204 protein-coding genes and 5 tRNA genes (1 of these 209 cut by a window edge) are annotated in these 230,686 nt (G+C 66.8%); 119 read left to right on the top strand and 90 right to left on the bottom strand.

The window, feature by feature from the left end; genetic code table 11:
* Both ACFVUS_RS18565 and ACFVUS_RS18560 read right to left on the bottom strand, forming a co-directional pair.
* Positions 1 to 521, bottom strand: partial view of a CoA-transferase gene (locus tag ACFVUS_RS18565; protein ID WP_364637826.1) — the 5' portion only. 358 nt of this gene lie to the left of the window's left edge; only the first 521 of its 879 coding nucleotides appear in the window; the start codon lies at positions 519 to 521; its stop codon lies off the left edge, out of view.
* A 6-nt stretch (positions 522 to 527) separates the two neighbouring features.
* Positions 528 to 1,307 (bottom strand): enoyl-CoA hydratase family protein, encoded by a 780-nt coding sequence (locus ACFVUS_RS18560; RefSeq protein WP_364637828.1) that lies wholly within the window; start codon positions 1,305 to 1,307, stop codon positions 528 to 530.
* A 56-nt stretch (positions 1,308 to 1,363) separates the two neighbouring features.
* On the opposite strand from ACFVUS_RS18560, the gene ACFVUS_RS18555 reads away from it, so the two are divergent.
* The 5 genes from ACFVUS_RS18555 (at position 1,364) to ACFVUS_RS18535 (ending at position 6,447) form a co-directional block, all read left to right on the top strand.
* Entirely contained in the window at positions 1,364 to 2,152 is a 789-nt protein-coding gene (locus ACFVUS_RS18555) for an SDR family oxidoreductase (RefSeq protein WP_387769970.1), read from the top strand.
* A 58-nt stretch (positions 2,153 to 2,210) separates the two neighbouring features.
* Positions 2,211 to 3,122, top strand: coding sequence for an SDR family oxidoreductase (locus ACFVUS_RS18550; protein ID WP_387767355.1), 912 nt, complete (start codon positions 2,211 to 2,213; stop codon positions 3,120 to 3,122).
* A 499-nt stretch (positions 3,123 to 3,621) separates the two neighbouring features.
* Entirely contained in the window at positions 3,622 to 4,905 is a 1,284-nt protein-coding gene (locus tag ACFVUS_RS18545; protein WP_387767352.1) for a hypothetical protein, read from the top strand.
* A gap of 4 nt (positions 4,906 to 4,909) precedes the next feature.
* Positions 4,910 to 5,422: an ImmA/IrrE family metallo-endopeptidase gene (locus ACFVUS_RS18540; RefSeq protein ID WP_364637834.1), complete on the top strand. Its 513-nt coding sequence runs from the start codon at positions 4,910 to 4,912 to the stop codon at positions 5,420 to 5,422.
* A 56-nt stretch (positions 5,423 to 5,478) separates the two neighbouring features.
* Positions 5,479 to 6,447 (top strand): hypothetical protein, encoded by a 969-nt coding sequence (locus ACFVUS_RS18535; protein ID WP_387767349.1) that lies wholly within the window; start codon positions 5,479 to 5,481, stop codon positions 6,445 to 6,447.
* Between the two features lie 568 nt (positions 6,448 to 7,015).
* Here the strand turns inward: ACFVUS_RS18535 and ACFVUS_RS18530 are convergent.
* On the bottom strand, positions 7,016 to 7,432 hold the full coding sequence (locus ACFVUS_RS18530) for a helix-turn-helix domain-containing protein (RefSeq protein ID WP_011207048.1): 417 nt from the start codon (positions 7,430 to 7,432) through the stop codon (positions 7,016 to 7,018).
* A 371-nt stretch (positions 7,433 to 7,803) separates the two neighbouring features.
* Positions 7,804 to 8,970 carry a steroid 3-ketoacyl-CoA thiolase gene (locus tag ACFVUS_RS18525; protein WP_364637838.1) on the bottom strand — a complete coding sequence of 389 codons (1,167 nt, stop codon included), beginning with the start codon at positions 8,968 to 8,970 and terminating at the stop codon, positions 7,804 to 7,806.
* A 212-nt stretch (positions 8,971 to 9,182) separates the two neighbouring features.
* Between ACFVUS_RS18525 and ACFVUS_RS18520 the strand changes: the two genes are divergently transcribed.
* Positions 9,183 to 10,394: a cytochrome P450 gene (locus tag ACFVUS_RS18520; RefSeq protein ID WP_387769967.1), complete on the top strand. Its 1,212-nt coding sequence runs from the start codon at positions 9,183 to 9,185 to the stop codon at positions 10,392 to 10,394.
* A gap of 114 nt (positions 10,395 to 10,508) precedes the next feature.
* Here the strand turns inward: ACFVUS_RS18520 and ACFVUS_RS18515 are convergent, their stop codons facing one another.
* From ACFVUS_RS18515 to ACFVUS_RS18500, 4 genes are read right to left on the bottom strand one after another with little or no spacing between them, the layout of a single operon-like run.
* Positions 10,509 to 10,922: a nuclear transport factor 2 family protein gene (locus ACFVUS_RS18515; protein ID WP_387767344.1), complete on the bottom strand. Its 414-nt coding sequence runs from the start codon at positions 10,920 to 10,922 to the stop codon at positions 10,509 to 10,511.
* Positions 10,919 to 12,085 carry a thiolase domain-containing protein gene (locus ACFVUS_RS18510; protein WP_387767341.1) on the bottom strand — a complete coding sequence of 389 codons (1,167 nt, stop codon included), beginning with the start codon at positions 12,083 to 12,085 and terminating at the stop codon, positions 10,919 to 10,921. The genes ACFVUS_RS18515 and ACFVUS_RS18510 overlap by 4 nt, the downstream gene beginning before the upstream one ends.
* Complete coding sequence (locus ACFVUS_RS18505) at positions 12,082 to 13,161, bottom strand: thiolase domain-containing protein (RefSeq protein WP_387767338.1); 1,080 nt, start codon at positions 13,159 to 13,161, stop codon at positions 12,082 to 12,084. The genes ACFVUS_RS18510 and ACFVUS_RS18505 overlap by 4 nt, the downstream gene beginning before the upstream one ends.
* A 17-nt stretch (positions 13,162 to 13,178) precedes the next feature.
* Entirely contained in the window at positions 13,179 to 14,144 is a 966-nt protein-coding gene (locus tag ACFVUS_RS18500; RefSeq protein WP_387767335.1) for a Zn-ribbon domain-containing OB-fold protein, read from the bottom strand.
* A 62-nt stretch (positions 14,145 to 14,206) separates the two neighbouring features.
* Here ACFVUS_RS18500 and ACFVUS_RS18495 point away from each other — a divergent pair, with 62 nt between their 5' ends.
* The 3 genes from ACFVUS_RS18495 to ACFVUS_RS18485 all read left to right on the top strand — a co-directional run bounded on the left by ACFVUS_RS18495 (position 14,207) and on the right by ACFVUS_RS18485 (position 18,196).
* A complete protein-coding gene (locus tag ACFVUS_RS18495; RefSeq protein WP_375962536.1) occupies positions 14,207 to 15,244 on the top strand; it encodes an LLM class F420-dependent oxidoreductase in 1,038 nt (345 codons plus the stop codon).
* A gap of 186 nt (positions 15,245 to 15,430) precedes the next feature.
* A complete protein-coding gene (locus ACFVUS_RS18490; RefSeq protein WP_387767332.1) occupies positions 15,431 to 17,077 on the top strand; it encodes an acyl-CoA synthetase in 1,647 nt (548 codons plus the stop codon).
* A gap of 123 nt (positions 17,078 to 17,200) precedes the next feature.
* Positions 17,201 to 18,196, top strand: a complete 996-nt coding sequence (locus tag ACFVUS_RS18485; RefSeq protein WP_387767329.1) for a sigma-70 family RNA polymerase sigma factor — start codon at positions 17,201 to 17,203, stop codon at positions 18,194 to 18,196.
* Positions 18,197 to 18,342: 146 nt separating this feature from the next.
* On the opposite strand, the gene ACFVUS_RS18480 is transcribed toward ACFVUS_RS18485, so the two are convergent.
* Entirely contained in the window at positions 18,343 to 18,780 is a 438-nt protein-coding gene (locus ACFVUS_RS18480) for a VOC family protein (RefSeq protein ID WP_387767326.1), read from the bottom strand.
* Positions 18,781 to 18,939: 159 nt separating this feature from the next.
* On the opposite strand from ACFVUS_RS18480, the gene ACFVUS_RS18475 reads away from it, so the two are divergent.
* Complete coding sequence (locus ACFVUS_RS18475; protein WP_387767323.1) at positions 18,940 to 20,166, top strand: glycosyltransferase; 1,227 nt, start codon at positions 18,940 to 18,942, stop codon at positions 20,164 to 20,166.
* 48 nt (positions 20,167 to 20,214) lie between these two features.
* The gene (locus ACFVUS_RS18470) at positions 20,215 to 20,910 is read left to right on the top strand and encodes a maleylpyruvate isomerase family mycothiol-dependent enzyme (RefSeq protein WP_387767320.1); all 696 of its coding nucleotides are present in this window, start codon (positions 20,215 to 20,217) and stop codon (positions 20,908 to 20,910) included.
* Between the two features lie 96 nt (positions 20,911 to 21,006).
* Here ACFVUS_RS18470 and ACFVUS_RS18465 read toward each other — a convergent pair whose 3' ends face one another.
* Together ACFVUS_RS18465 and ACFVUS_RS18460 are read right to left on the bottom strand one after the other, a co-directional pair.
* Positions 21,007 to 22,134 carry an acyl-CoA dehydrogenase family protein gene (locus ACFVUS_RS18465; protein ID WP_387767317.1) on the bottom strand — a complete coding sequence of 376 codons (1,128 nt, stop codon included), beginning with the start codon at positions 22,132 to 22,134 and terminating at the stop codon, positions 21,007 to 21,009.
* 20 nt (positions 22,135 to 22,154) lie between these two features.
* Positions 22,155 to 23,348 (bottom strand): acyl-CoA dehydrogenase family protein, encoded by a 1,194-nt coding sequence (locus tag ACFVUS_RS18460; protein ID WP_387767314.1) that lies wholly within the window; start codon positions 23,346 to 23,348, stop codon positions 22,155 to 22,157.
* Between the two features lie 153 nt (positions 23,349 to 23,501).
* Between ACFVUS_RS18460 and ACFVUS_RS18455 the strand changes: the two genes are divergently transcribed.
* The 20 genes from ACFVUS_RS18455 (at position 23,502) to ACFVUS_RS18360 (ending at position 48,740) form a co-directional block, all read left to right on the top strand.
* On the top strand, positions 23,502 to 23,690 hold the full coding sequence (locus ACFVUS_RS18455; protein WP_364637862.1) for a ferredoxin: 189 nt from the start codon (positions 23,502 to 23,504) through the stop codon (positions 23,688 to 23,690).
* Between the two features lie 45 nt (positions 23,691 to 23,735).
* Positions 23,736 to 24,638, top strand: coding sequence for a 3-oxoacyl-ACP reductase (locus ACFVUS_RS18450; protein ID WP_387767309.1), 903 nt, complete (start codon positions 23,736 to 23,738; stop codon positions 24,636 to 24,638).
* Positions 24,639 to 24,940: 302 nt separating this feature from the next.
* The gene (locus tag ACFVUS_RS18445; protein ID WP_375962558.1) at positions 24,941 to 25,705 is read left to right on the top strand and encodes an MlaE family ABC transporter permease; all 765 of its coding nucleotides are present in this window, start codon (positions 24,941 to 24,943) and stop codon (positions 25,703 to 25,705) included.
* A 4-nt stretch (positions 25,706 to 25,709) separates the two neighbouring features.
* Positions 25,710 to 26,561: an MlaE family ABC transporter permease gene (locus ACFVUS_RS18440; protein WP_387767305.1), complete on the top strand. Its 852-nt coding sequence runs from the start codon at positions 25,710 to 25,712 to the stop codon at positions 26,559 to 26,561.
* 121 nt (positions 26,562 to 26,682) lie between these two features.
* On the top strand, positions 26,683 to 27,816 hold the full coding sequence (locus ACFVUS_RS18435) for an MCE family protein (protein ID WP_387769964.1): 1,134 nt from the start codon (positions 26,683 to 26,685) through the stop codon (positions 27,814 to 27,816).
* Positions 27,813 to 28,841: an MCE family protein gene (locus tag ACFVUS_RS18430; RefSeq protein WP_387767302.1), complete on the top strand. Its 1,029-nt coding sequence runs from the start codon at positions 27,813 to 27,815 to the stop codon at positions 28,839 to 28,841. The genes ACFVUS_RS18435 and ACFVUS_RS18430 overlap by 4 nt, the downstream gene beginning before the upstream one ends.
* Positions 28,841 to 29,902, top strand: a complete 1,062-nt coding sequence (locus tag ACFVUS_RS18425; RefSeq protein WP_387767299.1) for an MCE family protein — start codon at positions 28,841 to 28,843, stop codon at positions 29,900 to 29,902. The genes ACFVUS_RS18430 and ACFVUS_RS18425 overlap by 1 nt, the downstream gene beginning before the upstream one ends.
* Positions 29,899 to 31,143, top strand: a complete 1,245-nt coding sequence (locus tag ACFVUS_RS18420; protein ID WP_387767296.1) for an MCE family protein — start codon at positions 29,899 to 29,901, stop codon at positions 31,141 to 31,143. The genes ACFVUS_RS18425 and ACFVUS_RS18420 overlap by 4 nt, the downstream gene beginning before the upstream one ends.
* The gene (locus ACFVUS_RS18415) at positions 31,140 to 32,366 is read left to right on the top strand and encodes an MCE family protein (protein ID WP_387767293.1); all 1,227 of its coding nucleotides are present in this window, start codon (positions 31,140 to 31,142) and stop codon (positions 32,364 to 32,366) included. Before ACFVUS_RS18420 ends, ACFVUS_RS18415 begins: the two co-directional genes overlap by 4 nt.
* Positions 32,363 to 33,772 carry an MCE family protein gene (locus ACFVUS_RS18410; protein WP_387767290.1) on the top strand — a complete coding sequence of 470 codons (1,410 nt, stop codon included), beginning with the start codon at positions 32,363 to 32,365 and terminating at the stop codon, positions 33,770 to 33,772. Before ACFVUS_RS18415 ends, ACFVUS_RS18410 begins: the two co-directional genes overlap by 4 nt.
* Positions 33,769 to 34,617, top strand: a complete 849-nt coding sequence (locus ACFVUS_RS18405) for a hypothetical protein (protein ID WP_387767287.1) — start codon at positions 33,769 to 33,771, stop codon at positions 34,615 to 34,617. Before ACFVUS_RS18410 ends, ACFVUS_RS18405 begins: the two co-directional genes overlap by 4 nt.
* The gene (locus ACFVUS_RS18400) at positions 34,614 to 35,102 is read left to right on the top strand and encodes a h domain protein (protein WP_387767284.1); all 489 of its coding nucleotides are present in this window, start codon (positions 34,614 to 34,616) and stop codon (positions 35,100 to 35,102) included. Before ACFVUS_RS18405 ends, ACFVUS_RS18400 begins: the two co-directional genes overlap by 4 nt.
* A 150-nt stretch (positions 35,103 to 35,252) precedes the next feature.
* Positions 35,253 to 36,530 carry an NAD(P)/FAD-dependent oxidoreductase gene (locus tag ACFVUS_RS18395; RefSeq protein ID WP_387767281.1) on the top strand — a complete coding sequence of 426 codons (1,278 nt, stop codon included), beginning with the start codon at positions 35,253 to 35,255 and terminating at the stop codon, positions 36,528 to 36,530.
* Positions 36,487 to 37,437: an SDR family NAD(P)-dependent oxidoreductase gene (locus ACFVUS_RS18390; RefSeq protein WP_387767278.1), complete on the top strand. Its 951-nt coding sequence runs from the start codon at positions 36,487 to 36,489 to the stop codon at positions 37,435 to 37,437. The genes ACFVUS_RS18395 and ACFVUS_RS18390 overlap by 44 nt, the downstream gene beginning before the upstream one ends.
* Positions 37,438 to 37,527: 90 nt before the next feature.
* Positions 37,528 to 44,043, top strand: a complete 6,516-nt coding sequence (locus ACFVUS_RS18385) for an SDR family NAD(P)-dependent oxidoreductase (protein ID WP_387767275.1) — start codon at positions 37,528 to 37,530, stop codon at positions 44,041 to 44,043.
* A complete protein-coding gene (locus ACFVUS_RS18380) occupies positions 44,040 to 45,188 on the top strand; it encodes a Rieske 2Fe-2S domain-containing protein (protein WP_387767272.1) in 1,149 nt (382 codons plus the stop codon). The genes ACFVUS_RS18385 and ACFVUS_RS18380 overlap by 4 nt, the downstream gene beginning before the upstream one ends.
* Before the next feature lie 2 nt (positions 45,189 to 45,190).
* The gene (locus tag ACFVUS_RS18375) at positions 45,191 to 46,336 is read left to right on the top strand and encodes a thiolase family protein (protein WP_387767269.1); all 1,146 of its coding nucleotides are present in this window, start codon (positions 45,191 to 45,193) and stop codon (positions 46,334 to 46,336) included.
* Between the two features lie 18 nt (positions 46,337 to 46,354).
* On the top strand, positions 46,355 to 46,981 hold the full coding sequence (locus ACFVUS_RS18370; RefSeq protein WP_387767266.1) for an ester cyclase: 627 nt from the start codon (positions 46,355 to 46,357) through the stop codon (positions 46,979 to 46,981).
* On the top strand, positions 46,978 to 47,514 hold the full coding sequence (locus ACFVUS_RS18365) for a nitroreductase/quinone reductase family protein (RefSeq protein ID WP_387767263.1): 537 nt from the start codon (positions 46,978 to 46,980) through the stop codon (positions 47,512 to 47,514). The genes ACFVUS_RS18370 and ACFVUS_RS18365 overlap by 4 nt, the downstream gene beginning before the upstream one ends.
* Complete coding sequence (locus ACFVUS_RS18360) at positions 47,511 to 48,740, top strand: oxygenase MpaB family protein (protein ID WP_387767260.1); 1,230 nt, start codon at positions 47,511 to 47,513, stop codon at positions 48,738 to 48,740. Before ACFVUS_RS18365 ends, ACFVUS_RS18360 begins: the two co-directional genes overlap by 4 nt.
* A 73-nt stretch (positions 48,741 to 48,813) precedes the next feature.
* Here the strand turns inward: ACFVUS_RS18360 and ACFVUS_RS18355 are convergent, their stop codons facing one another.
* On the bottom strand, positions 48,814 to 50,298 hold the full coding sequence (locus tag ACFVUS_RS18355; RefSeq protein WP_387767257.1) for a trehalose-6-phosphate synthase: 1,485 nt from the start codon (positions 50,296 to 50,298) through the stop codon (positions 48,814 to 48,816).
* A 3-nt stretch (positions 50,299 to 50,301) separates the two neighbouring features.
* Positions 50,302 to 50,472 carry a hypothetical protein gene (locus ACFVUS_RS18350; protein ID WP_364641745.1) on the bottom strand — a complete coding sequence of 57 codons (171 nt, stop codon included), beginning with the start codon at positions 50,470 to 50,472 and terminating at the stop codon, positions 50,302 to 50,304.
* Positions 50,473 to 50,677: 205 nt separating this feature from the next.
* Between ACFVUS_RS18350 and ACFVUS_RS18345 the strand changes: the two genes are divergently transcribed.
* The 5 genes from ACFVUS_RS18345 (at position 50,678) to ACFVUS_RS18325 (ending at position 54,413) form a co-directional block, all read left to right on the top strand.
* Positions 50,678 to 51,481, top strand: a complete 804-nt coding sequence (locus ACFVUS_RS18345) for an alpha/beta hydrolase (RefSeq protein WP_364641742.1) — start codon at positions 50,678 to 50,680, stop codon at positions 51,479 to 51,481.
* Between the two features lie 139 nt (positions 51,482 to 51,620).
* Positions 51,621 to 51,863, top strand: coding sequence for an MbtH family protein (locus ACFVUS_RS18340; RefSeq protein ID WP_019931522.1), 243 nt, complete (start codon positions 51,621 to 51,623; stop codon positions 51,861 to 51,863).
* A gap of 165 nt (positions 51,864 to 52,028) precedes the next feature.
* Positions 52,029 to 52,100: transfer RNA gene (locus ACFVUS_RS18335), tRNA-Thr, on the top strand.
* Positions 52,101 to 52,218: 118 nt separating this feature from the next.
* Positions 52,219 to 52,953, top strand: coding sequence for a response regulator transcription factor (locus tag ACFVUS_RS18330; protein WP_364641739.1), 735 nt, complete (start codon positions 52,219 to 52,221; stop codon positions 52,951 to 52,953).
* On the top strand, positions 52,950 to 54,413 hold the full coding sequence (locus ACFVUS_RS18325) for a sensor histidine kinase (RefSeq protein ID WP_387767253.1): 1,464 nt from the start codon (positions 52,950 to 52,952) through the stop codon (positions 54,411 to 54,413). Before ACFVUS_RS18330 ends, ACFVUS_RS18325 begins: the two co-directional genes overlap by 4 nt.
* Here the strand turns inward: ACFVUS_RS18325 and ACFVUS_RS18320 are convergent.
* A complete protein-coding gene (locus tag ACFVUS_RS18320; RefSeq protein ID WP_364641733.1) occupies positions 54,389 to 54,814 on the bottom strand; it encodes an HIT family protein in 426 nt (141 codons plus the stop codon). The genes ACFVUS_RS18325 and ACFVUS_RS18320 overlap by 25 nt on opposite strands.
* A 204-nt stretch (positions 54,815 to 55,018) precedes the next feature.
* On the opposite strand from ACFVUS_RS18320, the gene purD reads away from it, so the two are divergent.
* Positions 55,019 to 56,305, top strand: coding sequence for a phosphoribosylamine--glycine ligase (purD, locus tag ACFVUS_RS18315; RefSeq protein WP_387767248.1), 1,287 nt, complete (start codon positions 55,019 to 55,021; stop codon positions 56,303 to 56,305).
* 129 nt (positions 56,306 to 56,434) lie between these two features.
* Here purD and ACFVUS_RS18310 read toward each other — a convergent pair whose 3' ends face one another.
* Positions 56,435 to 57,748 carry a peptidoglycan DD-metalloendopeptidase family protein gene (locus ACFVUS_RS18310; RefSeq protein WP_387767245.1) on the bottom strand — a complete coding sequence of 438 codons (1,314 nt, stop codon included), beginning with the start codon at positions 57,746 to 57,748 and terminating at the stop codon, positions 56,435 to 56,437.
* A 71-nt stretch (positions 57,749 to 57,819) separates the two neighbouring features.
* On the opposite strand from ACFVUS_RS18310, the gene ACFVUS_RS18305 reads away from it, so the two are divergent.
* The 5 genes from ACFVUS_RS18305 to ACFVUS_RS18285 all read left to right on the top strand — a co-directional run bounded on the left by ACFVUS_RS18305 (position 57,820) and on the right by ACFVUS_RS18285 (position 62,784).
* Positions 57,820 to 58,992, top strand: a complete 1,173-nt coding sequence (locus tag ACFVUS_RS18305; RefSeq protein WP_387767242.1) for a pyridoxal phosphate-dependent aminotransferase — start codon at positions 57,820 to 57,822, stop codon at positions 58,990 to 58,992.
* Positions 58,993 to 59,084: 92 nt separating this feature from the next.
* Positions 59,085 to 59,690 (top strand): TetR/AcrR family transcriptional regulator, encoded by a 606-nt coding sequence (locus tag ACFVUS_RS18300; protein WP_387767239.1) that lies wholly within the window; start codon positions 59,085 to 59,087, stop codon positions 59,688 to 59,690.
* A gap of 60 nt (positions 59,691 to 59,750) precedes the next feature.
* On the top strand, positions 59,751 to 61,172 hold the full coding sequence (gene purB, locus ACFVUS_RS18295; RefSeq protein WP_387767236.1) for an adenylosuccinate lyase: 1,422 nt from the start codon (positions 59,751 to 59,753) through the stop codon (positions 61,170 to 61,172).
* Positions 61,173 to 61,257: 85 nt separating this feature from the next.
* On the top strand, positions 61,258 to 61,695 hold the full coding sequence (locus ACFVUS_RS18290) for an HIT family protein (RefSeq protein ID WP_387767233.1): 438 nt from the start codon (positions 61,258 to 61,260) through the stop codon (positions 61,693 to 61,695).
* A gap of 129 nt (positions 61,696 to 61,824) precedes the next feature.
* Positions 61,825 to 62,784 carry an alpha/beta hydrolase gene (locus ACFVUS_RS18285; RefSeq protein WP_387767230.1) on the top strand — a complete coding sequence of 320 codons (960 nt, stop codon included), beginning with the start codon at positions 61,825 to 61,827 and terminating at the stop codon, positions 62,782 to 62,784.
* A 1-nt stretch (position 62,785) separates the two neighbouring features.
* Here the strand turns inward: ACFVUS_RS18285 and ACFVUS_RS18280 are convergent, their stop codons facing one another.
* Entirely contained in the window at positions 62,786 to 63,088 is a 303-nt protein-coding gene (locus ACFVUS_RS18280; RefSeq protein WP_387767227.1) for a DUF397 domain-containing protein, read from the bottom strand.
* A 277-nt stretch (positions 63,089 to 63,365) separates the two neighbouring features.
* The gene (locus ACFVUS_RS18275; protein ID WP_387767224.1) at positions 63,366 to 64,412 is read right to left on the bottom strand and encodes a DUF2330 domain-containing protein; all 1,047 of its coding nucleotides are present in this window, start codon (positions 64,410 to 64,412) and stop codon (positions 63,366 to 63,368) included.
* A 145-nt stretch (positions 64,413 to 64,557) separates the two neighbouring features.
* On the opposite strand from ACFVUS_RS18275, the gene ACFVUS_RS18270 reads away from it, so the two are divergent.
* Entirely contained in the window at positions 64,558 to 66,717 is a 2,160-nt protein-coding gene (locus ACFVUS_RS18270) for a S9 family peptidase (protein WP_387767221.1), read from the top strand.
* 46 nt (positions 66,718 to 66,763) lie between these two features.
* On the opposite strand, the gene ACFVUS_RS18265 is transcribed toward ACFVUS_RS18270, so the two are convergent.
* Both ACFVUS_RS18265 and ACFVUS_RS18260 read right to left on the bottom strand, forming a co-directional pair.
* Positions 66,764 to 68,287 (bottom strand): amino acid permease, encoded by a 1,524-nt coding sequence (locus tag ACFVUS_RS18265; protein WP_387767218.1) that lies wholly within the window; start codon positions 68,285 to 68,287, stop codon positions 66,764 to 66,766.
* The gene (locus ACFVUS_RS18260; protein ID WP_387767215.1) at positions 68,284 to 69,738 is read right to left on the bottom strand and encodes a glutamate decarboxylase; all 1,455 of its coding nucleotides are present in this window, start codon (positions 69,736 to 69,738) and stop codon (positions 68,284 to 68,286) included. The genes ACFVUS_RS18265 and ACFVUS_RS18260 overlap by 4 nt, the downstream gene beginning before the upstream one ends.
* A 67-nt stretch (positions 69,739 to 69,805) precedes the next feature.
* Between ACFVUS_RS18260 and ACFVUS_RS18255 the strand changes: the two genes are divergently transcribed.
* The 6 genes from ACFVUS_RS18255 to ACFVUS_RS18230 all read left to right on the top strand — a co-directional run bounded on the left by ACFVUS_RS18255 (position 69,806) and on the right by ACFVUS_RS18230 (position 76,227).
* Positions 69,806 to 70,717 (top strand): glutaminase, encoded by a 912-nt coding sequence (locus ACFVUS_RS18255; protein WP_387767212.1) that lies wholly within the window; start codon positions 69,806 to 69,808, stop codon positions 70,715 to 70,717.
* Entirely contained in the window at positions 70,717 to 72,144 is a 1,428-nt protein-coding gene (locus ACFVUS_RS18250) for an APC family permease (protein ID WP_387767209.1), read from the top strand. The genes ACFVUS_RS18255 and ACFVUS_RS18250 overlap by 1 nt, the downstream gene beginning before the upstream one ends.
* A complete protein-coding gene (locus ACFVUS_RS18245; RefSeq protein ID WP_387767206.1) occupies positions 72,141 to 72,599 on the top strand; it encodes a hypothetical protein in 459 nt (152 codons plus the stop codon). The genes ACFVUS_RS18250 and ACFVUS_RS18245 overlap by 4 nt, the downstream gene beginning before the upstream one ends.
* Before the next feature lie 11 nt (positions 72,600 to 72,610).
* The gene (locus ACFVUS_RS18240) at positions 72,611 to 73,966 is read left to right on the top strand and encodes a dipeptidase (RefSeq protein ID WP_387767203.1); all 1,356 of its coding nucleotides are present in this window, start codon (positions 72,611 to 72,613) and stop codon (positions 73,964 to 73,966) included.
* A gap of 87 nt (positions 73,967 to 74,053) precedes the next feature.
* Positions 74,054 to 74,680, top strand: coding sequence for a hypothetical protein (locus ACFVUS_RS18235; RefSeq protein ID WP_387767200.1), 627 nt, complete (start codon positions 74,054 to 74,056; stop codon positions 74,678 to 74,680).
* Complete coding sequence (locus ACFVUS_RS18230; RefSeq protein WP_387767197.1) at positions 74,680 to 76,227, top strand: hypothetical protein; 1,548 nt, start codon at positions 74,680 to 74,682, stop codon at positions 76,225 to 76,227. Before ACFVUS_RS18235 ends, ACFVUS_RS18230 begins: the two co-directional genes overlap by 1 nt.
* Before the next feature lie 18 nt (positions 76,228 to 76,245).
* Here ACFVUS_RS18230 and ACFVUS_RS18225 read toward each other — a convergent pair whose 3' ends face one another.
* On the bottom strand, positions 76,246 to 76,890 hold the full coding sequence (locus tag ACFVUS_RS18225) for an MBL fold metallo-hydrolase (protein ID WP_387767194.1): 645 nt from the start codon (positions 76,888 to 76,890) through the stop codon (positions 76,246 to 76,248).
* 275 nt (positions 76,891 to 77,165) lie between these two features.
* Here ACFVUS_RS18225 and purS point away from each other — a divergent pair, with 275 nt between their 5' ends.
* Both purS and purQ read left to right on the top strand, forming a co-directional pair.
* The gene (purS, locus tag ACFVUS_RS18220; protein ID WP_330183638.1) at positions 77,166 to 77,399 is read left to right on the top strand and encodes a phosphoribosylformylglycinamidine synthase subunit PurS; all 234 of its coding nucleotides are present in this window, start codon (positions 77,166 to 77,168) and stop codon (positions 77,397 to 77,399) included.
* Positions 77,396 to 78,073 (top strand): phosphoribosylformylglycinamidine synthase subunit PurQ, encoded by a 678-nt coding sequence (gene purQ / locus ACFVUS_RS18215; RefSeq protein WP_387767190.1) that lies wholly within the window; start codon positions 77,396 to 77,398, stop codon positions 78,071 to 78,073. The genes purS and purQ overlap by 4 nt, the downstream gene beginning before the upstream one ends.
* 84 nt (positions 78,074 to 78,157) lie before the next feature.
* On the opposite strand, the gene ACFVUS_RS18210 is transcribed toward purQ, so the two are convergent.
* The gene (locus ACFVUS_RS18210; protein ID WP_387767187.1) at positions 78,158 to 79,246 is read right to left on the bottom strand and encodes a substrate-binding domain-containing protein; all 1,089 of its coding nucleotides are present in this window, start codon (positions 79,244 to 79,246) and stop codon (positions 78,158 to 78,160) included.
* Between the two features lie 43 nt (positions 79,247 to 79,289).
* Here ACFVUS_RS18210 and ACFVUS_RS18205 point away from each other — a divergent pair, with 43 nt between their 5' ends.
* Positions 79,290 to 79,727, top strand: coding sequence for a MarR family winged helix-turn-helix transcriptional regulator (locus tag ACFVUS_RS18205; RefSeq protein ID WP_387767184.1), 438 nt, complete (start codon positions 79,290 to 79,292; stop codon positions 79,725 to 79,727).
* Between the two features lie 137 nt (positions 79,728 to 79,864).
* Positions 79,865 to 81,184 (top strand): M18 family aminopeptidase, encoded by a 1,320-nt coding sequence (locus tag ACFVUS_RS18200; protein ID WP_387767181.1) that lies wholly within the window; start codon positions 79,865 to 79,867, stop codon positions 81,182 to 81,184.
* Here the strand turns inward: ACFVUS_RS18200 and ACFVUS_RS18195 are convergent.
* Positions 81,181 to 82,440 (bottom strand): glycosyltransferase 87 family protein, encoded by a 1,260-nt coding sequence (locus ACFVUS_RS18195; RefSeq protein WP_387767178.1) that lies wholly within the window; start codon positions 82,438 to 82,440, stop codon positions 81,181 to 81,183. The two genes, ACFVUS_RS18200 and ACFVUS_RS18195, sit on opposite strands and share 4 nt — an antisense overlap.
* Before the next feature lie 205 nt (positions 82,441 to 82,645).
* Here ACFVUS_RS18195 and purL point away from each other — a divergent pair, with 205 nt between their 5' ends.
* Positions 82,646 to 84,940 (top strand): phosphoribosylformylglycinamidine synthase subunit PurL, encoded by a 2,295-nt coding sequence (gene purL, locus ACFVUS_RS18190; RefSeq protein WP_387767175.1) that lies wholly within the window; start codon positions 82,646 to 82,648, stop codon positions 84,938 to 84,940.
* Positions 84,941 to 85,040: 100 nt separating this feature from the next.
* On the opposite strand, the gene ACFVUS_RS18185 is transcribed toward purL, so the two are convergent.
* Complete coding sequence (locus tag ACFVUS_RS18185) at positions 85,041 to 85,331, bottom strand: YiaA/YiaB family inner membrane protein (protein WP_387767172.1); 291 nt, start codon at positions 85,329 to 85,331, stop codon at positions 85,041 to 85,043.
* A 143-nt stretch (positions 85,332 to 85,474) separates the two neighbouring features.
* Between ACFVUS_RS18185 and ACFVUS_RS18180 the strand changes: the two genes are divergently transcribed.
* The 3 genes from ACFVUS_RS18180 (at position 85,475) to ACFVUS_RS18170 (ending at position 88,457) form a co-directional block, all read left to right on the top strand.
* Complete coding sequence (locus tag ACFVUS_RS18180; protein ID WP_387767169.1) at positions 85,475 to 87,244, top strand: alpha/beta hydrolase; 1,770 nt, start codon at positions 85,475 to 85,477, stop codon at positions 87,242 to 87,244.
* 47 nt (positions 87,245 to 87,291) lie between these two features.
* Positions 87,292 to 87,984, top strand: a complete 693-nt coding sequence (locus ACFVUS_RS18175; protein ID WP_387767167.1) for a CPBP family intramembrane glutamic endopeptidase — start codon at positions 87,292 to 87,294, stop codon at positions 87,982 to 87,984.
* 86 nt (positions 87,985 to 88,070) lie between these two features.
* On the top strand, positions 88,071 to 88,457 hold the full coding sequence (locus ACFVUS_RS18170; protein WP_387767164.1) for a sterol carrier family protein: 387 nt from the start codon (positions 88,071 to 88,073) through the stop codon (positions 88,455 to 88,457).
* 3 nt (positions 88,458 to 88,460) lie between these two features.
* Here the strand turns inward: ACFVUS_RS18170 and ACFVUS_RS18165 are convergent, their stop codons facing one another.
* Entirely contained in the window at positions 88,461 to 89,783 is a 1,323-nt protein-coding gene (locus tag ACFVUS_RS18165; RefSeq protein ID WP_387767161.1) for a YhgE/Pip domain-containing protein, read from the bottom strand.
* A 115-nt stretch (positions 89,784 to 89,898) separates the two neighbouring features.
* On the opposite strand from ACFVUS_RS18165, the gene purF reads away from it, so the two are divergent.
* The 6 genes from purF to purM all read left to right on the top strand — a co-directional run bounded on the left by purF (position 89,899) and on the right by purM (position 98,344).
* The gene (gene purF, locus ACFVUS_RS18160; RefSeq protein ID WP_387767158.1) at positions 89,899 to 91,464 is read left to right on the top strand and encodes an amidophosphoribosyltransferase; all 1,566 of its coding nucleotides are present in this window, start codon (positions 89,899 to 89,901) and stop codon (positions 91,462 to 91,464) included.
* A 392-nt stretch (positions 91,465 to 91,856) separates the two neighbouring features.
* The gene (locus ACFVUS_RS18155; protein ID WP_387769961.1) at positions 91,857 to 93,398 is read left to right on the top strand and encodes an ABC transporter substrate-binding protein; all 1,542 of its coding nucleotides are present in this window, start codon (positions 91,857 to 91,859) and stop codon (positions 93,396 to 93,398) included.
* Positions 93,398 to 94,420 carry an ABC transporter permease gene (locus tag ACFVUS_RS18150; protein WP_387769958.1) on the top strand — a complete coding sequence of 341 codons (1,023 nt, stop codon included), beginning with the start codon at positions 93,398 to 93,400 and terminating at the stop codon, positions 94,418 to 94,420. The genes ACFVUS_RS18155 and ACFVUS_RS18150 overlap by 1 nt, the downstream gene beginning before the upstream one ends.
* Positions 94,420 to 95,418 (top strand): ABC transporter permease, encoded by a 999-nt coding sequence (locus ACFVUS_RS18145; protein ID WP_387767155.1) that lies wholly within the window; start codon positions 94,420 to 94,422, stop codon positions 95,416 to 95,418. The genes ACFVUS_RS18150 and ACFVUS_RS18145 overlap by 1 nt, the downstream gene beginning before the upstream one ends.
* A complete protein-coding gene (locus ACFVUS_RS18140) occupies positions 95,411 to 97,138 on the top strand; it encodes an ABC transporter ATP-binding protein (RefSeq protein WP_387767152.1) in 1,728 nt (575 codons plus the stop codon). The genes ACFVUS_RS18145 and ACFVUS_RS18140 overlap by 8 nt, the downstream gene beginning before the upstream one ends.
* Before the next feature lie 126 nt (positions 97,139 to 97,264).
* Positions 97,265 to 98,344: a phosphoribosylformylglycinamidine cyclo-ligase gene (gene purM, locus ACFVUS_RS18135; RefSeq protein ID WP_364641645.1), complete on the top strand. Its 1,080-nt coding sequence runs from the start codon at positions 97,265 to 97,267 to the stop codon at positions 98,342 to 98,344.
* Positions 98,345 to 98,652: 308 nt separating this feature from the next.
* Here purM and ACFVUS_RS18130 read toward each other — a convergent pair whose 3' ends face one another.
* The 4 genes from ACFVUS_RS18130 to ACFVUS_RS18115 form a co-directional block, all read right to left on the bottom strand.
* Positions 98,653 to 98,862 (bottom strand): DUF3073 domain-containing protein, encoded by a 210-nt coding sequence (locus tag ACFVUS_RS18130; RefSeq protein ID WP_387767148.1) that lies wholly within the window; start codon positions 98,860 to 98,862, stop codon positions 98,653 to 98,655.
* A gap of 207 nt (positions 98,863 to 99,069) precedes the next feature.
* Positions 99,070 to 100,032: an asparaginase gene (locus ACFVUS_RS18125; protein WP_387769955.1), complete on the bottom strand. Its 963-nt coding sequence runs from the start codon at positions 100,030 to 100,032 to the stop codon at positions 99,070 to 99,072.
* Positions 100,033 to 100,052: 20 nt separating this feature from the next.
* On the bottom strand, positions 100,053 to 100,856 hold the full coding sequence (locus ACFVUS_RS18120; protein ID WP_387767145.1) for an MOSC domain-containing protein: 804 nt from the start codon (positions 100,854 to 100,856) through the stop codon (positions 100,053 to 100,055).
* Positions 100,853 to 101,968, bottom strand: coding sequence for a YgfZ/GcvT domain-containing protein (locus ACFVUS_RS18115; RefSeq protein ID WP_387767142.1), 1,116 nt, complete (start codon positions 101,966 to 101,968; stop codon positions 100,853 to 100,855). The genes ACFVUS_RS18120 and ACFVUS_RS18115 overlap by 4 nt, the downstream gene beginning before the upstream one ends.
* A gap of 133 nt (positions 101,969 to 102,101) precedes the next feature.
* On the opposite strand from ACFVUS_RS18115, the gene ACFVUS_RS18110 reads away from it, so the two are divergent.
* The 5 genes from ACFVUS_RS18110 to ACFVUS_RS18090 all read left to right on the top strand — a co-directional run bounded on the left by ACFVUS_RS18110 (position 102,102) and on the right by ACFVUS_RS18090 (position 109,434).
* Positions 102,102 to 103,031, top strand: coding sequence for an aminodeoxychorismate lyase (locus ACFVUS_RS18110; protein ID WP_387767139.1), 930 nt, complete (start codon positions 102,102 to 102,104; stop codon positions 103,029 to 103,031).
* 184 nt (positions 103,032 to 103,215) lie between these two features.
* Entirely contained in the window at positions 103,216 to 104,691 is a 1,476-nt protein-coding gene (locus tag ACFVUS_RS18105; protein WP_387767136.1) for a cytochrome ubiquinol oxidase subunit I, read from the top strand.
* A 9-nt stretch (positions 104,692 to 104,700) separates the two neighbouring features.
* On the top strand, positions 104,701 to 105,753 hold the full coding sequence (gene cydB / locus ACFVUS_RS18100; RefSeq protein ID WP_387767133.1) for a cytochrome d ubiquinol oxidase subunit II: 1,053 nt from the start codon (positions 104,701 to 104,703) through the stop codon (positions 105,751 to 105,753).
* Positions 105,754 to 105,784: 31 nt separating this feature from the next.
* The gene (cydD, locus tag ACFVUS_RS18095; protein ID WP_387767130.1) at positions 105,785 to 107,791 is read left to right on the top strand and encodes a thiol reductant ABC exporter subunit CydD; all 2,007 of its coding nucleotides are present in this window, start codon (positions 105,785 to 105,787) and stop codon (positions 107,789 to 107,791) included.
* The gene (locus ACFVUS_RS18090; RefSeq protein ID WP_387767127.1) at positions 107,788 to 109,434 is read left to right on the top strand and encodes an ATP-binding cassette domain-containing protein; all 1,647 of its coding nucleotides are present in this window, start codon (positions 107,788 to 107,790) and stop codon (positions 109,432 to 109,434) included. Before cydD ends, ACFVUS_RS18090 begins: the two co-directional genes overlap by 4 nt.
* 403 nt (positions 109,435 to 109,837) lie before the next feature.
* Here the strand turns inward: ACFVUS_RS18090 and ACFVUS_RS18085 are convergent, their stop codons facing one another.
* The 6 genes from ACFVUS_RS18085 to ACFVUS_RS18060 all read right to left on the bottom strand — a co-directional run bounded on the left by ACFVUS_RS18085 (position 109,838) and on the right by ACFVUS_RS18060 (position 113,941).
* Positions 109,838 to 110,437 (bottom strand): FABP family protein, encoded by a 600-nt coding sequence (locus tag ACFVUS_RS18085; protein ID WP_387769952.1) that lies wholly within the window; start codon positions 110,435 to 110,437, stop codon positions 109,838 to 109,840.
* A gap of 301 nt (positions 110,438 to 110,738) precedes the next feature.
* The gene (locus ACFVUS_RS18080; protein WP_067568422.1) at positions 110,739 to 111,044 is read right to left on the bottom strand and encodes a DUF1416 domain-containing protein; all 306 of its coding nucleotides are present in this window, start codon (positions 111,042 to 111,044) and stop codon (positions 110,739 to 110,741) included.
* Between the two features lie 5 nt (positions 111,045 to 111,049).
* Entirely contained in the window at positions 111,050 to 111,883 is an 834-nt protein-coding gene (locus ACFVUS_RS18075; protein WP_364641616.1) for a sulfurtransferase, read from the bottom strand.
* 27 nt (positions 111,884 to 111,910) lie between these two features.
* The gene (locus ACFVUS_RS18070) at positions 111,911 to 112,396 is read right to left on the bottom strand and encodes a DUF4395 domain-containing protein (RefSeq protein WP_387767123.1); all 486 of its coding nucleotides are present in this window, start codon (positions 112,394 to 112,396) and stop codon (positions 111,911 to 111,913) included.
* Positions 112,397 to 112,655: 259 nt separating this feature from the next.
* Complete coding sequence (locus ACFVUS_RS18065; RefSeq protein ID WP_387767120.1) at positions 112,656 to 113,102, bottom strand: thioredoxin family protein; 447 nt, start codon at positions 113,100 to 113,102, stop codon at positions 112,656 to 112,658.
* Positions 113,099 to 113,941 carry an LmeA family phospholipid-binding protein gene (locus tag ACFVUS_RS18060; protein WP_387767117.1) on the bottom strand — a complete coding sequence of 281 codons (843 nt, stop codon included), beginning with the start codon at positions 113,939 to 113,941 and terminating at the stop codon, positions 113,099 to 113,101. Before ACFVUS_RS18060 ends, ACFVUS_RS18065 begins: the two co-directional genes overlap by 4 nt.
* 261 nt (positions 113,942 to 114,202) lie before the next feature.
* Here ACFVUS_RS18060 and ACFVUS_RS18055 point away from each other — a divergent pair, with 261 nt between their 5' ends.
* The 7 genes from ACFVUS_RS18055 (at position 114,203) to ACFVUS_RS18025 (ending at position 121,979) form a co-directional block, all read left to right on the top strand.
* The gene (locus tag ACFVUS_RS18055) at positions 114,203 to 114,964 is read left to right on the top strand and encodes a response regulator transcription factor (RefSeq protein WP_364641604.1); all 762 of its coding nucleotides are present in this window, start codon (positions 114,203 to 114,205) and stop codon (positions 114,962 to 114,964) included.
* On the top strand, positions 114,964 to 115,860 hold the full coding sequence (gene mshD / locus ACFVUS_RS18050; protein ID WP_387767114.1) for a mycothiol synthase: 897 nt from the start codon (positions 114,964 to 114,966) through the stop codon (positions 115,858 to 115,860). The genes ACFVUS_RS18055 and mshD overlap by 1 nt, the downstream gene beginning before the upstream one ends.
* A gap of 252 nt (positions 115,861 to 116,112) precedes the next feature.
* Entirely contained in the window at positions 116,113 to 117,240 is a 1,128-nt protein-coding gene (pstS, locus tag ACFVUS_RS18045) for a phosphate ABC transporter substrate-binding protein PstS (protein WP_375962685.1), read from the top strand.
* Between the two features lie 128 nt (positions 117,241 to 117,368).
* The gene (pstC, locus tag ACFVUS_RS18040) at positions 117,369 to 118,337 is read left to right on the top strand and encodes a phosphate ABC transporter permease subunit PstC (RefSeq protein ID WP_387769949.1); all 969 of its coding nucleotides are present in this window, start codon (positions 117,369 to 117,371) and stop codon (positions 118,335 to 118,337) included.
* Positions 118,334 to 119,233: a phosphate ABC transporter permease PstA gene (pstA, locus tag ACFVUS_RS18035; protein ID WP_364641596.1), complete on the top strand. Its 900-nt coding sequence runs from the start codon at positions 118,334 to 118,336 to the stop codon at positions 119,231 to 119,233. The genes pstC and pstA overlap by 4 nt, the downstream gene beginning before the upstream one ends.
* A gap of 17 nt (positions 119,234 to 119,250) precedes the next feature.
* A complete protein-coding gene (pstB, locus tag ACFVUS_RS18030) occupies positions 119,251 to 120,027 on the top strand; it encodes a phosphate ABC transporter ATP-binding protein PstB (protein ID WP_067568414.1) in 777 nt (258 codons plus the stop codon).
* Between the two features lie 326 nt (positions 120,028 to 120,353).
* Complete coding sequence (locus ACFVUS_RS18025) at positions 120,354 to 121,979, top strand: MFS transporter (protein ID WP_387767109.1); 1,626 nt, start codon at positions 120,354 to 120,356, stop codon at positions 121,977 to 121,979.
* Positions 121,980 to 122,083: 104 nt separating this feature from the next.
* On the opposite strand, the gene phoU is transcribed toward ACFVUS_RS18025, so the two are convergent.
* From phoU to ACFVUS_RS17995, 6 genes are all read right to left on the bottom strand, one after another.
* On the bottom strand, positions 122,084 to 122,755 hold the full coding sequence (gene phoU / locus ACFVUS_RS18020) for a phosphate signaling complex protein PhoU (RefSeq protein WP_387767106.1): 672 nt from the start codon (positions 122,753 to 122,755) through the stop codon (positions 122,084 to 122,086).
* A gap of 98 nt (positions 122,756 to 122,853) precedes the next feature.
* A complete protein-coding gene (locus ACFVUS_RS18015; protein ID WP_387767103.1) occupies positions 122,854 to 125,103 on the bottom strand; it encodes an LCP family protein in 2,250 nt (749 codons plus the stop codon).
* Between the two features lie 353 nt (positions 125,104 to 125,456).
* Positions 125,457 to 126,608 (bottom strand): tRNA dihydrouridine synthase DusB, encoded by a 1,152-nt coding sequence (gene dusB, locus ACFVUS_RS18010; protein WP_387767100.1) that lies wholly within the window; start codon positions 126,606 to 126,608, stop codon positions 125,457 to 125,459.
* A gap of 162 nt (positions 126,609 to 126,770) precedes the next feature.
* A complete protein-coding gene (locus ACFVUS_RS18005; protein WP_387767097.1) occupies positions 126,771 to 127,742 on the bottom strand; it encodes an acyl-ACP desaturase in 972 nt (323 codons plus the stop codon).
* A 208-nt stretch (positions 127,743 to 127,950) separates the two neighbouring features.
* Positions 127,951 to 128,550, bottom strand: a complete 600-nt coding sequence (locus ACFVUS_RS18000) for a DUF937 domain-containing protein (RefSeq protein WP_387767094.1) — start codon at positions 128,548 to 128,550, stop codon at positions 127,951 to 127,953.
* Between the two features lie 154 nt (positions 128,551 to 128,704).
* Positions 128,705 to 128,777 (bottom strand) — tRNA-Lys (locus tag ACFVUS_RS17995).
* 1,151 nt (positions 128,778 to 129,928) lie between these two features.
* On the opposite strand from ACFVUS_RS17995, the gene ACFVUS_RS17990 reads away from it, so the two are divergent.
* The 7 genes from ACFVUS_RS17990 (at position 129,929) to ACFVUS_RS17960 (ending at position 133,187) form a co-directional block, all read left to right on the top strand.
* Positions 129,929 to 130,594: a TetR family transcriptional regulator gene (locus ACFVUS_RS17990; protein WP_387767091.1), complete on the top strand. Its 666-nt coding sequence runs from the start codon at positions 129,929 to 129,931 to the stop codon at positions 130,592 to 130,594.
* A 94-nt stretch (positions 130,595 to 130,688) separates the two neighbouring features.
* Positions 130,689 to 130,761: transfer RNA gene (locus ACFVUS_RS17985), tRNA-Glu, on the top strand.
* A gap of 35 nt (positions 130,762 to 130,796) precedes the next feature.
* Positions 130,797 to 130,870 (top strand) — tRNA-Asp (locus ACFVUS_RS17980).
* A gap of 35 nt (positions 130,871 to 130,905) precedes the next feature.
* A tRNA-Phe gene (locus tag ACFVUS_RS17975) sits at positions 130,906 to 130,979 on the top strand.
* A gap of 211 nt (positions 130,980 to 131,190) precedes the next feature.
* A complete protein-coding gene (locus ACFVUS_RS17970) occupies positions 131,191 to 132,093 on the top strand; it encodes a pentapeptide repeat-containing protein (RefSeq protein ID WP_387767088.1) in 903 nt (300 codons plus the stop codon).
* A 56-nt stretch (positions 132,094 to 132,149) separates the two neighbouring features.
* The gene (locus ACFVUS_RS17965; protein ID WP_364641503.1) at positions 132,150 to 132,323 is read left to right on the top strand and encodes a hypothetical protein; all 174 of its coding nucleotides are present in this window, start codon (positions 132,150 to 132,152) and stop codon (positions 132,321 to 132,323) included.
* Between the two features lie 162 nt (positions 132,324 to 132,485).
* Positions 132,486 to 133,187: a polyprenol monophosphomannose synthase gene (locus tag ACFVUS_RS17960; protein ID WP_387769946.1), complete on the top strand. Its 702-nt coding sequence runs from the start codon at positions 132,486 to 132,488 to the stop codon at positions 133,185 to 133,187.
* Here the strand turns inward: ACFVUS_RS17960 and ACFVUS_RS17955 are convergent.
* On the bottom strand, positions 133,184 to 134,677 hold the full coding sequence (locus ACFVUS_RS17955; RefSeq protein ID WP_387767085.1) for an HAD-IB family hydrolase: 1,494 nt from the start codon (positions 134,675 to 134,677) through the stop codon (positions 133,184 to 133,186). The two genes, ACFVUS_RS17960 and ACFVUS_RS17955, sit on opposite strands and share 4 nt — an antisense overlap.
* Entirely contained in the window at positions 134,674 to 137,037 is a 2,364-nt protein-coding gene (locus ACFVUS_RS17950; protein WP_387767082.1) for a glycerol-3-phosphate 1-O-acyltransferase, read from the bottom strand. The genes ACFVUS_RS17955 and ACFVUS_RS17950 overlap by 4 nt, the downstream gene beginning before the upstream one ends.
* Positions 137,038 to 137,237: 200 nt before the next feature.
* Here ACFVUS_RS17950 and ACFVUS_RS17945 point away from each other — a divergent pair, with 200 nt between their 5' ends.
* Positions 137,238 to 138,572 (top strand): salicylate synthase, encoded by a 1,335-nt coding sequence (locus tag ACFVUS_RS17945; protein WP_387767079.1) that lies wholly within the window; start codon positions 137,238 to 137,240, stop codon positions 138,570 to 138,572.
* A 245-nt stretch (positions 138,573 to 138,817) separates the two neighbouring features.
* Here the strand turns inward: ACFVUS_RS17945 and ACFVUS_RS17940 are convergent, their stop codons facing one another.
* The 4 genes from ACFVUS_RS17940 to ACFVUS_RS17925 form a co-directional block, all read right to left on the bottom strand.
* Positions 138,818 to 139,699, bottom strand: coding sequence for an oxidoreductase (locus ACFVUS_RS17940; protein WP_387767076.1), 882 nt, complete (start codon positions 139,697 to 139,699; stop codon positions 138,818 to 138,820).
* A 172-nt stretch (positions 139,700 to 139,871) separates the two neighbouring features.
* Positions 139,872 to 141,500, bottom strand: a complete 1,629-nt coding sequence (locus ACFVUS_RS17935) for a (2,3-dihydroxybenzoyl)adenylate synthase (protein WP_387767073.1) — start codon at positions 141,498 to 141,500, stop codon at positions 139,872 to 139,874.
* Between the two features lie 58 nt (positions 141,501 to 141,558).
* Positions 141,559 to 142,221, bottom strand: a complete 663-nt coding sequence (locus ACFVUS_RS17930; protein ID WP_387767070.1) for a disulfide bond formation protein B — start codon at positions 142,219 to 142,221, stop codon at positions 141,559 to 141,561.
* On the bottom strand, positions 142,215 to 142,379 hold the full coding sequence (locus ACFVUS_RS17925; RefSeq protein ID WP_387767067.1) for a DUF5993 family protein: 165 nt from the start codon (positions 142,377 to 142,379) through the stop codon (positions 142,215 to 142,217). Before ACFVUS_RS17925 ends, ACFVUS_RS17930 begins: the two co-directional genes overlap by 7 nt.
* A gap of 159 nt (positions 142,380 to 142,538) precedes the next feature.
* Between ACFVUS_RS17925 and ACFVUS_RS17920 the strand changes: the two genes are divergently transcribed.
* From ACFVUS_RS17920 to ACFVUS_RS17910, 3 genes are all read left to right on the top strand, one after another.
* Positions 142,539 to 143,423 (top strand): oxidoreductase, encoded by an 885-nt coding sequence (locus ACFVUS_RS17920; RefSeq protein WP_387767064.1) that lies wholly within the window; start codon positions 142,539 to 142,541, stop codon positions 143,421 to 143,423.
* Positions 143,420 to 143,782 (top strand): PH domain-containing protein, encoded by a 363-nt coding sequence (locus ACFVUS_RS17915; protein WP_364641476.1) that lies wholly within the window; start codon positions 143,420 to 143,422, stop codon positions 143,780 to 143,782. Before ACFVUS_RS17920 ends, ACFVUS_RS17915 begins: the two co-directional genes overlap by 4 nt.
* A 288-nt stretch (positions 143,783 to 144,070) precedes the next feature.
* The gene (locus tag ACFVUS_RS17910; protein ID WP_387767061.1) at positions 144,071 to 145,168 is read left to right on the top strand and encodes a 3-deoxy-7-phosphoheptulonate synthase; all 1,098 of its coding nucleotides are present in this window, start codon (positions 144,071 to 144,073) and stop codon (positions 145,166 to 145,168) included.
* A gap of 328 nt (positions 145,169 to 145,496) precedes the next feature.
* Here the strand turns inward: ACFVUS_RS17910 and ACFVUS_RS17905 are convergent, their stop codons facing one another.
* Positions 145,497 to 146,078 carry a GNAT family N-acetyltransferase gene (locus ACFVUS_RS17905; protein WP_387767058.1) on the bottom strand — a complete coding sequence of 194 codons (582 nt, stop codon included), beginning with the start codon at positions 146,076 to 146,078 and terminating at the stop codon, positions 145,497 to 145,499.
* 177 nt (positions 146,079 to 146,255) lie between these two features.
* Here ACFVUS_RS17905 and sigJ point away from each other — a divergent pair, with 177 nt between their 5' ends.
* Complete coding sequence (gene sigJ / locus ACFVUS_RS17900) at positions 146,256 to 147,182, top strand: RNA polymerase sigma factor SigJ (RefSeq protein ID WP_387767055.1); 927 nt, start codon at positions 146,256 to 146,258, stop codon at positions 147,180 to 147,182.
* Between the two features lie 79 nt (positions 147,183 to 147,261).
* Here sigJ and ACFVUS_RS17895 read toward each other — a convergent pair whose 3' ends face one another.
* On the bottom strand, positions 147,262 to 147,519 hold the full coding sequence (locus ACFVUS_RS17895) for a hypothetical protein (RefSeq protein WP_387767052.1): 258 nt from the start codon (positions 147,517 to 147,519) through the stop codon (positions 147,262 to 147,264).
* Positions 147,520 to 147,692: 173 nt separating this feature from the next.
* On the opposite strand from ACFVUS_RS17895, the gene ACFVUS_RS17890 reads away from it, so the two are divergent.
* Complete coding sequence (locus ACFVUS_RS17890; protein WP_387767049.1) at positions 147,693 to 148,874, top strand: pyridoxal phosphate-dependent aminotransferase; 1,182 nt, start codon at positions 147,693 to 147,695, stop codon at positions 148,872 to 148,874.
* A 173-nt stretch (positions 148,875 to 149,047) separates the two neighbouring features.
* The gene (locus tag ACFVUS_RS17885; protein WP_387767046.1) at positions 149,048 to 149,692 is read left to right on the top strand and encodes a LysE family translocator; all 645 of its coding nucleotides are present in this window, start codon (positions 149,048 to 149,050) and stop codon (positions 149,690 to 149,692) included.
* A 45-nt stretch (positions 149,693 to 149,737) separates the two neighbouring features.
* On the opposite strand, the gene ACFVUS_RS17880 is transcribed toward ACFVUS_RS17885, so the two are convergent.
* The 4 genes from ACFVUS_RS17880 to ACFVUS_RS17865 form a co-directional block, all read right to left on the bottom strand.
* Complete coding sequence (locus ACFVUS_RS17880; RefSeq protein ID WP_387767043.1) at positions 149,738 to 151,147, bottom strand: M1 family metallopeptidase; 1,410 nt, start codon at positions 151,145 to 151,147, stop codon at positions 149,738 to 149,740.
* Positions 151,148 to 151,214: 67 nt separating this feature from the next.
* Positions 151,215 to 151,853, bottom strand: coding sequence for a LysE family translocator (locus tag ACFVUS_RS17875; RefSeq protein WP_387767040.1), 639 nt, complete (start codon positions 151,851 to 151,853; stop codon positions 151,215 to 151,217).
* 46 nt (positions 151,854 to 151,899) lie between these two features.
* On the bottom strand, positions 151,900 to 152,568 hold the full coding sequence (locus ACFVUS_RS17870) for a DUF3239 domain-containing protein (RefSeq protein ID WP_387767037.1): 669 nt from the start codon (positions 152,566 to 152,568) through the stop codon (positions 151,900 to 151,902).
* 38 nt (positions 152,569 to 152,606) lie between these two features.
* The gene (locus ACFVUS_RS17865; RefSeq protein ID WP_387767034.1) at positions 152,607 to 154,265 is read right to left on the bottom strand and encodes a DNA repair helicase XPB; all 1,659 of its coding nucleotides are present in this window, start codon (positions 154,263 to 154,265) and stop codon (positions 152,607 to 152,609) included.
* Positions 154,266 to 154,451: 186 nt separating this feature from the next.
* Here ACFVUS_RS17865 and ACFVUS_RS17860 point away from each other — a divergent pair, with 186 nt between their 5' ends.
* A complete protein-coding gene (locus ACFVUS_RS17860) occupies positions 154,452 to 155,984 on the top strand; it encodes a cellulase family glycosylhydrolase (protein WP_387767031.1) in 1,533 nt (510 codons plus the stop codon).
* A 96-nt stretch (positions 155,985 to 156,080) separates the two neighbouring features.
* Complete coding sequence (locus ACFVUS_RS17855; RefSeq protein WP_387767028.1) at positions 156,081 to 156,608, top strand: hypothetical protein; 528 nt, start codon at positions 156,081 to 156,083, stop codon at positions 156,606 to 156,608.
* A 3-nt stretch (positions 156,609 to 156,611) separates the two neighbouring features.
* Here ACFVUS_RS17855 and ACFVUS_RS17850 read toward each other — a convergent pair whose 3' ends face one another.
* The 4 genes from ACFVUS_RS17850 to ACFVUS_RS17835 form a co-directional block, all read right to left on the bottom strand.
* Positions 156,612 to 158,876: a helicase-associated domain-containing protein gene (locus ACFVUS_RS17850; protein WP_387769943.1), complete on the bottom strand. Its 2,265-nt coding sequence runs from the start codon at positions 158,874 to 158,876 to the stop codon at positions 156,612 to 156,614.
* Positions 158,877 to 159,219: 343 nt separating this feature from the next.
* Positions 159,220 to 159,408 (bottom strand): hypothetical protein, encoded by a 189-nt coding sequence (locus ACFVUS_RS17845; RefSeq protein ID WP_067568388.1) that lies wholly within the window; start codon positions 159,406 to 159,408, stop codon positions 159,220 to 159,222.
* A 155-nt stretch (positions 159,409 to 159,563) separates the two neighbouring features.
* Positions 159,564 to 160,190, bottom strand: a complete 627-nt coding sequence (locus ACFVUS_RS17840) for a resuscitation-promoting factor Rpf1 domain-containing protein (protein WP_364641439.1) — start codon at positions 160,188 to 160,190, stop codon at positions 159,564 to 159,566.
* Positions 160,191 to 160,617: 427 nt separating this feature from the next.
* The gene (locus tag ACFVUS_RS17835; protein WP_387767024.1) at positions 160,618 to 160,848 is read right to left on the bottom strand and encodes a hypothetical protein; all 231 of its coding nucleotides are present in this window, start codon (positions 160,846 to 160,848) and stop codon (positions 160,618 to 160,620) included.
* A gap of 181 nt (positions 160,849 to 161,029) precedes the next feature.
* Between ACFVUS_RS17835 and ACFVUS_RS17830 the strand changes: the two genes are divergently transcribed.
* Positions 161,030 to 161,458 carry a cold-shock protein gene (locus ACFVUS_RS17830; RefSeq protein WP_387769940.1) on the top strand — a complete coding sequence of 143 codons (429 nt, stop codon included), beginning with the start codon at positions 161,030 to 161,032 and terminating at the stop codon, positions 161,456 to 161,458.
* Between the two features lie 81 nt (positions 161,459 to 161,539).
* Here the strand turns inward: ACFVUS_RS17830 and ACFVUS_RS17825 are convergent, their stop codons facing one another.
* From ACFVUS_RS17825 to ACFVUS_RS17815, 3 genes are all read right to left on the bottom strand, one after another.
* Positions 161,540 to 162,124 (bottom strand): DUF2771 domain-containing protein, encoded by a 585-nt coding sequence (locus ACFVUS_RS17825; RefSeq protein WP_387767021.1) that lies wholly within the window; start codon positions 162,122 to 162,124, stop codon positions 161,540 to 161,542.
* A 15-nt stretch (positions 162,125 to 162,139) separates the two neighbouring features.
* On the bottom strand, positions 162,140 to 163,888 hold the full coding sequence (locus tag ACFVUS_RS17820; RefSeq protein ID WP_387767018.1) for an MFS transporter: 1,749 nt from the start codon (positions 163,886 to 163,888) through the stop codon (positions 162,140 to 162,142).
* A 185-nt stretch (positions 163,889 to 164,073) separates the two neighbouring features.
* Entirely contained in the window at positions 164,074 to 164,868 is a 795-nt protein-coding gene (locus ACFVUS_RS17815) for a glutaminyl-peptide cyclotransferase (RefSeq protein ID WP_387767015.1), read from the bottom strand.
* Positions 164,869 to 164,885: 17 nt separating this feature from the next.
* Here ACFVUS_RS17815 and ACFVUS_RS17810 point away from each other — a divergent pair, with 17 nt between their 5' ends.
* Together ACFVUS_RS17810 and ACFVUS_RS17805 are read left to right on the top strand one after the other, a co-directional pair.
* Complete coding sequence (locus tag ACFVUS_RS17810) at positions 164,886 to 166,211, top strand: DUF3027 domain-containing protein (protein ID WP_387767012.1); 1,326 nt, start codon at positions 164,886 to 164,888, stop codon at positions 166,209 to 166,211.
* A 315-nt stretch (positions 166,212 to 166,526) separates the two neighbouring features.
* Positions 166,527 to 169,742, top strand: a complete 3,216-nt coding sequence (locus ACFVUS_RS17805) for a sacsin N-terminal ATP-binding-like domain-containing protein (protein WP_387767009.1) — start codon at positions 166,527 to 166,529, stop codon at positions 169,740 to 169,742.
* Between the two features lie 99 nt (positions 169,743 to 169,841).
* On the opposite strand, the gene ACFVUS_RS17800 is transcribed toward ACFVUS_RS17805, so the two are convergent.
* Positions 169,842 to 170,456 (bottom strand): TetR/AcrR family transcriptional regulator, encoded by a 615-nt coding sequence (locus ACFVUS_RS17800; RefSeq protein WP_364641424.1) that lies wholly within the window; start codon positions 170,454 to 170,456, stop codon positions 169,842 to 169,844.
* Between the two features lie 127 nt (positions 170,457 to 170,583).
* Between ACFVUS_RS17800 and ACFVUS_RS17795 the strand changes: the two genes are divergently transcribed.
* Positions 170,584 to 172,659: a neutral/alkaline ceramidase gene (locus ACFVUS_RS17795; protein WP_387767006.1), complete on the top strand. Its 2,076-nt coding sequence runs from the start codon at positions 170,584 to 170,586 to the stop codon at positions 172,657 to 172,659.
* A 167-nt stretch (positions 172,660 to 172,826) separates the two neighbouring features.
* Here the strand turns inward: ACFVUS_RS17795 and ACFVUS_RS17790 are convergent, their stop codons facing one another.
* On the bottom strand, positions 172,827 to 173,066 hold the full coding sequence (locus ACFVUS_RS17790) for a DUF2530 domain-containing protein (RefSeq protein ID WP_364641419.1): 240 nt from the start codon (positions 173,064 to 173,066) through the stop codon (positions 172,827 to 172,829).
* Positions 173,067 to 173,278: 212 nt separating this feature from the next.
* Here ACFVUS_RS17790 and ACFVUS_RS17785 point away from each other — a divergent pair, with 212 nt between their 5' ends.
* A complete protein-coding gene (locus ACFVUS_RS17785; protein ID WP_375962761.1) occupies positions 173,279 to 173,716 on the top strand; it encodes a MarR family winged helix-turn-helix transcriptional regulator in 438 nt (145 codons plus the stop codon).
* Positions 173,717 to 173,776: 60 nt separating this feature from the next.
* On the opposite strand, the gene ACFVUS_RS17780 is transcribed toward ACFVUS_RS17785, so the two are convergent.
* Both ACFVUS_RS17780 and ACFVUS_RS17775 read right to left on the bottom strand, forming a co-directional pair.
* On the bottom strand, positions 173,777 to 175,522 hold the full coding sequence (locus ACFVUS_RS17780) for an AMP-binding protein (RefSeq protein ID WP_387767002.1): 1,746 nt from the start codon (positions 175,520 to 175,522) through the stop codon (positions 173,777 to 173,779).
* 30 nt (positions 175,523 to 175,552) lie between these two features.
* On the bottom strand, positions 175,553 to 175,963 hold the full coding sequence (locus ACFVUS_RS17775; protein ID WP_387766999.1) for a YccF domain-containing protein: 411 nt from the start codon (positions 175,961 to 175,963) through the stop codon (positions 175,553 to 175,555).
* 192 nt (positions 175,964 to 176,155) lie between these two features.
* Between ACFVUS_RS17775 and ACFVUS_RS17770 the strand changes: the two genes are divergently transcribed.
* Positions 176,156 to 177,823 carry a hypothetical protein gene (locus tag ACFVUS_RS17770; RefSeq protein WP_387766997.1) on the top strand — a complete coding sequence of 556 codons (1,668 nt, stop codon included), beginning with the start codon at positions 176,156 to 176,158 and terminating at the stop codon, positions 177,821 to 177,823.
* A 68-nt stretch (positions 177,824 to 177,891) separates the two neighbouring features.
* Here the strand turns inward: ACFVUS_RS17770 and ACFVUS_RS17765 are convergent, their stop codons facing one another.
* The 5 genes from ACFVUS_RS17765 to pdxH all read right to left on the bottom strand — a co-directional run bounded on the left by ACFVUS_RS17765 (position 177,892) and on the right by pdxH (position 183,725).
* Entirely contained in the window at positions 177,892 to 179,097 is a 1,206-nt protein-coding gene (locus tag ACFVUS_RS17765) for a GNAT family N-acetyltransferase (protein WP_387766994.1), read from the bottom strand.
* Between the two features lie 506 nt (positions 179,098 to 179,603).
* Positions 179,604 to 180,917, bottom strand: coding sequence for a citrate synthase (locus ACFVUS_RS17760; RefSeq protein ID WP_387766991.1), 1,314 nt, complete (start codon positions 180,915 to 180,917; stop codon positions 179,604 to 179,606).
* Between the two features lie 201 nt (positions 180,918 to 181,118).
* On the bottom strand, positions 181,119 to 181,493 hold the full coding sequence (locus tag ACFVUS_RS17755; RefSeq protein ID WP_387766988.1) for a DUF4189 domain-containing protein: 375 nt from the start codon (positions 181,491 to 181,493) through the stop codon (positions 181,119 to 181,121).
* A gap of 116 nt (positions 181,494 to 181,609) precedes the next feature.
* Entirely contained in the window at positions 181,610 to 182,890 is a 1,281-nt protein-coding gene (locus ACFVUS_RS17750; RefSeq protein WP_387766985.1) for an MFS transporter, read from the bottom strand.
* A gap of 109 nt (positions 182,891 to 182,999) precedes the next feature.
* The gene (gene pdxH / locus ACFVUS_RS17745) at positions 183,000 to 183,725 is read right to left on the bottom strand and encodes a pyridoxamine 5'-phosphate oxidase (protein ID WP_387766982.1); all 726 of its coding nucleotides are present in this window, start codon (positions 183,723 to 183,725) and stop codon (positions 183,000 to 183,002) included.
* Between the two features lie 100 nt (positions 183,726 to 183,825).
* Here pdxH and ACFVUS_RS17740 point away from each other — a divergent pair, with 100 nt between their 5' ends.
* Positions 183,826 to 184,965 carry a citrate synthase 2 gene (locus tag ACFVUS_RS17740; RefSeq protein ID WP_387766979.1) on the top strand — a complete coding sequence of 380 codons (1,140 nt, stop codon included), beginning with the start codon at positions 183,826 to 183,828 and terminating at the stop codon, positions 184,963 to 184,965.
* A 148-nt stretch (positions 184,966 to 185,113) separates the two neighbouring features.
* Here ACFVUS_RS17740 and ACFVUS_RS17735 read toward each other — a convergent pair whose 3' ends face one another.
* Positions 185,114 to 185,887, bottom strand: a complete 774-nt coding sequence (locus ACFVUS_RS17735) for an RDD family protein (protein ID WP_387766976.1) — start codon at positions 185,885 to 185,887, stop codon at positions 185,114 to 185,116.
* 175 nt (positions 185,888 to 186,062) lie between these two features.
* On the opposite strand from ACFVUS_RS17735, the gene ACFVUS_RS17730 reads away from it, so the two are divergent.
* Together ACFVUS_RS17730 and ACFVUS_RS17725 are read left to right on the top strand one after the other, a co-directional pair.
* Positions 186,063 to 186,242: a DUF1272 domain-containing protein gene (locus ACFVUS_RS17730; RefSeq protein WP_387766973.1), complete on the top strand. Its 180-nt coding sequence runs from the start codon at positions 186,063 to 186,065 to the stop codon at positions 186,240 to 186,242.
* A gap of 50 nt (positions 186,243 to 186,292) precedes the next feature.
* On the top strand, positions 186,293 to 187,165 hold the full coding sequence (locus ACFVUS_RS17725) for a polysaccharide deacetylase family protein (protein ID WP_387766970.1): 873 nt from the start codon (positions 186,293 to 186,295) through the stop codon (positions 187,163 to 187,165).
* A 20-nt stretch (positions 187,166 to 187,185) separates the two neighbouring features.
* Here ACFVUS_RS17725 and ACFVUS_RS17720 read toward each other — a convergent pair whose 3' ends face one another.
* A complete protein-coding gene (locus ACFVUS_RS17720; RefSeq protein ID WP_387766966.1) occupies positions 187,186 to 188,034 on the bottom strand; it encodes a hypothetical protein in 849 nt (282 codons plus the stop codon).
* Positions 188,035 to 188,167: 133 nt separating this feature from the next.
* Here ACFVUS_RS17720 and serC point away from each other — a divergent pair, with 133 nt between their 5' ends.
* From serC to ACFVUS_RS17705, 3 genes are all read left to right on the top strand, one after another.
* Entirely contained in the window at positions 188,168 to 189,292 is a 1,125-nt protein-coding gene (gene serC / locus ACFVUS_RS17715; protein WP_387766963.1) for a phosphoserine transaminase, read from the top strand.
* Between the two features lie 175 nt (positions 189,293 to 189,467).
* Positions 189,468 to 190,697, top strand: coding sequence for a septation protein SepH (sepH, locus tag ACFVUS_RS17710; RefSeq protein WP_387766960.1), 1,230 nt, complete (start codon positions 189,468 to 189,470; stop codon positions 190,695 to 190,697).
* A 373-nt stretch (positions 190,698 to 191,070) separates the two neighbouring features.
* Entirely contained in the window at positions 191,071 to 191,814 is a 744-nt protein-coding gene (locus ACFVUS_RS17705) for a DUF6928 family protein (protein WP_387766957.1), read from the top strand.
* Positions 191,815 to 191,919: 105 nt separating this feature from the next.
* Here the strand turns inward: ACFVUS_RS17705 and ACFVUS_RS17700 are convergent, their stop codons facing one another.
* Both ACFVUS_RS17700 and ACFVUS_RS17695 read right to left on the bottom strand, forming a co-directional pair.
* Complete coding sequence (locus ACFVUS_RS17700; protein WP_387766949.1) at positions 191,920 to 192,213, bottom strand: DUF2537 domain-containing protein; 294 nt, start codon at positions 192,211 to 192,213, stop codon at positions 191,920 to 191,922.
* A gap of 16 nt (positions 192,214 to 192,229) precedes the next feature.
* Entirely contained in the window at positions 192,230 to 193,033 is an 804-nt protein-coding gene (locus tag ACFVUS_RS17695) for a TrmH family RNA methyltransferase (protein ID WP_387766946.1), read from the bottom strand.
* 91 nt (positions 193,034 to 193,124) lie between these two features.
* Here ACFVUS_RS17695 and ACFVUS_RS17690 point away from each other — a divergent pair, with 91 nt between their 5' ends.
* Entirely contained in the window at positions 193,125 to 193,487 is a 363-nt protein-coding gene (locus tag ACFVUS_RS17690; protein ID WP_387766943.1) for an FKBP-type peptidyl-prolyl cis-trans isomerase, read from the top strand.
* A 124-nt stretch (positions 193,488 to 193,611) separates the two neighbouring features.
* On the opposite strand, the gene ACFVUS_RS17685 is transcribed toward ACFVUS_RS17690, so the two are convergent.
* The 6 genes from ACFVUS_RS17685 to ACFVUS_RS17660 form a co-directional block, all read right to left on the bottom strand.
* The gene (locus ACFVUS_RS17685) at positions 193,612 to 193,896 is read right to left on the bottom strand and encodes a hypothetical protein (RefSeq protein WP_330185534.1); all 285 of its coding nucleotides are present in this window, start codon (positions 193,894 to 193,896) and stop codon (positions 193,612 to 193,614) included.
* A gap of 164 nt (positions 193,897 to 194,060) precedes the next feature.
* Positions 194,061 to 195,221, bottom strand: a complete 1,161-nt coding sequence (locus tag ACFVUS_RS17680; RefSeq protein WP_387766940.1) for a hypothetical protein — start codon at positions 195,219 to 195,221, stop codon at positions 194,061 to 194,063.
* A 29-nt stretch (positions 195,222 to 195,250) separates the two neighbouring features.
* Positions 195,251 to 196,627 carry an ATP-binding protein gene (locus ACFVUS_RS17675; protein ID WP_387766937.1) on the bottom strand — a complete coding sequence of 459 codons (1,377 nt, stop codon included), beginning with the start codon at positions 196,625 to 196,627 and terminating at the stop codon, positions 195,251 to 195,253.
* 4 nt (positions 196,628 to 196,631) lie between these two features.
* Positions 196,632 to 197,348, bottom strand: a complete 717-nt coding sequence (locus ACFVUS_RS17670) for a response regulator transcription factor (RefSeq protein ID WP_364641355.1) — start codon at positions 197,346 to 197,348, stop codon at positions 196,632 to 196,634.
* Between the two features lie 16 nt (positions 197,349 to 197,364).
* Entirely contained in the window at positions 197,365 to 197,751 is a 387-nt protein-coding gene (locus ACFVUS_RS17665) for a hemophore-related protein (RefSeq protein WP_375962793.1), read from the bottom strand.
* A 136-nt stretch (positions 197,752 to 197,887) separates the two neighbouring features.
* Positions 197,888 to 200,008, bottom strand: coding sequence for an AMP-binding protein (locus ACFVUS_RS17660; RefSeq protein ID WP_387766932.1), 2,121 nt, complete (start codon positions 200,006 to 200,008; stop codon positions 197,888 to 197,890).
* Between the two features lie 337 nt (positions 200,009 to 200,345).
* Between ACFVUS_RS17660 and ACFVUS_RS17655 the strand changes: the two genes are divergently transcribed.
* From ACFVUS_RS17655 to ACFVUS_RS17625, 7 genes are all read left to right on the top strand, one after another.
* Positions 200,346 to 204,635 (top strand): ATP-binding protein, encoded by a 4,290-nt coding sequence (locus ACFVUS_RS17655; protein ID WP_387766929.1) that lies wholly within the window; start codon positions 200,346 to 200,348, stop codon positions 204,633 to 204,635.
* On the top strand, positions 204,632 to 205,045 hold the full coding sequence (locus ACFVUS_RS17650) for a roadblock/LC7 domain-containing protein (protein ID WP_029930951.1): 414 nt from the start codon (positions 204,632 to 204,634) through the stop codon (positions 205,043 to 205,045). The genes ACFVUS_RS17655 and ACFVUS_RS17650 overlap by 4 nt, the downstream gene beginning before the upstream one ends.
* A 7-nt stretch (positions 205,046 to 205,052) precedes the next feature.
* Positions 205,053 to 205,427 carry a DUF742 domain-containing protein gene (locus ACFVUS_RS17645; RefSeq protein ID WP_364641343.1) on the top strand — a complete coding sequence of 125 codons (375 nt, stop codon included), beginning with the start codon at positions 205,053 to 205,055 and terminating at the stop codon, positions 205,425 to 205,427.
* On the top strand, positions 205,408 to 206,010 hold the full coding sequence (locus tag ACFVUS_RS17640) for an ATP/GTP-binding protein (RefSeq protein WP_297623101.1): 603 nt from the start codon (positions 205,408 to 205,410) through the stop codon (positions 206,008 to 206,010). Before ACFVUS_RS17645 ends, ACFVUS_RS17640 begins: the two co-directional genes overlap by 20 nt.
* 62 nt (positions 206,011 to 206,072) lie before the next feature.
* Positions 206,073 to 207,620, top strand: a complete 1,548-nt coding sequence (locus ACFVUS_RS17635; RefSeq protein WP_387766924.1) for a carboxyl transferase domain-containing protein — start codon at positions 206,073 to 206,075, stop codon at positions 207,618 to 207,620.
* A 139-nt stretch (positions 207,621 to 207,759) separates the two neighbouring features.
* Positions 207,760 to 208,068, top strand: coding sequence for a hypothetical protein (locus ACFVUS_RS17630; RefSeq protein ID WP_387766920.1), 309 nt, complete (start codon positions 207,760 to 207,762; stop codon positions 208,066 to 208,068).
* Positions 208,069 to 208,232: 164 nt separating this feature from the next.
* Positions 208,233 to 209,030, top strand: a complete 798-nt coding sequence (locus tag ACFVUS_RS17625) for an aldo/keto reductase (protein WP_387769936.1) — start codon at positions 208,233 to 208,235, stop codon at positions 209,028 to 209,030.
* A 31-nt stretch (positions 209,031 to 209,061) separates the two neighbouring features.
* Here ACFVUS_RS17625 and ACFVUS_RS17620 read toward each other — a convergent pair whose 3' ends face one another.
* Entirely contained in the window at positions 209,062 to 209,688 is a 627-nt protein-coding gene (locus ACFVUS_RS17620; protein ID WP_387766917.1) for a TetR/AcrR family transcriptional regulator, read from the bottom strand.
* Positions 209,689 to 209,775: 87 nt separating this feature from the next.
* Between ACFVUS_RS17620 and ACFVUS_RS17615 the strand changes: the two genes are divergently transcribed.
* The gene (locus ACFVUS_RS17615; protein WP_387766914.1) at positions 209,776 to 210,798 is read left to right on the top strand and encodes an SDR family oxidoreductase; all 1,023 of its coding nucleotides are present in this window, start codon (positions 209,776 to 209,778) and stop codon (positions 210,796 to 210,798) included.
* Positions 210,799 to 210,857: 59 nt separating this feature from the next.
* On the opposite strand, the gene ACFVUS_RS17610 is transcribed toward ACFVUS_RS17615, so the two are convergent.
* Positions 210,858 to 212,057, bottom strand: a complete 1,200-nt coding sequence (locus ACFVUS_RS17610; protein WP_387769933.1) for an NAD(P)-binding domain-containing protein — start codon at positions 212,055 to 212,057, stop codon at positions 210,858 to 210,860.
* Positions 212,058 to 212,091: 34 nt separating this feature from the next.
* On the opposite strand from ACFVUS_RS17610, the gene ACFVUS_RS17605 reads away from it, so the two are divergent.
* The 4 genes from ACFVUS_RS17605 (at position 212,092) to ligD (ending at position 216,457) form a co-directional block, all read left to right on the top strand.
* Positions 212,092 to 212,817: an enoyl-CoA hydratase gene (locus ACFVUS_RS17605; RefSeq protein ID WP_387766911.1), complete on the top strand. Its 726-nt coding sequence runs from the start codon at positions 212,092 to 212,094 to the stop codon at positions 212,815 to 212,817.
* A gap of 41 nt (positions 212,818 to 212,858) precedes the next feature.
* Positions 212,859 to 213,980, top strand: a complete 1,122-nt coding sequence (locus ACFVUS_RS17600; protein ID WP_387766908.1) for an MBL fold metallo-hydrolase — start codon at positions 212,859 to 212,861, stop codon at positions 213,978 to 213,980.
* 30 nt (positions 213,981 to 214,010) lie between these two features.
* Entirely contained in the window at positions 214,011 to 214,328 is a 318-nt protein-coding gene (locus tag ACFVUS_RS17595; RefSeq protein ID WP_387766905.1) for an antitoxin, read from the top strand.
* 176 nt (positions 214,329 to 214,504) lie between these two features.
* Complete coding sequence (gene ligD, locus ACFVUS_RS17590) at positions 214,505 to 216,457, top strand: non-homologous end-joining DNA ligase (protein ID WP_387766902.1); 1,953 nt, start codon at positions 214,505 to 214,507, stop codon at positions 216,455 to 216,457.
* Positions 216,458 to 216,461: 4 nt separating this feature from the next.
* Here the strand turns inward: ligD and ACFVUS_RS17585 are convergent, their stop codons facing one another.
* Positions 216,462 to 217,109 carry a YitT family protein gene (locus ACFVUS_RS17585; RefSeq protein ID WP_387766899.1) on the bottom strand — a complete coding sequence of 216 codons (648 nt, stop codon included), beginning with the start codon at positions 217,107 to 217,109 and terminating at the stop codon, positions 216,462 to 216,464.
* A 510-nt stretch (positions 217,110 to 217,619) separates the two neighbouring features.
* On the opposite strand from ACFVUS_RS17585, the gene ACFVUS_RS17580 reads away from it, so the two are divergent.
* Positions 217,620 to 218,789, top strand: a complete 1,170-nt coding sequence (locus tag ACFVUS_RS17580) for a lipase family protein (protein WP_387766896.1) — start codon at positions 217,620 to 217,622, stop codon at positions 218,787 to 218,789.
* An 83-nt stretch (positions 218,790 to 218,872) separates the two neighbouring features.
* Here ACFVUS_RS17580 and ACFVUS_RS17575 read toward each other — a convergent pair whose 3' ends face one another.
* From ACFVUS_RS17575 to ACFVUS_RS17560, 4 genes are all read right to left on the bottom strand, one after another.
* Entirely contained in the window at positions 218,873 to 219,508 is a 636-nt protein-coding gene (locus ACFVUS_RS17575; RefSeq protein WP_387766893.1) for an ammonium transporter, read from the bottom strand.
* A 168-nt stretch (positions 219,509 to 219,676) separates the two neighbouring features.
* Positions 219,677 to 220,441 carry an energy-coupling factor transporter transmembrane component T family protein gene (locus ACFVUS_RS17570; protein ID WP_387766891.1) on the bottom strand — a complete coding sequence of 255 codons (765 nt, stop codon included), beginning with the start codon at positions 220,439 to 220,441 and terminating at the stop codon, positions 219,677 to 219,679.
* On the bottom strand, positions 220,438 to 222,513 hold the full coding sequence (locus tag ACFVUS_RS17565) for an ABC transporter ATP-binding protein (protein WP_387769930.1): 2,076 nt from the start codon (positions 222,511 to 222,513) through the stop codon (positions 220,438 to 220,440). The genes ACFVUS_RS17570 and ACFVUS_RS17565 overlap by 4 nt, the downstream gene beginning before the upstream one ends.
* Positions 222,514 to 222,639: 126 nt before the next feature.
* Complete coding sequence (locus tag ACFVUS_RS17560; protein ID WP_387766888.1) at positions 222,640 to 224,094, bottom strand: flavin-containing monooxygenase; 1,455 nt, start codon at positions 224,092 to 224,094, stop codon at positions 222,640 to 222,642.
* 93 nt (positions 224,095 to 224,187) lie between these two features.
* On the opposite strand from ACFVUS_RS17560, the gene ACFVUS_RS17555 reads away from it, so the two are divergent.
* Positions 224,188 to 225,255 (top strand): AraC family transcriptional regulator, encoded by a 1,068-nt coding sequence (locus ACFVUS_RS17555; RefSeq protein WP_387766885.1) that lies wholly within the window; start codon positions 224,188 to 224,190, stop codon positions 225,253 to 225,255.
* Here the strand turns inward: ACFVUS_RS17555 and ACFVUS_RS17550 are convergent.
* From ACFVUS_RS17550 to ACFVUS_RS17535, 4 genes are all read right to left on the bottom strand, one after another.
* Entirely contained in the window at positions 225,236 to 226,015 is a 780-nt protein-coding gene (locus ACFVUS_RS17550; RefSeq protein ID WP_387766882.1) for a metallophosphoesterase, read from the bottom strand. The genes ACFVUS_RS17555 and ACFVUS_RS17550 overlap by 20 nt on opposite strands.
* Positions 226,016 to 226,145: 130 nt before the next feature.
* Positions 226,146 to 226,928, bottom strand: coding sequence for an RluA family pseudouridine synthase (locus ACFVUS_RS17545; protein ID WP_387766879.1), 783 nt, complete (start codon positions 226,926 to 226,928; stop codon positions 226,146 to 226,148).
* A gap of 16 nt (positions 226,929 to 226,944) precedes the next feature.
* A complete protein-coding gene (locus tag ACFVUS_RS17540) occupies positions 226,945 to 228,297 on the bottom strand; it encodes a wax ester/triacylglycerol synthase family O-acyltransferase (RefSeq protein WP_387766876.1) in 1,353 nt (450 codons plus the stop codon).
* A 115-nt stretch (positions 228,298 to 228,412) separates the two neighbouring features.
* Positions 228,413 to 229,207, bottom strand: coding sequence for a hypothetical protein (locus ACFVUS_RS17535; protein WP_387766873.1), 795 nt, complete (start codon positions 229,205 to 229,207; stop codon positions 228,413 to 228,415).
* Between the two features lie 172 nt (positions 229,208 to 229,379).
* Here ACFVUS_RS17535 and ACFVUS_RS17530 point away from each other — a divergent pair, with 172 nt between their 5' ends.
* On the top strand, positions 229,380 to 230,231 hold the full coding sequence (locus tag ACFVUS_RS17530) for an LLM class flavin-dependent oxidoreductase (protein ID WP_387766870.1): 852 nt from the start codon (positions 229,380 to 229,382) through the stop codon (positions 230,229 to 230,231).
* A gap of 3 nt (positions 230,232 to 230,234) precedes the next feature.
* On the opposite strand, the gene ACFVUS_RS17525 is transcribed toward ACFVUS_RS17530, so the two are convergent.
* Positions 230,235 to 230,633, bottom strand: coding sequence for a hypothetical protein (locus tag ACFVUS_RS17525; RefSeq protein WP_387766867.1), 399 nt, complete (start codon positions 230,631 to 230,633; stop codon positions 230,235 to 230,237).
* Positions 230,634 to 230,686 lie beyond the last annotated feature (53 nt).

The following is a 230,686-nucleotide window of genomic DNA, read 5'->3' as shown; positions in this document are numbered from 1 at the left end:
TTATCGCCCAGATCCAGGTGCACGAAAGAGGCATCCAGGTTCAAAGCGGGCATGGCGATGAGGGTTTCGCTGCGGCCGTCGGCATCGGCGTAGGGGGACTGCACGGTCTTCAGCTCGCCCTCCCAGAAGTCGACCACGGCCGAACCCAGTCCGGCGCGAATCGGCAGGAACGGCAGACGCGCCGCGGCGGCCTGCAAGCCGCACTTGACCATGCCCTCGTCCATCTCGCGCACGGTGATCTCGCCACCGGTGCGCGCCTTGGCGAACCACGGATCGTAGAACGGCGCGGAGTCCAGGGATACGAAGCCGTAGTACGCCTTTCGGACCTTTCCGGCCGAGCACAGCAGGCCCAGATCCGGTCCGCCGTAGGTGACGACCGTCAAATCCGTTATGTCCGAACGCAGAATCGCACGCACGAAGGCCAGCGGCTTGCGCCGGGAGCCCCAGCCGCCGATGCCGATGGTCATACCGCTGCGGAGTTCGCCGACAACTTCGTCGAGGCTCATCCTCTTGTCGCGCATGGGTTCTTACGCCCCCTTCTTCTGTGCTGAATTCTTTTGGGCGGCCAGGTCGTCGTCGAACCGGGCACGAATCTCATCGGCGACACCGGCGAGGTTGAGCTCCATGGTGAAGCCCTGCTCGAACCGGTAGGACTTGTGCACGTCCTGCACGTCGATACCGTTCAGCGCCTTCTTGGCGGCGCGAATGACGCGGCCGTCCTTATTGGCGATGTTCTTGGCGACTTCCATTGCGGCGGCGTCGAGTTCGGCGCGCGGCACCACCTTGAACACCGAACCGTAGTGGTGCAGCTGCTGCGCGGTGAGCGTGCCCGCGGTGTAGAACATGGTGCGCATCAGGTGCTGGGGGACCAGGCGCGAGAGGTGGGTGGCCGCACCGAGCGCGCCGCGGTCGACCTCGGGGAGGCCGAAGGTCGCGTCGTCGGAGGCGATGATGACATCGGAATTGCCGACCAGGCCGATGCCGCCGCCGAGGCAGAAGCCGTTGACCGCGGTGACGACCGGAACTTCACAGTCGTAGATGGCGGCGAACGCGGCGAAGCAGCCGTGGTTGGCGCGGATGAGGGCGGTATGCCCGGTGTCCGCGTTCATCTCCTTGATATCGACGCCCGCGTTGAAGCCGCGGCCCTCGGCGCGCAGCACCACGACCCGGGTTTCCGGGTTGCGGCCCGCCTCGCGGACGGCGTCGGCAAGTGCGAACCAGCCGTCGGAAGGCAGGGCGTTGACCGGGGCGTAGTCGACAGTGACGACTTCCACGCCTTCGGTTTCGGTGTGACGGATGATCCCCATCGCAAGTCCCATCGTTGGCAAAACAAGCAAGTGCTTGGTAGGTTAGCACGGTGGCAATCGAAGTGAACCTCTCCGGCTCCGTCGTCTTGGTCACCGGCGGCGTGCGAGGAGTCGGGGCCGGCATCAGCCGGGTATTCCTGGACGCCGGCGCGACCGTGGTGGCCTGTGCGCGGCGGCCCGCCGACAACCCCGTCGAGAGCAATGGGCGGGGTATCGACTTCCTGCCCTGCGATGTGCGCGATCCGGATTCGGTGCGCGAACTCGTCGACGCCATCGTGGCGAAATACGGGCGGCTGGACACCGTGGTCAATAACGCGGGCGGTGCGCCGTTCGCCTTGGCGGCCGATGCCAGCCCGAACTTCCACTCCAAGATCATTCAGCTGAATCTGCTTGCGCCGCTGCTTGTCTCGCAGGTCGCCAACGATGTGATGCAGCGCCAGGAGACGGGCGGCTCCATCGTCATGATCTCCAGCGTCTCCGGCCATCGCCCCTCGCCCGGCACCGCCGCCTACGGTGCGGCCAAAGCCGGTGTGGACAGCCTGGTGTCCTCGCTCGCGGTGGAATGGGCCCCGAAGGTCCGGATGAACTCGGTCGTCTGCGGCCTGGTCAATACCGAATCCTCGCATCTGCACTACGGCGACGAGGACGGTATCGCCGCGGTCAGCGGCACGGTTCCCATGCAGCGCATGGCAAGCCCCGAGGACATCGGCCGTACCGCCGCCTTCCTGGCCTCCCCGCTGGCCGGCTACGTCACCGGCAGCGCCCTGCTCGTCCACGGCGGCGGCGAGAAGCCCGCTTTCCTACAGGCGTCCACGGCAGACGTTCCCGCGGTTACCGGCCACTAGGCGATTTGGCCGCCGAACCCCCAACTTCATTCCACTTACTCTCAGCGAGGTATTCGATATGACCGAGAAAATCTGCGACGGCCGCGTCGTCATCGTGACCGGTGCGGGCCAGGGCATCGGCCGGGCGCACGCGCTGGCGTTCGCCGCCGCCGGAGCCAAGGTCGTGGTGAACGATCTGGGTGCGGAGCTCGACGGCACCCCCAAGCCGGATTCCGGTGCGGCCAAGGTGGTCGAGGAGATTCGCGCCGCCGGTGGCGAAGCCGTGGTGAACGGTGACGACGTCTCGGATTGGGAGGGCGCGCGCCGCCTGGTCGCCACCGCCATCGAAACCTTCGGCGGTCTCGATGTGCTGGTCAACAATGCCGGAATCGTGCGCGACCGCATGCTGGTCAACCTCGGTGAGGACGAATGGGACGCCGTCATCAAGGTGCATCTCAAGGGTCATTTCGCCCCGATGCGGCACGCGGCCGAGTACTGGCGCAATGAGTCCAAGGCCGGTCGGCAGCCCGAGGCGCGCGTGATCAACACCAGTTCCGGCGCCGGTCTGCTCGGCTCGGTCGGCCAGGGCAACTATTCGGCTGCCAAGGCGGGCATCGCCGGTCTGACCATCACCGCCGCCGCCGAATTCGCGCGCTACGGCATCACCGTGAACGCGATCGCCCCGGCCGCGCGCACCCGCATGACCGAGACCGTTTTCGCCGAGACCATGGCCGCGCCCGAGGACGGCGGTTTCGACGCCATGGCCCCGGAAAACGTTTCCCCGCTGGTGGTTTGGCTGGGCAGCGCGGATTCCGCCGGTGTCACCGGCCGCATGTTCGAGGTCGAGGCGGGCAAGGTGACGGTCGCCGACGGCTGGCGGCACGGCGTCTCGGTCGATCGTGGCGCGCGCTGGGAGCCCGCCGAGCTCGGCCCCGCGGTCCGCGACCTGCTGTCCAAGGCCACCACCCCGGAGCCGGTCTACGGCGCCTGATCGTCGCCCGCGACTTCCGGCCGGCCCGGACGGGCCACCCGTCGCGAAATCGGTTGTCGCATTTGAATTGAAGAGCAATGCGCAGGGCCACCCCCGAACCATGTTTCGGGGGTGGCCCTGTGTGTTTTGTATCACAGCAACCGTTTTGGCTGTTAGGGGTACTAAAAGGTTGCTGCCTTGTTGGTCTTGAATGTCCAAATTTGCCCGCTGGAAATGCGGTTTCGGCGGTGCCTGTGGGGCGTGAGAGCAGGCCTGGGAAACCTGTTACCAGCCAATTACGCTGGGGCGCTTGTTGATATTCGGGACGCCGGGGCGAAGGCAGGCGTACGGTTTGGACCGTCCCCTAATGGGCTCGTGAGTTGTGCGGGGTGATGCGATGGCTTGTACGATGGCCGCGTTCCGCAAAGGTCCGGCAATCGGGGCAGCCGGACAGAGGTGTACCGCTCCGCAGTACTGGAGCAAGCCGACTGCGCAGTATTGATGAGGGGATGGCTCTCGCATGATCATTGGTCGTGCATTGCGCTTGGTGGCAGTGATCGCCGCTGTCGCCGGGTCCGCGCTGCTCGGGCCGGTGCCCGCAGGAGCGCAACCGGGCATCGACCTGGAGCCCGCACCGGGGGCGGGCAATAGTCCGGTCGCGGGTGGCCAGAGTCCGGTCGCGGGTGGCCAGGACCCCCAGAATGTCGCGGTTCCGGCGACTCCGGTCGCCGGGCCGCAGGATCTGCTCGCCGTAATTCTCGGTCTCGGAACAGGTTCCGCCGCGGTGGGCTCCGCGGGAGCCGGTTCGGCCGCGGTCGGCTCGGCGGGAACCGGATCAACCGGATTGGGCGTGCTGCTCGGCGGCACCGGATCGGCGCTGGGCGGCACCGGTTCGGCGGCCGTGGGCTCCGCCGGTGCGGGTACCGGTTCCGCCGCACTCGGACTCGGAGCGACCGGCTCCGCCGCGGTGGGTTCGGCGGCCGCCGGTACCGGTTCGGCCGCGCTGGGTCTCGGCGCCTCGGGTTCCGCCGCCGCTGGAACAGGTTCTGCCGCAGTGGGTTCCGCCGGTATCGGCACCGGCTCCGCACTCGGTCTCGGCTCCGCCGCGGTGGGCTCCGCGGGCGCGGGCCTGCTCGCGACATTGCTCGGTACCGGTTCGGCCGCGGTCGGTTCGGCGGCGGTCGGCTCCGCTGCCGTCGGCTCGGCCGGTATCGGTGCGCTCTGCACCGGTTCGGCGGCGGTCGGTTCCGCTGGAATAGGTTCGGCCGCAGTCGGTTCCGCCACCGGCGGGGGATCGGGCGTCGGTTCGGCTGCCGTCGGCGCTGGTTCGGCCGGAGCAGGTTCCGCCGCACTGGGTTCGGCGGCGGTGGGCTCCGCCGGCGTCGGTTCGGCGGCCGTCTGTGCTTCGCCACTGTTGTTGCTGCTGCTCCCGCCGCCATCGGCGCCGGCGGCTCCGGTTGTCCCACTGGAGATTCCGTCCGCGCCGAGCGTGCCCGCGCCGCAGATTGTCGCACCGGTGCTCGCGCCCGCGATCCCCGCGCCGGAGGTCGCGCCCGCGCCCGCAGCACCACCGCCGCCACCGGCCCCGGCCCCGGCTCCCGTTCTGGCACAACCGAATCCGGAGGTGAAACCGACGTCGGCGAACGCACCGCTGCCACCGGTGAAACTGCTGTCGGTGATCGGCGGCCTGATCGCGCTCGGTCTGGCGGGCGCGGGTTCGGGTGCGGTGAGTTTCCAGAGCGCTTCGGCGGCACAGGCGCGGGTCGACGCCGCGCGGGCCGCGTTCTTCGGACCGAGGGTGTGAGCACATGACCGAGAGCCGGGCGCATAGCATCGGGTCCTACCGCCGGGTGGCGGCGGCGGTGGACGCGGTGTGCGCGGTGGCCGCCGATTTCGACGCCACCAATCTGGACGAGGTGGTGCTGGCCATCTCCGCCGAGCGCCGCCGCATGATCGAAATCGCCAGTGCCCAACTGGGTCCGGGCGTCTGCGGTCAGCGCCGCAGTTATCCGGACAAGGATGTGATCGTGCTGGCCGAGGCTCTGCCCAGCCGCGAGCACACCCTCGCGCACGAACTCGGGCATATCGTCTTCGACCATCCCGGCGAGGCGGCCACCGAGGTGGTGCTGGAGGCGAGCGACGATCTCATCGCGTACATGCTCAGCCAGCGCGCACATCAGAAGATCGTGGAACTCGGCGAGGACGAGCAGTGTGAATGGGAGGCGGAGACCTTCGCCTCCATGCTCATGACCCGCCTGCGCGTGTTCAACAGCCGAGGCGCAGGCGTCTCGGTCCTTCGATTCGATGAGGCACTCGGATGACCTTCTGGTTGACAGCGCTCCTCATTTGGATGGCCGCCGGTGCCAGAGTTGGGCGGGTGCTCGTCAAGCCCGCCACCACGGCGCGGGTGGCGATCATCATCGCGGTGGCCTCGGTGGCGCTGGCGGCGACCGTCTCGGTGCCGGAAATCGGTGTGGCGGTTGATCATCTGCTGCCCAACGGGGTGCACGGCAGTTGGTTCTCCGATCGGCTCACCACCGCGGCCTGGATTCTGTTCGGCACCTCGACCTCGGTGGTGGCGGCCGCCGCGTGGCCGGTGGTGTCGCGGGTGAATCTGCGGCAGATCGCCTGGATCATCTACGCGGGCGGCATTTCGGCCATGACGCTCACCCTGCTGTGGTCGATCACCTTCGGCTGGGTGATCGTGGCGCTGGAATGCCTGTTCATCGTGATCACCGGGGTGCGCAATCTGGACTGGACCGCGCTCGGCCGCGGTATCGCGCTCTACTGCGTTGGCACGCTGGTGGTCGGCGTGCTGGCCGCGCTGGCGGTGCGCCGCGAACTCATGCATCAGCCGATGGCGAAACCGGCGGCGGGCGACTGGTTCTGGCCGGTGTGGCAGTTGGCGAGCCTGCTCATCGCGGTCGGCGCGGTCTGGATCGTGATCGAGCTGTGGGCGCGAGCGCGCCTGCTGCTGAAGCAGATTCGCACCCTGCACCGGGTACTCATCGCGCGTTTCCCCGAGGTGGTCGCCAAGGACCAGACCGGTTCGGCCACCCAGTTGAAGGCATCGGACCAGGTCGCGCAGGTGATGGACGCGCTGTACCTGCAATCCGGCGGTGGTATGGAACTGCCCGCGGCGGGCATCCCGCCCGAAGCCGTCACCGAACGCGCGGAACGGGTGGCCGAGTGGGCCCGAAATCCGTTCGGCGACGTACTGATCGATGGTCGCTGGATCGCACCGCCCGAGGGCGTCGGCCCGCGCGGCTGGGTGCAGGCGATTGCCCGCGCCTATGAGGCGAACGCCACCGCATCGACCACGAGCCGGGCCGCCGCCGAGCGCTGAGTATTGAGTTCCGAATAGAAACGGCCCCCCGTGCCATGCACGGGAGGCCGTTCTGTGTTGTCTGTTGTCTTAGTTGCGCCAATGGCATATTGGCGTCACCGAATTGCTGGGGGCGGGGGATCGCGGCGACCGAATTGTCGCTTTTCTGTGCACAGAGCACAAAGAGTTTGTGCATCAGCACATAAGAATTTATGCACACAGCACAATAGGGCGCTTGTCGCAGATGGTGCATTGGGGGCGAAACGCTCACATCACACAAAACGACATAGTGCACAAGTCGCCCGGCTCTATCTCGGCCCCCGTGATGTGGGCAGGGAAATGCCAGGATTGTGCATAACGCACCAGCGCAGAGACCTACGCCACTTGGCCCCAAGCGCAATGGGACCGGTGCAACACTCTTCAGCCGGCTGAATGGCTCCACGATGAACGGCGCTGCCCTGCAAGCAGCGCCGTCATCACACCGTGTTCAGGCACCCTGCAGTACCTGATCGGGCGCGGAGCAGTTCCCTACCGGGCCACCCCGGTGCGACCTCCGAGACGGCCGCGCCGAGTTGCCCCGGTAGAGAACCTATTCCGTGCCGTCCGGAGGAATTTCGGGCAGCCCTTCGCTGGCCCGCAACTTCTCCGCCATGGAGGTGAGGAGGTTCTGAGATTCTTCGGAGAGGTCGAACGCCCTACTCGACAAACGACGAAGTCCATAGCCCTGCAGCTGGGACAGCAGTTCGAGATCGTGATCGATCTTGGCCGCATAGATGTCGTTGAAGAAGTAGTCCGGTTTCACCTTGAAGAACTTCGCCAGCGCGGCCACCGTCTCATCTGAGGGGTTGGTCCGCTGTCCCGACCGCAACTGCGAGAGATACGGTTTCGAGATCGGATGGCCGGAGGCCGTGAGCGCCGCCGCCACCTCTGCATTGGTGTGCGGCTTACGCCCCGGGGGATGCACGGTTTCGAACAGCTTGTTCAGCCGCGCCGCGAAATCAGCCATTGTGAGCCGCCCAATTCCCTTCGCTGTACTAACAGTCGTTATCTCGGATACGTATCATTGATATTAGCGGCTCAGTAACTGAAAACCTACGCCTGATCCGCGATTTCCTTGAAGCTTCTAGGCGGTGATCCGGTGAACCGGCTGTGGCTTGGGTGTTTGCGGGCCAGCGCCACCGTTCTTGCGGAGGGCTTAAGAGTCCCGGTTCTGGCCCGTCGCGAAGGTCTTCCACGACGGGCCGTCGGTAACCCTAAGATAGCTGACATCTCATCTTCTTGTCTGTACCCGAGTTTGTGTGGCGTACGCCACGTTTCACGACAAGTGGGATGAACGTTCAACCTCGCCCGAAAATGATTGAAGTGACGACTAAGTGACTAGATCCGCTCGATGATCGTGCCCGTCGCGAGCGCGCCGCCACAGCACATCAGGATCATCGCGGTCTGCTTGTCGGACCGTTCCAACTCGTGCAAAGCCGTTGTGATGAGCCGGGTTCCGGTGCTGCCGACCGGATGTCCGATGGCGATCGCGCCGCCGTTGACGTTCACCCGATCCAGATCCGGCTTGTGCACCGAGGCCCACGACAGCACCACGGACGCGAATGCCTCGTTGATTTCGAACAGATCGATATCGCCGATGCTCATTCCGCTGCGCTCCAGCAGGCGCTCGCACGCCTGAACCGGTCCGTCCAGGTGGAATTCGGGCTCACCGCCCACCAGGCACTGCGAGATGATGCGCGCGCGGGGACGCAAACCCGCTCGCTCAGCGGCCTTTTCGTCCATCAGCAGCACCGCGGAGGCGCCGTCGGAGATCTGCGAGGAGGAGCCCGCGGTGTGAATTCCGCCCTCCAGCACCGGCTTCAGCTTCGCCAGGCCCTCGCGGGTGGTGGCGCGCAGACCCTGATCGCGGCTGATGTCCGCGGTCTCGCCGGTGAGGTTGCCTTCCTTATCGACCTGCGGCGCACCGACAATGGTGAGCACCTCGCGGTCGAACCGGCCCTGCTCCCACGCCTGCGCGGCCAGACGCTGTGAGCGCTCGCCCCATTCGTCGGTGTCATCGCGAGTGATGCCGCGCCGCTTGGCAATTCGCTCGGCGGCGGTGAACTGGTCGGGCATGTCGATATCCCACGACGCCGGGCGGCGCGGTCCCGCGTGCGTTCCGACGTTGGCGCCCAACGGAACATGGCTCATGGACTCCAGGCCGCAGGCCATGCCGACATCGATCGCGCCGGTGGCGATCAGGCCCGCGACCAGGCCGGTGGCCTGCTGCGCCGAGCCGCACTGATTGTCGATGGTGACCGCACCGGACTGCCAGGGCAATCCGGCGTGCAGCCAAGCGGTTCTGGTGACATTGTTGGACTGTTCGCCCACCTGCATCACGCAGCCGCCGATGACCTGCTCCACCAGAGCCGGATCCAACTCGGCCCGCTCCAGCAGGCCCTTCTGCGCCGCTCCCAGGAGTTCGGCGGCATGCAGTCCGGCCAGCCAGCCGTTGCGCTTGCCGATGGGTGTGCGCGCGGCTTCGACGATGACGGGTGTACCCACGATGGTCTTCCTTCCGGATCAGAACTGGAACAAGTTCTCTACAAGTAATGTAAGTCAGTTTCGGTTCCTTCCCTAGTCTTACCGCCTGTGCTTGAATATCGGTAGAACGTGTTTCAGTTAGTCAAAGGAGACAGCTGGTGGTGGCAGCCAATACCGCAGACGCCCAAGCCCGGCCCAACGTGCCGGACGGGTTCGACATCACCGACCCGGAGATGTGGCAGCAGCGAGTCCCGGCGGAGGAACTCGCCGAACTCCGCGAGGCCGCGCCGATCTGGTGGAATCCCAAGTCTCCCGAGACCGGCGGTTTCCAGGACGACGGCTTCTGGGTCATCAGCAAGCATGCCGACGTGAAAACCGTCTCGCGCCGCGATGACGTGTTCTCCACCTTCGAGAACACCGCCATCCCGCGCTTCCAGGACAGCATCACCCGCGAGCAGATCGAACTGCAGCGCTTCGTCCTGCTGAACAAGGACGCCCCGGAGCACACCAAGCTCCGCAAGATCATCTCCAAGGGCTTCACCCCGCGCGTGATCAACGGCCTGCGCGCGGAGCTGACCGCGCGCGCCGAATCCATCGTGCAGGCCGCGGTCGCGACCGGCGCCGGTGACTTCGTGGAGCAGGTGGCGGCCGAGCTGCCGCTGCAGGCCATCGCCGAATTGATCGGTGTGCCACAGGAAGACCGCATGAAGCTCTTCAAGTGGTCCAACGATATGACCAGCTACGACGATCCGGACAGCGATGCCGACCCGGTGGTCGCCTCCACCGAGATCCTGGGCTACTCGTACCAAATGGCCGAAGCCCGCCGGGCCTGCCCGGCCGATGACATCGTCACCGAACTCATCAACGCCGATGTCGACGGTGACGCGCTGCTGCCAGAGGAATTCGGCTTCTTCGTCATGGTGCTGGCGGTGGCCGGTAACGAGACCACCCGCAATGCCACCACGCACGGGATGATCGCGTTCCTGGAGAACCCGGAGCAGTGGGAGCTCTTCAAGAAGGAGCGCCCCAAGACCGCCGTGGACGAGATCATCCGCTGGGCCACCCCGGTCAGCAGCTTCCAGCGCACCGCGCTCGAGGATGTGGAAGTCGGTGGCGTGGAGATCAAGAAGGGTCAGCGCGTGGTGCTGTCCTACCGCTCGGCCAACTTCGACGAGGAGGTGTTCGACGATCCGAACACCTTCAATATCCTGCGTGATCCCAACCCGCACCTGTCCTTCGGCGGCACCGGCGCGCACTACTGCGTCGGCGCGAACCTGGCGCGGCTGGAGATCGAGATCATCTTCAACGCCATCGCGGATTACATGCCGGACATCAGCGGCCTCGGCGATCCGCAGCGCCTGCGCTCGGGTTGGCTGAACGGGGTCAAGGAGTTCCAGGTCGACTACGGCACCAAGTCCGGTGGCGGCTGCCCGGTCGCGCACTAGCGCGAAAAACGCTGACCTGCCCTGCCTCTCACAACTCAGGGTAGTAGGAAAGGAGCGGGAGACTGGATTCCAGTCTCCCGCTCCTTTGTGATTCCCTGACGGGGCCTGTTGTCCCTAAACGGGTTTCATGGTTTTCATGGCGCGCTCGGTCTCCCAGAACGCACGCAGCGCGGCGATCTTGCCGTCGGATTCCACCCGGTAGGTGAAAACGCCTTCGGCATCGATGGTCTGGCCGCCCAGCGTGGTGCGGATGCGGCCGGTGTAGACCACCTCGCTGCCGCAGGCGAACGAATCGTCGAAGAGGAATTCGATGGAGTCGGTCTGCGCGATCGCCTTGTCCCAGAACGCCGCGATGGCCTCCGGCCCACGATGACCCTTACCTTCGGGATCGAAGAAGGACGGTCCGACCGGATCCTCCACGATGCCGTCCGGCGCGAACAGCGCGACCCAGGCGTCCTTGTCCTTGGCGCGCACCGCGGCCTGCGATGCCCGCCCGGCTACCCGGGCGGGATGGTTGTCATCGCTCACGGCTGCTCGCTCCCGACCACCCACATCGAGAAGTATTGCGAGCCACCGCCGTACGCGTGCCCGAACGCCTTGCGCGCGTTCTCCACCTGGTAGTCCCCGGCCCGGCCCATGACCTGCTTGGCGGCCTCGGCGAAGCGGATCATGCCGGAGGCGCCGATCGGGTTGGAGGACAGCACGCCGCCGGACGGATTCACGGGAAGCTTTCCGCCGATGGCGGTTTCGCCCGCGTCGGTGAGCTTCCAGCCCTCGCCCTCGGGCATGAAGCCCAGGTTCTCCAGCCACATGGGCTCGAACCACGAGAAGGGGACGTAGATTTCGGCCGCGTCGATCTCTTCGAGCGGGTTGGTGATGCCGGCCTGCTTCCACAGCGCGGCGGCCGCGGCCTGACCGGCCTTGGGATTCACCTGATCGCGCCCGGCGTAGGCGAGCGGTTCGGTGCGCATGGCGGTGCCGTGAATCCAGGCGACCTTCTTGCCGCGGGCTTCCACGGCCTTGGCCGAGGCCTCGTCACCGATGACGATGGCGCACGCGCCGTCCGAGGACGGGCAGGTCTCGTCGAAACGAATGGGGTCCCACAGCATTTGGGACGCCATCACCGATTCCATGGTGATATCGGCCTGCTTGAGATGCGCGAACGGATTCTTCGCGCCATTGCGGCGATCCTTCACCGCGACCATGGCGCCGATGTGCAGCGGCGCGTTGGCGCGGCGAATGTAGGCGCGCACGTGCGGGGCGAAGTAACCGCCCGCGCCCGCGCCGACCGGCATGGTGAACGGAACCGGATTCGACAGCGCCCACATGGCATTGGACTCGGACTGCTTCTCCCAGGACAGTGCGAGCACCTTGCCGTGCACGCCCGCCTGCACGTGGCTGGCCGCCACGACGCCGGTGGAGCCGCCGACCGAACCGGCGGTGTGCACGCGCAGCAGCGGTTTTCCGGTGGCGCCCAAGGCATCGGAGAGGAACAGCTCCGGCATCATGGAGCCCTCGAAGAAGTCGGGGGCCTTACCGATGACGACGGCGTCGATATCGGCCATGGTCAGCTCGGAGTCGATGAGCGCGCGGTCGATGGCCTCGCGCAGCATGCCCGCCATGGACACATCGGACCGCTTGGTCACGTGATGGGTCTGGCCGGTGCCGAGTACGGCGGCAGGATTGGTCATGAGCGCGCCTCCAGGGTGGCAACGAGGTTCTGCTGCAGCGCGGGACCGCTACTGGCATGCGCCAGTGCGCTATTCGCGTTGCCGTTGAAGATTTCGGTGGCGGCGAAACCGATGCGCTCCAGCCCGGCCGCGAACATCGGATTGCCGGACAGCGCGCCGCCGGACGGATTGATCCGGGTATTGCCGTTCAGGCCCAGCGCCTGCGCGAGGATGAGTTCCTCGTGGCTGAACTGCGCGTGCAGCTCGGCGATATCGAATTCACCGGATCCGCTACCGATCGCGGCCTTGGCGGCACGCGAAGTCGATTGCGAGACAGTAAGATCGCGCGCACCCAGGATGGGGGTGTCGATGTAATGCGCGATACCGGTGAGCCAGGCCGGACGCTCCCGCAGTTCCCGTGCCTTGTCGCCGACGGCCAGCACCACCGCGGCCGCGCCATCGGTGATGGGCGCGATGTCGTGGGCGCGGAACGGATTCGCCACATACTCCGCGGCCAAAAGCTTTTCGACATCGGATTCGGTGCGCGCGGTGGCGCTGCCGCCCTTGGCCGCGGCATGCACGGCATTGCGTGCGGCCACCTCGGCCATATCGCGCTCGGTCCAGCGACCGGCGTCGATACCGGCGCGAGCCTGCAAACCGGCCATCGATACCGCGTCCGGGCCCAGCGGGGCCACCAGGTACGGATCGGTCTGCAGGGTCAGCACCTGGCGCAGCGTGCCCGCCGAGGCCTTGCCGAAGCCGTAGACCAGCGCGGTCTCGGCCTGTCCGGTGCGCAGTTTCACCCACGCCTCGTACAGCGCCCAGGCCGCGTCCATCTCGACGTGCGATTCGTTGATCGGCGGCACCGCGCCGATGGAGTCGATCGCCGAGATGAACGAGAAGGCGCGTCCGGCAAGGTAATCCGAGGAGCCCGAGCACCAGAAGTCGATATCGGACTTGGTGATGCCGAGCTGGGCGTAGAGCTCGGTGAAGCATGGCGCGAGCATTTCCACGCCATTGGTGGTGCCGAAGGTCTCCGGCACGTGCGGCGCATGGGCGAATCCCACCACCGCGATGTCAGTAACGTTGCCGCTCAAGGTAATTCAGCGCCTCTCTACAGGTGGTGCGCGAACGAGTCGTATTCGGCGTCGGGCTCGCCGGTGGGCCGGAAGTGATCGATATTGGCCATCGACAGGCCCCACTCCTCGCGCGGCTTCCACACGGCCTCGACCCGCATGCCCATCCGCACATCGCTCGCCTCCACGCCGAGCACCAGGTGCAGGAACGGGATGTCGGTGCCGTCGAGCAGCACATACGCGGCCACGTACGGGGGCTTGAGGCGCTGACCCATGAACGGCACGTTCACGATGCAGAACGTGGTGACGATGCCCTTGTCGGACACCTCGACGAAATCGTTGGTCGGCTCGCCGGTGCGCGGGTCCGCGCCACGCGGCGGGAAGTACACCTTGCCGTCCAGCTGGGCGCGCGCGCCGAGCAGCTTGCCCTCGGTCAGCCCCTTCAGGAAGACCGCTTCCTGCGGTGCGGCGGTGTGCTTGAACGACAGGTCGATCGGCGTGATGATGCCCGTCACCGGCTCGGCGTCAGCGCCGGAATCGGCGGGCGCGGTGGAGGTCTCACCCGGTTCGAACGCCACGATGTCGTGGATATCGCCGGTCCGCTCGGCGGCCCAGCGCGCCCGCACCCGCATACCGGTGGACATATCGGCCGCGGTGGCCACATCCACGGCGTGCAGCAGGGCGGTGTCGGCGCCGTCCAGCTTGATGAGCGCGTAGGCGAACGGGCGGTCGAAGGGCTGACCGGAGACCGGTTCGGCCACCCAGCTCCACGACTGCACGGTGCCCACATCGGCCACGTCGACGAATTCGGACAGGGCATCCGCGGTGATCGGATCGAATTCCGCGGGCGGCACGAGTACGCGCCCATCGGAACCGCGCACGCCGACGACCCGTCCGGCACGCAATCCGGTGAGGAAGCGTCCGATGGTCGGTCCGGTGGAGCGGGTGTAGTCGAACTTCATCACCAGCGGTGCTGCGAGTACTTCGGTGTTCCCCAGAGTCACGCGATCGAGTAGAACAGGTTCTAATGATGGTGGCAAGAGCCCACATGGGAAGGGAACGGGACATGCGCTTTGGGTTGCAACTCGGATACTGGGGCGCGCAGCCGCCCGCCAATACCGCGGAGTTGGTGGCGGCCGCCGAGGAGACCGGATTCGACGCCGTCTTCACCGCCGAATCCTGGGGTTCGGACGCCTACACGCCACTCGCCTGGCTCGGCCCGAGCACCAGCCGCGTGCGCCTGGGCACCTCGGTGGTGCAGATGTCCGCGCGCACCCCGACCGCCACCGCCATGGCCGCGCTGACCCTGGATCACCTCAGCGGCGGCCGGCACATCCTCGGACTCGGCGTCTCCGGACCGCAGGTGGTCGAGGGCTGGTACGGACAGTCGTTTGCCAAACCGTTGCAGCGCACCCGCGAATACGTCTCGGTGATCCGCCAGGTGCTCGAGCGCGAGGGCAAGGTGACCAACGACGGCCCGAGCTATCCGCTGCCCTACAACGGCGCGAACGCCACCGGATTCGGCAAGCCGCTCAAGTCGATCACGCATCCGCTGCGCAAGGATCTGCCCATCTGGCTGGGTGCGGAAGGTCCGAAGAACGTCGCGCTGACCGCCGAGATCGCGGACGGCTGGCTGGCCATCTACTACACCCCCCGCCTGGCCGATATGTACAACGAGTGGCTGGACGAGGGTTTCGCGCGCGCGGGTGCCCGGCGTTCGCGGGAGGACTTCGAAATCGCCGCGACGGCGCAGGTCATCCTGACCGACGACACCAAGGCCGAACTCGATCGGCTGCGGCCGTTCCTGGCGCTGTATATCGGCGGCATGGGCGCGGAGGACATGAACTTCCACGCCGAGGTCTACCGCCGCATGGGGTACGGCGAACAGGTCGAGGAGATCACCCGGCTGTTCCGCACCGGCCGCAAAGACGAAGCGGCGGCGGCGGTTCCGGACGAGCTGATCCTGGACACCACGATCATCGGTGATGAGGCGCATGTGCGCGAACAGTTGAAGGTGTGGGAGAAGGCGGGTGTCACCATGCTGCTCGTCGGCGTGCACAGCGTCGAGCAGTTCGAGCGCCTGAAGCCGTTCATCGAGTCGTAGAACCAGTTCTAGATTGGCGAACCGCCCGCCGCGCCCCGCTCGGGGCCGCGGCCGGGCGGTTTCCCATTTGTCCTATTCCTTTTAGGCATCCCGGGCCGGTAGGCTGTGGCGGGGGCCACATGGATTTGTCCAGTGAGCGGGAAATCGCACCTTGCAACTCGCGAGAACACGTTCTATTTTCATCCTGTGAGCTACAACATAGCGGACCTTGTCGAGCACGCCATCGATCTGATGCCGGAGCGGGTAGCTCTGGTCGACAACGATAGGGAATTCACCTACGCCGAGTTCGAGAAGCGTTGCAACCAGCTGGGCCATTACCTGCAGGAACAGGGCGTCAAGCCCGGTGACAAGGTGGGCATCTACGCGCGTAACACCATTGAGGCCGTCGAGGCCATGGTGGCGATCTTCAAGATCCGCGCGGTGGTCATCAACGTGAACTACCGGTACGTCGAGAACGAGTTGCAGTACATCTTCGAGAACTCGGACATGGTCGCGCTCATCGCCGAACGTCGCTACAGCGAGCGGATCGGCAATGTGCTGCCCCGGGTTCCGGCCATCAAGACCGTGCTGACCATCGAGGACGGCACCGATCTGCCCGCTCCCGCGGGTGCGGTCGAATACGAGACGGCCCTGTCGGGCAGCTCGGATGTACGCGACTTCGGCGATCGTTCGGCCGATGACATCTTCATGCTCTACACCGGCGGCACCACCGGCCTGCCCAAGGGCGTCATGTGGCGGCACGAGGACTGGTGGCGCGTGCTCGGCGGCGGCATCAACTTCGTCACCGGCGTTGCCATCGAGGACGAATGGCAGCAGGCCAAGGTCGGCGCGGGCAACGGGCAGCTGAACCGCTTCCCCATTCCGCCGCTGATCCACGGTGGTTCGCAGACCGCGGTGTTCCACAGCCTCTTCGACGGCGGCAAGGCCGTCATGCTGCCCGAGTTCAGCGGGCACGGCGTCTGGCAGGCCATCGACAAGCACAACATCAACCTGATCTTCATCACCGGTGACGCCATGGCGCGGCCGATGTTGGACGCGCTGAAGGCGGGCAATCCGGAAACCGGTGAGCCGTACCAGCATTCGCAGCTGTGGGCGCTGGCCTCGAGCGCGGCGCTGTTCTCGCCCGCGCTCAAGGACGAGTACCTCGAGTTGCTCACCACCACCATGATCACCGACTCCATCGGCTCCTCGGAGACCGGTTTCGGCGGCCTGTCGGTGGCCAGCAAGGGCGCCACCCACACCGGCGGCCCGCGCGTGAAGATCGACGCCTCCACCAAGGTCATCGATGACGAGGGCAATGAGATCGAGGCGGGCTCGGGTAAGACCGGCCTGATCGCGCGCACCGGGCACATCCCGCTGGGCTACTACAACGACCCGGTCAAGACCGCGGCTACGTTCAAGGAGTACAACGGGATTCGCTACTCCATCCCGGGCGATTTCGCCCGGGTGGAGGAGGACGGCAGCGTCACCATGCTCGGGCGTGGTTCGGTGTCCATCAACTCCGGCGGCGAGAAGATCTACCCCGAAGAGGTCGAGGGCGCGCTCAAGGCGCATCCGGAGATCTTCGACGCGCTCGTGGTCGGCGTGCCGGACGAGCGCTGGGGACAGCGCGTCGTGGCGGTCGTGCAGTGCCGCAGCGAGAATCGGCCCACCCTGGAGGATCTGCGCCCGGTGCTGACGCAGGAGATCTCCTCCTACAAGATGCCGCGCAGCCTGTGGTACGTGGACGAGATCAAGCGCTCGCCCGCGGGCAAGCCCGATTACAAGTGGGCGCAGGCGCAGACCGAGGCCCGCGAGGCGGACAACCACGCGCACGCCCCGAGCACCAAGTAATCACCCCGCCGCGGTAGCCGCGAGTTACTGCTGAGGCTCCTGCGCCCGCCTGTTGCGAAACAGGCGGGCGCAGGCAATTTCGGGGTGTTCTTCTTGTCGGTGCCCTGTGCCAGAGTGATGGTCATGAGCGAGACAGGCGGCGGATCCACCACGATCACCGACGATGTACTGCGGTCCTTCGAAGGTCATCGGCGTGAGTTGTGCGCCTACGCCTATCGAATGCTCGGGTCGTCGTTCGAGGCCGAGGACGCGGTGCAGGAGACCTTCACGCGCGCGTGGAAGTCGTACGACTCCTTCGAGGGTCGTTCCAGCGTGCGCTCCTGGCTTTACAAGATCACCACCAATGTCTGTCTGGACATGCTCGACGGTCCACAGCGCCGTGCGCGGCCGATGGATCTCACCGGTGCCAGCACCCCCGATACCCCGCTGCCGCCGCCGGAGCCGGATTACGTATGGGTGGAACCGATTCCGAACGGCCTGGCCTTCGGTGCGGACCCGGCCGAGGCCGCCAGCACCAAGGACACGCTGCGCCTGGCCTTCGTGGCCGCGGTTCAGCATCTGCCCGCCACCCAGCGCGCCATCCTGATCATGCGCGAGGTACTGCGCTTCTCCGCCAATGAAACCGCGGACATGCTCAATGTCTCCCCGGCCTCGGTGAACAGCGCGCTACAGCGCGCCCGCGCCACCATGACCAAGGCGCAGGAGGTGTCCACCGTTTCGGACGTCTTCGACGAATCCGATGAGCGCCAGCGCAAACTCGTCGACGATTTCGTGGCCGCGTTCGAGTCCTATGACATGGCCGCGCTCACCGAACTGCTCAAAGCCGATGTGGCACTGTCCATGCCGCCGTTCTCGCTGTGGATCTCCGGTCCCGAGAATGTCGCGCAGTTCATGCTCACGACGGGTTCGGCGTGCCGCGATTCGCGGATGATCCCGCTGGGCGCGAACGGTATGCCCGCCTTCGGCCACTACAAGCCGAGCGCGGACGAGCCCGGTGTCTGGGTGCCGTGGTCCATCACGGTGCTGGAACTGGACGGCGACCGCATCGCGGGTCTCAACTTCTTCTTGGATACCGACCGCTTGTTCCCGCTTTTCGGACTTGCGCCGGAACTGCGGTAGAACTGTTCTCCGTCGCCGCGTAGGTGGATGCGCCGGGGTGGTCCGGCGTGAACGCGACGACATGCGTGAACGGCCCGCTGGGAGAAATCCCGGCGGGCCGTTCGCATTTCGGAGTCGCGCGGTGCGAGCGCTGCGAGATGGCAGTGTCAGGGCGCGGCGGGGTAGGCCATGTGGAAGGGCTCCCACTGGTGGCCGTCCGGGTCGAGGAAGGTGCGGCCGTGCATGCCGACCTGGGCTTCCTGGGCGCGCTTGTCCGCGTTGACCTCCTCGGTGCCGCCGGAGGCGAGGGCGGCCTCCACCAGGGTGTCGACTTCCTCCGGACTGTTGAGGGAGATGGCGTAGAGGGCATTCACCGTGGCACCGGGATCGCCGGCGGGCCGGGTGCTGAAGGTGGTGAAGAAGTCCCGGGTCAGCAGCATGGCGCAGATATTGTCGTCGATGACGATGCAGGCGGCGTTCTCGTCGGTGAAGTCCTGATTGACCTTCCAGCCCAGCGCCTCGTAGAAATTCTTGGATCGCTCCAGGTCGGCTACGGGGAGATTGATGAAGATCATCTTGCTGGCCATGGTGATTCGTCCTCTCATCCGCAAACGCCTTGCGGGTCCAATGGGGTCATTGGTGAGGACGAGACGCGGGTGGAAAACTCATCGGTGCGCTGGCACTGTGGTCTGTGACACATCATTTGTCGATCGGGAAGTCGGCGACCCGCCCAGCGTGACAGAGTGGCGGGCAGGAGGTGCCTGATGAAGCACAGCTACCTGGTTGCCCTCACCGGCAGCGGCGGAACCGTACCGCCGGAGCTCGGTGTGGTGCGCAGGCTGGTCGAGCGTGGGCATCGGGTCACCGTGCTCGCCGAGGAATCGCTGGCCACGGCGGTGACGGCCACCGGCGCGCGGCTCAGATCGCGCGCGGGCAGCGGGTTCGCCCGCGATACCGCCGCCGAAATCGATTCCGAGCGACCGGATCTGGTGCTCGCCTCCTATTTCGCGTTCGGGGCCATGGTGGCCGCGCAGGCGCGGGAAATACCGTTCATGGCGCTCATACCGGGCATCTACCCGCTGCCGGTGGAGGGCGGGCCGCCGCCCGGCACCGGATTCGGCCGTGCCGGGGGACCGGTGGGGCGCTGGCGGGACCGCCTGGTCGGGTCCATGGTGCAGCGGCGCTGGGATCAGGAACTGCTGCCGCAATTGAACGCGCTGCGCGCGGATTTCGGGCTGGAGCGGCTCGCGCACTATCAGGATCAGGTGCAGCTGGCGCATCGACAGCTCGTATTGTCCAGTGAGGCTTTCGATTTCGCGGCACAGCGGCCGGACGCGGTGCGCTATGTCGGACCCATTCTGGATGATCCGATCTGGGCGCGCGACGCCGAATGGACCGTGCCGGAGGGCAGTGAGCCGCTGGTACTCGTCTCGCTCTCCAGCACCGATCAGGGTCAGGGCGAATGCCTGCAGCGCATTGCCGACGCACTGGGCAAGCTGCCGGTGCGCGGTGTCATGACCACCGGTCCGGCTGTGCCCGTCACCGCGGTCTGCGCGCCGCCGAATGTCACCGTGCTGCCCGCGGGCCCCCATCACGAACTCATGCGGCACGCCAGCCTGGTGATAACCCACGGCGGGCACGGCACGCTGCTCAAGTCCTTCGCCGCCGACCTACCCGTGGTGCTGCTGCCGCACGGCCGCGATCACGCCGACAATGCCGCCCGGGTGCGCGCGCACCACGCCGGAGTCGCGCTGCCCCGCACCGCGACTCCGCAACAGATCGCCACCGCCGTCCGCAAGGCGCTGCGCACACCCGCGCACTACCGGGCCGCCGCCGAACTCGGCCGGGTGCTGCGCCGTGATGCCATGAGCGATCTGCTGATGAACGAACTCGAGCCCGCGGCCGATCACCCCGACCCGATCTTCGCCGCGAGCGCGTCCACCCGCGCGGGTCACTGGCACCCCGACTCCAACCACGAACTCGAATCCTGAGCGTTTTCCGGCGGGTATGCGCGGTTGATCCGGTTTACGGTGATCGGCATGGATTACCTGGCCCTGCTCTGCGCGAAGCTCACCGAATTCGGCGATCTCATCACGCCGGACACCGACCTCGCCACCCCGGTGCCGACCTGCGGTGACTGGACGTTCTACGACCTCGCCGATCACCTGGGCCAGGGCAATCTGTGGGTGGTGACCGCCGTGACCGAGTTACGCGGTGACCACCAGGGCGATCCGGCTCCGAAAGACGCTGTCGCGCTGCGCGAATGGTATGACGAGACCGCCGACGCCATCGCCGCGTCGCTGTCCGCCGATCCCGAGAACGAGGCGTGGACCTTCACCCGGAGTATGCCTCGCACGGTCGGCTTCTGGCGTCGCCGCCGCGCCCTGGAAACCCTGATGCACCTGTGGGACGGCCAGAACGCCTTCGGCAAAGCCGTCCCCTTCGACACCGACCTGGCCGTGGACGGCATCAACGAGGTCTTCGAACTCTTCGCCCCGCGCATGATCCAGCGCGGCCTCGCCACCGAACCCGAAGTGGCCCTGCGCCTGTGCGCCACCGACACCCCGGAGAGCTGGATCTACGGCCCGGGTGAACCGGTCGCCGAAATCGCCGCTCCCGCTTCGGATCTGCTGCTCGCCCTCTGGCAGCGCCTGCCCGCCTCCGACCCGGCCCTGACCTGGGCCGGCGACCGCATCGCGGGCGAGCGTGTGCTCGCGGGGCCGCTCGTGCCCTGACCCGTGTGGCGGGGGTGCTTACAGAAAAGGGCGGCGGCACCGGAAGGTGCCGCCGCCCTGGATCTTTCGGTGCGGGCGGATGCGCCCGCGCGTCGATCAGCTGGCCGGGGCGGCGAGGATGCCGCCGAGGGCGCGCAGGTGATCGGTCGCGCCGCCCAGGGCGAATTCATTGTGCTTGGCGGCGGTGAAGTACTGGTTCACGATGTGGTCGCGGTCGATGCCGACGCCGCCGTGTACGTGTACCACGGTGTGCGCGACGCGGTGGCCCGCGTCGGCGGCCCAGAACTTGGCGGTGTGGATCTCGGCGGTGGCGGGCAGGCCCTCGGCGAGCAGCCAGGCGGCCTGCTGCACCGCGAGGCGCACGCCCTGGATGTCGATGTAGGCATCCGAAAGCCGTTGCGCCACAGCCTGGAAGCTGCCGATCTTGCGGTTGAACTGTTCGCGCTCGCGGGCGTAGTCGGCGACCAGCTCGAGGCCCTTCTCGACGACGCCGAGCTGGGTGGCGGCCAGGCCGAGCCAGGCGCGCTCCAGCAGCCAGTTCAGGATGTCCGCGCCCTGCTCCAGGGTGCCGACCAATTCCGCCGGGGTGGCGGTGAATTCGACCTCGGCCTCGGGGGAGCGGTCGGTGACGATCTGGTCCTCGACGCGCACCGAGGCGTGCGCGGGATCGACCAGGAAGACGGCGGGGGAGCCATCCACGCTGGCGGACACCAGGATTCGCGCCGCCTGGCGCGCGAACGGCACGGTGGTCTTGAACCCGGTGAGCTGCCAGCCGCCGTTGTCCGCGGCGGTGGTGACCGGCTTGGCGAGTTCCCAGTTGCGCTCTTCGCTCAGCGCGGCGGTGAGGATGAGCTCACCGCTCGCGGCCTGCGTGGCCAGCGCCCGCTGGGCATCGGAGCCGAATTGCGCGAGCGCGCCCGCGCCCAGCACGATCGACCACAGGTAGGGCACGGCCGCGACGGATTTGCCGAGTTCGCGCAGGATGGAGCTCTGTTCGAGCACGCCGAAGTCGCTGCCGCCCACCGCTTCCGGCAGGGCCGCGGCCAGCACGCCGGTCTCGGCCAGTGAGCCCCACAGTGATTCGTCGAAGCGCACGGTCGGGTTCCCGGCCGCGTCATTGTTCCGGTCGAGTTCGCGCAGCCGGTCGGCGGTGACGAGCTTGCCGGTGACCTCGGCGGTGAGGCGGGCCAGATCCTGCTGCGCCTCGGTAAGGGTGAAATCCATGATGGTTACCTAGGTTTCGATTAGCGCGCGGCGGCGGGCTGCTTGAGGGCGGTCATGGCGATGATGTCACGCTGCACCTCGTTGGTGCCGCCGCCGAAGGTCAGGATCAGGCAGGCGCGGTGCATGCGCTCCAGGCGTCCGCGCAGCTGCGATCCGGCGGAGTCCTGACGCAGGTAGGCTTGCGGGCCGAGGATTTCCATCAGCGCGCGGTAGGCCTCGGTGGCCAGTTCGGTGCCGTACACCTTGGTCGCGGAGGCGTCCCACGGCCGCGGTGCGGCATCGCCGCCCTGGTCGGCGCGCGAGGCGATCTCCCAGTTGGTGAGCTTGAGGTATTCCACCTTGGAGTGGATGCGCGCCAGCGCGATCTGCACCCATTCCTGGTCGATGACGCGGGAACCGTTGGCGGTCTTGGTATTCCGCGCCCATTCCAGGGTCTGCGCGACGGCCAGCGCCAACGGCGCGGCGGAGGTCAGCGCGACGCGCTCGTGATTGAGCTGGTTGGTGACCAGTGACCAGCCGCCGTTCTCCGGCCCCACCATGTCGGAATGCTTGATCCGCACATCCTGGTAGTAGGTGGCGGAGGTGTCCGGTCCGGCCATGGTGTGCACCGGCGTCCAGGAGAAGCCTTCAGCATCGGTCGGCATGATGAACATCGAAATGCCCTTGTGCTTCTTGGCATTCGGATCGGTGCGGGCCGCGAGCCAGACGTAGTCGGCATACGCGATGAGCGAGGTCCACATCTTCTGTCCGTTGACGATCCACTCGTCACCGTCGCGCACCGCGGAGGTGCGCAGCGACGCGAGGTCGGTGCCCGCACCCGGCTCGGAGTAGCCGATGGCGAAGTGCAGCTGTCCGGCGGCGATCTTGGGCAGGAAGAACTTCTTCTGCTCCTCGGTGCCGTAATGCATGATGGTCGGCGCGACGGAGTTGATGGTCAGGAACGGCACCGGGGCGCCCGCGATGGCGGCCTCATCGGTGAAGATCAGTTGATCCATGGTGGAGCGGTCCTGGCCGCCGTACTGCTTGGGCCAGCCCAGGGCGAGCCAGCCGTCGCGGCCCATCTCCTCGACGACCTCGCGGTAGACATTGCCCTCGCCGTACTCGCCGGTCGTGGCCGACAGCGCCGCGCGGCGTTCGGGAGTGATCAAACGGGCGAAATACTCACGCAGTTCAGCGCGCAGCTGTTCCTGTTGCGGCGTGTATGCGATCCGCATAGCGATACCTCTAGCTTCGTTTCCGGGTTGAGCCGATCATTGCACAGCAGGTGAAACATGTTCCAGTATTAGGTCGTGTAAGGACGCACTTCCTACCCCAGCCGGGGTGGGGGTTGTTAGGCTCGGCGCACTGTTTTGGCAAAGGAGTTGGCTATGAAGGTCACTGTTGATCTCGACCAGTGCGAGGCGAACGGTATCTGTGTCGGAATCGCCCCCGACGTCTTTGAACTCGATGATGACGACGTTCTGCACATCGTCGGCGCGGAGGTTCCGGCCGGTGATGAGGAAGATGTGCGCACCGCGGTCGCGCAGTGCCCCAAGGCCGCGCTGAAGCTGCTCTGAACCCAGCCTTGCTCGCCGGGTGTAACACGTTCTAGAGTCGGCCCGGTGAGCGAAACTGATGTGAACCTTGCCGGCCGAGTGGCCATCGTCACCGGCGCGGGCGCCGGGCTGGGCCGGGCCGAAGCCTTGGAGCTGGCCCGGGCCGGCGCGTCGGTCATAGTGAACGACCTTGCCGAAAACGACGCGGTCAGCGCAACCCTCGCGGACATTCGCGCACTCGGCGCCAAGGCCGAATTCGTGGCCGGCAGCATTGCCGAATCGGCCACCGCCGATGCCTTGATCAGCACCGCCGAGCAGACCTTCGGCGGCCTGGACATCGTGGTGAACAATGCCGGGATCACCCGGGACAAGATGCTTTTCAACATGTCCGACGCGGATTTCGACGCGGTCGTCGCGGTTCATCTGCGCGGGCATTTCCTTTTGACCCGTAATGCGGGCGCGTACTGGCGGGCCAAGTCCAAGGAGGCGGGTGCGCCGGTCTACGGCAGCATCATCAACACCTCGTCGGAGGCCGGTCTGCTCGGTCCCGCCGGACAGGCCAATTACGGTGCGGCCAAAGCGGGTATCACCGCGCTGACGCTGTCGGCCTCGCGAGCGCTCGCCAATTTCGGTGTGCGCGCCAATGCGATCGCCCCTCGTGCGCGCACCTCCATGACGGAGAACGTCTTCTCGGCCGCGCCCGAAGAGGGTCCGGATCCGCTCTCGCCCGATCATGTGGCCCGCCTGGTGGCCTACCTGGCCTCGCCCGCGGCCGCCGCGATCAGCGGTCAGCTGTTCGTCGTCTACGGCCCGATGGTGGCGCTGATGGCGGCTCCCATTGTGGAACAGCGTTTCGACGCCGAGGGCGAATGGACCCGCGAGGGCCTGGCGGCGACACTTGGCGGCTATTTTGCCGAACGTCCCTCGGGCGCCACGTTTTCCGCGTCGGCGCTGATGGATCTCGGTTAGTCCACCCTTTGTACCGGTAGCGGGGGGTTTCTCCCCCCGTTTCCAGGTTGATCACGCGATCGATCGTTGGTAGGAATGGGAATCAACTATGTGTGGCGCCTCACAAAGGTTCCACGTTCATGATGGTAGACCTGGGGTGAACATGTTCTCGGAACTGGACATCAGTTCAGAAAGACTCCCAGTTCAAAACCGTCGAAACCTTCCGAAGCCGTACTGGAACGTGTTCTAATCTTCGGACGGGACCGAGATCACATTCAGATCTCGGAAGCTATAGCTAGGCAGGGGCAGGAGGAATCGCGGGAATGAATGATGTCCTCGCCGTACCGTTACGGGCGGTCGGAGGGTTCTTCGAACTCGCCGGCGCTGTCGCCCGCGCTGTGGTGCGGCCACCGTTTCAGCGACGGGAATTCATCGACCAGTCCTGGTTCGTCGCCAGGGTTTCCATCGTCCCGACCCTATTGGTCGCAATTCCGTTCACCGTCCTGGTGAGCTTCACGCTGAACATTCTGCTCCGCGAGATCGGCGCGGCCGACCTTTCCGGGGCGGGCGCGGCATTCGGCACCATCACCCAGGTCGGCCCCATGGTCACCGTGCTCATCGTGGCCGGTGCGGGCGCGACCGCCATCTGCGCGGATCTGGGCGCGCGCACCATTCGCGAAGAGATCGACGCGATGAAGGTGCTCGGCATCGATCCGATCCAGCGCCTGGTCGTCCCGCGCGTGCTGGCATCGATGTTCGTGGCGTTCCTGCTCAACGGCCTGGTCTCCACCATCGGGATCCTGGGCGGTTTTCTCTTCTCGGTCTTCCTGCAGGGTGTCAACCCGGGCGCGTTCGTCAACGGCCTGACGCTGCTGACGCATCTGCCCGAGCTCGTCATCTCCGAAGTCAAGGCCACGCTGTTCGGCCTCGTCGCCGGATTGGTCGCCTGCTACCTGGGTCTGAACGTCAAGGGCGGCCCCAAATCCGTCGGCGACGCCGTGAACCAGACCGTCGTTTTCGCCTTCATGGCGCTGTTCGTTATCAACGTGGTCGTAACCGCCGTTGGCATCAAGTTCACGGCGCGGTGATCAGATGGCGTTCGTGATCCAATCTCGTTTTCCGAAGGTATCCAAACGCTTTCGGCGCTTTACCGAGGGACTCGACTCGGTCGGTAAGCATGCGGTGTTCTACGGGCGGTCCATCGCGTCCGTTCCGAAGGCACTGATCCACTACCGCACCGAGACCATTCGCCTGATCGCCGAGATCTCCATGGGCACAGGCGCTTTGGCCGTTATCGGCGGCACCGTCGTGATCGTCGGCTTCCTCACCCTGGCCGCCGGTGGCACCATCGCCGTGCAGGGCTACAGCTCGCTCGGCAATATCGGCGTCGAGGCGCTGACCGGCTTCTTCTCCGCCTTCATCAACGTTCGTATTGCGGCGCCGGTGATTTCGGGCATCGGCCTGGCGGCGACACTGGGCGCGGGCACCACCGCGCAGCTGGGCGCCATGCGCGTCTCGGAGGAGATCGATGCCCTGGAGGTGATGGCCATCCGGCCGGTCCCCTTCCTGGTGGGCACCCGGATTCTGGCGGGCATCATCGCGATCATCCCGCTGTACTCGCTGGCGGTCATCGCCTCGTTCATCGCGAGTCGCTTTGCGACCGTGGTGATCTACGGCCAGTCGGCCGGTGTGTACGACCATTACTTCTCGACCTTCCTGATTCCCAGTGACATCCTCTGGTCGTTCGCGCAGGCGATCTTCATGGCCATGGCCGTCATGCTGATCCACACCTACTACGGCTATCACGCCGCGGGCGGTCCGGTCGGCGTCGGTGTCGCGGTGGGTAATGCGGTGCGGGCCTCGCTGATCGCGGTGGTTATGGTGACACTGCTGATCTCCCTTGCCATTTACGGCACCACCGGCAACTTCCATCTCTCCGGGTAGGGCGGACATGGCGCAAACACTGGACCCGGTAGCGAGCCCGATCGGCTCGCCGTTCGTCCAAAAACCAACATCCACACGGTATTCCGAACAGGGCTGGTTCATCCGCCTGTGCGGCGCCGGAATGGTGCTGACCATCGTCGCCGTCGTGGTGATCTGCCTGGTCAGCTTCGCGGGCGGCTTCCAGGACACCGTGAAGGTGACCGTCGCCGCGCCGCGCAGCGGCCTGGTGCTCGATACCGACGCCAAGGTGAAGCTCCGCGGTGTGGAAATCGGCCGGGTGGAAGGCGTGACCAATACCGCCGACGGCGCGAATATCCAACTCGCCATCGATCCGGATAAATTGAAAATGGTGCCGTCCAATGCCGTGGTGGACATTCGTTCCACCACCGTGTTCGGCGCGAAATACATCAATTTCGAAGAGCCGCAGCAGCCTTCGGGTGAATCATTGCGTCCGGGTGCGGTCGTGCACGCCGGTGCGGTCACCGTGGAATTCAATACGCTGTTCCAGCATCTCAACCAGGTACTGGACAAGGTCGCGCCGGAGAAACTGAACGCGACGCTGACCGCGCTGGGCACCGCCCTGCAGGGTCGCGGCGACAAGCTGGGGCAGTTGCTGGTGAACAGCGACGACATGCTCAAGGAAATCAATCCGAGCCTGCCCGATCTACAACGCGACCTGGCGACCTCGGTCGGGGTCACCAATCTGTACGCCGATACCGCGCCGGATCTGTTGCGCACCACCGGCAATATGACCGTCACGGGCAAGACCATCGTCGACGAGACGAGCAATTTCGACGCGGTGCTGTTGAACCTCATCGGTTTGGCCGACACCACCGGCGGCGTGCTCGGCCAGAACGAGCGCTCGCTCATCGACTCGCTGAACCTGTTGCGCCCCACCACCGATCTGCTGCACGAGTACAAGTCGGCGCTGTACTGCCTGGTCGTCGGCTCGGCCGATGCCCTGCCCGTCGGCAATCGCATTTTCGGCGGTGACGGCCCGTACGTGACGCTGAACGCGAGCTTCATGCCCGGCGGCACCCCGTACGAGTACCCGAAGGATCTGCCGAAGGTGAACGCCACCGGTGGCCCGCACTGCGAGAACATTCTCGATCGGGTGCCGGGCAGCCACTCCAACTATCTCGTCACCGACACCACCGAGGGCGAGGTGTGGACCCCGCCGACCTCCACCTACCTCAACGGCCCCAGGGTGTTCCAACTCCTGTTCGCCGGACTTCCGGGGGTGCCCAACCCATGAGCATCAAACCGCATGCGAGCTCCGTGAAACTGGGGATCTTCACCCTGGTCATGGTGCTGGTCCTGGCCGGGCTGGGGGTCATCTTCAGCCAGATGCGCTTCTCGCGCTCGACCGGATACCACGCGATCTTCACCAGTTCGTCCGGCGTGCTGCCGGGTTCGAAGGTGCGCATCGCCGGTGTGCCGGTGGGTTCGGTGTCGCGGGTGACCGTCGGCAAGGATCATCTGGCGCACGTCGACTTCGATATCGACAACCAGTACCACGTGTATTCCGGCACCCAGGCCGCGATCCGCTACGAGAACCTCGTCGGTGACCGCTACCTGGAACTGATGGAGGGCCCCGGCACCGCGCAGCCGCTGCGCAAGGGCGCCACCATCGGTGTCGAGCACACCAAGCCCGCACTGGATCTGGATATGTTGCTCGGCGGCTTCAAACCGCTGCTGCGCGGCCTGAATCCGCAGCAGGTGAACGATCTGACCGGTGCGCTGCTGCAGGTGTTCCAGGGCCAGGGCGGCACGCTGGTATCGCTGCTGAACAGCGGTGGCTCCTTCGCCAAGACGCTGGCGGACCGCGACGCGTTGATCGGCAGTGTCATCGAGAACCTGAAGACGGTGCTGGCCACCATCGATGACAAGGACAAGGACTTCGGCACCACGCTGAACGAATTGCAGCGCCTGATCAGCGGTTTGGCCGCGGACAAGGATCCGATCGGCGACGCGCTGCCCCGATTGGCCGGGGCCACCGGTGATCTCACCGAGCTGCTGCAGGTGGTGCGGCCGGATCTGAAGGCGAATGTGTCGGAGCTGGGCCGGTTGTCGGCGAATCTCGACGCCAACGAGGACCAGGTTCAGTTCGTCATGAACCTGTTGCCCGAGACGTACAAGAAGCTGATTCGAATCGGTTCCTACGGTTCGTTCCTGAATATGTACATCTGCGGCGCGAACTTCCTCATCGACGCACCGGACGGCGGGACCCAGCTGCTCAAGATGCCGGGTATGCAGACCACCGGAAGGTGTGCCAGCTGATGGATCAAGAACGTTCCCCGCTGATCAATATCGGCGTCGTCGGCATCGTGCTCGCGGTGACGGTATGCCTGTCGTCATTGCAGTTCGACCGACTGCCGTTCGTGCGGTCCGGCGCCGACTACAACGCCTACTTCGCCGATGCCGGCGGACTGCTGCCGGGAGATCCGGTGCAGGTCGCGGGCGTGCGCTCGGGCCGGGTCGACAAGGTGTCGCTGGACGGGGCGAAGGTCAAGGTGCATTTCACGCTCGATGAATCGATCGTGCTCGGCACCAAATCGTCGGCCGCCATCAAGACCAATACGATGCTGGGCCGCAAATCGCTCGAGGTGACCCCCGCGGGTGACGGTGTCATCAAGGCGGACAATCCGATTCCGCTGGAGCGCACCACGTCCCCGTACTCGCTCAATGACGCGCTCGGCGATCTGGCCACCACGGTGCAGGGCCTGGACACCGATCAGGTGAACAAGACCCTGGACACGCTCTCGGAGGCGTTCACCGATACGCCCGCACCGCTGCGGTCCGCGCTGGACGGCGTCACCGCGCTCTCGCGCAGCCTGAACGCCCGGGACAAGGCGCTGACCGAACTGCTCTCGCACGCCCAGGGCGTCACCAAGGTGCTCGGAGACCGTGCCGGACAGCTCAATACGCTGCTGCTCGACGGCAACAGCCTGCTCGGCGAGCTCAACAATCGCCGGACCGCGCTGAGCCAGCTGATCGTGTACGTCAACGGTCTGGCCCAGCAGCTTTCGGGCTTCGTCACCGATAACGAAGCCCAGATGAAGCCGACTCTGGACAAACTGAATTCGGTGCTGGCGCTGTTGCAGAAGAACAAGGACAACATCGGCAAGGCGCTCGATGAACTCGGCCCGTTCGAGGCCGCGCTCGGTGAGCAGGTCGGCAGTGGCCCGTACTTCCAGTCCTATGTGTCCAATGTGGAGAGCAAGCCGATCCGTGCGCTGATCGACGCGATGGTGTGGCCGGACCATCTGCCCGAGTCGTTGCAGAGCTACCTCGACGGTGGCATCTCGCTGGTGCCGACACCGAAGGAGCCGCCGAAGTGAACGCGATTCGCAAACTGCCGAACTGGACGCGGTTCGTCGCCGCCGGTGTGGTGCTGGTCCTGGTGGGCTGGCTGGTCTACGGGTTCGTGGCCGATATCGGCAAGAAGCACATCACCGCGTACTTCCCCGCCACCAACGGGTTGTACGTCGGCGATGAGGTCCGGGTGCTCGGTGTGAAGGTCGGCAAGATCGACTCCATCGAACCGGGCAAGGATCGGGTGACCGCCAAGATCACCGTCGATCGGGGCATCGATATCCCGGCCGACGCCAAGGCCGTCATCATCTCGCCCTCGCTGGTCTCGGCACGTTTCGTTCAGCTCGCGCCCGCCTACACCGGCGGCGCGAAAATGGCTGACGGAGCATCGATTCCGGTCGAGCGCACTGCGGTTCCGGTGGAATGGGACGACATCAAGTCCGAGCTGACCAAACTGTCCGTCGCCCTCGGACCGGTCGGTGAGGACAAGCAGGGTTCCTTCGGCCGGGCCATCGACACCGCCGCGGCGAACCTCGGCAACGGCAATGCGCAGGCGTTCCGGGACACCCTCAAGGAGCTGTCCAGCACGCTGAATACGTTGTCGGACGGTCGAACCGATCTCTTCGGGACGATTCGCAATCTGCAGCAGCTGGTCGATGTGCTGTCCAAGTCCAACGATCAGATCGTGCAGTTCGGCGGCCGGTTGGCCTCGGTCTCCTCGGTGCTGGCGAATGTATCCGGCGATCTCGGTGCGGGACTGGACAATCTGGATACCGCGGTCGTCGATGTGAAGCGCTTCCTGGACGAGCACGGCGGCGGGCTCACCGAAAGCGTGCAGCGCCTCGCGGACGCCACCCAGGTGCTCGCCGACAAGAAGGATGACCTGGAGAAGATCATGCACTCCGGGCCGACCGCGCTGGTGAACTTCTACCAGCTGTACAAGCCGGCCCAGGGCACCCTGACGGGTGCGGTCTCCGCACCGAACTTCGCCAATCCGGTCCAATTCCTGTGCGGTATCGCCGAATCCATGGATGAGCTCGATTCGCAGAAGAGCACGGATCTGTGCAAGCAGTATCTGGGCCCGGTACTGAACTCGCTGATCATGAATTACCCGCCGCTGCTGCTCAATCCGGCGACCCTGCAGAACGCCTTCCCCAACCAGCTCACCTACAGCACCCCGGATCTGGCGGGCCAGGGCGGCGGCACTCCCGCGGCCGACGCGCCCAAGAACCTCACCGATCTGATGCTGCCCGGAGGAGGACGATGATGTATCGCCGACGGATTCGTATCGCCGGCGTCGCGGTCGGCCTGGTCGCACTGCTCGGCGCGAGCGGCTGTGAATGGGACGGGCTGAACTCGGTGTCCATGCCCGGCGCGCAGGGTACCGGTGAAGGCGCCTGGAAAGTGCGCATTCAAATGCCGAATGTCACCATGCTGACCCGCAATTCGCCGGTCAAGGTGAACGACGTGCCGGTCGGCACGGTCACCGATATCAAGGTCGAGGGCTGGCACGCGCTGGTCACGGTCGGCCTCGACAAGGGCGTGCAGCTGCCCGCCAACGCCATCGCGCGCATCGGGCAGACCAGTCTGCTCGGCAGTAATCACCTGGAGCTCGCCCCGCCGAAAGATGTTCCGGCGCAGGGGGAGCTGAAGGACGGGGATCTCATTCCGCTGGACCGAGCGGGGGCCTACCCGACCACCGAGCAGACGCTGTCGGCGCTGTCGGTGGTGCTCAACGGCGGCGGTATCTCCCAGGTGGAGACCATTACCCATGAGCTGAACGCCACCTTTACCGGCCGCACCGATGCCATCCGGGATCTGCTGCCGCAGTTGAATCAATTGACCACCAACCTCGACAAGCAGACCGGTGACATCATCGCCGCGATGGGCGGGCTGGACCGGTTCGCCGGGGTGCTGTCCAATCAGAAGGATCAGCTCGCCAGCGCCATCACCGAGATCCACCCGGCTCTGACCGTGCTGGCGGATCGTCGCGAGAACATCACCAAAACCCTTACGGCGCTTGGTGGTCTGAGCGATATCGTGCAGCGGATCATCGACGGCGGCGGCGACAGCCTGAAGGCCGACCTCGCCAACCTCGCACCGGTGCTGCAGACGCTGGCCGATACCGGCGATAAGCTCGCCACCTCGCTGGAATGGCTGCTCACCTTCCCGTTCCCGATCCGGAATATCGACAAGGTGATCAAGGGTGACTACATGAACCTGGTGATCACCGCGGATATCACCAAGGCTCGGCTGGATTCCAACTTCCTCACCGGCTCACCGCTGGGCGGGGCGTTCGGCGGCGCGCAGGCGACGCTCGGCGTCGGTGTGCCGCCCACCGCGATGGGCAAGGGTGATCCGATGACCGATCCGCTGAACCCACAACCGGCCGCGCCGGTGCCGAGTATCGCTGGGCTGCCGCCCATTCCGGGCTTGCCCGCGATTCCCGGTTTGACGGTGCCCAGTACGCAGGAAGGCGGGGGCCGGTGAAGCTCACCAAGTTCGTCAAGGTTCAGCTGTCCATCTTCTCGGTGCTGACGGTCATCGGCCTGGTGGTCATGGCGGGCAGCTATGTGCACCTGCCCGCCATGTTCGGCATCGGAAGATACGCCGTCACAGTCAAATTGGCGGCCACGGGCGGTCTCTACCAGACCGGCAACGTGTCCTATCGCGGTACGAACGTCGGCAAGGTGGAGTCGGTGAACCTGACCCCGCAGGGGGTCGACGCCAAGCTGTCCATCAACAGCGACTACAAGATTCCGGCCGATGTCACCGCCTATGTGAAGAGCGTGTCGGCGATCGGTGAGCAGTACGTCGATCTGGTGCCGTCCGATGCGCCCAAAGGTGGGAATCTGCACGATGGTTCGGTGATTCCGGTCGAGCAGACCAAACTGCCGCAGGATGTGGGCAGCATGCTCGATCAGGCGGATCGGCTGCTGAACTCGGTCGCGGACACCAAGCTGCAAGAGGTCATCAACGCCGCGTTCACCGCCTTCAACGGTGCGGGACCGGATCTGCAGCGCTTCATCGATTCGGCGTCACTGCTCGTGCAGGAAGCCAAGGACAACACCGGGCAAACCAAGGATCTGCTGGAGAAGCTGGGTCCGCTGCTGGACACCCAGGTTCAGTCCGATGACTCCATCCGGAGCTGGACCAAGGATCTGGCCACCCTCACCGACCAACTGCGCCAGCATGATCCGGCGCTGCGCTCGGTGCTGCAGCACACGCCGTCGGCCGCGCAGAAGGCCAACCAGACCTTCCAGGATCTACAGCCGACCCTGCCGCTGCTGCTGGCGAACATGGTCACCGTCGGACAGGTCGGTGTCACCTATCACGCCGGTATCGAACAGATTCTGGTCGTCTACCCGCCGCTGCTCTCGGCGCTGCTGACCGCGATCCGCGGGCCGACCCAATATGGCGCTATGGTCGACTTCATGCTCGGCCTCAATGATCCCCCGGGATGCACCACCGGCTTCCTGTCACCGGATCAGCGCAGGTCACCGGCGGATACATCCAAGATCGACACCCCGGACAACATGTACTGCAAGGTGGCGCAGAACGCCCGCGAGGCAGTACGCGGCATCCGCAACACACCCTGTGCGGAGTTCCCGGGCAAGCGCGCTCCGAGCCCGGAGCTGTGCCGCGACCCGAACGGCTACCAGCCCCTCGGCGATAACCCGCCCTTCGGCGCGCCGAACCCGGTGGACAACAGCGGGCGACCGCTCAACAACCTGTTGGGCAACCAGCCGTCCGCCTTCATAACCCATAGTGACCAGGGCTCCGGGACGTTCCTCGGACCCGACGGCCGGACCTACCGGCGGGGGGATATCGGCGCTGACGGCTCCAGTACAGTGCCCTCAAGTTGGCAGCAGATGCTCGAGGAGCAACAACGATGAGCAATACCACGGCAACCAGCGGCCGTTCGCGGCGGCGGGCCATGCGACAGGCGGGTCCGCCTGTCGAGGACGGCCAGCCGGCCACGACGGAAACCTCCATTTCGGCCCCGGCGAAACCCGCCGGACCGAGCCCGCTCGCGAAGGCCGAACCGGCGGTGCCGGTTACGGCCGAACCGGGCGCGGCGGAGGCCGCTGTTGCCGTGGATACCGCGGTCGCAGCGGACTCCGCGGTCGCGGCGAAGTCGGAGCCGGTCGTGTTCGCGAAGGCGGACTCGGCCCCGGCGGCCGATGCCGATGTGCGCGCCGAGGCGAGCGATCAGGAATCGGAACCGAAGGCCCGCAGCCGGTTTCGCTCCCTCGATCGCCTGACTCTGGCCGCCGCGGCGGTCGCGATCATCTCCGCGCTCCTGCTGGCCGGATCCGGTGGCGTTTTCTTCTATCACAAGCATCAGGCCAATGCCCTGCATGAACGCCGCGCCGAATACATCCAGGTCGCTCGGCAGGCCGTGATCAACCTGTCCACCATCAAGGACGGCACGGCCGATCAGGACATCGACCGTATTCTCTCGGTGGTCTCCGGTGACCTCAAGGCCGAGTACGCGCAGAACCGGGATCTGTACAAGCAGATCTTCCAGCAGATCAAGGTGCAGTCCAATGGCACCGTGCTCGCCGCCGCCATCGAGGACGAGGGTCCGGATTCGGCGCACGTGCTGGTGCTCGGACAGCAGACGGTCACCAACGCGGCCAGCAATCAGCCGCAACTGAAGGACTACCGCTTCCGGGTGACCGTGAAGAAGGACGGGAACGGCACCGTGACCGCCTCGAAACTGGAGTTCGTGGCATGAAATTCGATAGGCGCACCATCCTCATAGCCGCCGCCGCGATCCTGTTCGTCGCCGCCGCGGTCGTCGGCTCGCTGACCGGTTACGGCTACTGGTCCGATGTGCAGGCCGAGAAGGCCCGCACCGACGCCGTTGCCGCCGCCCGGCACACCGTTGAGACGATGTCCTCCTACCAGTTCGAGAACATCGACACCGAAATGCCCAAGGCCGCCGACAATATGGACGGCGACCTGCGCGACACCTACCTGAAGTTGATCGCGCAGACGGTCATCCCGACCGCCAAGGAGAAGAAGATCAACGTCCAGGCCACGGTGCAGGCCTCCGGGGTCATCTCCACCACCCGCGACAGCGCCACCGTCCTGGTCTTCATGAATTCGGTGACCACCAGCGAAAGCCTGCCGCAGGGCACCATCACCTCGTCGCGCCTGCGCGTCGACCTGACCAAGCACGGCTCACATTGGCTGGCAACGGAAGTCAAGCCGGTCTAGTTCGTCCGCATCACGTCATCTCCTCCGGGGCGCTGCGATTCGCAGTGCCCCGGAGTTGTCTTTTTTGCGACATACGTTGTGTCGCAACAGAATTCGCGAGACATCTGAACGAGAACTTGTTACAGTAAATCCATCGTGGAGGGGAGCCACATGGACTACGACGTAGTGATCGTAGGGGCGGGACCTGCTGGATGTGCGGCCGCAATTCAATTGGGGCGCAGCGGATTTCGTGTCGCAATTTTGGAAAAGCACCGTGGTGCAAGGGAGTATAAACGCCTGTGCACGCACTCTATTCGATCCAGTGCCGTACCCGCGCTGACGCGACTCGGGCTGCGGGATCGGCTGATCGAGGCGGGCGCGGTGCCCGTCATCGACAATCATTGGACCCGATTCGGCTGGCTGGCCGATCCGGGCGGTGCGGACCGGCCGCCGCACGGCTACAACATTCGCCGGGAGACCCTCGACCCGATAGTCCGCGAACGCGCGGCCGAGACGCCGGGCGTGGATTTGCTACTCGGCGCGAAGGCGGTTGAGCTCACCTGCTCGGATGATGGTCGGGTCAACGGCGTGAGATTCTCCGATAATGGTGTGTCACAACACTATTCGTGCAGAGTTGTGATCGGTGCGGACGGCCGCGCATCCCGCGTCGCGGAACTCGGCGGCCTGGACGCCACACTCTCACCGAATCGCCGCTTCATCTATTGGGCGTACTTCATCGGTGTGCCGATCCCGCCGGGCCGCGAACTGCGCACCTGGTTGCTCGAGCCGGATGTCCTGTCCGTCACGCTCAATGACGGCGGTGTGGTCGGGGTCGGCGGCTTGTTCGACAAGGACCGGCTGGAGCTGTTCGACCAGGATCGGGCCGGGGCGCTGCTTCGCATGTTCGAGGGTGTTCCGGACGCACCGGATTTCTCCGCGGCGACCCGGATCAGCGAGGTGATCGGCGCCCGCGACTATCCGAGCATCACGCGCGCTCGAATCGCCGCTCCCGGTGTGGTTCTCATCGGGGATGCCGCCATGGTCACCGATCCGCTGGTGGGGACGGGCTGCGGGTGGGCATTCCAATCCGCGGAGTGGTTGTGCGATGCCATCACCGCACCGCTGCGCCGCGGGGACGATCGGGCGCTGGACGCCGCACTGCGGGGATATCAGCGAAAACACAAGGTGCGGTTGCTTTTTCATCAGCACGCCGCCATCGACTTCAGTCGCCGGCGCGAATTCTTCTGGCTGCTCGCACTCTTCTACGCCGCGGCGACCGCCGATCAGGAGGTCGCCGAGCGCTTCTTCGCGGTCGGCACCCGCAATCGCTCACCACTGGCTCTGCTCACGCCGGCGATGCTGTTCCGGGTCGCCATGATTCGACTACGTCATCTCGGGGGACGACATGATCACCACATCGGGGCGCGGGCACTGCACGCGCACGGCTGATCCGGGCGGCTGGAGCGCCGCCGACATTCCAGACCTGTCGGGCCGCACCTTCGTCGTCACCGGCGGCAACGGTGGCATCGGGGCGGCCACCACGACCGCGCTGATATCGCATGGGGCACAGGTGATCATCGCCTGTCGCGATACCGGCAAGGCCGATGCGCTGGCCCGGACGCTGGGTGCGCTGGCCCGGGTGCGGCGGCTGGATCTGGCCGATCTGGCATCGGTGCGCGCATTCGTCGACGATTGCGGACCGGTCGATACGGTCATCGCCAATGCCGGGATATCGACCGTGCCCAAGCGGCTCACCGCGACCGGTATCGAATCGCATTTCGCGACCAACCATCTCGGGCATTTCGCGCTGATCACCGGGTTGCTCGACCGGATCGCCGATCGAGTGGTCGTGGTATCCAGCATGACCTATCGGTTCACCGGACTGCTGCACCTGGGCGGACTCGATGTCGATGATCCGGGTTTCAGCGCCCGGCGGTATTCGCCGTTCGGGGCCTACTGTCAGTCCAAGCTGGCGAATCTGCTGTTCGCGCATGAATTGCGGCGGCGGCTGGCGGCGGCGAGCTCGCCCGTGCGGGTGATCGCCGTGCATCCCGGGATCTGTACGACAACGGTCGGCATGCATACCGGAACCCGGTCCGGCGATCTCGCCTGGGATCTGATCACTCGGGTCGTCGGGCAGTCTCCGGAGATGGGTGCACTGCCCGCGCTGTTCGGTGCGACGGCGCTCGACCTGCCCGGCGGGGCGTTCGTCGTACCCGGCGGGCCATTGGGGGTGCGCGGCCATCCGGTGGTTTCCCGGACCGCCGCCACCGCCCGGAACGATGAACTGGCACAACAACTATGGCGGCGATCAGTGGAGCTGGTCGACTTCGCCCACGCGGCTGAACCAGCGTAGGGGCTGAAAAACCACCGTACCGCGAACGGATCGCATCCGATCCCTTCGCGCGATGACCCACGCCCAAAAAGCGAAACGGAGTTACTTCATATGTCTGCCGATGCCAAGCTGCGCGCCTACCTGGAGCGGGTGACCGCCGAATTGCGCACCACCAGAACGCGATTGCACGAACTGGAGGAGTCCCGTTCGGAACCCATCGCCATCGTCGGGATGGCATGCCGCTTCCCGGAAGGAATCGACACCCCGGAAAAGCTCTGGGACACAGCGGTATCCGGGCGCGAGGTGCTCGGTCCATACCCCACCGATCGTGGCTGGGAGCTGGACAACCTGTTCGATGACGACGCCTCCCTGCGAGGTAAGACCTATTCCCGGTACGGATCGTTCATCCGGAACGCGGCGGACTTCGACGCCGCCTTCTTCGGCATGTCGCCCAGGGAAGCCCGGGTCACCGACCCGCAGCATCGGCTGCTTCTCGAAACCTCCTGGGAAGCCATCGAATCCGCGAAGATCGATCCCGCCTCGCTGGTGGGCAGCGATACCGCCGTCTTCATGGGTGCGATCGTCGACGAGTACGGCGACCGCCTGCGCGCACCCAGCGGCAGCATGGGCGAATACGAGGGCCAGGTCATGCTGGGCAATTCGCGCGGTGTGCTCTCCGGCCGCATCTCCTACACCCTCGGTCTCGAGGGCCCGGCCGTCACCATCGACACCGCGTGCTCGTCCTCGCTGGTGGCATTGCATCTCGGGGTGCAGGCGCTGCGCACCGGACAGAGTTCGCTGGTGCTCGCCGGCGGTGCGACGGTGATGTCCACCCTGGCCTTCGTCCTCGAGTTCTCGCGCATGAGCGGCCTGGCTCCGGACGGCCGGAGCAAGGCGTTCGCCGCGTCGGCCGACGGTATGGGAGTCGGCGAGGGCGTCGGAGTGATTGTGCTGGAACGGCTTTCCGATGCCGAGCGGCTGGGGCACAACATTCTCGCGGTGATCAGGGGCTCGGCGATAAATCAGGACGGTGCCTCCAATGGCCTGACCGCGCCCAGCGGCCAGGCGCAGCAGAAGCTGATCCAGCGCGCGCTCCTCGACGCGCGGCTCACCGCCGCCGACGTAGATGTCGTCGAGGCGCACGGCACCGGAACCGCGCTCGGCGATCCGATCGAGGCCGGGGCGCTGGTCAATACTTACGGCCGGGCACATACCGCCGATCGGCCGTTGCTGCTGGGTTCGATCAAGTCGAATATCGGGCATTCACAGGGCGCTGCCGGGATGGCCGGTGTGATCAAAATGGTCTACGCCATGCGGCACGGACTATTGCCGCGCACCCTGCACGCCGACCCACTGACAGATCTCGTGGACTGGTCCGCAGCGAATGTTCAAGTCCTTCAGGAGAATCTGTCGTGGATCGGTAATGCGGACGCCCCGCGACGGGCGGCCGTGTCGTCGTTCGGCGTGAGCGGAACCAATGCGCACGTGATTCTCGAAGCCGCACCGCGACCCGTACCCGCCGATGAGCGGTCCGGCGACACCGCACCCGGGGTGCTGCCCTGGGTGCTGTCGGCCAAGACCGCGACCGGCGTCGCCGGTCAGGCTCGGCAGCTGCGCCAATTCCTCTCGGAACGGCCCGAATTGGCACCGGGCGACCTCGCTCGCTCCCTGGCCACCACCCGCACGAGTTTCGATCATCGCGCCGCGTTCATCGCCGATGGCAGCGATGCGGTGCTCGCCTGCCTGGATGCCATCGCGGACGGGCTCCCGCATCCGGCGGTGAGCTCGAATCGGGCCGCTGAGCGCCGCGTGGTGTTCGTCTTCCCGGGCCAGGGTTCGCAATGGGTCGACATGGGCCGCGAATTACTGGATACCGCGCCGGTATTCGCCGATCGCATGGCCGAGTGCGCCAAGGCGCTCGCGCCATTCACCGACTGGGAGTTACTGGCCGCGATCCGCGGTGAGGAGGGCGCGCCGGGCCTGGATCGCGTCGATGTCGTGCAGCCCGCGCTGTTCTCGATCATGGTCTCGCTGGCCGCGCTGTGGCAGTCGCTGGGGGTGGAACCGGCGGCGGTCATCGGCCACTCCCAGGGGGAGATCGCGGCGCTGTGCGTGGCCGGAGCGCTCTCGCTCGAGGCGGCCGCCGAGGTGGTCGCGGTGCGCAGTCGCGCCCTGGCGGCGGTGGCGGGCACCGGCACCATGGCCGCGCTCGCCGTCGGAGCGGAGCGAGCTCGCGCCCTCATCGCGGACTATCCGGACACCGTCACCGTTGCCGCGCGCAACGGCCCCCGCGCCACCGTGATCGCCGGTGCGATCGCGGATGTCGAGCGGATCGTGGCGCGCTGTACCGCGGACGGCATCGACGCCCGGCGCATCGATGTCGACTACGCCTCGCACTCCGCGCAGATGGAGGAGCTGCGGCCGCGGCTCACCGAGCTGACCCGGATCACCGCGGGGGAGTTGGAGACCGAATTCTTCTCCGCACTGCTCGGCCGCCGCGCCGACGTCAGCGAGATCGGCGGCGATTACTGGTTCGAGAACCTGCGTCGCCCGGTCGAATTCGAGGGAGCGGTGCGTGCGGCCCTGACGGCGGGCTACGACACCTTCGTGGAGGTGAGTCCGCATCCGGTGCTGTTGCTCGCGGTCGAATCCATCGCGGAGGACGCCGGAACGGAGGTGTGCACCGGCGGCACCATTCGGCGCGGTGACGGGGGAACGGCGCGATTCCTGCAGTCCGCCGGTCAGCTGTACTGTGCCGGTGTCCGCGTGGATTGGGCCCGATTCTTCGCCGAGTTGCCCGGCGGCACCGTGTCACTGCCGACATACGCGTTCGAGCGCAAACGGTTCTGGGTGGATCCGCCGCGAATCGCCGGTGCGGCGCCGGGAGTCGAGCCGATCGACCATCCGATGCTGACGGGGGCCGCTCGCATCGCCGGATCCGATGAGCGGGTGTACTTCGGCTCGGTGTCGACGCGAACGCACCCCTGGCTCGCCGATCACGCCGTTCAGGACCGAATTCTGCTACCGGGCACGGTATTTCTCGAACTCGCGGCATTCGTCGGGGGACACCTCGGCGGCCTGGACGTGGACGAGCTCACCGTGGTCGCACCGCTCGTGCTCGCCGACGCCGTCGCGGCGCAGGTGCAGATCGTGGTCGGCGGCCCGGACGAGGCCCGCCGGAAGATCTCCATCCACTCGCGCGGCGTCGACACCGAGGAGCCGGATCGCTGGGTGGCACACGCCTCGGGTTATCTCGGCGGCGGACCGCGACGAGCGCCGGATACGGCGGCGGACCAGATCGCCTGGCCGCCAACCGACGCGCAAACGGTCGACAGTGCCGAGTTGTACGACGAGCTGGCCGCGCGCGGCTACCACTATGGCCCCGCGTTCCGCGGTGTACAGCGCCTGTGGACCACCCCGGACGGATTCGCCGCCGAGATCGAATGCCCTGCCGCCCTGGCGGATTCGGTGCACTCCTTCGTGATTCATCCGGCGCTGCTCGATGCCGGACTGCACGGCTTCGCCGCGCGGGAGACCACCACCGGCAAACTGGTGCTGCCGTTCTCCTGGCAGGGTGTCACCTTCGGCGAGGTGCGATCGGGACGCCTGCGAGTCCACGTGACCTTCACCGCCGAACTACAGGCACGCATCGTGGTTCGGGACGGGCACGGTGCGCGCATCGGATCCATCGAAGGTCTGACGGTCCGGGAACTCACCGAAACGGCCGAAGCGCCGACGGCGGTGGACGACTGCCTCTTCACCCCGGTGTGGGCGCGCATGCCGCAGCCGCCAGTGCTCGCCCCGGCGGAGCAGCCGGTAGCCGCAGTACTGCTCGGCGCGCGAGGCGTCGAAATCGATTCCGCGACAGTGGATGTGATCGCATCCCTGGACGACTTCCGGGATATCGAGCCGGCCTTGGCCACCGATTCGGCGCGCCCGGTACGGCTGCTGATACTGGCGCTGCCGACCCCGGCCGACTCCGCGCCGGACAGCGACGCCATCGGCGATGTGCTGTCCGTCCTCAACACCTGGATCGCCTCGAACGCCCTGCCGCGGGCTCGGATGCTGGTGCTCACCCGCGCCGCGGTTCGCGCCGTGCCCGCCGATACGGTACATCCGCTCGCGGTCGCGCGCTCTGCCCTGATCCGCTCGGTGCAACTCGAAAACCCGGACCGCATAACGGTTGTCGACCTCGACGACGACGCGGCTCTGGAAAAAGCCGTCGCGCTGGCGATCGCCGGTGATATCCCGGAGGCGGCGGTTCGGCGCGGCGCTGTGCTGGTACCGCGTCTGGCCAGGGCGGCCACGGCACGCGACCGGCAGCTGACCCTGCCCGCGACGAACGGCTGGCGGATCGCCCCGGGCAGCGACGGTGTGGTGGAGAACCTCCTCATCGAGGAATCCGGACTCGGTGCGGATACCGAACTCGCCCCGGACGAAGTGCTGATCGGCGTGCGCGCGACCGGACTCAACTTCCGGGATGTGCTCATCGCGCTGAACGTCTACGAGGGGCCGGGCCGCCGCATCGGCAACGAATGCGCCGGCGATGTGCTCGCCGTCGGCTCGCAGGTCACCGAATTCCAGCCCGGTGACCGGGTTTTCGGCCGGGTGGCCGATTCGCTCGCGGATCTCGCGCTTGCGCATCGCAGTGAACTCGCCACCGTGCCCGCGCACTGGTCGTACGCCGAGGCGGCGTCGGTGCCGATCACCTACGGCTCCGCGTATCACGCGGTCGTGAATATGGCGGGGCTGCAACCTGGGGAGCGAATCCTCATCCACTCCGCCGCCAGCGGCGTGGGCATGGCCGCCGTGGGTTTGGCGCGGATGCTCGGGGCCGAGGTGTTCGCCACCGCGAGTCCACAGAAGTTCGAAGTACTCACCGAGCTCGGCATTCCGGCCGATCATCTCTGCTCCTCCCGCGACGCCGGTTTCGCGGAGGCGTTCCGGGAGGTGCTGGGCGACAGCGGTTTCGACGTCGCCATCGATGCCTTCGCGGGCCCGCTGGTGGACGCGACGTTGCGACTGATGGCGCCGGGTGGACGGTTCATCGAGATCGGCCGCGCCGATATCCGCGATCCGGAGAGCGTGGCCCGCGAGTACGACGGTGTCAGGTACCAGATATTCGATCTGTTCGGCCTGACGCCGCAACAGGTGCGGGAGCGGCTCGGACACATCGTCGAGCTCGTCGTTTCCGGTCGGTGGCCGTTGATTCCGGTGCGTTCGTGGGATATTCGCGAACTGCCCGACGCCTTCAAGATCATCGGAGACGGGCTGCACGTCGGCAAGAACGTCGTCTCGCTCCCGCGCCCGGTCACCGGCCGGGGCACCGTGTTGATCACCGGCGGTCTCGGTATGGCGGGCGCGCACACCGCCCGGCATCTGGTCCGGGAACGAGGCGTCGAACACCTGCTGCTGGTCTCCCGAAGCGGTGTGAACGCCCCCGGCGCAACCGAACTCGTGCGAGAGCTGAGCGACCTCGGCGCCTCGGTGCGGATCGCCGCCTGCGATATCGCCGATCAGGATGCCCTATCGGCCCTGCTCGCCACCATCCCGGCCGAACATCCGCTCACCGGTGTCGTGCACGCCGCCGGTGTGCTGCGCGACGGCATCGCCGCCTCGCTCACCTCGGAGGATGTTCGAACGGTGTTCGCGCCCAAGGCCATCGGTGCGTGGCAGCTGCATCGGCTGACCGAACACCTCGACCTGGACTACTTCGTGCTGTTCTCCTCGGTCGCGGGCGTACTCGGTAATGCGGGTCAGGCGAACTACGCCGCCGCCAACGGCTACCTGGACGGGTTGGCCCGGCTGCGGCGCACCCGTGGACTGCCGGTGACCTCGATCGCTTGGGGTCTCTGGAGCGAGGCCAGCACCATGACCGCGGATGTGGTCACCGACGACGCCGCGCGGCTGAAGCGGCTCGGCATCCTCGGTATGTCGGCCGCGGACGCACTCGATCTGTTCGACCTTGCGCTCGCGGGATCCGATCCCACCCCGGTGGCATCGCGATTCGATCGAGCCAGATTGCGCTCACCGCTCTTCCGCAGGGACGGCGCGCCCGCGACCACGGCCGCGGGCGCGAACGGCCGAGCGCCACAGCGCAATGACGAATTCCGCAGCGCGCTCGCCGCCACCGCGCCCAAACAGCGGGCGCAGACCGCGCTGACCGCGGTGCGCCGGGAAATCGCGGCGACCCTCGGTCTGGAATCCGGTAACGAGGTCGATCCGGACACCGCGTTCCGCGGGCTCGGCTTCGATTCGCTCACGGCCGTCGAACTGCGCAACCGGGTCAACACGCTCACCGGACTGCGACTGCCCACCACCGTGGTCTTCGACAATCCGACACCCCGCGCCCTGGCCGCCGCCATTGTCGAGGAATTGGCCGGTGAGCTACGCGATGCGATCGATGACGAACTGCGCGCGCTCATCGAGCGGGTGCGGGAACTGACCGGATCCGATCGTCTCACCGATGACCGCCGCACCCGGTTCGGAGCCGAACTCGGCGACGTACTGCGCGAACTACAGGGAGACGAAAACGAGTCGGCGGGAGCCGATCTCACCGAGCTGTCGAATGACGAGCTGTACGAAGCGATCGATCGCGAGCTCGAACTGGGGAGGAATCGAGAATGACCGATATTCGGCAGATCGATGTGGGAACACCGCAGCGGAGGTTCGCGCGCGGGTGGCACTGTCTTGGGCGCGCCGCGGAATTCCGCGACGGAAAGCCGCACGCGATCGACGCCTTCGGTACGCGTTTGGTGGTCTTCGGTGACAGCGCCGGGAAATTGCACGTGCTCGACGGCTACTGCCGTCATATGGGCGCGGACCTCTCGCGCGGCGCGATAAAAGGGGATGCGATCGCGTGCCCGTTCCACGACTGGCGGTGGAGCGGTGACGGGCGCTGCGCCGCCATCCCCTATGCGAAACATGTACCGCCGCTTGCCAAGACGCGATCCTGGCCCGCGATCATCAAGGGCGAACTGCTGCTGGTCTGGCACGACCACGAGGGCATGGCACCGCCCGCATCCGCCGCGATACCCGATATCGCGGAGCTGTCCGAGGGCGAGTGGACCGAATGGACCTGGGACGAGATCCGCATCGATGGTGCGCAGCCCCGCGAAATGCTCGACAACCTGGTGGATTTCGCGCATTTCTTCTATCTGCACTACAGCATCCCGGACTACTTCCGCACCGTGTTCGCCGACGATCGCGCCACGCAATATCTGCGCATGCGTGGGCGCAAGGATCACGGCCCGGGCAGTGAACACGACGGCGATATGTCCATCGACTCCGAGGCGCGGTACCACGGACCCGCCTACATGGTGAACCTGCAGCACTACGACTACAGCGGACTGAAACTCGAATCCATCGGGATATTCACGCACTACCCGATAGACGAGAATTCCTTTCTGCTGCAATGGGGTACCTCGGTGCGCCGGCCACCCGGATTCGACGAACGGGTGGCGGGATTGATCGCGCACCGACTGCAGGACGCCACCACGCGCGGCTTCCTGCAGGACGTCGAGGTCTGGAGCAATAAGACCCGCATCGACAATCCGCTGCTCTGTGATACCGACGGCCCGGTCTATCAGCTGCGGCGCTGGTACGAGCAATTCTTCGTCGACGTCGCCGATATCCGGCCCGATATGACAACCCGCTTCGAGTTCGAGGTCGACACCAGTTGGGCCACGGCGCGCTGGGAGCACGAGGTGGCGACGAACATCGCCCGCTCGAACGACGAAATCGACTACGCCACAAGCGAATCCACGAGGTAGCCATGCACGACGCCGTTATCGTCTCCGCCGTCCGTACACCATTCACCCGCGCCTTCTCCGGCGCGCTGTCCCAGAGTTCGGAATTCGACCTGGCCAAGGCCGTCATGCGCGGGGCCATCGAGGGGCCGGGACTGCTCCCGGAAACCATCGACGAGATCGCCATGGGGGAGGTCTATCAAGGGGGCGGTTGCATCGCGCGGTATTCCGCCCTGGATCTCGGATTGCCCGTCGACACACCGGGTATCGCCATCGGCGCGTTCTGCTCCTCCGGCATGGTGGCCATTCACCACGCGGTGGCCGCGGTGCGATCCGGTATGAAGCGCTGTGTCATCGCCGGTGGGGTCACCTCGGTATCCATCTCGGCGGATCCGAACACCGCGCCGAAGGCGTTCTCGCCCAGCCATCCCGGCTCCACCGGGGAACCCGCCTCCGACCTCACCTTCAATCTGGGCGAGATGACCGCCCGCAAACTCGGCGTGACCAGGGACAATATCGACGAATGGGCGTACCGCGCGCACAGCACCGCGGTCAGGGCCATCGATACCGGCCTGTTCGCCGGTGAACACGTACCGGTCGAGACCGACGGCCGCGTCATCTCCGACACCCCCGACGAATTGCCGCGCCGGGATCTGACACCGGAGACGCTGGCGGAGTTGGAGCCCGTGCTGGGCCCGGGCCACACGGTCACCGTCGGCAATCAGACCGGCCTGACCGATGGTGCCGCGGCACTCGCCGTGTGCTCGCGCGCCTACGCCGCCGAATACGGATTACGGCCGCTGGCCACCATTCGCGGCTGGGCGAATGTGGGCGCGGAACCGAACGAGGCGATGAACGCCGCGCTCACCGCGGCCCGGCGGAGTATGCAGGTCGCGGGGCTGCGCACCGATGCCGTCACCCGGTTCGAGATCCACGATTCCTTCGCGGTGCTCGGTCTGGCCTTCGAACGTGCGCTGGATCTGGATCGCGAGCGGTTGAACGTGCTCGGCGGCGGGCTCGCGCTCGGCCATCCCTTCGCGGCCTCCGGCGCGCGCGTTGCCACCACGCTGGTGCATTCACTGCGCCGGGACGGCGGCGGCACCGGCGTCGGGGTGATTCTCGGGGCGGGCGGCATCGCCACCGCCCTGGCTCTGGAAGTGCATGCGGCATAGGACCTTTGGGAGAATCTGATGACACGGGACACCGAATCCGCGCCGCTCGCCGCCGCGCTGACCGCCGACGAGCTGGTCGAGGCCATACCGGAGCTGATCGCGAACGTCAGCACCCGGCTCAGCGCGTCCTCGGACATGCTGCGGGACTGGTCGCGAGCATGGTTGCGCGCCTGGAACACCTACGACGCCGACGCCGCACTGGCGCTGGTGACACCGGATTTCGAATATCTGGACCCGTCCATGTTCGGCGACGCGATCGTCGGCCGTGCGGCCTTCCGCGACTTCCTCGACATGATGTGGCACGCGTTCCCCGATATGGCGATGGAAATCCCCGCCACGCCCTACGTTCCGCTGACCGGAACCGGACTGGCCGTGCCCTGGCGGCTGACCGGCACCTTCACCGGGGAACTGCGGGCGAGCCCCGAGCTGACGATCGCCGCGACCGGCCGAGCCTTCGACATCCACGGCATCGACCTCTACACCTACCGCGACGGACTGCTCAGCCAGTGGACCAGCGTCGCCGACCAGCTCGATCTCGCCCGGCAACTGGGTTTGATACCGGACCCGCACAGCCGCCAGGTCCGCTACGCGCTGCGGGCGCAACGACTGGTCGCGCCGCTGTTCACGGCAAGGCGGAAGCGGTGACGCCACACCGGGATCCGGACCCGGCGGCGGAGTTCTACAGCACTCGGCGGCCGATTCGCACTGCGGGCCGCAAGGCCCTGGTCGCCATCGCCAGTCGCCGCTGGTCCGCGATCTTCTTCCGGCAGCTGCAACCGCGCATGGATCGCGGCGTGTACCGGCTCACCCGGGGCCGGTACAGCACGATGACGCTGTTCACCGGACTGCTGCTCACCGTCACTGGGCGGCGCACCGGCCGGTCGCGTTCGGTACCGCTGCTGTACATCGAGCACGACGGCCGCATCTACGTCACCGGATCCAATGGGGGACAGGACAATCACCCGGAGTGGACGGCCAACCTGCTTGCCGATCCGATGGCCTCGATCACGCTGCGCGGTCGTCGCGTCGCGGTCCGCGCCCGGCTGCTCGAAGGGGATGAGCGAGACCGCGTCTGGCCGGTGCTCACCGCGATCTGGCCCCCGTACGACGTCCACACCGCGCGCAGCGGGCGCACCCTGCGCGTCTTCGAACTCGAACAACTCGGGAGCGCGCAATGACCGCACCTTCGACCGAATCGATCGCCGCCCGGGACTTTCCGGCCCGGTTCTACCGCGACCCGGCCTGGTCCAGGGCCATGGCCGCACCACTGCAGCGGTTCATCAGGGGACATAGCGAGCCCGGACCCGCGGACTGGGACCTGGTCGCGGACGCCCTGATGCGCGCGGACCCGCTCGGCGACGCCCTCGCGGACGCCATCAAGTCCCGTGCGGTGAGCATGGGGCAATTCCGTGCGGCCCTGGCGGATTCGGGACCGATTCCGGAGTCCGCACCGGAACCGTTGCGCCGCTTCCTCACCGCGCTCGAACGCCGGCCGGACTGGGTTGACGACAAACTGCTCGAACGCGGTGCGACCGTCGTAAGGCAGTGCGGCAGAAACGGAATCGACGTCATCACGATCGGGCTGCTGAGCGGCTATCGGGCCTCGGCCACCACCGATATCCTGGTGCGCACCGGCGGCCTGCGCGGCTCCGGAACCGCGCGGCGCATCGGCGAGACAGCCACCTGGTGGTGGGAGTGCATCCAGCCCGGCGGCATGGGCAGAGATCGGCCCGGCTGGCAACTGACCGCGCACGTGCGGCTCATGCACGCGATGGTGAACCGGCACTACGAGACCCGGGACGACTGGGATGAAAGCGCCTGGGGCAAACCGATAAATCAGGCCGATCTGGCGGGCACCTACCATCTGTTCTGCACCTCGTTTCTGCTCATGCTGCGACTGCTCGGCAAGCGGATCGATACCGCCGACGGCTACGCGGTCATGCATCTGTGGCGGTACGTCGGCTGGCTGACCGGCGTCGACGAGGAGCTGCTCGGCCTCGATGAACAGCACGCGCGCACCCTGCTCTTCCACCTCACACTGGCAACTCCGGCGGGGGACGCCAACTCCGCACTGCTGGCCGATTCGCTGGTCGAATCCCGGAAGCTGCTGAATTTCGAATCGCGTCCGGCGCTGCGGCGAACATACGAGTATCAGCGGTTCCGCAGCCTGGCCGCGTTCTATCTGGGCCGGACCGGAATGCGGGAACTGGGGCTCCGTTCGGCCATCCCGTGGTATCCGGCACTGCGGGGACCGCGGAATGCTCTGGTCTGCGCGTTCTTTCGCGTGCTGCCGGGTGGGGACGCCGTGCTGACCCGGATCGGTGAATACGAATTGCGTGGCGTCATGCGGGAGTACTGGGGGCGGGACAGCCCCGGGCTCTCGGACGCACCCGGAAGCCCGTGAAAGGCGAGGCACCGGAAACGACTGCGGCCCAGCTCTTCGGGAGAAGAGCTGGGCCGCAGGGTATTTCGGGGAGTCAGCCCCGGCGTACGCCCGGGTCCACGTCGTCGTCGGTGAGCAGGGCGCTGCCCGCTACCCGGTCCTGGGCCAGGGCGTCCAGGAACGCTCGGGCCCAGCGGTCCACGTCGTGGGTGAGGACCTGGCGGCGCAGGGAGCGCATGCGGCGGCGGCGGGTGTCGCGGTCGTCCTCGATGGCTGCGAGGAGGGCTTCCTTGACGCTTTCCAGGTCGTGCGGGTTGCAGAGGTAGGCCTGGCGTAATTCGGCTGCGGCGCCGGTGAATTCGCTCAGCACCAGGGCGCCGTTGAGGCCGCCCTGGCAGGCCACGTACTCCTTGGCGACCAGGTTCATGCCGTCGCGGAGCGGGGTGACCACCATGACATCGGCGGCCACGAAGAAGGAGACGAGTTCCTCGCGCGGGATGGGGCGGTGCAGGTAGTGCACCACCGGGTAGCCCACCCGGGCGTATTCGCCGTTGATGCGGCCCACCTGGCGTTCGATATCGCCGCGCATCTGGATGTAGGAATCCACCCGTTCGCGGCTCGGTGTGGCCAGCTGCACCATTACCGTGTCGGCGGGATCGATGCGGCCCTCGTGCAGCAGCTCCTCCAGCGCCGCGAGCCGGATATCGATGCCCTTGGTGTAGTCCAGGCGGTCCACACCCAGCAGGATGGTTTTCGGATTACCTAGTTCCGCACGGATTTTCGAGGCGCGTTCGCGCACATTGCGGCGGCGCGAATACTCGTCCAACTCGGTGGAGGTGATGGAGATCGGGAACGCGCCCACCCGCACGGTGCGGAAACCCACCTGCACCACACCGAGTTTCGAGCGCACGCCCACGTTGCCGCGCGAAGTCGGTTGTCCGGCAAGCCTTCTGGCCAGGTACAGGAAGTTCTGCGCACCGCCCGGCAGATGGAAGCCGATCAGATCCGCGCCCAGCAGACCCTCGACGATCTCTGTGCGCCAAGGCATTTGCATGAACAGCTCGACCGGCGGGAACGGAATGTGCAGGAAGAAGCCGATGGTCAGATCCGGGCGCAGCATGCGCAGCATCTTGGGCACCAGCTGCAACTGGTAATCCTGCACCCAGACCGTCGCGCCCTCGGCGGCCACCTTCGCGGTGTACTCGGCGAAACGCCGATTCACCTGCACATACGCCTGCCACCAATTCCGGTCGTAGACCGGGCGCACGATCACATCGTGGTACAGCGGCCACAGCGTGGCATTGGAGAAACCCTCGTAGTAATCGGCGACCTCGTCGGAGGACAGCGGTACCGGATGCAGTTCCAGACCGTCCTCGACGATCGGATCGAGTTCCACATCGGGGACGCCGGCCCAGCCGACCCAGGCGCCCTTGTTGTTTCGCAGCACCGGCTCCAGCGCGGTCACCAGACCGCCGGGGCTGCGCTTCCAGCGGGTGGTGCCGTCCGGCAGTTTCTCGAGGTCGACCGGTAGCCGATTGGCGACGACGACGAAACCTGAACCGGCGCTATCCGGGTTCACTTCTCATTCGCTCCGCGTAAGGGGACCGATGCCCAGCATCGAGAGCAACATGCGGCATTCGTCGGCATCGGTGGCGTACGCGGCCACGACACGCTGTGCCTGACGGGCTGTCTCGTCGGCGAGTGGTTCCAGATCGTCGTCCGCGATGTCGTTTGCGCTGCTCTTCGCGGCCATAATCATGTCCTCTCGGGGAGTCTGCTCAGCTTGCGAGGCCCCCATCCTATCCGGAGCGTTCGAACGATCCCTGTCGTGCGTGTACAGCGAGCCCGAAACGCAATACGCATTACGGACGATTCACCTGCGGACCGTACGGGCGGATACGCCTGCCTTACGGTGGTGACAGGAACTGTTGCGCAATTTTGATGAAGGGGTCGTAGTAATGCCGTTGGCCACGGTGCACGGAATCTCGCTGAACTACCAGGTCAAGGGGTCCGGACCGCTGGTCGTCATGATCATGGGGACGGGCAGCGGCGGTCGCGTGTGGGAACTGCACCAGGTGCCCGCGCTGGTCGCGGCCGGCTACCGGGTGTGCACCTTCGACAATCGCGGCATCGCGCCGTCCTACGAGGCCGCGCAGGGCATGACCATCGACGAACTGGTGCGCGACACCGCCGGGCTCATCGAATTCCTCGGTGAGGGACCGGCATTGGTGGTCGGCACCTCCATGGGCGCGCGCGTCGCCCAGGAACTCGCCCTGGCCCGCCCCGACCTGGTGCGCAAGGCCGTATTCATGGCCGGGCACGCCCGCCTGGACCAGCTGCAGAAGACCCTCTCGCTGGGCGAACACGAACTCGACGCCTCCGGGGTGCGGCTGCCCGCCAAGTACGAGGCCGCCATCACCGCCCTGATGAATCTGTCCCCGGCCACCCTCGCCGACACCCACGCCGCCCGGGACTGGCTCGACCTGTTCGAATTCACCGGCGGACCGGCCACCCCCGGTGTGCGCGCCCAGCGCCGCATGGACCATGATTTCGACCGCACCGCCGCCTACCGGGGTATTACCGTGCCCTGTCTGTCGGTCGGCTTCGCGGACGATCGGATGATCCCGCCGTACCTGTCCCGCGAGGTCGCGGAGGCCATTCCGGGCGCCCGCTATCAGGAGATCCCGGACGCCGGGCACTTCGGCTACCTGGAACGACCCGAGGCCGTGAACAAGATCCTGCTGGAATTCTTCGCGGGCTGAAGGTAACCGCCCAGCCGTAACGCGACCCTTGCTAGGGTCGAATCAACGTCGGGGGCTCGTCCTTGCGCTGTGGTGCCAACCCAGTGCCAAGATGATCCGTCAGCGTTCCTGTACAAGCGCCAGTATCCAGTGAGGTGAAATGAGCACCAATCCTTTCGACGACGAAGACGGCCGGTTCTTCGTCCTGGTCAACGATGAGGAACAGCACTCCCTGTGGCCGGCCTTCGCCGAGGTTCCGGCGGGGTGGCGGGTCGTGTTCGGTGAGGATTCGCGCGCCGCGTGCGTCGAATACGTCGAGAAGAACTGGACGGATATGCGTCCCAAGAGCCTGCGCGATGCCATGGCCGCCGATGATGCGGCACGTCAGGCGGCGCAGTCCTGACATCGAGCGGTTGACCCGGTACTGCACAGGAACGTCCTGAATGCGGCCTGTGGCGCCACAAGCGCCACGGTCGTATTCGGTGCAGCTCCATGAGGTATCGCTCAACCGGGTGACCGGCTTTTTCCGCGCAGCCGGCCCACCTGGTTATGATGGGCACCGCCTTCCGCCTCCTTAGCTCAGTGGTAGAGCACTCGCCTTGTAAGCGAAAGGTCGTCAGTTCAATCCTGACAGGGGGCTCTGTTCCGCCTCCCCGCGACTTCGGTCGTGGGGAGGCGGCTTTTTTGTTCATATCGCTCCCAGGAAACTCCCAGGGTTGGTACAGCGAACTCCCGGGCCCGGGCAGCAGTATGAGGTCATGACAGGTGTGCCCGGGAACCGCGAAGCCGAAGCCAGAGTGCTGGTTGTCGATGATGAGCCGATGATCGTCGAGCTGCTCTCGGTGAGTCTGCGGTATCAGGGGTTCGAGGTGGCGAGCGCCGGGAGTGGCACCGAGGGGCTGGATCGGGCTCGGGTGTTCCGGCCGGACGCGCTCATCGTCGATGTGATGATGCCCGGAATGGATGGCTTCGGGTTGCTGCGGCGGCTGCGGGCGGACGGGATCGACGCGCCCGTGCTGTTCCTGACCGCGCGGGACGAGGTCGAGGACAAGATCACCGGATTGACCTTGGGCGCAGACGATTACGTGACCAAGCCGTTCAGCCTCGAGGAAGTGGTGGCGCGACTGCGGGTGATTCTGCGGCGGGCCGGGCGGGCCGCGCCGGAGACCAAATCCTCGCGGCTGCGATTCGCCGATATCGAACTCGACGATGACACCCACGAGGTGTGGAAGGCGGGGGATCCGGTGCCGTTGTCGCCCACCGAATTCACCCTGCTGCGGTATTTCATGGTCAATGCCGGGACCGTGCTGAGCAAGCCGCGGATCCTGGATCACGTGTGGCGCTACGACTTCGGCGGTGAGGTGGGCGTGGTGGAGACCTATGTGTCGTACCTGCGCAAGAAGGTCGACACCGGGCCGGATCGGCTCATCCACACCCTGCGCGGGGTCGGCTACGTCATGCGGGAGCCGCATCGCCGGTCGGCCGCGAAGTGAGCCCACGCGCCCGGTTGTCGGATCGGCTCGCCGCGATACCGCTGCGGACCACCCTCGCCCTGGCGCTGGTGTCGCTCGCCGGAATCGGCCTGCTGGTCTCCGGGATCGCGGTGACCACGCTCATGCGCAATGTGCTCATCGATCGCATCGACCGGCAGCTGAGCGAGGCCGCGCACAGTTGGGCCGCGCCCGGTGCGAATCGGCCCGAGACACTGCCCGCGCCGCCCGCGGGCCGCGAACGCCCGGCCGATCTGCTCTATGTGCGCGTACAGGATTCGACCGGCAAGCTCACCCTGCACCTCGATGTCGGCACCGGGCAGCCCGCGATCCCCGACGGCCTGGGCAGGCATGCGGTCACCGTGGGATCGGTCGGCGACTCGTCGGAGAAATGGCGGGTGCTGCGCATCGTCAACCAGAACGGCACCAGCACGGTCGGACTGCGGATGGATCAGACCCGCACCATTCTGGACCGGCTGATCCTGTTGCAGGCCGTGATCGGCGCGCTCGTGCTGGCGGCGCTGGCGTTCTGCGCGCGCCTGGTGGTGCGGCGCAGTCTGCGACCGCTCGAGGAGGTCGAACGGACCGCCGCCGCCATCGCGGGCGGGGATCTGCATCAGCGAGTTCCGGTGCGCGGCAACGATACCGAGGTGGATCGGCTGTCGCAGTCGCTGAACACCATGCTCACCCAGATTCAGCAGGCGTTCGCCGCCACCGAGGCGTCCGAGGAAGCCGCATTGCGCTCCGAGGCCAAGATGCGGCAGTTCGTCGCCGATGCCAGCCATGAATTGCGCACGCCGCTGACCACCATCAAGGGCTTCTCCGAGCTGTACCGGCAGGGCGCGATCACCGAACCCGAAATGCTGATGGATCGCATCGAACGCGAATCCAAGCGGATGGGACTGCTGGTCGAGGACCTGCTCATGCTGGCCCGGCTGGACGCGCAGCGGCCGGTGGAACGACGGCCGGTGGATCTGCTGACGCTCGCCAGCGATGCGGTGCACAATGCCCGCGCGCTGGCGGCGGTGCAGCAGGGGGACGGGCCGGTGCGGTCCGTCGATCTGGAAATCCGTTCCGGCTCAGGCACATTGGAGATCGAGGGGGATGAGACCCGGTTGCGGCAGATCCTGGGCAACCTGGTGAACAACGCGCTCGTGCACACCCCGCCCGAGGCGGCGGTGACCGTACGGCTCACGCCGGGCGAGGACGATGTGCTGCTGGAGGTGGCAGATACCGGGCCGGGGCTCGCGCCGGAACAGGCCGAGCGGGTGTTCGAACGCTTCTATCGCACCGACAGCTCACGCAGTCGGGTCAGCGGCGGCACCGGATTGGGGCTCTCGATCGTGCAGGCACTGGTCACCGCGCACGGTGGCGAGGTGTCGGTGACCAGTGCGCAGGGTGAAGGGACGACCTTCAGCGTGCGACTGCCGCGAACCGGTCAGTCCGGGACATTGGCGCTGTAGCCCAGATCGCGCAGCGCCTGCTTGATCTTGGCCTGCGCCTCGTCCAGCGATTCCTTGCTCGGCTCCGGATCCGCGGCGGTGATATCGAAATCACCCAGCTCGAACGCCGGGAACACGTGCAGGTGCAGATGCGGCACCTCCAGCCCGGCGATCAGCAGACCCGCGCGCGGGGCATCCCACGCCGCCCGCACCGCCCGGCCGATCTTCTGCGCGACGCCCGTCATCCGCGACATGGTCTCCGGATCCAGGTCCTGCCACTGGTCGATCTCCTTGCGCGGCACCACCAGCGTGTGCCCCTGCGTCACCGGCGCGATCGTGAGGAAGGCGACGAATTCATCGTCCTCCCAGACGAATCGGCCCGGCAGCTGACCTTCGATGATCAATGAGAAAACAGAAGCCATGCCCGGCAGATTACGCGCGCCCGGTGACCAGCGCCCGCGCGCTCCGGCTGCCCGGCACCCGGGCTCACGCGGATTGCGACCGCCACGGCGGCCGACCCGTGTTCGAGGTGGTGGCCGAACTATTGCGTACTGCGGGCGAACTTCGGGCGCATCGTGCGTGAACCGGGCGGTGGCGGTCGGCGGGCACGCTTTAAGCTGTCTGCCGTGCGCGTACTCGTCATCGGTTCCGGAGCCCGTGAACATGCCCTCGCCCTGGCCCTGCGCCGGGACCCGGCGGTGACCGCGGTGGCGGTCGCGCCCGGGAACGCGGGCATTGCCCAGCATGTGGATGTGCGGCCCGTCGACCCCAGTTCGGGGGAGGAAGTGGCCGCGCTCGCGCGGGAACTGACGGCGGATCTGGTGGTGATCGGGCCCGAGGTGCCGCTGGTGCTCGGCGTCGCCGACGCGGTGCGGGCCGCCGGGATTCCGGCCTTCGGGCCGTCCGCGGCCGCCGCGCGGATCGAAGGGTCCAAGGCCTTCGCCAAGGACGTGATGAACGCGGCGGGCGTGCGCACCGCGCACAGCGAGATCGTCGATCATCCGGGTGAGCTGGACGCGGCGCTGGATCGCTTCGGGCCGACCTGGGTCGTCAAGGATGACGGGCTGGCCGCGGGCAAGGGCGTGGTGGTGACCGCCGATCGGTCCGTCGCGCGCGAGCACGGGGCCGAACTGCTGGAGAACGGGCATCCGGTACTGCTGGAATCCTTCCTGGACGGGCCGGAAGTATCGCTGTTCTGCCTGGTCGACGGCGAGAACGTGGTGCCGCTGCTGCCCGCGCAGGATCACAAGCGCGTCGGCGACGGGGATACCGGGCCGAACACCGGTGGCATGGGCGCGTACACACCGCTGCCGTGGCTCAGCGATGAGACCTTGCAGGCCATCGTCGACGATGTGGTGAAACCCGTTGCGGCCGAAATGGTCCGGCGCGGGGTGCCGTTCAGCGGACTGCTGTACGCCGGGCTCGCGGTCGGATCGGCCGGACCCGCCGTCATCGAATTCAATTGCCGCTTCGGCGATCCCGAGACCCAGGCCGTGCTGACCATGCTGGACAGCCCGCTCGGCGAACTGCTGTTCGCCACCGCCACCGGCACCCTCGGCGACGTCGAGGCCCCGCGCTGGAAGGACGGCGCGGCCGTCACCGTGGTGCTCGCCGCCGAGAACTACCCGGGCCGCCCGCGTTCCGGCGATGTCATCACCGGCGCCGAATCCTCCGGCACCGGAACCACTTCCGAGGTCATGCACGCGGGAACCGCACTGCGCGAAGACGGTTCGATCGTCTCCGCCGGTGGCCGCGTGCTCTCCATCGTCGGCCAGGGAGCGGACCTGTCCGAGGCCCGCAAGAACGCCTACGACCGCCTCGCCGGAATCAAGCTGCCCGGCGGCCACTTCCGCACCGATATCGCCCTCGCCGCGGTCGAAGGCCGCATCACCGTCCCCACCCCCGTGGTCTGACCAACGCGATTTCGTTTCCGCCCCGGGGTTCGGGGCGGAAGGGCTTTCTTACCGCTCCCTGATCGGCCAATGAGAATTCCTCGCGCCCTTGCGGTTTCGCAAGGGCGCGATCGTATTTTCCGCCCTGGGTCAGTTCAGGGAGATGCCGCGCTGGGCGAGCCAGGCCTGGGGGTCGACGTGCTGGCCGTTGATGATGATCTCGAAATGCAGGTGCGGGCCGGTGGAATCGCCGCGGTTGCCGATGCGGGCGATCTGCATGCCCGCCGGGACGCGTTCGCCGACCGAGACGAAGAAGTCGTACATGTGGCCGTACACCGAGATGCTGCCGTCATCGTGCCGGATGCGCACCCACAGCCCGAATCCCTGTGCGGGACCGGCGTCGATGACCGTGCCCGCCGCCACCGCGTAGATCGGTGAGCCCAGCGGTGCGGCGATATCGATGCCCGCGTGGAAGGTGCCCCAGCGCGCCCCGAATCCGGAGGTGAACGCGCCCACCGCGGGCAGTACGAACCCGCCGATGCTCGGCATCACGAATCCGGGCGGCAGCGTGCCCTGCGGTGCGGGCCCGGTTATCCACGGCTGTTGTTCCCCGGCGACCGCCGCCGCGGCCTCGGCCTTGGCGCGATCCAGGGTCGCTCGCGCGGCGGCGGCCACCACCGCCGATTCGCGCAACCGCTCACCGTTGTTGATGGCGTCCAGATACCGTTTGGCGGTCTGCCCGGAGGTGTGCACCTGCAGCGGATTCGCCACCGGAACCCGCAGCGCCACACCGGGTTCCACCGCCGTGTCATACGAGACCAGCCCGATCCCGCTGTCCGCCGCGGCGAACACCAGCACCGCGACCACCCCGCCGATCAACACCCGATGCTTGATCGCCCAGGCTCGAGCCACCGGCGCCTGCCGCCGCACTTCGCCCCGACCCCGCTCCACCAGCTCATCGAACTCGGCCCGCGATCGCGGCCGCCGCCCCCAGAATTCGAGCGCCCGCTCCCGAACCACCGGCACCTGCTCGCGCGCCCGGCCCAGCCCCTGCGCTCCGGCCCGCACCCCGCGAGCCACGCCCGCCCGCACGAATGCCGTACCGCGCCCGGGCGTATCGAGCCGCATCCGCACCCCCGGCATGAAACTGTCCACCCCGGCCCGGAACCCGCGTTCACCCGACTCGTGTCCGGTCGCTTCCGCGTCGTCGGCGCCTTCCGCCAGGTTCAGTGCGGCATCGGATTCGGCACCCGTCTCCCCGGTCGGCTCATCACGTGCGCCGTGCGGGTCCTGGCTCGCCGCAGGCCGATCCGCGTCCGCATGGCCGTTTCGCTCGCCTGAGCTCTCTGCCTCAGGTGCGTGGGAGCCCACCTCGGCGCTGTCCGTTTTGTCGGTTGCCGGGGGTGAACCGGCGGGGTGGTGTGCCGCCGAGTCCTCCTCGGCGGTGGTCGGTCCCCCCTGCATGTGTGCCTCCTCAGGCATTCCGGCGGCCATTGCGGGACAGGCGGGGGAGCGGGTGCTCTACCGTCTGTCGAGTGCGTATCGAATCTCGCCGGTCGACCATTCCACCTTTCTACGTGATGGATGTCTGGAAGGCAGCAGCTGAACGAGCCAGAACTCACGGGGATGTGCTGGTGCTGGCGGCCGGACAGCCGTCAACGCCCGCTCCGCGCGCGGTTTTGCGTGCGACCGAACAGGCCCTGAATTCCGAATTGCTGGGTTATACCGAGACATTCGGGATTCTGCCGTTGCGGGAGGCCATCGCGGCGCATCACCGGGACACCTACGGGGTCACCGTGAGCGCCGATGATGTGGTGGTGACGACCGGGTCGTCCGGTGCTTTCACACTGATTTTCCTGGCGGCCTTCGATGCCGGGGACACGGTTGTGGTGGCTCGGCCCGGATATCCGGCGTACCGGAACACCCTCACGGCACTGGGTTGCGAGGTGATCGAACTGGATTGCGGTCCGGAGACCCGATTCCAGCCGACCGTCGCCATGCTGGAGGCGCTGCCCGAACCGCCCGCAGGGCTGATCGTGGCGAGCCCGGCCAATCCGACCGGAACCATGATCGCGCCCGCCGAATTGGCCGCGCTGGCGCGCTGGTGCGATGACCACGGCACCCTGCTCATCTCGGACGAGATCTATCACGGCATCGTCTACGACACAGAGTTGTCCACAAGCACGGAACCGACTTCCTCCGCCTGGGAGACCTCGCGAGAATCCATCGTCATCGGCTCGGTGTCCAAGTACTTCTCCATGACCGGCTGGCGGCTCGGCTGGATGCTGGTCCCCGAGGGCATGCGCCCCGCGCTGCAACGCCTCGCCTCGAATATGACCGTCTGCCCGCCCGCTATTTCGCAGTACGCGGCCGTGCACGCGTTCGGCGCGGAGGCCAAGGCCGAACTCGACGGTCATGTGGCCCGCTATGCCGCGAATCGGCAGCTGCTGCTGTCCGGTCTGCCGAAGCTCGGCATCACCGAGTTGGCTCCGGCCGATGGCGCGTTCTACGCCTACGCGAATATCGCGCATCTGACCGATGATTCGATGCGCTGGTGCACCGAAGTACTGGACCGGACGGGTGTCGCGCTTGCCCCCGGCATCGACTTCGACACCGTGAACGGTGTTCATACCGTGCGGTTCTCGTTCGCCGGCGCGGGCGCCGATATCGAAGAAGCACTCGACCGGTTGGGACGCTATCTGGCCTGAACGGACCTCCGGGAGCGTCGTTCCTAGGGAATCACCACAGATCGCACAGATTCGGCACAGATGAACCTATGAGGACTGGCACGATTGCATCCGTGACCACTGCGACGACTCCGAAAGGCGAACGGCGTCGCCAAGCGCTGGTTTGTGCCGCCGCCGAGCTATTGCTCGAAGGCGGTTTCGAAGCGGTCCGGCATCGCTCGGTGGCTACCCGCGCGGAACTGCCGCTCGCGTCCACCACGTACTACTTCGAATCGCTGGAGGATCTGATCGCGCGCGCGGTCGAGTTCTCCGGCAATGCCGAATTGGACGCCATGCGCCGCCGGGTCGGCGAGGTGACCCATCGCCGCCGCGGTGCGGACGCCACCGTGGATCTGGTGCTGGATCTGCTCATCGGCTCCGAGCACGCCGACGCGGACGCGCGCGGTCAGCTCATCGCCCGCTACGAGCGTTCGGTGGCCTCGGCCCGCCACCCCGAACTACGCGAGGTCCAGCTCCGACTACGCGCTCAGCTCGATGAACTGCTCGCCGACGTCCTACGCCGCTCGGATCGCATAGTCCGCCCCGAGCAGGCCCGCCGATTGGTCGCGGTCGTCGACGGCGCGGTGGTGACCGCCCTCGGCGAAGCCGATCCGCAACCCCGCCGCCTGGCCCGCGGCGCACTGCTGGAAGTGATCGATATCGTCGCTCCGCCTACGTAATCCGGCCCTGGGCCATACTGCGGCGAATGGGTTCGTGACCAGCCCGTAAAATCGCTTCACGTGACCTTTGTGCCGAACGTCCTCGCCACCCGCTATGCCAGCCCTGATCTCGTGCGCCTCTGGTCGCCCGAGAACAAGATCGTGCTGGAGCGGCGGCTGTGGCTGGAGGTGCTGCGGGCGCAGACCGAGCTGGGCATCGAGGTGCCCGCCGGGGTGGTCGAGGATTACGAGCGCGTGGTGGATCAGGTCGATCTGGCCTCGATCGCCGAGCGCGAGCGGGTCACCCGGCACGATGTGAAGGCGCGCATCGAGGAATTCAACGCGCTCGCCGGACATGAGCACGTGCACAAGGGCATGACCTCGCGCGATCTCACCGAGAATGTCGAGCAGTTGCAGATCCGGCTCTCGCTCGAGCACGTGTACGGGCACGGCGTCGCCATCGCGGCCCGGCTGGCCGAGCGCGCCGCCGAGTACCAGTCGCTGGTCATGGCCGGTCGTTCGCACAATGTCGCCGCGCAGGCCACCACCCTCGGCAAGCGTTTCGCCTCGGCCGCCGATGAGCTGCTGATCGCGCTGACCCGCCTGCGCGAGTTGATCGATCGCTACCCGCTGCGCGGTATCAAGGGCCCGATGGGCACCGCGCAGGACATGCTGGATCTGCTCGACGGCGATGCGGGCAAGCTCGCGCAGCTGGAGCAGAAGGTGGCGCATCACCTCGGTTTCAAGAACGTCTTCACCAGTGTCGGCCAGGTGTACCCGCGCTCGCTGGATCACGATGTGCTCTCCACGCTGGTCCAGATCGGTGCGGGCCCTTCGTCTTTCGCGCACACCATCCGCCTGATGGCCGGGCACGAACTGGTGACCGAGGGTTTCCAGAAGGGCCAGGTCGGCTCGTCGGCCATGCCGCACAAGATGAACACCCGCTCCGCCGAGCGCGTGAACGGCCTGCAGGTGATCCTGCGCGGCTACGGTTCCATGGCCGCCGAGCTGGCGGGCGCGCAGTGGAACGAGGGCGATGTGTTCTGCTCGGTGGTGCGCCGCGTCGCGCTGCCGGATGCCTTCTTCGCGGTCGACGGCATGATGGAGACCTTCCTGACCATCCTGGCCGAATTCGGCGCGTACCCGGCGGTCATCGATCGGGAGCTGAATCGCTACCTGCCGTTCCTGGCCACCACCCGCCTGCTGATCGCCGCCGTACGGGCCGGTGTGGGCCGTGAGACCGCGCACGAGGTCATCAAGGAGCACGCGGTGGCCGTGGCGCTGGCGATGCGGGAAAAGGGCCAGGAGCCCGATCTGCTGGACCGCCTGGCCGCCGATGACCGGATGCCGCTGGACCGCGCGGCCCTGGATGCCGCGCTGGCGGATCGTTCGGCCTTCATCGGCGCGGCCGAGGCGCAGACCGCGGAGGTCATCGCGCAGGTGCAGAAGCTGGTGTCGGCCAATCCGGAGGCGGCGCGCTACACCCCGGCCCCGATTCTGTAGCAGCACAAGCTTTTCGGCCCCGGCGTGCGGTGCGCGCCGGGGCCGAGCTGTTTTCGCGGCGGGTTCGCGTGGCAGGCTGCCGGGCATGAATCCGTACACGATCTTCTCCGAAATCATCGCGGGCACCGCGCCCTCCAGCATGGTGTACGAGGATCCGGAAGTTGTTGCCTTCATGGACATTCGGCCCGTGACGCCCGGTCATCTGCTGGTGATTCCGCGGGTGCCGGCGCGCAGTCTGGCGGAGCTGGATCCGGCGCTGGGCGGCAAGCTCTTTCAGGTGGGTCAGCGGCTGGCGGCCGCGCTGCGCGAGTCCGAGGTGAACTGCGACGGCGTGAATTTCTTCCTCGCGGACGGCGTGACGGCGGGCCAGGAGGTCTTTCACGTGCATCTGCATGTGATTCCGCGTACACCGGGCGATGGTTTCGGCCTGCGCGCGCGAGCGACTTCTCCGCAGCGCGCCGACCTGGATTACCTGGCGGGATCGATTCGGGGCGCATTGCAGCGAAACCCTGGTATTTCATAGCTGAAGCGCATTACCATATCCGAACCGATTGGTTTGCCAAGGACACGCCATAGACCGAATATTCCTCGCGCCCACCGGCACTCGAGTTACGTTGGAACGCGATTGTGGTGGGCTGATGGAGGTGGGGCCATGCGTAGAAGTGTCGTTGCCGCAGCGGTTTTCGCATTCGCCGTGGGTTTGCTGAGTCCGGTGCTGGCGCCACCGGCAACCGCCCGCGCGGCGCAGGTGATCCGCGTCGACGATCTGAACGCCACCCGCTCCGCGTTATTCATCGATTCCCCCGCCATGGGCCGCACGATTCAGGTGCAGGTATTGCATCCGGCCGGTGGCGGCGCACGTTCCAGCTATTACCTGCTGGACGGTCTGGACCCCGGCGCGAGCCAGAGCACCTGGACCAATGCCACCGACGCCGAACCCTTCTTCCGGGGCAAGAACGTCAATGTGGTGCTGCCCATGGGCGGGCAGGCCAGTTACTACACCGATTGGGCCGCCGACGATCCGCGTTTCGGCCGGTATCGCTGGGAAACCTTTCTGACACAAGAACTTCCGCCGATCATCGACGATTATTTCGCCGGTAACGGGGTGAACGCCATCGGCGGGCTCTCGATGGGCGGCGTCGCGGCTTTCGTGCTCGCCGTGCGGCATCCGGAGCTGTACCGCGCGGTCGCCGGGTACAGCGCCTGCCCGGATCTCACCATCGCGCAGGGCGCGATCCTGTTCTCCATCGCGAATCGGGGTGGGAATCCGTTCAATATGTGGGGCGGTCCGGGCGACGGCGCGTGGGCGTCGCACAATCCGGCGCTGCTCACCGAGCGGTTGCGCGGTAAGACCATCTACCTGTCCACCGGCACCGGCCTGCCCGGCCCGCACGAGCTGGAGATCAAACCGCAGCTGCCGGAGAACATCTTCTTCGGCGGGCCGATCGAACTCGGCGTGAACGCCTGCGTGAACTCGTTCGCGGCGCATCTGAAGGATATGAATATCCCCGCGCAGGTGGATTACAGCCCGGTGGGCACGCATTCGTGGTCGTACTGGCAGGACACGCTGCACGAATCCTGGCCCACCATCGGCCCGGCGATCGGCGCCTGAATCACTTTCCCGGACGGTTGAATTCGCCGTCCTTGGCCCCGGCGACGAAGGCGCGCCATTCGCCGGGGGTGAAGATCAGTACCGGCCCGTCCGGATTGCGGGAATCCCGCAGGCCGATATTTCCGCTGGCCAGGAAGGCTATTTCGACGCCGTCGGCACTGTCGTCGCCGCGCCGCCAGACGGCGTCGGCTTCGATCTCACGGTTCTTGGCCGTGTCGGGCGATGAGATGGACTCGGCTTCCACTTCGGACTCCCGGATGCGGTGACGTTGCGGGTACTGGTCGGTGATGTAGATCGCACTCATAATGCCAGTGTTTGCGGAGCGGTCGGATCGGATATTCCATTCTGTGTCTGCAGAAGGAGGTATGTGGTGCGCACGCCATGGTCAGCACAGCGAGCAGCTCCCCTCTCCGACAGCTGTGATGTGGTGCCGGAGAGATTCAATGCCGAACTGGCACAGAGCATCCTGAGTGTGCATAGAAGTTGCCCGACCGATCAGTGCGCCCGGCGCAAGGCGGCGGTCTTCTATTTGTACGACCACACTCGCCATGTGGTCACGGCGCGCACGCGCCGGCGCTAGCTCAGCGGCGCAGTACGCGCCGGAGCAGGAGAGCGAACAGTACGAACGCGGTCGCCGCGGCCGCGATGAGGGCGAAACCGGCAGGTACGCCCAGGAAGTCGACCGCTTCGGAGCGGTGGATGACCTGCCGGTAATCCCTGTCCGCGGGGGCGTCCGCGAAGGTGAAATCGTGGGCGATCCGCGCGGGATCGGTGATGTTCACGGACAACTCGGTGAGGTAGTCGTGTCCGGCGGCGCTCAGTTGCCGCAGGTCCGCGTCCCGCGGATCGCTGATCCGGCCCGCGAAGTCCACGGCGACCGCCTGGGATTCGGCATCGGGGTCGGTGCGCTGCACGCGATGCGGGCCGAGCACGTACAGATGCACCAGCTGATGCGTGGTGGCCGCACTCGACATCCGCATGGGATAGACCGGGTGCGCGGCCGCGAAGTTCAAGCGCACCGGATCGAGATTGCCCGCCAGTGGAACCGAACTGGTGAGCCGCATGGCCACGAATGACCAGTGTTCGTCCAGATACGGCCGCATGGTGGCGATCACCTCGGGTTTCATCTCATACCCGTTGTCGCCCAGCCACTGCTGAATCCCGGTGATATCGCCGCCGGTGAGCGTGGTGGCCTCGACCGGGCCGAGCTGCACCCGGTCCAGCACCGTCGGTGCGCCGCCGGTGGGCGCGGACGCCGAAACCGCGCCGTCCCGGCCGCTGTCGGCCTTGAACCAGTCCCGGTCGGTGACGTATTCGGGAGCGGTCAGCCGGGCCAGTTCGCTGAAGGTTCCGGCATCGCCCGCGCTGACGGTCGCGGGTGCGGGTGTGGGCACGATGAGCGCGGCCTTGTCGCCGCCGCTCTGCAAGCCGAGCCGCATGATGATCGTCTCGCGCTGCCCGTCCCAGCCGAGCAGCGCGGTCTCCCCGTTCACCCGGGCGGTGACCCCGCCCGGTGTCGCGATGCCGCCGCACGCGCACGCGGAAGCCGGTGCGGCCAAACCCATTCCCCCCGCACCCGCCACGGTGGCGACCACCGCGAGCAGGCGCGCCGCATTACGCAACAGCATGGGGGCAGCGTACGCACGCGCGAGGGTTCCCGCCTCGGACTTTTCGCCTCGCCGATCGCCGTGCGCGTGCTCGTCGGCGCGGCGCGAGCACGATTAGCTACCGGTCGGCGGCCGGGTCCGGGTTCGCACCACTAACGTTGTCCCCATGGCTCTGGACAGCAGTGGTAGCGCGATAACGAATTCCGGCCCGGTGACCGCGCCGATCGCCAAGCGGGTGCCGAGCGAACGCGTGCATCACGGCGATGTCTTCGTCGACGAGTACGAGTGGCTGCGGGATAAGAAGGATCCCGAGGTCATCGCGTACCTGGAGGCGGAGAACGCCTACACCGACGCACAGACCGAGAAGCTGCGGCCGCTGCGCGAGAAGCTCTTCGACGAGATCAAGGCGCGCACGCAGGAGACCGATCTGTCGCTGCCCACCCGCATGGGCGGCTACTGGTATTACTCGCGCACCTTCGAGGGCAAGCAGTACGGGGTGTCCTGCCGCTGCCCGATCCTGGACCAGGACGACTGGAATCCGCCCAAGCTGGCGGCCGGGGTCGAGATTCCGGGCGAGGAGGTGCTGCTCGATGTCAATGAGCTGGCGCAGGGGCGCGAATTCTTCTCGCTCGGGGCGTCATCGCTGAGCGATGCCGGTGATCTGCTCGCCTATTCGGTCGATACCGAGGGCGATGAGCGCTATGAGCTGCGCATCAAGAATCTGCGCACCGGGGAGCTGCTGCCCGAGCGGATCGAGGGCATCGCGGCCGGGGCGACCTGGTCGCTGGACGGCACGCACATCTTCTATCAGACCGTGGATGACGCCTGGCGCGCCGACAGCGTGTGGCGGCATCGGCTCGGCACCGACCGCGAGGCCGATGTGCGGGTGTTCCACGAGCCCGATGAGGCGTTCTCGGTCGGCGTCGGCGCGAGTCATTCCAAGCGCTATCTGGTCATCGGTTCCGGCTCCAAGATCACCAGTGAGGAATGGATCCTGGAGTCGGACAATCCGGAAGGCGAATTCCGGGTGGTGCTGCCGCGCCGCGAGGGCATCGAATACGGCACCGAGCACGCCGTCATCGGTGGTCAGGACAAGCTGCTCATCCTGCACAACGATGTGGTGGACGGGGTGAAGGCGGTGAACTTCGTGCTCGCGGTCGCCCCGCTGGACGATCCCGCCGATATGACGCTGCTCATCCCGCATCGCGATGATGTGCGGCTGGAGGGCATCGACGCCTTCTCCGACAAGCTGGTGCTGAGCTACCGCCGCGAGGCGCTGCCGCGAATCGCGGTGTGGCCGTTGACCGCCGACGGTTTCGGCGAGCTCAAGGACATCGATTTCGATCTGGCGCTGTTCTCCGCCGGACTGGGCGGCAATCCCGAATGGGAACAGCCCATGCTGCGCATCGGGGTCAGCTCGTTCATCACCCCGGTGCAGGTGTTCGACTACACGCACGAGACCGGCGAGATGATCCTGCGCAAGGAGCAGGTGGTGCTCGGCGACTACACCGCCGATGACTATGTGCAGCAGCGGGAGTGGGCGATCGCCGCGGACGGCACCCGGGTGCCGATCTCGCTGGTGCAGCGCAAGGACGCGCCCGCGGGCCCGAAGCCGTTGCTGCTCTACGGATATGGCTCCTACGAGGCCGCCATCGATCCGGGTTTCTCGGTGGCGCGGCTGTCGCTGCTGGATCGCGGCATGGTGTTCGCGGTGGCGCATGTGCGCGGCGGCGGTGAGCTGGGGCGGCTCTGGTACGAAGAGGGCAAGACGCTCACCAAGAAGAACACCTTCACCGATTTCATCTCCGTCGCACAGCATTTGGTGGATACCGGGGTGACCGCGCCGGATCGGCTGGCGGCCGACGGCGGCAGTGCGGGCGGTCTGCTCATGGGCGCGGTGGCGAATATGGCGCCGGAGCTGTTCACCGGCATCCTGACCAATGTGCCGTTCGTGGATCCGCTCACCACGGTGCTGGATCCGTCGCTGCCGCTCACCGTCACCGAATGGGACGAGTGGGGTAATCCCTTGGCGGACAAGCAGGTCTACGACTACATGAAGACCTACGCGCCGTACGAGAACGTCGAAGCCAAGGATTACCCGGCCATTCTGGCCACCACCGGTCTCAATGACACCCGGGTGTTCTACGTCGAACCGGCCAAGTGGGTCGCGAAATTGCGCGCGATCAAGACCGGGCATTCGCAGTTGCTGCTCAAGACCGATATGACCTCGGGCCACGGCGGTGTCAGCGGGCGCTATGAGAAGTGGAAGGAAGTCGCCTTCGAATACGCCTGGCTCCTCGACACCGTCGGCTTGGCCGACGCCTGATCGGGCAAGAGGTTCGGGGACCGAGTCCCCGAACCCCTTGCCGGGGTTAAGCGTTGGTGAGGTGGGAGCGATCGGCGCTGGGGCCCAGCGCCTTCGCCTTCACCTCGTCGGAGGGAACCCAGGAGGGTTTCTTCATGCGTTCGATGATCAGCGGGATGGCGCTGAAGATGACCGCGCCCGCAGCGACCAATCCGATATAGCTGGCCTTGTTGCCGATGGGCAGCTGTGACGGCGGTACGAACGCCAGCACGAACGCGAAAGCCACCGCCAGGAAACCGATTCCGGCGAAGAGCCACATGCCGAACGTGCCGCCGGGAATCTTGAAGGCGCGCGGCAGATCCGGCTGGGTGTAGCGCAGCCGGATGGCGGCGGCGTACATGAACATGTAGATGATCAGGTACAGGCTCACCGCCATCGCCGAGATCAGGAAGAACGCCGAGCTGACATCGTCCATGAACAGGTAGATCGAGGACAGCGCGGTCACGATCACGCCCTGGATGATCAGGATATTGACCTGTACGCCACGGTTGTTCACCTTTTGCAGCACCGGCGGCAGCATGCCGTCGTGCGCGGTGGCGAGCACACCGCGACTCGGTCCCATGATCCAGGCGAGCACGCCCGCGAGCGCACCGTAGGCGATCAGCGCGGAAAGGATGCGCACCGGCCAGCTGGAGTGGATCATCTCGGTGAACGCGATGGTGAAGGCGTCGAAGACACCGGTATTCAGGTCGATCTTGTCGTAGGCCACGATGCCCGCCACCGCGAGCGCGCCCAGGGTGAAGATGCCGAACGCCACCGCCGCCGCGATCATGATGGCGGCCGGATACCCCTTGGACGGATTCTTCAGCTCGGTGGAGTGCACGCCCTGCGATTCCACCCCGGCGAAGTTCAGCAGAATGCCGGCCAGGAACGAAAGTCCGGACAGCCCAGCGATATACGGGAAGAACCGGGGCGAGTCATGCCCGTCGTGCGCAACGGTCACCGCGTCATCGGTGGTGTGCTGCCAGCCGATATCGTGCCCGCTGGCGATCCACCAGATGAACACCGCCACCAGGATGATGCCCGGCAGCGCGGTGCCCGCAAGGAATCCGGCGCGGGTCACCTTCAGCGCGAACTGATTGCTGACGAACGCGACCGCGGTGCACAGCCAGAACGCGCAGATCGCGAAAATGCCGACGTAGACATGGTTTTGGGCGATATCGGGCCGATCGAAGGCGAAGGCCACGCCCGCGGCGGCGAAGCTCATGCCGGTCGGATAGAACACGATCACCTGAATCCAGGACAGGAAGATGATCCAGAAGCCGACCTTCTTGCCGAACGCGCCGCTGATCCAGGCGTACAGGCCACCGGTCTTGTTCGCGTACATGCTGCCGAGTTCGGCGGCGACCAGTCCGGCCGGAATCAGGAACAGCACGGTGGAGAAGCCGATGTAGAAGAACATCGTCATCTCTTCCTTGGCCATCATGGGCAGGCCGCGCAGACTGGTGACAATCGATGCGGCGGTGGTGAATCCGAGCGCGGAGACGGTCAGGTATTTGACCGGGGTCGCCCGATGCGCACCGCCGCTCACTTCTTGCCCTTGCCCTTACCGGCGGACTTGCCCTCGGTGGATTTGGACTCGGTGGGATGCGTCGCGGCATCCTTGGAAGACACCGCGGCGGTGGCATTGTGGGTGAATCCGCCCGCTTCCTCGCGGGTCAGCGAGGTGGTCAGCGGGTGCGCGTTCAACTGCTTGAGGCAGCGCTTCAGATCGGCGATGAGCAGATCGCCCATATCGAGGGTGAAGCCGTGCCGCAGCACCGCGCGCATGATGGTCTCGTCATCGCGGTTGGCGGGCAGCGGATAGGCGGCGATCAGCCAGCCGCGGCTGCGCAGCCGGTCGGACAGGTCGTAGAGGTTGAAGTTGCGCTCGCCCGTCAATTTCCACGAGACGGCGGTGATACCGCGCTGCGGATCGCCGTCGTGGATCATCTCGAACAGTCCGGTGTCGACCAGTCCGGCCGCGAGATGCTGTGCGGCGCGGTAGATCTCGGTCTGCACCTTGGCATATCCGGTGTGCCCCAGGCGAATGAACTCGTAGTACTGGGTGATGATCTGGCCACCCGGCCGGGAGAAATTGAGATTGAAGGTGGCCATGCTGCCGCCGAGGTAATCGACATTGAAGATGAGTTCCTTGGGCAGATCCGACGGCGTGCGCCAGATCGCCCAGCCCGCGCCCAGCGGGGCGAGCCCGGTCTTGTGACCGGAGGCGTTGATGGACTTCACGCGCGGTAACCGGAAGTCCCACACCACTTCCGGCGCGCAGAACGGCGCCAGGAACCCACCGCTGGCGGCATCGACGTGAATGGGGATGTCGAGTCCGGTCTTCTCCTCGAGGTCGTCGAGCGCTCTGCTGATCCCGGCGACATCCTCGAACAGCCCGGTGAAGGTCTGCCCGAAGGTGGGCACCACCATGATGGTGTTCTCATCGCAGTAGGCGGCGATATCGTCCGGATGCATGGTGAGCCGGTCCCCGCGCAGCGGAATCTGCCGGATCTCCACATCGAAGTAGCGGGCGAATTTCTCCCAGCACACCTGCACCGGACCGCAGACGAAATTGGGGATGCCGGTGCCACCGCGCTTGCGCCAGCGGAACTTCGCGGCCAGTCCGCCCAGCATGGCGGCCTCGCTGGAACCGGTGGTGGAGGTGCCGAGCGTGGTCATGGCCTCGGGGGAGTGCCACAGGTCGGCGATCATGCGCACGCAGCGCTGTTCGAGTTCCGCGGTCTGCGGGTATTCGTCCTTGTCGACGATGTTCTTGTCGAGCGATTCGTTCATCAGCCGCCGCGCCTGGTCATCGACCCAGGTGGTGCAGAAGGTGGCCAGGTTCATGCGGGAAACGCCGTCGAGCATGAGTTCGTCGTGCACGAGTTCGTATGCCACCTGCGGGAACATGCCGCGGGCCGGGAATCCGGCCTTCGGTGCGCCGCGGTGCAGGCCTGGCATGGCGAACAGGTCCTCGGATGCCGGATCTCCGGTCATTGCGCCTCCACGGTAGGTGCCGTTTCGTAATCAATGAGAGATAGCTGAGCGGTTACTATTCGGCAGCATGGACTACCAGAATGTCATAGAGCAGGTGATGTCCACCACAGCGCCACACGTGGGAGAAGGCGCGGTCGCCGACTACATTCCGGGTCTTGCGAATGTCGATCCCAAACAGTTCGGCTTCGCCGTAGCGACCACGCACGGTGAGGTGCACACCGCCGGTGACGTCGATGTTCCCTTTGCCATCGAGAGTATTTCGAAGGTTTTCGCGCTGGCGCTGGTGTTGGCGCGCAAGGACACCGCGCTCTGGCGGCGGGTGCGGCGGGAGCCGTCCGGCACTCCGTTCAATGACCTCATCGAACTCGAGGTGGAAATGGGGATTCCGCGCAATCCCTATATCAACCCCGGCGCGATAGTGGTAGCTGATCAATTGCTGCAAGACACCGGCGATGCCGTGGAGGCCATGCGCAGCCTGCTGCGCGCCGAAACCGGGAATCCGGTGCTTTCGGTGGACAGCGTCATCGCCGAATCCGAATTGCGCTCCGGCGACCGCAATCGGGCCATGGCCTATCTGATGGCCAGCTTCGGCAATATGCGCAATCCGGTGGAACTCGCGCTCGACCACTACTTCCGGCAGTGCTCGTTCAGCATCACCTGCGCCGAACTGGCCAAGGCCGGACTGCTCATCGCCCGGCACGGCCTGCGCGCCGACGGCACCCGGCTGCTCGCGCGCGAGGACGCCCGGCATATCACCGCGCTCATGACCACCTGCGGAACCTATGACGCCGCAGGCGAATTCGCCTACGAGGTGGGATTGCCGGTCAAGAGCGGCGTCGGCGGTGGACTGCTCGCGGTGGTGCCCGGCACCTGCGCGGTCGCGGCCTGGGGGCCGGGCCTGGACTCCAAGGGCAACTCGGTCACCGGGCGCATCGCGTTGAACGCCTTCGCCCAGGCCACCGGATTCTCGGTGTTCTGATGACCGAACCCGCTGTCGTGACCAAACCCGCTGTCGCCAAATACATGTCGTGGGTGACCCTGGCGCTGATGACCACCAGTTCGGTGGCGAGCCTGCGGGCCTCGCCGACCATGGCGGTCTACGGGCTGGCGTGCGTATTCCTGTATCTCATTCCGGCCGTGCTGTTTCTGCTGCCGACCGCGTTCGTGGCGGCCGAGCTGGCCTCGGGCTGGACCGGCGGGGTCTACAAATGGGTCGGCGAGGGTATTTCGCAGCCCGCCGGATTCCTCGCGGTGTGGTGCCAGTTCGCCATGACCATCTTCTACTACCCGAGCCTGCTCGCCTATGTGGCAAGCACTTTCGCGTACATCATCGATCCGTCGCTGGCCGCCAACGGCACCTACGTGGCCATCGTCATCATCACCATCTACTGGGTCGCGGTGTACGTCTCCTCGCAGGGCACCAAAACCGTTGCGGGACTGTCGAGTATGGGATTGATCATCGGGACGCTGATTCCCGGCGTGCTGCTGGTGGCGCTGGGCTTCGTCTTCCTCGGGCAGGGCAATCCCTCGGCCGCGCCGATGGATTTCGAACACCTCTTCCCGGCCTGGACCGGGCTGGCCAGCCTGGTGCTCATCGTCAACAACTTCCTGTCCTACGCGGGTATGGAGATGAACGCCGTACACGTATCCGCGCTGAAGGATCCGGGCCGCGAATACCCCAGGGCAATGGCGATGGCGGTGGGGCTGGTGCTGCTCATCTTCATCGTGCCCGCGCTGGTGATCAGCTGGGTGGTGCCCGCCGAGAATCTGAGCCTGACCGCCGGTGTCATGCAGGCGTTCGACGGGTTCTTCCACCACTTCCACATCGGCTGGCTGACCCCGGTGCTGGGCGTCATGCTGGTGGCGGCCGCGCTCGGCGGCATGCTCACCTGGCTGGCCGGACCCTCCAAGGGGCTGCTGCTCATCGGGCGTCAGGAGGGGTATCTGCCGCCGATCCTGACGCGGCTGAACAAGCATGGCGTACAACAGAACATGCTGGTGGCGCAGGGCATCGTGACCACGCTGCTGGCGCTGCTGTACGCGTTCATTCCCGATGTCTCCAGCGCCTACTGGATTCTCTCGGTGATCACCACGCAGGTGTACCTGATCATGTACGTGCTCATGTTCATCGCCGCGATTCGCTTGCGCCGCAATAAAGCCGATCATCCGCGCGGGTATCGCGCGCCCGCGCTCGTCGCGCTGTGCGGGCTGGGCACCGCGTCCTCGGTGGCGGCGTTCCTGATCGGATTCGTACCGCCCTCGCAGTACGGCAGCGGCAACGCGTTCAGCTATTTCCTGATCGTCGGGCTCGGCATGGGCATTGTCGGACTGCTGATTCCGTACCTGTTCCTGCGCCTGCGCAAACCCGGCTGGAAACTCGCCACACCCGAGGAGGCGCTGACATGACCTTCGACCACGGTGCGTCCGATGCCGCGCGGCGCATCGTCTACTGGTCGGTGGCCTTGGTGCTGGTGGCCATCGCCGTCGCGGGGGTGGTCATCTTCCGGGAGGACCGGGATACCGATATCGCGCTGCGGCGCGCTCAGGTGTTGCAAACCCGGCTCATCTCAGCGGGTTTGGCCGCCCCCGATCCGCGGGTGATCGCCGATTCGCTCGGTGAGGACGGCGGACTGGTCTGCCAGGATCCCGGATCACCGCTGATCAAGGCGCGATACCAGGCGTCCATCAGCAATGGGGCCGCCGGACCCGGGAGCCGTCCGGTGATCGGGGATCGCGATGTCTACACCGCCACCGCGCTGGCCATCGAAACGTATCGTCCGGACCAGCTTTCGAAATACCTGGAGGAGACCGGCACGCTGCGCAAGGGTGACACGGTACATCCGGACCCCGGGAACCGATGACAGGAGAGGCCATGACCGAAGACGCCCTGCGGGCGGCCGTCAAAGATTTGATGCCGCGCGCCAAAACCGATCTGACCGAGCTGGTTTCGTACAGGTCCGTCTATGACGAGCGGCAGTTCCCCATCGAGGAGTGTCATAAAGCCGCGCAGTGGGTGGCCGATGCCTTCGCCGCCGAGGGGCTCACCGATGTCGGCCTGCACGAGACGCCGGACGGCAGCAAGGCGGTCATCGCGCGCTATCCGGCTCCGGCCGGTGCGCCGACCATCCTGCTGTACTGCCATTACGACGTGCAGCCGCCGCTCGGCGATGACGCCTGGGAGACCCCGGTCTGGGAGCTCACCGAGAAGAACGGCCGCTGGTACGGGCGCGGCAGCGCCGACTGCAAGGGCAATATCGTCACGCACCTCACGGCGCTGCGCGCGCTGCGAGAAGTGGTGGGGGACAAGTTCCCCGTCGGGCTGACCCTGATCGCGGAGGGGTCGGAGGAACAGGGCACCGGCGGCCTGGAAGCCTTCGTGCCGAAGAACGCCGATCTGCTGCGCGCGGACACCCTGCTCATCTGCGACTGCGGCAATTTCGCGGTCGGCGTGCCCACCTTCACGCAAACCCTGCGCGGCAATGTGAATGTGGTCGTCACCGTCGAAACACTGGAAAGCTCAATGCATTCGGGGATGTTCGGCGGGGCCGCGCCCGATGCGCTCGGCGCGCTCATCCACCTGCTGTCCACGCTGCGTGATGCGAAGGGCAACACTACGGTCGCCGGGCTCACCAATGATCAGAAGTGGGATGGCGCAACATATTCGGATGAGGCGTTCCGTTCCGATGCGGGTGTGCTGGACGGCGTCGACGTGCTCGGCGACGGCACCGTCTCCGATATGCTCTGGGCCCGACCGGCTCTCACCGTCCTGGGTATGGACGTCCCGCCCGTCGTCGGCTCCGCGGCGGCCATTCAGGCCAAGGTCCGCGCCCGGCTCAACCTGCGCATCCCGCCCGGCACCGATCCGCAGCAGGCGCTGAAAGCCCTTACCGCGCACCTGGAATCGAATGTCCCCTGGCATGCGAAGGTCACCGTTGAGACCGAGGCCATCGGTTCCCCCTTCGTAGGCAGCACCCACGGTCCCGCCCGCACCGCCATGGAAGCCGCCTTCGCCGCTTCCTACGGCCGCCCCGCCACCACGTCCGGCCAAGGCGGCTCCATCCCGCTCTGCAATGTCTTCGCCGACACCTACCCGGACGCGGAGATCATGCTCATGGGTGTCGAAGAGCCGAAATGCCTGATCCACGCCCCGAACGAAAGCGTCGACCCCACCGAAATCGAGCACATGGCGCTGGCGGAAGCCCTGTTCCTGGCGTCCTACGCGAAGTAACCCGGGCCACAATTACATATTGACAGTCAGCGTTGATTTGTAACATGCTTACCCGACTTTTGCGGTCATGAGGAGAGAGGTGCGCCGATGACCGAACATGCCCGGGTGGCAGTGGAACTGGTGCGGGACAGCAGTCAATTCAAGTGGTACGTGATCCCGCTACTGCTGGTGGTCGTCTACATCTACGCGACCGAGGTGGAACGCCGGAACTGGAATGTGCTCTTCGCGGGAATCGCGCTGTGGGGCATGGACCTGTTCAACGAGATCTGGAATTCGCTGGTCTTCCACGGCACCGGTCGTGCGCCCGTATGGGGCACGACCGGGCCGACCGCGTACCAGTTGCTGATCGGGCTCAATATCGAGATCGGCTTCATGTTCGCCATCATGGGCGTCGCGGCGGCGAAGATGCTGCCGCCCAAGGAGACCCGGATCTTCGGACTGCCCAACCGGCCGATCCTGATCGCGATCAATTCCGCGGCCGCAGTCGGGGTCGAGGTCCTGCTGAACAGGGCGGGCGTGCTCAGCTGGGAATGGTCCTGGTGGCAGGCCAGTTTCCCCTTCCTGATCTGGTTGATCGGATACGTACCGTTCTTCACGGCCTGCTTCTACGTGCACGATCTACCGACGGTGCGGCGCAAGGCAATCGCGGTCGGCGTGATCCTCGGTATCGACGCCGTGGCCCTGATCGTCTTCGGTGCGCTGGGCTGGCTGTGATGACTTCTCACAAACTCGCGGCGTCGGCGCGCGGTGCGCGCGCCGGTGTGCTAACCGTCATCTCCGGAGTCGTATTCGCCTGTGTCGCAGTGCATCCCGTGGCCGCGGCCGAACCCGGAGGCTGTGTGCTGATCGGTACCGTGGGCACCCCGGAATTCGGTGTGGACCCGAGTACCGCTGGGCTGGAAAGCTTTCCGCTCTCCGACGGCGTGCTGCCGGAGCGCGTGGACTTCCGTACCGCCACCGAGACCTTCAATCGACGCTGGTCCTTCATGGTTCGCGACGGCGGGATATTCGTGAAAGAGGCTGCTACCCAGGGCGGCTGGCGTTCGCTACCGCTGCCGGGCTGTCTCGCGGGGCAGGTCGCGGGCGTCTCCGCCGATGACGACGAGGTCATGGCGGTGGATCGGGCGGGCCGGTTCTACACCCTGGATCACGCGCTGAGCGCGCCGAAGGACTGGAACTGGAGCACCCGATACGGCACGCCGCTGTGGACCGGGCCCGGTAATGCGTTGCCGCCGGGCACGATCGACTGGACCTGGTCGGTGCTCTCGCCCAATGAGGATCACGTCTGGCGGGATACCGCGGGCAATGCGCATCCGGTGGGCGGGGCGAAGGTCTCGCACGTCTACGCGCTGACCGACGGCGGTACCCGGATTCGCTATATCGATCCGTGGCTGCCGGTCGATCACAGCTATGAGATGGCGCTGCCGCCCCGGTTCCGCGCGGTGGCGCTGTCCACCAGCGGTTCCACCACGCTCATCGTGGACCGGGACGGCGATATGTACACGCGGCTCTACGATTTCGACATCTCCGGCGCGGACAAGGTGTTCTTCCGGTACTCGTACGAGGATCAGCGCGGGCTGCCCGAAGCGCCGGATATGGTGAGCGAGCGCGTCGATCCGCACTACGCGGCGATTCAGCTGCCCGCGCCGTCGTGGGTGCGCCAGCCGAAGGTGCCGGGCGTGATCACCGACCGTATCTCCATTCACAAGACCGGTATCGGCTCCGATGCCCGGGAACTGCGGGTCGAGGGTGTGGACGGTGGCCGGAATGGTTACTGGACAAAGCAACTCACCGATGCGCAATGGACGTTCACGGTCACCGATCAACCGCTCGGCGGGCAGCGGCTGACGAATTCGGCCGATGATCGCGGGGTGGACCCGTCCATTCCGGTCTCGCCGTACAGCTATGCGGGCGGTATCGCCGGTGCCACCGCGACCGTCGAATCCTTCGATGTGGCAAGCACTCCCACCCCGCTGCGGCTGGAATTCGCCGACGGCAACCGGCTGGAGTTGATTCTGCATACCGTGGACGGGTTGCGTCAGAGCCCGCAGCGGCCGGGGATCAGCGCGCAGCCGCGACATTTCGACGGCACCGTGGAGGTTCCAGCGGAGGTCTTGAATTCCCTTGCCGCGCAGCCCGCGTCGATTCGTGAATTCCTCACCGAGCGGCTCGGCGGTCGGCGGTTCAGCGATACCGGGGTGGATATCTCGGAAAGCGAATTCCGGATCGACACACTCGGCACGCTGAACCGCAAGCCCTAGAAAATTGGGGCGGGCGTCCTAGAATTCGGCGTGGTCCTCGGCCTGGATCACCTTGAATTCGGTATTGGCGGGGCCCATTTCGGCGAGGCGGCCGAAATAGATGCCCTGCGCGGCCGGATCGATGATGCCGTAGTGAATGGGGAAGGCGGTCGTCGGATTCACCGCGCGCAGGTAATCCACCGTCTCACTGATCCGCATCCAGGGCGCGACCGCCGGAATGGCAAGCACGCCCACCGGCACCGGCGGCACCCACAGCGAATCGCCGGGATGCACCAGCTGCGCCGGATCGTCCGGGGTGCCCAGCTGGAAGACGGTGTTGTCGATGACCGGGATCTCCGGATGGATCACCGCATGCCTGCCGCCGCCACCGGTGACCTGGAGATCCTTGACCTTCAATACATTTCCCGCGTGCACGGCTTCCCACGGCTCACCGCGCTGCTGCGCGGTCTGCGGATCGCTCAGCAATCGCGCCTGCGGGTTGGCGTCGATGAGCGCCTCGATGCGATTCGGGCAGATGTGATCGGGATGCTGATGCGTGACGGCGATCGCGTCCAGCCCGGTGATCCCCTCGAACCCGTGCGAGAACGTACCGGGATCGAACAGGATCTTCGCGCCGTTCAGCTCGACCAGGATGCAGGAATGACCGAAATGGGCAATGCGCATGAAGCCAACGGTAGTCCCGCGCACGGGCATGCACCACGCGCCCGTAGTACTGCCGGTGTGGATCCCGGCCAAAAGCGCGCCGGGATGACGGGTGGGGGTTCACGCCGGGATGGTGGTGGGGTTTGCGAGGGGCTGTTGTGGCGTGGGCCACGGAGGTTCCACCCGGCGGTGGGCGTCATGGGCGCGCCAACTAGTCTGATCAGCGAAACCCCCGCTCGGCCGCACTGTGTGGAACATGGTCGTCCGGGCCCGCCCCACCAGCTGAGGAGCAACGCGTGGCACGTGTCGTGGTCGAGGTGATGCCGAAGGCCGAAATCCTGGATCCGCAGGGTCAGGCCATTGTCGGGGCGCTGGGCCGCCTGGGCCACCCGGGCATCTCGGAGGTGCGGCAGGGCAAGCGATTCGAGCTCGAGGTCGCCGATGACGTGAGCGAGTCCGAGCTCGAGCAGATCGCCGAATCGCTGCTGGCCAACACCGTCATCGAGGACTGGAAGGTCGTCCGGCTGTGACCGCCCGCATCGGTGTCATCACCTTTCCGGGCACCCTGGACGATGTCGACGCCGCGCGCGCGGTGAAGCTCGCCGGCGCCGAGGCCGTGAGCCTGTGGCACGGCGACGCCGACCTCAAGGGCGTCGACGCGGTCATCGTGCCCGGCGGCTTCTCCTACGGCGACTACCTGCGCACCGGCGCCATCGCCCGGTTCGCGCCGGTGATGGAGAAGGTCATCGAGGCAGCCGGACAGGGTCTGCCCACGCTCGGCATCTGCAATGGCTTCCAGATCCTGTGCGAGGCCGGACTGCTGCCGGGTGTGCTCACCCGCAACGAGGGCCTGCATTTCATCTGCCGCGATGAGTGGCTGACCGTCGAGGCCGCGAACACCGCGTGGACCTCCCGGTATGAGCCCGGCGCGCAGATCCTGGTGCCGCTCAAGTCCGGTGAGGGCCGCTACCAGGCCTCCGCGCAGGTGCTGGACGAGCTGGAAGGCGAGGGCCGCGTGGTCTTCCGCTACTCCGGCGACAATCCGAACGGTTCGCAGCGCGGTATCGCGGGCATCAGCTCCGCCAATGGCCGCGTGGTCGGCCTGATGCCGCATCCGGAGCACGCCACCGAGGCGCTCACCGGTCCCAGCGATGACGGGCTGGGCATGTTCCTGTCCGTGCTGGACGCGCTGGTCTCGGCCTAGGTCGAATAGCCTCGGCCTAGGCCGAATAGCCGTACAACGCCCGCACCGTCGATGACGGTGCGGGCGTTGCCGTTTCGGGGTGGCTCACGCGCAGATGCGGTCCAGCACTTCGAAGCGCACGCCCTCGGCGCGGGCGATATAGCTCGGATACAGCACCTGGTTGCCGTCGAAACCGATTGTGCCGGTGGGTGTTTCGAGTGTCCCCAGCGCCGCCACCGTTTCGTGCAGCCGCCGCACATCCAATGATCCGGCGGCCTTGGCCATGGCATACAGCGTGCGGATCGCCTCGTACTCGGTATTGCTGAAATTGGTGAGCTCGGGCGCGAACTCACCGTGCAACCGCCGATACCGTTCGGCGCGTTCGCGGTGCACGGGACCGTTCACGAAGAAGCTCGACGGCACATACAGATTCCGGTTGGCGCTCGTTCCGCCCGCCAGCAGCACATTGTCATCGACCGCGGGACTCACCCGTAATTGCCGTTCATCGCGCCCGATTCGGGCGAATTGTCGGTTAAAGCGCGCCACATCCGCGCCCACCAGCAACACGATCACCCCGTCCGCCCGATCCAGCCGCGGATCGGTCAGAAACTCCCCGAAATCCGCGCCGAACGGGACGAATTTCTCCAGCGGTACGAACTCCTCCAGCGACAGCGTGCCGCGCTCGGCCAACTCCGACCGCACCCGCTCGGCCGTACGCCGCGGCCACACATAGTCATTGCCGATGATCGCCCACCGCCGCGCCCCGAACTCGCGTCGCAACCAGCGCAGCGCGGGCAGCAACTGCCGCCCCGGATCCGACCCGACCAGGAACAATCCCTCCGGGGACTCCGCCACCCCCTCGTGATCGGTCGCGAACAGATACGGCACCCGCCCCGCGCTCACCCGCGCCACCGCCCCGCGCACCGCCGAGGTGTGCCAGCCGGTGATGGCGTGCACCATTCCGGTCGCCAGCAGCGCGGAAACCTCCTGCGCCACATCGCCCGGTTCACGCCCGCCGTCAATGTGCGTGGCCCGCAATTCCCGCCCGAGAATTCCTGTCCCGCTGTTGATTTCTTCCACGGCCAAAGAAATGGCCGCCTCGCAGGAGGGCGCGAAGATACCGCCCGGACCCTGCTGCGGCACTATGTTCAGGATCTCGATACTGTTCTCGGGACTCCCGCGGAACGAGGTCATCGGATACCCTCTCCTCGTTCAAGTGAATTTGACGGGCGGGAATATGGCGACAATTCTAGGTGGGATTTCCACACTGCACGGCGCACTGCGGGCCGCGGAACGCAGTTGGCTTCGTCACCTCGACGCCGCACTGTGTGCCAGGCGGCTGACCGCCGACCAATGGTGCATGCTGACCAATCTCTCGTCCGACACGGGCATCACCATGAGCGAACTGGCCGCCCGCGCGCAACTTCCGCCCTCCTCCGCCACCCGGCACGCCGACCATCTGGCCGAACGCGGACTCATCTTCCGGGTCGCCGCAGCCGATGACCGCCGCCGCATTCTCATCGGACTCAGCCGCCGCGGCGCGGAACTGGTCGACGAGGTGCGCGCCGAGGAGATGCGCGCCGAATCCGAGCTACGCAACCGCCTCGGCGGCGGCGACTACCTGGAACTGCTGCGCCTGCTGGAGCGCGTCTCGGACGTGCCGTTCCCGCAGTAGCGCTCATTCTCGAAATCCTCTATTTACCAGCCCAATCCGGAGACCGGGTAGTACCGGCCTGCCCGCCACACCGATGGGGCGTGCGGATAGGGCGGCCGTCGGCGGAAACTGAATAGTCAATGCTTAGGATCGCAGGCATGCCCGTTGCCGAGACCACCGCGACCGCCGCCGGACTGTGCGAATTCATCGACGCCTCCCCGTCACCGTTCCACGTCTGCCGCACCGTTGCCGCCGAACTCGACGACCACGGCTTCACCCGGTTATCGGAATCCGCGCCCTGGCCGTCGAGTAGCGCCGGGCGCTACTACGTGGTGCGCGGCGGCTCACTGGTCGCGTGGTCCGATGGCGGACCGGGCGCGCCCAGCGGATTCCGCACCGGGCAGGCCACCCCGTTCCGGGTCGTCGGCGCGCATACCGACAGTCCGAACCTGCGGGTGAAACAGCATCCGGATACCGCTGTCGCGGGCTGGCAGATGGTCGGACTGGAACCGTACGGCGGGGCGCTGCTCAACTCCTGGTTGGATCGCGACCTCGGCATCTCCGGGCGACTCTCGGTGCGTGACGGAAATGTGGTGCGGGAGCGGCTGATTCGCATCGACGAGCCCATTCTGCGGGTGCCGCAGCTGGCCATCCACCTGTCCGAGGATCGGCGCGGGGTGACCCTGGATCCGCAGCGGCATGTGAACGCGGTGTGGGGGATCGGCGGGGAGCCGCGCTCGTTCATGGCGTTCATCGCCGAACGCTCCGGCATCGAACCGAGCGCGGTGCTCGGCTGGGAACTCATGACGCACGATCTGGTGCCGTCCCGGCTCATCGGACGGGATCTGGATCTGGTCAGCGCACCGCGACTGGACAATCAGGGCACCTGCTATTCCGGACTGCGCGCCTTCCTGGCCGCGGTCGCCGAACCCGGCGCGGCGGTGCCGGTGCTGGCCATGTTCGATCACGAAGAGGTCGGCAGCCAATCCGATCGTGGTGCCCAATCCGGGCTGCTGCCAACGGTTTTGGAGCGCATCGTGCTGACGCGCGGCGGCGGGCGCGCCGAATATCTGGCCGCCATCGCCGGATCCGTCTGCGCCAGTGGCGATATGGCGCACGCCACCCATCCGAACTACCCGGACCGGCACGAACCCATGCACCGCATCGAGGTGAACGGCGGACCGGTGCTCAAGGTCAACCAGAACCTGCGCTACGCCACCGATGCCGCGGGCGCGGGCGCGTTCGCCCTGGCCAGCGCGCAGGCCGGGGTACCGCTCCAGCGCTACGTGCATCGCGCCGACCTGCCCTGCGGTTCCACCATCGGCCCGATGACCGCCGCCCGCACCGGTATGCCCACCGTCGATGTCGGCGCACCCCAGCTCGCCATGCACTCGGCGCGCGAAATGATGGGCGCGGCAGACATTCCCGCGTACGCGGCGGCGCTGGCGGCCTTCCTTACTCCGGAGGCTCCGCGCTAGGCGGCGTCGACCTTCCGGTCGCTCGGCTCCGGGTGATACCTGAGCGCGGCGACGATGAACAGTCCGAGGGTGAACAGCACGTAGCTGCTGCCGATGATCTGCTGCCACCACGCCCAGGTGAGTTCGCGGTCATGGTCGTGCGGCAGCAGCCACTGCGGGCCGATCGCGAACAGGATCACCGCGAACCCGGTGGCGCCCAGGAACCATTTATTGCGTTGACCATTGGCGATCGCATCGGCCACCACCAGCAGCACCGGTGCGATCCACACCCAGTGATGCGACCAGGACACCGGCGAAACCAGCAGCACCGCACCGGCGTTCACCATCAGCGCGGCGGCGTTCGCGCCCACCGAGATGAGCCGCTTCATCCAGATCGCCGCCAGCGCGATCGCCAGCACCGAGAGCACGATCCAGATCAGCGTCGCCGCCGAACTCGAGACGCCCAACCGGTACGCGAAGCCCTTGAGTGACTGATTGCCCGCGTACCAGGGCGGCCCGATCCGCCCGGTATCGGCGAGCGTGTGGAACCAGTACTCCACCGAATCACTCGGGAACAGCGCGAATCCCACCGCCACCGCGCCGATGGTGGACAGCACCAGCGTCGCCGCGCCCTTCCAATCCTTGCGGAGCAGGAAGTACAGCAGATACCCGCCGGGCGTCAGCTTCACCGACACCGCGATGCCGATCAGCATGCCGCGCGGCCAGAACGGCTTGCGCGCCAGGCAGTCCAGCGTGATCGCGGCCATCAGCACCAGATTGATCTGCCCGAACCCGTAGGTCTGCCGAATCGGCTCGGACAGCTGCAATATCGACACCGCGCCGATCACGATGGTCAGCCGCGTCACCCACGCCAGGTTCGGCCGCAGCCGATCCAGCACCACCCACAGCGTGATGCCCAGGGAGAGAATCGAGACGATCAGCACCGCCCACTCGGACAGCAGCAGCGGCATCAGCGCCAGCGGTGCGAAGAACAGCGCCGCCAGCGGTGGATAGGTGAACGGCAACCCCAGCCCATAGACGGGCGGCATGGGTCCGTACAAATCCTTGTCGTCCAACCACGCCCGCGCACCGTTCCGATACACCTGCAAATCGATGTACCCGTGCCAGAAGTGCGCCAGCAGGCTGACAACGGCCGACACCGCGAACAACAAAACCGCGATGGCCAGCAGCCGAACCTGCTGCTGCGTCAATGCCGAGTCCTTGGATGAGGGCACAGGCTTCTCCGCGGGATCCGCAAGCCCGGATCGTTCGTTCACCGGGACAGACTAGCTGGGAGGTTCGCTTCGACCGCCTCGCCACCCGAAGGCACGGGCCTTGCGGAAAATGTGCTGCCGAGCACAACTCCAGGTGGGCGAAAGTGGTGATAACAGGGCAACTAGACTCTGACCAGTATCTCGCCGAAATCCAGCCATGCCGGTTCTCAGTTCTGACATGCCCGGCCGAAAGGACTCTGGTTTCCCCGTGACCAGCCACGTCGATACCGTCAGCGCCGCCGCGGCCAGCCCGGATACTGCGCAGCCCTATAAGGAACTCGGCCTCAAGGATGACGAGTACGCGCGTATCAAGGAGATTCTCGGCCGGCGGCCGACGGATGCCGAGCTCGCCATGTACTCGGTGATGTGGTCCGAGCACTGCTCGTACAAGTCCTCCAAGGTGCACCTGCGCTACTTCGGCGAGACCACCACCGAGGAGATGCGTTCCAGCATGCTCGCGGGCATCGGCGAGAACGCCGGTGTGGTGGATATCGGTGACGGCTGGGCGGTCACCTTCAAGGTGGAATCGCATAACCATCCCTCGTACGTCGAGCCCTACCAGGGCGCTGCCACCGGTGTCGGCGGCATCGTCCGCGACATCATGGCCATGGGCGCGCGCCCGATCGCGGTGATGGATCAGCTGCGCTTCGGTGCGGCCGACCACCCGGACACCCGTCGCGTGGTCGACGGTGTGGTGCGCGGCGTCGGCGGTTACGGCAACTCGCTCGGCCTGCCCAATGTCGGCGGCGAGACCGTGTTCGATGCCTCCTACCAGGGCAATCCGCTCGTCAACGCGCTGTGCGCGGGCGTCATGCGGGTCGAGGACCTGAAGCTGGCCTTCGCCTCCGGTGAGGGCAACAAGATCATTCTGTTCGGCGCGCGCACCGGCCTCGACGGCATCGGCGGCGTCTCCGTGCTGGCCTCGGACACCTTCTCCGGTGACGAATCCGGTTCCGGCCGTAAGAAACTCCCCAGCGTGCAGGTCGGCGACCCGTTCACCGAGAAGGTGCTCATCGAGTGCTGTCTCGAGCTGTACCACTCCGGTGTCGTTGTCGGCATCCAGGACCTGGGCGGCGCGGGCCTGTCCTGCGCCACCTCCGAACTGGCCGCGGCCGGTTCCGGCGGTATGCACATCGAACTCGATCAGGTGCCGCTGCGCGCCGCGAATATGTCTCCCGCCGAGATCCTTTCGAGCGAATCGCAGGAGCGCATGTGCGCCGTGGTCGCGCCCGAGAATGTGGATCGCTTCATGGCGATCTGCAAGAAGTGGGACACCACCGCCACCGTCATCGGTGAGGTCACCGATGGTGAGCGCCTCGAAATCACCTGGCACGGCGAGGTTGTCGTGGACGTGCCGCCGCGCACCGTCGCCCACCACGGCCCGGTGTACGAGCGCCCCGTGCAGCGTCCCGCCGATCAGGACGCGCTCATCGCGAATTCGACTGCCGCGCTGAACCGCCCGAAGACCGGCGACGAACTGCGCGCCACCGTGCTGAAGATGCTGGCCAGCCCGCAGCTGTGCTCGCGCAAGTGGATCACCGAACAGTACGACCGCTATGTGCGCGGCAACACCGTGCTCGCCGAGCACGCCGACGCCGGTGTCATTCGCATCGACGAGGAGTCCGGCCGCGGTATCGCGCTGGCCACCGACGCCTCGGGCCGCTACACCAAGCTGGACCCGTACACCGGCGCGCAGCTCGCGCTGGCCGAGGCGTTCCGCAATGTCGCCACCACCGGTGCCACCCCCAAGGCCGTCACCAACTGCCTGAACTTCGGTTCCCCCGAGGATCCGGGCGTCATGTGGCAGTTCCAGCAGGCGGTCCGCGGTCTCGCGGACGGCTGTGTGGCCCTTGGTATTCCGGTCACCGGCGGTAATGTCTCGTTCTACAACCAGACCGGCCAGACCGCCATCCTGCCCACCCCCGTGGTCGGCGTGCTCGGCGTCATCGACGATGTGCACCGCCGCATCCCGACCGGCCTGGGCCTGGAGCCCGGCGAGACCCTCATCCTGCTCGGCGAGACCCATGACGAGCTGGACGGTTCCATCTGGTCGCAGGTGGAGCACGATCACCTCGGCGGCGTGCCGCCCAAGGTCGACTTCGCCCGCGAGCAGCTGCTCGCGGAAATCCTCACCGCGGGTTCGCGCGACGGCATGATCAGCGCCGCGCACGACCTGTCCGAGGGTGGTCTGGCGCAGACCGTCATCGAAGCCGCGCTGGCCGGTGAAACCGGTTGCCGCATCCTGCTTCCCGAGGGCACCGACCCGTTCGTGCAGCTGTTCTCCGAATCCGCCGGACGCGTGCTGGTCGCCGTCCCGCGCTCGGAGGAGACCCGCTTCACCAAGATGTGCACCGCGCGCGAGCTGCCCTGGACCCGCATCGGCGTCGTCGATCAGGGTTCGGACGCGGTCGAGGTGCAGGGCCAGTTCACCATTACCCTGGCCGACCTGCGCACCGCCTTCGAGGGCACGCTGCCCGCACTGTTCGGCCACTTCGAACACTGACCCAGCGCACGTAACGCGAACACCGAAGCACCCCGCCGGACCCGGACCCCTCGAACAACCGGGTCGGGCGGGGTGCTTTCGTATTCGCGCGGGTCGGGACTCACGACACGACCTTGAACGGATCATGTTCGGCCATCAGCTTTTCCATCCGAGCCTCATCGATGCGCTGATGCACCTTGGTCGACTCATGCTGATCGCGAACCACTTTCGCGAGCGTGAAACTGCTGCTCACCAGGAACAGCATGGACATCAGCAGGAAACCGCGCTGCCAGAAGTCCAGGGGAAGATTGGCGATGCCGATACCCATTGCGGTGAAACTGATTCCGAAAGCGATGACAGCCTGAGCCAGAAAAGCCATGGTGCTCTTGGTCTGTGCGCTGGGGTTGCTCATGCCGTCGAGTCTGTCGAGACAGCTCTGCCGCGCCACGCGTACAACTACTCGAGTGGCGTGCGTAGTAGCAACACGCCGCCGGAATGGTGGCTCTCACAGCCGTGAATCCACGGATTCCGAACCGCGCCGTCCATAATTGACGGGTGTTCGACCCCGCCGAGACGCTCCGGCGGCTGCGCCTGCGCGCCGCCGTGCTGACTCGGCGTGGCTGGGGGCGGCGGGCCGCACGCGTCGCCAAGCGGGCCGAGGATGTCGTCGATCTCAATCACACCGGGCTGGTGGTGGCGACGCTGTTCTTCGCGTGGTCGCTCACGCCGTCGCTGGTGCCGCGCGATTGGCTGTTCCAGGGGTTGATCTCCGGGCTCAACGCCGCCGCCGGATACGGGCTCGGCTGCGTACTGCAGTGGTTGTTCCACAAGTGGATTCGGCCGCGGCTGAGGATCGAGACGCCGCCGGAATGGGTGCGGTACGTGGTGAAGGTGGCCGTGGTGCTCACCTGTGCGCTGGTGGCCGCGTACATGCTGGTCATGTCCGCGGACTGGCAGCGCGAGATCACCGGGCTGATGAATATGGAGGGCACCACGCGTGCCGCCTATCTGCGCACCGGCGGGCTGAGCGTCGCGGTCGGCGCGCTGGTGGTGGCGGTATTCCGGACGCTGCGGGAAGCCGTGCGGTTCATCGGGCGGCAATTGAGCCGGTGGGTGCGGATACCGCCCAAACTCGCGCCCGCCACCGGGGCGCTGCTGTTGTTCGTGCTGATCATCACGCTGTTCAACGGTGTCGCCACGCGGGCGTTCTTCGCGGTCGCCAACTCGGCGTTCAGTGTGCGCAACGACAAGATGACGCCGTACGCGGTGCAGCCGACGCGGCCCGAACGGTCCGGCAGCCCACAGTCGTTGGCGAAATGGGAGACGCTCGGATCGGAGGGGCGCTGGTTCGTCTCGCACGGACCCGATCCCATGCTGATCAGCGCCGCCACCGGAAAGCCCGCGCGCCAGCCGATTCGGGCCTACGTGGGATTGCAGTCCGCGAACGCGGACACCACCGAGGAGGACCTGGCGGTCGCGGAATTGCAGCGCACCGGGGCCTTCGATCGCAAGGTGCTGGTCATCATCACCACCACCGGCACCGGCTGGGTGAACTCGATGAGCGCGGCCGCGATCGAGTACATGTACGGCGGCGACACCGCGATTCTGGCCTCGCAGTACTCGTACCTGCCCAGCGTGCTGTCCTTCCTGGCGGACCGCGAGAAGGTGGCGGTGGCGGGACGCAAGATGTTCGACGCCGTGTACGCGGCATGGTCGGCGCGGCCGCCGGAAGCGCGACCCAAACTCCTCGTGTACGGCGAGAGCCTGGGCTCACAGGGTTCGGAATCGGCCTTCGACGGCCTGGCCGATCTGCGCTCGAAGGTCGACGGCGCGCTCTGGGTCGGCCCGCCCAATTCCAATCGCCTGTGGGAGCAATTCAATTCGCGCCGTGATCCGGGCACCCGCGAGGTCGACCCCATCTACGCCGACGGCCTCACCGTCCGATTCGCCGCCACCGCCGCCGATCTGGAGAAACCCTCCCCGGACTGGCGGCACCCGCGCATCGCCTACCTCATGCACCCGTCCGACCCCATCGTCTGGTGGTCCTCGGATCTCATCTTCTCCCAACCGGATTGGCTCTCCGAACCCCGAGGCGCGGATGTCTCCTCCCAAATGCGCTGGTGGCCCTTCGTCACCTTCTGGCAGGTGGCGGCCGACCTGACCAACGCCCAGGGCGTCAGCGACGGCCACGGCCACCGCTACGGCTCCCTCGTTCTGGACGGCTGGGCCGCCATCGCCGCCCCACCCGGCTGGACCCCCGAACTCTCCGAAAAGATCCGCACCCAAATAGAACTCGCCGAGGATTACGAGCGAGCGGTGAAATAGTGCGCCGCCGCTCCCGGGAGCTCGGCGTCCGGACCCCTGTCGGGCCGGTGCCACCCGCGACCACCTCGATCATCGATGCGGCCCGGCGCGGTGCGGTCGCCGAACGTGCCGCACTGCCGAAAGCTATTGCCGCCATGGCTCTTCCGCTGCTCTGGAGCAATCGCGTACTGCCTGCGCTCGGACTGGATGTGCGCGGGCGCACCGCCGCCAATACCGGCTTCGCGCTGGCCTACGCGTTCGCGTTCCGGGGTAGGCCGGGGTGGGTTTCGGCGGGCGGAGTGCGCGCGGGCGCGGCAGCCGGCGGGGTGGTGCTCGCCGGTTACGTTGTGGGACTGGCGATTCCGCGAATTCGGCGGGAACTGGCCGGAGCCGCCCATCGCGGGCCCGCCGTATCCACCGCCGAATGGGCGGGGTTGCACATCCCCGGTGGCACGGTGTTCGCCGAGGAACTGGTGTATCGCGCCACCCTGACCCCGCTGCTGGAGCGGAGCCTCGGTGCGGGCGGAACATGGCTGGGCGCACTGACTTTCGGGCTGTCGCACATTCGCGCGGCACGCTCCGCCGCCGATCCGATCCTCGGCACGGTGGCCGCCACCGGGCTGGCAGGTGCGCTGTTCGATCTCCTCTACCGTCGCACCGGCAGCGCCACCGCCCCGGCGCTGTTGCACTTCGCCATCAACGGCGGCGGTGCGCTCGCACCGTTCGCGGCCCGCCGGCTTACTCCGCCGCCGAGTTCCTGAGCGACAACTCTCTCGGTCATCCCGTTCGAAAGCGCGCTGGGATGACGGCGGGGTTCGTGTCGGTGGGCGGCGGTAACCTCGCTTGCGTGGCTGGACGTGGAGCGGTGAATCCGGGGGAGGTCAGGGCGGCGGTGACCGTCGTGGGGGAGTGGTTGCGCGATGAGTCGGTCGCGGCTCCGTCGCGGACCGAGTTGGCGGCGGCTGTGCGGGGGACGGCGCGGTCGCTGGCGGCGGATGCGCCGGGTGGGGCGGTGGAGGTGCGGGTGCCGCCGTTCGTGGCGGTGCAATGCATCGAGGGGTTGCGGCATACCCGGGGGACGCCGCCGAATGTGGTCGAGACCGATGCGCGCACTTGGCTATTGCTGGCTACCGGACTGTTGGGGTTCGAGGAGGCGGTGGAGTCGGGGGTGCTCACGGCATCCGGATCGCGTGCCGCCGAAGTGGCGCGCTGGCTACCCGTCGTACCGCTCTGAAAGTTACGCCGCCGCAGCGGGTTTGCGTTCCAGGCCCTTGCGGTCGTAGAAGCGGGTGATGGCGAGGCCGAAGACCAGGCCCAGCAGCAGGCCCAGGGCGGCCATCCAGCAGCCTCGGGACAGGCCCGCTGCGGCGCTGCCGTCGAAGTAGAGGATGGAGCGGGTGCCCAGGAAGACCTGGTGCATGGGCTCGAAACTCGACAGCCAGCCGAAGTATTTGGGGGTGGCCTCGATCGGGACGGTGCCGCCGGAGGAGGGCAGGCCCAGGATGATGAAGACGATCAGGTTGACGATCAGGCCCGCGGTGCCGACGGCCGCCAGCACCGAGGTGCAGGTGACGCCGACGGCGGTGATGACGAACGCGCCGTAGAGGAACAGCAGGAACGGGCGGTCGATCGGCATGCCCAGCGCCTCGCCGATACCGAGCAGTGCGGCCGAGACCGTCACCGACATGACCACTACCGCAGACCATTTCAACAGCAGCGTGCGCACCCGGGAGATCGGCGTGCGCGGATAGTGCACGTACCACGGACCCCATTCGGTGGGCAGGAAGCCCAGCGCCGAATCGAGCAGCTGATGGATGATCATCGCCCCGACCATGCCGACCAACAGCAGGAGCAGGCTGTAGAAGAACGCGGTCAAACCCTCACCCGAACCGCCGGGCAGCGGATGGAATTGCTGCGTAACGATATCCAGCGGATTGGTCAGGGTGACCATGGTGGCCGCGGTCAATTCCGGTGCGGGCGGCCCGCCGGGCGCGGGTGTCAGCGTCGTCTTGACCTGTTCGGTCAACTGCTTACCGACCTGCGCGTTCACCTGCGTGAGTGCCTGCGCCCCGAACTTCTGCACGATGGCCGTGGTGAACGCCCCGGTGCGCGGATTCGTTTGCAGGGTGATGGTCGGCCGGGTGATATCCCCGGGCACCACACTGCCGACGCCGAGAATGCCGAGCCGCTTGGAGAAATCGCTCGGAATGATGATGGTGCCGTACACCTTCGCCGACTGCATCTGCAGCTGCGCCTCGTTGATGCCGAGCACGCGCAGATCGATCTTGTCCGTGGGCACCGCCTGTTGCAGCCCGGCCGCGACCTGATCACCGAAGTTCACATGCTTGGTCGCACCGCCGGTGCTCAGATCATCGCCGACATCCTGATTCACCAGCGCGATCGGAAAATCGTGCAGATTCTTCTCGGGATCGACGATGTAATCGAGGTACATCACACCGAGCAGCGAGGCCAGCAGCGTGACCACCACGATCGGAAACGCCCACCTGAAAGGGCTCAAACGACGGGTAGGACTGGACTCCGAAACCTCGGTGCTCGCCACGCCCGAACGCTAACAGCAAAGCCGTCGCGATGCGGGTTATCCCAGCGGTGGGTTGCGCTGTGGTTACCAGTACTATGGGTCCTGCCCCCCGCCCGCCGAACAGGGAGCAAACACGGTGACCCTGCCCCCCGCCGACACCACCCTCGATGAGCCCGAAAACGAACCCCGCGAAGAGTGCGGAGTGTTCGGTGTCTGGGCGCCAGGCGAGGATGTGGCCAAGCTCACGTACTACGGACTTTACGCGCTGCAGCATCGCGGGCAGGAGGCAGCCGGCATCGCCGTCTCCGACGGTTCGCAAGTGCTGGTCTTCAAGGATCTGGGCTTGGTGAGCCAGGTTTTCGATGAGCAGACGCTCGCCGCCATGCCCGGCCACGTCGCCGTCGGCCACTGTCGCTACTCCACCACCGGGTCCACGACCTGGGAGAACGCCCAACCGATCTTCCGCACCACCGCTGTGGGTTCCGGAATCGCGCTGGGCCACAATGGAAATCTGGTCAACACCGCCGAATTGAGTTCTCGCGCAAGGGAACTGGGCCTGATCAATGGCCGGGTCGCGGGCAATATGGCCGCCACCTCCGATTCCGATGTGATGACCGCGCTGCTCGCGCACGCCGCCGCCGACAAGAGCATCGAGCAGGCCGCGCTGGAGCTGCTGCCGACCCTGCGCGGCGCCTTCTGCCTCACCTTCATGGATGAGCACACGCTGTACGCCGCGCGCGATCCGCACGGTGTGCGCCCGCTCTGTCTGGGCCGCCTGGATCGTGGCTGGGTGGTCGCCAGCGAGACCGCCGCCCTCGATATCGTCGGCGCCTCCTTCGTGCGCGAGATCGAGCCGGGCGAACTGCTGGCGATCGACGCCGACGGTGTGCGCTCGTTGCGGTTCGCCAACCCGACCCCCAAGGGTTGCGTCTTCGAAATGGTGTACCTGGCCCGTCCGGACAGCACCATCTCCGGTCGCTCGGTGCACGGCACTCGCGTGGAGATCGGCCGCCGCCTGGCGCTCGAGCATCCCGTCGAGGCCGATCTGGTCATCCCGGTGCCGGAGTCCGGCACCCCCGCCGCCGTCGGTTACGCGCAGGGTTCGGGCGTGCCGTACGGGCAGGGCCTGATGAAGAACGCCTATGTCGGGCGCACCTTCATCCAGCCCAGCCAGACCATCCGCCAGCTCGGCATCCGGCTCAAGCTGAATCCGCTGCGCGATGTGATCCGCGGTAAGCGACTAATCGTGGTGGACGACTCCATCGTGCGCGGCAACACCCAGCGCGCCCTGATTCGAATGCTGCGCGAGGCAGGCGCTTTGGAGATCCACGTGCGGATCGCCTCGCCGCCGGTCAAGTGGCCGTGCTTCTACGGCATCGACTTCGCCTCGCGCGCGGAGCTGATCGCCAATGGAGCCGGGCCCGACGGCATCGAGGGCACCAGCATGGATGACATGGTGGAGGGCGTGCGCCGCTCCATCGGCGCGGACAGCCTCGGGTACATCTCCTTGGACGCCATGGTCGCCGCCACCGAACAGCCGCGTTCGCGCCTGTGTTGCGCCTGCTTCGACGGCGACTACCCGATTCCGCTGCCCACCGAGGCGGCCATCGGCAAGAACCTGCTCGAGAGTGTGCTCACCGGCGCCTCCGAGGCGGAGTTGCTGGCCGACAACGCGAATGCGAGCGCACTGAGCCGCCCGTAATCCCCGGTATTCGAAACCCCGTGCCCGTCCGCGATATTCGCGGGCGGGCACGGGGTTTTCTCGTGCATGGCGCGCGCTCATAGCGCACTCGTAGCGCGGCTGCCGCGCGTCGAGTCCGCACCGGGCTCCCGGGCCGCCCCGCGCCCCTGCGCGACATTGCTCGCGAATTGCTCTGTCGCAGTTGAGACATCGGCCTGGTCGGGCATATGAGGCAAAAGTGATTAATTTGTTCGTATTCGCAACATTCCGGTTATAACCGGTCGATACTGTCCGCAGCCAAACGAAGTCCACCGCGGCGCGGCGGGGTCGCGACCCGGCCCACGCGCCGCGTGAGAAAGCAGGGCGGTATGCGCGCGAAAAGTATTGCGGCGGTGGGGCTGGCGGGCCTCACCATGCTCGCCGCGGCGGGATGCGGTTCCGGGCGAACCGGAGGGGACAGCGGGGACGCGGGACTGGTGGTGGGCACCACCGACAAGATCTTCTCCCTGGACCCGGCCGCCGCCTACGACAACGGATCACTGCTGGTGGAGACGCAGGTCTACCAGTTCCTGCTGAATACCCCACCGGGGGAGGCGGTTCCGAAACCGGACGCCGCGGAGAAGTGCGGATTCAGCACCCCGACGGTGTTCACCTGCACCCTCAAGAAGGATCTGAAGTTCGCCAACGGCAATCCGCTCACCGCGAACAGCGTGAAGTTCTCCTTCGACCGAATGCTCAAGATCAACGACCCCAACGGTCCGGCCTCGCTGCTCGGCAATCTGGACCACACCGACGTCGTCGATCCGACCACGGTCAACTTCACCCTCAAGGTCGCCAACGATCAGACCTTCGCCGCCATCCTGCCCACCCAGGCCGGACCCATCGTCGACGAGAAGGTGTTCCCCGCGGACAAACTCCTCGACGACGACGCGGTGTGGAAGGCCAAGCCGTTCTCCGGGCCGTACACCATCACCAGCTACGACAAGAACAAACTCGTTGCCTACCAGGCGAATCCGGACTACAACGGCGTGCTGGGCAAGCCCAAGACCGACCGCGTCTCCACCAAGTACTTCGCCGGGTCGGAGAACATGCGCCTGGACGTGCAGAACGGTGATATCGACGTGGCCTGGCGCTCGCTCGCGCCCACCGATATCGAGTCACTGCGCAAGAACGACAAGGTGACCGTGAAGGAGGGCCCCGGCGGCGAACTGCGCTACATCATCTTCAACATGAACACCATGCCGGGCGCCACCCCGGCGGCGAAGCTCGCGGTGCGCAAGGCGCTCGCCTCCTCGATCGATCGTGAGGCGCTCTCCACCGGCGTGTACAAGGGCACCTACGCCCCCGCGTATTCCTCTGTGCCGCAGGGTGTTCCGGGAGCCACCGAACCGTTCAAGGAAATCTACGGCGAGAAGCCGAACAAGACCGCCGCGGCCAAATTCCTCGCCGACGCGGGCCTGCCGACCCCGGTCGAGCTGAATATCCAGTACAACACCGATCACTACGGCAGCACCTCGTCCGAGGAGTACGCCGCGCTCAAGAGCCAGCTCGAGGCCAGCGGACTGTTCAAGGTGAATCTGCAATCCACCGAATGGGTTTCGTATCAGAAGGAACGCGTCAAGGACACCTACGCGATCTTCCAGTTCGGCTGGTTCCCGGACTACCCGGACGCCGACGACTACCTGACCCCGTTCTTCGGGACCAATAACTTCCTGCAATCGCATTTCGAGGATCCGCGCATCAACGCCGAACTGCTGGCCGAGGTGACCGAACCCGACAATGCCAAGCGCATGGCGGCGCTGGCCACCGTACAGCGTTCGCTCGCAGCGGATTTCATTCCGATCCTGCCGCTGCTGTCCGGTAAGCAGATCGCCGTCTCGGGCAAGAACGTACAGGGCGTGGAGAACACCCTCGACCCGTCGTTCAAGTTCCGGTTCGGAGTGCTCAGCAAGTGATCTCTGGTCAACTGCTGCGGTACCTCGGGGTACGGCTGCTGCTGATCATCCCCACCACCTGGATCCTGGTGACAGTCGTATTCTTCCTGATGCGGGTGGTGGGCGATCCGATCACGGCGGCGCTCGGCGGGCGCCTGCCCGCCGATCAACTGGCGGCGCGCAAACACGCCGCCGGGCTGGATCGGCCCATCCTGACCCAGTACTGGGAGTACATCAGCAGACTCCTGCACGGGGATTTCGGCCGCTCCCAGGACAATCGGGCCATCACCGAGATCGTCACCCACTACGGTGCTGCCACCCTCGAACTCGTCTTCTGGTCACTGCTGGTGGCATTCGCGGTCGGCGTCCCGCTGGGCCGCTTCGCCGCCACCCGCCGTGACACGGCCGCCGACGCCGGATTGCGACTGTTCGCGATCCTGGCCTACGCGGCCCCGGTGTTCTTCGTCGGCCTGCTGCTGAAGCTGATCTTCTCCGTGAAACTGGGCTGGCTGCCCGCCTCCGGGCGCGCCAGCACCAATGTGGAACTGGCACTACAGCATGTCTCACCGAAGACCAATGTCCTGTTCATCGACGCCATTCTGTACGGCGATCCCGGATACCTGCTCGATGTGCTCAAACACACCGTGCTGCCCGCGATCGCGCTCGGACTGCTCACCGCGGGAGTCTTCCTGCGCCTGGTGCGGATCAACCTGATCCAGACCCTGCGCAGCGACTACGTGGATGCCGCCCGGGCCCGGGGGCTGTCGTCGCGAGTGGTCACGCGGCGGCACGCCTTCCGCAATGCGCTCATTCCCGTCGTGACGGTAATGGGCATGTACATCGCGTCCATGCTCGGCGGCGCGGTACTCACCGAGCGCACCTTCGATTGGAAGGGGCTCGGCTATCAACTCACCGAATATCTGACCCAGCGCGATTTCGTTGCGGTGCAAGGCATTGTGACGTTCCTGGCGCTGGTGGTGGCGGTCATGAGTTTCCTGGTCGATGTGATCGTCGCGCTGATCGACCCGAGAGTGAGGTTCTGATGACCGCTCCGGAAGTGGTGACCGACCCGGCCGTCGCCCCGCTCACTGTGAGGGGGAGCAGGCGCGGTCTGCCGGGACTGCGCCTGTTCAGCCTGACGCACGGATTCCAGCGCGCCACACTGATATTGGGGCTCGCACTGATCGCGGTATTCCTGTTCGCGGCGGTGTTCGCACCACTGATCGCACCCTACGGATTGGCCCAGAACGCTTCGGACGGCGTCGATTTCGTGCGCCAGCAGGCGCCGTCCGCCGAGCATTGGCTGGGCACCTCGGTGCGCGGCGAGGACGTGTTCTCCCGCGTGCTGTACGGCGCGCGCACCGCGCTGTACGTCATCGGCGTATCGCTGGTGCTCTCGCTGTTCGTCGGCGTCCCACTGGGTTTGATCTCCGGATATATCGGTCGCTGGGTGGACCGCGTACTGGTGCTGTTCATGGACGCCATGTACGCGTTCCCCACCCTGCTGCTCGCCATCGTGGTCTCGATCATGGTGGCGGGCGGCAACTCCAGCAAGCTCGGCGGCGTACTGTCCGCCGCCATCGCCATCACGGTTATCTTTGTGCCGCAATACTTTCGAGTGGTGCGCAATGCCACCGTCGCGGTCAAGAACGAACCGTACGTGGACGCCGCGCGGGTGAGCGGGGCGTCCACCGGTCGCATTCTCTACCGGCACATCTTCGCCAATGTCACCCAGTCGCTGCCGGTGATCATCACGCTCAACGGCGCGGAAGCCATTCTCACCCTGGCCGGACTCGGCTTCCTCGGCTTCGGCATCGAACCCACCCAGGCCGCCGAATGGGGTTTCGACCTCAACAAGGCGCTCCAGGATGTGCCCAACGGCATCTGGTGGACCGGCGTATTCCCCGGCGCCGCAATCGTTCTCGTGGTGCTGGGAATGACGCTGGTCGGCGAGAGCCTCAATGAAGTCCTGAACCCGCTGCTGCGCACCCGCCGCGGCGTGGACGCCGCCGCACCGGAACCGGAGGCCGCCGATGCCTGAACAACCCGACCCCGGCGTCCCCGCCGAGCCCGAAAAGCGCAGTGCCGAGCCCGAAAAGCGCAGTCCCGCACTGTCCGTCGACGGACTGTCGGTCACCTTCGCCACCGACGCCGGGGCCGTGCACGCGGTCGCCAATGTCTCCTACCGGGTGTACCCGGGCGAAGTTCTCGCCGTCGTGGGCGAATCCGGCTCCGGGAAATCGGTCAGCTCGCGCACCGCGATCGGGCTGCTGCCGGCCACCGCACGGGTGAGCGGCACCGTCACCCTGGGCAGCGCCGAGATCACCAGGATGAGCGAACGCCAGCTCACCGCACTGCGCGGCGGCGATATCGCCATGGTGTTCCAGGAACCCGGCTCCGCGCTGGATCCGCTCTTCACCGCCGGGTACCAGATCATGGAAGCGCTACGCGCGCACAGCGATATGAGCCGCGTCGCCGCCCGCACCCGAGCCGTCGATCTGCTGCGGCTGGTCGGACTGCCCGAACCCGAACGCCGCGTCAACTACTACCCGCATCAGCTCTCCGGCGGTCAGAAACAACGCGTCATGATCGCCATCGCCATCGCCTGCGAACCCAAGGTGATCATCGCCGACGAACCCACCACCGCCCTCGATGTGACGGTGCAGGCCGAAATCCTGGAACTGCTGCGCGATCTCCGCGACCGCATCGGCAGCGCCATCGTCCTGATCACGCACAACATGGGTGTTGTCGCGGATATGGCCGACCGTGTTGTCGTCATGCGCGCCGGGCGCGTCGTCGAACAGGCTTCCGTCGACGACCTTTTCGCCAACCCCACCCGGGAGTACACGCGCGCATTGCTGGCGGCGGTGCCCCATCTCGGGGCGTCCACGCGCGTGGCTCCGGTGGTCGCCGAACCCCGCGACTCCGCCGCGCCCGCCACGATGCCGGTGCTGGAGGTCACCGACCTGACCGTGGAGTTCTCCAGCGGTCTGCGCCGCGCCGCGTTCAGGGCGGTGCAGGGGGTGAGCTTCAGCATCGCGCGCGGCGAAACCCTCGGCCTGGTGGGCGAATCCGGATCCGGCAAATCGACCATCGGTCGCTGCGCCGCCGGATTGCAGCGCGCCACAGGAGGATCCGTGCGCGTACTCGGCTCCGAACTGACCGGACTCTCCGAACGCCGGCTTCGACCCCTGCGCCGCCGCCTCGGCTTCGTCTTCCAGGACCCGGCCACCTCCCTCAACCCGCGCCTGACCGTCGGCGACTGTGTGGCCGAACCATTGGTCGTGCACCGCACCGCCAAGGGCGCGGCCATGCGCGATCGAGTCCGCAAACTCCTCGATGACGTCCAACTCCCCGAGGGCACCGAAAAGCGCTACCCGCACGAACTTTCCGGCGGCCAGCGCCAGCGCGTCAGCCTGGCCCGCGCCCTCGTCCTCAATCCGGATCTCCTCATAGCGGACGAACCGACAAGTGCCCTGGACGTTTCCGTCCAAGCCAAAGTCCTCGAACTCTTCGCCGAGCTACAGCGCGAATGCGGCTGGGCCTGCCTGTTCATCAGTCACGATCTCGCCGTCGTCGACCAGCTCGCCGACAATGTCGCGGTCCTGTGCAACGGCGAAGTGGTCGAGCAGGGCCCCCGCGACGACATCCTGCGCAATCCCGCCCAGGACTACACCCGTCGCCTGGTGGCGGCGGTTCCGGTCCCGGACCCGCAGGAGCAGCGCCGTCGCAGAGTGGAAAGGCAGCGGCTGATTTCGTGAGGTGCGGTTAAGTCTGGAAGCTCGGCGGATTGTCTGCTATGAGGGGAGGTCGGACGTCCTGCGATCGACTCCGGTACCGTGAGCAGGCATCTATCCGTCCGATTCGGCTTGGAGCTTTCCCCGACAATGACTGAACAGACACCCAGTGGCGCCGGTGCTTCCTACGCGGCAGCCGGAGTGGATATCGAAGCTGGCGACCGCGCAGTAGAGCTGTTCGCACCGCTGGCCAAGAAGGCTTCCCGGCCCGAGGTACAGGGTGGAATCGGCGGATTCGCTGGTCTGTTCGCACTCAAGTCCGGGTACAAGGAGCCGCTGCTGGCTTCCTCCACCGACGGCGTCGGCACCAAGATCGCCATCGCGCAGGCCATGGACAAGCACGACACCGTCGGCCTGGACCTGGTCGCCATGGTCGTCGACGACCTGGTCGTCTGCGGCGCCGAACCGCTGTTCCTGCAGGACTACATCGCCGTCGGCAAGGTCGTGCCCGAGCGCGTCGCCCAGATCGTCGGCGGTATCGCCGAGGGCTGCATCCTGGCCGGCTGCGCCCTGCTCGGTGGCGAGACCGCCGAACACCCGGGTCTGATGGGTGCGGACGATTACGACATCTCCGGCACCGGCGTCGGTGTCGTCGAGGCCGACGCCGTGCTCGGCCCCGACCGCGTCCGCCCCGGCGACGTAATCATCGGCATGGGCGCCTCGGGCCTGCACTCCAACGGCTACTCGCTGGCCCGCAAGGTGCTGCTGGACATCGACCGCATGCAGCTGTCCGGGCACGTCGAGGAATTCGGCCGCACCCTGGGTGAGGAACTGCTCGAGCCCACCCGCATCTACGCCAAGGACTGCCTGGCCCTGATCGCCGAAACCGATGTGCGCACCTTCTCGCACGTCACCGGCGGCGGCCTGGCCAACAACCTGGCCCGCGTGCTCCCGGCCGGACTGGTCGCCGAACTGGACCGCGGCACCTGGAGCCCGGCCCCGGTCTTCAAGCTGATCGCACAGCGCGGCCGCGTCGAGCGCGCCGAAATGGAGAAGACCTTCAATATGGGCGTCGGCATGGTCGCCGTGGTGGCCCCCGAGGACGCGGACCGCGCCCTCGCGGTGCTGACCGCCCGCCACATCGACTGCTGGACCCTCGGCACGGTCAAGAAGGCCAAGGACGCCGACGCCCCGCGCGCGGTGCTGCTGGGCGACCACCCGCGCTTCTAGCCACAACGACACACGGCCCCGGTTACTCCATGGAGTAACCGGGGCCGTGCTGTATGTCTGGAATGTCGTGCAGTATGTCTGAATTGCCGGATATCGTTGCGGCCCGCCACCTTCGGAGCACCGAGTAGCCCGGAATACCGCACACGTGAATTCCGGTGTGCCGGTACAGAACACACATCGGCGTCCCGCCCTGACGGAGGGGACGCTGCCGTGTCATCACATCTTCGATGTCGCCGAAGACTCGGTGCACATCAACGTGCCAATGGGGAGGCCATCACGGCCTCCCCTTGGTGCGTCGACAATCCGAGTCAGCGGCGCCAGTCGTCGTAGTCGTCTTCGTCCCAGCTCGACTGCGAATCTTTCGCGTCGTGCTCGTCGGAAAGCACACCACTCCGCGGCAAGTCGGAGGGACTCCCTCCCAGCTCCTTTTGCAGGCTCTGGAAGTCGGTCGGCGTCGAGCTGTACTTGAGCTCGCGCGCCACCTTGGTCTGCTTTGCCTTAGCCCGGCCACGGCCCATGGCTGACCCCCTCGCGTCACTGCGGGGCGGCCTGGGGTGGTTTGGCGGCCCCGTTCGAATTAATAATCTTCCTGACAGACACTTTAGCGTGTGTCCGGCGGTCTCGCTTCCAGGAGTGGGTGAGAAACCGTCGAAGTGCCCCCGGAGACCACCGCGGCAGGCCGTCCGGGACCGTCGGAATCGAGGGCGCGCGAGGGGGCGCGGCGGTTAGAGCACCCCCGGAACAGCTCGGATGACACCCACCCGGGCACCGCCGCCGAACACCGCCGGGGCCGCCAATTCCGCGTGCTCGTCGGTCCATTCGATACCCATACGCTGCAACAGCGCGAGCGTGAGCGGCAATCGAGCGCGATCCGCGCCGTCATCGATCTTGTACGCGAAGGCCGAACCATCCGGCAGCGCGCCCGCGTGCACACCGTCCGCGCCGATCTTGCAGACCAGTCCGGGAGTCGCGGTCATGACGCGAAAATCTGGTCCGTCCGTGCCGGAAATCACTCGCGGATGCGAACGGATCGCATCCGCCACCCGGCGCTCCGGGCTATTTTCCGGCGCGGTGGCCAATTTCGCGTAGGCGCGAGCCAGATTCACCAGTGACACCGGCACGATCGGCAGACCGCAACCGTCGATGCCCAGATCCGTCTCCGGCTCACCGGTGACATCGATGATCGTGGCCAGCACCGCCTGCTGCAGCGGATGCGCGATATCGAGGTAGCCGGTGGTCGGCCAGTCATTGATGCGGCAGGTCGCGAGCATGGCGGCATGCTTGCCCGAGCAATTCATGAAAATCCGGCGGGCCGCTTTACCGCGCTCACTACCGGCCAGCGCCTGCGCGCGGGCCTGCTCCTCGAACGGCAGATCGGGCGGGCACTCCAGCTCGTCCTCGGTGAAACCGAAACGATCCAGCAGCCGCTGGACGAGCTCCACATGATCGGGCTCACCGAAATGCGAGGCCGTCGAGATCGCCAGCTCGGCGCCGTCGATCGGTTCGAAACCATTGCGCAGCAGGGTGAGTGCCTGCATCGGCTTATTGGTCGACCGCGGGAAGATCGGGCCGTGCACCGCGCCCACCTGCACCAGCGGCTCGCCGTCCGGGGCCAGCACCACCGCGGAACCGCGGTGCACGCATTCGCGGAAACCGGAGCGCACCACCTCGACCAGATCCGCGTTCACGCCCGGAACACCCGGTGCGCTCATCCTCGAGCCCCCTTCTCTGCCGCAGCCGATACCGCCTGTCGTCCGGGGTCCGCCGCCGCGGTGGTCCGGTCCGGATGCCGCGCATCCGTTTTCGACGCGCCGTCCGCGGCGGCCTGCTGTGCCGCGCGCATTTGTGCCGCGCGCGCGGCGTTCTCGTGGCGGCGGCGATGCCGTTCGATCTGCATGCGCACATCGTCGGAGATGGTCGGCTCGGATTCCAGCAGCAACTCCAGGCGGGTCATATCCGCGCCGGTGAACAGATCCCGGACGGTGACCCCGTGCGCGGGGGTGTGCAGCACCCGCACCTCATCGCCCGCACCGATCGCACCCTCGGTCAGGACGCGGAAGTACGCGCCCGTATTCGATTGCGCGGTGAACCTTTTCACCCACTGCTGCTCACCGGACCAGTGCTGGAAGGTCGCGCACGGCACGCGCGGCGCGGACACCTCCAGCACGGTGTCGCCGATCGCCCAGCGCGCGCCCAGCACCGCATCGCTCACCGGCAGACCGGCGATGCGCAGGTTCTCACCGAACCAGCCCGCCGCCAGCTCGCGCTCGAGTTCGGCGGACCAGCCCCGCGCGTCCTCCTCGGCGTAGGCGTACACGGCCTGATGTACGCCGCCGTGATGGTCGACATCGCACACGTGATCGCCGTCCAGTCCGAGCGCGCGCACCGGAACCCGGTGCGGCACCGGACGTTTGTCGATGGCCGTGCGCCCCACCCGGCCCGGCACCTCGAGTTCCTCGTGCAGGACGCAGACCGCGAGCACCCGGCCCGGTGCGGCGGCATCGCTGCTCATCGGCCGCGGAGCTTTTCGACGGCGAGCCGGCCGGCCTGCGGTTCGTCATGAGCGGGAACGGAATCCGGGTCGATGGCGGCGGCGGTGGGGCCCGCCGCCAGCGGAGTGTCCGCGGGGACATTGCGTTTCACCAATGCCAGCGCGATCGGGCCGAGTTCGTAGTGGTCCACCACGGTGCCCAGCACGCCCACCGCGCGACCGGCGGCGGTCACCGCGTCGCCGGGGACGGGGCGGTCGTCGGCGGAGCCGTCCAGGTGCAGCAGCACCAGATTGCGCGGCGGCTTACCGAGATTGTGAACGCGGGCCACGGTTTCCTGGCCGCGATAGCAACCCTTGTTCAGGTGCACCGCGCCGTGCTCGGCGATACCGCCGACCCAGTTCGCCTCGTGCGGGATCGTGCGGTCATCGGTGTCGATGCCGATGCGCGGGCGCAGGGACGCCACGCGCAGGGCTTCGAAGGTCCAGGAACCGGCGGCCTCCACGCCCGCCGCGCGCAGCCGCGTCCACCAGGAGGCGAGGTCGGCGCGGGGGACGATCAGGTCGAAGGAGTCGGCGGTGGGCCAGGGCATGCGGCGCAGGAAACCGCCGCCGGGCAGCGCCACGGCCCGATAGATCTCGGGAAGGCTTGCGATGCCCAGAGTTTCGGTGAGGTCCGCCACGCGCGGGCCGAACAGGCTCAGCATCGGGTGCTCGGGGGCCGCCTCGGGCTTGGCGTCCGCCCAGAAGACCATCTTCTGCAGGAAGGCGAGCAGATCGGGGCCGCGGGCGGCCTCGGTGTCGATCCACACCGTGCCGTCCAATTCGGTGAGCACGAAGTGGTGCAGTACGCGGCCGTTCAGATCCAGGTCCAGATCCTCGGCGGACTCGCCGTCGCGCAGTTCGGCCACGGCCTGACTGGAGATGGTGTTGAGCCAGCTCAACCGCTCTTTACCGGTAATGCTCAGCACGAACCGATGGGATCTATCCACTATCGCGGCGCGCTGTACGGCGGCGCGCTGCTCGCCCAGCGGATCCCCGTAATGCCACGCGACCGCCGCATCCGGTGATTCGGGCGGCCCCGCGACAGCCCCTGGAACCTGAAGAATCGGACTGGGTGCTACCTCGAAGGACACCCCACCACACTAGCGGTGCCGAATTTCGGCCGTCGTCTGCGCTTACGGGACTGTGATCTGTATTGCCGGGTTGGCGAGTTCTGCGGCGTCGTTATCACTCCGTGACAGGGGTCTCTGCCCTAGGCTCGGGCGCATGGTGGAACGGGTTCTGGTGACTCTTGACGGCGCGATCCGGGATCCGGACGCGCCGCTTCTGTATGCGGACGATATCGGGGCCCTGCGCGGCGACGGGATCTTCGAGACGGTGCTGGTGCGGGGTGGTGTGGCCTGCGCGCTGGAATTGCACCTGGCTCGGCTGCGCCGTTCGGCCGAGGCCCTCGAACTGCCTGTCCCGGATCTGGACGCGTGGCGCTTCGCGGTGGAGCTGGCGGCCGAGGAATGGGGGAGCGCCGAGGAGGGCATGCTGCGCATGGTCCTCACCCGCGGGCGTGACAGCGATCACGGTAGCGGAGTTGGCAAACAATCAGCTACCGCGAGCGGGGTGCTTGCCGGATCCGAACCCGCCACCACCGGTTACGTTTTGGTCGTCCCCGTGCAGGAGCGGGTGAAAGCCGCGCGCGCCGAGGGTGTTTCGGTCATCACGCTGTCCCGGGGCATCTCCATCGATCTCGCCCAGGCCGCGCCCTGGCAGCTGCTGGGGGCCAAAACCCTTTCGTACGCAACGAATATGGCCGCGCTGCGCTTCGCCCGGCGCATGGAGGCCGACGATGTGATCTTCACCAGCACCGAACACCGCGTGCTGGAGGGTCCGCGTTCGACAGTGGTTGTGGCGCGCGAGAATCAGCTGATCACACCGCCCGCGCGCAATGGCGTACTGCCCGGCACCACGCAGCGGGCGCTGTTCACCCAGGCGGAGAAGGCGGGCTGGGACTGCCGCTACGAACCGCTGTTCACCGCGGATCTGATCACCGCCGACAGTGTCTGGATGCTGTCCAGCGTGACCCTGGCCGCGCGGGTGAAATCCCTGGACGGGCTGCGCATGTCGGCCCCGGACAATGCCCCGGAGATCGCCACGCTGGTGGATCGGGGTATCGCGCTGCCGGGCAGTGTCTCGGACTGGTAGTCCGGTCGGAAAGTCCGTTTGCATGATGAGCGCCACGTTTACGCGGCGCTGATCAGGGCCGAAGTCGGCCCGGGTATCACATTCCAGCAAATTCCTGGCGACTGTGGCGCGGCGCATGTTGATCTGAACGGCGTAAGGCGTAATCTTCGGTACTACGTCATGTCGTAGATCGGCTGGAGGTCGGATGAGCGTCGTTGATTTAGCGCGCTGGCAGTTCGGAATCACCACCGTCTATCACTTCATCTTCGTGCCCCTGACCATCGGACTCGCGCCGCTGGTGGCGGGCATGCAGACCGCATGGGTGATTACGGGCAAAGAGCATTGGTACCGCCTCACCAAATTCTTCGGGAAGCTCTTCCTGATCAACTTCGCCCTCGGCGTCGCCACCGGCATCGTGCAGGAATTCCAATTCGGCATGGCCTGGAGCGAATACTCCCGCTTCGTCGGCGACGTCTTCGGCGCACCGCTGGCCATGGAGGCGCTGGTCGCCTTCTTCCTGGAATCCACCTTCCTCGGACTGTGGATCTTCGGCTGGACCCGGCTGCCGAAAAAGGTGCACCTGGCCACCATCTGGCTGGTCGCCATCGGCGTGAACGCCTCGGCGTACTTCATCGTTGCCGCCAACTCGTTCATGCAGCACCCGGTCGGCGCGGAATACAACCCGGAGACCAAACGTGCTGAGCTGACCAGCATTTGGGCGCTCATCACCAACAACACCACGCTCGCGGCATTCCCGCACGTGGTCGCGGGCGCGTTCCTGACCTCCGGCACCTTCGTCGCCGGTATCGCCGGCTGGTGGATGGTGCGGCGCGTGCGACAGGGCCAGATCGCAAGCGACACAGCACCTGTCGAGGAGGCTCGCACCATGTGGCGGCCCGCCGCGCGCATGGGGCTGTACGTGGTGCTGGTGGCCTCGGTCGCACTCGTGTTCACCGGTGACATCCAGGGCAAGCTGATGTTCAAACAGCAGCCCATGAAGATGGCGTCCGCGGAATCGTTGTGCCACACCGAAACCGATCCGGACTTCTCCGTCCTGACCGTCGGCACACACAACAACTGCGACAGCGTGGACCACCTCATCGAGGTGCCGGGTGTGCTGCCGTACCTGGCCGAAGGCAAATTCAGCGGCGTCACCCTCGAGGGCGTCAAGGATCTCCAGGTCTCGTACAACGAGAAGTACGGGATCGGCGACTACCGGCCCAACCTGTTCGTCACCTACTGGACCTTCCGCGCCATGATCGGCTTCCTGGCGGGCTCACTGCTGTTGGCGCTGGCCGGATTCTGGGTCACCAGGCGCGGGCGGGTACCGGACGCGAAATGGTTCTCCTGGCTGTCGCTGATCGCCATCACCACCCCGTTCCTGGGCAATATCTCCGGCTGGATCTTCACCGAGATGGGCCGCCAGCCCTGGGTCGTCGCACCCAATCCGACCGGTGACCCGCACATTCGAATGACGGTGCAGCAGGGCGTCTCCGGCGTCACCGCGGGCACCATCGTCACCTCGCTCGTCGTCTTCACCCTGCTCTACGGTCTGCTCGCGGTCGCCTGGTTCTACCTCATGCGCCGCTACGTGGTCGCGGGACCGGAGGAACCGGCCCCCACGGACACCGGGCCGCGCATGACCGGGGACACCGTCGACAAGCTTTCCTTCGCCTACTAGGAGCCGAGGATGAGTCTCCCTGAATTCTGGTTTCTACTGATCGCGGTGCTCTTCACCGGCTACTTCGTGCTGGAGGGCTTCGACTACGGGGTCGGCATGCTCATGCCGATCCTCGGTAAGGGCTCCGAAGTGCGAAAGCGCGTGGTGCTCAACACCATCGGACCGGTATGGGACGGCAACGAGGTGTGGCTGCTCACCGCCGGTGGCGCCATGTTCGCGGCCTTCCCGGAGTGGTACGCCAGCCTGTTCTCCGGGTTCTACCTGGCACTGCTGCTCATTCTGGTCGGACTGATCGCCCGCGCCTGCGCCATCGAATGGCGCAGCAAGATCAACGATGACAAATGGCGGGTCTGGTGCGATATCGGCATCGGACTGGGCTCCTGGATTCCCGCTCTCGCATGGGGATTGGCGTTCGCCAATATCGTGCGCGGCGTGAAACTCAACGAGCACAGGCAGATCGGCGGCAACCTGCTCGACCTGCTGAACCCGTACGCGTTGCTCGGCGGGCTCACCACCCTGCTGCTGTTCATGCTGCACGGTGCGCTGTTCATCGCGCTCAAGACCGGCAACGAGGTGCGTGACGACGCGCAGGCGCTGATCCGGAAGTTGTTCGTGCCCACCGCCGTTGTGGTCGCCGCCTTCGGGATCTGGACTCAGCTCGCCTACGGCAAGGGCTGGACCTGGATTCCGCTGGTGCTCGCTGTGGTCGGACTGCTGATCGCGGGCTTCGCCGCCACCCAGGGCCGGGACGGGTGGGCCTTCACGGGTACCGCCCTGACCATCGTGGGCGCCACCGCGCTGCTGTTCGGATCGCTGTTCCCGAATGTGCTGCCCTCCACCATCGATGCCGCGTTCAGCCTCACCGTGGACGGACGCGACGGGACCGTCTCGGCCTCCTCCACGCACTACACGCTCGTGGTGATGAGCTGGGTCGCGGTCGCCATGGTGCCGGTGGTGCTGATCTACCAGGGCTGGACCTACTGGGTGTTCCGCCAGCGGCTCACCGTGGAGCAGATCCCGGCACCGATCGGCCTGCCCCTGGAATCCGCGCCCAAGGTCTAGCCGAACCGCTCTCGAAAGACGGAATGAACCGATGGCACGACCGGTAGACCCGCGCCTGTGGCGGTACGCCCGCTCGGCACGCACATATCTCGCGCTGAGCGTCGGGCTCTCGCTGACGACCACGATCTGCATCGTGATCGCGGCGCTCGCCCTGGCGCGGGTCCTCGCCGGAGTCATCACCGATCCGGGACGGCGTGACATCGGTTCCTGGACAACCGAACTGGTGATCTTCGCCGCCGCGGTGCTGTGCCGGGTCACCGCCACCTGGTGGCAGTCCCGGCTCGCACACCGCGCCGGGGCGCAGGTCGTCGCCGAACTCGAAACCGCCGTGCTCACCGCCGGTGCGCACCTGCCGCCCCGCGAATTGGAGCGCCGCCGAACCGAATTGGCGGTCGTGATCGGCAACGGGCTCAGCGGCCTGCGCGCCTACCTCGCGGGATACCTGCCCGCCCTGCTGCTTTCCCTGCTCGTCCCACCGATCGTGCTCACCGTGATCGTCCTGCACGACTGGATCTCCGGCGCGATCATCCTGGTCACCCTGCCCCTCATCCCGATCTTCATGATCCTGATCGGCCTGCTCACCCAGGGCCGCGCCCAGGACACCCTGGTCGCCACCACCCGCCTGTCGGATCAACTTCTCGACCTCTTCGCGGGCATGCCCACCCTGCGCGCCCTCGGTCGCGAAACCGGGCGCACCACAGCCGCTTCCGAAGCGGCCACGACACCGGCGACCGCGCTGCCTGATCGCGCGACGATGCAGCACCGGGTCCGCGAACTCGGCGACGCCCTGCACAAGCGCACCATGTCCGCGTTGCGCATGGCCTTCCTGTCCTCGATGGTCCTGGAATCCCTCGCCACCCTGTGCGTGGCGCTGGTGGCAGTCTCCATCGGCCTGCGCCTGGTCTTCGGCGATATGGGTCTCTACGCCGGACTCCTGGCCCTGATCCTGGCCCCCGAGGTCTACCTCCCCATTCGCGCCGTCGGCGAACGCTTCCACGCCGCCCAGGACGGAATGGCCGCCGCCGAAAAGGCTTTCGCGATCCTCGAACCCGACGACCGCGCGCCGAACGAATCCGGAACTGTCTCCGATGGGCTGACGGGAGCAGTCGGCGGGCGCGCCGCGCGCCCTGCCCCCACGCCGAGCAGCGTGGACGCGCACCCGGTCGCCGCAACTGCGACTGCGCGAGAGCTGCACGGCCGCATCGAAATTCGGGACGTCTCCATCGCCGCCCGGCAGGGCGCGGCCCCGGACGCGCTGTCCGCGATCCTGCTTCCCGGCGAGGTCACGGTACTCACCGGACCGAACGGCAGCGGAAAATCGACTGCCCTGCAAGCCATCCTGGGCCTCATCGCCTCCGACTCGGGCAACGTCCTCATCGACGGCACCCCCATCGCCGCCATGGACCCCGACCACTGGTGGTCCCACCTCGCCTGGCTACCCCAGCGCCCCGTCCTGGTCCCCGGCACTCTGCGCGCCAACCTCGACCTCCTCGGCCCACCCGCCAGCCAAGCCCGCCTCGAAGCCGCCTGCCATGCAACCGGATTCGACACGGTCCTCGCCGACCTCCCGGACGGCTGGAACACCCTGGTAGGCACCGGCGGCACCGGCCTCTCCCTGGGTCAGCGCCAACGCCTGGCCCTGACCCGGACCCTCGCCGCCGACCGCCAGATCCTCCTCCTCGACGAACCCACCGCCCACCTCGACCCGGAAGCCGAAGAGCGCGTGCTAGCCGCCCTTGTGGCGCGCGCCCGCGCTGGAGCCACCGTCGTGATCGTCGCCCATCGTCCCTCGATCCTGACCATCGCCGACCATGTGGTGGCGGTGCGCGCGACCGGGGCCGCGCCCGTTCTCGTCGATCCGCAGCACGCGCCCCGGCATGGAGTGAACCCACCGCACGACGTGCCGGGCAATCCGGTGGACCGAATCGGTGCGGCGGGCTCCGAAACCGTCGCGCGGCAGGACTTCTCGGGCGGGAGGCGGAAAGCCGCCGGTTCTGTGGGCACGGGGTTGGTTGATGCGGAGGTGGGGGTGCGATGAGGGACGCGTTTGCCGACATTCGGCGGATACGGGGATTGCTGGAGCTGTCCAAAGGGCGGCTGGCGTTGTCCATCGTCTGGGGCGTGGCCGCACTGGGGAGCGGGCTGGGGCTCGCCGCGCTGGCCGCGTGGTTGATTGCCCGTGCTTGGCAGATGCCGCCGGTGCTGGACCTGAGTATTGCGGTGGTGACCGTTCGGGCGCTCGGCATTTCGCGCGGGGTCGCGCGATACCTGGAGCGGCTGGCCACGCACGATGTGGCGCTGCGATCCATGAGTCTCGCGCGCACCACCACGTATCGCACGCTCGCGGCCGCCGATATCTGGCGGCCGCGCCGGACGGGGACCGCCGAAACACAAGAGCGCGATGGGGATCCGACTCGATTGCGGCGGGGGGAGCTGCTGGGGCGGGTCGGGAGCGATATCGATGATCTGGGTGCGGTGGTGGTGCGGGCGTTCGTGCCGATCGCGGTCGCGGTGATTCTGTCCGCGCTCGCGGTGCTGCTGATCGGGTTCGTTTCGATTCCGGCGGCGGTGATTCTGGCTGTGGCGCTGGGGATTTCCGGGGTGGTCGCGCCGTGGATGTCGGCGCGGGCCGCTCGGGAGGCCGAGGTGGCGGTGCGAGCGGATCGGACGGAGTTCACGGCCGAGGCGCTCACGGTGCTGGATCACGCGCCCGAATTGCGGGTCGCGGGAAGGCTTTCCGGTGCAGTCGACAGTGCCGTGCGGGCCGGGCAGCGGGCCGTCGCCGCCGAGGATCGGGCCGCCGCGCGCAGTGCCTGGTCGGCGGCGGTGCTGCCACTGTCGATCGGGGTGAGTGTGCTTGGTGCGCTGCTGATCGGGATCGTGCTGTACGGGACCGGACCGGCATTGGCCACCAAGGGTTTTCAGGTCATTCCAGGGGGCGGGATCACACCCATGGCGTTCGCGGTGCTGGTGCTCGTTCCGCTGTCGGCGTTCGAGGCGGTCGCGGTGCTGCCCGGGGCCGCGCAGGCGCTCACCAATGGCCGGGCCGCGCTGCACCGGCTGGCGCGCCTGGAACAGGGCGAATCAGCGCCCGTGGCAATGGCTCTGCCACCGCTGCCGGCGGGCCGCAGGATTGCCGTCACGGGGCCGAGCGGGGCGGGTAAGACCACCTTGCTCATGTCGTGGGCGGGGCTGTTCGATACACCCCGGCCCGGGGTGACGTTCTTCGCCGAGGACGCGCACATCTTCGGGACGACCGTGCTGGAGAATCTGCGAGTCGCGCGCGGCGATATCACCGCCGCCGAAGCCGAGGACGCGCTGCGAGCCGTCGGCGCGGGGGAGTGGCTGGACGCGCTGCCCGACGGTGTGGACACCGATCTCGTGGGTGGCGCGGCCGCCGTATCAGGTGGTCAGCGCCGCCGGATACTGCTGGCTCGCGCCCTGCTCTCCCCGGCCGAGGTACTGCTGCTGGACGAGCCGACCGAACATCTGGAGGCCGAGGCCGGAGCGGACCTGCTGCGCCGCCTGCTCGACCGGGACAGCGGCCTGGTCGACCCGGAGCGCACGGTTGTGGTTGTCACACATCAGCTTCCGGCGGACCAGCGCGCGGACACGATCGTGCAAGTCGGCGCGAATGCAACCGTATCGATCCATCGCCTTATTCCGGCAAACCAGCATTGACCTGCGATTTCGCAGTCCGAGAAAATACGTTGCCGCTTACAGCGGAGCCGACTACTTTCGTCAGTACACAGGAAGGAGGTGGTTCGAATAATGAGTAATTCGAGGACGCGTGAGGTGGCTGCCAGCTAGGCGCCTCCGCTGCAACGGATTCTCGTAGCGCGAGCGCTGAGCGAATCCCAGGCAGTCACCCGGCCCCTGAGTCTCAGATCTTGTCCGATCTGGATCGCGTGAGTTGCATCCGCGATAAGACTCAGGGGTCGTTCTCGTCCGCCTCTCCGCGACTTTTTCCGGTCACCGGGCGCGGAGTAACTCAACTCCCGGACCGGCGGTTGGGTCTCCATCTCGTTCCGGGGGTACCCCAGGAGTTACCCTCGCCTCGCGAGATCACCAATTACGTTGGGAATCAACCCACGTAGCGCTGTAAACGCGCGGACAGCCGCGGCTCCAGTGCCCCGTCCGGAGCGATGCGCTCCTCGACGTAGCCCAGATCGCCGCCCTCGACGATGCCGTAGAGCCGCTTGGCTCCGCCGACCACGACGCCCGACTGGCTGCGAATCACCACATCGGTGGCGAGCTCCCAGGACGACTGGGTCAGCGCCTGGCCGTAGAACAGTTCGACGATGCCGGTGGAATGCGTCAGCAGCAGTTCGAGCACCTCGTCGTCACCGTCGATGCCGACGCGCCAGAAACCGCTCTCGCGCAGATCCGGCCCGGCGTATTCGCCCTCGGTGTCGATGACCCAGGAACGCGCTTCCCAGGTGAGGTAGTCGCCGCCGTCGTGCGAGACGATGATCTGCTGACCGAAGCGGTAGTCGCCGGTCTCGGGATCATTGCCCTCGCCCTCACCGCGCCACACGCCCACCAGGGGCAGCAGCGCGAGCATGGAGGAACTCAGGTCCGGACCCAGGCGCAGATTGGCGGTGTCGATCGGGAGCGGCAGACCATCCAGCGACGGGATGTTCGTCACACCGGTGACCTTGGCGCGCTCGGCGGCCTCGGCCACAGCCTGATCGCCGCTGCGGCGTACCGCATCGGCAGGTGTACTGGCTGTTCCGTTTTCGACGTTCTCGCTCGCCGAATCGGTCACGACTCGGTGAACAGCCGGTAGAGGACGTACAGACCGAACCAGGCGATCAGCACGGAGACGAGAACCAGCAGAATCTCGAAGGTAAGCACCACGCTCCGGAGTCTAATAGCACCGGATCGGCGACGCGAAAACGGCCCTTGCCGAAACGCGGACGCGCACATGAAAAACGGCCCCGGGAAGCGAATCCCGGGGCCGTTTCAGGTTTTTCGAGGCGGCCTTACTTGGCGACGGTGACGTCCACGTTGTGGATGCCGTTGCCCTCGGGCGCGATCTCGGTGGTGCCGTTGCCGGACGCCGACAGCGCGCGGATGGTCCACGAGCCCGGCGCGGCGAAGAAGCGGAAATCGCCGGTGCCCGAGGCCACGACCTCGGCGGTGAAATCGCCGTTGCCGTCCAGCAGGCGCACGAACGCGCCACCGACGGTCTGGCCGTCAGCGGTCAGGACGCGGCCGGTGATGACCGTCTCCTTCTCGACATCGACGCCGGCCGGAATGGCCTGTCCCTGGGTAGGTGCTGCACACATATTTCTTACGCTCCCAACTCGATCGGTGCACCGACGAGGGAGCCGTACTCGGTCCAGCTCCCGTCGTAGTTCTTGACGTTCTTGTGGCCCAGCAGCTCCTGCAGCACGAACCAGGTGTGCGAGGAACGCTCGCCGATGCGGCAGTAGGCGATGGTCTCCTTCTCGCCGTCCAGACCGGCCTCCTTGTAGATGGAGGCGAGCTCGTCATCGGACTTGAAGGTGCCGTCCTCGTTCGCGGCCTTGGACCACGGCACGTTGATGGCGCCGGGGATGTGGCCGGGACGCTGCGACTGCTCCTGCGGCAGGTGGGCCGGGGCCAGGATCTTGCCGGAGAACTCGTCGGGCGAGCGCACGTCGACCAGGTTCTTGGTGCCGATGGCCTGGATGGCCTCGTCACGGAAGGCGCGGATGGTCAGATCCTGCTCGGACGCCTTGTAGGCGGTCGCCGGGCGCACCTTGACATCCTTGACCAGCGGGCGGCCGTCCAGCTCCCACTTCTTGCGGCCACCGTCGAGCAGCTTCACGTCCTGGTGGCCGTAGAGCTTGAAGTACCAGTACGCGTACGCCGCGAACCAGTTGTTGTTGCCGCCGTACAGCACCACCGTGTCATCGTTGCCGATGCCGCGCGCCGACAGCAGATCCGAGAACTGCTCGCGGTTCACGAAATCGCGACGGACCTGATCCTGCAGGTCCTTCTTCCAGTCGAGCCGGACAGCGCCCTCGATATGCCCCAGGTCGTACGCCGAGGTGTCCTCGTCGACCTCTACGAGGACGACTCCGGGGGTGTTCAGGTTCTCTTCGACCCAGTCTGCGGAGACCAGGACATCGGAGCGAGCCATGTTGTTCCTTTCGGGGGTGGTGCCGGGTCAGGCGGTGGGAGTAGGGGTGGTCGGCGCGGTCTTGAACCGCGAGACGAGGGGATAGATCTTGCAGCCCAGGCAGATTCCGAAGGCCGCGTTCAGGAAGGCCGCGAACAGCGCGAAACCGGTGAAGATGGTGCCCGCCACGGTGGAGCCGAGCACGAAACCGAGCACGCCCAGCACCGCGAAGATCAGGCCGACGAGTTGCGCGAACCGAAGCGGCGCAACGGGTTCCAGCTCGGCGGGCGGGCCGACGCGGGGTGCGACGACCTTGCCGTAGATCAGCCCGTACGGGCTGCGCCGCGGACCGTTGGCCGCGCCGAGCGCGAAGACCACGGCCTGCGCCGCCAGTAGCACCGCGGCGGCGGGCACCGAGAACGCCGAGATGATCAGCACGAGCGCCAGTACGGCGGTGGTGATCCAGGCGGCGAAACGCGGGCCGCGAACATCTACCTGCCCGGCGGGCGGGCTGGTGGGATTGGGGTTCGACATGTGCGTACTCCTGCGCGATGAGGTCTATTGGTCATTTCGCCGGAGGATCGGAGATCACTCATACGGCGGACACACCCGGTCGGCGCGAGGATTGGGGCGAACGAAAGGCCGACCGGCTAGCGGCACAGGCAGCAACAACCACCGAGCCGGCACAGGTCTACCGTGCGGCGTCGGGTGAGCATCAGCTCGCGGTTGGATTGCACGAGAGGGAGTTTACCCAATTTTCGGGGGAAATTGGACCCCGGGTCCGTAATGCTGGTCACTCGGATGTTCCCGAAACCGACAAAGACCCCAGTGAGCTGCGCAAATCCGCAGATTTAGGAACACCGGCGATCCGGAATTTTTCCTGTCCGGTGGCGTCCAAGATGAAAGTCGTCGGTAGCGAGAGCACATTGAGCTCGCGAGCAAGATTGGGATTCGCGTCGATATCGAGCTCCAGATCCAGCGGCGGCGCGGGGGTGTCGGCCAGCTCCGCGACCACGCTCGCCACCACCCGGCGCACGGCCGCGCACGGGCCGCACCAATCCGCGGAGAAATGCAGCACCGTGGGACGGCCGTCGATCACACCCGCGGCGGTCAGCAGCTCGGCGCGCGCGGATTTCGGGGCCGGCGCGATCTCCCGCACTCGACCCTCGTTGCGGCGCACCAGGATTCCGATGCCCGCGGCGGCGACCAAGGCGACGGCCAGCACTCCCAAGGCGATCATGGCTGTTGTAAACGATCCAGATCGACGGTGATATTCCGGCCGCGACCCTCGACCACGATCTGTCCGCCGCTGGCCTCGACCTTGGTCGGGCGGATACCGAACGGCAGATCACGGGTATCGATGGTGCGGGTGAACAGCGCCAGCACCCGGGGCTTATCGCTCTCGGGCGTCACCGGTGCGGGCGATGAGGCGACATCGCCCTGATTGGCCGCGCCGACACCGCGATAGATATCGGTGGCGGTGATCCGCACCTGATCGCCGACCAGGCGCAGATCCGCGAGCACGCTCACCGTCTCGCCGCTGGTGCGGGTGCCCGGGACGACGGGAGCGTCGGCATCGGGCAGTGGAATCGTGCCGGTCAGGATGATCGCCCCGGCGGTGGTCATACCCGAACCGCCGGAACCGCCGGTGCCGTCGGATTTATCGGCGGGCGGGCCGAACACCTGCAGATCCGGAATCTTGAACAGTCGGCCCAGTTCGACCGGTTCGATGCGCATGCGCGCCTCGGCCTGATCCACCGGCACCGAGCGCACCTTGCCGTTGATCAGATCGCGCAGTGACATGTGCACATCGCGCAGATTGGCCTCGACCATGATCTCGCCCGGAATATCGGGCCGCATGGCGCGGGCGCGAATGTCGACGTTCTTGAAATCGTCGTTCAATGCCTGTTCCACGAAGGGGAATCCGTGGAAGGTGACCTCCGGGTCGGCGCCGAGGTTCGATCCGTCCCGGAGCATGCGCGAGACCTGGTACTCCGAATACGCGGCAACTCCGAAGTCGAGTACGACGGCCAGCCCTGCCAGACAGAGCAGCCCGATGATCACCCGACGAAAAGCCATAGCTGCACCTTAATAGGGTCCGGCGAACGGGATCGCGCCAGCGCGGCCTATCCCGTTATCGGGAAGCGATGCGTTTCATCCCACATTGTGAGGTGATCGGGTGTGAGATTGAGATAGCCGAGGCGGGATACGCTGCCCGGATTGCGTGGCTATCGGTTCGGACACGCTAATGTAGCAACCGACTTACCTGTGATAACCAGCATGAGGTCGTGGCGTACAGAGCGGTTGCCACGCACATGCCAGATGGGATGGAGGGCCCCCATGGAGCTGCTCCTGCTGACCTCCGACCCCAACCCCGAGGCGGTACTGCCGTCCTTGGCGCTGCTGCCACACCACGTGCGGCCCGCGCCGACCGAGGTGGCGTCCCTGCTCGAGGCCGGTTCCGCCGATGTGGCGCTGGTCGATGCCCGCACCGATCTGGCCGCCGCGCGCGGCCTGTGTCGTTTGCTGGGCAGCACCGGTTCGTCGGTGCCGGTGGTGGCCGTGCTCACCGAGGGTGGGCTGGTCGCCGTGAACGCGGACTGGGGGCTGGACGACATCCTGCTGCCCGGCACCGGTCCGGCCGAACTGGATGCCCGGCTTCGACTATTGGTCGCGCGCAACGGCGGGGTGGCGAGCCCGGAGAACACGGGCAAGATCACCCTGGGTGAGTTGGTGATCGACGAGGGCACCTATACCGCGCGGTTGCGCGGCCGCCCGCTCGATCTCACCTATAAGGAATTCGAGCTGCTGAAATACCTTGCGCAGCATGCCGGTCGGGTCTTCACCCGCGCGCAGCTGCTGCAGGAGGTGTGGGGCTACGACTTCTTCGGCGGCACCCGCACCGTCGACGTGCACGTGCGACGCCTGCGCGCCAAGCTGGGCAGCGAATACGAATCGCTGATCGGCACGGTCCGCAATGTCGGTTACAAGGCGGTGCGTCCCGCGCGCTCCTCCGGCGGCAAGGGAGAGACCCCGGTCAACTTCCCCGAGTCCGACGGGACCGACGACTCCGAATTGACCTCGGCGAACGGCACTTTCTGATGATTTCCTACACCGATCGGCTGCCCCTCGAGACCGCCGAGCAGGTGCGGGGAGTACTGGAACGGGCCACCGCCGCGGACGGGGTTGCCCCGGTGTCCGAACAGGCGGTGCTCTCGCTGGGGACCGATGGCCCGGCGCGGCATCTGGTCGAGCGGTGGGATGACGAGGTCGGCGGATACGCCAATGTGGTTCCGGCCCACGGTGAGCATCCGGCCATGGCGGAGGTCGCGGTCGATCCGCGGTTCCGCCGGCAGGGTCTGGGCGCGAGTCTGGTGGCCGGTGCGCTGGAGTCCGGCGGGCCCGGCGCGCGGGTCTGGGCGCATGGGAATCTGCCCGCCGCGCAGGCCGTCGCGCAGCGCCTCGGATTGGTTGTGGCGCGCGAACTCTGGCAGATGCGCCGTGATTTGGCTAACTCAGAGCTACCGGAACTGTCGATTCCGGAGGGTCTGGAAGTGCGGACCTACGCGGGACCTTCCGACGACGCCGAGATCCTGCGCGTCAACAATGCCGCCTTCAGTTGGCATCCGGAACAGGGCGGCTGGACCGAGCGCGATATCGCCGCCCGCCGCGCGGAGTCCTGGTTCGATCCGGCGGGGCTGTTCCTGGCCTTCGATCCGGCCGAGCCGGATCGCATCCTCGGTTTCCATTGGACCAAGGTGCATTTCGATGAGACCCCCGCGATCGGTGAGGTCTACGTCGTCGGCGTCGATCCGAAAGCGCAGGGGCGCGGCCTCGGCCGCCTGCTCACCCTGGCCGGTCTGCGTCATCTGCGCGAGCGCGGTCTCGGCGCGGTGCTGCTCTACACCGAGGCCGACAACACCGCCGCGGTCAATACCTATACGAAGCTCGGTTTCACCCCCGCGCATATCGATGTGGCTTACACCACGGCGTCCTGACTGCACTTCGTCCCGCTGAGCGGGGCCGTGGGCAACGATGCGGCAAATGTCACATATCGTGCAGCGGAATCGCGCCGGGTTGTTCATCTGGCGTTCACCTACCCAGGTCCAACTGGCCACCGATGGCACTTACGTTGCTTGTGGGCAGCACTCAGCTGCCCGGTGCGCTAGTTCGCAGCGAACAGCCGCCACATGTGCCCGTCCGACCGTTGAGGGGTTGGGCGTGCAAACCGTGATTCGCGGAGGAACCAAGTGAATCTCAAGCGCAGCAGCGCCTTGATCGGTGTGCTGGCAGCGGCCGGCGCCATGACGCTGACCGCCTGTGGCAGCGACGACAACTCCGCCCAGACGGGCAACGTCGCCAAGATCGACGTCGCCTGCGGCGGCAAGACCGCTCTCAAGGCCAGCGGCTCGTCCGCTCAGAAGAACGCGATGGACCGCTTCGTCGCCGCCTACGAGGGCAACTGCTCCGGCGCCAAGCTGGACTACACCTCGTCGGGCTCCGGCGCCGGTGTGAACGAATTCATCGGTGGCCAGACCGATTTCGCGGGCTCCGACTCGCCGCTGGACGCCAAGAAGGGTGAGACCGACAAGGCCGCCGCCCGCTGTGGCAGCCCGGCCTGGAACCTGCCGACCGTCTTCGGCCCCATCGCCGTCACCTACAACGTGCCCGGCGTGACCGACCTGGTGCTGGACGCCCCGACCCTGGCCAAGATCTTCAACGGCCAGATCACCACCTGGGATGACGCCCACATCAAGGCGCTCAACACCGGTAAGGCCGACAAGCTGACCTCGGACAAGATCGCGGTCCTGTTCCGCTCGGACGAGTCCGGCACCACCGACAACTTCCAGAAGTACCTGGACTCCGCGTCGGACGGCGCCTGGGGCAAGGGTGCGGGCAAGGCGTTCGCCGGCGGCGTCGGCGAGGGTGCGAAGGGCAACGAGGGCACCTCGGCCGCCATCAAGTCCACCCCGTTCTCGATCACCTACAACGAGTGGGCGTTCGCGAAGTCGCAGAGCCTGTCGGTGGCGCGCATCCTGACCACCGCCACCTCGAACGACCCGAAGCCGGTCGAGCTGACCTCCGCGACCGCCGGTAAGGCGATCGACAGCGTCAAGATCTCCGGCCAGGGCAACGACCTGGTGCTGGACAACAGCTCGATCTACAAGCCCACCACCGGTGGCGCCTACCCGATCATGCTGGCCACCTACGAGATCGTCTGCTCGAAGTACAGCGACGCCGACACCGCCAAGGCTGTCAAGGCGTTCCTGACCTCGGCCGTCGGCAACGGTCAGAACGGTCTCGCGGATGCCGGCTACGTGCCGATCCCGGACGCGTTCAAGACCAAGCTGACCACCGCGATCGCCGCCATTTCCTGATCGACTGATCGCCATCGACTGATCGAAGAAGCACCATGACCGTGCACGACGAAACAGCCTCGGCGGGCCTGTCGGTGACGACCGACCCGCGCGAGGACCGTGCCCAGCTGCCGGGGGATACTGCGCTCATGCCGACCGAACCCAGCACCAAGCCGGCCGCGGGGCGTAAGGCCCCGACGAAGTACGGGGCGGAGTTCATATTCCGTTCGGCGGCCACCACCGCCGGTGGAGTGATCGTCGCGGCCATCGCGTTGATCGCGCTGTTCCTGCTGGTTCGCGCGGTGCCCTCGGTGCTGGCGAACAAGGCGAACTTCTTCACCAGCTCCGAGTTCAACACCTCGAACGCGGACAATCTGCGCTTCGGCATCAAGGACCTGTTCATGGTCACGGTGCTGAGCGCGGTGATGGCGCTGGTGATCGCCGTGCCCATCGGCGTCGGGATCGCGTTGTTCCTGACGCAGTACGCGCCCAAGGCGCTGGCCCGGCCGTTCTCCACGGTCGTCGACCTGCTCGCCGCGGTGCCTTCGATCGTCTTCGGTCTCTGGGGCGTGCTGGTGCTGGCTCCGAAAATCGAGCCGCTCCAGCGCTTCCTGAACGAACATCTGGGCTGGTTCTTCCTGTTCTCGGACGGGAATCTCAGCACCTACGCGGGCACCATCTTCACCGCCGGTGTGGTGCTGGCGGTGATGATCCTGCCGATCATCACCTCGGTGAGCCGCGAGGTGTTCGGCCTGACCCCGCTCTCGCACATCGAGGCGGCGCAGGCGCTCGGGGCCACCAAGTGGGAGGTCGTGCGCATGACGGTGCTGCCGTACGGCCGCTCCGGTGTGATCGCGGGCTCCATGCTCGGCCTGGGCCGTGCGCTCGGTGAGACCATCGCCGTGCTCGTGGTGCTGCGCACCTCGGCCAAGGCGGGCGGCTGGTCGCTGTTCGACGGCGGCTACACCTTCGCCTCCAAGATCGCTTCCGCCGCTTCGGAATTCAGCTCCAAGCTGCCGACCGGCGCCTATATCGCCGCCGGTTTCGTGTTGTTCGCACTGACCTTCGTGGTCAACGCGCTCGCTCGGCTCGTCGCAGGCGGGAAGGTGAACGGATGACCACCACACTCGACAAGCCGATCAAGGCGCCGACCTTCCGGCATGTCAGCACCGGCCGCCGCATCAAGAACGGGCTGGCCACCGGCATCGTCTGGGGTTGCTTCGCCATCGCGCTGGTGCCGCTGCTGTGGGTGCTGTACACCGTCATCGAAAGAGGCTGGGACGCGGTCGCTTCCATCGACTGGTGGACCAAGTCTCAGAAGGGCGTACTGCCCGAGCAGTACGCGGGCGGTGTCTACCACGCCATCTACGGCACCATCGTGCAGTCCGCCATGGCGGCGATAATCGCTGTGCCGCTGGGCATCATGGCCGCCATCTACCTGGTGGAATACGGTCGCGGCTGGCTGGCCAAGACCACCACCTTCATGGTCGACATCCTCGCGGGTGTGCCCTCGATCGTGGCCGCGCTGTTCATCTTCGCGCTGTGGATCGCCACTTTCGGTGCGCCGCAGAGTGCTTTCGCGGTGGCGCTGGCGCTGGTGCTGCTCATGCTGCCGGTGGTGGTGCGCAGTACCGAGGAGATGCTCAAGCTGGTTCCCGACGAATTGCGGGAAGCCTCATACGCTCTCGGCATTCCGAAGTGGAAAACCATTCTGCGCATTGTGGTTCCGACCGCGGCGCCCGGCATGATCTCCGGCATCCTGCTCTCGATCGCCCGCGTCATGGGTGAGACCGCGCCGGTGCTGGTGCTGGTCGGCTACTCGAAGTCGATCAACCAGAACCTGTTCGACGGCAATATGGCCTCGCTGCCGCTGATGATCTACCAGGAGCTGGCGAACCCGGAACCCGCCGGACGCGCCCGGGTGTGGGGCGCGGCCCTGACCCTGATCCTGATCATCGCGCTGCTGTACCTCGCCGCTGCGGCGGTCAACAAGCTGCTGACGCGGAACCGATAGAGGAACGGAAAAGACTGATGGCCAAGCGGATCGACGTCAAAGATCTGAATATCTACTACGGCAAGTTCCACGCGGTCTCCGATGTTTCGCTGACCGTGCTGCCGCGCAGCGTGACCGCCTTCATCGGCCCGTCCGGCTGCGGTAAGTCCACCGTGCTGCGTGCGCTGAACCGCATGCACGAGGTGACCCCGAGCGCTCGCGTCGAAGGCGCGGTGCTGCTCGACGGTGAGGACATCTACGGCGCCACCATCGATCCGGTGGGCGTGCGGCGCACCATCGGCATGGTGTTCCAGCGGCCGAACCCGTTCCCCACCATGTCCATTCGCGACAATGTGGTGGCCGGGCTCAAGCTGCAGGGCGTGCGCGGTAAGAAGGAGCTCGAAGAGGTCGCCGAGCGTTCGCTGCGCGGCGCCAACCTCTGGAACGAGGTCAAGGACCGGCTCGACAAGCCCGGCGGCGGCCTCTCCGGTGGTCAGCAGCAGCGTCTGTGCATCGCCCGCGCGATCGCCATCTCGCCCGACGTGCTGCTCATGGATGAGCCCTGCTCGGCGCTGGACCCCATCTCCACGCTCGCGATCGAGGATCTGATCTCCGAGCTGAAGAAGGAGTTCACCATCGTCATCGTCACGCACAACATGCAGCAGGCCGCCCGCGTGAGCGACCAGACCGCCTTCTTCAACCTCGAGGCCCAGGGCAAGCCCGGCAAGCTCATCGAGATCGACGAGACGGAGAAGATCTTCTCCAACCCGTCCCAGAAGTCCACCGAGGACTACATCTCCGGTCGCTTCGGCTAAAGCTCTCTCTGCAGGTCTCGTGGCCCCGTTCCTGTCGGAACGGGGCCACAGGCATAAATGGGGTGGGTGGATGTCCAGCCCCAATTCGACGGGGCCACCGGCGCGAATGGGGCGGTTGTCGTTCCGTCTTGGGCTGCTGTCCTCGTTGATCGGATGTGTTGCCGCCCCCATTCCGCAAGGAACGGGGGCGGCTTTTGTTTTGCGCGCGGTAGCGCGGTGTGTGCTGCGTCATATGGGGCGCGGAGGATTGTGTGCAACTGTGAGTTACATCTAGTCTGGGTTGGTAAACCGATCGGTCTAGTTGGAGGTGTGGGGTGACTGTTTCAATGGCGAGCCGGGGAACCGCTGCCGGGGAATTGGGTAGGCGGGCGCGAATAGCGGCGCTGGTCGCGATCTGCCTGGCGGAACTGCTCGTGGTGCTGGACAACACGCTGGTGAATGTGGCGCTGCCGTCGATGGCGGTGCAGCTGCAGGCCGATATGAGCGGGCTGCAGTGGATCGTGGACGCGTTCACGCTGGCGTTCTCGGGCCTGCTGCTCGCCATGGGTCATCTCGGCGACCGGTACGGGCGGCGCAAGTTCATGATCATCGGCCTGACCGGTGTGGCGGCCATGTCGGCGGCGGGCGCCCTGTCCTCGGGGCTGGGGCAGGTCATCGCCGCCCGCGCGGGGATGGGCGTGTTCGCGGCCGTGGTCTTCCCGGCGACGCTGGCCCTGCTGATCAATATCTTCACCAATCCGCGCGAGCGCGCCGCGGCAATCGCGGCCTGGACCGCCATGGCCGGTATCGCCGTCGCCATCGGCCCGACGGTCGGCGGCTGGCTGCTGCAGTACTTCTCCTGGCATTCGGTGTTCTGGATCAATGTGCCGGTGGCGCTGGTGGCCATCGCCGCGGTGCTGATCACGGTGCCGGAATCGCGTGCGGCACATGTGGACAAGCTCGATCGCGTCGGCATCGTGCTGTCCCTGGCGGGTGTGACGGCGCTGGTGTGGTCGATCATCGAGGCCCCCAAGCACGGCTGGCTGTCCGCGCAAAGCCTTGCGGGATACCTGCTTTCGATCATCGCGCTGGCGGTGTTCGTGGGCTGGGAGCTGCGGGTGGCGACACCGGTGCTGAATATGCGGCTGTTCCGCAACCGCCGTTTCGCGCTGCCGTCGCTGGCGATCACCGTCTCCTACTTCGCCGCGTTCGGCTTCCTGTTCCTGATCACCCAGTACTTCCAGGGCGTGAAGGAACTGACGCCGCTCGAATTCGGCATCCACTCACTGCCTTTCGCGATCGCCGTCGGTTTCGGCGCACCGATCGCGACCATGCTGGCGCAGCGGTTCGGCACCACCGCCATGGTGGTGGGCGGCCTGCTGATCCTGGCGGCCGCCATGTACCTGGCGGGCCGCACCACCGTCGATACCGCGTATGTGGGACCGGTGGTGGTGTCCATGATCCTGATGGGCCTGGGATTCGCGGTGGTTCAGGGCCCGGCGACCGAATCCATCATGGGCTCGGTGCCTTTGGAGGAGGCGGGCGCGGGTTCGGCGGTCAACGACACCACCCGTGAGGTGGGCGGAGCGCTCGGTGTCGCACTGCTGGGTTCGATCATGACTTCGGTGTACACGCACAATGTCGGCGGCAAGATCGCCGCGATCCCCGGCCAGATCATGACCCCGCAGCAGAAGGAGCTGGCGAGCAATACGCCCATCAGCGTCCTGGAGATCGTCAAGGCTCCCGTGAATCCGCTACTGGCACAGGCGAAGATGGATCTCGTGCACGCCATGAAGGTGGCGGCCCTGGATGGCGCGACAGCCGCCTCCTACGTCGCGGTGGGCACCTTGGTCGTGGCCGCCCTCATCGTCGCCGTGGCGCTGCCCTGGAAGCCGGAACGCGGCCCCTCGGTCCTGCTCGGCTGGCGCGAAACCGAGCCCGCCGCAGCGGAATCCGCGGAACAGCAGTCCTGACACAACTCAGCGCCCGCACCGTGTCATGTGCGGGCGCTGACCTGTGGTCTCGAGGCAGGTGTAAGGGGTTTCAGGGGCTTGCCCCTGAGAGCCTACGAGAGTTGTCAGATGCTTTCTTTTTCCGAATCCGGGTCCGGCGGGAGTACACCGGTCACCAGGAACACCACGCGACGCCCGATCTCGACGGCGTGGTCGGCGAAGCGCTCGTAGTAGCGGCCCAGCAGCGCCACGTCCACGGCGGCGGCAACGCCGAACTGCCAGTCGCGGTCCATGATCAGCGTGAAGATGTGCTTGCGCAGATCATCCATCGCCTCGTCGTCATCGGTGAGCCGGGCGGCCCGCTCGGGATCGCGGGTTTCCAGCACCTCCTTGGCGGTGGCGCCCATCTTGACGGCGATGCGGCCCATTTCGGCGAAGTAGCTGTTGACGGCCTCGGGCACGGCGTGGTTGGGGAAGCGCCGGCGGGTCATCTTGGCGACGTGCAGGGCGAGCGCGCCCATCCGGTTCACGTCGGCGACGATCTGGATGGCGCTGACGACCTGTCGCAAATCACCCGCAACGGGAGCCTGCAGGGCGAGCAGCGCGAACGCCTTCTCCTCGGCCAGCTGGATCATCTCGGCGATGCGGTCGTATTCGGTGATCACCTGCTCCGCGAGCTCGAGATCGGCATTGAGCAGCGAGTTGGTGGCCCGCTCCATCGCCGATCCGGCGAGGCCGGCCATGCCACCGAGCAGATCGGCTAGCTCGGCCATTTGTTCGTTGTAGATGACACGCATGAGTCAAGACACTAGTGGTACCCGCTGACCAAGTCACCAACGGTGGGTGAATCATCGGTGCCGGTCGGTCACCGCACGTCCAGGCGGTGCCGACGACGCTACTTGCAGGTGTCGTCGGCGGCGTTGACGTGTTCCAGATCCGACGGCAGTGTGACCGGAGCCGCACTCGCCCCGCCGGAGTCGGTGGGTGCGTCGGCCAGCGGCTGACCGAACGCGGTGGGCGTTTTCACGCTACCCGCGTAGTCGGATCCGAGCACGACTTCGACAATGCTGCCGAGTCCGGTCGCGGGCTCCAGGCTCGCGCCCGGCAACGAGCTGGCGACGGTGGCGGCGGCCGCCTCGTGTCCGCTGGAGTAGCGCACGATGGTCTTGGCGGCGGTGCCGTCGGCGTAATTGCCGGTGCTGTAGATCTGGAAACCCTGGTTCGCGAGTTTCGTTGCGGCCGTGGAGGCCACGCCCGAGACGCCGGAGCCGTTGGACACCTGCAATGACACCGTGGACGGATCGACCGCGGTCAGTTTCGGCTTGGCGGCCGGGGCCTCGCTGGTGGTGGTGGCCGGATCGGTCTTCTTCTCACCGGGCAGCGGCTGATCGTCGATGACCGCGCGGAAGATGGCCTTGATATCGGATTCGCGCGGAATCTCATTGCCGTAGGACGTGGTTCCCGCCGTCGGCGCGGTCAGGAAGGTGATCGCGCCGGCCTGCATCTTCTGCATGGACCGGCCGAGCATGAGCAGATCCTTGGTGGTGACGTTGTCCATGAACGAGTGCTGCGCGAACGCGTTGATGAACCCGTTCAGCTTGCCCGGATCGAACAGCACCTTGCTGGACAGCGCCCCGCGCAGCAGCGAGGACAGGAAGCGCTGCTGCCGGTTGATGCGGTCGTAGTCGCTGCGTTCCTCGCCGACCACGTGCCGGGCGCGCACGTAATCGAGTGCGGTGGAACCGTTCACGACCTGCTTGCCGGGGGTGGTGAGCACGGTGCCGAGGATTTCGTCGACCAGTGGTTTGGTGGTGCAGACCTCGACGCCGCCGATGGTGTCCACCATGGTTTCGAAGCCCGCGAAGTCGATGCCGACGAAGTGGTTGATCTTCAGGCCGGACATTTTCTGGATGACCTTGGTCAGGCATTTCGGCCCGCCGAGCGCGTACACGGCATTGAGCTTGTCGCCGATGGCGGACGGGAAGCTCTCACCGGTGTAGGAGCCCTTGTCGTTGTTCCAGCCTTCGCAGACCGGACGGGTGACGTCCAGATCGCGCGGGAAGGAGACCGCGACCACGCGCTGCCGGTTGGCGGGAATGTTCACCAGCATCACGGTGTCCGAGCGCGCGCCTTCGGCATCGTCGGTATTGCCCGCGCCCAGTTGGGAATTCGCGCCCGCGCGGGTGTCGGTGCCGACGATGAGGAAGTTCTCGTCGCCGTATTGTGCGTCGGCGTCGACGACATCGGGGGAGTCGTTGTCGAGCGCGGAGACCTGGGTGAAGTTGCTGTCCTTGGCTTTGAGGTAGCTCCAGCCGCCGCCGGTGATGAGCATGGCCACCACGGCGAACAGCGCGAGCGCGCTGCGCCCGGCCAGGTGCAGTCGGCGATTGCGGCGACGGCGGCCGGGGGAGAGCGGTTTCGGGCCGACCGCGGTGGGCAGTGCGGTGGTCGGATAGTCGGCGGGGGATTCCACCGGGGCGGGGGCGCGCAGTTTCTTGCTCTTGCGGGCCCGGGGCGGTTCGGTGACCGCGGGTAGTTCCTCGGTGACGGGATCGGCGGTCGGATCGATCCGGCCGTTCGCGCCTCGGCGCGCGTTATCGGCCGGTGTGGCGACGCGGCGTAAACCGTCGGCGGCATTGGCGTTGGGCGCTACCGCGCGCTGAGATCCGGTGCCGCCCGGTGCGTTCGGGGGTACGGCGCGCTGTGCGCCGGTGCCGCCGGGCGCGGCCGGTGCGCCGCCCTGCGGATTCGGCCGTACGGTGCGGCTCGAACCGGTGGCGTCGGCGCCGTGCCGGGAACCGTTGGGGGCGGCCGGATCCGGGGTGGCGGGGTAGCGCGCGCCGGTGTCGCCGTTGGCGCCGCGCTGAGAACCGTTGGGGGCGGGGGGTTCCCGCCGGGTGGCGGGTTCGGCGGCATGCTGCTGTGCGTCGTCATCGTCCTTACGGCGGCGACGGCGGGATTTGCGTTCGCTGTCGACGCGTTCGACGAGGTCCTGCACCGAGATGGGCGCGGAGCCGGTGTCCGGATTGTCTTTGTGCCGAGACCGCCGGGAGGCGCGAGGTTGGGCGTCGTCGTCCGCGGGATAGCGCTCCCACGGGGCGCGACCTCCGGGCCGTGGCGTACGCCCGTACCGATCGTCACCCACCAACGAACCTCACTTTGCTTTTCGATGCCGACCGCCATGATAACGATTCCGCCACGGTCGACCACTCGAACGCCGATCGACCGCGTGTACCGCACTCCGCCGTAATTCCGCCGCGCCCGGTTTCCGCGACTCGCAATTCGGCGAGTCGACCGCAGCGGCGGCGCTGCGAGCATGTCGCGGAATTCTGCCAGGGACCGGGCGATCCATTCGGAAACGCGGCGTCCGACTCGGCGGGCGTTACGACATCGCAGCGCGGGGCGGGTCGTTCCGCACCGGGCGATATCGTCGCCGCATCGGGTGGTCGCCGGTGTCTCCGAGCGCCTTGGACAGGCGTTCGGGCCGGTCGGACGGGTTCAGCCGCCGCTGTGCATGACGTCCGCGGCGCAGGGGACGGTGGGATCCTCGGGATCGTCGAGCCAGCCGTCGGGCAGCGCGACCTTGCCGGGTGAGCCCTGGCGACCGCGCGGGCCTTCGGCGTCCTTGGGGAATGGCGCATTCACGTCGAGCTGCCCGATCAGGTCGTTCAGCTGATTCATGCTGCCGACGGTCGCGAAGCCGCGGCGCAGATCGCCGCCGATCGGGAAGCCCATCAGATACCAGGCCATGTGCTTGCGGATATCGCGCATGGCCTTGTCCTCGCCATCGTGCGCGACGAGCAGTTCGGTGTGCCGCCGCAGGATTTCCCCGACCCGGCCCAGATTCGGCGGCGTCGGCAGCGGTTCACCGCGCAGCGCGGCCTGGAGTTCGGCGAAAAGCCAAGGGCGGCCGAGGCATCCGCGTCCGACGACGACGCCGTCGCAGCCGGTTTCGGCCATCATGCGCAGGGCGTCGTCGGCGCTGAAGATATCGCCGTTGCCGAGCACCGGAATGGTGGTGACGGCTTCCTTGAGCCGCGCGATGGCGGTCCAGTCGGCCTCACCGGAGTAGCGCTGCGCGGCGGTCCGGGCGTGCAGCGCGACCGCGGCCGCGCCTTCGGCCTCGGCGATCCGCCCGGTGTCGAGGAAGGTGTGGTGCTCATCGTCGATCCCGATCCGGAATTTCACCGTGATCGGCACCCCGGCGGGTTCGGCCGCCGACACCATCGCCTTCACGATGTCCTGGAACAGCCGCCGTTTGTACGGCAGCGCCGCCCCGCCGCCGAGCCGGGTCACCTTCGGCACCGGGCAGCCGAGATTCAGATCGATGTGATCCGCCCACCCCTCGCCGACGATGACCTTCACGGCCTCCCCGACGGTCTTGGGATCGACGGCATAGAGCTGCATCGAGCGCGGGCTCTCGTCCGCTCCGAACGACATCATGTGCAGCGTCTTCTCATTACGCTCCACCACCGCGCGGGCGGTGATCATCTCGCACACGTAAATGGAAGTGGCACTACCGAATTCCCGGCACAGCGTCCGGAAGGCCACATTGGTGATTCCCGCCATCGGCGCCAGCACGACCGCCGGATCGACCGGATACGGTCCGATCCGCAGCGTGGACTTGGAGGCTTCGATCGAGGTCGTCACGCCCACCAGTCTCTCACCCACCCCCGCGTGCCCCGGATCACATCCCCCGCAAGCGGGCTCTGACAAGCTGAACGGCCCCTTCGCGACTGAGCGTCGCGAAGGGGCCGGAAGTGATGCGGTGAGCCTAGCCGCGGGGTGTGGGGGCGGAGCCCCCACTGCGCCTCACAGGCTCGCCATTGCCTTTTCGGCCTTGGCGGCTTCGCGGGCGAGCATGCGGTCGCGCTGCTCCTCGAACTTGATGACGTCCTTGCCGAGCTTCTCCAGGAACAGGCCGAGGCGTTCGCGAGTCTCCTCGCCGCGGGCGGTGAAGTCGTCGCGTTCGAAGATGCGCCACTTCTTCAGGACCGGGTTGACGACCTCTTCGAGGTGCTGGCGCAGATCGTAGATGCCGTGCTTGGCCATCAGCACGCCGTTGCGGCGGAAATTGGGCATACCCGCGCCGGGCATCTGGAAGTTCTCCAGGATGAGGGTGATGGCGTCGAGGGTCTGATCCGGCGAAAGATCAAGCGCCGCATTGCACATGTTGCGGTAGAAGATCATGTGCAGGTTCTCGTCGGCGGCGATGCGCTGCAGCATGCGGTCGGCGATGGGGTCGTCGCAGACGCGTCCGGTGTTGCGGTGCGAGACGCGGGTGGCGAGTTCCTGGAAGGTCACGTAGGCGACCGAGTACAGGAATCCGGCGTCGTCCTGGTTGACCTGTGCGGGGGAGGCGAATCCGTTGGTCATGTGGATCATGCGCGCCTCTTCGAGCGCGACCGGGTCGACGCCACGGCTGACCACGAGGTAGTCGCGCATGACGATGCCGTGCCGGTTCTCTTCCGCGGTCCAGCGGCCGACCCAGGTGCCCCAGGCGCCGTCCTGGGAGAAGTTCTCGGCGATCTCCCGGTGGTAGGACGGGAGGTTGTCCTCGGTGAGCAGGTTGGTGATCATGGCGGCCTTGGCGAGCTCGCTCAGCCTGGACTGCGACGGATCCCAGTCCTGGCCGCCCATGGCGGCGAAGTTGCGGCCCTCGTCCCACGGCACGTAGTCGTGCGGGTGCCATTCCTTGGCCAGGGAGAGGTGCCGATCTACGTTCTCCGCGGCAACCGGCTCCAACTCCGTCAGTAGCTCGAGTTGAGTCAGATCCTTTGCCATGTATATGCCCTTCGTATCGCGATCAAGCTGTCTACCCTCGCCGGCCTGCCGCCGCGGCCCATACCTTACGGCACCGTATGGTGATGTGAAACTCATGCGAGTGCCATTGCGGGGTCAGTGAGAGATGTCATATGACAACGGCCCACGGCGCCCTGTCTATCGCCGTGAGCCGCAGTTCGTTAGCCGCACATCGTGTCTGGATGCGAACTCACTTCTTGCCGAGCAGTCCGCCCAGCACATTGCCGAGCACACTGCCGGCGTTCTGGCCGACGGCCTTGCCGAGGATGTCCCCGAGTCCGCCACCGCCCTTACCGCCGGTGGCGCCGCCGAGCAGGCTGCCGAGGATGTCGCCGATACCGCCGCTACCTGCGGCCGCGGTCTCGCCGCCACCGGTGGCCGCGCCGCCACCGCCCATTGCCTTCTTACCAAGGTAGGCCAAGACGATGGGGGCGAGCAGGGGGAGGAGTTTGGCCATCAGGTCCTGGGCGTTGCCGCCGCCGACGTTTCCGAGGGCGCTGATGACGGTGTTCTTGTCGGAACCGAATGTCTGGTCGACGATTTGGCTGCCGTTGTCGACGTCGACCTTGTCGATGTCGACGCCGCCGTCGAGTAGTCCGTGCGGCTGGTTGGCGACTTCGCCTTCCAGATTGAGGCCCTCATCGGGGTTGCCGGCCTGTGCCTGGAATCCGCCGAGGAGGACAGGAATGGCCGCGTTGATAGCTGTGGTGGCGGTCGCCTCGTCGACTCCGAGCTTGTCGGCGATCTGTGCGACGGGCACGTTGGAGAGCAGGTCATCGAAGGAAGTCATGAACTCCGCCTGTGGTGTTGGCATCCCGGAAAAGCCCTACGGGGGTCACGGTAGGCGAAATCCGGACAGATTGCCACGGATTCGCCGAGTGGCGAGGGGCCCGAAATGAGTATCCCGGACCCCTCGGCAACTGTGTCCCATATGGGACAAACTGTGCCCCCAGCAGGGCTCGAACCTGCGACCTGCGGATTAAAAGTCCGTAGCTCTACCAACTGAGCTATAGGGGCGCGGTCGATCACTTTAGTAGGTTGACCCCGCAAGTGTTAAATGAGTATCCAATTGTGTGCTGCCGGACGGCATTTGCGCTGGTCACGGCGGTTGGCCCCGCGTGTGTCGGTGGTGTCGCCGGGCGCTGCGGGCGGGTCGGTCCGCGTGGACGGGTGTCCGGCGCGCGGTGCGCGAGTGACCGGTTCGCGGGGATGTCGTGTCGTGGTCGGGTGACCGGGTGCGCCAAAGGGGTGACTGAATGTGCCGATCCCCCAGTTTCGGGGGCACCGGGGTGGGGTGCGCGGAGCACGATGAGGGGCTGTGAGGGTGCGGACCGGTCGGTGGGGATTGATGGCGGCGCGGGCGGGGGCGGACCGCGTGCCGGGGTGGGGCGCGCGGGCGGCGCGAGGGGTGCGGCCCAGCTGCGTCCGAGTCGTGCGGGCGCACGCCGGAACCGGCGCTGTACAGCCATTGGGCAATCGCGTTGACACGCAGATTGTTTCGTTGCGCCTGATTGTGAATATCATCCAATGGTGATGTGTGGCAAGCATTTTGGGGAGTGGGGAGGGAGCCGGGCCGATTCGGCGCCCCGGCGGCGGCGCCGCCGTGCGGGCGATGCCGGGCGGGCCGGAGTGGGCGGTGCGGTCGTGGCCGAATACCGAACGTTCTTGGGATATGCGCGAATTCAGCTTTCCGGACCATTCACCCAGCGGTTAGCTGGGGAATTGCGGTTTTCGATAGGGGGCACGCTGGCTAACTGACTCTCCGGTACACCTCACGCAGGGTGCGCATTCCGGGTACGGTGACCGACTGGTGAATTCCTGAAGAACCGGGATTGCCCCGGTAGCACGGGATTCGGCTTATCGTTGATATGCCCGAATGGGTTGCGAACGGTTCCGATCGATCGTGGCTCCAACAGATCAGGCTGCGGGAGGCGGTTCCAGACGACTAGAACGCCCGGGTGCGCACCCCCTGCGGCGCACCCGGGCGGGAAAAACTATACCAGTTGGTGTGTTTCAAGTTTTTCGCGCTTTTTCGTACCAAAAGTTTGGTAATTCGGGCGAAGCCCGTTTTGAAGTATTTGAAAGACACGTAACTTTGCGTCGAGGGCGCTTTGTGGAACACCACGGGGTAGCCAGCGGCGGTAGCTAGCTTCGGAGGCGTTTCGAGCATGGCACGGCAGCAAGAGCGGGCCCGCCGGACACGCGCGGCGATCATACGGTCCGCCGCCGTTGAGTTCGGGAAGAGCGGCTATGCCGCTGCATCGCTCAACCGCATATTGGAAGGTTCACGCGCGACCAAGGGCGCCATGTACTTTCACTTCGACTCCAAGGAGGACCTGGCTCGCGCGGTCTTGGAAGCGGCAGTCGACCGCTACCGCGCGTCCACCGAAAGATGGCTCGGCAGAGGGGATCTCGGACCCCTGGATGTCCTGCACGGCATGATCGACGAGATCGCGCTGCGGCTGGAGAACGACATCATCATCCAGGCCGAGTTCCGGCTCATCATCGAACCGGAGTTCTATCGCGATATCCAGGCCGGTGGTGGCCGCATCCTGGGGCGGTCCATCCGGCTGCTCGCGGTGCGCGCCACCGAGCACAAGCAATTGCGCGGTGACGCCGATCCGGACCGCTTCACCCGCACCCTGGCGGCGGCCCTGGCGGGTCAGCGCTATATCGCCGATGTGCTGGGCGGTCCGGTCGATCTGCGCTCCCGGTTCACCGAGGCGCTCGAGATGATCGTGGAAGCCACCGCGACGCCCGAGTGGACCGAGGAGTTCCGGCGCGTGGGCTGGCGGGTCTCCGCCCGACTGGAAGATCTCAATTTGACGGTTTGACCAGCAGATTTGGGATTACGGCAGATGCTGTCATAAGCTATCTCCGCTCCCAACGGAAGCCGTTGAGTGTAAACGGTCCAGAGAAATCTGGCGGGCCCCCTTCGTCTAGCGGCCTAGGACGCCGCCCTTTCAAGGCGGTAGCGCGGGTTCGAATCCCGTAGGGGGTACAACAGTGGCAACACTGTTGTAGTGGAGCAAGCAAGGCCCTGTGGCGCAGTTGGTTAGCGCGCCGCCCTGTCACGGCGGAGGTCGCGGGTTCGAGTCCCGTCAGGGTCGCAAGACTTATCTTGGCATTCGATACCGGGTGCTTCGGCCAGGTAGCTCAGTTGGTACGAGCGTCCGCCTGAAAAGCGGAAGGTCGCCGGTTCGATCCCGGCTCTGGCCACAACGACAAAGGTCGCACCTCCGGGTGCGGCCTTTTTTGTGTCGCACCCCTGATAGATCATCTACGGGTGAGATCACCAACGGGGGCGACCGGCGCGCGACGCCGGCCGAATCGCATTCACTCTCTGCGCCAACCGAATACGCGCCGCGTCCGCATCCGCCGCGCCAGCCGGGCGTTCTTCGGCTGGGGCGGCTGGTCGAAGCTGGCGGCCATGGTCACCACCATCGCCGCACTGGGGGCACTCTGGTTCACCAACCAATCGCTCAGGGCGACAAGCGAACAGGCAGGCCTGGCACGTCAGACCGCCGTCACCGATCGGTTCGCGAAAGCCGTCGAGCAGCTGGGCAACAGCAGTCTCGAGATCCGGCTGGGTGGAATCAACCTGCTGCGCAAGCTCTCCGAGGACTCCGAGCCGGATCGCACGCCAATCGTGCAGATGCTGGTCGCGTTCGTGCGCAGCCATGCGCCGAATAGGCCCGAATGCGGTGTGGGAGACAAGGAACCCGATATCGACGTGCAGACGGCGCTGACCGTGATCGGCAACCGCGACGACGCTCATACCGAGCGCATCGATCTGTCGAATACGTGTTTGGCGAGGGCGAATCTGGCGGGTGCGAACCTTCGGAAGTCGATCCTGAAACAGGCCAACCTGACCCGCGCGCTGCTGGTCGAGACTGACCTGCGGGAGTCCGTGTTCATCGACTCCACCCTCGATACCGCCGTGATGTCCAGGACGGACCTCCGCGATGCCGCATTCCAAGGCGGCTCGATGCGGTCCGTGGCATTCGTTGGGGCCAAGCTGAACAGGGCCTCGTTCGAATCGGTCGATATGCGCGAGGACTCGCTGGGCAGTGCTGAATTGCCAGGTGCCCAGTTCCTCCGGGCCGATCTGCGGGGCGCGAGGATCGGCAACATTTTCAAGACTGTCGGACCGTCCGGCCCCGATCTGATGACTTCGGATGCGGAGCAGGTGGGCGGGGCGGGCTTCATGTTCGTGCGGTTCGACGCGAACACGACCTGGCCGGAGGGCACCTTGCCGGAGCCGCTGCCGTTCCATGAGTCGGAGCCGCGGTACGCGTATTTCTGCCCCACATACCTCGTGAAGCCCTGCTGACTCGGATTTCGCGTGTTCCCGGCCGGCCGTCCTGATCTTGGTGCCATGCTGGTGGCATGGCTGATGAAGACAACCAGTGGTACTACTGCATCGATCATCACCGCGCGGAGCAGGGTAAGCAGTGCTGGGTGGGTGGCCGGATGGGCCCGTATCCCGATAAGGCCACTGCCGAAAGGGCTTTGGAGATCGCGAAGGCGCGGAACAAGGCCGCGGACGCCGACGACGACTGAGGACGGCTCGCTGGACTGGCCGCTCGGGCCTATGCGCTCACGTGTACCTCAGGTACATCAACTAAAGTTCCGTGAGCAGAATCGACGTTGTGCCCACCCGTGCCGGGGGCGCGTACGGGCGAGAATCGAGCGGGAGGGCGAGTCTTGAAGGTTACCGTTGTGGTGCCGACCTACAACGAGCGGGAGAATCTTCCGGTGGCGGTGGAGCGACTCACCGCACTACCGGTGGCCGACCTGCACGTGCTGGTGGTGGATGACAATTCACCCGATGGCACCGGTGAGGTGGCCGACAAGCTGGCGGTGGACCTGCCCAATGTGGTGAGCGTGCTGCACCGCACCGAGAAGGACGGTCTGGGCCGCGCCTACATCGCGGGTATCACCAAGGCGCTCGATGAGGGCGCTGACGTGGTGATCCAGATGGACGCCGATCTCTCGCATCCCGCCGAGGTGATTCCGGCCATGCTGGAGAAGCTGGAGACCACGGACGCGGGCGTCGTGCTCGGATCCCGCTATGTGCCCGGCGGTTCCACCGCCGAGGAGTGGAAGTGGCATCGCAAGGCGCTTTCCGCCTGGGCCAACTTCTACGTGAATCTGATTCTGCGCCTGGGCGTCAAGGACGCCACCGCCGGTTTCAAGGCGTGGAAGGCCGATACGCTGCGCGCCATCGATGTGTCCTCGATCAAGAGCAACGGTTACTCGTTCCAGGTCGAGATGAACTATCGGACGGTCAAGAAGGGCATCGCGATCGCCGAGGTGCCGATCCGCTTCGAGGAGCGCACCAAGGGCGCGTCCAAGATGACGTTGAAGGTGCAGCTGGAGTCGGCGCTGATGCCGTGGAAGCTGTTGTTCGGCAAGGCGGTCTAGTCCGGCCAGTGCAGCAGGGTGTCCACGAACTGCTGACGGACACCCGCCACTTCGTCGTCCATATGCGCCGGATCCCAGTCGCCGACGTCGATGGGCGGCAGTACGGCCACATCCACGACGCCCTTGCGCACGACCGCCGAATTGCGCCAGGCGATTTCGCCGGCGTTGCGGATCACCACGGGGATGATCGGCACCCCGGCTTGGATGGCGATGTGGAACGCGCCCTTCTTGAAGGGCCCCACGCGCGGCGTGAGCGAGCGGGTGCCCTCCGGGGCGATGACGACCGACAGTCCGCCCCTGAGGGTTTCGACGACGGGTTCCAGGGCGGCGCGGGCGGCGGCGCTGTCCCCGCGGTTGATGAAGGTGACCTCCACGAACCGCATGAGCGGTCCGAACAGCGGATTGTTGGCGACTTCCCGTTTGGCGATGCCGGTGAACCCGTCGCCGAGCACTTCGGCGATGACCACGATGTCGAACTGGCTCTGATGGTTGAAGATGAACACGGCGGGCCGTGGCGCACGGGCGTTTTCGGCCCCGGCCACGCGAACGCGCACACCGGTGCCGCGCAATGTGGAGTCGGCGGCGACGGTCAGCATGGAATCGGCCATCTGCCTGCGCTGTTTGGTGTGCGCCTTGGCGGCGATGCCGAACAGCGCGCCGCCCACGAGTGCGCCGAATCCGGAGAGGGTGCGCGCGTAGTCGGTGGCCGTGGGTGCCTGCCGGGGCCGGAAATGCAGTACCGGCCAGCTCTTCTCGGCGGCTTCCAGCACCACTCGCGGGTCCGGGTTGACCGCGACCGGATGTCCGGCCAGCTGGAGTAGTGGCAGGTCGGCGGCGCTGTCGGCGTATACCCGGCTCTGGGCGAGGTCGATGCCGCGGGTCGCGGCGAACCTGCGCACGGCGTCGGCTTTGCCATTGCGCCACAGTGGTTTTCCGTCGACGTGCCCGGTGAGCACCCCGTCCTGTACCGCCATGGTGGTGCACAGCACGTTCGGGATGCCGAGTTCCTCGGCGACCGGTTGCACCTGATACCTGGTCAGCGAGCTGACGAGCAGCAGTGTGTGCCCGGCGGTTTCGTGTTCGCGCACCAGTCGCCAGGCCTCGGGGTAGAGGTGTCCGTGCACGGTCCTGTGGAACAGTCGCGCGCCGAGTTCCTCGAGTTCGGTTTCGGGGACGCCGGCCCAGGTGTGCATGGCCTGCTGCAGGAAGCGCTCGTATTCGCCTTCGCTGCGCGCGCCGCGGATGCTGCCGAGCAGGACGGCGCTGACGGCGTTCTCGCCGCCGCGGCGGATGAGGCGTTTCACGACGGCGGGCGGATTGAATCCGCTGACCACGGTGCCGCCGAAGTCGAAGATCGCGGCCACGCCCGGCCCCTGCGGCTCGGAGCGGATCTCGGCCACCGCCTCGTCCAGATCCATTGTGCCGATGGGTTGTTCGATGATGCCGACGCCCGGGGCCAGCAGTTCGCCGCCGGAGGCCCGGTGCGTCATAGCGCTTCCAGCCGGTTGGACGGGTCGAGGGTGGCGGCGCGGGAGATGCGGGCGCTGATATCGCGCAGTTCGGCGGCGAATCGGGTGCGCCGATCGATCAGTTCGGCCGGATCGTCGCCTTCCAGCAGGCCGTGATTGTCGGCGAGTTTGAGTGCGCTGCCGAACAATTCGGAGGATACCGATTCGGGGCTGTGCAATCGCTGTTGCAACAGCATCTGTTTGCCCACCTGCAGACATTCGTCGGTGAACGTCTTCTTGTCGATGGTGACGGCGGGATCGCGCGCGGCCAGGCGTTCGGCCACCACGAGTTGTGCGTCGAAGAAGGATCGCAGTACCCGGTGCGCCATCATGAAACCGGATTCTGCCAGGTGCGCAAGGATTTCCGAGCCCACCGTGCCCGCGGCGGTGCGGCGATGCCACTCCGGATCCACTCGCAGCATTTCTGCGGTGAGCTGGCTGGTGAACTCCGCGCGTTCGGGGAAGAAGAATTCGAATTTGAGCAGGTCGCGCAGTCGGTAGGCGGCTTCCCAGCCCACGCGCAACTGATCGCCCTCGGGTGCTTCGACGGCGGTGAGAATCGCCAGTTCCAGGATGGCGCGATTGGCGAACCAGTGCACGGCGCTGTTGCGGTAGAAGGCGGCCTCCAGGTGCGCGCCCGCGCCGATCGAGTACACCGGTTGCAGGCCACCGCGATACACGGTGACGACCTTGGCGACGGCGAGCTGTTCCAGCACCACGGCCAGGCCGTGATCATCGCGCAGGGTCTCCAGTTCACCGCGCGGCAGCGCCCGGTTCTCGATGTAGGTCAGTACCGGCGAGATGGCTTTGCCCAGTTCATCGCGGGTGAGCGCGCGTTCGTGCACGCCGAGCAGCACCAGCGTGGTGAGAGCGTTGACGGTGATCGGGGTGACCTCGTTGATGCCGACGGCCACCTCGAAGGCGAGCTTCTGCACCGCCTTGTGTTCCAGGTCGTCCAGCTCCGGTTCGGCCTGCGCCGCATGGATTTTCAGCGGGTCACCGTGTGCGGCCAGCCGGTCGCGCGCGGACAGCGGACTGCCGAAGCGAATGTAGACGTGTCCGGCGGAATGCTGTTGATTGCGAACATAACGAGCCAGCCAGGCCAGTCCCTCGGCCTGTTTGATGCCGCCGGTCTGTTCATCCGCGATGGCTCCGATTTCATTGAGCCGCTCGTAGGTGATCGATACGGGAATGAGCATCACATCGTCGATGCGCGAGGAACGCAATGCCGCCGCAAGATAATTCAGCAATCCATAGCGGGGCGGCCGGAGTTTACCGGTGCGGGTGCGCCCGCCTTCGAAATACCATTCGAGATTGAATCGTTTGGCGAGTAGATACGCGAAGTATTCTTCGACGACCGCTTTATATACTTCGTCATCACCGAAACTGCGCCGGATGAATACGGTTCCGGTGCGCCGGGCAATGGGTCCGATCGGCCAGAATTTCAGGTTTGCCCCGCCGACCACATGATTGGGCGGAAAGTCATTGCGCGCCAGAATATCCCCGAGCACGAAGGCGTCCACATAGGAGCGGTGCGAGGGCAGGAAGACCAATGGATACCGGCGATTGAGCGCGCGCAGCCGGTCCAATCCGATGGGATCGTCGTCCACTTTCCAGGTGGAGGCGTGCACCGGGCGCATGGCCTGGGTGAAGAGATCGGACACCAGACGGCTCTGGGCGGCGACGAGTTCGCGCAGTGCCTTCTCCGCGCGCCGGTATACCTCGCGCGGTGCGGTATCGGCCTGTTCGGCGATGGCGTCGAGGCGGCGCAGGAATTCGGGGGAGTCCAGGATCTCCTCGACCACCAGGCGCGGCACCTTGTAGCGGTCGCCGATGACGGCGCGTTCGGCACGTTCGAGGGCGACGGTGCCCGCGCGCACGATGGCGCGCGCGAAGGATTCCGGTGCGCCGATGGAACCCGGATTGTTGGCGCGCAGCTCGCTCAGCCGGGCGGGCGCGCCGGTGAGCACCAGATGCCGATCGGGTGCCTTGGTGACCAGTCGCCGCTGCATGAAGCGATTGGGCTTGCGCGGATTGGTGAGGGTGATGAGGTCGCCGAAACTGGTGCGCCGCACGCCATCTCGTTCGGGCGGCAGCCACAGTACGCGTACCGGAACCACCAGTGGATCGTCATGCCGCCCGACCAGGCGGGTGGTGACGGCGTCGGCGTCCAGGTCCAATTGGGTGACGGGCGCGGCGGTGCCGTATTCCTGGGCGATGCCGCCCTCGGCGAGCCAATTGCCGATGAGTTCGCGTTCGACCCGGCCGGCGGCGTCGACGAGCGCCACCACCGACCCGGGGGTGATGGCGGCCTCCGGGAGCCGACTGTCGTGATCGAGCATCTGTAGTTACCTCCGCACGTATGCCGCCGCAATCCATTGAAGCCGAAAGCGGGGCCGCGGGGTTGCGGACCGACCAATTCCCCGATCGTGCTGCGGGTTTCGGTGAGTGTGACGGAGGTCGTCTGCCGGGGTTGACCATTTGAAGGAAGGTAATGCTAACCTCCCTCAATAAGTTAGGTAAGCATAACCTTGGAGGACTGGTGGCGGCCACGGACGAACGGGTACGGCTCGACGAAGAGCAGCGATGGGGCGAGCACGTCACCGATCCGGTGGCAGCGGTCGCCGCACTGGCCGCGGCGGATCGCTTCGGCGAATACGTGGTGTACGAGCGCCCCGGTGCATGGGTGTTCGCGGCCGATCCGATCGGCGGTGTCGAACTCGACGCCGACGAACTGCGGGTGAGCTGGGACGGCGAGACGACTTCCGGTGCGTGGGAAGGCAGTCCGGCGCAAGCCGTCGACCGCGCCCTGGCCGGCATTCCGCTGGGACGGCGAAACGCCTACGGCTGGATCGGATTCGAATTCTGCGCCTGGTCGCTCGGTGCGACCGCGCATGTGCACCCGCGGGCCACGCTGGCGCACTTGATGATTCCGCGTATCGAGGTGCGCATCGACGCCTCCGGCGTGCGGGTCGCCGGTGCGACCCCCGCCGAGACAGCCGATATCCACGAACTCATCGCCGCGGCCCAGGGCAGTGCGCTGCCGGTCGCGCATCCGGTCGATGTGACCATCGATCCGACCGGGTACGCCGACCGGGTGGCGGCGGGCGTCGCCGAGATCCACGACGGCAAGTATCAGAAGGTGATCCTGTCGCGGAAGGTGGATCTGCCCTTCGCGGTGAACATTCCGGACTCCTACCGGCTGGGCCGGATGAACAACACCCCGGCGCGCTCGTTCCTGCTGCGCCTGGGTGGTCTGGAAGCGGCGGGCTTCAGCCCGGAGCTGGTGGCCTCGGTCGACGGTGATCGCATCGTCACCACCGAACCCCTGGCGGGCACCCGTGCCTTCGGCCGCGGTGACGCGGTGGACTCCGCCGCCCGCGCCGACCTGATCAGCGATCCGAAAGAGATTGTCGAGCATGCGATCTCGGTGCAGACCTCGTTCGCCGAGATCGCCGCGGTCGCCGAACCCGATACCACCGCGGTCTCGGATTTCATGGCGGTGCGCGAACGCGGCAGCGTGCAGCACCTGGCCTCCACGGTCAAGGGCCGCCTCGCCGCGGACCGCAGCCCGTGGGACGCGCTGGAAACCCTCTTCCCGTCGGTGACCGCGTCGGGCATCCCGAAGGCGGCGGGCGTGGACGCGGTGTTCCGTCTCGACCACGACGCGCGCGGCCTGTATTCCGGTGCCGTGGTGACGATTTCCCCCGATGGCGCGCTCGAGGCCACCCTGGTGCTGCGCGCGGTCTACCAGACCGGCTCCGGCGCCTGGCTGCGTGCGGGCGCGGGCGTGGTGGGCCAGTCGCGTCCCGAACGCGAATTCGAGGAGACCTGCGAAAAGCTCGGCAGCGTCGCGCCCTACGTGGTGCGCGCCTGACCGAATGACAGTGGGGCCGCATCGCCGGCCTCCCGAAACGTGGTGTGTGCGAAAGCCTCGGATGACATGACGCACGCGTGGTCCGCGTAACGCGGTGGCGCGCATGCTCATCAGGTGATGTGCGACATCGTGGAACGTGGTGTGCGCGTGGCTCATCCAAGGCGCGGCGGGGTCGCTGCGCACACCACTCATCGAGCGGGAACTCATGGCAAGTGACGGTGCCGTGGGTTCCCGCTCGAAGTGTTTCAGTCCGGGTGCACTGTGAAGTCGACGCCGGTGAGCCGTTCGGCCAGCTCCCAGAGTTGGGCGGCGACCTTCTCATCGTGCGAGGCGGCATTGGAGCTGACCCGGACCGGATGCCCGCTCCAGTTGAAGTGCGCCGGACCGTAGTAGCCCGCGGGTTCCGCTTCGGGTGCGGTGGCGGCGAAAAGTGTTGGCAGCGCGCCCATATCGGCATTCTGCGCGATCAGGCGGTTACCCAGGTCGATGATCTGCTCCAGCAGATTCTGGGTTTTGGAGTTGATCTCGGTGGCGGCGTATCCGGGATGCGCGGCCAGCGCGAGCTTGGCCGATCCGGCCGCCAGCAGCCGGCGCTGTAGTTCGTAGGTGAACATCAGCACCGCGAGTTTGGTCTGCGCGTAGGCTTTGAAGCGGGAGTACGCGCGGCGTTCCCAGTTCAGGTCCTCCAGATCGATGCGGCCGATGTAGTGCGTGATGCTGGAGACGTTCACCACGCGTTCGGAGATGCGGTCCAGCAGTAGGCCGGTGAGCGCGAAGTGGCCGAGAAAGTTTGTGCCGATCTGTGTTTCGAAGCCGTCGGCGGTGTGGCCGTACGGCACCGCCATCACACCGGCGTTGTTGATCAGCCCGTGCGCGTGGTCGACGGTATCGGCGAAGGCGCGCACCGAGGTCAGATCGGCGAGGTCCAGCACCCGGATCTGGGTCTTGCCCCGAATCGTCTTGGCGACCTCGTGCGCCTTGATCTCATTGCGGCAGGCCATGATCACCAGCGCGCCCGCCTCGGCGAGACCGCGTGCGGTGGACGCGCCCAGCCCGCTGGTCGCACCGGTCACGATGTAGGTCTTACCGGTCAGGTCCGGGATATTCGACGTATTCCACCCACCCATAGACGAACCCTATGATGCTCGTGCTCGCATGTCCTGCGGAAACGCGGTGACGAAGTGCACATGCCCAATGCGCCCGATCTCCGGTGCCCCGGGTGCGGCCGATTCGAATCCATGCTCCCGCGCACGCGAGCCGAACTGCTCGCGTGCGCCGAAGAACGGATGACGCCGGGGCTCAGTGAGCCTCGCGCAATGCCTTCTTGTCGATCTTGCCGACTGCCGTGATGGGCAGGATGTCGGTCTGCCGCAGCACATCCGGCAGTTTGTAGGTGGCCAGTCCGCGGTCGGTCAGGAAGCTCTTGATCTCGGCGAGGGTCGGCATGGCCGCCTCGACAACCAGTACGGCACAGACTCTTTCGCCGAGCACGTCATCGGGCAGTCCGACGGCGGCGGCGTGCCGGACGCCGGGATAGGCGAGCAGATGCTCCTCGAGCTCATCGCAGGAGATGTTCTCGCCGCCGCGGTTGATGACGTCCTTGATGCGGCCCGAAACCATCAGGTGTCCGCTGGGCAGGCGCCGCACCAGATCACCGCTGCGGTAGAAACCGTCTGGGGTGAAGGCGCGCGAATTATGTTCCGGCGCACGGTAGTAACCGCGCAGCGTGTACGGCCCGCGGGTGAGCAGCTCGCCCTCCTCGCCGTCGGGCACATCATTGCCCTCGGCATCCACGACGCGCACCTCGTCGGCGGGGGAGAGCGGTCGCCCCTGCGTGGTGCAGACGATCTCGTCGGAATCCTCGAAGCGGGTGTAGTTGAGCAGGCCCTCCGCCATGCCGAACACCTGCTGGAGCCGAACATCCAACGCGGGCTGCACTTCTCGCGCATTGACCTCCGCCAGGCGCGCGCCGCCGACCTGGAGCAGGCGCAGGCTGGTGAGATCGGCCTCCTCCCATTCCACTGCCGCGGTCCACAATTGGGCCAGCGGCGGCACCACCGCGGTGACCGTCACGCCGTGCCGTTCGATGGCGGCGAAGGCGTGCTCCGGGCTCGGGTCGGTGACGAACACCATGCCACCGCCGGTGGCGATGGTGCCCAGAATGCCGGGGCAGCTCAGCGGAAAGTTGTGCGCCACGGGCAATGTCGCGAGGTACACGTCCTCGGGGCGCAGTTCGCACACCGCGGCGCTGGCGGTCGCGTTGTAGAAGTAGTCGTCGTGCGTGCGCGCGATCAGCTTGGGCAGACCGGTGGTGCCGCCCGAGACCAGCATGAGCGCGATATCGGTGGCGTCGACCTCCGGCAGCGCACCGCCCGGGGTGGGCACCGAATGCAGATCGGTGAACGCGCCCGGATCGCCGAGCACCAGCACATGCCGCAGCGTCGGCACGGCGGCGCACACCTGATGGGCCAGCGCGCGATAGTCGAAATCGCCTGCCTTGTCGGCGATCACGTACGCGACCGCACCCGAGAGCCGGGTGAGATGTTCGATCTCGGCGCGCCGATGCGCGGGCAGCGTGAGCACCGGAATGATGCCCGCGCGCAGCAGGCCGAACAGCACCGGCACGAATTCGAGCACATTGGGCAGCTGCACCACGACCCGATCACCGGGCGCCAGACCGAGTTTCAGCAGTCCGTGCGCCATCCGATCGGCGGCGGTGTCCAGGTCGGCATAGGTCGCGCCCGCCCCGGGGGTGCCCGGATCGCCGAGCAGGGCAATGCGTTCGGGCCACTGCCGCGCCGCGTCGCGGAGTAGTTCGCCGAGCGGGCGGCCTGCCCAATATCCGGCCTGCCGGTAGCTTTCGGCGAGTTCGGCGGGGAAGGGGACGAAGCCGTCGCGGTGGTCGCGTGCGGTCGATAGCGATGTCACGATGCTGAGCCTCTGGGAGTAAGGGTTGCGTAATGAAGGTTAGGCAACCCTATCTCAATCAGTGAGTGGCGGGCAGTTCGCATCCGCCGTCCAGGATGCCGAGATCGTGCGGCAGCTGATAGCAGGCCGGATCATCGGGCAGCTTCCAGTGGAAGCCCTCCAGGAAGAACGTCGCCACCAGATTCACGATGAGCACCAGCGCGAGGAAGCCGAAGGCCGCCATGCCGGCCGCCCGGTGCGGCCGCGCCGAAATCGTGGTCGTCGAGGTGGCGTACGAAAACGTCAGCACCACACCAATTGTCGTGATGGCGGCGACGAACAGAATCCACGCCCACACGTACAGGTGCAGGCCGAACACCGCGCCCATATATCCGGGATCGCCCGGCAGGATGTGCAGCATGGTCTGCCGCCACGCGGTGAAACCGCCGCCGAAACAGGCCACGATCGCCATACCCCAGCCGACCGCGTAATCGCGCGGTGCGATGGTCCCGGTCATGCCCTTGCGCACGATGTACGCGCCGCCGAGCGCGGCCAGCATCATGAAGTAGCGCTGCAGCATGCACAGCGGGCACGGGTACTCCCAGTTCACGAATTGGAAGCCGAGCCCGCCGCAGATCACCCCGGCCCAGCCGACCATGAAGATCAGCGCCAGCCAGAATTGCAGCTGATTCAGTACTCCGCCACGGCTTTCCACGGTTCCGGGCGCGGTATCGGTCACCATGTCAGCCCCAATCCGAGGCTGCTGGTGATGTGCAGCTTCAGCAGTACGCCGCAGGCGATGGCGGCGATCCACCAGCCGGTCAGAATCGCGCGCCGCGAACGCTGGGTGAGAATCAGGTACAGCACGCCTAGCAAACCCGCGAGTATGAGCGTGTCCATAGGCGCGGACGCTACCGCTTTGCCTGGTCAACGCATGTCAAGCCTTGCCGGACACGCCGTCGTTTCGAATCGCTTCGCAACCGGCTGGCGAATTTCGGGCGGGTGGCGGTTGCCGTCGAGATCCGGCGGGCGCGCTCGCGCGCCCCTAGACTCGACCTCGTGAGTGGTTGGGGCATAGCCGACATCCCGGATCAGACCGGCCGCACGATCATCGTGACCGGCGCCAACAGCGGGCTGGGCGCGGTCACCGCGCGAGCCCTCGCCGAGGCCGGGGCGCAGGTGATCATGGCCTGCCGCAACGAGGTCAAGGCGCGCTCGGTGGCCGACCGCATCGGCAAGAACGTGCAGGTGCGGCGACTCGACCTCGCCGATCTGGCCTCGGTGCGCGAATTCGCCGATTCCGTCGACGCCGCCGATGTACTGATCAACAACGCGGGCCTGATGGCGGTGCCGCTCAAGCGCACCGCCGACGGCTTCGAAATGCAGATCGGCACAAACCATCTCGGCCATTTCGCGCTGACCGGGCTGCTGCTGGACAAGGTGAGCGATCGCATCGTCACCCTCTCCAGCGGGATGCACGCCATGGGCAAGATCGATCTGGCCGATCTGAACTGGGAGCATCGCCGCTATCAGCGCTGGCTCGCCTACGGGCAGTCCAAGCTGGCGAATCTCATGTTCGCCTACGAATTACAGCGCAGGCTGACCGCGGCGGGCTCGTCGAAGCTGTCGCTGGCCGCCCATCCGGGCTATGCCGCGACCGAATTGCAGGGCAAGACGGAGTCGTTCCAGGACTACTTCCTCGCCGCCGGTAACCGCCTCTTCGCGCAGAGTGCCGAAATGGGCGCGCTGCCAAGCCTTTTCGCCGCCACCGCCGCCGATGTGCGACCGGGCGGATTCTACGGCCCCACCGGATTGCGCGGTCTGCGCGGCAATCCCGGGCCGAGCGGCTCCACCGCCGCCTCCCGCGATGAGGTGACCGCGCGACGGCTGTGGGAACTGTCCGAACAGCTGACCAAGGTCAGCTACGCGTTCGGCCGCCGATGAGCATTCCGTTCGACCGGCGCGATCAGCTGGAGAAGATTCAGCAGGGACTGTTGCAGGGCGAGACGATCCTTGCCGTGTACGACGCCATCGGGGTCGGCACCGGATTCCTGGGGCTCACCGATCGGCGCGTGATCATTCAGGACAATTCGTTCGTGGGGAAGAAGATCGCCATCACGAGCATCCCGTACGCGCGGATCAGCAGCGTCAGCGTGATCACCAATAAATCGTTCGCCGGTCAGTTCTTCTCGTCCGGGCACATCGTGATCAGCACCGGGCACAACAACTACGAGGTCGAGTTCCGCGGCGATGAGAAGACGCGGCATGTGCACGATGTGATCCTGCACTACATCGCGCGGTAGCTACCCGCTGGCAAAGGGGTTCTCGGGGCGGCGTTTCCCGAACGCCGTCTCGCATATTGGGACGTCATCCCACGGTGTGTCGGCTGCCACACGCAATTTCCGTCATCTCTGATACTGTGCCGGGCATGCAGCGCGTGTATTTCTGGTTTAGCCAGCCGGCCCCGGGTGGGCTCGGCGGCGCGAACCTGCGCTGACCTTCTCCACCCCGAGCCGGATGAACAGACCGGCTTCGAGGGGTTCACAGTCAGAAATCCCCGTGGGTCGGCCTGAGAAAAGGAACCCACGAACATGACTACCGCTGCCGATCTCGATCCCCGGCATGCCGATCTCGACGACCAGCGCACTCTCAGCGTGAGCCCCTTGCGCTCGCCCGCCGAGGTGCGCGGCGACTACCCGCTCGACGACGCGCTCGCCGATACCGTGCGCGCGGGCCGCAAGGCCACCGTCGAGGTGCTCAACGGCACGGACGACCGCCTGATGGTGATTGTCGGACCGTGCTCGGTGCACGACACCGCCGCCGCCATGGAATACGCCCGCAAGCTCGCCGACAAGGCCGCCGAGCTCGGAGACCGGCTGCACGTGGTGATGCGCGTCTACTTCGAGAAGCCGCGCACCACGCTCGGGTGGAAGGGTCTGATCAACGATCCGCACCTGGACGGCAGCTTCGATATCAACACCGGACTGAATGTCGGCCGCGAACTGCTGCTCGACATCACCGGGCTGGGCTTGCCGGTGGCGGTCGAATTCCTCGATCCGATCACCCCGCAGTACATCGCGGACCTGGTGTCCTACGGCGCCATCGGCGCGCGCACCGCCGCCAGCCAGGTGCACCGGCAGCTGTCCAGCGCGCTGTCCATGCCGGTCGGCATCAAGAACGGCACCGACGGTGATGTGCAGGTCGCGGTCGACGGCGTGCGCGCCGCGGCCGCCAGCCACGTCTTCCCCGGCACCGATCTGGACGGGCGTTCCGCGCTCATCCGCACCGCGGGCAACCCGGACTGCCACGTCATCCTGCGCGGCGGCAGCAACGGCACCAACTTCGACGCCGACTCCTGCGCGGAAGCCCTTATCCGCCTGGAGAAGTCGTCGCTCGCGCAGCGCCTGGTGGTGGACGCCTCGCACGGCAACAGCAATAAGGACCACAACAAGCAGGTCGACGTGGTCACCGATATCGCGGGCCGCATCGCCGCCGGCGAGGACACCGTCGTCGGCCTCATGATGGAGAGCTTCCTGGTCGCGGGCCGCCAAGACCTCACCCTCGGCCACCCCGAAACCCTCACCTACGGCCAGTCCATCACCGACGCCTGCCTCGACTGGGACGTCACCGCCACCCAGCTCGACGTCCTGGCCGACGCGGTAGCAACCCGTCGCGCTGCGCGCGGCTGACCTGGCGCGGCCGCGGGGCTGACCTGGCGCGGCCGCGGGGCTGACACAGCCTGGCGTGGTGTGGGCTGAAATAGCCTGCGGGAGAGCGGGTTCCGGTGTCGGGCCGGAACCCTCCCGGTACGGCCGCCCGCCCGGATCGACCCTTCCCGCGCGAATGCGCGACCGGATCGAACCGCTCGGGCACGTCCCGAACCCGAATGCAAACCCCCGTCTTCCCGGCGCGTTTTTGGCCGGGATCCACTGAAACCTGTTGTCCGGCAGCAGGTGTGGATCCCGGCCAAAAGCATGCCGGGATGACGGTGGTGGCGTTGTCGGGACGGCTGCTTCGTCAGATTCCGTCGGGCCAGGTGGGGGCCGGGGCGGGGGGATCGGTGCGGAGGCGGGCGGCTATCCAGCTGTCGAGGCGGGTGCCGCGTTGGACGCAGCCGCCGCGGAGTAGGCCCTCGTAGTGGAAGCCGGCGCGGCGGGCTACGGCGGCGGAGGCGTGGTTGCCGACTATGGCGCGCCATTCGATGCGGTCCAGGGTGAGCCAGTCGGGGGCGAAGGCGGCCGCGCAGGCGAGGTGCACGGCCTGGGTCATGAGGCCGCGGCCGCGGACTTCGGCGGAGAGCCAGAAGCCTATTTCGGCCGAATTGTGGTCGCGGCGTGAATCGATCGGGCCGAGGCCGATCATGCCGATGACCGGAGCATGTTCACCGAGGCGCAGCGCCCAGGTGGGGCTGCGGTCGGCCCAGCCGGGGGTGACCATGTCGTAGATGAACTTCTCGGCGTCGGCGCGGATGTAGGGGACCGGCATGGTGGTCCAGCGGCCGACCGAGGGTTGTTGGCAGCACGCGGTGATGTCGTCGATATCCAGGGCGGTCGGCGGGGACAGCCACACCGTGCCGTTAGTGAGCGTCCGCGCGTCCATTCCGCCATGCTGTCACGGAACCTCGCACGGGCGCATCGGGTTTGCGGTGGTCGGCCGGGTGGTGCGAACGCCGTCGCCGGCGCCGGTGCGCTGATCGGGGGCGGGCGAACCGGGAGCGGCTCCATGCCGTCCGGGGCGGTGCCCGATTGGTCCGACCGCGACCGTAGGATCTGATCGATGGTCGCCGCTCTGCTCACCGATTTGTTCGAAACCCATCGGCCGCACCTGCTCTCGGTGGCCTACCGGTTGACGGGCAGCGTCGTCGATGCCGAGGACGCGGTGCAGGAGAGCTGGTTGCGGCTCGCGGTGGCCCGCCAGCACGAGATCGAGGATCTGCGCGCCTGGCTCACCACCGTCGTCTCGCGGATCTGCCTGGACCGGTTGCGCAGTGCCGCCGCACGGCGTGAACAGTATGTCGGGCAGTGGTTGCCGGAACCCATCGTGACCAGCGCACAACCCTCCAGCACGCCCGATCCGCTGGCCGCGGTGGTGCGCAAACAGGATGCGCGCTTCGCCGCCTTGGTGGTCATGGACACCCTCACTCCACCGCAGCGGGTGGCTTTCGTGCTGCACGACGGGTTCTCGGTGCCGTTCGACGAGATCGCCTCGACGCTGGACGTTTCCGTCGAGGCGGCGCGGGCGCTGGCCTCGCGGGCGCGAAAAGCCTTGGCGCACATGCCGGAACCGGTCACCGACGGTGAGCACAACACGGCGGTGCAGCAGCTACTGGAGGCGCTCTACCGGGGTGATGTGAATGCCGTTGTGGCGGCACTGCATCCGGACGTGCGCACTGTCGGCGACGCGGGCGGCACCACCTCGACGGCGATCAATGTGGTTGTGGGCCAGGACAAGAACGCCCGGCTCTGGCTGGGGCTGCGTACCCGGCACGGTTTCGACGATCCGGCGGCCTACGAGTCCGGCGCGTTCGAATTCGTGCTCGTCAACGGCCAATTGGGCATTCTGCTGCACGAGCGCGCCTCGGAGCAGGGTCGTCCCGGCACTCCGCCGCGGGTCTACGGGTTCACCGTGCGCGATGGAAAGGTCTGGGGCGTATACGATCTCGTCAATCCGGCCAAGCTGGCGGGTCTGCGGCTGCCGCACTGAGGCGCTGCTCCGCCGCCCATGGCTCCCTGAATCCGATGGGCGGCACACCCCCGACCGTCATGCCGCACATCGGAGTTCATCACTTCGGGGGGTAGGTGAACCCGGAGCCGGAGCTGCAATCCATACCGCCGGACAGGCTGACCGAGCCGGTGGGCATGCAGTTTCCGATACCGGAACCGGTACCGGAGCCGGAGCCACCCGAACCGGAGGGCGGGAAGCTGGAGCCGAGGTTCCAGTCGCCGGTGCTCCAGTTGCCAGCAATAAGCTGATGAGCAATCTGATGTGCGAGATCAATACCCTGCGTCGGGTGCAGAAGAAGATCCAATACCGAGGGCATATTTCGCCCCTTTCGAGAAACCGCTGATCGGCGGTTGTGAGATAAAACACGGGCAGGCTAGCCGCCTTTGGGGCGTTGCACAACGAGCCAGGTAGGGGACTCGATCGCAAAGTGAAACATAGCCTTTCGCTATCGTTTCGCAACCATTGCGGTGGGTGGACTATCCTCCGGACATGCGCCAGATTCCGACCGTCGCCCGGCTGCGCCCCTACGCCTCGACGATCTTTGCTGAGATGACCGAACTCGCCGTCCGGCACGGCGCCGTCAATCTGGGGCAGGGCTTTCCGGACTCCGACGGCCCCGTCGGCATGCTCGACGTGGCCCGGCAGGCCATCGCCGACGGTTTCAACCAGTACCCGCCCGGCCGCGGCGTACCCGTACTGCGCCAAGCGATTGCGACCGACCGCGCCCGCCGCTACGGCACCCACTACGACCCGGACAGTCAGGTACTGGTGACCGTCGGCGCCACCGAGGCCATTGCCGCCACCATTCTCGGATTGGTCGAACCCGGTGACGAAGTGGTGCTCATCGAGCCCTACTACGACTCCTACGCCGCCGCCATCGCACTGGCCGGGGCGCAGCGCCGCACCGCGCGGCTGGTCCCGGACGGTGACGGCTTCGCCCTCGATCTGGACAGCCTGCGCGCCGCCATCACCCCCAGAACCCGCATGCTGCTGGTGAATTCACCGCACAACCCGACCGGCGCCGTGCTCTCGCGCGCGGATCTGACCGCCATCGCCCAGCTCGCCATCGAACACGACCTGTACGTCATGTCGGACGAGGCGTACGAGCATTTGACCTTCGACGGGCATCAGCACATCAGCATCGCCACCCTGCCCGGCATGTTCGAGCGCACCGTCGTGATCTCCAGCGCCGCCAAGACTTTCAGCGTCACCGGCTGGAAGATCGGCTGGGCCTGCGCCCCCGCCCCGCTGATCGACGCCGTGCTGGCCGCCAAGCAGTTCCTCACCTTCGTCGGCGGCGGCCCCTTCCAGCCCGCCGTCGCCCACGCCCTGGAGCATTCGCAGGGCTGGGTGGCCGCACTGCGGGACACCCTCTCCGAGAAGCGCCTGCGCCTGTCCGCCGCGCTGTCCGAGGCGGGCTTCGGCGTAAAGCGCAGCGACGGCACCTATTTCGTCTGCGCCGACATCACCCCGCTCGGGGCGGCCGACGCCTATGACTTCTGCCGCGAACTTCCCGAACGCCTCGGCGTGGCCGCGGTCCCGGTCAGCGTCTTCGCCGACGACAAGGCCTCCTGGAACCACCTGGTCCGCTTCACCTTCTGCAAGAAAGAGGAAACCATCGCCGAGGGCGTCCGCCGCCTGCGCGCGGGCCGCACCGCCTCCGCCCGCTGACTTCCTCCGTCATCCCGGCGTGTTCCGCACCCCGAAGCGGTCTGCCGAACGCTATGGATCCCGGCCAAAAGCATGCCGGGATGGCGAGGAGCAGTCCGCCGCGTGATTCGTGCGGTCCACTCGTGTGCGACTGGCCCGCGACAGGGCGGGCCAGTCCGCGCAGGATCTAGGTCATGATCCAGATGGCCGCTGTACTCGGTGTCGCGTCGATCGCGCTGGGCATGGTGCTCACGCCCGGCCCGAACATGATGTATCTGGTCTCGCGCACCGTGTCCCAGGGCCGCCGCGCCGGATTCATCTCCCTCACGGGCGTGGCCGCGGGGTTCGCGGTGTATTTGGCAGCGGCAACGGCCGGTATCACCGCGGTCTTCGCCATGGTGCCCGCGCTGTATCTGGCCTTGAAACTGGCCGGTGCCGCCTACCTGGTCTACCTAGCCTGGAAAACCCTGCGCCCCGGCGGACTTTCGGCCTTCGCCCCCGAGGCCATGCCCGCCGACCCCACCCGCCGCCTGTTCGCCATGGGTTTCGTCACCAACCTGCTGAACCCCAAGATCGCCATCATGTACATGGCCCTGATCCCCCAATTCGTGGTCCCCGCCCACGGTTCGGTCTGGATCCAAAGCCTCGCCCTCGGCGCGGTCCAGATCGCCATCGCCATCACCGTCAACGGCCTCATCGTGCTGAGCGCGGGTGCCCTCGCCACTTTCCTGTCGGCCCGCCCGCTGTGGCTGCGCGCCCAGCGTCTGGTCACCGGTTCGGTGCTGGGCGTGATGGCGGCCCTGGTGGCAACCGACCGCGCCCGGCCGCTGCCCGCCTGACCGGTCAACAGCCGGAACAGGCGGCGCGGCTTGTAGTTTCGGCGCTCAGGAGCGCAGGGAGCCCGGGTAGAGGTATTCGTCGGCCGGGGGTTCGGAGCGGTCCAGCCAGGCGGTCAGGAAGCCGGTGAGGTCTATCGGGGTGCGGGACTGCATGAACTGGCGGAACTCCGGCATGGAGGCGTTGCCGTAGCGGTGGCCGTCCACGAAATCGTGGACGGCGCCGAAGAAGGCGGCATCGCCCATGGTGCGGCGCAGGGCGTGCAGGAAGAGCGGGCCGCGGTAGTAGACGGCCGTGAATTCGTTTCCGACGCCGGGGTTTTGCAGCATGATGCGCCAGAACTTGTCCTCGCCACGGTATTTGGCGACGGTCTCGCGATACATCGCGTCGACGTCCTTGCCCTCCATGCGTTCGGGCCACAGGTAGTCGGCGGTGTAGCTGGCGAAGCATTCGTTCAGGCAGATATCGGACCACTGCTTGACCGACATGGAATCGCCCCACCACTGGTGGGTCAGCTCGTGCACCACCGTGTCCAGATCGGTCCAGGGCGCGTAGATGGGGCGGGACTGGGTCTCCAGGGAGAACTGGAGGTCGGTGTCGACGTAGATGCCGCCCGCGGTGTCGAACGGGTACGGGCCGTACAGCTGCTCCAGGAAGTCCAGGAACTCCGGCAGCCGGGCCTCGGTATCGCGGGTGGACTGTTTGACGTCCGGTGCGAACGCGCTCAAAAGCGGTGTGCCATTGGCGCGCTGCTGCGCCAGGAAATCGAATTTGTCGATGGCGATGGTGGTCAGATAGCCGACCACGGGCTGGCGCATCTCCCAATCGACCGTGCGATTGGCCCCGTGCACCTCATCGCGGATCTTCAATCCATTGGACATGACCTCCCATTCGGCGGGCACGGTGGCGTGCAGCGCGAAAGTGGCCTTGTCCAAAGGCGTGTCATTGAGCGGATACCAGGCCGAGGCCGAATGCGGTTCGCCCGCAACGAAAGCCCCGCCGCTGGGAGACAGCACCCAGCCCTCGCCGTCGGTACCGGTGATATCGCCGCCGTACTCCACCTGCACCGTGAAGGGCAGGCCGGGCAGCAGCGGCAGCATGGGCGTGATCACCAGCTCGTGCTCCTGGGTGCGATCGAACCAGGCGGGCAGATTATTGACCGTCACCTTCGAGATCGCCGGGCCGCTGTAGTCCAGGTTGAACGTGCGCAGCGCCTGGGTGGCGACCGCGTCCACCCGGGTGGAGCCGGTCATGGCGTGCGAGGCCGGGTCGTAGCCGAGGGTGATGTCGTAGTTCTTGGCGTCGTAGCCGCCATTGCCGTCCAGCGGGTAGTACGGATCGCCGAGTCCCGGCGCACCGGCGAACGGATCGCCCGGATCACCCTGTGCGGGAACGGCGTTCGCGCCCGCCAGCAGTACCGCGCCGACCACCGTGTACCGCCACCAGCTGTGCCTCATACGTCGAACCGCCCCTTTCCGGCGCGAAATGAAAGAACCCCCGGGGCGATGCTAGTCGCCGCCGCACTCAATGACTGGTGCCCGACACGGCAACGCTGGCGCCGAGTCCGATGATCATCACCCCGCCCGCGCCGCCGACCGTCTCCAGCCGCTTGGGTGAGCGCGCGAACCAATCCCGCGCCAACCCCGCCACCAGTGCCCAGGCGCTGTCCGAGACCACCGCGATGGCCAGGAAGATGAGGCCGAGGATGAGCATCTGCACGGGGACCGGACCACTATCCGGATAGACGAACTGCGGCAGCACCGCGGAGAAGAAGATGATGGCCTTGGGATTGCTGATCCCCACCAGGAACGCCTGCCGCAGCAGCTTGCCGCCCTCGGCCACCTCGCGATGCGATTCCCATGCCTCGCGCAGTGATTTTCGCTCGCGAATTGCCTGAATGCCCAGGTAGATCAGGTATGCCGCTCCGGCCAGCTTCACGGTGTTGAGCGCGATAGCCGAAGCCGCCACGATCGCGCCGAGCCCGACCGCGACCAGGGTGAGCACCAGGAGCACGCCCACGGCGTGACCGAGCACCGATAGCAGGGCGGCCTTGCGCCCGGAGGTGAGTGCGCGGCCGATGACGAAGAGCACGCCCGGTCCGGGGATGACGATGAGAACGGTGGCCGCGACGAAGAAGGCGGCAAGATTCGCGCCGGGGATCATCGGATCATTCTACGTTCCGGGGCAAGGCATTTCGGGGCCTTCCCGGTTACCCGCGTAGCTCCTCGGGGAGCTGTTGCGGATCCAGCAGCAGCCGTTTGGCATCCACGTGCCGCACCTTGTCCGCCAGATCCAGATTGTCGGTGAGCAGCTGCCATTCGACCTCACGGATCGAGGTGCGCGCCCGTTCGATGACATTGAGATCCCGGGTGCCCCACGCGATCGGCATGGCGCTCACCGACTGCCACAGTTCCCCGACCGAACCGGGTGCGCGATCGATCCGCACCGTCACCGACGGGACCTGTTCACCGATCCGGGTCCGATGCCCGGGCAGCGCGCGCACCGTGCGGGTCACCAGGGCATAGCGCGGGCCGTCGGTATTCGGCTTGGCCAGATCCACCAGCGCCAGCAGCGTCGCCCCCGAACCGCTGGTCTCCGACACCACCGCCGGCACCAGTTCGCCTGCGGCATAGAGCTTGTCGACCCGCCCCCGATGCGGTGTCCACAGGCCGATGAACAGCGAGGTGACCGCCCCCAGCAGGAAGGCCACCGCCAGCAGCCATGACCACGGGTGATTCACCCACACCAGGAAAGCGGTGCCCAGCCCCAGCACTATTGCCGCGCCCACCCCGAACACCCGCAACCGCCGCAGATCGGCGACGACTTCGTTGACCGCCCGGGCATGTTCACGGTCGACCGCGAATTCGAAGCGTCGCACGTGCCTTCCCTCCCGCCTACTGGAGGCTAGTCCTCCAGTTATCCTAACGTCGGCCCCAGCAGGTCGTCCGCATCGGTGATGCGATAGGCATACCCCTGCTCCGCAAGGAAACGCTGCCGGTGCGCGGCGTATTCGGCGTCCAGCGTGTCACGTGCGACAACGGAATAGAAGTGAGCCTGGCCGCCATCCTGTTTCGGCCGCAGCAGTCGGCCCAAACGCTGCGCCTCCTCCTGCCTGGAGCCGAAAGTGCCCGAAACCTGCACTGCCACAGAGGCTTCCGGCAGATCGATGGAGAAATTCGCGACCTTGCTGACCACCAGCACCGGAATCTCGCCCTGCCGGAACGCGTCGAACAGCTTCTCGCGCTCCTTGGTCGTGGTGGAACCCTGGATGACCGGGGCGTTCAGGTGTTCGCCCAGCTCGTCCAGCTGATCCAGGTACGCGCCGATCACCAGGCTCGGCGAGCCTTTGTGCTGGGCCAGAATCGATTCCACCACCGGCAGTTTGGTGCGCGCGGTGGAGCACAGTTTGTAGCGCTCCTCGGGCTCGGCTGTGGCGTATGCCATACGTTCGGCATCGGTGAGCGTCACCCGCACCTCGACACAATCGGCCGGGGCGATCCAGCCCTGCGCCTCGATATCCTTCCAGGGCGCGTCATAGCGCTTGGGTCCGATGAGCGAGAAGACATCGCCCTCGCGGCCGTCCTCGCGCACCAGCGTCGCGGTCAGGCCGAGACGGCGGCGGGACTGTAGATCCGCGGTCATCCGGAAGACCGGCGCGGGCAGCAGATGCACCTCGTCGTAGATGACCAGACCCCAGTCGCGGCTGTCGAACAGCTCCAGATGCCGGTACTCGCCCTTGGTCTTGCGCGTGATCACCTGATAGGTGGCGATGGTGACCGGGCGAATCTCCTTGCGCTCACCGGAGTATTCGCCGATCTCGTCCTCGGTGAGCGAGGTGCGGGCCAGCAGCTCGCGCCGCCACTGCCGCCCGGCCACGGTATTGGTGACCAGGATCAGCGTGGTCGCCTTGGCCTTGGCCATGGCCGCCGCGCCCACCATGGTCTTGCCCGCGCCACAGGGCAGCACGACCACGCCGGAGCCGCCCGCCCAGAACGAATCCGCGGCCATCTGCTGATAATCGCGCAGCTCCCAGTGCCCGCCCTCGTAATCGAGGTCGATGGTGTGCGCCTCGCCGTCCACATAACCGGCGAGGTCCTCGGCGGGCCAGCCGATCTTCAACAGCATCTGCTTGATGCGCCCGCGCTCGGACGGATGCACCACCACGGTGTCATCGTCCACCCGCGCGCCGAGCATGGGTGCGATCTTCTTGTGCCGGAGCACCTCTTCCAGCACCGCGCGATCCAGGCTGACCAGGGTGAGCCCGTGCGCGGGATTCTTCACCAGCTGGAGCCGCCCGTACCGGGCCATGGTGTCGACGATGTCCACCAGCAGCGGCTGCGGGACGGCGTACCGGGAGAACTTCACCAGCGCGTCGACCACCTGCTCGGCATCGTGACCGGCGGCGCGGGCATTCCACAGCGCCAGCGGGGTGATCCGGTAGGTGTGCACGTGCTCGGGCGCCCGCTCCAATTCCGCGAACGGCGCGATGGACTGCCGGGCGGCGTTCGCGGCCTCGTGATCCACCTCGAGCAGCAGTGTCTTATCGCTTTGAACGATGAGCGGTCCGTCGGTCACGGCACCTCCTGGCTTGTCGGCCCCGAACCAGGGCCGTTGTCCATTGTTCCTGATGGCACCGACAGCGCGGCGACGGGCAATTCGGCGAAAACGGTCAAGCCCCGAGTTTCGGTGGCTACGATCCCTTCCAACTTGGGCAGTTGTCCAGATAGTCCGTGTTATGTCGAAAGCTGAATAGAGGTGCCGATGCGCAGGGTATTACGGGGCAGACGGTGGCAGGCGAGCCTGGTCGCGGCGGCACTCGGGGGAGCGTTGCTGGTCACACCGCAGACCGCGCAGGCCGCACCGCCCGGAGGCATGGCCGTGCACACCGACGGCAACAGCTTCGTCGACGAATTCGGGCGGGTCGTGCTGCTGCACGGGGTCAACAATGTCGACAAGGACGCGCCGTACATCGAACCGGGGGACGGGTTCACCCTCACCGCCGAGGACGCCGCGCTGCTGGCCGGGCACGGATTCAACACCGTGCGGCTCGGGGTGTCCTTCGACGGGCTCATGCCGACCAAGGGCGTGGTCGACACCGCGTACCTGGACCGCGTCGCCACGGTGGTGGACACCCTGGCGCAGAACGGGATTCACACCCTGCTGGACAACCATCAGGACGGACTCTCGAAAGTGTGGGGCGGCAACGGCTTTCCCGAATGGGCGCTGAAATCCCGTCCGGGAGCGCTGGAACCGAATCTCGGCTTCCCGCTCTACTACCTCATGCCCAGCATGAATCAGGGCTGGGATGAGGTGTGGAACAACAGCAATGGGGTTCTCGACTATCTCGGCACCGCGCTCGGCGCGCTCGCGGCACGGCTGGACGGGCATGCCGGGGTGCTCGGCTTCGAGCTCCTGAACGAGCCGTGGCCGGGCAGCGCGTTCCTGTCCTGCTTCCCCAACGGCTGTCCGGGCTTCGACGTGAAATACCAAGCGGCCATGCAGAAGTTGACCGATGCGGTGCGGTCGCGCAATGCGAACACCATGGTGTTCTGGGAACCCAATGTCACCTGGAACGAGACCATGCCGTCCAACCTCGGCAAGAATCCGCCCATCACCGCGCCCGATATCGCGTTCGGCCCGCACGACTACTGCATTCCCAGTCAGCTCGCCATCTACCTGGGCCTGCCCGCCTTCCTGCGCGGCCTGTGCCCGGTGCAGCAGGACAAGACCTGGGGCAATATCGACTCCTTCACCAACCGCACGCACCTGCCCACGCTGGTCACCGAATTCGGCGACGGTGATCCGACCGTGCTGCGCAACACCGTGATTCGCGCCGATGAGCGCTTCATCAGCTGGCAGTACTGGCATTACGCCTCGCGCTTCGGTGCACCCGGACCGCGCCCCGATCCGTTTCTCGGCGATATCGGCAGGCAATTGGTGCGGACCTATCCGCAGGCCACCGCGGGCACACCGGGCCGGATGATCTTCGACGCGGACACCGGCGACTTCGCCTACCGCTACACCCCGCACGCCGGGCCGCGGCCGACCGAGATCTATGTATCCGATCTGCACTACCCGGGCGGTTACGAGGTTCGCGTCGACGGCGGGACCGTCACCTCACCGCCGGGGGCGCGGGTGGTGACCGTGCAACCGTCCTCCGCGTCGCCGGTCAGCGTCTACATCAACCGTCCGGGCTCCAAGGGCGCTACTGTGCCGACAGGTCCGATCGGCACCGGATCGGCCGGCTCGTCGGGTTCGGCGGGTTCGTCCTCCGGTTCCGCCTCGGGTTCGTAAATCCCCAATTCCGGTGATGCGGTCGGCGATAGCGCAAAGGTATCCTCACCGCGTTCACGGCAGCCGTGAATTGAACGGTGAGAAAGGTTTTCGCAGGTGAAGTTCACAGGAACGAGGCCGCTACTGCGCCTCGTGCTGGCCCTGGTGGCCGTGGCGGTGGCCGCGCTGGCAGTGACCGGTTGTTCGATGATCAAGGACGCCAGCAAGTCCGATACCGCCAAGGCCAAGGTCGGCGACTGCATCAATGTGATCGAGGGGTCGATGGTCGACTCCAAGACCGAGCCGGTCGACTGCTCGTCGGAGAAGGCGGTCTACAAGGTCGCCCAGATCTTCGACAAGAAGACCGACTGCAAGGAAGAGCAGACCTCGTACGAGGAGACGCTCAATGGCGGAACCACCGCGTTCCTGTGCCTGACGCCCAACTTCAAGGAGGGCGCCTGCTACAACGAGAGCCCGACCACCGGCTACAAGAACGTCGATTGTGCCGCGCCGGAGGCCTCTTTCAAGGTCACCAAGCGCATCGACGGTCAGGCCGACGAATTCCTGTGTGACGCCACCACCGCGATCGGCTTCCGCACGGTCTCGGACCCGAAGACCACCTTCTGCCTCGGGAACCCGAAGTAGGAGTTATTCGATCAGCGCTACCGACGCGATGCGGTGCAGGGTGAAGTGCCGGATCGCGCCGGTTACCGGATCGAGGGCATCGAGTTGGCCGCCACCGACTTTCAGCGGTTCGACCACGCGCTGGGTGGCCACGCCGGAGGCGTCCACGTAGCCGATATGCACCGGACGCCTGGTGCGGGAAGCCAATTGGAGCAGGTTCAGGGTGGCGGCGGTGGTGGTGCGGGTGCCGTCAGAGCGCACGGTCTGTCCCGAACGGGATTGCGCCGCACGCTCGCCCGCGCGCAATTCCGCCACCAGGGCCTGAAGTTGTTCGAGGCTGGGTGGATTCGGCCGCCAGTTCGGCTTCTGCCCGGACCGGGCCGGAATGCGCGCCCCGCGCGGGCGCAGATCCACGATCGCGCCGGAGGAGTCCTCACCCGCCGGGCTGAAGCCCGCCGCGCGCAGATGTTCGAGCACCTCGCCCAGTGGAGCCTGCGAAATGGCGACGGTGGGAGCGACCGCGCGCAGGGCCAGCTGACCCGCGACGGGCGCGGCCAGCACCTCCGCCAGTAGCGCGGGATCCTCACTGCGGACGAAGGATTGAGCCATACCCGCGCGTAGTCGCCCGTGTCGCCGCGCCACATCGTCGATCAGATAGGTGAGCGCCTGCGGCACCGGGGTGCGCGAATGCGTGGTGAACAGGTTGTGCAGTTCCGCCGCGGTCGCGCCCGCGTCCAGGGCGCGCCGCACCGAATTCTCGCTCAGCCGGTAAACCGTTGCCGCACCGGCCGATTCGACATCGGCGACCAGGGAGATCCGGTCCAGCAGCTCGGGCACCAGCGGCCCGGGCGCGATCACCGTCAGATCGGCCTGCACAAGCACGTGATCCACCGGATCGGGCAGGGCCGCCGCCATCTCCGATTCCGCGTCCTCCGCACTGCCGTGCAGCAGCGCCCGGCCCGCCGAGGTGACCGCACCGCGCGCCACCAGGCCGAGGGTCTCGGCCTCGGCGAGTGTGCGTTCCACCGCGTCCAGCCGGTAGTGCCGTCGCCAGCGCGGCTGCCGCCATGCCAGCGCCCGGCCCAGATCGGCGGCGGAAACCGCGTTGCCGGAAGGGTATTCGGCCAGCAGGCGCAGGATCGCGCGGCGATCCCGGACCGCGTGCACATTGCGCAGCTCCGCCGAGAGCGCGGCGAGCGGTTTGTCATTGGCGTCCCGCGCGCCGATCATCCACGGGAAGCGATCCAGGTCCAGCCAGGCCTGCGCGAGCACCACCCAGCGGCGCGCGGGGACCACGGCCAGCCAGGCGTCGGAGGTGGTGGTTGGCGCCCAGAAATCCTCGGTGCCGTCATCGGGCAGCGGTTCGGGCGAACCCTTGTCCAGCAGCCGGGCTGCGGCCAGCACCTCGGCGATGAGGCCGACCCGGGCCTCGTCGACCCCGGTCTGCTTCACCACCCGGCGGATCTCTCGCACCCCCAGCCCGCCCGAGCGCAGTGCCGGCGCGGGCCCCTGGGCGAGTACGTCGAGGATGGAAGCGCTGTGCCGCAACAGCTCTCCGACCTCACCGGCGGCCGCCGCGTTCACATCCGCGCTGCCCTGCTTACGCAATTCCGGTTGCGGCGGCGTGAGCGCGTGCGGATCGGTGACCGGTTCATCGCGCAGCACCTGGCCCACCGAGATCGGCAGTTCCACCGTCTCGTCATCGATCCAGCGCAATAGTCGGCGCGCCAGCAGCCGCTGTACCGGCCGATCCTCCGGCGTACCCGGTGCGGCATCGCGGGTGCGCCCGCGCGGCCCGGTCGCGGCCAGCTTCTCCAGCAGTCCGCGTTCGGGCGCAAGCAGTTCCGCCAGTGCGGCATTGATCTCGGGCTCGGTGAGCGAGTCCGGCAGTTCGGTGGTGCTGCCCAGCGGCCATGGCAGCGCCTCCTGCGCCGCGGAGGTCAGATGCAGGGCCTTGTCCGACCCCCATACCAGCGCCCGCGCCCGCAGCTTCGCCACCGACGCGTCGATCGCGGCCTTGCCGACTCGATCGCCGAGGATCTTGGTCAGCACCGTGCGCGGCGCGGGCTGCGGATCGCGCAGATCCGCGGCCCGTTGCACCACAAGGGTTTCGATGACCGCGAAGTCGAGTGTGTCCAATTCATCGGTGGCCCGCAGTACCGACGCCCGCTGTTCGGTCCGAGCCGCCAGCACCGCCATGGAGGCGGGCAATGGCACCGCCAGATCCGGGCGCACCTGCAAGAGCTCCACGAGCGCGTCATCCCCGAGCGCCGCCAGCCATTCGGTCAACGTCGCGGCCTCGACCGCCTTCGTCGACTTACGCGGTTTGGCGGCCTTGATCGCCTTGGCGGGCTTATCCGGCGCGGCATCGGGCGCGGCGGAGGTTGCGCCGTCAGCGTCGGCGGGGGGAACGGTATCGGTCACTTCACCCGATCCAGGCGGACGAATGCGGTTGCCTCGAAAGCACAGCGAGACAGGTGGAATGAGGGCCGTGCGCGGGGACCGGAGATGATCCGGTCCGGGGCACGGCGGAGACGCGGCGTCGGGCACGGCCGCACGGCCGCCGCGGGTGCGGCGGCCGTGCGAATGCGAGCCGTGCCGTTAACCGCATGGTTATCGGTGTAGCGGCTGATCAGCGGTTGATGATCGTGTGCGGGTGCACGTAGGGCAGCTGATCCACGGGGAGCGGGAACTCGGTGTCCTCACCGTACGGGGAGAGACCGCCCGAGCGGGTCGACGAGAGCTCGGTGACGGCGTGATCGCCATTGGCCGTCTCCGGCCAGCCATTGTCGACGTAGGGTTTCTTCGATTTGTTCACCACGCGCTCATTCTGACATGAGCGTTACCGACGCGCCCCCTCCGGCACCCGGATGTTTGCCCGGCGCACGGCGTTCCGACAGCAACCGGGTACCCGGAAAACACAAACGCCCCGCATCGTCATTGATGCGGGGCGTCTGTATACGCGAACGAGGTGTCTCAGTGGGGGAGCAGACCCTTGTTCGCCTGGAAGAAGTTGACGATCGTGGGATCGAGCTGAGTGTTGTTGGCCTTGCTGACATTCAGGAAGTCCAGCACCGGCTGCGGGATGTTGATGCCCTGCGACTGCGCGATCTCCATGGCCTTGTCGACGGCCTGGAAGACCTGCTGGCTGCCGTCGGCGGCCTGGACGTTGCCCGGGCTCGGCGGGTTCCACTTGGTCGGCGCTTCCGTCTGCGGAGCGGTGCGCTGCGACGGTGCGCTGTGCAGGCCGAGGCTCGAGGAGCAGGAGGGCCAGGCGCCCCAGCCCTGCGAGGCGAGCACCTTCTCGGCGACGGTGATCTGCTGCTCGCGGCTGGCCTGGTTGGCGGTGGGGGCGTATTCGCCGCCGCCGTGGGCGGTCCAGGTGCTGGGCGAGAACTGCAGCCCACCCTGGAAACCGTTGCCGGTGTTGATGCCCCAGTTGCCTCCGGCCTCGCACTGCGCGAGGCGATCCCAGTCGGAGTCGGGTGCCGCGCTGGCGTTACCGGCCAGGGCCACTCCGGCTCCACCGAGGGCGATGCCCGTCAGGGCTACCTTGGCGACCGTGCGACCGGTGTTACTCGGCTTGCGATGGCGTCCACTCATTTTCGGGTTTTCCTCTCGTACGCGCCTCGAGGGTTGACTACCGGGGGCGAACTGAGAGGTCGTCCGCTCCGGCGCGCTGGTGCGCGCTGTTCCTCGCCCTCACCCCTGGGTTCCAGTTGGGGTCCGTGCCCGCGGGGTGAGGTTCGGTGCGGCGGGCCGGTGGCGCCGGGCTGACCCGGCTGAAAAGTGACCTTACGACGGTCCTCGCGAAAAATCACCATTTGGTAACCGTCGTGTCTGTCCGGGTCAGTAACCGGCGCAAGGGGTTCCGCTTACCGTCTGTGCAGGTGGTCACGGCGAGTCTGCGCCGATAGGGGTCTGTCACTCCGCCGTGACCGTTCTGTAATGTGACGAAGGTCACAAGTGTGGTCCGGTAACGAAGTGGGCAATCGGACGTGTCACAGACGGGGTTGACCGGAATGCCGGTTCAACGTGCGCGTCGGCCCGACCACAGCGCGAAGACCAGCGACAGCAGGAACCCCAGCGGCGCCGCCATGGCGAGCAGATACAGCCACACCCCGGGTTTCGAATCGGTCAACAGCCCTACGCCGAAGATTGCGACGATGGCCAGCAATCCCACCGCGAACAATGCCATGGCGAGATAGAGGAGCCAGCTTCCGGACCTGCGCGGAGCCTGCTCGGGAGAAGTATCGGACACCCCAGAACCGTAAAACTCACGTGCTGGGGCCTTTCGCACCGGGGTAGACTCGAACCCAATCGCGTCCTGCCATAGCTGTGGGGCGCGTTCTTTTCGCAAACGCAAGGTCTCGGACGATCGGTCCGCCGACCACAACTGTGCCCGGCGAGCCCGGGCATCGAATGACGAACGGGTGAGCGCAGTGCCGACCGGCAAGGTGAAGTGGTACGACGTCGAAAAGGGCTTCGGCTTCCTTTCCCAGGACGAGGGTGAGGATGTTTATGTTCGTTCGTCGGCGCTGCCCGAAGGTGTCGAAGCGCTCAAGCCCGGACAGCGGGTCGAATTCGGGATGGCGGCGGGTCGCCGCGGTCCGCAGGCGCTGAGCCTGAAACTGCTCGAAACCCCCACTGTGCGTGGCAATGAGCGCGAACCCCGGGAACGCCGCCCGCGCAGCGACGCCCCCATCAATCGCAAGTCCACCGATGAGCTGCACGGCCTCATCGAGGACATGATCACCATCCTGGAGACCAAGGTGCAGCCCGATCTGCGCCGCGGTAAGTACCCGGACCGCAAGACCTCCCAGCGCATCGCGGAAGTCGTGCGCGGTGTGGCGCGCGAGCTCGACCACTAGGTCGCAGCCGAAAAGCCAACGGGCCCCGGTGAGTTCGACTCACCGGGGCCCGTTTTCGTTTCAATCGGCTTGCGCCGCAGGTCATTCGATATTGAGCCCCTGATACGCCGGGGTGTGGATGGACCAGATCGCACTCGGCACCCAGCCCACATTGCCCTGCGCGTCCATCGCGGGCACGGGCAGATACAGCTCGGCCACCGCGAGTTTGATCTGCGGATCGTTCGGGGTCGGCACCGTGATCGCGGCCGGGGTGCCCGAGGTCTCGACCTTGGTGTTGACCAGGCCCTTCTTGTAATCCTCGTAGGTGAACGCGCCGACGGCCACATTGTCACCGGGCAGGCGGTAGAACAGCTTCATCCGCCACGGGGCCTTGGCGATCTCCTTCGGCAGCGAGATCTGCAACGGCGAGCCGGCGGGGACATCGAGATCCGAGACCGCTTCGGCATTGCTGCAATCGCTCAGATCGATCTGGCCGTTGGTGACCTTCGGATCGCAGAACATGAAGGGCGACACCGTCACCGACTTGCCGTGCGCGTACGCGGTGAGCTCCGGCTCCGGCTTGGTCGCGCGGTGCGCGACGACCACGATGACGGCGACATAGGCCACGGCCACCACGAGCAGGGCCGCCAGTAACGCGACGATCGTGCGGGCATTGGGTTTGCTCACCGTGGATTCCTGTCCTTATGTGGTGGGCTCCTCGGCGCCGTGAGCGCCGTGGACCTCCTGTTGCGCGTGTTGCGGGCGGTTACCGCCCAAACCGGGCAGCAGCGAATGACCACGGTAGCTGACCACCGTTTGCACCAATCCCAGCGCCATCACCCCCGTGACCGCAGCGAAACCTTTCCACCACTCGGTGGGCAGCAGTACGCCCATCGAGCCGCCGATCACCCAGGACAGCTGCAAAACCGTTTCCGACCTGCCGAAACCGGAGGCGATCGATTCGGCGGGGAGATCATCCTGAATGGACGCGTCCAGGGAGACCTTGGCCAGTGCGCTCGCGCCCGCGGCGATCAGGGTGGCCGCGGCCGCGCCGAGCAGATTGCCCAGGACCGCGGCCGCCACCGCCGCGCCCACGCAGGACAGCGTGCACAGCAGCACGATCAGGGTCGGACGGCCCAGTTTCATGCGCGCGCCGGTGGCATTGCCGGCGAAATTGCCGACCGCGGCGCAGACACCGACCACACCGAGCATGGCGGCCTGCTGCACCGGGCGGTGTTCGGTGGCCTTGGCGACGAACGCCACGTAGAAGGTGAGGAATCCGGTCAGGATGCGAACCGTGCCGTTGCCCCACAGACCGGTGACCACGGCGCGGCCGAGCGGCTGGCGGCGCTTGCTCGGCTGAATCTGCTCCGCCCGCGTGGCATCGAGCACCTCGGTGTGCGAATCATCGCCGTGATAGGTCAGCGTCGCGGGCACCTCGCCCTCGGTGACCTCCACCCAGGACGGAATCTTCAGGCTGAGATAGCAACCGGCACCGGCCAATACGGCCGCGAACAGCAGCGCGCCCGCCGAATGCGCCACCGAGGCAATGAGACCCGCAATACCGCCCGCGCCCAGCGTGCCGCCCACCAGGCCGAACACGGTGAGCCGGGAATTGGTGCGCACCAGATCGATTCCCGGTGGCAGTACGCGCGGCGTCACCGCGGATTTCAACACCGAGAACGACTTACTGAGAATCATCATGCACAACGCGAGTGGATACAGCGCCCAGTTGTCCACATTGAAGATCAGCAGCACCGCCACCAGCACACGCACGGCGAACGATCCCGCCAGCGCCAGCCGGCGACCCCGCTGCAATCGATCCAGCATGGGCCCGATCAGCGGCGCGATCACCGCGAACGGGGCGATCGTGATCAACAGGTACAGCGCGACCTTGGTCTTGGATTCGGCTGTCGCACTGGCGAAGAACAGGGTGTTCGCCAATGCCACGGCAACCGCCGCGTCCGTCGCGAAATTCGCCATCGTCGCGTAAACCAGCGCGGTGAGCCCCGACTCCTCGGCCCCATCCGCCTTGGCCGCCCGCTGAAAAGTGGCGAACCCGCGCTCGGTCAACTCGATACTCCGCCGCGCCGCCACCCGCGTCACCGTCAACTTGCGCGGCGGCTTGTGCAGCCCGGCATCACTGATCTGCTCCGTGTGGTCCTCCTCCGCGTGCGGCAGCGGGCGGGTGGTTTCCGGCCGCGTCTGCTGCGGGCTTTCCCGTTCCGGACGGCGCGAATCATTTCGCGGCGGTGCGCTTTCGCGACCGCCGGGCAGTGCGGCGGTGCGCTGGGACAGGAACTCCGGAACCTCCGGCTCGTTTCCGCGCGGACGTTGTGCGGATCGGTTGGCCGGGGGATAGCGGTCGAAGCCGGGGTGCCGTTCGATGAGCGGAGACTCCTCCTCGCCCCACCGGCCGGGGTCGGCGTCAGGTTCGCGGGGAGTCGTCACGCACCCAATTCTTGCAGTGCCGGACGACGGCGGCGCGACTACGGCGGGTGTGCGGGGACACAAAGCCCGCTTGACGGTCGTGAATTCGCGGTGCCGGGACTGGTCGGCCGGGGCATTCGCGCCTCGGGGCGGGTGTGGATTCTCACCCGCGGGGGTGGGCGTGGTGCTCCCGGTGCGGCTCCGGGTCAGTCGGGGAGGAAGCGGACTTCGTAGGTGGTGGGCCAGTTCTTGCCGGTGAGCAGGAAGTGGTCGGTGCCGGGCAGGTGGGTGATGCCGTTGAGGACATCGGTGGCGGGGGTGCGGGCGGAGCGGGGGAGCAGGTCCGAGGCGTCGATCGCGTGCAGGACGGCGCCGGTGCCGGGGTCTATGTGCAGGATGGTGTCGCTCGGCCAGGCGTTGGCGTAGACGGAACCGTCCGGGGCGCAGTCGAGTTCGTTGAGTTTCGCGTCCTTGTGGCTGGTCAGGGTGATTGTGCCGGTGGGGGTGAAGGTTTCGGGGTCGCGGAAGGTGAGGGTGGCCGAGCCGTTGGACATGAGGATGCGCCCGGCGCGGGTGCACAGGCCCCAGCCCTCGCCGTCGAAAGTGGTGCGGCGCAGTTCGGTCAGGGTTTTCGGGTCGCGGGCGAAGGCGATGCCGTCGCGATAGGTGAGCTGCCAGAGCACGTTTCCCGCCACGGTGACGCCCTCGCCGAACAGCGGGGCGGGCAGGTCGGCGCGCGCGAGCTCGGTGCGGCTGTCGAGGGTGGTCGCGCGCACGTACGACTGTCCGGAAAGTCCGGTGCTCTCGTAGAGCGTGTCGCCGTCCGCTTCCAGTCCCTCGGTGAATGCCCGCGTGTCGTGTGGGCGAGTCGCGATGACTTCGACACGCAGGCGCGGCGTGTCGTCGGGTCTGTCACAACCGGTGATTGCGGCGGCCAGGCACATGGCCGAGCACAGCATGATCTTCGCGGCCGCTACCGGTGCACGACGTTTGCGCTCCATACGGCAAAATGTAGGGCGTGAGCGCGGTTGGAGTTTCGGAGTCCGGTGTTCGGCCGATCCTGGCGGAGGCGGTCGACCTGGCTCGCCGTGCGCTCCTGGAGCTGGAGCCACTCGGAGTCGGCAGGCATATAGGTGTTACGGCCGAGGATGATTCGGCCGCGACCCATCACTTCGAGGCCACGCTGCCCGGCTATCGCGGCTGGCAGTGGGCGGTCGTGGTGGCCGCCCCACCCGAGGCGACCCGGGTCACCGTCAGCGAATCGGCGCTGCTACCCGGCCCCGACGCGCTCGTCGCCCCCGACTTCCTGCCCTGGGAACAGCGCATCCGCCCCGGCGACCTGGCTCCTGGCGATCTGCTCGCCCCGCCCCTCAACGATCCTCGCCTGGTCCCCGGCTACATCGCCTCCGGTGATCCGGTCGTCGACGAGGTGGCACTCGAACTCGGCCTCGGCCGCCCCCGCGTGCTCAGCCGCGAAGGCCGCGAAGAAGCGGCCGACCGCTGGTTCTCCGAATTCGGCCCCGACACCGATATGGCCCGGGCCGCACCGGCCACCTGCGGCACCTGCGGCTTCTTCGTCCCCCTGGCGGGCGGCCTGCGCGCCGCCTTCGGCGTCTGCGCCAACGCCATGGGCGCCGACGGCCGCGTCGTCAGCCTCGAATACGGCTGCGGCGCCCACTCCGACACCGAACTCCCCACCGGCGCGGGCTCTCCCGCCTACGAGGCCTTCGACGACGCCGCCGTGGAAATCATCCCCGCCGAAGAACTCCGCAAGCCGGAAGCTGTTGCGGCCGAAGCTGATTCCGCCCCGGCAGGCGAGGTGACCACCGAGGACATCACCGCCGACGCGCCCAGCGCCGAATCCACCCCCGTGGATACGACGCCCGCCGAAGCCGCTTCGCCGGACTCGGCGTCCGCCGAAACCGCCACGGCGACTACCGAAGTCGTGACGGCCACCGGTGCGACCTCCGAAGCCGCGGCCGTCGAACCCGCCGATTCGGGATCGACGCCGACCTCCGCCGACCCGTCGCAGGTGAGCGAGCCGACCGAGGTCGCAACGAATACCCCCGCACCCGAAGCGAATTCGTCGACGACGTCGTTCCCCTCGGCCATCGCCGAAAGCGCCACCGCCGAGGCCATCACCGCCGTGGCGGAGGTGGCGGCCGTGACGCCGATCGAATCCGAGATCCCGCAGGTCCCCGCCGACAACGGGATTCCCACGCTGTTCGACCTGGCGGACCCCGACATGGTGGTCGACGACGCCTGGGGCGTGAGCGCGGTCCGCGTCGAAGCCGAAACCGCCGCACCGCAGATCGGCGACCCCGGAGCTACGGAGTCGCACTGACTCTCGGGGGCCGCTGAGTCGCACCACCTCCCGGAGCCCCGCTCCGGCGCTGCGCCGGTTCGGAAATCCGGTCGCAGCGCAGCGGGCCGATTCCGCCGTGTGGGCTTCTTTCCGATGCGTGACTGGTAGGGAGAGGCTGCGCGGGCGGCTCGGGTGGGAGTCCTGGTGCTGGTTCGTGGGGTGGGTGGGGCTACGGGTGAGTGGGGGGAGGGAAAGGCGCTTAAGGTGTGCTGTCGCGTCCGGGTCGGCCGGGCGGGTGGGCGCCGCTGGCGTTCATGAGCGGAAGGGGTGCGTGGGTTGGACGGCGGTAGGGCTGTGGGGGATCCGTTCGATACTGCCGGACTGCGGGCCGGGGTGATCGCCGCCTGGCAGGGATCACCCACGCGCCTGCGGGAGGATGCGGCCACCGAGGCCGATTTGGTGCGGGCCGGGTATCGGGATCGGGTGCTGACCGAACTGGCGCAGAACGCCGCCGACGCCGCGGCCAAGGCGGGGGTCGCGGGGCGGCTGGCGGTGTGGCTGGACGGGCGCGTTCTGCATATCGCCAATACGGGTGTGGCGTTGGATATTTCGGGGGTGCACGCGCTGACGGCGCTGCGTGCGTCGGCGAAGACCGCCGGACCGGCCGCGAGTGAGGCGGCGGTGGGGCAGTTCGGTGTCGGATTCACCGCGGTGCTCAGTGTGGCGGAGGAGGTCGAGTTCCGTTCCACGAGTGGGTCGGTGCGGTTCTCCCGGGCCGAGACGGCCGCGCTGCTGGCGGCTGAAGGCGTCAAGATTCCCGAGGTGGAGGGCGAATTCGTGCCGCCCGCGCTGCGTTTGGCATGGCCGAGTGCGGCGAAGCCCGCCGCCGGATTCGACAGCGAGATCGTGCTCGAACTGCGCCCGGACGTGGACGGCGACGCACTGCTCGCGGGCATGCGGGCCGAAGCGGTCGATCTGCTGCTGGAACTGCCCGCGCTCCAAAGTATTTCGATCGCGGATGACGAAATTCGCTGTGCTGTCACCGATCTCGATAACGGCCTACAGGAAGTCCGGGTCACGGGGGAGTGGGAGGACCGGCGCTGGTGGCAGTACCGCACCCCGCACGCGCGCTGGCTGCTGCCTTTGCGCGAAGGCCGCCCCGTGGCGGTGCGCCCCGATGTGCTGCGCGCCCCCACCCGCTCGGATGAGGAGCTCTCGCTCCCCGCGCTGTTGATCGCCGATATCCCCATGCAACCGGATCGCCGCCGCCTGCTCCCCGGTGCCCAGGTCGCCGAACTGGCCTCGGGCTACGCCGATTTCGCGCTGGCACTGCCGCCCGCCGATCGCCTGGTGCTGGTGCCCGCCCCCGGCTTCGCGCGCAGTGAGCCCGATACCGTTCTGCGCGAGGCGCTCATCGCCGAACTGCGCGAACACTCCTGGCTCCCGGTGCTGCGCGGCCCCGTCTTCGGTTCGGGCGGCGAAGCGCTCGGCGACCCCCGCCTCATCGGCAGCGATCACGCGCTCGGCGGCAATCCGGAACTCGGCGCGGACCCCCTGCTCGAATTCGACGCGGCCCTCGAGGCACGCGCGAGCAGCGCGGCAGGCCCGGGTGCGGATACGGCCGCGAGTGCGGGTGAAGACAGCCTCGCGGGCGCGCGCGGTGACAGTGCCGCCGGGAGTGAAGGTGGGGCGGGCGACGACAGCTTTGCCGCCTCGGCCGAAGTCCGTGGCCCCGACGAGGATGCCACATTCCAACTGGAGCTGACCTTCGGCGATTCCGGGACGAATGGTGTTCTGCGCCAAGATCTTTCGGCGCAGACCGGGGTACCGTCGGAGAGCGGAACGCGGCCCGGGGACGCCGCGTGGCCGGAAGTCGGTTCGCTGCCCCGGACCACGTCGACGGCCGATTCGACCGAGGAGCTCGGTGAGCGGCCGCGGCGGGCGAGCGTATTCCCGGGTGCGACGCCGGAATTGGCGCGACTGCTGGCGGAAATCGTTGGGCCACTTGTGATTCCGGAGCTTTCCGGGCGTGCGGGCTCGGATGCGCTTGCCGCCCTGGATGTGCATCGGATCGGCTTGGCGCGGATCGCGGAATTGTCGAGCAGTCTGGAACGTCCCGCGCAGTGGTGGTATTCGCTGTACGACGCCCTGGAACCGTTCGTGCTGGATCCGCTGTCGGTGGAGGAATTGGGGGCGCTGTCGGTACCGCTGGCCGATGGACGGCTGGTGACCGGGCCGCGCACCGTGGTGCTGGATCTCCAGTTGGAGAACGCCATTCCCGTGCACTGGGCGCGCCTGGTGCATCCGGAGGCCGCGCACGAGTTGCTGGGCCGGCTGGGCGCGCGTGCCGCTACCCCCGAGGATTTGCTGAATGATCCCGCGCTACAGGCGATCCTGGAGGATGATCCGAGCGAACCCGATACCGTGGAGGCGGTGCTGAACCTGGCGGGTACCGCCATGCCGGGCACCCTGCCGACCTGGCTCGGCCTGCTCGAATTGCCGGACGACTCGGGCGAATTGCTGCCCGCCGACGAACTGCTGCTGCCCGCGGCCCCGCTGGACGGTGTGCTGGTGGCGGATTCGCCGTTCGAGATCATCGCCGAGGAGACGCTGGAGAAGTACGGCCGGGACGCGTTGCGCGCCATCGGCGTCGGCTGGAGTTTCACCCTCGCGGTGGAGGAGGATCCGACCGGCCCCGATCATCATCTCGATGACGAGGACGCCTGGTGGGAGGGCTTGCGGGAGGACCCGCCGGAGCTGCGCGCGGTCCGCGACCTCGACCTGGTCGATGACGCGAAATGGCCGGAGGCCCTGCGCCTTCTGCTCTCCGACGAGAGCACCCGCCCGCTGCTGTCGGACCGGGACGGCTACACCGCATGGTGGTTGCGCAAGAACGCGCATATCGACGATATCCCGCTGGGCCTCATGCGCCACCCCGAGGACGAGAGCCTCGCGGGCCTGCTTCCGCAACTTCTCGGCTTCTCAGATCAGGATTTGCTGGTATTGCGCGGGGTGCTCGCCGCACCGGAGATCATGACCGCGCAATTGGCCGAGGAACTCCTGGACGCCCTCGCCGATCCCACGAGATCGCCCACCCCCGAGGCGATTTCGCAAACGCATCGCCGTCTCGGGGTGGCTATGGCCGACGGTCTGCTCGATGTCGAGGACCTGGATTTCCCGGATCATGTCCGCGCCCTGTCCGGCGCCGTCATCGATCCCGCCGACGCGCTGATCCTGGACAAGCCCTGGTTCGGCCCGGCGCTGCCCGCCGATCGTCTCATCGTCGGCGATATCGCTTCGGCCCCATCTCTTTCCGCGCTGCTGGACATTCCGCTGGCGTCGGAAGTGGTGACCGCCGAAGTTCTCGGCGAGGGTCGTCGCACCACCTGGAATACCGATCCGCTCGGCGTACTGCTGCGCCTGCAATTCGGTTCCGCCTACGCCACAGGCGATCTCGTCGTGCACGATGATCTCCGCGTGCGCCTCACCGGCGCGGTGCAGGCGACCGTCGCGGTGCCGTGGTGGCAGGACGGCGATACCGTCCACGTTCGGGCGCAGCCGCACGGCTGATCCGCGGTCCGGCAAATCCGGGGCAGCCGCGGGCGGTGTCCGGGCCGAAAAAGACTCCGGCGCGCGTGAATACGCGCGCCGGAGTGGTGGATGGGGTGGTCAGGCGGTGTACGAGCAGACCATCGTGGCTAGGAGATCCAGCTGTTCGCGGACGGCCGCGCTGTCGTTGTCGACCAGCCAGCGCAGCACGATGCCGTCGATGGCTGCGAGGGTGAAACGGCTCAGGGTGGTGACCGGAACGGTCCACTGGGTGCCGGTGGCCTCGCGGGCGTGTTCGACGATGTCGGCGAGCGTGGAGTCGTTGAATGTGTACTGCTCGCGGGCGATTGCCAGTTTCGCCGGAGTTTGTTCGCCTTCGCGAAGTGCGTAGGTGGTGGTTTCGTAGGTGAGTAGTTGACGTTCGGGTGTGGCTTCGACGTTGAGCCACATGAGTTCCAAGGCAGCGCGCACCAATTTTTGAAGCGCTTCTTTTCCAGTTCCGACGTCTTGCCATACCGTTTCGTTGGCATCGACGGAATCGCGCAATTCCATCGAAAGCGCCTTGACCAGCTCGGTCATCAGCTGATCTTTGTTTTCGAAACAGTAATGCACCACACCGAGCGAAACACCGGCTGCCTGTGCAACATCGCGCGTGGTAACTCCTGCCACGCCCTTTTTTTCGGCAAGGCCGATGGCCGCCTCGATAAGGTGGGCCCGTCGTTCTTCGACGCTCAATCGGGAGGACACTCCAGGGAGTTAAGCGTCCGGGAAGCGCACAGTCAATTCGCAGGGTCGGAAAATCTGGCCTGGACGAACGTCCAGTTGTGTGGTTCGCTGCCTTCCAGAACGGAAGGAGACGCGAATGGCGCTGTCGGACAAGGAAACGGCCGATGCGGGCGCGGTCACGACCGTCTCGCGCCGAACGGTGCTGGCCGGAGCCGCGGTGGGCACCGCCGCGCTCGCGGTGACGGCAACATTCGCGCTACCCCACTCGCGCGCACACGCGGATTCCGGCGAATATCTCGTCGGGGTGGGCATTTCCGACATCACCGGCCCGGCCGCCGAATGCGGGATGATGGGCTACTCGCAATTCGGACAGGACACCGCCGGAATCCATCTGCGGCCCCGCGCCCGCGCCTTCATCTTCGGCAGCGCGAACCAGCGCGTGGTCTACGTCGTCGCCGACAACGGCATGATCTTCCAATCCGTGCACCGCGGTGTGCTGGCCGCGCTCGCCGCCCGATTCGGCGACCGGTACACCGAGCAGAACGTCCTGCTCACCTCCACGCATTCACACGCCACCTGCGGCGGATCCAGCAATGATTACGCGTACAACCTGTCCATTCTCGGATTCCAGCAGCAGGTCTACGACGCCGAAGTGAACGGCATAGTCGAGGCCATTGCCGCGGCGGACGCCGACCTTTCCCCGGGCAGCCTCGCACTCGGGCGCGGAGAACTGCACGACGCCAGCGTGAATCGATCCAAGATCGCCTGGGATCGCAATCCCGACGCGGACAAACAGGTTTTCCCCGATGCCATCGATCCGGCCGTCACCGTGCTGTCGCTGCGCAAGGGTGGCCGCGAGGTCGGCGTGATCACCTGGTTCGCCACCCACAACACCTCGATGAGCAATACCAACCGGCTCATCAGCGCCGATAACAAGGGGTACGCCTCGTACTCGTTCGAACACGAGGAGCACGGGGTCCGCTACCTGGACGGCTGCGATTTCGTGGCAGCGTTCCCGCAGACCAACTCCGGCGATATGTCGCCCAACCTGAATCTGCACCCGACCGATGGTCCGACCCGGAACGAATTCGACAACACCCGCATCATCGGCGACCGCCAATACCGTGCCGGGAAAACAGCTCTCGCGGCCGCGAGCGCGGTCAGCGGTCCGGTCGCGAGCCTGCTCTGCTACATCGATATCGCCGATATCGAGGTCGACGGCCGCTGGACGCCGAACGGTCAGCCCCGGCACACCGCACCCGCCTGCGCGGGCGTCTCGCTCATCGCGGGCAGTGTCGAGGACGGTCCGGGCCTGCCCGGCGTGCCGATTCCCGAGGGTGTGCGAAATCCGTTCGTGGACGCGCTCGGTGGCGTCGACCAGCCGGTACCCGATTGGCTCGCCGATGCCCAGGCCCCCAAGGCCATCGTCGCACCGCTCGGCATCATGCCGCCGGTGCCGTGGGTGCCGAGCGTGGTGCCGATTCAGCTGGTGCGCATCGGCGACCTCTATCTCGCCTGCGGCGGAGCGGAATTCACCATCACCTCCGGTCTGCGCATCCGCCGCGTGGTCGCGGAAGCGCTCGGCGTATCGCTGGATCAGGTGCTCATGCAGGGTTACGCCAACTGCTATCACGAATACGTCGCCACCCCCGAGGAATACGACGCCCAGCAGTACGAGGGCGGCTCAACCCTGTACGGCCGCTACACCCTTCCCGCCTACCAGCAGGAATTCCACCGTCTCGCAACGGCTTTCGCCGCGCAGCAGGCGGTTCCGCGCGGCCCCGCCCCGCGCGACGTCTCCAACCTCCAGCCCAACTTCGTCGCCGCCCCCGGCCCCGATGCCACTCCGCCCGGCACGAATTTCGGCGACGTCCTGACCCAACCGGCCCCCGCCTACGCTCCCGGTGACCAGGCCGCGGCCGAATTCGTCTCGGCCCATCCGAAACATAACACCCGCCGCAACGGCACCTTCCTGGAAATCCAGCGCGCCACCGATTCCGGCTGGACCCGCATCGCCAACGAAGGCGAATGGCCGGTCAAATACTTCTGGTCCAAACGCGGCGCGGACGTCTCCATAGCCCGCTTCACCTGGGACATCCCGTCAAACACCCCGCCGGGCCGCTACCGCCTCCAGCACTACGCCGACCAACTCACCGCCGACGGCACCCTGCACCCCTTCACCGGGACGACCGCCGAGTTCGACATCCGCTGAACGCCAGCGTTTCTCGTCCCCGCCGGCCGTGTGCACTGCTCGTCATCCCGGCATGCTTTCGGCCGGGATCCACACACTCAGCCGACATCCCGCCCGTGTGGATCCCGGCCAAAAGCGCGCCGGGATGACGGGTGTGTGGCTGCCGCCATGAGTTTGTGCGGGGCCGGTTAGTCCAGGCCGAGCTGTGCGCCCTTGTCGCCGCGCCGCGCGCCGCGGCGCTGGATGGCGAAGATGGTGTAGCCGAGCAGGCCCACACCCAGGCCCATCAGGCAGATCGGGCGGGCCGTCGCCCAGTCGTCATTGAGCCAGACCACGATCGTGGCGATCAGGAAGCCGAGGCTGCCGACGGCCAGGACCGGTCGCGGGTCGGTGAAGCGCTGCGGGATTTCCGGTACGGGCTGGGTCACGAGATCCAGGGTAGAAGGTGGAGCGCGCGATGGGGGAGCGGCGGGCGTGTGCGCGCGGATTTTCGACATTGGGGAAATGTCTGGTTTGGGCGGGGATGGTGTGGGGGTACTAGGGGGTGGGGGCGCGTACCGGTCGGGTTCGCCGCCCGGTGGCGGGGGTGTGCGCCGGAACAGGCGTCGTGTGCGTGAACGGTCACGTATCGTTTCGCTCTGTGACAACGCCTTCCGATATTCGAGCGCTCGCCGGTGAACTGTCGCTGGCGGTGGTGCGCTTGACGCGACATCTGCGCGGGCGGCGTGCCGATGCCCAGATTTCGCTGACCCAGCTCTCCGCGCTCGCCACCCTGAACCGGGACGGCGCCATGACGCCGGGCGCGCTCGCCGCCAAGGAGCGGGTGCAACCGCCGTCCATGACGCGGGTGATCGCCTCGCTCTCGGAAATGTCGCTGGTGCAACGCGATCCGCATCCCACCGACGGGCGGCAGATCATCGTGTCGCTGTCCGAGAGCGGGCGCGCGCTCATCGCCGATGAGACCCACGCCCGCGAGGCCTGGATGACCGATCAGCTCTCCAATCTCAGCCCCGATCAGCTGGCCGTGCTGGAACAGGCCGTCGGAATCATGAAGCAGATCGTGGACGAATCCGAGTAAAGATAGCCCGGGTGACCCGCGGCTCGACTTCCCAGCGGCGGTAACCCGCGCCGTGGCGAGCTAGACCGGGGAGCGACCGTACAGCTCGTATTCGCGGGCCAGCTCATCCCGCAGGCTCGAACTCAGCGGTTGGTAGCCAAGGGATTTCGTATCGCCCAGGTACACGGGATCTTTCGTGAGCCAGGATTCGCGGCGCAGCGCCGGTTTGTCGATCTTGCGCGTGGCGGTCACCGGAATGGATTCGGTGACGCGCACGAAACGCGGCGCCCATTTGGTGCCGAGATCGGGTTGTGCGGCGAGGAATTCACCGAATAGTTCCGGATCGAATCGCACGCCCGCATCCAATTCGAGTGCCGCCATCACCTGATCGCCGGTGCGCGGATCCGGAACCGGATACACCGCCGCCAATTTCACGCCCGGGAATCGGGCGAGAATGCGTTCCACCGGCGCGGTGGCGAAGTTCTCACTGTCCACCCGCAGGCGATCACCCGAACGCCCCGCGAAGTAGAAGAATCCGGCCTCGTCCTGATAACCGAGGTCCCCGGTGCGGAAGATCGGGCCGTCGACCCGTTCGGTACTGGCCTCCGGATTGCGGTAGTAGCCCTCGAACATGGCCGCACCGGTGATATTCACGATCTCACCGATCGCCTCGGCCGCATTGAGCAGTGCGCCATCCGCAGCGAAAACCGCACGCGGACACTGCTTTCCATGCTCGTTGTGAATCTCCACCGGCATGAACTCCGGTGCGCGGCCGAGCGCCCCCGACGGCGAATCATCGGTGAGTCGAATGACCACCCCGCCCTCGCTGGATCCGTAACTCTCCACCGGCGTCACCCCGAACCGGCGCGCGAATTCGGCCCGGTCACGCGGCGCGGCCTCGGTCCCGAAAGCGGTGCGCAACTTGGTATCCCGCTCCAACGGCGATTCCGGGGCGGACAGCAGATAGGCCAGCGACCGCCCGACATAGTTGAAGTAGGTCACCCCGAACCGCCGGACATCGGGCAGGAACCCCGCGACCGAGAAACGACGGCGCATGGTGAAGGTGGCACCCGTGAAAACCGAAGGCGCCCAACAGGCCATGATCGCGTTCCCGTGGAACAGCGGCATGGCGTTGTAGGTGACATCGGCACGGGTCAGCGAACAGTGATTCATAGCGCCCAGTGCCGCCAGCCGCCCGGTCGTGCAGATCACCGCCTTGGGCGCACCGGTGGAACCGGAGGTGAAGGTGAGCAGCAGCCGCGTCGAGCGTTCCCGGGCCTCGGGCGCGACCCATGCGGCCCGCGCGTCCGCCGCGCCGCCGCGCACGACCGTTGCGTATTCGGCGGAAACCCGCTCCCGCCACCGGGATTCATCGATATCCAGGACACGATCGGCGTCCACGCCGGTGTCGAGTCCGGCGAGTACCGCGCGCTGCTCCCCGTCGGTGATGATCAGATCGCAGTCCACGCCGCGAATATCGCTCGCCAGTTCCGCCCCGCGCCGCGTCGGGTTGATGCCGATCAGCGTCGCCCCGGCGAAGGCCGCCGCCCCGATCAGGAAGATGTACTCGGGCACATTCTCCAGCAGCACCCCGATGTGGAACGGCCGATCCGGTCGGCGGAACTCGCTGAGAACCGCTGCGCGGGCGGCGCATTCGCGCACCACTTCGCCCCAGCTCCAGATCGAGTCCTCGAACCGGAGCCCCGGGTGGTCGTCATGTTCGCGGCGCAGCAGCAGATCGGTGAAGGTCAGCCCCTGCTCGGCGGCCTCGGCGGGTGTGAGGCGCGGTATTTCGGGGCCGGTCGCCCACAGCGGATTGTCGTGCATAGCAAACACTGTGCCGGGCGAGCGCGGTGCTTATGCCCCGAATGCCCGGTCGCTGGGAACGATTTCGCGGCCGAGCGGGAACAGCGACACCGGGATCAATTTCAGATTCGCCCAGGCGAACGGAATACCGATGATGGTGATGGCCAGGGCGATGCTGGTGAACAGATGCCCCAGCGCGAGCCACCAGCCCGCCACGATGATCCAGATGATGTTGCCCAGCATCGAGGCCACGCCCGCGCCCGGCTTCTCGACGGCTTCGCGCCCGAACGGCCACAGCACGAACGAGGCGATGCGGAACGAGGCGATACCCCACGGAATGGTGACGATCAGGATGCAGCAGATGAGCCCGGCGACCACATAGCCCAGCGCCATCCAGAATCCCACCAGGACGAACCACAGGATGTTCAAGAGCAACTGGATCGGTTTCACGTCTTCCAGCATGCCAGCGCGCGGCGGTCGCCGACACCGGGAAAACCCTGACTTCCAGGTGTGAACACTGCTCAGGGTCGAGTGGGTCCGTGGTTTCACCCCGAAAAGGCGATGGCGTTCTCGGCGATATTGCTAACCTCGGGCAAGTGAAATATATGCAGATCCAACCCGTTTCTCCCGTCAAATAATGGACAGGGGCAAATTTTGAGCAACAAACTCAAGTTCGGTGCGGGAGCGGTCGTGCTGATATTCGCGGCCGCGAGCGCGCTCACCGGCTGTAGCAGCGACGATTCCTCCAACTCCAGCTCCGGTGCCACCTCGACCTCGGCCGCGGCAAGCGCCGCCGGTTCCGGTCCTGCCCGCAACCCCTACCTGGCCGCCGACAAATTCGCGGTCACACACCTGGACCCGGCCCAATCCGACAGCTTCCCGGACGAGGTCCCGCGCGGCACCTTCCACATCGACCCCACCCAGATGCAGCGCGTGCCGACCGGCCCGGTCAGCATCATGACCCTGGCCTCGCCGTCACCGGACTACATGTGGATCTCCTCCAGCTCCGGTCCGCGCTATGTGGATGTCTCGAACGGCGGCTTCAAGGAAGTCGCGTCCATGGATGCCCCGGGCGTGCAACCGATTTCGCCGCAGCAACTGGACCAGGTGCTGAATCAGCAGTTCACCGACACCGGTCAGATCGAGAGCGCCATCGCCCAGGACTGGGGCGGCGCGAATTGGCAGCGCATCGCCAATGGCATCTACGGCATGGTGGACAAGGACAATCACTTCTACTTCATCAATCAGGACGCGGTGCTGTTCGTCTTCGGCCTGAAGAACAAGGACAAGCCCGCCGACGGCATCGAGATCATCGCGCAGAAGGATTTCAAACCGCTGCTGTCGACCTCGGTGACCTCGCTCGGCATTCCGGAGACCATTGTCGGCGCGGATATGACCTACGACGGGCACCTGGTGGTGCTGGCCTCCCGCGCGCTGTACGTGCTGAACCGCGATCTCACCGGTGAGCCGCAGCAGATCCGCATCGGCGACGACGAAACCGTCTCCAATTCGATGGCCGTGGACGCGGACGGCGGCATCTACTTCGCCTCGGACAAGGTCATGCGCAAGGCGGTGTGGAAGAACGGCAAACTCTCCACCGATGAGGCGGACGGCGGCTGGGCCTCGCCCTACGATTTCGGCCGGCAGCCCCCGGCGGTGAAATTCGGTATCGGCACCGGCTCCACACCGACCCTGATGGGCTACGGCAAGGACAGCGACGAGCTGGTGGTGATCACCGACGGCTCCGACCATATGAAGCTGGTCGCGTTCTGGCGCAATAAGATTCCGGACGGCTTCCAGCAGAAGCCGGACACCAAGTCGAACCGCATCGCCGATCAGATCCAGGTGACCGCCGGACTCGACAATCCGCCGGAGTTCATCCAGTCCGAACAGTCGGTGGTGGTGAACGGGTACGGCGCGTTCGTGGTGCAGAACATCGGCGCGGGCGGCTCCCCGGACCGCCTGGTGGATGTGCTCGCCAACGGTCCCGTCGCGGAACCGCCGCACGGTATGCAGCGCTTCGAATGGGATCCCCAGGCGCACAAGTGGAATTCGGCGTGGACGCGCGGTGATGTGGTGTCCACCTCGATGGTGCCCGCGGTATCCACCGGATCCGGCATCGTCTTCGTGAACGGCTACTCCAAGGCCGACGGCTGGGAGGTCACCGGTCTGGACTGGAAGACCGGGGAAACGGTGCACCGCACCATCTTCGGGCAGACCAACCTCGGCAACGGGGCATACGCGATCGTCGAGGCGTTCCCGAACGGGGACCTGCTGTTCAACAGCATCGGCGGCCCGTTCCGGGCCAAGATCGGCAAGTAGCGCGGCAGCTACAAGAAAAGGGTTGGGCGGCACCAATGGTGCCGCCCAACCCTTTTCACTTCACGAACTCAGAAGAACCAGCCCAACTCCGGATCTCGATCGCCCGTGAAAGCCGTATCGAAGGAGCGTAGCAGTGCCGCATCCTTGGCTTGAATTCGGTTGGCCGCGGCGAAGACTCGCGCCCGGTGCGCGCCGAAGTACAGGCTGCTCAGCACATCGATACCGAGTTCGATCTCCGCCGCCCGGTCGGTGCGCTCGCATTCGGCGACGCCGTCGCGCACCCGCAGTGCGAAAGTGCCGCCCGCCTCGCGGAACGGATCATTCACCGCCAGCACGATATCCAGGTCCTCGCGGTAGGTGCGGGCCGAGAGTGCTTCGGGCACATCCATGATGCGGGCCCAGAGTCCGTCGTAGCGGCTCTTGGTGCGCACCAGTCGCGGATCGGTCACCAGGAAGGGGAGCGGATCGTCGTCGACGAGATCGGCCTCGATCTTGTCCAGCAGATCCAGGCTCAACAGCACCCGCCACAGCGCGATATGGGCCTCGGGGGTGACGGCCTTGAACTCGGATACCAGCGCGACCGACTCATGATCGCGCCACTGCCGCCGATACAGCACGTAGCCGTCCGGATGGGTGAGCACGAACAGCGTGGACGCCCCGTCCCGATAGCGGTCCGGATCGCCGAACCAGATATTCCAGTTCGCGTCCGGCCGGTCCTGTCCGGCGGGTACCAGCCGCCGCCAGCGGTCGTATACCTCGCGGATGTGATCCTGCGATTCCGCCAGGGTCGCCGTGCGCACCCCGCCGGGATCCGGTGTGCCGGGCCGGAATTCGGCCTTGCGGCGGTCGATGGAGATCTCGCTCGCCACCGTTGCCGGTCCGTAGCCGAAGCGGCCGTAGATGGTGCCCTCGCTCGCGGTGAACATGGTGAGCGGAATACCCTCGGCCTCGGTGCGGGCGTGCTGTTCGGTGTACAGCGCGCGCAGGATGCCGCGGCGGCGATGGGTGGGGGCGACCGTCACGGCGGAGACGCCGCAGGCTCGAATCGTGTTCTCACCGGGGACGGTGACGGTCATGGTGCGATCGACGGTGTGGCCGACGACGCGGTCGCCGTCGACCGCGACGATCGCGCGCTCGATCGGGAACAGGCCCGGGATATTGTCCTTCTCCACCTGGTCGTAGCGCATGCCGAAGCAGACTTCGGCCAGCTCCAGGATGGCGGGAAAGTCGCTCTCGGTGGCCGAACGCAGGGTGATGCCATTCGTGAGTGCCATAGTCCGACCATCCCATGAATCGGGCATTCGGCGCATCGGGTTTTCCCCCGCGCGTGGCGCCACCCACCCCCCGACGGTTCCGGGTGGCGCCACTCGCCCCTGATCCCCCGGCTCGGCGCCTCCCCGCGCCTCGCCGTCCCCGGGGTGGTTCCGCGCCTCCCCGCGCGTCACCGTCCCTCCCGAGCGGCTCCGCGCCTCCCAACGCGTCACCGGCTCCCCGTGTGGCCGAACGCCTCCCCGCGTCCAGCCGGTCCCCCCGTATGGGCTCGGCGCCTCCCCGCGCCTGGCCCGGTTCCCCATGTGGCGGAGCGCCTCCCCGCGCCCTGCCGGTTCCCCCCGTCGAGATCGTCTCGATCTCGTGAGAACTACTTTGCCGGGCGGCGCTGATGATCTCCTTAACAAGACCTTGCAGTGTTAACGCTTGTGCGGGAATGGCTTCCGGAATGACGAAACCCGCCTGCCAAGTGCGGCAGGCGGGTTCGATGTCGGGTGCGACCCGGGAGCGATCAGCGCTCGGTGATGCCCCGGTAGTCGCGCGCCTCGTAGCCGGTGTAGATCTGGCGCGGACGGCCGATCTTCAAAGGCTCGCGGTGCATTTCGCGCCAGTGCGCGATCCAGCCCGGCAGCCGGCCCATGGCGAACAGCACGGTGAACATGCGGGTCGGGAAGCCCATGGCGCGGTAGATGACGCCGGTGTAGAAGTCGACGTTCGGGTACAGGCGACGCTCGATGAAGTACTCATCGGTGAGCGCGGCCTCTTCCAGGGCCTTGGCGATATCGAGCAGCTGGTCGTCGCCGCCGATCTTGCGCAGGATGGTGTCCGCGGCCTGCTTGACCAGGGTCGCGCGCGGGTCGAAGTTGCGGTAGACGCGATGCCCGAAGCCCATGAGCTTCACGCCGTCTTCCTTGTTCTTGACCTTGCGGATGAATTCCTTGACGTCGCCGCCGTTGGCCTTGATGTCGTCCAGCATCTCCAGCACGGCCTGGTTGGCGCCGCCGTGCAGCGGACCCCAGAGCGCGTTGATACCTCCGGAGACGGAGGTGAACAGGTTGGCGTCGGACGAACCGACAAGGCGCACAGTCGAAGTCGAGCAGTTCTGCTCGTGATCGGCGTGCAGGATGAGCAGCATGTCCAGCGCCGCGGCGACCTCGGGGTCGACCTCGTACGGCTCGGCCGGGAAGCCGAACGTCATGCGCAGGAAGTTCTCGACCAGCGACAGCGAGTTGTCCGGGTACAGGAACGGCTGACCGACCGACTTCTTGTAGGCGTACGCCGCGATGGTCGGCAGCTTGGCCAGTAGTCGGATGGTGGACAGCTCGACCTGCTCGGGATCGCGCGGGTCCAGCGAATCCTGGTAGTACGCGGACAGCGCGTTCACCGCGGACGACAGCACCGGCATCGGGTGCGCGTTGCGCGGGAAGCCGTCGAAGAAGCGCTTCAGATCCTCGTGCAGCAGCGTGTGCCGGCGGATCCGGTCGGTGAAGTCATCGAGCTGGGCCTGGGTCGGCAGCTCACCGTAGATGAGCAGGTAGCTGACCTCGATGAAGGTCGACTTACCGGCCAGCTGCTCGATCGGGTAGCCGCGGTAGCGCAGGATGCCCGCTTCACCATCGATGTAGGTGATCGCCGACTTGGTCGACGCGGTATTCATGAAACCGGGGTCATAGGTCACGTACCCGGTGCTGGCGAGCAGCTTGCCCAGGTCGATCCCGTCGTTGCCCTCGACGGCCTTGGCGACCGTCATCGGGTACTCACCACCGGGGTAGGACAGCACCGGCTTGGCGTCTTCGTCGACGTTGATGATGTTCTCAGCGGGCACGGAAGGATCCCTCTCAGGCTTGAAACCATAGGCATCGGCGCGGTGGCGCACGACGCGCTTGGCTCAACGCTAGTCGCTGTCCGGTAAGCCCGACTAACGAGGGTGGTCCTTAACTACCTCACAGTCACATGGTCGCGATGTGAGGATCGGTGCGGTTATGCGCTATAGGCATGGGCCGCACCGCCCGTCCCGGCGTGTCTACTAGTCGTTGCATACGGTCTTGATGATGCGCGAGTCGTACGCCACGCGGGCGCGATCCTCGGCCTCGTCGCGGGTGGAGCCGTAGCGGCCGACGTACTGGCGCAGGCTGTCGGAGTGGCTGATCGAACCGCATTCGGTGAAGGCCACCAGCACCTCGCAATTGCGGCCGTTGCAGCGGTTGAGCGCCTCGGCCTTGGCCGCGTCCTTGGTGGAGTAATTCCAGGAGGCGTGCCAATTGCCCTCGTCGGAGACGGCGATGGCGCCCCAGTAGGTGCCTCCGGCGCTGGCCTGCGCAGGTACCAGGAGTCCCGCGCCGCCGATGGCGGCCATGGCGATGGCGGTGGTGATGGCCTTGGTGGTGAAGGACTTTCGCATGATGTTTCCCCGTGCATCCGGTGGTGCTGTGCTCTGGACGCTTATGAAATTAGGGGCCGGTCTTTGCGAAGTCCTTGGAGAATTCTTATGGGACGCTCAGGCAACGACCGAGGGTTTCAGGCTGGAACCTCCGCGTGCGCCCGCGCCACCCGGTAACGGACGAAGGCCGGGAAGATCAGCGCCGCGATCACCATGCCGATCACCACCAGCACGCCACCGCCCGCCGCGGCAGCCGCGGTACCCACCGCCGCGGCCGCGAAACCGTGTGCAACATCACCGATTCTGGGTCCGCCCGCGACCACCACGATGAACACGCCCTGCAGCCGTCCGCGCATCTCATCGGTGGCCACCGACTGCAACATGGTGGTGCGCAGCGCCGCCGAGAACATATCCACCGCGCCACCGAAAGCCAAGGACCCGAACGCGATCCACAGCGCCACCGTGGTGCTCAGACTGTGCCCGGCCGCCCCGACCGCCAGGCCGAAGCCCACCATGCCCAGACCCCACAGCACGATCAGCACCACAACGGCCAAACCCTGCCTGCGAATTCGGGACAGCCAGCCGGAGAACACCCCGCCCAGCACCGCGCCCACCGACATGGCCGCGAACAGCAGGCCAAGCGCGTGACCGCTGCTGGCGGTATCGCCGAAACTGTCCTGCGCGATCTGCGGGAACAGCGCGCGCGGCATGCCGAACACCATGGCCACCACGTCGACGGCGAAGGACGCCAACAGGATTCGCTGCGTGGCCAGATAGACGAAGCCGTCCGCGACCTCGCGCAATCCGGCGCGCCGGGACTCGCCCGTCGGCGGGATCGGCGGCAGTTTCCAGGTGGCCCACAGCGTGGCCAGCAACGCGATGGAGTCCAGCAGATACAGCGTCGCGAGCCCCGACACCGGAATCAGCATGCCCGCCACCACCGGTCCGGCGATCGCGCCGAACTGCATGACGGTCATGGACAGCGAATTCGCCGCCGGGAGTTGATCTTCCGGCAGCAGCCGCGGGTAGATGGCGCTGCGCGCGGGCTGATTCACCGCGAAGAACGCCTGCTGCACCGCGAACAGCACCAGGATCAGCCAGGGATTGTTCAGCCCGGCCGCGGCCTGCGCCCAGAACGCGAGCGCGGTCAGGCCGGTGCCGGTGCTGGTGATGAGCAGCAGCTTGCGCCGGTCCATCACATCGGCCAGCGCGCCACCCCACAGGCCGAACACGATGAGCGGGATGAGCCCGAAGAGTCCGGCCAGGCCGACATAGGACGAGCTGTGCGTGATGTCGTACAGCTGCTTGGGCACCGCTACCACCGAGAGCTGCGCGCCGATCACCGTCACGACACCGGTGGTCCACAACCTCCGGTAGTCGGGGTTGCGCAAGGGGGTTATATCGGCGAGCAGCTTCACCGCGGTGACAGTAATGGGATGAATTGCGGTGCGACTAGCCTTTTTCCAGGGTCGTCCCATGATTCGGACGTGAGAAACCCCACGCGCCGAACCATTGCGATCATGCTGGTCAGGGCTGCAATCGTTCGATCTTCATGGCGGCGATGTCGGTATTGCCGGGTTCCACCAGGACGCGAATGCGGTTGTGCATCCGGCTGCGGCGGCCCTGCCAGAACTCCAGCGACTCCGGCCGCAACAGGAACCCGCCCCACTGCGGCGGCACCGGAATCGGATCGACATCGTCGAAACGCGAGGTCAGCTCGGTCAACTGCCGATCCAGCTCCTCGCGCGAGCCGATCGGCCGGGATTGCAGCGAAGCCCACGCCCCCAATTGCGAACCGCGCGGGCGGGACTGCCAGTAGACGGCCGTGGTCTCGGCCGCGACCTTGTGCACCGGACCGCGCACCGTCACCTGCCGGCCGAGCGCGGGCCAGACGAAAGTGGCCGACGCATATGGCGTCGCGATGAGTTGCCGCCCCTTGAAGGATTCGTAATTCGTGTAAAAAGTCACACCTTCGGGCGAGAGGCCTTTGCACAGCACCGTCCGCGAGGACGGCCGCGGTCCGGAATCGGTGAGCTCGACGGTGGCCAGCACCATGGCATTGGAATCGGTCAGCCCCGCGCTGGTGGCGTGCTCTATCCAATTGCGCAGCAACGGTTCCCAGCCGTCCGCCAGCCAGCTCTCATCGAGGTCGGTTTCCAGGCCCGGATGATTGTCACCGGCGTCGACTCCGTATTCCACGCGCAGTGCCGCGATATCGAGGTCGGGAGTGGCGTAATTCTCCTGGTCGGGCATGGGCCAGACGTTACTCCGGAGTAATGCGCGCGTTAAGGTCTAGGAGATCGGCGTGGCTGCCCATGGATCGGGCAGCCCGATTTGCAAGGAGAGTCACAACATGACTGCCAGCGCTGCGGCCAGCCCTGTCATCCCAGCTGATTTCGTCAGCGGCCTCGAAGGCGTGGTGGCTTTCACCACCGATATCGCCGAACCGGATAAGGATGGTGGCGCGCTCCGGTACCGCGGCGTCGACATCGACGACCTGGTCGCCAACCGGGTCACCTTCGGTGACGTGTGGTCCCTGCTCGTCGACGGCGAATTCGGCCACGGCCTGCCGCCCGCCGAACCGTTCCCGCTGCCCATCCACACCGGCGACGTCCGCGTCGATGTACAGGCCGGGCTCGCCATGCTCGCCCCGATCTGGGGCTACCAGCCGCTGCTGGACATCGACGACGACACCGCCCGCGACAACCTGGCGCGCGCCTCGGTGATGGCGCTGTCCTACGTCGCGCAGTCCGCGCGCGGCATCTACCAGCCCGCGGTCCCGCAGAAGAAAATCGACGAGTGCACCACCATTACCGAGCGGTTCATGACCCGCTGGAAGGGTGACCCGGACCCCAAGCACACCGAGGCCATCGACGCCTACTGGGTGTCCGCCGCCGAACACGGCATGAACGCCTCCACCTTCACCGCCCGCGTCATCGCCTCCACCGGCGCCGACGTGGCCGCCTCGCTGTCCGGCGCCATCGGCGCCATGTCCGGCCCGCTGCACGGCGGCGCGCCCGCCCGCGTGCTCCCGATGATCGAGGAAGTCGAAAAGACCGGCGACGCACGGGCACTGGTCAAGGGCATCCTGGACCGCAAGGAAAAGCTCATGGGCTTCGGGCACCGGGTCTACCGGGCCGAGGACCCGCGCGCCCGCGTGCTGCGCGCCACCGCCCAGCGCCTGGACGCCCCGCGCTACGAGGTCGCCGCCGCCCTGGAGCAGGCCGCGCTGGCCGAGCTGCGGGAGCGTCGCCCGGACCGCGCCATCGAGACCAATGTCGAGTTCTGGGCCGCGGTCATCCTCGACTTCGCCGAGGTGCCCGCGCACATGATGCCCGCCATGTTCACCTGCGGCCGCACCGCCGGCTGGTGTGCGCACATCCTGGAGCAGAAGAAGCTCGGCAAGCTGGTTCGCCCGGCCGCCATCTACACCGGTCCGGCCCCGCGCCTGCCCGAGACCGTCACCGGCTGGGAGACCGTCGTACGCAAGTGATCTCGTTCGCGAGTGACCGGGCGTGCGCCGATAGGTAACGCCCGCAAGACGATTCGAGGCCCGCAGCGGATTCCGCTGCGGGCCTCGGTGTTTCGGGCCTGCCCTGCCCGTCATCCCGGCGTGCTTGTGGCCGGGATCCAGGTACTGCCTACTGCACCTTGACCACGACGGTGTTGACGATCTTGTCCGCCAGGGTCTGCCGCTTGGCGTCCCACAGCGGCATGAACCAGCCGATGTAGCAGGCGAAACTGTCCACCACGTGCAGCAGTTTGCGACCGAACGCCAGGCCGAAACCGACCGGCTGACCGGTGGATTCGCGCACCAGGCGAATACCGACGATCTTCTTGCCCGGCGTCTGCCCGGTGCTGCCCTCGCGGTAGATCAGGAAGATCCCCGCGCCCACGGCGAGCACGAACACCAGGAACAGCAGGATTCCGCCGAACGCGTTCAGACCGCCGCCGGTGCAGCCTGCGCTGTAGCTGCGCGAGGTGCTGTAGCTGCTGCTGTACGAGGAGCAATCCACCGAATCGGTGCCGACCGTCATGGCCAGGATCTCCAGGATGACCACGGGCAGGAAGAACATCAGCCCGTCGAGCAGATACGCGCCCACCCGCGCGGCCCAGCCCGCGTACTCACCGAGCGGTGCCACCGGCGCGCCGTAGGGGGAGTAGCCGCCATAGGGCTGCTGCTGGTTGTAGTCGTATCCGGGTTGCTGTGCATAACCCGGCTGCTGGGGATAACCGGGCTGGGAAACCGGCTGCTGCTGTGGATAACCCGGCTGCGATACCGGCTGCTGTGGATAGCCGTACCCCGGCTGTGCGTCCTGCGGCGGATAGCCGTAGCCCGGCTGCGCCGGGGGCTGCTGGGGCGGATAGCCGTATCCGGGCTGCTGCGGCGGATACGGGTTGTTCGGGTAGGTCATGTACTTCCTCATCGCGCGTCGAAACGGCCGGTACCGGAAAGGGGATCGATACCGGGCACCCCCCGATTGCCGCCGAGTGGCTGTCGGCGGCAAGGTGACTGGGCCGATACAGTCTGGAGCACCCGGGCGACAACGGCGCGCCGGGGCTCTCCACGGTTGAAAGCGCGAGGTAGCCATGGCATTGGAGATGCGGACACGCTGCGAACGTTGCGAGGTCGCCGAATTGGCCGTGGACGGACCGGCGCTCATCTGCTCCTTCGAGTGCACGTTCTGCGAGTCCTGCGGCCGAACAATGAATTACGTGTGTCCGAATTGTGGTGGCGAATTGGTTGCGCGACCGCGAAGGTCGAAATAACGGTGATCGGAATCCTGGGCTTCGGGTCGTAAGTGGCATAACCTGCGCAGGTGCTCGATGCAGGACTCTCGCGGAGAACGTTGTTCACGGTCGGTGCGGCCCTCGCAGCCGGCGTTGTATCCGCAGGTTGCGGTAAGGCCAGCGGCAACGCCGCGGACCGGGTGCTGGAGGCCCCGCGGTTGCGGCCGGACAAGGGCCTGACCGCGAATTTACCGCTGGCCAAGAACGGTTTGAGCCCCGATGCGGTGGCGGCCAAATACGCCGGGAAGAAACCGCAGCAGTGGGGAACGGATATCTCCGGCATTCTCACCAATTTCGATACCTCAGGTAAGCAATTCGCGCTCACCTTCGATGCCTGCGGTGGTCCGGGCAATAACGACATCGACGAGAATCTGCTGAGTCTGCTCATCGCACAACAGATTCCGGCCACCCTGTTCCTCAACAAGCGCTGGATCGACGCGAACCAATTGCGCGCCGCCCAGCTCGCGGGCAATCCGCTCTTCGAACTCGCCAACCACGGCACCGCGCACCGCCCGCTCTCGGTGAACGGCCGTGCCGCCTACGAGATCAAGGGCACCGGCTCCGCACAGGAGGCGGTGGACGAGGTCTGGGGCAATCACGAACGCCTCACCCAGCTCACCGGCCACCCGCCCCGCTTCTTCCGCACCGGCACCGCGCACTACGACGAACTGGCCGTGAATATCGTCCAGGACCTCGGCGAAGTACCGGTCGGCTACTCGCTCAACGCCGATTACGGCGCCACCTCCAATGCCGCTCAGGTACAGGCGAACATGATGAAGGCCGCGCCCGGCGGCATCTCGCTGGCGCATATGCACCGCCCCAAATCCGGTACCGGCCCCGGCATGTACGCGGCGCTGACGGCCTTGAAGGGCAACGGTTTCCAGTTCGTCCGCCTGCCCTAGCGAATCGAAGTTCGCGTGTATCAGTCGAGTTCGCGGGAAGCTTTCCAGTCGACCGTGACCGATTCACCGCGATCGACTGTGAAGAACGCCACTTCCAGGTGGCGGCCCAGGTCCACCAGTTCCAGCGCGGCCAGCGGGACGGGCTGAATGATGCGAATCCGCCAGGGCGCGGGCTCATCCCAGGCGTGCAGTTCCAGATCCAGGCGCAGCACCGGATCATCGCGGCCGGTGTAGTCGGCGGCCACCGGGGTGGCCGCGAGCACGGTGGCGCGGGCGCGGCGGCCGTCGGCGAGGATTTTGGCGATATTGGTGCGGCTCGCCTCCTCGACGGCCGGGACGTACAGCACCACGCGGTCGTGATCGCCCGGATCGACGCGGCAGCAGATCACATCGCCGGGCTGCATCCATTCTTGGTCAGGGGTATTGACGCGCTGCCGGACCCGGGTCTCGTACGCGTGCCGGTCCTCGAGCTGTACCCGCACCCAGAATTCCTGGCTCGGCCCCGGGAAATCCCGGGTTCGCGCATCGCCTTCCGGACGCTGGTCGGCGGGCCGCGGGACGCTGTCGACAGCGCCGGGCGCGACCTCGGATCGAACGCTGAGAATTGTCGCGGTGCCCTCGGTGCCGTGCATGAGCAACTCGCGGCGGGCGGCGTCGTCCAGGGCCGGACCGCGCCGGGTGAGCCCGCGCGAGCCGAATTGAGTGGACAGCCGCAGACCGGTGAGCCGCCGCAATAGGCCGGGGCGCGGCTCCGATTCGGTCTCGGTAACCGCTCGACCTGCGATAACACCCTGTGCGACGGTCGAATTCGGGGGCTCGGCGGTAGCGCCGGCGGGAGATCCAGGTCGCTCGTGCGCGGCCATGTTCATGCTGCTGAACGGTAATGCGTCTGTGGTCCTCACCACAGCGATACCCGCCGTTTGCCGAAGCCCGAGGTCCGAACGTGTTGCAGGGCCGACCCACTCGTTTCGCGACTGATGCGCAGCCTCTACCCTTGTCGCCATGACCTCTGCGTTCCCGACCATCCCCGACGATCTCAAGCCCGCCGACGGACGGTTCGGCTGCGGACCCTCCAAGGTGCGTCCCGAACAGCTGCAGTCCCTGGTGGATACCGGCGCCTCCGTGTTCGGTACCTCCCACCGGCAGAAGCCGGTCAAGGACGTGGTGGCCCGGGTGCGTTCCGGCCTGCGCGAATTGTTCGCCCTGCCCGACGGTTACGAGGTCGTGCTCGGCAACGGCGGCACCACCGCGTTCTGGGACGCGGCCGCCTTCGGCCTGATCCGCGAGAAGTCGCTGCACCTGACCAACGGCGAGTTCTCCTCGAAGTTCGCCTCGGTGGCCAAGGCCAACCCGTTCATCGGCGACCCGATCGTGGTCAAGGCGGAGCCGGGCAGCGCGCCCGAGCCCACCTCGGACCCCTCGGTCGACCTCATCGGCTGGGCGCACAACGAGACCTCCACCGGTGTGGCCATCCCGGTCTCGCGCCCCGCGGGTTCGGAGAACGCGCTGATCGCCATCGACGCCACCTCGGGCGCGGGCGGTCTGCCGGTGAACATCGCCGATTCCGATGTGTACTACTTCGCGCCGCAGAAGTGCTTCGCCTCCGACGGCGGCCTGTGGATCGCGCTGATGAGCCCCGCCGCGCTGGCGCGCGTCGAGGAGATCAAGAACTCGGGTCGCTTCACCCCCGAGTTCCTGTCGCTGCCCATCGCGATCGACAACTCCACCAAGGATCAGACCTACAACACCCCGGCGCTCGCCACGCTGTTGCTGTTCGCCAATCAGATCGAGTGGATGAATGGCAACGGCGGTCTCGACTGGGCCGTGAAGCGCACCGCGGATTCCTCTTCGCGCCTGTACAACTGGGCCGAGACCAGCGAATTCGCCACCCCGTTCGTGGTCGATCCGGCGCACCGCTCGCAGGTGGTCGGCACCATCGATTTCAATGATTCGGTGGATGCGGCTCAGGTTGCGAAGGTATTGCGCGCCAACGGAATCGTGGATACCGAGCCGTACCGTAAGCTGGGTCGTAACCAGCTGCGCGTGGGTATGTTCCCCGCCATCGATCCCGAAGATGTTTCACAGCTGACCCGCAGCATCGATTGGGTTGTGCAGCAGATCGGCTGAACCGCAAACTAAGACACAGTAGGCGGCGCGAGAGTCTGGCGACAGATTTTCGCGCCGCGTGTCTTGCCCCACGAATCACAGAAGTGCACTACTGTTCCAGAACGTGGGCGGAGAAGCGAGCCTGACAGCTGTGTAGACGCAGCACTGTGTTCGATGCAGTGACAAGGAGGTAACGGTGCGTGAACTTCGAGTAATCGGATTGACGCCCGATTCCACGCACATCGTGTGCATCGATACCGAGAGCGGTCAGAAGTACCGGCTCCCCGCCGATGACAAACTGCGTGCCGCTGCCCGCGGAGATCTTGCCCGGTTCGGACAAATCGAGATCGAAACGGAAGCCACGATGCGCCCTCGCGATATCCAGGCTCGAATCCGTGCCGGTGCTTCGGTGGAGCAGGTGACCGAAGAGTCCGGAATGCCCGCCAGTCGAGTGGAGCGTTTCGCGTATCCCGTTCTGCTGGAACGCGCCCGGGCCGCCGAGCTCGCCCAGAAGGCCCATCCGGTCCGCAATGACGGTCCCGCCGTCGAAACCCTCATCGAGATCGTCTCCGCCGCCTTCGCCGAGCGCGGCCACAATATCGACGTCGCCGAATGGGACGCCTGGAAAGACGAAAAGGCGTACTGGGTCGCGCAATTGCAGTGGCAGGCCGGACGTTCGGTCATCGCCGCGCACTGGCGCTACCAGCCCGACGCGCACGGCGGTTCCGTTGTGCCGCTCGATGATCCGGCCTCGGATCTGATCGATCCCGACTTCGGCCGCGCGCTACGCGGTCTGGCCACCATCCTGCCGGACCAGAACGAACCGGTCGTGGTGGAGGCCCCGGCGTCCACGCCGCGCACCACCGCGCCCGTCCCGCGCGAGGAGCGCGCCGACTACGAGTCCGCGCCCGCCCGGGTCGCCAGCCAGCAGTCCATGGACGGCTACTACGAGCAGCGCCCCGCCGTCGGTGACGGCACCGTGCCCGCACCGTCGGCCGCCGCCTCGGCTCCGGCCCCGGTGGCCACTCCGACGGCTCCGGTGACGACTCCGCCTGCCGCCCCGGCACATTCGGTGCCCGAGCGCACGCCCGAACGGACCGCGCCCGCCGCACCCGAGCGGACCGCGGCCACCGCCCCGGCCACGCCCCCCGCGCCCGCACAGCCCACGCCCGAGCGGACCGCGCCCGCGCAGCCCGCTCCGGCCCAGCCCGCTCCCGCCGCGACCCCGGCCGCCTCGGCTCCGGTGGCGGAACCCGCTGTCGCCGAACCGGCCGCCGCCGCTCCGGCCGCCGCGGCCACCACCGCGCCTGCGACCCCGCCCGCCGCCAAGCCCGCGGCGAAGCAGAATCGGGCCAAGCGCGGCGGTAAAGCCCCCATGCCGTCCTGGGAAGATGTACTCCTGGGCGTGCGCAGCTCCGGTCACTGACGTCCGGCTCCGCGGCGAGGTAGATCGCGGAGCCGAATTCGAAGCTGAAAGTTTGCTAGAGCGTCGAAATCGTTGCGCGCCGATTGCCGTGCGCATTTCCTCCGAATTTCTGTTGCCGAATCGGTGCCGATAGCGGCGCGGATGCGCCGTTGCATTGGCAAACTGTCTTTATTGTCCGAAGGTTCCCAGGCGGCGGCGAGTTCGCCGCGCCGGGGGAGACCTCGCGCAACAGCGACATTTCGACGGTCGGGCGGGTAGATTTTGTAGTGGTGGCGGTGATGGCCGGGGCCGTCCGCGCCGACGCCGAGAGCGGCCACCGAATGTTGCGGATAGTTTGCCTGTCGTTGTTCGCAAGGAATTCGGGAGGTGCGAAGTGCCATCCACAGTCTCGTCCCTCTGGTACGTCGATGCCTCCGATCCGGTCGGCGTACTGCGCGCGCATCCGGGACCCGATCCCGAGGCCGCCTTCGCGCTGGCCCGCCAGCTCAATCCGGATCGCGATGTGGTGCCCGCCGCCTCCGGCACCATGAAGGTGTGGGCCGGACCGGATCCGGAATCCATTTACATCGGCTGCTATCCGGGCGTCACCGTGGTCTGCTCCACCCAGGCGGCCCTGCCGCGGCCGACGAAACTGCCCGAGCTGCTGGTCCGTCCGCTCGCCTCCGAGCACACCTATCTGGTGTCCTACGACCTGTCCCTGGGCTGGGGCGCGTTCGCGGAATGGGAGCGCGGGGAGTTCCGCCGCTCGTTCAGCGCCAGCCGGGTGAACATCCTGGAGGACGAGGGCATGCCCCGGGTGTGGGAGCGGCCGTACTGGGCGGGTGAGCACCCCATCGAATTGGAACCCGGCGAACTCGCCGATCCGCAGCTATTGCCGTTCGACCCACCGGATTTCGCCGATGCCGCCAATCAGGAATGGCTCGGCTTCCGCTATCGCGGCAAATTCTCCGAGGACGCGCTCACCCCGGATCTGATCGAGGTCTGCGGATTCTCGCTGTTTCCCAAGGGCCAGGCCCCCGCTGTGGACGAACCCGCCGAACCGGTTGCGGTCGAACGCAATGGCAAGCGCGGGCTGTTCGGCTGGCTGCGCGGCAAGGACCGGGACCGCGTGTCCTGAACCACCACCCGTCATTCCGGCGCGCTTTTGGCCGGAATCCACACTGGCGGAGCGTATCCGGGCGGTGGATCCCGGCCGAAACCATGCCGGGATGACGAAGGTTGATCAGCCCGCCAGCAGGGCGATCCAGGCCAGCAGTACGCCGACGCCCAGGCCCGCGATGACCCAGCGCGTCACCGGCTGGAAGCGCCAGCGCCATGCGGTCGGGGTGACACCGCCCACCGCGACCACGTTCACCAGCGCCGACAGCAGCGGATGGATATTGGCCAGGGCCACCCCGAACGAGTAGACCCCGGCCGCGGTCAGCAGCGCCACGAAGGCGATGACGGCGATACCGCTGGCCCACGGGGTCGGCTCGGAATAGCCGTAGCCGTAGGGGCCGTCGGGCGGATAGCTCACTGGGCCGGTCCTGAACTCACTGGGCACGCACTCTTTCGTAGAAGGCCATGGCGGCGGCGGTCGCCACATTAAGGGAATCGGTGCCCGGTGTCATGGGGATGCGCGCGCGAATATCGCTGGCGCGCATGGTTTCCTCGGTCAGGCCGGGGCCCTCCGCGCCGAGCAGCAGTGCCACCCGCGCACCGGTCATGGCGTGCGCGAGGGTGTCCGCCTTCGGGTCCGGGGTGAGCGCGATGATCTGGAAACCCTTGTCGCGCAGGATATTCAGGCCGTCGGGCAGTTCGGGCAGCGGTGCGAAGGGAATCCGCAGCACATGCCCCATGGAAACCCGCACCGAACGCCGGTACAGCGGATCGGAGCAGCGATCGCCGAACAGCACCGCGTCCGCGCCCAGCCCCGCCGCGTTCCGGAAGATCGAGCCGATGTTCTCGTGATCGTTCACGCCCTCCAGCACCGCGACCGTACGGGCTTGCGCCAGTACCGCTGCCGCGGTCAGCTCGGGCGGCCGCCGGGCCGCCGCCAGCACACCGCGATTGAGATGGAATCCGACGATCTCCGCCATCACCTCGGCGGTGGCCCGGTAGTACGGGACGTCCATTCCGGCCAGCTGCTCGGCCAGCACCTCGTATTTGCGCGCCACCCCCAGCAATCCGGTGGGGGTGAAGCGCGAGGCCAGCATGCGTTCCACCACCACGGTGCCCTCGGCGATGACCAGTCCCTTGCCGCCGGGCAGATCCGGTCGCCGGTCGGCATTGCTGAGATCGCGGAAGTCGGCGACGCGCGGGTCGGCGGGGTCGTCGATATCGATCACTTCGGCCACGGAGCTATTCTCGCGCGACGCCGTTCCGGGCCGTTCCGGGGCACAGCATAAGGTGATTGACGATCCCGATCCCCTATCGAAGAGGACAACCATGACCAAGCCGGAAATCGAGTTCCAGGACGGGCCCGCCCCCGCGACGCTGGTGATCAAGGACCTCGTCGAGGGCACGGGCGCGCTGGCTGAGCCCGGCTCCACCGTCGACGTGCACTACGTGGGCGTCGAGTTCGACAACGGCGATGAGTTCGATTCGTCCTGGAACCGTGGCGAGTCCATCAAGTTCCCGCTGCGCAACCTGATCCAGGGCTGGCAGGAAGGCATCCCGGGCATGAAGGTCGGCGGCCGCCGTCAGCTCACCATCCCGCCGGAGCTGGCCTACGGCCCCGCGGGCGCGGGCCACCGCCTCTCGGGCAAGACCCTGGTCTTCATCATCGATCTGCTGGACGTGCTGAACTAAGCGCTTCGCGTTCGAAAGCGAAACGCCCGCCTCGTGGAAGCGAGGCGGGCGTTTGCTGTGTGTGGGCATCTTCGCACTTCGGGGTTCCGGGGTGTGCCCCCGAAATCTCTCCTCGGTGTGGCTGTCAGGAGCCGACGATGGTGTTCATGATGGTGCCGGCGCTGGTGGCCGTCGCACCGCCGAGCATGGCGTTGGCGACCATTTTGGGGGAGCCCGCTCCGCCGCCCCACTTCTCCCAGGCGAATTTGCCGCCGCCGTAGGTGATGGCGGCAATGCCGGACATCTGGGTGAACCAGGTGAAGTAGCGGAACATCTTCATCATCTTGTCGGCCATGGGCGGGGTCTCGGCCGTGGGATTGCCCATTTGTGCGAGGACTGTGCCGTACATGTCGTGCGCGGCGAGCAGCATGCTCACGATCGTTTCCTCTCCGGTACCGGGGCGCTGGGGGTGGAGCCGTGGCGCGGGTGGGGCAGGAGCGTCAAAACTGATCGATTAGAACAATTCGGTCATGATTGTAGCCGGATAAACCGCCGATTGTTGCTGATTGTTTGCCAACGCTTTATGGGCGCAGATTATTTGCGGACGATCTCCACCGGATCGGTGAGCGCCGACGCGATCGCCGACTGCTGTGGCACCCCGCGCTGCGGCAGCGCGTTCAACGCCTGCGTGGCCTGATTGCCCAGCGTGGTCGTCACCGCCTGCAACTGCGACACCCCGGAGGTCAGTGCGCTCAAGGCCGCGACCAGCTGCGTCTTGCCCTGATCCGCCAGCGCCGGAATGCTCGCGGCCAGCTGCCCGCCCTGATTCAATTGCGCACTCGCGTCACCGAGGCGTGTCGCGCCGTCGTGCAGCAGCTGCCCGATCCGGGTTTCCGGGGTGACGGCGGTGCCGACCAGATCACCCACGCCGTTGAGCTGGCTCCCGGCCTGATTCGCCACCACCTGCAAACCTTGCAGCTGGGTGATGATGCTCGCCAGCTGCGGATCACCGGCGAACGGCAGGCCCTGCAGCAGCGGCACGATGGCATTGATGCCCGAGCTCAACTGATCGGCCGCCTGCGATACCTGTCCGACGGTCACCCCGGTCGAATCCAGCGCCGTACCCAGGTCATTCGCCTGTTTGGTGGCCGCGCCCACGGTGGTGTTCAGTTCGGTGATCGCCGAAGTGATCTGTCCCGCACCGGCTTTCGCCTGATCCAGGAAGGCCAGCATCTCATCGGCCCCGGAGCCGAACTGCTGCGCGCCGTCGGCGGCGGCCTGTACGCCCGCGCTCAGCAGCGTGCTGGTCATGGAAACCTGCTGCAATTTCCCGCGCGCGCTGTTCATCGAGGCGAAAAGGGTGTCGAGTCCGGACGCGCTGATTTTCTTTGTCACGTCATTCACAGCGTCGTTCACGATATTCGCGTCGGCGCGATCATTGGTCGTCACCGTCACCTGTGCCCGCTGCGGTTTATCGGTGCCGAGCGAGGCGATATCGGCGGACAGTTCGGTGGGCAGCGTGATGATCACCGCGTAATCGTCGGTACTGGCCGAATCGACCACATCCCACTCGCGAGTTCCACTGTCCTGCAACGCCCTTGCGATTTTGGCCCCGGTAGGCCCGGTATCGCCGTTGATCAGCGCCACCCCGGTGGGCGCGGGCGACATGCGCAGATACGCGATCACGCCCGTGGTGACCGCGGCTACCAGCAGGAGAGCGAACAGGGCCAGCCGAGTGCGATGTTTTCTCAACACTATTAAGACCGTAGAGGTACCTATTGGCTTCAGCTCTGGCGTTTCTCTGAGAATTCGGTAAACACTGGAGTGTCCGGCAATTCGAGTACCAGTCGTACGCCGCCGAGCAGGCCGTCGTCGAAATAGGCTCGCCCGCCGTGCAATTGCGCCTGCTGTGCCACCAGCGCCAGCCCGAGCCCGGATCCGCCCTTGGCGGCCTGGCTGCCGCGCGCGAAGCGTTCGAATACGGTGGCGCGCTCGGCGGCGGGGATACCGTGACCGTTGTCGTCGACGGTGATCACTATGTGCCCGAACGGATCCCGATGCGCCGACACCAGCGCCTCGGTCGCGCCGCCGTGCCGCGCGGAATTGGCCAGGGCATTGTCGATGGCCAGGCGCAGCCCGGTGGGCAGGCCGCGGGTGACGAGTTCGGCGTCGGTGTCGATGCGCACCTTCAGATTCGGGAAATGCCGGTTGGCATCGTGTGCGGCGGCATCGATGAGCTCGGCCACATCGGTGGCCACGTGATCGCGGGCATTGGTGAGATCCCCGGCGGCCAGCCGTTCCAGCGCCGCGAGGGTGGATTCCACCCGGTTCTGCCCGCGATGCAGGTCGATGAGGATTTCCGCGCGCTGCGCCTCGTCCAGGTCGAGGGTGCGCAGCACTTCCAGATCGGTGCGCATGGCCGTCAGCGGGGTGCGCAGCTCATGTGCGGAGACGGCGGCGAAATCGCGGGCGGTCTCCAGCGCGGCGGCGGTTTCGGCCTGCGCCCGGTCGATGCGTTCCAGCATGGTGTTGACCGCGTCGGCGAGCATTTCCGATTCGCGCACCCCGTGCCCGTCCACGGGCAGCGGGCCGCCGGGTTCGCCGTGCCGGTCCAGTTGCCGGGTCAGGTTCGCGATCGGCCGCACCGCGCGCCCGCCGAACAGCCAGCCGAGTCCGGCCGCCGCGGTCACGGCCAGCAGTGCCGACCACAGCACCCAGCGGCGTTGCGCGGCCGTGGTGCGCTCATTCTCGGTGGTCGGGATGCCAAGGGAGACAACGCGTCCCGACGGTTGATTCTGGGTGGTGGTGAGCACCCGGTAGGTATTGCCGTCGACGGTGACGGTGTGATTGCCGACCGGCAGCGCGGGCAGCTGCACCGAGGTGCTGGCCAGTGAGCCGTCGGCATTGCGCACGGTCAGCGCCATATCGTTGGTGGGTCCGAGCACGCCGAGCACGGTCACCGCGAGCACCGGTTCGATGAGCACCACCCGCGAGGTGACGGCCAGCTGCTGATCGGCCTGCGCGAGATTATTGCGCTCGATGGCGTACATGGTGAACCAACTCAGCGCCGCCACAATGATTGTCGCGCCGAGCGCGGCCGCCGCGGCGACGCGCGCCCGCAGTGAATACGAGCGGCGGCGCGGACTGCGCGGGCGATTCACGGCGTCATTTCGGCGCGCGCAGCACGAATCCGACGCCGCGAATGGTGTGCAGCAGCCGGGGTGTGCCGTCGGTCTCGAGTTTGCGGCGCAGATAGCCGACGAATACGTCGACCACATTGGTGTCGGCGGCGAAGTCGTAGCCCCACACCAGTTCCAGCAGTCGTTCCCGGCTCAATACCACTCCGGCGCTGCGCGCCAGTGTGGAGAGCAATTCGAATTCCCTTTTGGTGAGCTCGATTTCGTCACCGTGCAGCAGTGCGCGATATCCGGCGACGTCGACTTCCAAGGGCCCCACCGTGATTCCGCCCGGCACCGAGGAGGGCGGCACATCGCTGCGCCGCCGCAGCAGCGCCTTGATCCGCGCCACCAGTTCGGCCAGCACGAACGGTTTCACCAGGTAGTCGTCCGCCCCGGATTCCAGTCCGGCGATGCGGTCGTTGACCGAACTGCGCGCGGACAGCACGCAGATCGGCACCTCGTTGCCCATGGCGCGCAGGGCGGTGACCACGCCCGCGCCGTCCAGGATGGGCATATTCATATCGAGCACGATGGCATCGGGTGCGGTCTCGTTGACCGCGCGCAGCGCCTGCGCGCCGTCCCGGGCGATGACCACCCGGAATCCCGAGAGCCGGAGCCCGCGTTCGACCGAGACAAGAACATCCTCGTCGTCATCGACGACCAGGACAGTAGGTAACTCGCCGCGTTCGCCCACGGGTTCCATTGTCGCAGTCTCTGCCTCAGTAGTTGTGGCAGGTGTCGGCGACGGTCTGAATGGTGGCGGCCATGCCGGAGGCGCGCGGATCGTTCGCGGCGGAGTTGGCGGCGTCCGGGTTATCGCGCACATAGGCGTCGAATTCGGCCTGGCGCTGCGCGGGCGACTGATCGAACTTGGCCTTCAATTCGGCCTTCTGCGACGGGTTCTGGTCCAGCAGCGAGGCCAGGGCGGGGGCCTTGTCGTGCAGCGCGGCGTCGACCTGGGCGAAGGTGCACGTCGAATTCAGCAGCGGCGCGGCCAGATCCAGCGGGCTCGCGGAGGCGGTGGCGGGGGCCAGGGCGATCGCGACGGTGGCGAGCGCACCGGCGCCGAAGACGGCGGCGGTCCGGTGGTTACGGACGAAACTCATGTATCGGCCTTTCTCAGCGGTACACGGGTCCTGCGACCCGTGCCCGCCCGACGCTAGGCCACCGCCATGGGAGCGCCGTGAACGATCTCTGAGAAAACCGTGTGGGTGCCCGAATTCGCCCCGCTCAGCGGGTGGTTCAGGCGGAAGGCGCGGTATCTCCGCTCGGCGCGGCGGCATTGGGGTCGATGCGCCGGAACGGGGTGGTGGCGGCGGTCGCGGCATCGGCGGCCGCGATGCGCTCCTTATCCTCCATCAGCGTCACCGCATCGCGGATCTGCTTCTCCAGGGTGGGCAGCATGCCCGCGTCCTCGATGGTCGGCGGCACCTCGAAGGTCTCGCCCGCCGCGATCTGGCGCATGGTGCGGCGCAGGATCTTTCCCGATCGGGTCTTGGGCAGCGAGGTCACCGCGACCACGTCGTACAGCGTCGCGATGGCCCCGACCCGGTCGCGGACCCGCTCGATGACCTGGGCGCGCAGATCCTCGGGCGCGATATCGACACCGGCCTTGAGCACCACGTATCCGATGGGCCGCTGGCCCTTCAGTTCATCGGGCACCCCGACCACCGCGGTCTCGGCGACCAGCGGATGTCCGGCGATGGCGGCCTCGATGCCGCCCGCGGACAGACGATGTCCGGCCATATTGATCACATCGTCGCTGCGGCCGAGTACGAACAGATAGCCGTCCTCGTCGAAGAAACCGGAGTCGCCGGTCAGATAGTGCCCGGGATAGGCGGAGAGATAGGAGCGCTCGAAGCGCGCGTCATCGCGCCAGAGCGTGGTCAGCGTGCCGGGCGGCAGCGGCAGCCCGATGACGATATTGCCCTCGGTGTTCGGCGGCACCGCGTTGCCCTCCGAATCCAGCACCCGCAGCCGGTAACCGGGCACGGGTACCGAGGCGGATCCGGCCTTGATCGGAAGTTGTTGCAGTCCAAGCGGATTGGCGCAGATGGGCCAGCCGGTCTCGGTCTGCCACCAGTGGTCGACCACCGGGCAGTCGGGACGGTCGGCGAGCAGGGTGTCGACCGACCATTCGTAGGTGGCCGGATCCAGCCGCTCACCGGCGCAGAACAGCGCGCGCAGCGTGGACATATCGTGCCGCTTGGCCAGCGCCGCTTCGGGATCGGCGCGGCGGATGGCGCGCAACGCGGTCGGCGCGGTGAACATCACATCGACCCGGTAATCCTCGATGAGCCGCCAGAAGGTGCCCGCGTCCGGCGTCCCGATCGGCTTGCCCTCGTAGAGGATGGTGGTCGCCCCGACCAGCAGCGGTGCGTACACGATGTACGAATGCCCGACGACCCAGCCGATATCGGAGGTCGTGAGCATGGTCTGCCCGCCGCTGACGTCGTAGATATTGCGCATCGACCAGGCCATCGACACCGCGTGCCCGCCGTTGTCACGGACGACGCCCTTGGGCTTTCCGGTGGTGCCGGAGGTGTAGAGGATGTACAGCGGATCGGTCGCGGCCAGCGATACGGGTGCGGCCGGTTCGGCGTCGCGGATCGCCTCATCCCAGTCCAGCCAGCGCGCGGCCACGGTCTGTGACGAATCAGGCAGATATTCGGTGGCGGCCTGTGCCGCGGAGAAGCGCAGTTCCGGGAAGCCGTCACGCTGTTTGACCAGCACATTGCGCGGTGCGGTGGTCTCGGCGATATCCAAGGCCTGCAACACGATCGGCGGGTATTCGATGCGGCGGCCGGGCTCGAGCCCGCCGGAGGCTGTGATGATCAGCACAGGTTCGGCGTCATCGATGCGGGCGGCCAATTCGTGCGCCGCGAAGCCGCCGAAAACCACCGAATGCACCGCACCGATGCGAGCACAGGCGAGCATCGCGATAACGGATTCCGGAATCATCGGCATATATATGACGACTCGATCGCCGGTTTTCACACCGAGTCGCACCATGGATCCGGCAAATCGGGCGACTTCGTCCAGCAGCTGTGCGTATGTGTAAACACGCCTGGTGCCGGTCATAGCGGAGTCGTATATTAGGGCGGGCTGATCGGCGCGACCCCCCTCTTGACCGCCGGAAGAGCCCTCCGACGGTGTGATCTCGCGCACATGGCGATCCAGTGCGTTGTAGGAGGTGTTGAGGCGAGCGTCCGGAAACCAGCGCGCGGTCGGGCGCGCATTCGAGTCGAGGATCTGGGTGGGCGGAACATCCCAGCTGATGGATTCGGCCGCGGTGCGCCAGAACTCCGAGGGATCGACCAGGCTCAATTGATACGCCGGTCGGTACTCCTGCTTCGCGTTCAACCCCGTGACTCCCTAGCTCCGCAGCACGCATGTGAAGGGCATGGATGCCCGCCTCGATAGATCAGCCTGATTGTGGCAGACTTCACGCGACGTCCGGGCGGACGCCGCGACCTTTGATAATGCCTGCAAACGGCTGGTCAGAGACCGGTGGTTGCCAAGAGGTCACACAAGAAGTTATTGATCCGTTAGAATCGCATGTCACATATTTCGGCCGTCTTGGACGCAATTTCTCGGCCAGCCGCAGTTCTCGGCCAGCTCCGTCTGTCGAGCCCAGCGTGCGATCGCGGAGGCTCGCTGATGGCGCGTGGCTTGGGCCAGTTTGGAAAGTGAGTGGGAGATGCGTGACGCCGCAAGGTCCGGCAGCAATAAGCGCTGGGCGCTGAGCAACTGGGACCTGCGATGGAAGGTGACGGCGGTGCTCGCCGTCCCGCTGTTGGTCGCCGTCGTGCTGGGTGCGTCGAGGATCTCGGCAGAGTTCGCGGAGTCCAGTAGGCAGGGGAACGCGGTCGACCATGTCGCCGTCATCCCGGCCATCACCGGTTTGAGTGCTTCGGCCGCGACCGTGGTCGGTGGTCAGATGGTCATGCTCGGCCCGAACCAGTCGATCACCTCGGAACCGGAACTGGCGCAGCTGGACACCGCCATTCAATTCGCCGAACGTGCCGTCTCATCGCTGTCCGATCTCCCGAGCGCGCGCGCCGCGCTCGACGACATGATCACCGCTTCCAAGGCGGTCCGGGCCAATGGTCTGGCCCCGCTCAAGTCGACCGCCGACGGCGTCAACACCATCGAGCGCATTCGCGGTAACAGCGTCCGGACCGTGGAGTCCATCGTCTCCACCATCGCCGACAAGAATGTCGATCAATCCAAACTACGGTTGGTCGATTCGCTGAACACCCGAGCCGTATTGGTCGGTGAGATCGCCGGTTTCGCGGACGCGCTGCGCGCCAATCCCAAGGATGGATTGCGCGATATCCAGATCAGCATCAGCACCGAGCGGCAGCTGCTCGCGGTCATGGCGCATCGGTTCGCCGACGGCGATCCGATCATCGCGGAGCTACAACGCCTGGTCGACACCCGACTGCAGCTGATCACCAGCCCGCAGGCGCAGGCCGGTCAGCTGCCGGTGTCGGACCTGAAGGATTCGCTGGTCTCCAGCGTCGAGAACTACCAGACCATCGGCACCAACTCGACCAAGGACATCGTGTCCCGAGTCGACGTGCTCGCCTCCACCGCGCGCGGCGATGCCATTCGCTACACCGTGATCGTCATCGCCACCATTCTCGGCGCGCTCGCGCTGGCCGTGTTGATCGCGCGCGCGATGATCGTGCCGCTGCGCCGTCTGCGCCTGGCCGCGCTCCGCGTCGCCGAATACGACTTGGCGCAGGAGGTCTCGCAGCTGCGTGACGGCGCCGACCCGGAAGACGTGCCGCTGGAGCCCATGCCGGTGCACACCGATGAGGAAATCGGTCAGCTGGCTCGCGCCGTCGACGATATCCACGGACAGGCGCTGCGCCTGGCCGCCGATCAGGCCTCCATGCGTACCCAGGTCAACGATATGTTCGAGACCCTGGCGCGCCGCTCGAAGTCCCTTGTCGACCATCAGCTCTCGCTCATCGAGGCGATGGAGTACGACGAGAAGGACCCGCGCCTGCTCGAAAACCTCTTCCGCCTGGACCACCTCGCCGCGCGTATGCGCCGTAACGGTGACAACCTGCTGATTCTGGCCGGTACCAAACAGCGCCGGACCAAATCCGCACCCGTCGAGATCGCGGACGTCTTGCGCGCCGCCATCTCCGAGGTTGAGGACTACGAACGCGTCAAGCTGGGCGCCACGCCGCGCGGTGCGCTGACCGAACCGGCCGCCTCCGATATGGCGCACCTGTTCGCCGAGCTGCTCGATAACGCGCTGCGCGCCTCGCCGCCGGAGACGGACGTGAAGTTCACCTTCGCGCAGGCGCACGATCAGGGTCTGCTCATCGAGGTCGCGGACCGCGGCATCGGTATGCCCCCGGCCGAAATGGCCGAGATCAACCGGCGTTTGGAATCCACCGCCGAGGTCGGCCCGGACACCGCGCGGCATATGGGTCTGTTCGTGGTCGGCCGCCTGGCCGAGCGCCACGGCCTCAGCGTGCGACTGCGCCCGACCTTCGATACCGCCCGCGATCCCGGCGTCACCGTGACGGTGCACGTGCCCAAGCCGCTCATCGTGGCGGCGGGCGGCGCCATTTCGGTCCCGCCGCAGGGCAATCCGCAGCAGCCGGCCCCGGCCGCGCAGGGTGCGGGGAACCAGGCCGGTACGCCGTCCTCCATGCAGATGCGTGCGGTCACCCGCACCGCGACCGGCAATGTCATGGTCACGGTGGATCCCGGTGTGAGCGGGCCGATTCCGGCCGGTGCGCCGGGAGCCCCCGGTGCACCGACTCCGGCGGCCGCCTCGGGCGGCGCCTCGACGGGTCTGCCGCAGCGTGCGCCCGGCACCAATGTTCCGGGCGGTCTGCCCGGTGGTGGTGGCGGACTCGGCGGTGGCGGGCTCGGCGGCGGTCTGCCGCAGCGTCAGCCGGGTACCAACGGCCCCACCATGAAGCACACCGTGGCCACCCCGTCGGTGGACAGACCCGGTGGGCTACCCCAGCGTGATCCGGGTGCGAACGGTCCGGCCGCGCCGGGTTCGCAACCCGCCGCGAATCTGCCGCAGCGTCCGCCGGGCGATGGTCCGGCTCGCCCCGGCGGCGGTCTCGCCGCCAATATGCTTCGCCGCCAAGGCGGTCCGGGGGGTCCGGGTGGACTCCCGCAGCGTCCGGGTGGTCCCGGCGCGCCGGGTGGTCCGGGTGCGGGCGGCCCGGGTGCACCGGGCGGGCTCGGTAACTCCGGTGGCCCGGGTGGTCCCGGCGGACCCGGTAAGGGCGTCGGCCTCGGTGGCTCGAACGGTCTCGGCGGTCCGGGTGATTCCGGTCTGGCGCAGCGCGGTCCGGTTCCGCCGCAGCGGGATGGCCTGGCTCCGCGTGATCCGGCAACGGGGCTTCCGCAGCGCGGTGGCGCTGATCAAGCGAACGGTTCGGCGTCCGGCGGTCTGCCGCAGCGCCAGCCGGGCACCAATGGCGCGCCGGGCCGTGAGCCCAGCGTCGGCCTGCCGCCGCAGCGTTCCGCCCAGGGCGGTCTGCCCACCCGCGAGCCGGGCGCCAATGGCGCGCCTGCCCGCGATGGCGGTCTCCCGCAGCGCGGTGATGCCGCAGGTGGTCTCCCGCAACGGGATTCGGGCGCGACGAACCGTCCGCAGCCGCCGCAGCGCGGTGCCGCGGATGCCGCCGCCGGTGGTCTCCCGCAGCGCGGTGACGCCGCAGGTGGTCTCCCGCAGCGTGATTCGGGCGCGGGTAATCGCCCCCAGCCGCCGCAGCGTGGTGGCTCCGATGCCCTGTCGGGTGGTCTGCCGCAGCGTGGTGGCTCCGATGCCCTGTCGGGTGGTTTGCCGCAGCGTGGCGATTCCGATGCTCTCTCAGGTGGTTTGCCGCAGCGCGGTGGCGGAGCGGATGGCGGCCCGCAGGGTCGGCCTCAGCCGCCGCAGCGCGGTGGCGCGGATTCTCTCTCCGGTGGCCTGACCCAGCGCGATCCGTCCGCCGGTGGTCTGCCGCCGCAGGGACGACGCGGTGCCGCGGATGCCGCCCCGGGTGGTTTGCCGCAGCGCGATCAGTCCGGTGGTCTGCCGCAGCAGGCGCGTGGCGGCGCGGATGCGTCCGGTGGTCTCCCGCAGCGCGATACCGGCAGGCACGGTCTGCCGCAGCGCGGTGGGTCGGACACGGGCTCCAATGGTCTGCCGCAGCGGGATTCGGGCTTACCCCAGCGTGGTGCGGATCAGGCCGGTGGTCTCCCGCGTCGTGCGCCCGGTGGCAATGGCGCACCCGGTGCGCCGCAGCAGGAGGCCGCGTTCGGTGGTCTGCCGCCGCGGGCTCCGGGCGGTCTGCCCCAGCGTGGCGCGGATCAGGCCGGAAATGGCTTGCCGCAGCGGGATTCGGGTCAAGCGCTGGGCGGTGGAGCGGCGCAGCGCGGTGGCACCGATGCCGGTGCGCCGGGATTGCCCCAGCGCGGCGCGAGTGGTCTGCCGCAGCGGGATCCGGGTGCGGGTCTGCCGCAGCGTCCGGCTCCGCTGCCGGGTCTCGGTTTGCCGCAGGGTGATTCGGGTGATCCGAAGGACCGCGGCCGGCACAGTTTCCGGTCGAATCCGCAGAAGGCGGCCTCGTTCTTCCAGACCCGGTTGCAGCCCGCGACCGGTGAGGATCAGGCGTCCATGGGCACCCCGATCTTCGCGGAGATGATGTCGGCGTGGTTGTCGGATCCGAGCGCGGAGCGATCCCACGTGGCCTCGTCCTTCGAATCACCGGGTGATGAGGGTTGGCAGGCCGCGCAGCGGGTAAACGAGTCCGAGCCCCAGCGCCGTACGGCAGCGGGTCTGCCGCAACGTGATCCGGGTAACCGACTTGTGCCGGGCGGTGTCAACGGAAACGCTGACAAGGCGGCCCATCGCGACCCAGAATCCATCAGGTCCAGTCTGAGTCGGCATCAGCAAGGTGTCCGGGATGGCCGTGCGATGAAAGAAATGAACCTAACCGGAGATAAAGGAGACCGATGAACCCCGATCTAGGTGGTACGAAGCGTCAGCTGGATTGGCTGGTTTCGAATTTCGCCAATGAGGTTCCGGGCGTCGCACACGCGGTTCTGGTTTCGGCGGATGGTCTGCTGATGGCCGCGAGCGCGCAACTGCCCGTGGATCGTGCCGAACAGCTGTCTGCCGTGACCGCGGGCCTCGCGAGCCTGTCGGTGGGCGTGTCCAATCTGTTCGAGGGCGGCACCGTCCTGCAGTCGGTGGTCGAGATGGAGCACGGTTACCTGCTCCTGATGGCCGTCGGCGACGGTTCCTACCTCGCGGTGCTCACGAATACCTCGTGCGACATCGGCCAGGTTGGATACGAAATGGCGTTGTTGGTCGAGCGAGTGGGCCAGACAGTCCAGGCCACACCTCGCGTCACGATGGGTTCCTGATGGCGGGATGGACATAGACAACGAACGCATCGGTAGCGCCGAGCCGAGTCTCGTTCGCCCGTATTCCCTGACCGCCGGACGTACCCGGCCGAAGGTGGAATTGGCGTTGGAGGCGCTCGTCGCATCGCATCCGGTCGCCCTCGAGCGGCAGTTCGAACTCACCAACATCGAGACGTCAATCGTGGAGTTGTGCAGAGAATCGCCGTCTGTCGCCGAGGTCGCCGCGCGCCTGGGTATCCCGATCGGGGTGGCCCGGGTGCTGGTCGCTGATCTGATCGAAGCCGGCCATGTACGGGTTTCGGCGACATTGAAAGACGATTCCAGCGACGATGAACGTCGCGAGCTGATCGAAAGGGTTCTCAGTGGACTCCGGCGTATTTGATTCGACGACACAGGTCGATACGCGCACCAGCAAGCCCACGTCGGCCAAGATCGTGGTCGCCGGTGGGTTCGGTGTGGGTAAGACGACCCTGGTAGGTGCCGTCTCGGAGATCGTTCCGCTGCGCACCGAAGCTCTGGTGACCAATGCCAGTGTGGGCGTGGACTCCCTCACGGGTGTTCCGTCGAAGGCCACCACCACGGTGGCCATGGATTTCGGCCGTATCAGCCTGGCCGATGATCTGGTGCTCTATCTGTTCGGCACGCCCGGCCAGTACCGCTTCTGGTTCATGTGGGACGACCTCATCAAGGGCGCCATCGGCGCGGTGGTGCTGGTCGATACCCGGCGCCTGGAGGACAGTTTCGCCGCCGTCGATTATTTCGAGGCCCGGAACCTACCCTTCCTGGTGGCGATCAATGAATTCGATGATGCGCCAAGGTATCCGGTGGAGGACATTCGTCAGGCGCTCGCGGTGCCCGCCGATGTTCCGATCCTGTCGATGGATGCCCGTCGCCGGGAACCGGTGAAGCAGGCGCTGGTCGCTGTCACCGAGTACGCGCTGCGCAAGGTCGTGCAGGGCTACTAGCAGGACGACGCGGCCTCCGGCGTTGCCCGCAGCAATGTCGGAGTCCGGTTATGCTCGCGCGCGTGAAGACCTCGGCGCGAGAGTTGCTCGGCGAGTTGCTGGATCCCGGTTCCTTCGAGAGCTGGGATCTACCGCCGGTGCCTGTCCAGGCTTCTTCCGAGTATCGGGCGGAGTTGGACGTCGCGGCGATGAAGGCCGACCTCGATGAGTCGGTGCTGACCGGTGCCGGAATGTTGCGCGGACGGCCGGTGGCCGTGATCGCATGCGAATTCGCCTTTCTCGCAGGGTCTGTCGGTGTTGCCGCGGCCGAGCGCATCGTGTCGGCGGTGGAGCGCGCCACCGAGCTGGGGCTGCCGCTGCTGGCCTCGCCGACCTCGGGTGGTACCCGAATGCAAGAGGGCACAGTGGCTTTCGTGCAGATGGTGAAGATCGCCGGAGCTGTCGCCGTGCACAGGTCCGCCGGGTTTCCGTATCTGGTGTATCTCCGCAATCCGACCATGGGTGGCGTCTTCGCCTCGTGGGGATCGTTGGGGCACATGACATTCGCCGAACCTGGCGCGCTGATCGGCTTCCTGGGCCCGCGCGTCTACAAGGCACTTTACGGCCGCAGCTTCCCGGAAGGGGTGCAGACCGCAGAAAATCTGTACCACAGCGGCGTAATCGACGGCGTGGTGCCGATTTCGGTGTTTCGCCGAATCGCGCACCGGGCCCTGAACGTGCTGTGTGACGGTCCGCAGCCGCTCACCGAAATGGACGGCGACACCCGCGATTTCGACAATGGCGTGGGCATTCTGCAGGCCGGGCACGAACTGCGCGGTCCGGCGCTGCAGGTCGGGAATGATGTGCCGGCCTGGCAGTCGGTGCTCATCTCCCGGCGTGCGGATCGTCCGGGGATACGCGAGCTGCTCCGGCACGCGACCGACCGAGTTCCGTTGTCCGGCACCGGACAAGGTGAATCCGACCGGACGGTTGTGCACGCGCTGGCGCGCTTCCGCGGCCAGTCCTGCATTGTCTTCGGCCACGATCGCGCGGGACAGTCGCCCGATCAGACCATGGGTCCCGCGGCGTTGCGCGAGGCGCGCCGCGCCATGCACCTGGCCGCCGAACTGCATGTGCCGCTGGTGCTGGTGATCGACACCATCGGCGCATCGCTGTCCCGGGAGGCCGAGGAGCGGGGCTTGGCTCCCGAAATCGCCCGCTGTCTGGCCGATCTCGTCACCCTCGACACCCCGACGGTCTCGGTGCTGCTGGGGCAGGGGAGCGGCGGCGGCGCGCTGGCGCTGCTACCCGCGGACCGGGTGCTGGCCGCCGCGAATGGTTGGCTGGCCCCGCTGCCGCCGGAGGGTGCGAGCGCGATCGTGTACCGCGATACCCTGCACGCCCCGACAATGGCCGCGCGGCAGGGCATTCGCGCGACGGAGTTGCGGGCGAACGGGATTGTCGACCGCATCGTCCCGGAATATCCCGATGCCGCGGACGAGGCGGTGGATTTCGCGCAGCGCGTGGTGTCGGCCATCGCGGCGGAGGTCGCGGACCTGACCGCCAAGCCATTGGCCGAACTCCGCGCGGTTCGTCATCTCCGCTATCGCAGGCTGGGGTTACCCGACTAGCGCTGCCGATGATCTTCGGGACACCGGTTTCAGGGGCTCACTGAAATGTTCGGATTTTACTATTGTCTCGAGATGACAGTTGGAAGTGCTTGCGGTGTAATGGAATTGCTTCCGTGAGTGGGTAACACGGAGGTTCTGCATGTACCGAACTGCTCGTCTCGTCATGATCGGAGCGGTCGCGGCCGCGGCGTTGACCACCGGCGCCGCGTCCGCCTCGGCCGATACCGGCTCGGCGAATCCCGGTTCGCTCGGCACGCTTTCGGCGAATACCGGTTCGAGCCCCGGCCTGCTGGTCAATCTGCTCACGGCCGGTTCCTCCGGCGCGGGTTCCTCGGTCGGCGGCAATTCACTGTCGTACCTGATCGAGCAATTGCTCATCAATTCCGGTTCGTTCACGCGCTGTCAGCTCAGCACCACCGACGATCCGTCCTGCGTCATCTGGCACTGATCGAATATCTGCTGGAAGTTAGCCCGCTCACATATCGCTTTTCGGCGCTGACACGCGCGGGCGCGTGGTTGACGCCCAGGTGAACCACTTCTACGGTCGGAATGGTGACTTACCGGAGCGAGACCAGCGCAGTCCCCTCGATCGTCCTCAATGACGGCCATGTCATGCCCAAGCTCGGCTTCGGCGTGTTCAAGGTCGAATCGGGTGACACCGTCGACGCCGTGGCGACCGCGCTGCAGGTCGGCTACCGGAGCATCGATACCGCGGCCATCTACGGCAACGAGTCGGAGGTGGGCCGCGCGCTCGCCGATTCGGGCCTGCCGCGCGATGAACTGTTCATCACCACCAAGCTGTGGAATCGCAATCAGGGCTATGACGCGACCCTGCGCGCCTTCGACGAGAGCATGAAGCGGCTGGAACTGGATGTTCTGGACCTCTATTTGATTCACTGGCCGATTGCCGAGTCCGGTTTGTACGTGGACACCTTCCGGGCGCTGCAGGCGCTCAAGGCGCAGGGCCGGGTCACCTCCATCGGCGTCTCGAACTTCACCCGCGAACATCTCGAGCGGGTCATCGACGAGACCGGTGAGACCCCCACCGTGAATCAGGTCGAATTGCATCCGTATCTCGCGCAGGCCGAGCTACGCGCCTTCCACGCCGAGCACGGCATCATCACCGAGGCCTGGAGTCCGCTGGGCCGGGGCGCGGAGCTGGCGGACGCGACCATCGCCGCCGTCGCGCAGGAGGTGGGCCGCACCGTCGCGCAGGTCATCCTGCGCTGGCATATGCAGCTGGGCAATGTCGCCATCCCGAAGTCGGTGACGGCTTCCCGTATCGCGGAGAACTTCGAGGTCTTCGATTTCGAGCTGAGCCAGGATCAGGTGACGCGAATCAGCGCCCTGGACAACGGAACTCGCATCGGCCCGAACCCGGACGAGTTCCAGGTGGACGCGCCCGCCTGATTCGTGACCGCGGCTGTCGCGGCCGTGGCGCTCAGGACTGCGGCCACCGGCTGTCGATGAGGTCGGTGAACATTCTGGTGACCCGATCGGCGAGTTCCGGTGCGGTGGTTCCCATTTGGGCGGACCGCAATTCGAGTTTGCCGTCGAGGGTGAGCGATGCCAGGCCGTGCGCGAGGCTCCACAGCGCCAGGGCCAGGGTCGCGGCGTCTTCGGGGGGCAGTCCGCCGGTGCGGGTGGCGTCGTCGATGACGTCCTCGAGAATGGCGTAGGCGGCATCGCCCGCGGCCTCGGTTTCCGGGTGTTTCTCGGGCTGATGCAGTTCGGGACGGAACATCAGCCGGAAGTACGCGGGGGAGGTGCGCGCGAATTCCACGTACGACACGGTCATGCGAATGATCGCGTCGCGCGGTCCGTCCGCCTGTTCGCGAGCTGAAATCATCCGCGCGCCAAGCTGTTCGAAGCCGCGCGTGGAGATCGCCGCCAGCAGTGCGGCCCGGTCGCTGAAGTGGTGATAGGGCGCGCCCGGGCTGACGCCGGCTTCGCGTGCGACCCGGCGCAGGCTCACCGCGGTCAGACCTTCGGTCTCGATGAGTCGCAGCGAGGCGCGCAGCAGCTCTTCGCGGAGGTCTCCGTGGTGGTAGCGGTCCTTGGTCGGCATGGGATGAGCGTAAGGGGTTGACTTCGGCGTGCCCTTGAATCTATACATTGTTTAGATTCTAAACACTGCTCAGATTGGAGCCGTCTCATGTCGGATCTCGTCCTCGTCACCGGCGCCTCGGGGTATCTCGCGGGGCATGTCATCGATGAATTGCAAGGTCAGGGCTATCGCGTGCGGGGCACGGTGCGCTCGCTCGCCAAGGCCGCCGAACTCACCCACCTGACCGGGGTCGACTTCGTACAGGCCGATCTGGACTCCGATGCGGGCTGGGCGGAAGCCGTCGCGGGCTGCCGGTTCGTACTGCACACCGCCTCGCCCTTCCCGCCCGCCGAACCCGAACACGAGGACGAACTGGTGCGCCCGGCCGTGGACGGCGCGCTGCGGGTGCTGCGCGCCGCCGCGTCCGCCGGTGTGCAGCGCGTGGTGCTCACCTCGTCGGTGGCGGCGATCATGCGCGGCCATGGCGATCGGCTGCTCACCGAGGACTACTGGTCGGATGTCAACGCCTGCAACGCCTATGAGAAGAGCAAGACCCTCGCCGAGCGCGCCGCCTGGGATTTCGCGGCGGCGCATCCGGAACTCGAACTGGCCGTGATCAATCCGGGCATGATCCTGGGTCCGGTGCAGCGCGCCGCCACCGGCACCTCGGTCGACGCCGTGCGCATCCTGCTGGCCCGGGAGATGCCGGGTCTGCCCGACCTGGGTTTCTCCACCGTCGATGTGCGCGATGTGGCCATCGCGCACCGCCTCGCCATGGAACTGCCGCAGGCCGTGGGCAATCGCTATATCTGTGCGGGCGAACAGGTTTCGCTACCCGAGATGGCCCGCGCGATCGCCGCCGAATACCGGGTCCCGACCCGGGTCCTGCCCGATTGGCTGGTTCGCCTGAGCGCCCGCTTCAATCCCGCCGCCGCGCTCGCCGCCCGCTACCTGGGCCGCGCCGAACACGTCAGCGCCGCCAAGGCCCAGGACGAACTGGGCTGGACCATGCGCCCGGTGCGACAGACCCTGCTCGACACCGCCGCCAGCCTGATCCGCTTCGGCGTGGTCGCCGATCCGGGCGCCCCGCGCGGCAAGACCCCCCGCCCCGCCTCCCAAGCCGTCGCCTGACCGAATCCCGCCCCCGTCATCCCGGCATGTTTTCGGCCGGAATCCACACCGCGAGATGGTCACACAGTATGCAGTCCAAGGTATTTGGTGAGTTCCACGGCCGCCGCGCGCCCGGCGCGGTTGGCCCCGATGGTGCTGGCCGACGGTCCGTAGCCGAGCAGGTGGATGCGCGGATCGGCCGCCACCTGCGTGGCGAGCTGCCCCGTCATGGTGATGCCGCCGCCGGGTCCGCGCAGCCGCAGCGGGGCCAGATGGTCCAGGGAACTGCGGAAGCCGGTGGCCCAGAGAATGGCATCGGCACGCTGGAAAGTGCCGTCGGCCCAACGGATTCCGTCCGGCTCGATACGGTCGAACATGGGTTTGCGATCCAGCACGCCGCGCGCGCGGGCGGCGCGCACCCGGTCGTCCTCGGGCAGTCCGGTCACCGATACCACCGAGCCCGGCGGCAGTCCGCGCCGCACGCGATCCTCCACGATGGCGACGGCGGCGCGGCCCGCGTCGGGACCGAATTTATTGTCCCGGAACACCGGTTCGCGCCGGGTGACCCAGGTGGTGCTCGCCACCCGCGAAATCTCGTCCAGCAGTTGGATTGCCGTGATCCCGCCGCCGACCACGACCACGTGTTCGCCCGCGAATTCGTCGGCGGTCTTGTAGTCGTGCGCATGCAATTGCCGTCCGGCGAAGGTGTCCGCGCCGCGATAGAAGGGGATGAACGGCTTATCCCAGGTGCCGGTGGCATTGATGAGCCCCCGGCTGCGAATATCGCTGTCCACCACCGGTTTGACGACGGACGGGTCCGCGTAGCCGACGTTCACCGCCCGCACCTCCGCGTGCAGCAACCCGTCCACCTCGGCATCCGGGCAGGTGGCGTCGGTGGCCCGATCGCACACCACGCTCACCGATACCGGCCGGTGCACTCGCAGATCGAATCGCTTCTCGTACAGCTCGAAGTAGTGCGGCACGGCGGTGGCGGCCTGCGCGTTCTCCGAGCCTTCCGGCAGCGTCTCCTCGAACGACATTCCGGGCAGATCGTGCACGCGGTTCACTGTGCTCAATGTCAAAGAAGGCCAGCGGAACTGCCACGCGCCGCCCGCCGCAGGCGCGTGGTCGACAATCAGAAAGTCCTGTTCGGGGCGCAATCCGAGCCTGCGCAGGTGGTACCCGACCGACAATCCGGCCTGGCCCGCACCGATCACCAGGATCTCGACATCGGGTGTTGCTGTCACGGACCCGACGGTACGCCCGCTTACAGTGAACATGTCCATGGGTACATAGCACAGTGGGGAAGGACAAATGCTCGGAGTCAGCCGTGATGGCGATGTCGTCACCATCGAACTGCAGCGTCCGCAACGGCGGAACGCACTCAACGAAGAGCTCGTGCGTTTGTTGCGCGATGCGATCGAGGAGGCCGCGGGGTCGGCTCGGGTGATCGTGCTGACCGGTCAGGGTCCGCTGTTCAGCGCGGGCGCGGATCTGGACGGCGTGTATTCGGACAGTTTCCTGGGTGCGCTGCTCGGCATGTTGCGCGCCATCGAGACCGCGCCGGTGCCGGTGATCTCGGCGATCAACGGGGGCGCGCTGGGCGCGGGCGTGCAATTGGCCATCGCCTCGGATCTGCGGGTGCTGAGCCCGGATTCCTTCATCGCCATTCCGGCCGCGAAACTCGGTATCTCCGTGGATCGTTGGACGGTGCGGCGACTATCGTCGCTGATCGGGCCGGGTCCGGCGCGCACCATTCTGCTGGGTGCGGAGCGGGTGCAGGCGCAGGACGCGTACAACTTCGGTTTCGCCAATAAGATCGGCACGCTCGAGGACGCGCAGATGTGGGCCAAGCAGATCGCCGAGCTCGCCCCGCTCTCGCTGCGTCATATGAAGCTGGTGTTCAACGATGACGGCACGCGCGGTGATGACACCGCCGAACAGAGCGCCGCCCTGGCCGCGGCCTGGGCCAGCGCCGATGCGCAGGAGGCACGGGTGGCTCGGTTGGAGAAGCGTTCCGCGAGATTCGAGGGCCGATGAACGGCGAGCGCTTGGGCGCGAATGCGCGGAGACTGGCTGGTATGGCAGCGGGTGCTTTCGGAATCTCCTGGGTGGTGCGGGCGGCATGGGGTATCCCCAATGCCATGGGCGCGTCGATCAATGCGATCGCGCCGACCGCGACCGGGGCGACGACCTATCGGAACAAGCAGTTCCACAACACCGAACCGAGTTCACAGCTCACCGGTTCGGGGCTGGAATTGCTGTATCAGCTTCTGACGGAACGTAATACGGGCAGGCCGCCGGGCCGGATCCCGGTGGAGACGCCGGTGACGCCGGAGCAGGCCGCCGATCTGGCGGTCACCTGGTACGGGCATGCCAGCTGTCTGGTCGAGGTGGACGGCTACCGGGTGCTCACCGATCCGGTGTGGAGCGAACGGGTTTCGCCGTCGGCGCTGGTCGGCCCGGCCCGGCTGCATCCGGTGCCGACGCCGCTGGAGGCGTTGCCGCCGGTGGACGCGGTGCTCATCTCGCACGACCACTACGACCATCTGGACCGCGACACCGTCGAAACGCTGGTGAAAACCCAGGACGCGGTGTTCATCGTGCCGATCGGCATCGGCGCGCATCTGCGGCACTGGGATGTCCCGGCCGATCGCATCGTCGAATTGGATTGGGCCGCTTCGGTTTCCCTGTCCGAGCTGGAACGCGCGCATGCGGACGGCACCGATCTGGTCATCACCTGCTCCGAGGCCAGGCATTTCTCCGGTCGCGGTCTGGTGCGCAACACCACGCTGTGGGCGTCCTGGTCCATCGCCGGTCCCACCCGCCGGGTGTACTTCGGCGGCGATACCGGGTACACCAAGGCGTTCGCGGAGGCGGGCGCGCGGCTGGGCCCGTTCGATCTGACTCTCCTTCCCATCGGCGCGTACGACCGGCACTGGCCGGACGTGCACATGAACCCCGAGGAGGCGGTGCGCGCACACGCCGATCTGTGTGTCGGCGATCCCGGATACGGGGTTTTGGTTCCCATCCACTGGGCAACCTTCAATCTGGCCTTCCACGGCTGGTCGGAGCCGGTTCGCCGGATGGTCACCGCCGCGAAAGACGCCGGTACGACGGTCGCCGTGCCCAAGCCGGGACAGCGGATCGACCCGATTGGCCTCCCATCAGGGGATACGTGGTGGGAAGATGTGCGCGAATGACCGAAGACCGAGAGTGAAGGAGCAGGGACTGTGAGTCTGATTGACACGCTCAAGGGACTGGTCGGCAAGGGCAAGGAAGTGGCGGCCCAGAACGCCGAGAAGATCGAAAGCGCGGTCGACAAGGCCGGCAACGTGATCAATGACAAGACCGGCGGCAAGTACTCGTCGCAGATCGACAAGGGCACGGCCGCGGTCAAGAACGCGATTCCGGCCGATGCTCCGGCGGAGGCGCCCGCGCCCGCCGCCGAGCCCGCACCGGCCGAAGCCGCGGCCGCGCCCGCACCCGAACCCGCTCCGGAACCGGCCCCCGCGCCGGAACCGGCTCCGGGAGATCAGCCGCCGGCCTGATTTTCGACGCGGCCCCCGTCATTCCGGCGGGCTTTTGGCCGGAATCCACTGCCCGCGAGGTGTGGATTCCCGGCCGCAAGCCATGCCGCGGTGACGGGGGAGCTGACCGTCGGCTGCGGACCCGGGAGGCCGTGGGCTAGCCGGAATATCCCGCACCCGGCCTTAGACTGCTCACTATGGGGTCCCGACGGGATTTCGGGGGTGTCGAGGTTGGGCTCACCAACCTCGACAAGGTGCTGTATCCGGCCACCGGCACCACCAAGGGCGAGGTGATCGACTATTTCACCGCCATCGCCCCGGCACTGCTGCCGCATATCGCCCTGCGGCCGGTGACCCGCAAACGCTGGCCAAACGGGGTCGAACAGGGATCGTTCTTCGAGAAGAATCTGGCCGAGCACGCGCCGAAGTGGCTGGCGCGCCGCACGGTTCCGCATTCGGACCGGCCGGTGACCTATCCGCTCATCGATTCGGTGGCCGGAATGGCCTGGCTCGGCCAGCAGGCCGCGCTGGAAGTGCATGTGCCGCAATGGGTTTTCGACGGGGATGAGCGCGGGCCGATCACCCGGCTGGTGTTCGACCTCGATCCCGGGCCGGGGGCGGCGCTGGCGGAATGCGCGGAGGTGGCGCTGATACTGCGCGATGTGGTGCGCGAGGTCGGGTTGGACGCCTACCCGGTTACCAGTGGTTCCAAGGGGATTCACGTCTACGTGCCACTGGATCGGCGGGTCGCCGCGGACGGCGCGTCGGCGGTGGCCAAACAGGTCGCGACCAATCTGCAACAGCTGCGGCCGGAATTGGTGACCGCGAATATGGCCAAGTCCGAGCGCGCGGGCAAGGTGCTGCTGGACTGGAGTCAGAACAATATGGCCAAGACGACCATCGCGCCGTATTCTCTGCGCGGCCGCGCGGAGCCGTGGGTGGCGGCACCGCGGGACTGGTCGGAGATCGAGCAGCGGAAGAAGCTGCGGCACTTGCGTTTCGATGAGGTGCTGCGCCGCTGGGAGCGCGACGGTGATCTGCTGGCCGGGCTGGATGAGCCGGTGCCGGAGCAGCCGGACAAGCTGCACGTCTACCGTTCCAAGCGCACCGCCGAACGCACGCCGGAACCGGTGCCCGCCGGCGCGCCGGCGCCCTCGGACGGGAATCGCTATGTGATTCAACAGCATCGGGCGCGCCGACTGCACTGGGACGTGCGCCTCGAACGCGATGGCGTGCTGGTGTCCTGGGCGGTGCCCAAGGGGCCGCCGGTCGACACCCATGAGAATCGGCTGGCCGTGCACACCGAGGATCACCCGCTGCAATACCTGGACTTCCACGGCTCGATTCCCAAGGGGGAGTACGGGGCCGGGGATATGGAGATCTGGGATTCCGGCACCTATGAGACCGAGAAATGGCGAGACGACGAGGTGATCGTCCGACTGCACGGTGAACGGCTGGACGGGCGGTACGCGCTGATCCGGACCAGCGGTAAGCAATGGCTCATGCATCTGATGAAGGATCAGACCGGCGAGCTGGAAAGCGATGGAGCGCAACCTGTTCCGCGGGCGAAGCAGCCGACTCCACTGCCGCACGGCCTGACTCCCATGCTGGCGACGCCCGGCGATGTCTCGACCCTCGATGCCGGGGAGTGGGCCTTCGAAACACTGTGGGACGGCGTCCGTCTGATCGCCGAGATCGAGGACGATGCGGTGGCGCTGCGTGACGGGAACGATCGTGGCGTGCGCCGGTTTCCCGGATTGGCCGTCCTGGGCCGCGAATTATCCGGTCACCGTGCGGTACTGGACGGCGCGGCGGTCGTACTGGACCAGCGGGGCCGCGCCGATCCCGCGCTGTTGCGCGCCGATCCGGGCGGTGCGGTGCTGGTGGCCTTCGACGTGCTGTACCTCGACGGCACCTCGCTGCTGCGCAAGCGGTACGAGGATCGCCGCCGGGTGCTGGAGGCGCTCGCCGGACGCATGCCGTCGCTGATCGTCCCGCCTCCGCTGGCGGGTTCCGGTGCCGAGGCGCTGCGCACCAGCGAGGAGCGGGGTACGGCGGGTGTGCTTGCCAAGCGCCGTGATTCGGTCTACCTGCCGGGGCGGCGCGGCCAATCCTGGGTCAGCACCCGCACCCCGGGCTCGTCTCGGTAGGCGTTCAGGCGACGGCCGGGGTGATCTCGCTATCCGGTCGCGGTTCGGCGGTCGCGTGCACATCGTGGAAGCCCGGCAGGAAGCGGTCGACGTAGGGGATGAGCAGGTGGATGAGCGGCCCGATTCCGAAGGCGTACACCAGGGTTCCGATCCCGACGCTGCCGCCGAGCACCCAGCCGATCGCCAGGACGGTGACCTCGAGTGAGGTGCGCACCATCCATACCGGCCGACCGGTCCGGCGAACCAGTCCAGTCATCAGGCCATCGCGCGGTCCCGGGCCCATGCCCGCACCGATGTACAGCACGCTCGCCACCGCGTTGAGCAGCACCGCCGCCACCATGGCCGCGATGCGCAGCGGCAGCCCGTCGATCGCGGGCAGCACGGTCAGCCCCACATCCACCGCGATGCTGATGACCACCACATTGCTGATGGTCCCCAGCCCCGGTTTCTGCCGCAGCGGTATCCAGGCCAGCAGCACCACCGCCCCGGTGATGGCGACGACGGTTCCGAAGCTCACCGATACATTCCCGGCCACGCCCTGGTGGAACACATCCCACGGATCCAGCCCGAGCGCCGCGCGCAGCATCACCGCCATGGACCACCCGTACAACCACAACCCGACATAGAGGGCGACCAGCCTGCGCAGCAACATCTTCCCATGATCCAACCGACTGGCCCGCGAAAACAGATCCAGTCAATCGATACTGGCTTCTTCTTTCGGAGGTCCACTACCCGCGTAGGTCCGGCTCCCGGACTCTCGGCGCTCGATGTTCGGGATCGGACGCGGGGATGTGGATGGTTGTGGATAGCGGGGATGATGCTGTGTGCGTGCGACGGTCCGATTCGGGGCATATATCGCGCAAATAGCGACCGGCCAGTTCTATTGCCCTGCACCACAACCCCTTCCAGCGCAACGTCCTGGCAACGACGCGCGCTCGCCGTTGACCCGGAGGTATGCGCGGCAGTAACTTGAGGAATCCGATGCGCCGGAGTGGCAGGTCAGCGCGATGGGCGAAGCCCTCGGGCCTGGGGCGTCGGTGATTCGACGCTGGAGGCGGGTATGCGGCGAGAAGACGCGACCGAGTTCGGGGAATTGGTGCCGGTCGAGCAAGGGAATTCGGGACGCGCCGGGCCGGGACGCATCGTAATAATGTGTCTCGCAGTGCTTCTGGCGGCGTGGTCGGCGACCGCGACGGGACGGGCGGAGGGCGTTCCGGCCCCGGATGATGATCCGTTCTATGCCGCGCCCGCCGGGCTGGAGACCAATGCCAATGGCGCGGTGCTGAATTCGCGGCCGATCTCGGTGCTGGGCTTGGGCCTGCCGGTGGCGGGCTGGCAATTGCAGTATCGGAGCACGGATTCGGCGGGGGCGGCGGTGGCCGATGTGGCCACCGTGATGACGCCGCTGCTGCCGTGGTTCGGTGCGGGCGGGCGGCCGCTGCTGTCGTATCAGGTGGCGGAGGACAGTCTGGGCACGCGCTGCGCGCCCTCGTTCGCGCTGCGCGGCGGCCGCGATATCTCGATCGTCAATACCGCCCTTGATATTCCGTTCCTGACGGCCATGCTGCTGCGCGGCTGGGCCGTGGTGGTCTCCGATTACGAGGGACCGCAATCCCGGTTCTTCGACGGGGTGAATTCCGGGCGCGGCGTACTCGACGGCGTGCGCGCGGCGAAATCATTCCCGCCCAGCGGAATCACCCCCGACAGTCCGATCGGCGCCTGGGGCTATTCGGGTGGCGCTTTCGCGACCCTGTGGGCCATGCAGCAGCGCGCGGAATACGCACCGGAACTATGGTTTTCGGGTGTGTCGGCCGGTGGCGTCCCGGCGAATATCGCCGCCATCTCCCGCCGGGTGGACGGCGGTATCCAGGCCGGGCTGGCGGTATTGATGGTCGCGGCCTTCGCCCGCATCGATCCGGGATCGGGCATTGTCGAGGACCTCAATGACAACGGCAGGGAGATGCTGGCGCGCGAGTCCGCCGCCTGCGGTGCGGATATGGTGCTGCGGCACCTGAATCGGCAGCTCGACGAATACTCCGATACGCCGAATCTACTGTGGCACCCGCAATTTCAAGCCGCCACCGAGCGGCAGGAATTGGGTGCGGTGGCACCGGATGTGCCGCTGTACATGTATCACAGCACCGCCGATGACGTGATTCCCGTCGAGGGCTTCACCGCGCTGGTGGACCGCTATTGCGCTCTGGGAGCGAACATTACGGCCGTGCACTCCGGAATTCCGGGGCACAATCCGGCCGCCGCGGTGGAGTCCATCGGAGCCATGAACTTCGTCGCCGATCGGTTCGCGGGCATTCCCGCGCCCACCGGCTGCTGACCGGGCCTCGGATACGGCCGTGCTCCGGATACGGCTGAGGCGCGCACCGAAATGGTGCGCGCCCCAACGGGATCCGCGTCGAACTACTTGGCGTCGTTGAACTTCGAGGTGCCCGGGGCCGCGGTGAGCGTGCCGATCAGGTCCATACCGGCGACGAGCAGCGCCGGGCCACCGACGACCAGGGTGCCGATGATGCCGCCGACGGTGGCGCCCGCGATCACGCTGGCGACGACGCCGGGACCCGCGACGATGCCGGTCAGGCCGACCAGCGCGCCCAGTGCGGTGCCGATGAAGGCGCCGATGGCGGTGGCGATGCCGAACTGGCTGGCGAAGGTCTGCATGGCCAGCGCGTTCTCGGCGGTGGAGGCGACCGGCTTGACCTCGACCGGGCGGGCCGAGGAGACATCCTTGACGGCGGTGATGTCCAGGGTGCGCGCGCCGTCGGAAACGGCGGCGGGCATGGTGTATTCGACACCGTCCTGACGGAAGGTGAGCGGCAGGCTGACCACGGTGTTACCCGCGTTGTCCTTGATTTCGACCGACTTGCCGGTCAATTCGAACGCACCGTTGGTCAGGGTGGTGATCACGTCGTTCCCGACCAGGTTCGAGGAGTAGCCGATCTCCGGCGTCGCCTGGTCGGCGTGTGCGACCCCGCCGCCCGCGATGGCGACCGCCACGGCGATGGGTGCGGCAACCGCCGTGATTTTGCGCAGCTTCATTGCTTGTCCAATCTTCATCAGGTGTTCGGGGCAACACACGCCCAACACGATCGATTCCCTTCCAATCGGAAACGTGTTGAGCCCCCGTGCGTTTGCGCTGCCCACTTGCTACCGATCACGGTAGCTCGCCCCACCGACACGTCGAATCATTTTTGACTCGAGAGTCGCTCAAAACAGCAGTTCGGTCACAATACCCATAGCGCAAAAAACTGCCAAAACGGACAGAGCGATGACGTCGGATCGGCCCGGAGCGCCGGGGCGCGCGGTCAATTCGCCGGTGCCGCCGCGGGTGGTGATGGCCTCGCCGAGCTCACCCGCCCGGCGGCTGGCGACGGCCATGCCCGCGGTCAGAATATCGATCCACGGGTTCTGCGCCGCCTGATGCAGCAGCGAGTCCCGGGGCCGCAGTTTGCGTGCCGCGCGCAGTACGCGCATCTCCTCGAGCAGCAGCGGAAGACCGCGCAGGGTCAGTGCGATCACCACCGCCCATTCGTCGACGGGCACGCTGTGCCGCACACCGTTCCTGGTCCAGCCGATCCGCCGCAGTGGCGCACCGAGTCGCGCGAGCGCGGGCGCGACCTCGCCCATCGGGGTGGTCCAGGCGACCAGGAAGGACGCGCCCAGCAGCAGGAAGCCGAACAGCACGATCTGGGTGTAGCGCAGCAGCGCGTCCATGCCGACGGGTGCGTTGATGCCCGCGCCGATGAGGATGCCGACCCAGAACCACCAGGGGAAACGGGGGAGTGTGCCCAGTGGTAGCCGGGCAATGAGACCGGCCCCGATCAGCATGGCCGTGCCGAGTCCGAGTAGCGCCCAGGACGGGGTGAAGATGAGCAGCGCGCTGAAGGCGAACACCCAGATGATCTTCGTGCCCGCCCAGAGCCGATGCACCGGACTGTCGACCGGCACCTCGCGCAGGATGACGCTGCTCATCGGAGCCCTCCAATGTGATCGTGCGCCGGTCGGCTCGTGGAATAGCTTGGCGGCGGGGCATTTTCGACGAGCCTGCCATCGCTCAGGTGCACGATCCGGTCGCACACCGCGGCGGTCTCGGAGACATCGTGCGAGATGATCACCAGGGTGAGCCCCGAATCACGCAGGCGGGCAAGCAATTCCACCACACTGGCGCGGCCCGCCGGATCGAGCCCGGCCAGCGGTTCGTCCAGCACCACCACCTGCGGGCGGCTGGCCACGATGGCGGCCAGCACCACGCGTTTGGCCTGTCCGCCGCTGAGCGATTCGATGGAACGCGATGCCAGCGCCCGATCCAGGCCGACCGCGTCGAGTGCGCGGGCGACGGCGGCGGTGCCGCGGCCACCCCAATCCTCTATCTCCGCGCCGACGGTCTGGCGCTGCAATTGCAGCCGGGAATGCTGAAAAGCCAACTGCACCGCGCCGATTCGCTTGTGCGAGGGTTTGGCGCCGGTGTACTCGCGCAGTTCGCAGCTGCCGTCGCTGGGGATGGTCAGTCCGGCCATGATCCAGGCCAGCGTGGACTTGCCGGAACCGTTGCCGCCGACGATGAGCAGCGCCTCGCCGCGTCGCACCGACAGGTCGATACCGTGCAGAGCCGGTGCCTCCCAAGGTGTTCCGCGATTGTAGGTGTGCCGGACATCCCGCAGTTCGAGCACGGTGTCGCCCATCGGACTGCGGCGTTGATCGCGAACCGGATGCGGCCAGGCGGGCAGGTGGGCGACCGTGCGGCCGCCCTGTAGATGCACCACGCGGTCCGCGGCGGCGGCATCGGCCTCGTGATGGGTGACCAGTACGACCGCCATGGGGTGCCGCCGGGGTAGATCCGCCAGCAGTGCGACGAGATCGCGACGCCCTTCCGGATCGATCATGGAGGTGGCTTCGTCGGCCAGCAGCAGGGTGGGTTTGCGTGCCAGCGCGGCGGCCACCGCGAGCCGTTGCTGTTGTCCGCCCGAGAGCGTGGCGGTTTCGCGTCTGCCCATCCCGGCCAGTCCGACCTCGCCGAGCAGCGCGTCGACATCGACCGCGGCGGCGATCTCGGTGGGCAGCCCCCACACCACATCGTCGGCGACCAGCACCCCGAGGGTCTGGCTTTCCGGGCGCTGCAAAACCATTGCGGTGCCGCCGTTCACGCCGAGTCCGGCGGAGCCCGGCCGGACCACATCGCCGCCGGTGGGCGGGCGGCCCGCGAGAATCCGGGTGAGCGTGGACTTTCCGGAGCCGTTGTGTCCGACCACCGCCACGAACTCGCCGATCCGAACGGTCATGTCGATGCCCTGCAGCGCATCGGTATTCGCGTCCGGGTAGCGGAATGTGACCTGCCGCAGGGTAACCGGCAGCGGTGCGACGGGTCGATCGTCGGCGGGCGCGTCCAGCAGATCATCGCGTCCGGGCAGCCAGGCGAGTCGATCCAGCACGGTGCCGAGCACGAACCACGACACGATCCCGCTCACCAGCATGGCCGCGACGATGCCGCCGCCGATCCAGGCCCACCACCAGTGCAGCACCGAATCGGTGTATCCGGCGATATTGCGGCCGAGCGGTTCCAGCACGGCCTGCCGCGCCGCCAGATCCTGAATGCCCTTGGCGGTATTGCGAATGCTGTCGAAGAGCAGATTGCGGGTCCGGGAGAACAGTTGCAGCATCCCGACGGAGAACCCCGCGAACACCAGTCCGGCCAGCAGCGAGAGTCCGAGCACCGCCGGCAGCCCGCCGCCGCGCCGTTTGACGACCCCGATGATGCCGCCGATGACCGCGACCCCGACCAGATTCGTGGCGGGCACCAGCCCCGCGGCCACGAAGGTCACCAGTGTCCCGGCGACGGTCGCCGCGAGAATGGCCCGCAGTCGCTGCCGATGCGCCAGCAGCCCGAGCGGCACCGCCGCCACCAATTGCAGCGCCGCCGCGAACGGCACCAGCGACCCGACGGTCACCAATCCCACCGTCGCACCACCCAGCACCGCCCCGGTGGCGAGCTCGATGGGCCGCAGCGGCCCATGCGGAAGTACGGCCCCGCGCGCCCGGTCCGGCACGGCTAATCGAGTCTGGGACGAATCGGTCACGCCCTCCAGTCTGCCGTGCCCCGCCACCTACCCACCCGGACCTGCGCCACTTCCACACACTTTCCCCATACATGCGCGAATTCGCACGTGTGCGGACTACCTCGGGAGGGTGGTGAGTTCGTAGTCGTACAGGTGGAGTTTGGCGGTGCGGCGGCGGTAGCTGCGGGTGGTGCCGGGCCAGTTGTTGGTGATGCGGCCCGATGCGGTGCGGTACCAGCTGGTGCAGAAGTTCCAGGGGGTGCGGGCGAGGCGGTGTTGCAGGGCGCTGTTGTAGGCGTATTCGTTGTCGGCTTTGACCTCGAGGGTGTGGTTCGGGTTTTCGGCCAGTAGTTGGATCGCCTGGCGGATGTAGCGGGCCTGGGATTCGAGCATGTAGATGATGGAGCCGACGCCGAGGTTGGTGTTGGGGCCGTAGACCAGGAACAGGTTGGGGAAGCGCGGGACGGTGATGCCGAGGAAGGCGTGCGCGCCCTCGGACCAGGCGTCGGCGAGGCGGTGGCCGCCGCGGCCGCGAATCTCCATGGGCCACAGGAATTCCGTGCCCTTGAAGCCGGTGCCGTAGATGATGACGTCGGCCTCGTGCACGACTCCATCGGCGGTGCGGACGCCCGCCGGGACGATCTCGCTGATGGCGGTGGTCTCGACCTGCACGTTGGGCTGGGCCAGTGCCGGGTAGTAGTCGTTGGAGAACAGGCCGCGTTTGCAGCCGATCGGGTAGTCGGGGGTCAGCTTGGCCAGCAGTTCGGGATCGGTGACCTGTTCTTCCAGATGGTTCTGCGCCATTCGCGCGACCCCGCGCACGATGCCGGGGAACTCCACCAGCCCCAATGCCACGAATTCGGCGATGGCCCACCAGGAAAAGCGTTCCGCCACCGGCAATCCCGGTACGTGCAGCAGCACCCGCTGATGCACCGGCTTGTAATCGGTGTCGAATTTGGGCAGCACCCACGCCGCGGTGCGCTGGAAGAGCGTCAGCTCGGCCACGTCCGGTTGGATCTCGGGGATGTACTGGATGGCGCTGGCCCCGGTTCCTATGCAGGCCACGCGTTTTCCCGCCAGCTTCACATCGTGATCCCAGAGCGCGGAATGGAAGGAGGCCCCCTCGAAGCTGTCGATCCCGGGGATATCCGGCATGGCGGGCCGGGACAGCTGTCCGACCGCCGACACCAGCACATCCGCCGTACGCGCGACGCCATCGGCCGTCAGCACCGTCCACTGTCCGGTGGTCTCGTCGAATTCGGCCGCGGTGACATCGGCCCCGAAGACGATCGACTCCGGCAGTCCGTGCCGTTCGGCCACCCCGCGCGCGTACGCCAGAATGTCATCGCGCCCCGAATACCGCTGTCGCCATTTGGGTTTCGGCTCCCGCGCGAAGGAATACAGCGGTGAGGGCACATCGCAGGCCGCCCCGGGATAGGTGTTCTCCCGCCATACGCCCCCGAGGTCGGCGGCGCGCTCCAGAATGGTCACCTCCCGAAACCCATTCCGCCGCAATTCCACAGCCATGCCGATCCCGCCGAATCCGGCACCGATGACGATTACCGAAGGCATCGGCCCTCCTAACGTCGAAGACTGTTCTCACTGTAGAAGCCCGCTTCGCGCCGCGTAGCAGACCGGATCGAGAGTTTCGGCCATAATTCGGTTATGAGTACGGTGCCGGAGGCGGGGATCAAGGACTGGGACTTTCCGCGCGGGGTGGCGAGCGTGGCGCTCATGGTGGGATTCGCGGCCGAACACGGGGTGGCGGCGGGGCGCATGCTGCAGGGCAGCGGGCTCACCGAGAAGGTGCTGGCCGATCCGGACGCGCAGATCGACGCGCACACCGAGCTGGCGGTGATCCGGAATCTGGTGCGCGAGCTCGGGGATCGGCCGAGCCTGGGACTCGAACTGGGCCGGCGCTATCGGATCACCACGTTCGGGATCTTCGGATTCGCGTGCGTGAGCAGTCCCACCCTCGGTGAGGCCATCGCCTTCGCGCTGCGCTATCTGGAGCTCAGTTTCACCTTCTGCATTCCGGTGGCGCGCTGGCAGCCGGGCGAGTTCGTGGCGCGAATCCACGATGAGCGGGTGCCCGCGGATGTGCGCCGATTCCTGGTGGAGCGGGATGTGACCGCCATGCATCAGATGCTGTGCGATCTGCTGGGGCACCGGGTGGAACTGGTGCGCGCGGAATTCGATTTCCCGGCGCCGGACGATACCGCGCCCTACCTCGAAATCTATGGACTGCTACCGAGTTTCGATCGGCCGCACAACCTGTTCACGATGGATCCGGCGGTGCTGGAGCGACCGCTGCCGCAGGCCAATGAGCACACCCTGGCCATGTGCCTGGCGCAGTGCCGGGAATTGGTGTCCCGGCGGCGGGCGCGCACCGGCATCGCGGCGGACGTGCGGGAATTGCTGGTGCCGCGCGGCGGTGCGGACGGATTCGCCGCGCCGCCCGGAATCGATTCGGTGGCAAGGGATCTGAATATGAGCACCCGGACGCTGCGCCGGCACCTGGATACCGCTGGCACCAGCTACCGGCAGTTGCTCGATGAGGTGCGCCGGGCGCTGGCGGAGGAAATGCTCACCGCCACACCGCTTTCGGTGAGCGATGTGGCGATCCGGCTGGGTTACGCGGAGGCCTCGACCTTCATCCACGCGTTCAAGCGATGGACGGGCACAACGCCTTCCGCGTATCGCCGGGGTGCGCTCAGTCCTGCGGTTCGCTGAGCCAGCCGCCCATGGCGATGGGCCGGAACATGGTCAGGAGCTTGCCGTCCCGAATGGAATGGAACAGCAGCGACGGATCGGGCGCGAAGTCGATCGGCACGTGACCCGGTGCGGCCCTTTCCCATTCGAGCCCGATGGTCGAGGACACGCTCGGCGCGACGATCAGCGGCTTCCCCGCGAACGTGGTCACCAGTCCCGCGTGCACGTGCCCGGTGAGAATGCCGAGCACACGGTCGTCCCCGGCCACGATCTCGGCGAGCGGTTCGGGATTGGTGAGCCGGATGGGATCGCAGACCGTGCTCTGCACCGCGGTCGGCGGATGGTGCATGGCGATCAACACGTGCTCGTCGGCGGGCGTCGCGGCCAGCAGATCGGTCAGAAAGGTGAGGGTGGCGTCCTCCAGCAGCCCTTCGGGCTTACCGGGAATGCTGGAGTCCAGCAGCGCCAGGGTGAGCCCGTTGACGCTGTGCGCCTGATTGATCGGTGCGTAGCCCGCGGCCTCGCCGAACAGCACGGTGCGCATATTGGCGCGGTCGTCGTGATTGCCGGGCAGCAGAATCACCGGCACATCGGCGGTCAGGGCGGCACGCGCCTGCTGGTATTCCTCGATATCGCCCTCATCCGCGATATCGCCGGTGACGATGATGACGTCCGGTCGCTGCGGCAGTTCGGCCAGAAAGGCCATCACCCGTTCGGCGCGTTCATTGTTCCGGGCGCCCATATTGAAGTGGGTGTCACTCAGCTGTGCCAGCAGAACCATCGGCATCACTTTCTGTGAAGGGCGCATCATCGCACCCGCAGCGGCGCGCCGCCGCGCCACCTTTTCAGGCTAGATGACCTGCCACTATGCGGTCTCGGTGAGACTCGCCACCGAATATAGCGATCTCACATCAATCGTGCGTTGTGGTGGCGGGGCTCATGGCTTTTCGCGCGTCATTCAGCAACGCTTCCGGGTCGCTCGTGATACCGCCGAGGGCCCAGAAGTCCGCACCCGGCTCCGCTTCGAGATCCAGGCGCGGGGGTGTGCGCCAGGAGGCGTCCAATCCGAGCCGCCAGGAATGCAGATAGGTGCGATCGAAGGTCCCGGATTTGTCGAACAGCGGGTCGCCGACGATGGCGTACCCGATCCAGGCCAGGTGCACCCGGATCTGATGGCGGCGTCCGGTGATCGGCCGCAGCGCCAGCACCGTATGGGTCCCCGTATCGGTCACCGTCGCGAATTCGGTGATCGACGGATAGTTCTTGCCCGCCAGCACATCCCGTTCGTCGACGAGCCAGCGATCGCCGTCCCGCCGAATGCTCTCGCGCGGTGCGGCGATGCGGATCCGGTTCTTGCGGCCCACGCTCAGGGGCAGCTCGATGACCCCGCGCTCGGGCAGCCCGCCCGATTCCACCACCGCGAGATAGGCCTTGGCGGCGGTCCGCTTGTTGAATTGCCGCGTCAATTCCCCGTGCGCGGGCAGCTCTTTGGCGAGCAGCACCATGCCCGAGGTGACCTTGTCGATGCGATGCACCGGGTACAGCGTTTCCCCGGCGGCCGCGGCGAGCTCCACGATGTCGGTGTCGTGGCGCTCGCCGGTCACCGATATCCCGGCGGGCTTATTGAGCGCGAGGATCTGCTCGTCCTCGGTGATCAGACACTGTTTCCGCAGTTCCGGCCAACGCGTATGCACGGAATCAGCGTAGAGATCAGCCGATGGCCCGTTCCAACTCGGCCAGTCCGGCCTCCATATGCGCGGGCATCCGGTCCAGATCGGGCACGGTGCGGCGGCAGCCGACGAACCCGAAATCGAGATTGTCGCCATTGGTGGTGAGCGTGATGTTCATGCCCTGCGATTCGAAGGGAATCGACAGCGGATAGTTGCTGTCCAATCGCGCGCCCTGCATATAGACCGGTTTACGCGGGCCGGGCACATTCGAGATGACGAGATTGAACGGCATCCGCGGCAGCGCCTCGAATCCGGGCAGCAGTGACACCCCGAGCGGTGTCATCAGCAGTGCCGACAGCGCCATGGCCTCCAGGCGCGGCAATTGCGTGAAAACCTGTTTGGCCTCGCGCATGGAGGAGCTGATGGCGGTCAGTCGAGCCAGCGGATCATCCAGGTGCGTGGCCAGATTCGCCAGGCAGGCCGCGACCATATTGCCTTCGGTGTCGGCCTCGGCGGCGCTGCGGATATTGACCGGCACCATGGCGATGAGCGGTTCGGCGGGCAGTCCGTCGTGTTCGATCAGATAGGACCGCAGCGCCGCCGAACTCATGGCGAGCACGACGTCGTTGACGGTCGCGCCGGTGGCGAGTCGTATCGCGTTGATGCGCTCCAGCGGCCAGGAGCGCACCGCGATGCGCCGTGCCCCGCCGATGGTCACATTGAACATGGTCTTGGGCGCGGTCATCGGCATGGTGAGTCGCCCGTCGATGGCCCCGCGCAGCGGGGAGGCGATATAGGCCGTGCTTCTGACCATGCGCGGCAATGCTTTTCGCAGCTGTGTCCACGGGCTCGGCGGTTCGGCGGCGTCCTGCACGACCGGCGCGGTGCCCCACGGCACCCGCACGCGGGTGTCGAAGGGGTCGTCGGTCAGGGTGTTCTGCAGCAGCCGCATGGCCGAGACGCCGTCGATGAGCGCGTGATGCATTTTGACGTAGACGGCGAAGCGTCCGTCATCGAGTCCTTCGATGACCCGGGCCTCCCACAGCGGCCGATGCCGGTCGAGCAGGGTGCCGTGTAGTCGTTCGGTGAGGTCGATGAGCGCGTCCATGCCGCCGGGGGTGGGCAGGGCGGAGCGCCGCAGGTGGTAGCCGAGATCGACCTTGTCGGCGTGCGACCAGCTCAGACTGGAGAAGCCGCCGAATCTGCGGCTGGGTCGCCGCCGGAAGCGGGTGCGCACCTCGGTGGCGCCCGCCATCGAGTCGAAGACGTCGTGCAGGAATTCGGGACCCGCGTCGGCGGGTGGTTCGAACAGTTGCAGTCCGCCCACGTGCATGGGGTGTTCGCGGGATTCGACGGCGAGGAAGATCGCGTCGAGTGGGTTCAGGAGGTCCATCGGTTTCGCCTAACCGGTGGGGGCAGCATCGAGCCGGGGAGGGCTCGCACAGACTGCCGGGGAGAATTACGGTCGGCGACGCTGCCCCCCGCTGCCTTGACGGGGAATCACGTTATCACTGTGCTTGTTTCGTCATAACCCGAACTTCGGAACGCAAACTATCGGTTTGGTTGCGATTGATTTGCTCGTCATCGTTTCGCTGTTCGCGCTCGGCTTCCTCGACCGAAGCGAAATGCATGCCGACAATGGTGCGCCGCCCGTGCGCGAACGGGTGCACGCGATGCAGGGTGGTATCGGTGCGCATCAGATAGAGGTCGCCCGCCGTCAGCTCCCAGGAGTGAATCGGATTGCGGGTCAGCGTGCGATGGATATCGGAGTGATCCCAGTCCCGCCGGGTGTGCGCGACGGTCTGCACGAAGCCGCCGTCCTCCAGCGGCGGGCATTCCACCACCAGCACGAGCGCGAAAGCGTAGTCGTCCCAATGCCATTGGCCCACGGCGTCATCGTGATGCCGCCGCCGCACCGCGAATCGGCGCGGGGCCGGACAGGACCGCACATGTTCGGATGCCACCTCGGTGAGCTTGTGCCGCAAGGGTTCACAGTCGTAGAGCTGTGGAATGCACTGGCCGCGCGCGACGACCTCGCGGGAGCCGATATCGATGGTGTGCCGTGCGGGCGGCTCCGCGGGCTGCCCAGCGCCGGATTCCGCGGCCGGGGCCTCCCAATCCAGATGGTGGTCGACTATGGCCAGCGTCTCGGCGGCCAGGGCGCGTTTGACGCGATGCGGCAGCAGGAAGCCGAGCCGGGCTATTCCGGTCTCGGCCAAGCGGTCTCGCGCATGGCGCAGGGCTGCGGGGTCCACCGCGCTCAGATGCTTCCGGGCGGCGTCCACGGTGCTGTGGTGCTGCACGTATCGATTGTATTGCGTTGCCCGCCAACGATTATGGATTCAGGTCGCCGTAGCATCACGATCGTGCGGCGGTCCGTGACCTTCGGCGCCGGGCAGCCCGCTGCCCCGGACTCGCCGTGCAGACGGGGCCGTGTCGCAGGGGCAGGTCAGCGGGGGTAGCTTTGAATTCGCTATGGCTGACTACGGGCATGAGCTGAGGTTCGGGATATTCGTTCCGCCCGAGGCGGCGCGCGGGCAGGAGCTGCTGCGGCTCATTCGCCGCGCCGACGAATCCGGGCTGGAAGTGCTGGCGGTGCAGGACCATCCGTATCAGCCCGCCTTCCTGGACACCTGGACGCTGCTCTCCTACGCCGCCGCCATCACCCGCACGCTCACCCTCATGCCCGCCGTGGCGAATCTGCCGCTGCGCCCGCCTGCGGTGCTGGCTCGCAGCGCCGCCAGCCTGGATCTGCTCAGCGGCGGCCGGATGGAGCTGGGCCTGGGCGCGGGCGCGTTCTGGGACGCCATCGCCGCCATGGGCGGGGAACGCCGCACCCCCGGGCAGGCGCTGACCGCGCTGCGCGAGGCGGTCGGGGTGATCCGCGCGCTCTGGGGTGCGGACGGCCGCCCGTTCCTGGACGGTGAGTTCTACTCGCTGCACGGTGCGAAAGTCGGTCCGGCACAGGCGCATCGGATCGGCATCTGGCTCGGCGTCTACGGTCCGCGCGCCCTGCGGCTGACCGGTGAGCTGGCCGATGGCTGGCTGGGCAGTTTCGCGTACTCGCCCCCCGACGCGCTGGCGCGCCTGATGACCGCCATCGATACCGCCGCCCGTGAGGCCGGCCGCGTCCCCGCCCTCATTCGCCGTGCCTACGTCATGGATCCGTCCATGCCGGTCGCCCAGCTCACCGAGGTGGCGCTGGCGCACGGCATCAGTGAATTCCTGCTCCCGGTGAATCCCGACGGTGAAAGGGCGGCACAGCATTTCGCCGCCGAGATCGCCCCCGCCGTGCGGGCCGCGGTCGCCGCTGCCCGGGTGGCCTAGCGCCTACTGCCCGAAGAATCGGCTGTTCAGAATCTGGCGCAGCGGGGACAGCGCGTTGCCGTAGCTGACCCGGTCCGAGCGCACGGTGTGCATCGAGCTGTCGCCGCGCTTGGGGTCCTCGCAGATGACGCGAATGTGCTTGCCATTGGGCCGGATCGGCCCCAGCGTCAGATCCACCGCACCGGATTTGTCCACCACGCCCCACGGCCCGGCGAGATTCTTGCCCGCGATCTGACAGCGATTGCCCGCCTTCTCCCCGCTGACGTGCGCGGTGACGGCGGTGCGGCCCTGGATGACGGCCTTGGGCTCGCTGGTGGCGGTGGCGGCGCCCGCGGCCAGCAGCGTGCCTAGGGTGCCGATCACGGCTGCGGTGATGATGCGGGTACGGACCGAGCGACTCATGGTTCCGATAGTGAAGCGCGTCCCATGAGGTTTCTGTGAAGTCGCGGGATGAA

The sequence above is a fragment of the Nocardia sp. NPDC058058 genome (genome assembly GCF_042885355.1).
In the GTDB taxonomy this organism is placed as follows: Bacteria; Actinomycetota; Actinomycetes; order Mycobacteriales; family Mycobacteriaceae; genus Nocardia.
The sequence above is the reverse complement of the archived record's forward strand: the minus strand, read 5'-3'. Positions and strand labels throughout refer to the sequence as shown.

Coding starts and splice junctions, on each gene's coding strand:
- ACFVUS_RS18245 (WP_387767206.1), top strand. CDS start 72,141: ATGACCTTCGACCACGGTGCGTCCGATGCCGCGCGGCGCATCGTCTAC.
- ACFVUS_RS17950 (WP_387767082.1), bottom strand. CDS start 137,037: ATGCTCGATCACGACAGTCGGCTCCCGGAGGCCGCCATCACCCCCGGG.
- ACFVUS_RS17885 (WP_387767046.1), top strand. CDS start 149,048: ATGATCCAGATGGCCGCTGTACTCGGTGTCGCGTCGATCGCGCTGGGC.
- ACFVUS_RS18485 (WP_387767329.1), top strand. CDS start 17,201: ATGAGCGAGACAGGCGGCGGATCCACCACGATCACCGACGATGTACTG.
- ACFVUS_RS18310 (WP_387767245.1), bottom strand. CDS start 57,748: ATGCAGGGGGGACCGACCACCGCCGAGGAGGACTCGGCGGCACACCAC.
- ACFVUS_RS18540 (WP_364637834.1), top strand. CDS start 4,910: ATGACCGAGAGCCGGGCGCATAGCATCGGGTCCTACCGCCGGGTGGCG.
- ACFVUS_RS18230 (WP_387767197.1), top strand. CDS start 74,680: ATGACTTCTCACAAACTCGCGGCGTCGGCGCGCGGTGCGCGCGCCGGT.
- ACFVUS_RS17955 (WP_387767085.1), bottom strand. CDS start 134,677: ATGACGCACCGGGCCTCCGGCGGCGAACTGCTGGCCCCGGGCGTCGGC.
- ACFVUS_RS17880 (WP_387767043.1), bottom strand. CDS start 151,147: ATGAGGCACAGCTGGTGGCGGTACACGGTGGTCGGCGCGGTACTGCTG.
- ACFVUS_RS18110 (WP_387767139.1), top strand. CDS start 102,102: ATGGTGGAACGGGTTCTGGTGACTCTTGACGGCGCGATCCGGGATCCG.
- ACFVUS_RS17890 (WP_387767049.1), top strand. CDS start 147,693: ATGCGCCAGATTCCGACCGTCGCCCGGCTGCGCCCCTACGCCTCGACG.
- ACFVUS_RS18550 (WP_387767355.1), top strand. CDS start 2,211: ATGACCGAGAAAATCTGCGACGGCCGCGTCGTCATCGTGACCGGTGCG.
- ACFVUS_RS17645 (WP_364641343.1), top strand. CDS start 205,053: ATGGACATAGACAACGAACGCATCGGTAGCGCCGAGCCGAGTCTCGTT.
- ACFVUS_RS17740 (WP_387766979.1), top strand. CDS start 183,826: ATGACTGCCAGCGCTGCGGCCAGCCCTGTCATCCCAGCTGATTTCGTC.
- ACFVUS_RS18405 (WP_387767287.1), top strand. CDS start 33,769: ATGAGCAATACCACGGCAACCAGCGGCCGTTCGCGGCGGCGGGCCATG.
- ACFVUS_RS18280 (WP_387767227.1), bottom strand. CDS start 63,088: ATGAGTGCGATCTACATCACCGACCAGTACCCGCAACGTCACCGCATC.
- ACFVUS_RS17560 (WP_387766888.1), bottom strand. CDS start 224,094: ATGCCTTCGGTAATCGTCATCGGTGCCGGATTCGGCGGGATCGGCATG.
- ACFVUS_RS18225 (WP_387767194.1), bottom strand. CDS start 76,890: ATGCGCATTGCCCATTTCGGTCATTCCTGCATCCTGGTCGAGCTGAAC.
- ACFVUS_RS18545 (WP_387767352.1), top strand. CDS start 3,622: ATGATCATTGGTCGTGCATTGCGCTTGGTGGCAGTGATCGCCGCTGTC.
- ACFVUS_RS18205 (WP_387767184.1), top strand. CDS start 79,290: ATGGCGACAATTCTAGGTGGGATTTCCACACTGCACGGCGCACTGCGG.
- ACFVUS_RS17780 (WP_387767002.1), bottom strand. CDS start 175,522: ATGCACGACAATCCGCTGTGGGCGACCGGCCCCGAAATACCGCGCCTC.
- ACFVUS_RS18060 (WP_387767117.1), bottom strand. CDS start 113,941: ATGGCTTTTCGTCGGGTGATCATCGGGCTGCTCTGTCTGGCAGGGCTG.
- ACFVUS_RS18185 (WP_387767172.1), bottom strand. CDS start 85,331: ATGAGCAACCCCAGCGCACAGACCAAGAGCACCATGGCTTTTCTGGCT.
- ACFVUS_RS18435 (WP_387769964.1), top strand. CDS start 26,683: ATGGTGCTGACCATCGTCGCCGTCGTGGTGATCTGCCTGGTCAGCTTC.
- ACFVUS_RS17915 (WP_364641476.1), top strand. CDS start 143,420: ATGAGCATTCCGTTCGACCGGCGCGATCAGCTGGAGAAGATTCAGCAG.
- cydB (WP_387767133.1), top strand. CDS start 104,701: ATGAGTCTCCCTGAATTCTGGTTTCTACTGATCGCGGTGCTCTTCACC.
- cydD (WP_387767130.1), top strand. CDS start 105,785: ATGGCACGACCGGTAGACCCGCGCCTGTGGCGGTACGCCCGCTCGGCA.
- ACFVUS_RS18005 (WP_387767097.1), bottom strand. CDS start 127,742: ATGGCAAAGGATCTGACTCAACTCGAGCTACTGACGGAGTTGGAGCCG.
- ACFVUS_RS18440 (WP_387767305.1), top strand. CDS start 25,710: ATGGCGTTCGTGATCCAATCTCGTTTTCCGAAGGTATCCAAACGCTTT.
- ACFVUS_RS17930 (WP_387767070.1), bottom strand. CDS start 142,221: ATGGTGACCGATACCGCGCCCGGAACCGTGGAAAGCCGTGGCGGAGTA.
- ACFVUS_RS18370 (WP_387767266.1), top strand. CDS start 46,355: ATGACACGGGACACCGAATCCGCGCCGCTCGCCGCCGCGCTGACCGCC.
- ACFVUS_RS17600 (WP_387766908.1), top strand. CDS start 212,859: ATGGCAGCGGGTGCTTTCGGAATCTCCTGGGTGGTGCGGGCGGCATGG.
- ACFVUS_RS17620 (WP_387766917.1), bottom strand. CDS start 209,688: ATGCCGACCAAGGACCGCTACCACCACGGAGACCTCCGCGAAGAGCTG.
- ACFVUS_RS18320 (WP_364641733.1), bottom strand. CDS start 54,814: ATGGCTTCTGTTTTCTCATTGATCATCGAAGGTCAGCTGCCGGGCCGA.
- ACFVUS_RS17615 (WP_387766914.1), top strand. CDS start 209,776: ATGTCGGATCTCGTCCTCGTCACCGGCGCCTCGGGGTATCTCGCGGGG.
- ACFVUS_RS18275 (WP_387767224.1), bottom strand. CDS start 64,412: ATGCTGTTGCGTAATGCGGCGCGCCTGCTCGCGGTGGTCGCCACCGTG.
- ACFVUS_RS17815 (WP_387767015.1), bottom strand. CDS start 164,868: ATGGAGCGCAAACGTCGTGCACCGGTAGCGGCCGCGAAGATCATGCTG.
- ACFVUS_RS17840 (WP_364641439.1), bottom strand. CDS start 160,190: ATGAGTGGACGCCATCGCAAGCCGAGTAACACCGGTCGCACGGTCGCC.
- ACFVUS_RS18360 (WP_387767260.1), top strand. CDS start 47,511: ATGACCGCACCTTCGACCGAATCGATCGCCGCCCGGGACTTTCCGGCC.
- ACFVUS_RS18345 (WP_364641742.1), top strand. CDS start 50,678: ATGCCGTTGGCCACGGTGCACGGAATCTCGCTGAACTACCAGGTCAAG.
- ACFVUS_RS18475 (WP_387767323.1), top strand. CDS start 18,940: ATGAAGCACAGCTACCTGGTTGCCCTCACCGGCAGCGGCGGAACCGTA.
- ACFVUS_RS17530 (WP_387766870.1), top strand. CDS start 229,380: ATGGCTGACTACGGGCATGAGCTGAGGTTCGGGATATTCGTTCCGCCC.
- ACFVUS_RS18090 (WP_387767127.1), top strand. CDS start 107,788: ATGAGGGACGCGTTTGCCGACATTCGGCGGATACGGGGATTGCTGGAG.
- ACFVUS_RS18445 (WP_375962558.1), top strand. CDS start 24,941: ATGAATGATGTCCTCGCCGTACCGTTACGGGCGGTCGGAGGGTTCTTC.
- ligD (WP_387766902.1), top strand. CDS start 214,505: ATGGGGTCCCGACGGGATTTCGGGGGTGTCGAGGTTGGGCTCACCAAC.
- ACFVUS_RS18140 (WP_387767152.1), top strand. CDS start 95,411: ATGCCTGAACAACCCGACCCCGGCGTCCCCGCCGAGCCCGAAAAGCGC.
- pstB (WP_067568414.1), top strand. CDS start 119,251: ATGGCCAAGCGGATCGACGTCAAAGATCTGAATATCTACTACGGCAAG.
- ACFVUS_RS17990 (WP_387767091.1), top strand. CDS start 129,929: ATGGCACGGCAGCAAGAGCGGGCCCGCCGGACACGCGCGGCGATCATA.
- ACFVUS_RS18260 (WP_387767215.1), bottom strand. CDS start 69,738: ATGACCGGAGATCCGGCATCCGAGGACCTGTTCGCCATGCCAGGCCTG.
- ACFVUS_RS17555 (WP_387766885.1), top strand. CDS start 224,188: ATGAGTACGGTGCCGGAGGCGGGGATCAAGGACTGGGACTTTCCGCGC.
- ACFVUS_RS18235 (WP_387767200.1), top strand. CDS start 74,054: ATGACCGAACATGCCCGGGTGGCAGTGGAACTGGTGCGGGACAGCAGT.
- serC (WP_387766963.1), top strand. CDS start 188,168: ATGACCTCTGCGTTCCCGACCATCCCCGACGATCTCAAGCCCGCCGAC.
- ACFVUS_RS18055 (WP_364641604.1), top strand. CDS start 114,203: ATGGAGCTGCTCCTGCTGACCTCCGACCCCAACCCCGAGGCGGTACTG.
- ACFVUS_RS18070 (WP_387767123.1), bottom strand. CDS start 112,396: ATGTCGAACCCCAATCCCACCAGCCCGCCCGCCGGGCAGGTAGATGTT.
- ACFVUS_RS18285 (WP_387767230.1), top strand. CDS start 61,825: ATGCGTAGAAGTGTCGTTGCCGCAGCGGTTTTCGCATTCGCCGTGGGT.
- ACFVUS_RS17795 (WP_387767006.1), top strand. CDS start 170,584: ATGGCGCTGTCGGACAAGGAAACGGCCGATGCGGGCGCGGTCACGACC.
- ACFVUS_RS18120 (WP_387767145.1), bottom strand. CDS start 100,856: ATGAGCAGCGATGCCGCCGCACCGGGCCGGGTGCTCGCGGTCTGCGTC.
- purM (WP_364641645.1), top strand. CDS start 97,265: ATGACTGAACAGACACCCAGTGGCGCCGGTGCTTCCTACGCGGCAGCC.
- sigJ (WP_387767055.1), top strand. CDS start 146,256: ATGGTCGCCGCTCTGCTCACCGATTTGTTCGAAACCCATCGGCCGCAC.
- ACFVUS_RS17625 (WP_387769936.1), top strand. CDS start 208,233: ATGCCCAAGCTCGGCTTCGGCGTGTTCAAGGTCGAATCGGGTGACACC.
- ACFVUS_RS18400 (WP_387767284.1), top strand. CDS start 34,614: ATGAAATTCGATAGGCGCACCATCCTCATAGCCGCCGCCGCGATCCTG.
- ACFVUS_RS17735 (WP_387766976.1), bottom strand. CDS start 185,887: ATGACCTACCCGAACAACCCGTATCCGCCGCAGCAGCCCGGATACGGC.
- ACFVUS_RS17895 (WP_387767052.1), bottom strand. CDS start 147,519: ATGCCCTCGGTATTGGATCTTCTTCTGCACCCGACGCAGGGTATTGAT.
- ACFVUS_RS18520 (WP_387769967.1), top strand. CDS start 9,183: ATGTGGCAGCAGCGAGTCCCGGCGGAGGAACTCGCCGAACTCCGCGAG.
- ACFVUS_RS17765 (WP_387766994.1), bottom strand. CDS start 179,097: ATGGCACTCACGAATGGCATCACCCTGCGTTCGGCCACCGAGAGCGAC.
- ACFVUS_RS17690 (WP_387766943.1), top strand. CDS start 193,125: ATGACCAAGCCGGAAATCGAGTTCCAGGACGGGCCCGCCCCCGCGACG.
- ACFVUS_RS18000 (WP_387767094.1), bottom strand. CDS start 128,550: ATGACTTCCTTCGATGACCTGCTCTCCAACGTGCCCGTCGCACAGATC.
- ACFVUS_RS18425 (WP_387767299.1), top strand. CDS start 28,841: ATGGATCAAGAACGTTCCCCGCTGATCAATATCGGCGTCGTCGGCATC.
- ACFVUS_RS18510 (WP_387767341.1), bottom strand. CDS start 12,085: ATGACCAATCCTGCCGCCGTACTCGGCACCGGCCAGACCCATCACGTG.
- ACFVUS_RS17720 (WP_387766966.1), bottom strand. CDS start 188,034: ATGAACATGGCCGCGCACGAGCGACCTGGATCTCCCGCCGGCGCTACC.
- ACFVUS_RS18340 (WP_019931522.1), top strand. CDS start 51,621: ATGAGCACCAATCCTTTCGACGACGAAGACGGCCGGTTCTTCGTCCTG.
- ACFVUS_RS18330 (WP_364641739.1), top strand. CDS start 52,219: ATGACAGGTGTGCCCGGGAACCGCGAAGCCGAAGCCAGAGTGCTGGTT.
- ACFVUS_RS18250 (WP_387767209.1), top strand. CDS start 70,717: ATGACCGAACCCGCTGTCGTGACCAAACCCGCTGTCGCCAAATACATG.
- ACFVUS_RS18375 (WP_387767269.1), top strand. CDS start 45,191: ATGCACGACGCCGTTATCGTCTCCGCCGTCCGTACACCATTCACCCGC.
- pstC (WP_387769949.1), top strand. CDS start 117,369: ATGCCGACCGAACCCAGCACCAAGCCGGCCGCGGGGCGTAAGGCCCCG.
- ACFVUS_RS18415 (WP_387767293.1), top strand. CDS start 31,140: ATGATGTATCGCCGACGGATTCGTATCGCCGGCGTCGCGGTCGGCCTG.
- ACFVUS_RS18105 (WP_387767136.1), top strand. CDS start 103,216: ATGAGCGTCGTTGATTTAGCGCGCTGGCAGTTCGGAATCACCACCGTC.
- ACFVUS_RS18430 (WP_387767302.1), top strand. CDS start 27,813: ATGAGCATCAAACCGCATGCGAGCTCCGTGAAACTGGGGATCTTCACC.
- ACFVUS_RS17685 (WP_330185534.1), bottom strand. CDS start 193,896: ATGCTGCTCGCCGCGCACGACATGTACGGCACAGTCCTCGCACAAATG.
- ACFVUS_RS18200 (WP_387767181.1), top strand. CDS start 79,865: ATGCCCGTTGCCGAGACCACCGCGACCGCCGCCGGACTGTGCGAATTC.
- ACFVUS_RS18155 (WP_387769961.1), top strand. CDS start 91,857: ATGCTCGCCGCGGCGGGATGCGGTTCCGGGCGAACCGGAGGGGACAGC.
- ACFVUS_RS18130 (WP_387767148.1), bottom strand. CDS start 98,862: ATGGGCCGTGGCCGGGCTAAGGCAAAGCAGACCAAGGTGGCGCGCGAG.
- mshD (WP_387767114.1), top strand. CDS start 114,964: ATGATTTCCTACACCGATCGGCTGCCCCTCGAGACCGCCGAGCAGGTG.
- ACFVUS_RS17570 (WP_387766891.1), bottom strand. CDS start 220,441: ATGAGCAGCGTCATCCTGCGCGAGGTGCCGGTCGACAGTCCGGTGCAT.
- ACFVUS_RS17650 (WP_029930951.1), top strand. CDS start 204,632: ATGAACCCCGATCTAGGTGGTACGAAGCGTCAGCTGGATTGGCTGGTT.
- ACFVUS_RS18560 (WP_364637828.1), bottom strand. CDS start 1,307: ATGGGGATCATCCGTCACACCGAAACCGAAGGCGTGGAAGTCGTCACT.
- ACFVUS_RS18145 (WP_387767155.1), top strand. CDS start 94,420: ATGACCGCTCCGGAAGTGGTGACCGACCCGGCCGTCGCCCCGCTCACT.
- ACFVUS_RS17550 (WP_387766882.1), bottom strand. CDS start 226,015: ATGGTTCTGCTGGCACAGCTGAGTGACACCCACTTCAATATGGGCGCC.
- ACFVUS_RS18390 (WP_387767278.1), top strand. CDS start 36,487: ATGATCACCACATCGGGGCGCGGGCACTGCACGCGCACGGCTGATCCG.
- phoU (WP_387767106.1), bottom strand. CDS start 122,755: ATGCGTGTCATCTACAACGAACAAATGGCCGAGCTAGCCGATCTGCTC.
- ACFVUS_RS18080 (WP_067568422.1), bottom strand. CDS start 111,044: ATGTGTGCAGCACCTACCCAGGGACAGGCCATTCCGGCCGGCGTCGAT.
- ACFVUS_RS17670 (WP_364641355.1), bottom strand. CDS start 197,348: ATGGAACCCGTGGGCGAACGCGGCGAGTTACCTACTGTCCTGGTCGTC.
- ACFVUS_RS18210 (WP_387767187.1), bottom strand. CDS start 79,246: ATGACCTCGTTCCGCGGGAGTCCCGAGAACAGTATCGAGATCCTGAAC.
- ACFVUS_RS18075 (WP_364641616.1), bottom strand. CDS start 111,883: ATGGCTCGCTCCGATGTCCTGGTCTCCGCAGACTGGGTCGAAGAGAAC.
- ACFVUS_RS17655 (WP_387766929.1), top strand. CDS start 200,346: ATGCGTGACGCCGCAAGGTCCGGCAGCAATAAGCGCTGGGCGCTGAGC.
- ACFVUS_RS18255 (WP_387767212.1), top strand. CDS start 69,806: ATGGACTACCAGAATGTCATAGAGCAGGTGATGTCCACCACAGCGCCA.
- ACFVUS_RS17755 (WP_387766988.1), bottom strand. CDS start 181,493: ATGCGAAAGTCCTTCACCACCAAGGCCATCACCACCGCCATCGCCATG.
- ACFVUS_RS17610 (WP_387769933.1), bottom strand. CDS start 212,057: ATGTTCACTGTAAGCGGGCGTACCGTCGGGTCCGTGACAGCAACACCC.
- ACFVUS_RS18385 (WP_387767275.1), top strand. CDS start 37,528: ATGTCTGCCGATGCCAAGCTGCGCGCCTACCTGGAGCGGGTGACCGCC.
- ACFVUS_RS17630 (WP_387766920.1), top strand. CDS start 207,760: ATGTACCGAACTGCTCGTCTCGTCATGATCGGAGCGGTCGCGGCCGCG.
- ACFVUS_RS18290 (WP_387767233.1), top strand. CDS start 61,258: ATGAATCCGTACACGATCTTCTCCGAAATCATCGCGGGCACCGCGCCC.
- ACFVUS_RS17775 (WP_387766999.1), bottom strand. CDS start 175,963: ATGCTGGAAGACGTGAAACCGATCCAGTTGCTCTTGAACATCCTGTGG.
- ACFVUS_RS17665 (WP_375962793.1), bottom strand. CDS start 197,751: ATGAGTTTCGTCCGTAACCACCGGACCGCCGCCGTCTTCGGCGCCGGT.
- ACFVUS_RS18495 (WP_375962536.1), top strand. CDS start 14,207: ATGCGCTTTGGGTTGCAACTCGGATACTGGGGCGCGCAGCCGCCCGCC.
- ACFVUS_RS17730 (WP_387766973.1), top strand. CDS start 186,063: ATGGCATTGGAGATGCGGACACGCTGCGAACGTTGCGAGGTCGCCGAA.
- ACFVUS_RS18530 (WP_011207048.1), bottom strand. CDS start 7,432: ATGGCTGATTTCGCGGCGCGGCTGAACAAGCTGTTCGAAACCGTGCAT.
- ACFVUS_RS18240 (WP_387767203.1), top strand. CDS start 72,611: ATGACCGAAGACGCCCTGCGGGCGGCCGTCAAAGATTTGATGCCGCGC.
- ACFVUS_RS17540 (WP_387766876.1), bottom strand. CDS start 228,297: ATGGACCTCCTGAACCCACTCGACGCGATCTTCCTCGCCGTCGAATCC.
- ACFVUS_RS17970 (WP_387767088.1), top strand. CDS start 131,191: ATGGTCACCACCATCGCCGCACTGGGGGCACTCTGGTTCACCAACCAA.
- ACFVUS_RS18455 (WP_364637862.1), top strand. CDS start 23,502: ATGAAGGTCACTGTTGATCTCGACCAGTGCGAGGCGAACGGTATCTGT.
- ACFVUS_RS18465 (WP_387767317.1), bottom strand. CDS start 22,134: ATGGATTTCACCCTTACCGAGGCGCAGCAGGATCTGGCCCGCCTCACC.
- ACFVUS_RS17525 (WP_387766867.1), bottom strand. CDS start 230,633: ATGAGTCGCTCGGTCCGTACCCGCATCATCACCGCAGCCGTGATCGGC.
- ACFVUS_RS18025 (WP_387767109.1), top strand. CDS start 120,354: ATGGCGAGCCGGGGAACCGCTGCCGGGGAATTGGGTAGGCGGGCGCGA.
- ACFVUS_RS17605 (WP_387766911.1), top strand. CDS start 212,092: ATGCTCGGAGTCAGCCGTGATGGCGATGTCGTCACCATCGAACTGCAG.
- ACFVUS_RS18470 (WP_387767320.1), top strand. CDS start 20,215: ATGGATTACCTGGCCCTGCTCTGCGCGAAGCTCACCGAATTCGGCGAT.
- ACFVUS_RS18380 (WP_387767272.1), top strand. CDS start 44,040: ATGACCGATATTCGGCAGATCGATGTGGGAACACCGCAGCGGAGGTTC.
- ACFVUS_RS18395 (WP_387767281.1), top strand. CDS start 35,253: ATGGACTACGACGTAGTGATCGTAGGGGCGGGACCTGCTGGATGTGCG.
- ACFVUS_RS17860 (WP_387767031.1), top strand. CDS start 154,452: ATGCGCAGGGTATTACGGGGCAGACGGTGGCAGGCGAGCCTGGTCGCG.
- ACFVUS_RS17585 (WP_387766899.1), bottom strand. CDS start 217,109: ATGTTGCTGCGCAGGCTGGTCGCCCTCTATGTCGGGTTGTGGTTGTAC.
- ACFVUS_RS17575 (WP_387766893.1), bottom strand. CDS start 219,508: ATGAAGCTGCGCAAAATCACGGCGGTTGCCGCACCCATCGCCGTGGCG.
- pstA (WP_364641596.1), top strand. CDS start 118,334: ATGACCACCACACTCGACAAGCCGATCAAGGCGCCGACCTTCCGGCAT.
- ACFVUS_RS17940 (WP_387767076.1), bottom strand. CDS start 139,699: ATGGGTGGGTGGAATACGTCGAATATCCCGGACCTGACCGGTAAGACC.
- ACFVUS_RS17925 (WP_387767067.1), bottom strand. CDS start 142,379: ATGGACACGCTCATACTCGCGGGTTTGCTAGGCGTGCTGTACCTGATT.
- ACFVUS_RS17905 (WP_387767058.1), bottom strand. CDS start 146,078: ATGGACGCGCGGACGCTCACTAACGGCACGGTGTGGCTGTCCCCGCCG.
- ACFVUS_RS18065 (WP_387767120.1), bottom strand. CDS start 113,102: ATGATCGCCTTGGGAGTGCTGGCCGTCGCCTTGGTCGCCGCCGCGGGC.
- ACFVUS_RS18480 (WP_387767326.1), bottom strand. CDS start 18,780: ATGAGAGGACGAATCACCATGGCCAGCAAGATGATCTTCATCAATCTC.
- ACFVUS_RS18350 (WP_364641745.1), bottom strand. CDS start 50,472: ATGGCCGCGAAGAGCAGCGCAAACGACATCGCGGACGACGATCTGGAA.
- ACFVUS_RS18460 (WP_387767314.1), bottom strand. CDS start 23,348: ATGCGGATCGCATACACGCCGCAACAGGAACAGCTGCGCGCTGAACTG.
- pdxH (WP_387766982.1), bottom strand. CDS start 183,725: ATGCCCGACCAGGAGAATTACGCCACTCCCGACCTCGATATCGCGGCA.
- ACFVUS_RS18270 (WP_387767221.1), top strand. CDS start 64,558: ATGGCTCTGGACAGCAGTGGTAGCGCGATAACGAATTCCGGCCCGGTG.
- ACFVUS_RS17965 (WP_364641503.1), top strand. CDS start 132,150: ATGGCTGATGAAGACAACCAGTGGTACTACTGCATCGATCATCACCGC.
- ACFVUS_RS17875 (WP_387767040.1), bottom strand. CDS start 151,853: ATGATCCCCGGCGCGAATCTTGCCGCCTTCTTCGTCGCGGCCACCGTT.
- ACFVUS_RS17910 (WP_387767061.1), top strand. CDS start 144,071: ATGACTACCGCTGCCGATCTCGATCCCCGGCATGCCGATCTCGACGAC.